The 230,686-nt window shown below is 60.8% G+C and carries 191 protein-coding genes and 1 pseudogene (2 of these 192 cut by a window edge); 99 read left to right on the top strand and 93 right to left on the bottom strand.

The window, feature by feature from the left end; all coding sequences use genetic code 11:
- Positions 1 to 718, bottom strand: the 5' portion of a protein-coding gene (locus PSH69_RS14130; RefSeq protein ID WP_305412592.1) for a LysR family transcriptional regulator. Its footprint begins 209 nt before the window's first position; 718 of the gene's 927 nt are visible here — the first part of the coding sequence; its start codon is at positions 716 to 718; the stop codon falls past the left edge of the window.
- A gap of 115 nt (positions 719 to 833) precedes the next feature.
- On the opposite strand from PSH69_RS14130, the gene PSH69_RS14125 reads away from it, so the two are divergent.
- The 13 genes from PSH69_RS14125 (at position 834) to PSH69_RS14065 (ending at position 19,008) form a co-directional block, all read left to right on the top strand.
- A complete protein-coding gene (locus tag PSH69_RS14125) occupies positions 834 to 1,829 on the top strand; it encodes an aldo/keto reductase (RefSeq protein ID WP_305412591.1) in 996 nt (331 codons plus the stop codon).
- A gap of 333 nt (positions 1,830 to 2,162) precedes the next feature.
- A complete protein-coding gene (locus PSH69_RS14120) occupies positions 2,163 to 2,609 on the top strand; it encodes a DUF411 domain-containing protein (RefSeq protein WP_305412590.1) in 447 nt (148 codons plus the stop codon).
- Positions 2,609 to 3,043, top strand: coding sequence for a YqaA family protein (locus tag PSH69_RS14115; protein WP_305412589.1), 435 nt, complete (start codon positions 2,609 to 2,611; stop codon positions 3,041 to 3,043). The genes PSH69_RS14120 and PSH69_RS14115 overlap by 1 nt, the downstream gene beginning before the upstream one ends.
- 120 nt (positions 3,044 to 3,163) lie before the next feature.
- Entirely contained in the window at positions 3,164 to 4,117 is a 954-nt protein-coding gene (locus tag PSH69_RS14110; protein WP_305412588.1) for a D-2-hydroxyacid dehydrogenase family protein, read from the top strand.
- Positions 4,118 to 4,687: 570 nt separating this feature from the next.
- Positions 4,688 to 6,274 carry a glycogen synthase GlgA gene (glgA, locus tag PSH69_RS14105; protein ID WP_305412587.1) on the top strand — a complete coding sequence of 529 codons (1,587 nt, stop codon included), beginning with the start codon at positions 4,688 to 4,690 and terminating at the stop codon, positions 6,272 to 6,274.
- 13 nt (positions 6,275 to 6,287) lie between these two features.
- Positions 6,288 to 8,084, top strand: coding sequence for a malto-oligosyltrehalose trehalohydrolase (treZ, locus tag PSH69_RS14100; RefSeq protein WP_305412586.1), 1,797 nt, complete (start codon positions 6,288 to 6,290; stop codon positions 8,082 to 8,084).
- Positions 8,081 to 10,159 (top strand): 4-alpha-glucanotransferase, encoded by a 2,079-nt coding sequence (malQ, locus tag PSH69_RS14095; protein WP_305412585.1) that lies wholly within the window; start codon positions 8,081 to 8,083, stop codon positions 10,157 to 10,159. Before treZ ends, malQ begins: the two co-directional genes overlap by 4 nt.
- On the top strand, positions 10,156 to 12,942 hold the full coding sequence (locus PSH69_RS14090; protein ID WP_305412584.1) for a malto-oligosyltrehalose synthase: 2,787 nt from the start codon (positions 10,156 to 10,158) through the stop codon (positions 12,940 to 12,942). The genes malQ and PSH69_RS14090 overlap by 4 nt, the downstream gene beginning before the upstream one ends.
- A 21-nt stretch (positions 12,943 to 12,963) precedes the next feature.
- Positions 12,964 to 13,305, top strand: coding sequence for a DUF2934 domain-containing protein (locus PSH69_RS14085; protein ID WP_305412583.1), 342 nt, complete (start codon positions 12,964 to 12,966; stop codon positions 13,303 to 13,305).
- 93 nt (positions 13,306 to 13,398) lie between these two features.
- Positions 13,399 to 15,555: a glycogen debranching protein GlgX gene (gene glgX / locus PSH69_RS14080; RefSeq protein WP_305412581.1), complete on the top strand. Its 2,157-nt coding sequence runs from the start codon at positions 13,399 to 13,401 to the stop codon at positions 15,553 to 15,555.
- A 265-nt stretch (positions 15,556 to 15,820) separates the two neighbouring features.
- The gene (locus PSH69_RS14075; protein ID WP_305412580.1) at positions 15,821 to 16,579 is read left to right on the top strand and encodes a PIG-L deacetylase family protein; all 759 of its coding nucleotides are present in this window, start codon (positions 15,821 to 15,823) and stop codon (positions 16,577 to 16,579) included.
- A 137-nt stretch (positions 16,580 to 16,716) separates the two neighbouring features.
- Positions 16,717 to 17,517 carry an endonuclease/exonuclease/phosphatase family protein gene (locus PSH69_RS14070; RefSeq protein WP_305412578.1) on the top strand — a complete coding sequence of 267 codons (801 nt, stop codon included), beginning with the start codon at positions 16,717 to 16,719 and terminating at the stop codon, positions 17,515 to 17,517.
- Positions 17,518 to 17,943: 426 nt separating this feature from the next.
- On the top strand, positions 17,944 to 19,008 hold the full coding sequence (locus PSH69_RS14065; protein WP_305412576.1) for an autotransporter outer membrane beta-barrel domain-containing protein: 1,065 nt from the start codon (positions 17,944 to 17,946) through the stop codon (positions 19,006 to 19,008).
- A gap of 140 nt (positions 19,009 to 19,148) precedes the next feature.
- Here PSH69_RS14065 and glgB read toward each other — a convergent pair whose 3' ends face one another.
- The 4 genes from glgB to PSH69_RS14045 all read right to left on the bottom strand — a co-directional run bounded on the left by glgB (position 19,149) and on the right by PSH69_RS14045 (position 27,770).
- Positions 19,149 to 21,380, bottom strand: coding sequence for a 1,4-alpha-glucan branching protein GlgB (gene glgB, locus PSH69_RS14060; protein ID WP_305412574.1), 2,232 nt, complete (start codon positions 21,378 to 21,380; stop codon positions 19,149 to 19,151).
- Positions 21,381 to 21,382: 2 nt separating this feature from the next.
- A complete protein-coding gene (gene treS / locus PSH69_RS14055; protein ID WP_305412572.1) occupies positions 21,383 to 24,724 on the bottom strand; it encodes a maltose alpha-D-glucosyltransferase in 3,342 nt (1,113 codons plus the stop codon).
- 144 nt (positions 24,725 to 24,868) lie between these two features.
- Positions 24,869 to 26,869 carry an alpha-1,4-glucan--maltose-1-phosphate maltosyltransferase gene (locus tag PSH69_RS14050; protein WP_305412571.1) on the bottom strand — a complete coding sequence of 667 codons (2,001 nt, stop codon included), beginning with the start codon at positions 26,867 to 26,869 and terminating at the stop codon, positions 24,869 to 24,871.
- A gap of 400 nt (positions 26,870 to 27,269) precedes the next feature.
- A complete protein-coding gene (locus PSH69_RS14045) occupies positions 27,270 to 27,770 on the bottom strand; it encodes an MgtC/SapB family protein (RefSeq protein ID WP_305412570.1) in 501 nt (166 codons plus the stop codon).
- A 137-nt stretch (positions 27,771 to 27,907) separates the two neighbouring features.
- On the opposite strand from PSH69_RS14045, the gene PSH69_RS14040 reads away from it, so the two are divergent.
- The 3 genes from PSH69_RS14040 to mapR all read left to right on the top strand — a co-directional run bounded on the left by PSH69_RS14040 (position 27,908) and on the right by mapR (position 31,367).
- Positions 27,908 to 28,141 carry a DUF3203 family protein gene (locus tag PSH69_RS14040; RefSeq protein ID WP_305412569.1) on the top strand — a complete coding sequence of 78 codons (234 nt, stop codon included), beginning with the start codon at positions 27,908 to 27,910 and terminating at the stop codon, positions 28,139 to 28,141.
- Positions 28,142 to 28,336: 195 nt separating this feature from the next.
- Positions 28,337 to 29,767, top strand: coding sequence for a cytochrome c oxidase accessory protein CcoG (gene ccoG / locus PSH69_RS14035; protein WP_305412568.1), 1,431 nt, complete (start codon positions 28,337 to 28,339; stop codon positions 29,765 to 29,767).
- Between the two features lie 190 nt (positions 29,768 to 29,957).
- Positions 29,958 to 31,367, top strand: coding sequence for a GntR family transcriptional regulator MpaR (mapR, locus tag PSH69_RS14030; RefSeq protein WP_018926134.1), 1,410 nt, complete (start codon positions 29,958 to 29,960; stop codon positions 31,365 to 31,367).
- 75 nt (positions 31,368 to 31,442) lie between these two features.
- Here the strand turns inward: mapR and PSH69_RS14025 are convergent, their stop codons facing one another.
- From PSH69_RS14025 to PSH69_RS13990, 8 genes are all read right to left on the bottom strand, one after another.
- Entirely contained in the window at positions 31,443 to 32,189 is a 747-nt protein-coding gene (locus PSH69_RS14025; protein WP_018926135.1) for an SDR family oxidoreductase, read from the bottom strand.
- A 193-nt stretch (positions 32,190 to 32,382) separates the two neighbouring features.
- Positions 32,383 to 34,518, bottom strand: coding sequence for a bifunctional diguanylate cyclase/phosphodiesterase (locus PSH69_RS14020; RefSeq protein ID WP_305412565.1), 2,136 nt, complete (start codon positions 34,516 to 34,518; stop codon positions 32,383 to 32,385).
- A gap of 267 nt (positions 34,519 to 34,785) precedes the next feature.
- Positions 34,786 to 36,267 carry an efflux transporter outer membrane subunit gene (locus PSH69_RS14015; protein ID WP_305412564.1) on the bottom strand — a complete coding sequence of 494 codons (1,482 nt, stop codon included), beginning with the start codon at positions 36,265 to 36,267 and terminating at the stop codon, positions 34,786 to 34,788.
- Positions 36,264 to 39,371: an efflux RND transporter permease subunit gene (locus PSH69_RS14010; protein WP_305412563.1), complete on the bottom strand. Its 3,108-nt coding sequence runs from the start codon at positions 39,369 to 39,371 to the stop codon at positions 36,264 to 36,266. The genes PSH69_RS14015 and PSH69_RS14010 overlap by 4 nt, the downstream gene beginning before the upstream one ends.
- Positions 39,368 to 42,472: an MdtB/MuxB family multidrug efflux RND transporter permease subunit gene (locus tag PSH69_RS14005; RefSeq protein ID WP_305412562.1), complete on the bottom strand. Its 3,105-nt coding sequence runs from the start codon at positions 42,470 to 42,472 to the stop codon at positions 39,368 to 39,370. The genes PSH69_RS14010 and PSH69_RS14005 overlap by 4 nt, the downstream gene beginning before the upstream one ends.
- Positions 42,469 to 43,785 carry an MdtA/MuxA family multidrug efflux RND transporter periplasmic adaptor subunit gene (locus PSH69_RS14000; RefSeq protein ID WP_305412561.1) on the bottom strand — a complete coding sequence of 439 codons (1,317 nt, stop codon included), beginning with the start codon at positions 43,783 to 43,785 and terminating at the stop codon, positions 42,469 to 42,471. Before PSH69_RS14000 ends, PSH69_RS14005 begins: the two co-directional genes overlap by 4 nt.
- 179 nt (positions 43,786 to 43,964) lie before the next feature.
- A complete protein-coding gene (gene tpx, locus PSH69_RS13995; protein WP_018926141.1) occupies positions 43,965 to 44,465 on the bottom strand; it encodes a thiol peroxidase in 501 nt (166 codons plus the stop codon).
- 149 nt (positions 44,466 to 44,614) lie between these two features.
- Positions 44,615 to 45,058: a polyketide cyclase gene (locus PSH69_RS13990; RefSeq protein WP_305412560.1), complete on the bottom strand. Its 444-nt coding sequence runs from the start codon at positions 45,056 to 45,058 to the stop codon at positions 44,615 to 44,617.
- Positions 45,059 to 45,252: 194 nt separating this feature from the next.
- Between PSH69_RS13990 and PSH69_RS13985 the strand changes: the two genes are divergently transcribed.
- Positions 45,253 to 45,678, top strand: coding sequence for a YciI family protein (locus tag PSH69_RS13985; RefSeq protein WP_019579276.1), 426 nt, complete (start codon positions 45,253 to 45,255; stop codon positions 45,676 to 45,678).
- 453 nt (positions 45,679 to 46,131) lie between these two features.
- Here PSH69_RS13985 and PSH69_RS13980 read toward each other — a convergent pair whose 3' ends face one another.
- From PSH69_RS13980 to PSH69_RS13965, 4 genes are all read right to left on the bottom strand, one after another.
- Complete coding sequence (locus PSH69_RS13980) at positions 46,132 to 46,803, bottom strand: DUF3313 domain-containing protein (protein ID WP_018926145.1); 672 nt, start codon at positions 46,801 to 46,803, stop codon at positions 46,132 to 46,134.
- Positions 46,804 to 46,923: 120 nt separating this feature from the next.
- Positions 46,924 to 47,892 carry a hypothetical protein gene (locus PSH69_RS13975; RefSeq protein WP_305412559.1) on the bottom strand — a complete coding sequence of 323 codons (969 nt, stop codon included), beginning with the start codon at positions 47,890 to 47,892 and terminating at the stop codon, positions 46,924 to 46,926.
- A gap of 86 nt (positions 47,893 to 47,978) precedes the next feature.
- Positions 47,979 to 48,473 carry a DUF934 domain-containing protein gene (locus PSH69_RS13970; protein WP_028940476.1) on the bottom strand — a complete coding sequence of 165 codons (495 nt, stop codon included), beginning with the start codon at positions 48,471 to 48,473 and terminating at the stop codon, positions 47,979 to 47,981.
- Positions 48,470 to 50,143, bottom strand: a complete 1,674-nt coding sequence (locus PSH69_RS13965) for a nitrite/sulfite reductase (protein ID WP_305412558.1) — start codon at positions 50,141 to 50,143, stop codon at positions 48,470 to 48,472. The genes PSH69_RS13970 and PSH69_RS13965 overlap by 4 nt, the downstream gene beginning before the upstream one ends.
- Before the next feature lie 264 nt (positions 50,144 to 50,407).
- Between PSH69_RS13965 and ccoN the strand changes: the two genes are divergently transcribed.
- Positions 50,408 to 51,835, top strand: a complete 1,428-nt coding sequence (ccoN, locus tag PSH69_RS13960; RefSeq protein WP_026286424.1) for a cytochrome-c oxidase, cbb3-type subunit I — start codon at positions 50,408 to 50,410, stop codon at positions 51,833 to 51,835.
- Positions 51,836 to 51,850: 15 nt separating this feature from the next.
- Positions 51,851 to 52,072, top strand: a complete 222-nt coding sequence (locus PSH69_RS13955) for a cbb3-type cytochrome c oxidase subunit 3 (RefSeq protein WP_305412557.1) — start codon at positions 51,851 to 51,853, stop codon at positions 52,070 to 52,072.
- A gap of 111 nt (positions 52,073 to 52,183) precedes the next feature.
- Here the strand turns inward: PSH69_RS13955 and PSH69_RS13950 are convergent, their stop codons facing one another.
- The gene (locus tag PSH69_RS13950) at positions 52,184 to 52,678 is read right to left on the bottom strand and encodes a hypothetical protein (protein ID WP_305412556.1); all 495 of its coding nucleotides are present in this window, start codon (positions 52,676 to 52,678) and stop codon (positions 52,184 to 52,186) included.
- A gap of 70 nt (positions 52,679 to 52,748) precedes the next feature.
- Positions 52,749 to 53,525, bottom strand: coding sequence for a helix-turn-helix domain-containing protein (locus PSH69_RS13945; RefSeq protein ID WP_305412555.1), 777 nt, complete (start codon positions 53,523 to 53,525; stop codon positions 52,749 to 52,751).
- A gap of 77 nt (positions 53,526 to 53,602) precedes the next feature.
- On the opposite strand from PSH69_RS13945, the gene PSH69_RS13940 reads away from it, so the two are divergent.
- Complete coding sequence (locus tag PSH69_RS13940; RefSeq protein ID WP_305412554.1) at positions 53,603 to 54,295, top strand: aspartate/glutamate racemase family protein; 693 nt, start codon at positions 53,603 to 53,605, stop codon at positions 54,293 to 54,295.
- A gap of 1 nt (position 54,296) precedes the next feature.
- On the opposite strand, the gene PSH69_RS13935 is transcribed toward PSH69_RS13940, so the two are convergent.
- The 3 genes from PSH69_RS13935 to PSH69_RS13925 form a co-directional block, all read right to left on the bottom strand.
- Positions 54,297 to 54,815 (bottom strand): GNAT family N-acetyltransferase, encoded by a 519-nt coding sequence (locus PSH69_RS13935; protein WP_018926154.1) that lies wholly within the window; start codon positions 54,813 to 54,815, stop codon positions 54,297 to 54,299.
- A 69-nt stretch (positions 54,816 to 54,884) separates the two neighbouring features.
- Entirely contained in the window at positions 54,885 to 55,871 is a 987-nt protein-coding gene (locus PSH69_RS13930; RefSeq protein WP_305412553.1) for a LysR family transcriptional regulator, read from the bottom strand.
- A gap of 92 nt (positions 55,872 to 55,963) precedes the next feature.
- Positions 55,964 to 56,404 (bottom strand): carboxymuconolactone decarboxylase family protein, encoded by a 441-nt coding sequence (locus PSH69_RS13925; protein WP_018926156.1) that lies wholly within the window; start codon positions 56,402 to 56,404, stop codon positions 55,964 to 55,966.
- Between the two features lie 208 nt (positions 56,405 to 56,612).
- Between PSH69_RS13925 and PSH69_RS13920 the strand changes: the two genes are divergently transcribed.
- From PSH69_RS13920 to PSH69_RS13910, 3 genes are all read left to right on the top strand, one after another.
- Positions 56,613 to 58,046 carry a PLP-dependent aminotransferase family protein gene (locus PSH69_RS13920; protein ID WP_305412552.1) on the top strand — a complete coding sequence of 478 codons (1,434 nt, stop codon included), beginning with the start codon at positions 56,613 to 56,615 and terminating at the stop codon, positions 58,044 to 58,046.
- A gap of 123 nt (positions 58,047 to 58,169) precedes the next feature.
- Positions 58,170 to 58,463, top strand: a complete 294-nt coding sequence (locus PSH69_RS13915) for an antibiotic biosynthesis monooxygenase family protein (RefSeq protein WP_305412551.1) — start codon at positions 58,170 to 58,172, stop codon at positions 58,461 to 58,463.
- Between the two features lie 285 nt (positions 58,464 to 58,748).
- On the top strand, positions 58,749 to 59,168 hold the full coding sequence (locus PSH69_RS13910) for a cupin domain-containing protein (protein ID WP_018926159.1): 420 nt from the start codon (positions 58,749 to 58,751) through the stop codon (positions 59,166 to 59,168).
- Positions 59,169 to 59,247: 79 nt separating this feature from the next.
- On the opposite strand, the pseudogene PSH69_RS13905 reads toward PSH69_RS13910, so the two are convergent.
- Both PSH69_RS13905 and PSH69_RS13900 read right to left on the bottom strand, forming a co-directional pair.
- Positions 59,248 to 60,463 (bottom strand): annotated as a pseudogene (locus PSH69_RS13905) (IS3 family transposase).
- A gap of 110 nt (positions 60,464 to 60,573) precedes the next feature.
- A complete protein-coding gene (locus PSH69_RS13900; RefSeq protein ID WP_305412550.1) occupies positions 60,574 to 65,481 on the bottom strand; it encodes an NAD-glutamate dehydrogenase in 4,908 nt (1,635 codons plus the stop codon).
- 515 nt (positions 65,482 to 65,996) lie between these two features.
- Here PSH69_RS13900 and PSH69_RS13895 point away from each other — a divergent pair.
- The 10 genes from PSH69_RS13895 (at position 65,997) to PSH69_RS13850 (ending at position 79,181) form a co-directional block, all read left to right on the top strand.
- The gene (locus tag PSH69_RS13895; protein ID WP_305412549.1) at positions 65,997 to 66,350 is read left to right on the top strand and encodes a hypothetical protein; all 354 of its coding nucleotides are present in this window, start codon (positions 65,997 to 65,999) and stop codon (positions 66,348 to 66,350) included.
- A gap of 222 nt (positions 66,351 to 66,572) precedes the next feature.
- The gene (locus tag PSH69_RS13890; RefSeq protein ID WP_007941298.1) at positions 66,573 to 67,532 is read left to right on the top strand and encodes a MoxR family ATPase; all 960 of its coding nucleotides are present in this window, start codon (positions 66,573 to 66,575) and stop codon (positions 67,530 to 67,532) included.
- A 5-nt stretch (positions 67,533 to 67,537) separates the two neighbouring features.
- Positions 67,538 to 68,482: a DUF58 domain-containing protein gene (locus PSH69_RS13885; protein WP_018926162.1), complete on the top strand. Its 945-nt coding sequence runs from the start codon at positions 67,538 to 67,540 to the stop codon at positions 68,480 to 68,482.
- Positions 68,479 to 68,973: a DUF4381 domain-containing protein gene (locus PSH69_RS13880; RefSeq protein WP_007941296.1), complete on the top strand. Its 495-nt coding sequence runs from the start codon at positions 68,479 to 68,481 to the stop codon at positions 68,971 to 68,973. The genes PSH69_RS13885 and PSH69_RS13880 overlap by 4 nt, the downstream gene beginning before the upstream one ends.
- On the top strand, positions 68,966 to 70,060 hold the full coding sequence (locus PSH69_RS13875; RefSeq protein WP_064618194.1) for a VWA domain-containing protein: 1,095 nt from the start codon (positions 68,966 to 68,968) through the stop codon (positions 70,058 to 70,060). The genes PSH69_RS13880 and PSH69_RS13875 overlap by 8 nt, the downstream gene beginning before the upstream one ends.
- On the top strand, positions 70,057 to 71,793 hold the full coding sequence (locus PSH69_RS13870) for a tetratricopeptide repeat protein (protein ID WP_305412546.1): 1,737 nt from the start codon (positions 70,057 to 70,059) through the stop codon (positions 71,791 to 71,793). The genes PSH69_RS13875 and PSH69_RS13870 overlap by 4 nt, the downstream gene beginning before the upstream one ends.
- On the top strand, positions 71,790 to 73,430 hold the full coding sequence (locus PSH69_RS13865; protein ID WP_305412544.1) for a BatD family protein: 1,641 nt from the start codon (positions 71,790 to 71,792) through the stop codon (positions 73,428 to 73,430). Before PSH69_RS13870 ends, PSH69_RS13865 begins: the two co-directional genes overlap by 4 nt.
- Positions 73,431 to 73,699: 269 nt before the next feature.
- Positions 73,700 to 74,950, top strand: coding sequence for an exonuclease SbcCD subunit D C-terminal domain-containing protein (locus tag PSH69_RS13860; RefSeq protein ID WP_305412543.1), 1,251 nt, complete (start codon positions 73,700 to 73,702; stop codon positions 74,948 to 74,950).
- A complete protein-coding gene (locus PSH69_RS13855) occupies positions 74,947 to 78,588 on the top strand; it encodes an AAA family ATPase (RefSeq protein ID WP_305412542.1) in 3,642 nt (1,213 codons plus the stop codon). The genes PSH69_RS13860 and PSH69_RS13855 overlap by 4 nt, the downstream gene beginning before the upstream one ends.
- Entirely contained in the window at positions 78,585 to 79,181 is a 597-nt protein-coding gene (locus PSH69_RS13850; RefSeq protein WP_305412541.1) for a glutathione S-transferase, read from the top strand. The genes PSH69_RS13855 and PSH69_RS13850 overlap by 4 nt, the downstream gene beginning before the upstream one ends.
- A gap of 66 nt (positions 79,182 to 79,247) precedes the next feature.
- Here the strand turns inward: PSH69_RS13850 and PSH69_RS13845 are convergent, their stop codons facing one another.
- From PSH69_RS13845 to PSH69_RS13805, 9 genes are all read right to left on the bottom strand, one after another.
- On the bottom strand, positions 79,248 to 79,505 hold the full coding sequence (locus PSH69_RS13845; RefSeq protein WP_305412540.1) for a hypothetical protein: 258 nt from the start codon (positions 79,503 to 79,505) through the stop codon (positions 79,248 to 79,250).
- The gene (locus PSH69_RS13840) at positions 79,502 to 79,714 is read right to left on the bottom strand and encodes a hypothetical protein (protein WP_018926170.1); all 213 of its coding nucleotides are present in this window, start codon (positions 79,712 to 79,714) and stop codon (positions 79,502 to 79,504) included. The genes PSH69_RS13845 and PSH69_RS13840 overlap by 4 nt, the downstream gene beginning before the upstream one ends.
- 115 nt (positions 79,715 to 79,829) lie before the next feature.
- On the bottom strand, positions 79,830 to 79,955 hold the full coding sequence (locus PSH69_RS13835; RefSeq protein ID WP_007901166.1) for a hypothetical protein: 126 nt from the start codon (positions 79,953 to 79,955) through the stop codon (positions 79,830 to 79,832).
- Between the two features lie 208 nt (positions 79,956 to 80,163).
- Positions 80,164 to 80,343, bottom strand: coding sequence for a hypothetical protein (locus tag PSH69_RS13830; protein ID WP_305412538.1), 180 nt, complete (start codon positions 80,341 to 80,343; stop codon positions 80,164 to 80,166).
- 155 nt (positions 80,344 to 80,498) lie between these two features.
- The gene (locus PSH69_RS13825) at positions 80,499 to 81,668 is read right to left on the bottom strand and encodes a lactonase family protein (RefSeq protein ID WP_305412830.1); all 1,170 of its coding nucleotides are present in this window, start codon (positions 81,666 to 81,668) and stop codon (positions 80,499 to 80,501) included.
- Positions 81,661 to 81,957, bottom strand: coding sequence for a DUF5629 family protein (locus PSH69_RS13820; RefSeq protein ID WP_305412536.1), 297 nt, complete (start codon positions 81,955 to 81,957; stop codon positions 81,661 to 81,663). Before PSH69_RS13820 ends, PSH69_RS13825 begins: the two co-directional genes overlap by 8 nt.
- 198 nt (positions 81,958 to 82,155) lie before the next feature.
- A complete protein-coding gene (locus tag PSH69_RS13815; protein ID WP_305412535.1) occupies positions 82,156 to 83,736 on the bottom strand; it encodes an aldehyde dehydrogenase (NADP(+)) in 1,581 nt (526 codons plus the stop codon).
- A gap of 10 nt (positions 83,737 to 83,746) precedes the next feature.
- On the bottom strand, positions 83,747 to 84,739 hold the full coding sequence (gene araD1, locus PSH69_RS13810; RefSeq protein ID WP_305412534.1) for an AraD1 family protein: 993 nt from the start codon (positions 84,737 to 84,739) through the stop codon (positions 83,747 to 83,749).
- 43 nt (positions 84,740 to 84,782) lie between these two features.
- On the bottom strand, positions 84,783 to 86,105 hold the full coding sequence (locus tag PSH69_RS13805; RefSeq protein WP_019650045.1) for an MFS transporter: 1,323 nt from the start codon (positions 86,103 to 86,105) through the stop codon (positions 84,783 to 84,785).
- A 193-nt stretch (positions 86,106 to 86,298) separates the two neighbouring features.
- On the opposite strand from PSH69_RS13805, the gene PSH69_RS13800 reads away from it, so the two are divergent.
- The 3 genes from PSH69_RS13800 to PSH69_RS13790 all read left to right on the top strand — a co-directional run bounded on the left by PSH69_RS13800 (position 86,299) and on the right by PSH69_RS13790 (position 93,814).
- The gene (locus tag PSH69_RS13800) at positions 86,299 to 88,035 is read left to right on the top strand and encodes an IlvD/Edd family dehydratase (RefSeq protein ID WP_018926177.1); all 1,737 of its coding nucleotides are present in this window, start codon (positions 86,299 to 86,301) and stop codon (positions 88,033 to 88,035) included.
- Positions 88,036 to 88,235: 200 nt separating this feature from the next.
- Positions 88,236 to 88,955, top strand: coding sequence for a FadR/GntR family transcriptional regulator (locus PSH69_RS13795; RefSeq protein ID WP_305412829.1), 720 nt, complete (start codon positions 88,236 to 88,238; stop codon positions 88,953 to 88,955).
- Positions 88,956 to 89,098: 143 nt separating this feature from the next.
- Positions 89,099 to 93,814 (top strand): dermonecrotic toxin domain-containing protein, encoded by a 4,716-nt coding sequence (locus PSH69_RS13790; protein WP_305412530.1) that lies wholly within the window; start codon positions 89,099 to 89,101, stop codon positions 93,812 to 93,814.
- A 63-nt stretch (positions 93,815 to 93,877) separates the two neighbouring features.
- Here PSH69_RS13790 and PSH69_RS13785 read toward each other — a convergent pair whose 3' ends face one another.
- The 8 genes from PSH69_RS13785 to PSH69_RS13750 all read right to left on the bottom strand — a co-directional run bounded on the left by PSH69_RS13785 (position 93,878) and on the right by PSH69_RS13750 (position 104,258).
- Complete coding sequence (locus PSH69_RS13785) at positions 93,878 to 96,262, bottom strand: RND family transporter (protein ID WP_305412528.1); 2,385 nt, start codon at positions 96,260 to 96,262, stop codon at positions 93,878 to 93,880.
- Positions 96,263 to 96,290: 28 nt separating this feature from the next.
- Positions 96,291 to 97,358: a YCF48-related protein gene (locus PSH69_RS13780; protein WP_305412526.1), complete on the bottom strand. Its 1,068-nt coding sequence runs from the start codon at positions 97,356 to 97,358 to the stop codon at positions 96,291 to 96,293.
- 385 nt (positions 97,359 to 97,743) lie between these two features.
- Positions 97,744 to 100,401: an aminopeptidase N gene (gene pepN / locus PSH69_RS13775; RefSeq protein ID WP_305412525.1), complete on the bottom strand. Its 2,658-nt coding sequence runs from the start codon at positions 100,399 to 100,401 to the stop codon at positions 97,744 to 97,746.
- Between the two features lie 10 nt (positions 100,402 to 100,411).
- A complete protein-coding gene (locus PSH69_RS13770; protein ID WP_018929611.1) occupies positions 100,412 to 101,242 on the bottom strand; it encodes a DUF2797 domain-containing protein in 831 nt (276 codons plus the stop codon).
- A complete protein-coding gene (locus PSH69_RS13765) occupies positions 101,239 to 101,499 on the bottom strand; it encodes a YeaC family protein (RefSeq protein WP_007937782.1) in 261 nt (86 codons plus the stop codon). Before PSH69_RS13765 ends, PSH69_RS13770 begins: the two co-directional genes overlap by 4 nt.
- Before the next feature lie 31 nt (positions 101,500 to 101,530).
- Positions 101,531 to 102,400 (bottom strand): rhomboid family intramembrane serine protease, encoded by an 870-nt coding sequence (locus tag PSH69_RS13760; protein ID WP_019648963.1) that lies wholly within the window; start codon positions 102,398 to 102,400, stop codon positions 101,531 to 101,533.
- A complete protein-coding gene (locus PSH69_RS13755) occupies positions 102,397 to 103,371 on the bottom strand; it encodes a metallophosphoesterase (protein WP_172901237.1) in 975 nt (324 codons plus the stop codon). Before PSH69_RS13755 ends, PSH69_RS13760 begins: the two co-directional genes overlap by 4 nt.
- The gene (locus PSH69_RS13750) at positions 103,368 to 104,258 is read right to left on the bottom strand and encodes an NAD(+) kinase (RefSeq protein WP_007906781.1); all 891 of its coding nucleotides are present in this window, start codon (positions 104,256 to 104,258) and stop codon (positions 103,368 to 103,370) included. Before PSH69_RS13750 ends, PSH69_RS13755 begins: the two co-directional genes overlap by 4 nt.
- 101 nt (positions 104,259 to 104,359) lie before the next feature.
- Here PSH69_RS13750 and PSH69_RS13745 point away from each other — a divergent pair, with 101 nt between their 5' ends.
- Positions 104,360 to 105,310, top strand: coding sequence for a DUF1853 family protein (locus tag PSH69_RS13745; protein ID WP_305412521.1), 951 nt, complete (start codon positions 104,360 to 104,362; stop codon positions 105,308 to 105,310).
- A 22-nt stretch (positions 105,311 to 105,332) separates the two neighbouring features.
- Here the strand turns inward: PSH69_RS13745 and PSH69_RS13740 are convergent, their stop codons facing one another.
- Both PSH69_RS13740 and PSH69_RS13735 read right to left on the bottom strand, forming a co-directional pair.
- Entirely contained in the window at positions 105,333 to 106,616 is a 1,284-nt protein-coding gene (locus PSH69_RS13740; RefSeq protein WP_305412520.1) for an arsenic transporter, read from the bottom strand.
- Between the two features lie 144 nt (positions 106,617 to 106,760).
- Positions 106,761 to 107,321, bottom strand: coding sequence for an NADPH-dependent FMN reductase (locus tag PSH69_RS13735; protein ID WP_086946062.1), 561 nt, complete (start codon positions 107,319 to 107,321; stop codon positions 106,761 to 106,763).
- A gap of 184 nt (positions 107,322 to 107,505) precedes the next feature.
- On the opposite strand from PSH69_RS13735, the gene PSH69_RS13730 reads away from it, so the two are divergent.
- The gene (locus tag PSH69_RS13730; RefSeq protein ID WP_305412519.1) at positions 107,506 to 107,742 is read left to right on the top strand and encodes a hypothetical protein; all 237 of its coding nucleotides are present in this window, start codon (positions 107,506 to 107,508) and stop codon (positions 107,740 to 107,742) included.
- A gap of 88 nt (positions 107,743 to 107,830) precedes the next feature.
- Positions 107,831 to 108,724, top strand: a complete 894-nt coding sequence (locus PSH69_RS13725; RefSeq protein ID WP_305412518.1) for a LysR substrate-binding domain-containing protein — start codon at positions 107,831 to 107,833, stop codon at positions 108,722 to 108,724.
- Here the strand turns inward: PSH69_RS13725 and PSH69_RS13720 are convergent.
- The 5 genes from PSH69_RS13720 to PSH69_RS13700 all read right to left on the bottom strand — a co-directional run bounded on the left by PSH69_RS13720 (position 108,690) and on the right by PSH69_RS13700 (position 113,906).
- Positions 108,690 to 109,304, bottom strand: coding sequence for a GNAT family N-acetyltransferase (locus tag PSH69_RS13720; RefSeq protein WP_305412517.1), 615 nt, complete (start codon positions 109,302 to 109,304; stop codon positions 108,690 to 108,692). The genes PSH69_RS13725 and PSH69_RS13720 overlap by 35 nt on opposite strands.
- A gap of 14 nt (positions 109,305 to 109,318) precedes the next feature.
- Positions 109,319 to 111,574, bottom strand: a complete 2,256-nt coding sequence (locus PSH69_RS13715) for an Orn/Lys/Arg decarboxylase N-terminal domain-containing protein (RefSeq protein ID WP_305412516.1) — start codon at positions 111,572 to 111,574, stop codon at positions 109,319 to 109,321.
- 114 nt (positions 111,575 to 111,688) lie between these two features.
- Positions 111,689 to 112,447: a DNA polymerase III subunit epsilon gene (dnaQ, locus tag PSH69_RS13710; protein ID WP_305412514.1), complete on the bottom strand. Its 759-nt coding sequence runs from the start codon at positions 112,445 to 112,447 to the stop codon at positions 111,689 to 111,691.
- Positions 112,448 to 112,601: 154 nt separating this feature from the next.
- The gene (gene rnhA, locus PSH69_RS13705) at positions 112,602 to 113,054 is read right to left on the bottom strand and encodes a ribonuclease HI (RefSeq protein WP_212800132.1); all 453 of its coding nucleotides are present in this window, start codon (positions 113,052 to 113,054) and stop codon (positions 112,602 to 112,604) included.
- Positions 113,055 to 113,147: 93 nt separating this feature from the next.
- Entirely contained in the window at positions 113,148 to 113,906 is a 759-nt protein-coding gene (locus tag PSH69_RS13700; RefSeq protein ID WP_305412512.1) for a methyltransferase domain-containing protein, read from the bottom strand.
- Between the two features lie 65 nt (positions 113,907 to 113,971).
- Between PSH69_RS13700 and gloB the strand changes: the two genes are divergently transcribed.
- From gloB to fabI, 8 genes are all read left to right on the top strand, one after another.
- Positions 113,972 to 114,739 (top strand): hydroxyacylglutathione hydrolase, encoded by a 768-nt coding sequence (gene gloB / locus PSH69_RS13695; RefSeq protein ID WP_305412511.1) that lies wholly within the window; start codon positions 113,972 to 113,974, stop codon positions 114,737 to 114,739.
- 99 nt (positions 114,740 to 114,838) lie between these two features.
- A complete protein-coding gene (locus PSH69_RS13690) occupies positions 114,839 to 116,293 on the top strand; it encodes a transglycosylase SLT domain-containing protein (RefSeq protein ID WP_305412510.1) in 1,455 nt (484 codons plus the stop codon).
- A gap of 220 nt (positions 116,294 to 116,513) precedes the next feature.
- A complete protein-coding gene (locus tag PSH69_RS13685) occupies positions 116,514 to 118,346 on the top strand; it encodes an extracellular solute-binding protein (RefSeq protein WP_018929624.1) in 1,833 nt (610 codons plus the stop codon).
- Positions 118,343 to 120,184 (top strand): extracellular solute-binding protein, encoded by a 1,842-nt coding sequence (locus PSH69_RS13680; RefSeq protein WP_305412509.1) that lies wholly within the window; start codon positions 118,343 to 118,345, stop codon positions 120,182 to 120,184. Before PSH69_RS13685 ends, PSH69_RS13680 begins: the two co-directional genes overlap by 4 nt.
- 4 nt (positions 120,185 to 120,188) lie before the next feature.
- A complete protein-coding gene (locus tag PSH69_RS13675) occupies positions 120,189 to 121,262 on the top strand; it encodes a microcin C ABC transporter permease YejB (RefSeq protein WP_018929626.1) in 1,074 nt (357 codons plus the stop codon).
- Between the two features lies 1 nt (position 121,263).
- Positions 121,264 to 122,283 carry an ABC transporter permease gene (locus PSH69_RS13670; protein ID WP_007906755.1) on the top strand — a complete coding sequence of 340 codons (1,020 nt, stop codon included), beginning with the start codon at positions 121,264 to 121,266 and terminating at the stop codon, positions 122,281 to 122,283.
- 1 nt (position 122,284) lies between these two features.
- The gene (locus PSH69_RS13665) at positions 122,285 to 123,895 is read left to right on the top strand and encodes an ABC transporter ATP-binding protein (protein ID WP_018929627.1); all 1,611 of its coding nucleotides are present in this window, start codon (positions 122,285 to 122,287) and stop codon (positions 123,893 to 123,895) included.
- Positions 123,896 to 123,917: 22 nt separating this feature from the next.
- Entirely contained in the window at positions 123,918 to 124,712 is a 795-nt protein-coding gene (gene fabI / locus PSH69_RS13660; RefSeq protein WP_007937760.1) for an enoyl-ACP reductase FabI, read from the top strand.
- A 69-nt stretch (positions 124,713 to 124,781) separates the two neighbouring features.
- Here the strand turns inward: fabI and PSH69_RS13655 are convergent, their stop codons facing one another.
- Positions 124,782 to 125,636, bottom strand: coding sequence for a LysR family transcriptional regulator (locus PSH69_RS13655; protein WP_018929628.1), 855 nt, complete (start codon positions 125,634 to 125,636; stop codon positions 124,782 to 124,784).
- A gap of 113 nt (positions 125,637 to 125,749) precedes the next feature.
- Between PSH69_RS13655 and PSH69_RS13650 the strand changes: the two genes are divergently transcribed.
- Both PSH69_RS13650 and PSH69_RS13645 read left to right on the top strand, forming a co-directional pair.
- On the top strand, positions 125,750 to 126,175 hold the full coding sequence (locus tag PSH69_RS13650) for a VOC family protein (protein ID WP_019579332.1): 426 nt from the start codon (positions 125,750 to 125,752) through the stop codon (positions 126,173 to 126,175).
- Entirely contained in the window at positions 126,172 to 127,449 is a 1,278-nt protein-coding gene (locus PSH69_RS13645; protein WP_305412502.1) for an amidase, read from the top strand. Before PSH69_RS13650 ends, PSH69_RS13645 begins: the two co-directional genes overlap by 4 nt.
- Here the strand turns inward: PSH69_RS13645 and PSH69_RS13640 are convergent.
- The 4 genes from PSH69_RS13640 to PSH69_RS13625 form a co-directional block, all read right to left on the bottom strand.
- Positions 127,440 to 128,048 carry a GGDEF domain-containing protein gene (locus tag PSH69_RS13640; protein WP_305412501.1) on the bottom strand — a complete coding sequence of 203 codons (609 nt, stop codon included), beginning with the start codon at positions 128,046 to 128,048 and terminating at the stop codon, positions 127,440 to 127,442. The two genes, PSH69_RS13645 and PSH69_RS13640, sit on opposite strands and share 10 nt — an antisense overlap.
- A gap of 74 nt (positions 128,049 to 128,122) precedes the next feature.
- Positions 128,123 to 128,701 (bottom strand): hypothetical protein, encoded by a 579-nt coding sequence (locus PSH69_RS13635; RefSeq protein WP_305412499.1) that lies wholly within the window; start codon positions 128,699 to 128,701, stop codon positions 128,123 to 128,125.
- A gap of 1 nt (position 128,702) precedes the next feature.
- Complete coding sequence (locus tag PSH69_RS13630; protein WP_305412498.1) at positions 128,703 to 130,871, bottom strand: xanthine dehydrogenase family protein molybdopterin-binding subunit; 2,169 nt, start codon at positions 130,869 to 130,871, stop codon at positions 128,703 to 128,705.
- A 36-nt stretch (positions 130,872 to 130,907) separates the two neighbouring features.
- Entirely contained in the window at positions 130,908 to 131,363 is a 456-nt protein-coding gene (locus tag PSH69_RS13625) for a (2Fe-2S)-binding protein (protein WP_305412496.1), read from the bottom strand.
- 252 nt (positions 131,364 to 131,615) lie between these two features.
- Between PSH69_RS13625 and PSH69_RS13620 the strand changes: the two genes are divergently transcribed.
- From PSH69_RS13620 to PSH69_RS13610, 3 genes are all read left to right on the top strand, one after another.
- A complete protein-coding gene (locus PSH69_RS13620; protein WP_018929635.1) occupies positions 131,616 to 132,119 on the top strand; it encodes a VOC family protein in 504 nt (167 codons plus the stop codon).
- A gap of 34 nt (positions 132,120 to 132,153) precedes the next feature.
- On the top strand, positions 132,154 to 132,987 hold the full coding sequence (locus PSH69_RS13615) for an AraC family transcriptional regulator (RefSeq protein ID WP_204123770.1): 834 nt from the start codon (positions 132,154 to 132,156) through the stop codon (positions 132,985 to 132,987).
- Between the two features lie 171 nt (positions 132,988 to 133,158).
- Entirely contained in the window at positions 133,159 to 136,842 is a 3,684-nt protein-coding gene (locus tag PSH69_RS13610; protein WP_305412493.1) for a hypothetical protein, read from the top strand.
- 24 nt (positions 136,843 to 136,866) lie between these two features.
- Here the strand turns inward: PSH69_RS13610 and PSH69_RS13605 are convergent, their stop codons facing one another.
- Complete coding sequence (locus PSH69_RS13605; protein WP_018929638.1) at positions 136,867 to 137,454, bottom strand: LysE family translocator; 588 nt, start codon at positions 137,452 to 137,454, stop codon at positions 136,867 to 136,869.
- Between the two features lie 241 nt (positions 137,455 to 137,695).
- Here PSH69_RS13605 and PSH69_RS13600 point away from each other — a divergent pair, with 241 nt between their 5' ends.
- A complete protein-coding gene (locus PSH69_RS13600; RefSeq protein WP_007937743.1) occupies positions 137,696 to 137,908 on the top strand; it encodes a DUF1059 domain-containing protein in 213 nt (70 codons plus the stop codon).
- A gap of 183 nt (positions 137,909 to 138,091) precedes the next feature.
- Positions 138,092 to 138,712: a LysE family translocator gene (locus PSH69_RS13595; RefSeq protein WP_096480084.1), complete on the top strand. Its 621-nt coding sequence runs from the start codon at positions 138,092 to 138,094 to the stop codon at positions 138,710 to 138,712.
- Positions 138,713 to 138,715: 3 nt separating this feature from the next.
- Here the strand turns inward: PSH69_RS13595 and PSH69_RS13590 are convergent, their stop codons facing one another.
- A complete protein-coding gene (locus PSH69_RS13590; RefSeq protein ID WP_305412490.1) occupies positions 138,716 to 139,129 on the bottom strand; it encodes a VOC family protein in 414 nt (137 codons plus the stop codon).
- Positions 139,130 to 139,255: 126 nt separating this feature from the next.
- On the opposite strand from PSH69_RS13590, the gene PSH69_RS13585 reads away from it, so the two are divergent.
- From PSH69_RS13585 to PSH69_RS13565, 5 genes are all read left to right on the top strand, one after another.
- Positions 139,256 to 140,338, top strand: a complete 1,083-nt coding sequence (locus PSH69_RS13585; protein WP_305412488.1) for a bifunctional transcriptional activator/DNA repair enzyme AdaA — start codon at positions 139,256 to 139,258, stop codon at positions 140,336 to 140,338.
- 45 nt (positions 140,339 to 140,383) lie between these two features.
- Positions 140,384 to 141,196: an isocitrate lyase/phosphoenolpyruvate mutase family protein gene (locus tag PSH69_RS13580; RefSeq protein ID WP_018929642.1), complete on the top strand. Its 813-nt coding sequence runs from the start codon at positions 140,384 to 140,386 to the stop codon at positions 141,194 to 141,196.
- A 74-nt stretch (positions 141,197 to 141,270) separates the two neighbouring features.
- The gene (locus PSH69_RS13575; RefSeq protein WP_305412485.1) at positions 141,271 to 141,888 is read left to right on the top strand and encodes a DNA-3-methyladenine glycosylase; all 618 of its coding nucleotides are present in this window, start codon (positions 141,271 to 141,273) and stop codon (positions 141,886 to 141,888) included.
- An 89-nt stretch (positions 141,889 to 141,977) separates the two neighbouring features.
- Positions 141,978 to 142,466 carry a GFA family protein gene (locus PSH69_RS13570; RefSeq protein ID WP_019648936.1) on the top strand — a complete coding sequence of 163 codons (489 nt, stop codon included), beginning with the start codon at positions 141,978 to 141,980 and terminating at the stop codon, positions 142,464 to 142,466.
- A 101-nt stretch (positions 142,467 to 142,567) separates the two neighbouring features.
- Entirely contained in the window at positions 142,568 to 143,095 is a 528-nt protein-coding gene (locus tag PSH69_RS13565; RefSeq protein WP_305412483.1) for a hypothetical protein, read from the top strand.
- Here the strand turns inward: PSH69_RS13565 and PSH69_RS13560 are convergent.
- From PSH69_RS13560 to PSH69_RS13550, 3 genes are all read right to left on the bottom strand, one after another.
- Positions 143,092 to 144,378: an ATP-binding protein gene (locus tag PSH69_RS13560; protein WP_305412481.1), complete on the bottom strand. Its 1,287-nt coding sequence runs from the start codon at positions 144,376 to 144,378 to the stop codon at positions 143,092 to 143,094. The genes PSH69_RS13565 and PSH69_RS13560 overlap by 4 nt on opposite strands.
- Positions 144,379 to 145,086, bottom strand: coding sequence for a winged helix-turn-helix domain-containing protein (locus PSH69_RS13555; protein ID WP_305412828.1), 708 nt, complete (start codon positions 145,084 to 145,086; stop codon positions 144,379 to 144,381). It abuts the gene before it with no gap.
- A gap of 160 nt (positions 145,087 to 145,246) precedes the next feature.
- The gene (locus PSH69_RS13550; protein WP_305412479.1) at positions 145,247 to 145,855 is read right to left on the bottom strand and encodes a tRNA-(ms[2]io[6]A)-hydroxylase; all 609 of its coding nucleotides are present in this window, start codon (positions 145,853 to 145,855) and stop codon (positions 145,247 to 145,249) included.
- A gap of 159 nt (positions 145,856 to 146,014) precedes the next feature.
- Between PSH69_RS13550 and PSH69_RS13545 the strand changes: the two genes are divergently transcribed.
- The gene (locus tag PSH69_RS13545) at positions 146,015 to 146,878 is read left to right on the top strand and encodes a universal stress protein (RefSeq protein WP_305412478.1); all 864 of its coding nucleotides are present in this window, start codon (positions 146,015 to 146,017) and stop codon (positions 146,876 to 146,878) included.
- A 110-nt stretch (positions 146,879 to 146,988) separates the two neighbouring features.
- On the opposite strand, the gene PSH69_RS13540 is transcribed toward PSH69_RS13545, so the two are convergent.
- A complete protein-coding gene (locus PSH69_RS13540; RefSeq protein ID WP_007937731.1) occupies positions 146,989 to 147,459 on the bottom strand; it encodes a DUF1289 domain-containing protein in 471 nt (156 codons plus the stop codon).
- 409 nt (positions 147,460 to 147,868) lie between these two features.
- Between PSH69_RS13540 and acnB the strand changes: the two genes are divergently transcribed.
- Entirely contained in the window at positions 147,869 to 150,478 is a 2,610-nt protein-coding gene (gene acnB, locus PSH69_RS13535) for a bifunctional aconitate hydratase 2/2-methylisocitrate dehydratase (RefSeq protein WP_305412827.1), read from the top strand.
- A 147-nt stretch (positions 150,479 to 150,625) separates the two neighbouring features.
- Positions 150,626 to 151,306 (top strand): glycosyltransferase, encoded by a 681-nt coding sequence (locus PSH69_RS13530; RefSeq protein ID WP_305412476.1) that lies wholly within the window; start codon positions 150,626 to 150,628, stop codon positions 151,304 to 151,306.
- Positions 151,307 to 151,318: 12 nt separating this feature from the next.
- On the opposite strand, the gene PSH69_RS13525 is transcribed toward PSH69_RS13530, so the two are convergent.
- Entirely contained in the window at positions 151,319 to 152,599 is a 1,281-nt protein-coding gene (locus tag PSH69_RS13525; RefSeq protein WP_096480080.1) for a serine/threonine transporter, read from the bottom strand.
- A 523-nt stretch (positions 152,600 to 153,122) separates the two neighbouring features.
- On the opposite strand from PSH69_RS13525, the gene PSH69_RS13520 reads away from it, so the two are divergent.
- Positions 153,123 to 154,094 carry a 2-hydroxyacid dehydrogenase gene (locus PSH69_RS13520; RefSeq protein WP_019648929.1) on the top strand — a complete coding sequence of 324 codons (972 nt, stop codon included), beginning with the start codon at positions 153,123 to 153,125 and terminating at the stop codon, positions 154,092 to 154,094.
- Here PSH69_RS13520 and tssA read toward each other — a convergent pair.
- From tssA to PSH69_RS13495, 5 genes are all read right to left on the bottom strand, one after another.
- Positions 154,091 to 155,188, bottom strand: a complete 1,098-nt coding sequence (tssA, locus tag PSH69_RS13515) for a type VI secretion system protein TssA (protein ID WP_305412473.1) — start codon at positions 155,186 to 155,188, stop codon at positions 154,091 to 154,093. The two genes, PSH69_RS13520 and tssA, sit on opposite strands and share 4 nt — an antisense overlap.
- Positions 155,185 to 159,003 carry a type VI secretion protein IcmF/TssM N-terminal domain-containing protein gene (locus PSH69_RS13510; RefSeq protein ID WP_305412471.1) on the bottom strand — a complete coding sequence of 1,273 codons (3,819 nt, stop codon included), beginning with the start codon at positions 159,001 to 159,003 and terminating at the stop codon, positions 155,185 to 155,187. Before PSH69_RS13510 ends, tssA begins: the two co-directional genes overlap by 4 nt.
- Entirely contained in the window at positions 159,000 to 159,767 is a 768-nt protein-coding gene (locus tag PSH69_RS13505) for a DotU family type IV/VI secretion system protein (RefSeq protein ID WP_305412470.1), read from the bottom strand. Before PSH69_RS13505 ends, PSH69_RS13510 begins: the two co-directional genes overlap by 4 nt.
- A gap of 18 nt (positions 159,768 to 159,785) precedes the next feature.
- Positions 159,786 to 161,117, bottom strand: coding sequence for a type VI secretion system baseplate subunit TssK (gene tssK, locus PSH69_RS13500; RefSeq protein ID WP_305412468.1), 1,332 nt, complete (start codon positions 161,115 to 161,117; stop codon positions 159,786 to 159,788).
- A gap of 152 nt (positions 161,118 to 161,269) precedes the next feature.
- Entirely contained in the window at positions 161,270 to 161,719 is a 450-nt protein-coding gene (locus PSH69_RS13495; protein ID WP_007937709.1) for a hypothetical protein, read from the bottom strand.
- Between the two features lie 228 nt (positions 161,720 to 161,947).
- Here PSH69_RS13495 and tssB point away from each other — a divergent pair, with 228 nt between their 5' ends.
- From tssB to PSH69_RS13445, 10 genes are all read left to right on the top strand, one after another.
- Complete coding sequence (tssB, locus tag PSH69_RS13490) at positions 161,948 to 162,496, top strand: type VI secretion system contractile sheath small subunit (protein ID WP_026331704.1); 549 nt, start codon at positions 161,948 to 161,950, stop codon at positions 162,494 to 162,496.
- A gap of 29 nt (positions 162,497 to 162,525) precedes the next feature.
- On the top strand, positions 162,526 to 164,013 hold the full coding sequence (gene tssC, locus PSH69_RS13485) for a type VI secretion system contractile sheath large subunit (protein WP_019648924.1): 1,488 nt from the start codon (positions 162,526 to 162,528) through the stop codon (positions 164,011 to 164,013).
- A 168-nt stretch (positions 164,014 to 164,181) separates the two neighbouring features.
- Positions 164,182 to 164,679, top strand: a complete 498-nt coding sequence (locus PSH69_RS13480) for an Hcp family type VI secretion system effector (protein ID WP_018929664.1) — start codon at positions 164,182 to 164,184, stop codon at positions 164,677 to 164,679.
- A gap of 15 nt (positions 164,680 to 164,694) precedes the next feature.
- Entirely contained in the window at positions 164,695 to 165,138 is a 444-nt protein-coding gene (gene tssE / locus PSH69_RS13475; protein ID WP_305412466.1) for a type VI secretion system baseplate subunit TssE, read from the top strand.
- Positions 165,122 to 166,915, top strand: a complete 1,794-nt coding sequence (gene tssF, locus PSH69_RS13470) for a type VI secretion system baseplate subunit TssF (RefSeq protein ID WP_305412464.1) — start codon at positions 165,122 to 165,124, stop codon at positions 166,913 to 166,915. The genes tssE and tssF overlap by 17 nt, the downstream gene beginning before the upstream one ends.
- Positions 166,879 to 167,904, top strand: a complete 1,026-nt coding sequence (gene tssG, locus PSH69_RS13465) for a type VI secretion system baseplate subunit TssG (RefSeq protein ID WP_305412462.1) — start codon at positions 166,879 to 166,881, stop codon at positions 167,902 to 167,904. Before tssF ends, tssG begins: the two co-directional genes overlap by 37 nt.
- A 2-nt stretch (positions 167,905 to 167,906) precedes the next feature.
- Positions 167,907 to 170,450: a type VI secretion system ATPase TssH gene (tssH, locus tag PSH69_RS13460; protein WP_305412459.1), complete on the top strand. Its 2,544-nt coding sequence runs from the start codon at positions 167,907 to 167,909 to the stop codon at positions 170,448 to 170,450.
- Positions 170,451 to 170,568: 118 nt separating this feature from the next.
- Positions 170,569 to 171,237 (top strand): hypothetical protein, encoded by a 669-nt coding sequence (locus PSH69_RS13455; protein ID WP_305412458.1) that lies wholly within the window; start codon positions 170,569 to 170,571, stop codon positions 171,235 to 171,237.
- Positions 171,238 to 171,317: 80 nt separating this feature from the next.
- A complete protein-coding gene (gene tssI / locus PSH69_RS13450) occupies positions 171,318 to 173,327 on the top strand; it encodes a type VI secretion system tip protein VgrG (RefSeq protein WP_305412457.1) in 2,010 nt (669 codons plus the stop codon).
- Between the two features lie 12 nt (positions 173,328 to 173,339).
- Positions 173,340 to 173,882, top strand: coding sequence for a toxin-antitoxin system YwqK family antitoxin (locus PSH69_RS13445; protein ID WP_305412456.1), 543 nt, complete (start codon positions 173,340 to 173,342; stop codon positions 173,880 to 173,882).
- Positions 173,883 to 173,898: 16 nt separating this feature from the next.
- Here PSH69_RS13445 and PSH69_RS13440 read toward each other — a convergent pair whose 3' ends face one another.
- Positions 173,899 to 174,294, bottom strand: coding sequence for a DUF4280 domain-containing protein (locus PSH69_RS13440; RefSeq protein ID WP_018929674.1), 396 nt, complete (start codon positions 174,292 to 174,294; stop codon positions 173,899 to 173,901).
- Between the two features lie 188 nt (positions 174,295 to 174,482).
- On the opposite strand from PSH69_RS13440, the gene PSH69_RS13435 reads away from it, so the two are divergent.
- Positions 174,483 to 175,550, top strand: a complete 1,068-nt coding sequence (locus PSH69_RS13435; RefSeq protein ID WP_305412454.1) for a phosphotransferase family protein — start codon at positions 174,483 to 174,485, stop codon at positions 175,548 to 175,550.
- 25 nt (positions 175,551 to 175,575) lie between these two features.
- The gene (locus PSH69_RS13430) at positions 175,576 to 176,343 is read left to right on the top strand and encodes an SDR family oxidoreductase (protein WP_018929676.1); all 768 of its coding nucleotides are present in this window, start codon (positions 175,576 to 175,578) and stop codon (positions 176,341 to 176,343) included.
- Positions 176,344 to 176,487: 144 nt separating this feature from the next.
- Here PSH69_RS13430 and PSH69_RS13425 read toward each other — a convergent pair whose 3' ends face one another.
- A complete protein-coding gene (locus tag PSH69_RS13425) occupies positions 176,488 to 177,084 on the bottom strand; it encodes a hypothetical protein (RefSeq protein WP_305412451.1) in 597 nt (198 codons plus the stop codon).
- Entirely contained in the window at positions 177,084 to 177,497 is a 414-nt protein-coding gene (locus PSH69_RS13420) for a hypothetical protein (RefSeq protein ID WP_019648913.1), read from the bottom strand. The genes PSH69_RS13425 and PSH69_RS13420 overlap by 1 nt, the downstream gene beginning before the upstream one ends.
- Positions 177,498 to 177,816: 319 nt before the next feature.
- Between PSH69_RS13420 and PSH69_RS13415 the strand changes: the two genes are divergently transcribed.
- A complete protein-coding gene (locus PSH69_RS13415) occupies positions 177,817 to 178,932 on the top strand; it encodes a Gfo/Idh/MocA family protein (RefSeq protein ID WP_305412449.1) in 1,116 nt (371 codons plus the stop codon).
- A gap of 450 nt (positions 178,933 to 179,382) precedes the next feature.
- Here the strand turns inward: PSH69_RS13415 and PSH69_RS13410 are convergent, their stop codons facing one another.
- Both PSH69_RS13410 and PSH69_RS13405 read right to left on the bottom strand, forming a co-directional pair.
- The gene (locus PSH69_RS13410; RefSeq protein WP_305412447.1) at positions 179,383 to 179,631 is read right to left on the bottom strand and encodes a DUF1652 domain-containing protein; all 249 of its coding nucleotides are present in this window, start codon (positions 179,629 to 179,631) and stop codon (positions 179,383 to 179,385) included.
- A 193-nt stretch (positions 179,632 to 179,824) separates the two neighbouring features.
- Positions 179,825 to 181,321 carry a helix-turn-helix transcriptional regulator gene (locus PSH69_RS13405; RefSeq protein ID WP_305412445.1) on the bottom strand — a complete coding sequence of 499 codons (1,497 nt, stop codon included), beginning with the start codon at positions 181,319 to 181,321 and terminating at the stop codon, positions 179,825 to 179,827.
- A gap of 171 nt (positions 181,322 to 181,492) precedes the next feature.
- Between PSH69_RS13405 and PSH69_RS13400 the strand changes: the two genes are divergently transcribed.
- Both PSH69_RS13400 and PSH69_RS13395 read left to right on the top strand, forming a co-directional pair.
- A complete protein-coding gene (locus tag PSH69_RS13400; RefSeq protein WP_019579379.1) occupies positions 181,493 to 181,927 on the top strand; it encodes a YeeE/YedE family protein in 435 nt (144 codons plus the stop codon).
- 2 nt (positions 181,928 to 181,929) lie between these two features.
- Positions 181,930 to 182,343, top strand: a complete 414-nt coding sequence (locus tag PSH69_RS13395) for a DUF6691 family protein (protein WP_019648908.1) — start codon at positions 181,930 to 181,932, stop codon at positions 182,341 to 182,343.
- A 21-nt stretch (positions 182,344 to 182,364) separates the two neighbouring features.
- Here PSH69_RS13395 and PSH69_RS13390 read toward each other — a convergent pair whose 3' ends face one another.
- Together PSH69_RS13390 and PSH69_RS13385 are read right to left on the bottom strand one after the other, a co-directional pair.
- Entirely contained in the window at positions 182,365 to 183,648 is a 1,284-nt protein-coding gene (locus tag PSH69_RS13390) for a Zn-dependent hydrolase (RefSeq protein WP_305412442.1), read from the bottom strand.
- Between the two features lie 123 nt (positions 183,649 to 183,771).
- Positions 183,772 to 185,256 (bottom strand): NCS1 family nucleobase:cation symporter-1, encoded by a 1,485-nt coding sequence (locus PSH69_RS13385; protein ID WP_305412440.1) that lies wholly within the window; start codon positions 185,254 to 185,256, stop codon positions 183,772 to 183,774.
- A gap of 622 nt (positions 185,257 to 185,878) precedes the next feature.
- Here PSH69_RS13385 and hydA point away from each other — a divergent pair.
- The 3 genes from hydA to preA all read left to right on the top strand — a co-directional run bounded on the left by hydA (position 185,879) and on the right by preA (position 190,115).
- Complete coding sequence (gene hydA, locus PSH69_RS13380) at positions 185,879 to 187,318, top strand: dihydropyrimidinase (RefSeq protein WP_105345489.1); 1,440 nt, start codon at positions 185,879 to 185,881, stop codon at positions 187,316 to 187,318.
- 154 nt (positions 187,319 to 187,472) lie between these two features.
- Positions 187,473 to 188,840 (top strand): NAD(P)-dependent oxidoreductase, encoded by a 1,368-nt coding sequence (locus PSH69_RS13375; protein WP_305412439.1) that lies wholly within the window; start codon positions 187,473 to 187,475, stop codon positions 188,838 to 188,840.
- On the top strand, positions 188,841 to 190,115 hold the full coding sequence (gene preA, locus PSH69_RS13370) for an NAD-dependent dihydropyrimidine dehydrogenase subunit PreA (RefSeq protein ID WP_019579384.1): 1,275 nt from the start codon (positions 188,841 to 188,843) through the stop codon (positions 190,113 to 190,115).
- 39 nt (positions 190,116 to 190,154) lie between these two features.
- Here the strand turns inward: preA and PSH69_RS13365 are convergent, their stop codons facing one another.
- Complete coding sequence (locus tag PSH69_RS13365) at positions 190,155 to 190,775, bottom strand: TetR/AcrR family transcriptional regulator (RefSeq protein WP_007937670.1); 621 nt, start codon at positions 190,773 to 190,775, stop codon at positions 190,155 to 190,157.
- Positions 190,776 to 190,914: 139 nt separating this feature from the next.
- Between PSH69_RS13365 and copC the strand changes: the two genes are divergently transcribed.
- Both copC and copD read left to right on the top strand, forming a co-directional pair.
- A complete protein-coding gene (gene copC / locus PSH69_RS13360) occupies positions 190,915 to 191,280 on the top strand; it encodes a copper homeostasis periplasmic binding protein CopC (protein WP_305412437.1) in 366 nt (121 codons plus the stop codon).
- Between the two features lie 3 nt (positions 191,281 to 191,283).
- Positions 191,284 to 192,144 carry a copper homeostasis membrane protein CopD gene (gene copD, locus PSH69_RS13355; RefSeq protein ID WP_305412436.1) on the top strand — a complete coding sequence of 287 codons (861 nt, stop codon included), beginning with the start codon at positions 191,284 to 191,286 and terminating at the stop codon, positions 192,142 to 192,144.
- Positions 192,145 to 192,173: 29 nt separating this feature from the next.
- Here the strand turns inward: copD and PSH69_RS13350 are convergent, their stop codons facing one another.
- On the bottom strand, positions 192,174 to 193,319 hold the full coding sequence (locus tag PSH69_RS13350; RefSeq protein ID WP_138867751.1) for an HlyD family secretion protein: 1,146 nt from the start codon (positions 193,317 to 193,319) through the stop codon (positions 192,174 to 192,176).
- On the bottom strand, positions 193,316 to 194,980 hold the full coding sequence (locus PSH69_RS13345; protein WP_305412435.1) for an MFS transporter: 1,665 nt from the start codon (positions 194,978 to 194,980) through the stop codon (positions 193,316 to 193,318). The genes PSH69_RS13350 and PSH69_RS13345 overlap by 4 nt, the downstream gene beginning before the upstream one ends.
- A gap of 188 nt (positions 194,981 to 195,168) precedes the next feature.
- Between PSH69_RS13345 and PSH69_RS13340 the strand changes: the two genes are divergently transcribed.
- The 6 genes from PSH69_RS13340 to PSH69_RS13315 all read left to right on the top strand — a co-directional run bounded on the left by PSH69_RS13340 (position 195,169) and on the right by PSH69_RS13315 (position 201,068).
- A complete protein-coding gene (locus PSH69_RS13340; protein ID WP_305412433.1) occupies positions 195,169 to 196,119 on the top strand; it encodes a polysaccharide deacetylase family protein in 951 nt (316 codons plus the stop codon).
- A 264-nt stretch (positions 196,120 to 196,383) separates the two neighbouring features.
- The gene (locus tag PSH69_RS13335; protein WP_305412431.1) at positions 196,384 to 197,208 is read left to right on the top strand and encodes an NAD(P)-dependent oxidoreductase; all 825 of its coding nucleotides are present in this window, start codon (positions 196,384 to 196,386) and stop codon (positions 197,206 to 197,208) included.
- 36 nt (positions 197,209 to 197,244) lie between these two features.
- Positions 197,245 to 198,138 (top strand): SMP-30/gluconolactonase/LRE family protein, encoded by an 894-nt coding sequence (locus PSH69_RS13330; RefSeq protein WP_305412429.1) that lies wholly within the window; start codon positions 197,245 to 197,247, stop codon positions 198,136 to 198,138.
- A 60-nt stretch (positions 198,139 to 198,198) separates the two neighbouring features.
- Positions 198,199 to 199,182 (top strand): TRAP transporter substrate-binding protein, encoded by a 984-nt coding sequence (locus tag PSH69_RS13325; protein WP_305412426.1) that lies wholly within the window; start codon positions 198,199 to 198,201, stop codon positions 199,180 to 199,182.
- 77 nt (positions 199,183 to 199,259) lie between these two features.
- The gene (locus PSH69_RS13320) at positions 199,260 to 199,787 is read left to right on the top strand and encodes a TRAP transporter small permease (protein WP_105345512.1); all 528 of its coding nucleotides are present in this window, start codon (positions 199,260 to 199,262) and stop codon (positions 199,785 to 199,787) included.
- Entirely contained in the window at positions 199,788 to 201,068 is a 1,281-nt protein-coding gene (locus tag PSH69_RS13315) for a TRAP transporter large permease (protein ID WP_018929696.1), read from the top strand.
- A 15-nt stretch (positions 201,069 to 201,083) separates the two neighbouring features.
- On the opposite strand, the gene PSH69_RS13310 is transcribed toward PSH69_RS13315, so the two are convergent.
- The 13 genes from PSH69_RS13310 to PSH69_RS13250 all read right to left on the bottom strand — a co-directional run bounded on the left by PSH69_RS13310 (position 201,084) and on the right by PSH69_RS13250 (position 214,577).
- On the bottom strand, positions 201,084 to 202,811 hold the full coding sequence (locus PSH69_RS13310; RefSeq protein WP_305412421.1) for a NahK/ErcS family hybrid sensor histidine kinase/response regulator: 1,728 nt from the start codon (positions 202,809 to 202,811) through the stop codon (positions 201,084 to 201,086).
- On the bottom strand, positions 202,795 to 203,958 hold the full coding sequence (gene ercA / locus PSH69_RS13305; protein ID WP_253424277.1) for an alcohol dehydrogenase-like regulatory protein ErcA: 1,164 nt from the start codon (positions 203,956 to 203,958) through the stop codon (positions 202,795 to 202,797). The genes PSH69_RS13310 and ercA overlap by 17 nt, the downstream gene beginning before the upstream one ends.
- A gap of 352 nt (positions 203,959 to 204,310) precedes the next feature.
- Positions 204,311 to 205,444 carry a pyrroloquinoline quinone biosynthesis protein PqqE gene (gene pqqE / locus PSH69_RS13300; RefSeq protein WP_305412416.1) on the bottom strand — a complete coding sequence of 378 codons (1,134 nt, stop codon included), beginning with the start codon at positions 205,442 to 205,444 and terminating at the stop codon, positions 204,311 to 204,313.
- On the bottom strand, positions 205,441 to 206,193 hold the full coding sequence (pqqC, locus tag PSH69_RS13295; RefSeq protein WP_018929700.1) for a pyrroloquinoline-quinone synthase PqqC: 753 nt from the start codon (positions 206,191 to 206,193) through the stop codon (positions 205,441 to 205,443). The genes pqqE and pqqC overlap by 4 nt, the downstream gene beginning before the upstream one ends.
- A gap of 48 nt (positions 206,194 to 206,241) precedes the next feature.
- Positions 206,242 to 207,156: a pyrroloquinoline quinone biosynthesis protein PqqB gene (pqqB, locus tag PSH69_RS13290; RefSeq protein ID WP_096480060.1), complete on the bottom strand. Its 915-nt coding sequence runs from the start codon at positions 207,154 to 207,156 to the stop codon at positions 206,242 to 206,244.
- Between the two features lie 53 nt (positions 207,157 to 207,209).
- Positions 207,210 to 207,281 (bottom strand): pyrroloquinoline quinone precursor peptide PqqA, encoded by a 72-nt coding sequence (pqqA, locus tag PSH69_RS13285; protein WP_081499480.1) that lies wholly within the window; start codon positions 207,279 to 207,281, stop codon positions 207,210 to 207,212.
- A gap of 265 nt (positions 207,282 to 207,546) precedes the next feature.
- Complete coding sequence (locus tag PSH69_RS13280) at positions 207,547 to 209,067, bottom strand: aldehyde dehydrogenase family protein (RefSeq protein WP_305412415.1); 1,521 nt, start codon at positions 209,065 to 209,067, stop codon at positions 207,547 to 207,549.
- Between the two features lie 146 nt (positions 209,068 to 209,213).
- Complete coding sequence (locus PSH69_RS13275) at positions 209,214 to 210,989, bottom strand: PQQ-dependent methanol/ethanol family dehydrogenase (protein ID WP_305412414.1); 1,776 nt, start codon at positions 210,987 to 210,989, stop codon at positions 209,214 to 209,216.
- A 315-nt stretch (positions 210,990 to 211,304) separates the two neighbouring features.
- Positions 211,305 to 212,243, bottom strand: a complete 939-nt coding sequence (locus PSH69_RS13270; protein ID WP_305412412.1) for a quinoprotein relay system zinc metallohydrolase 1 — start codon at positions 212,241 to 212,243, stop codon at positions 211,305 to 211,307.
- Between the two features lie 15 nt (positions 212,244 to 212,258).
- The gene (locus PSH69_RS13265) at positions 212,259 to 213,008 is read right to left on the bottom strand and encodes a quinoprotein dehydrogenase-associated SoxYZ-like carrier (RefSeq protein WP_305412410.1); all 750 of its coding nucleotides are present in this window, start codon (positions 213,006 to 213,008) and stop codon (positions 212,259 to 212,261) included.
- Positions 213,005 to 213,883 carry an ABC transporter substrate-binding protein gene (locus tag PSH69_RS13260; protein ID WP_305412408.1) on the bottom strand — a complete coding sequence of 293 codons (879 nt, stop codon included), beginning with the start codon at positions 213,881 to 213,883 and terminating at the stop codon, positions 213,005 to 213,007. The genes PSH69_RS13265 and PSH69_RS13260 overlap by 4 nt, the downstream gene beginning before the upstream one ends.
- A gap of 3 nt (positions 213,884 to 213,886) precedes the next feature.
- Positions 213,887 to 214,345, bottom strand: a complete 459-nt coding sequence (gene pedF, locus PSH69_RS13255) for a cytochrome c-550 PedF (RefSeq protein ID WP_105345547.1) — start codon at positions 214,343 to 214,345, stop codon at positions 213,887 to 213,889.
- Positions 214,346 to 214,448: 103 nt separating this feature from the next.
- On the bottom strand, positions 214,449 to 214,577 hold the full coding sequence (locus PSH69_RS13250) for a hypothetical protein (RefSeq protein WP_305412407.1): 129 nt from the start codon (positions 214,575 to 214,577) through the stop codon (positions 214,449 to 214,451).
- Between the two features lie 159 nt (positions 214,578 to 214,736).
- Here PSH69_RS13250 and PSH69_RS13245 point away from each other — a divergent pair, with 159 nt between their 5' ends.
- From PSH69_RS13245 to PSH69_RS13220, 6 genes are all read left to right on the top strand, one after another.
- Entirely contained in the window at positions 214,737 to 215,921 is a 1,185-nt protein-coding gene (locus tag PSH69_RS13245) for an ABC transporter substrate-binding protein (RefSeq protein ID WP_305412406.1), read from the top strand.
- Between the two features lie 33 nt (positions 215,922 to 215,954).
- Positions 215,955 to 216,914, top strand: a complete 960-nt coding sequence (locus tag PSH69_RS13240) for a YVTN family beta-propeller repeat protein (RefSeq protein ID WP_305412405.1) — start codon at positions 215,955 to 215,957, stop codon at positions 216,912 to 216,914.
- Positions 216,911 to 217,654, top strand: a complete 744-nt coding sequence (locus PSH69_RS13235) for an ABC transporter ATP-binding protein (RefSeq protein WP_018929710.1) — start codon at positions 216,911 to 216,913, stop codon at positions 217,652 to 217,654. Before PSH69_RS13240 ends, PSH69_RS13235 begins: the two co-directional genes overlap by 4 nt.
- Positions 217,651 to 218,442, top strand: coding sequence for an ABC transporter permease (locus PSH69_RS13230; RefSeq protein ID WP_305412404.1), 792 nt, complete (start codon positions 217,651 to 217,653; stop codon positions 218,440 to 218,442). The genes PSH69_RS13235 and PSH69_RS13230 overlap by 4 nt, the downstream gene beginning before the upstream one ends.
- Positions 218,443 to 218,679: 237 nt before the next feature.
- Entirely contained in the window at positions 218,680 to 219,237 is a 558-nt protein-coding gene (locus PSH69_RS13225; RefSeq protein WP_305412403.1) for a PQQ-dependent catabolism-associated CXXCW motif protein, read from the top strand.
- A gap of 56 nt (positions 219,238 to 219,293) precedes the next feature.
- Positions 219,294 to 219,959, top strand: a complete 666-nt coding sequence (locus PSH69_RS13220) for a response regulator transcription factor (protein ID WP_018929713.1) — start codon at positions 219,294 to 219,296, stop codon at positions 219,957 to 219,959.
- Positions 219,960 to 220,022: 63 nt separating this feature from the next.
- Here the strand turns inward: PSH69_RS13220 and nahK are convergent, their stop codons facing one another.
- From nahK to PSH69_RS13200, 4 genes are all read right to left on the bottom strand, one after another.
- A complete protein-coding gene (nahK, locus tag PSH69_RS13215; RefSeq protein ID WP_305412826.1) occupies positions 220,023 to 222,617 on the bottom strand; it encodes a hybrid sensor histidine kinase/response regulator NahK/ErcS' in 2,595 nt (864 codons plus the stop codon).
- On the bottom strand, positions 222,586 to 223,749 hold the full coding sequence (gene nosP, locus PSH69_RS13210; protein ID WP_018929715.1) for a nitric oxide-sensing protein NosP: 1,164 nt from the start codon (positions 223,747 to 223,749) through the stop codon (positions 222,586 to 222,588). The genes nahK and nosP overlap by 32 nt, the downstream gene beginning before the upstream one ends.
- Positions 223,750 to 224,062: 313 nt before the next feature.
- Positions 224,063 to 225,247 (bottom strand): porin, encoded by a 1,185-nt coding sequence (locus PSH69_RS13205; protein WP_305412400.1) that lies wholly within the window; start codon positions 225,245 to 225,247, stop codon positions 224,063 to 224,065.
- A 208-nt stretch (positions 225,248 to 225,455) separates the two neighbouring features.
- Positions 225,456 to 226,262 (bottom strand): sulfite exporter TauE/SafE family protein, encoded by an 807-nt coding sequence (locus tag PSH69_RS13200; RefSeq protein ID WP_305412399.1) that lies wholly within the window; start codon positions 226,260 to 226,262, stop codon positions 225,456 to 225,458.
- Between the two features lie 163 nt (positions 226,263 to 226,425).
- Between PSH69_RS13200 and PSH69_RS13195 the strand changes: the two genes are divergently transcribed.
- Entirely contained in the window at positions 226,426 to 227,289 is an 864-nt protein-coding gene (locus PSH69_RS13195; RefSeq protein WP_305412398.1) for an MBL fold metallo-hydrolase, read from the top strand.
- A gap of 57 nt (positions 227,290 to 227,346) precedes the next feature.
- On the opposite strand, the gene bkdR is transcribed toward PSH69_RS13195, so the two are convergent.
- The gene (gene bkdR, locus PSH69_RS13190; protein WP_305412397.1) at positions 227,347 to 227,835 is read right to left on the bottom strand and encodes a Bkd operon transcriptional regulator BkdR; all 489 of its coding nucleotides are present in this window, start codon (positions 227,833 to 227,835) and stop codon (positions 227,347 to 227,349) included.
- Between the two features lie 185 nt (positions 227,836 to 228,020).
- Here bkdR and PSH69_RS13185 point away from each other — a divergent pair, with 185 nt between their 5' ends.
- The 3 genes in view from PSH69_RS13185 to PSH69_RS13175 are tightly spaced (at most 1 nt apart) and all read left to right on the top strand, a layout consistent with a single transcriptional unit that may run on beyond the window.
- Positions 228,021 to 229,256 (top strand): 3-methyl-2-oxobutanoate dehydrogenase (2-methylpropanoyl-transferring) subunit alpha, encoded by a 1,236-nt coding sequence (locus tag PSH69_RS13185; protein ID WP_018929723.1) that lies wholly within the window; start codon positions 228,021 to 228,023, stop codon positions 229,254 to 229,256.
- Between the two features lies 1 nt (position 229,257).
- Entirely contained in the window at positions 229,258 to 230,316 is a 1,059-nt protein-coding gene (locus PSH69_RS13180; RefSeq protein ID WP_018929724.1) for an alpha-ketoacid dehydrogenase subunit beta, read from the top strand.
- Positions 230,317 to 230,686 carry the beginning of a dihydrolipoamide acetyltransferase family protein gene (locus tag PSH69_RS13175; RefSeq protein ID WP_305412395.1) on the top strand. 905 nt of this gene lie beyond the right edge of the window, so the window shows 370 of its 1,275 coding nt (coding positions 1–370); it begins with the start codon at positions 230,317 to 230,319; the stop codon falls past the right edge of the window. It begins immediately after the preceding gene.

The following is a 230,686-nucleotide window of genomic DNA, read 5'->3' as shown; positions in this document are numbered from 1 at the left end:
GGACCAGGCCATATCCCGCCTCACACGCCGCCAGATAGCCATCGGAGCTGTTGACCGCGACGTGCTTGGGCAGGTCGATCAACCGCAACTGCCCATCGACGACAAACTCCAGTCCGTAGCGTTTGCCCGTGCTATTGGAAAAGTACTCCACCATCTGATGCCCCTTCAGATCCTCCAGACACCGCGGAGTCCCGCAACGTTGCAAGTATTCGGGACTCGCACACGTGACCTGATCCAGTGTGACCAGCGGTCGCGCCACCAGTGATTCGTCCAGGGCCGAGCCGCCCCGCAACACGCAATCGACACCTTCGCGGATCAGATCCACAGGCCGGTCATTCAAACCGACTTCCAGCTCGATCAAGGGATAGCGTGCAGTGAATTGCGGCAATGCCGGGATCACCATCAAACGCCCCACTCCCGCCGACATATCCACTCGCAACAAGCCTTTGGGGTTGTGGCGAGTAGCGGAAAACACGGCTTCGGTTTCCTCCAGATCGGCCAGCAACCGCACGCAACGCGGGTAATAGGCTGCGCCATCGAGCGTCAGGCTGATTTGCCGGGTGGTGCGTTGCAGCAGTTGCACGCCCAGGTGGGCCTCAAGTTGCTTGATCAGAATGGTCACGGAGGCACGCGGCAATTGCAGGCTGTCCGCCGCCTTGGCGAAGCCGCCCAGTTCGACGATTCGCGTGAATACACGCATGGCGTTTAAACGATCCATGGTCAGGACTCGATGATTATTTAGAAATTACGAACAGTGATAGCACTTTTAGCCGGTTTATCTTCGTTCTGTCGAGATCGACACTAAGCGCCTACATCCACAGAGAGTTCATTTCATGCAAACACGTCAACTGGGCAAGAACGGACCACAGGTGTCAGCCATCGGTCTGGGCTGCATGGGCATGACCGATTTCTACACCACCGGCGTGGACACCCGCGAAGCCACGGCAACGCTGCATCGCGCGCTGGAGTTGGGGATCAACCTGCTCGACACGGCAGACATGTACGGCCCACACACCAACGAAGAGCTGATCGGCAAGGCGATTGTCGGCAAGCGTGACCAAGTGTTCCTGGCCAGCAAGTTCGGCATTGTCCGCGACCCGTCCAACCCCGGCGCGCGTGGCGTCAACGGTCGCCCGGAATACATTCACGCGGCAATCGACGGCACCCTCAAGCGCCTTGGCGTGGAAACCCTGGATTTGTATTACCAGCACCGCATCGATCCGCAGGTGGCCATCGAGGAAACCGTCGGCGCCATGGCCGAACTGGTGAGGGCCGGCAAGGTGCGTTACCTGGGATTGAGTGAGGCCTCGGTTGACACACTGGAGCGAGCGCACAAGGTTCATCCGATCAGCGCCCTGCAAAGTGAATATTCGCTATGGAGCCGCGATCAGGAAGAGAACGGTTGCCTGACCGCATGCCAGCGCCTGGGCGTGGCCTTTGTACCTTATAGCCCGTTGGGTCGGGGCTTTTTGACCGGGGCACTGAAAAGCCCGGATGACTTCGCCGCCGACGACTACCGTCGCTTCAGCCCGCGTTTCCAAGGGGAAAACTTTGCCAAAAACCTGTTGCTGGTGCAGCAGGTACAAACGCTGGCCGCCGACAAAGGCGTGACAGCCGGCCAATTGGCCCTAGCCTGGGTTTTGGCTCAAGGGGATTACCTGATCCCGATTCCGGGCACCAAACAGCGTAAATACCTGGAAGAAAATGTGGCCGCGCTGGAGGTGAAACTGAGCCGCGAAGAGTTGCAGGCCCTTGAAGCGATATTCCCGGCCAATGCCACCGCTGGCTTGCGCTATCCGGAAGAGGTCATGAAGTTGCTCGACCGGTAGCCGTTGCCTGGCCCGCTCGACAGTTCGAGCGGGCCAACGCAACTGACCACGTCAGGCCCAGGCCTTCACGTCCTTGTCAGTGGGTACTGTTGTCCCGTTGCCCTTGCCGTAGGCTTGCAAATTTTACAGTTCGTAAGTCCCCTGAGCGCCGGTTTTCGACGCTCAGACGGCACACCTGACAATTTTGTCATTCCTCGCTCATTCAGCTGACAGCATTGATCTGTGATGATCTGGCCAGCCGACCTTGTATAACTTAGAAACACTCGCGCAATGCCCAGTCGGATAAAAGAGTCAAAATGCATCTTTTTGGCCGCAACCCGAGACGAGACTCCCATGCGAACCCACCTGCGTCTGGCCGCCCTGAGCGCCCTCTTCATCTCCTCCCTGGCCCAGGCCGCCGACCTGATCCCGATCGAAGTTCACCGCGACGCCAATTGTGGCTGCTGCAAAAAATGGGTCAGCCATCTGGAAGCCAACGGCTTCAAGGTCGAAGACCACGTCGAAGCCGATATGAGCCAGTTCAAGCAACAAAACGGCGTGCCGCCTCGCCTGGCGTCGTGCCACACCGCCTTGATCAACGGCAAGTTCGTCGAAGGCCACGTGCCGGCCGACCAAGTGCTGGCCTTGAGCAAACGTGACGATCTGTTGGGAGTTGCCGCCCCCGGTATGCCGATGGGCTCGCCCGGAATGGAAATGGACGGCATGAGCGACGCCTACCAGGTAATCGGCCTGAAAAAGGACGGCACTGACGTGGTGGTGGCTGACTACCCCGCCCATTGATGCTCGGTGCCTACATCGGGTTGTTTCTCGCGGCGTTCGGCGCCGCGAGCCTGCTGCCCTTGCAGTCCGAAGCAGTGCTGGTGGGGCTGTTGCTCAGCGACCGGTATTGGCTCTGGTCTCTGTTGGCAGTGGCAACGCTGGGCAACGTGCTGGGGTCGCTGCTGAACTGGTGGTTGGGACGCGGCATCGATCGGTTTCGCGAGCGGCGCTGGTTTCCGGTCAGCCCTCGTCATCTTCAACAAGCCCAAATGCATTATCTGCGCTACGGTCATTGGTCCTTGCTGCTGAGCTGGGTACCGATCATCGGCGACCCGCTGACGCTGGTTGCCGGCGTCATGCGTGAACCGCTGGGGCGTTTCCTGATGATCGTGACCCTGGCCAAAGGCGCCCGCTATAGTGTGCTGGCATTGGCCACTCTGGGCTGGATGAGTTGAACGCTGTGGCATGGGGGCTTGCCCCCGTTAGGCAGCGAAGCGGCCCTGGCTGCAGCGTTGTGTTGATGCATGGCAAGAACTTCTACAAAACAAATCCCGTTCGTTGATGAGGTAAGGCTGATGGCGGTGCAGATTGCAGTGATCGATGACTGGCAGGACGTGGCGCGCGAGGTGGTGGACTGGTCAGTGCTGGACAGCATCGGCCAGGTGAGTTTTATCCATGACTACCCGGCCGATAACGAAACCCTGGCCGAGCGTCTGGGCGCATTCGAGGTGATCTGCGTGATGCGCGAGCGCACCCGGTTCGACGAAGACCTGCTGCGCCGCTTGCCCGCCCTCAAACTGTTGGTCACCGGTGGCATGCGTAACGCCGCCCTGGACCTGAAAGCCGCCGCCGCGCTGGGCATCCAGGTCTGCGGCACCGACAGCTACAAACACGCGGCTCCCGAATTGACCTGGGCACTGATCATGGCCGCGACCCGCAACCTGGTGGCCGAAGCCAACGCCTTGCGCGCGGGCCAATGGCAGCAAGGCCTGGGCGGCGACTTGCAGGGCAAGACACTGGCGATCCTCGGCCTGGGCAGCATCGGTCAACGGGTCGCCCGGTTCGGCCAGATGTTCGGCATGCGCGTCATCGCCTGGAGCGAAAACCTCACCGCCGAACGAGCGGCCGAAGTCGACGTGACCTATGTCAGCAAGCAGGAACTGTTCGAGCAGGCCGATGTGCTATCCGTCCATCTGGTGCTCAGCGAGCGCAGTCGCGGGCTGGTGGACGCTCAGGCGCTGGACTGGATGAAACCCACGGCATGGCTGGTCAATACTGCGCGCGGGCCGATTGTCGATGAGTCGGCGCTGATCAAGGCGCTGCAGAAAAAGCGCCTGGCGGGCGCGGCCCTGGACGTGTTCGAGCACGAGCCGCTGCCTCGCCATCATCCCTTCAGAACGCTGGACAATGTGTTGGCCACGCCCCATGTCGGGTACGTCAGCCGACAGAATTACCAGCTGTTTTTTTCGCAGATGATCGAGGACATTCAGGCTTGGGCAGCCGGGGCGCCGATTCGGTTGCTGGGCTGAGACTGCGTTATCGTTCTTCGCGGGCAAACCTCGCCCCCGCATGTGAAATGCATTCCCCTGGGGGAGCGAGGCCTGCCCGCGAAGAGGCCCTCAAATCCACCACACCCCCTAAATTCTGCGCACCGCAATGGTGCAACTCCTATTCCATCGTGCCCAACTATTGTGACTTCGCGGTCCCGATTTGACCCATCCAAAAAAACAAACCTGCCCTTCGTCGGTGCGTTCCCCCATAAAGCCCGTGTGTTTTGTACCCTCCCTCAACCGATTGTCGAACAATTTGTCCGGTTGACCACCCCCCCTCTAGGTTCTGGCCTAGACTGTTTTCGGGGAATAAAACCGACTGGTCATTCGGTGAAATAAATAGAAACTTTTCGTATTGGCTTCAGGTCAGCTGAAAGGTAGGGCACAGCGACTGGTGCATTCCTTGCAACAGCCACTTCACCCATTGAGCTTCAGCGCATGGGCAGCACTTGCTCACCGATGCGTAGCGCGTTTGCGCCCGGCCACAGGAATTGGCCAACACCGTTTGTGCCAGGTTTGGAATCAGATCAACAACACGGGGAGATGCATATGATCAATACGGCGTTAGATGTTCAGGGAGAACGTGCTCATCAACAGGTCGGCGAAGCCAGCACCGTGGGAGCCCTTAAAGCCAAATCGGTCAGCATCCCGGTCACCAAGGCGTTGGCACCGGTAGTCCGTCAGAATCCCAACAAGAAAAAAGTGTTGTTCGTCACCTCGGAGATTGCCGATCTGGTGAAGACCGGCGGCCTGGGCGACGTTTCCGCCGCCCTGCCGCGGGCCATGGCGCATCTGCACGATGTGCGTGTGCTGATCCCCGGTTATCCGCAAGTGATGAACAGCGAGAACCCGATTCATATCATTGGTGAACTGGGCGGGCACGCGGCGTTGCCGCCCTGCAAGATCGGGCGCATGGACATGCCCGACGGCCTGGTCATTTACGTGTTGATCTGCCCTGAACTGTACGAGCGCGAAGGTTCACCCTACGGCGCCAACAACGGCCGCGACTGGCCGGACAACCATATTCGTTTCGCCCGCCTGGGCCTCGCGGCCGCCGATATCGCGGCCAACCTCGCTCAAATTCACTGGTGCCCGGATCTGGTGCACGCCCACGACTGGCCCGCCGGTCTGGCCCCTGCCTATATGCACTGGCGCGGTCAACGCACCCCGACCCTGTTCACCATCCACAACCTGGCCTACCAGGGCGTCACCAGCCTCGGCTCGTGCCCGGAACTCGGTATTCCCATGCATGCCTTGCAACAGGAAGGCATGGAGTTTTACGGCAAGATGTCGTTCCTCAAGGCCGGCATGGCCTATTCGAGCCACATCACCACCGTCAGCGCCACCTATGCCCAGGAAATCACCACGCCGGCCTTCGGCTGCGGCCTCGACGGTTTTCTCGCCGCCAAGACCCAGCAAGGTCTGCTCAGCGGGATTCCCAATGGCATCGATGAAAGCTGGGACGCAGCTACCGATCCGCACCTGTTCCACCCGTTCGGCATCGGCGACTGGGACGGCAAAGCGGTCAACGCGGCGCACGTTCGCCGGTTGTTCGGCCTGGATGATTCCGAAGGCCCGCTGTTCGCCGTGGTCTCGCGGCTTGTCTACCAGAAAGGCCTGGACCTGACCGAAGCGGTGGCCGAATACATTGTCGCCAATGGCGGCCAGATTGCGATCATCGGCCGCGGCGAACCGGAAGAAGAACAAGCCATGCGTGAGCTGGCGTTGCGCTTCCCCGGGCAAATCGGCGTGCACATCGGTTTCAATGAAACCGACGCCCGCCGGATGTTTGCCGGCAGTGATTTCCTGCTGATGCCTTCGCGTTACGAACCTTGCGGCCTGAGCCAGATGTACGCCCAGCGCTTCGGCTCATTGCCGGTGGCGCGCAATACCGGCGGCCTGGCCGACACCATTGAAAACGGCGTGACCGGTTTTCTTTTCGACGAATCCACCGTGGAGAGCTATCGCGAAGCCCTGAGCCGCGCGTTCAAGGTGTTCGCCTTCCCCGGCCTGCTCAACGCCATGCGTTGCCGGGCCATGGCGGCGCCTTTCAACTGGTGCAAGGCGGTCGAACCCTACGCCGAACTCTACGAACAACTGGTGGCTAAAGCGCTGGGTAAATCGGGCAAACAGTAAGAGGTTTTCAACGATGCCGTTACGGACTCTTGAAACCTGGCCCCACGGCGCAATCATGCTGGACGCTGAACACACGCGTTTTGCCTTGTGGGCGCCAGATGCGTTTTACGTCAGTCTTGAACTGGAAAACGGACAATCCCTGCCGCTGCTGCCTCAGGCCGACGGCTGGTTTGTGATCAAGACCCGCTGTCCCGCGGGTACCCGCTACCGCTACAACATCGATGGCGAGCTGGACGTACCGGACCCGGCCTCCCGCACCCAGGCGGGCGATATCGGCGACCCCAGTGTGGTGGTCGACCCCCTCGCCTATCACTGGCAACACAGTGCCTGGCTAGGTCGGCCATGGAACGAGGCGGTGATCTACGAACTGCATGTCGGTGCGCTCGGCGGTTTCAGCGAGGTCGAGCAGCATCTGGCGCGCTTGGTCGAGTTGGGGATTACCGCCATCGAACTGATGCCGTTGGCGCAGTTTCCCGGCGAGCGCAATTGGGGCTATGACGGGGTTCTGCCTTACGCACCGCAGGCCTCCTACGGTTCGCCCGAACAACTCAAACACCTGATCGACACGGCCCACGGCTATGGTCTGGCGGTGATTCTCGACGTGGTCTACAACCACTTCGGCCCGGACGGCAATTACCTGCATCGCTACGCCAAAGGCTTTTTCCGCGAAGATAAACACACCCCGTGGGGCGCAGCCATCGACTTCCGCCGGCGCGAGGTGCGTGACTTCTTTATCGACAATGCGCTGATGTGGTTACTGGAATACCGCTTCGACGGCCTGCGTCTGGATGCCGTGCACGCCATCGAAGACCCGGACTTCCTTCAAGAGCTGGCGCAACGGGTCCGCCGGCAAATCGATCCGGCGCGGCACGTGTGGCTGATGGCGGAAAACGAGCACAACCAGGCCAGCCTGCTGGAGCAAGGTTTCGACGCGCAGTGGAACGACGACGGCCATAACGCCCTGCACGTTTTGCTTACCGGTGAAACCGATGCCTATTACGCCGACTATGCCCAAAACCCCACCGAACAACTCGCCCGTTGCCTGAGCCAGGGCTTCGTGTTTCAAGGCCATATCACCCGCCACGGTACGCCGCGCGGTGAGCCGAGCGGTCACTTGCCGCCGACGGCCTTCGTGCTTTTTTTGCAGAACCACGACCAGATCGGCAACCGCGCCTTTGGTGAGCGCTTGCATCAACTGGCCCGGCCTGAGGCCCTCTGTGCCGCCACCGTGTTACTGCTGTTGTCGCCGATGATTCCGCTGATGTTCATGGGCGATGAGTTCGCCGCCGAACAACCGTTCCTGTTCTTCACCAGCCACCATGGTGAGCTGGCGGAATTGGTGCGCGAAGGTCGACGCAATGAATTCGCAGCCTTCAGCGCCTTTGCCGACCCGCACAAACGCGAGCAGATTCCCGACCCGAACGCGATGCAGACTTTCGAAGCGTCGCGGCCGAAGCTGACCGCCACCCGGCAACCGGCCATTCATGAGCTGTATCGTCGACTGCTGCAAATCCGCCATCAACACATCATCCCGCAGTTGCCCGGCGCCCACGCGCTGGGGGCGCAGGTACTGGCCGAGGGCGCGGTGTCGGCACGCTGGCGGCTGGGCGATGGCAGTCAGTTGCGCATTGACCTGAACCTCAGCGACGCACCCGTGGTCCACTCCCCACAGGCCGACGCGACACTGCTGTTCGAATACCCGCCGCACTCGGCCGGTCTGTTGGATCAGGGCACCCTTGCCCCGTATTGCGCGCTCGTCAGCCTCACAGCCGCAGCCCCTTTGCTACCCCCGGATGGAGAGCGACCATGAGCGATGCGCAACTGGAAATACTGGCCAGCCAAGCCGGCCTGGCCGTCGACTGGATCGACGCCAATGGCCGGCCACAGAAAGTTACCCCGGCGGTGCTGCGTTCAGTGCTGGCCGGGCTTGGCCATCCCGCCAGCACCGCCCAGGAAATCGACGCCAGCCTGCTGCAACTGCAGGAGGCACAGCAAACCCGGCACCTGCCGCCCCTGCTGACCTGCGACGTTGGTGTCGGTCTTGATCTGGCCCACTACTTTGCACCGCAAACCCCGTGTGAGATCCATCTCGAAGACGGCTCGCGGCTCAACCTCAAGCTCGATGACAACGCTGTTTTGCCCGGTTTGGTGCCGGTGGGTTATCAGCACGTCAGCATCGACGATCAGTCGTTCACCCTGGCGGTGGCGCCCGAGCGCTGCTACAGCGTCGGCGACGCGGTTGACAGTCAAACCCCGCGTACCTGGGGCCTGAGCGTGCAGTTGTATTCGCTGCGCCGGCCCGGCGATGGCGGTTTCGGCGATACCCAGGCGCTTGAGGACCTGGCCCGGGTGGCCGGCGAACGGGGCGCCGAAGCACTAGCGATCAGCCCGCTGCATGCGATGTTCAGCGGCGACACCCAGCGCTACAGCCCTTACTCGCCGTCCAGCCGTTTGTTTCTCAATAGCCTGTACGCGGCGCCCGGTGCAATTCTCGGCGAGCGTGCCCTGCGCACCGCGATCGACGCCACCGACCTTGCCACCGAACTCAAGCACCTCGAGGCATTGCCGCTGATCGACTGGCCCACCGCCGCCGAGGCCAAACATCGCTTGCTGGAAGCCTTGTACGAAGGATTCACCCATGGCGCGCACCCCTTGCATGCCGACTTCAGCAGCTTCCGTCACGCCGGTGGCGAAGCGCTGGAAAATCATTGCCGCTTCGAAGCGATCCAGGAAGCCCGTGCAAGGCGCGGTGAAAGCCTCGACTGGCGCGAATGGCCCGAGCAATGGCGTAACCCGCGCAGCGTCGCTCTGGCGCAATTTGCCGAAGAGAACTCGGCCCGCATCGGCTATTACGCGTTCTGCCAATGGCTGATTGCGCGCAGCCTTGAGCGCGCACAAGCCGCCGCCCGTGGTGCAGGCATGGGCATCGGCCTGATCGCCGACCTGGCGGTGGGCGCTGACGGCGGCGGCAGCCAGGCCTGGAGTCGCCAGGACGAATTACTCGCCTCGCTGACCGTGGGTGCGCCACCCGACATCCTCAACCGCACCGGCCAGGGCTGGGGGATTTCCGCGTTTTCCCCCGAAGGTCTGGTGCGTAACGGCTTTCGCGCGTTCATCGAAATGCTGCGGGCCAATTTCGCCCATGCCGGCGGCCTTCGCATCGATCACGTCATGGGCCTGCAACGGCTGTGGGTGATCCCTAAAGACGCACCGCCCAGCGACGGAGCGTACCTTTATTATCCGGTGGATGATCTGCTGCGCCTTCTGACCCTCGAATCCCATCGGCATCAGGCCATCGTCCTCGGCGAAGACCTCGGCACCGTGCCCGATGGCCTGCGCGAAAAACTCATCGCGCGCTCGATCCTCGGCATGCGCGTGCTGTTGTTCGAACAGGACAACGCCCACTTCAAGCCGATTCTCGACTGGCCGGACAACGCCCTGGCCACCACCAGCACCCATGACCTGCCGACGCTCAATGGCTGGTGGCATGGCCGCGACATCGATTGGAGCGCGCACCTGGACCTGGTCGACGCCACGGGTGAAATCGAATGGCGTCAACATCGCGAACGCGAGCGCGAAGGCTTGCGCCGGGTGCTGAGCCAGGACCCGCAAAATTTCCGTGAAGAGTCCCATGAAACCGATCAGGTGCTCGACGCCGCCATCCGCTTCCTCGGGCATACCCGCGCGCCGCTGGTGTTGCTGCCACTGGAGGATGCCCTGGGTATCGAACAGCAGGCCAACCTGCCCGGCACCACCGACACCCACCCCAACTGGTCCCGCCGGCTGCCCGGCAACAGCGAAGCCCTGCTCGATGATCCGGACGCCGCCCGACGCCTGGAACTGCTCGCCTGTGCGCGACTTCAGGCGGCCGAGCGTGACCAATGAATCAACCGCTCAGCCAGCCGCTGCGGGCGACCCTGCGGCTGCAATTTCATAAAGGCTTCACCCTGGATCAGGCGATTGCGCTGGTGCCGTACTTCGCCAGCCTGGGCGTCAGCCATATTTACACCTCACCGCTGCTCGCCGCCCGCGCCGGCTCCATGCACGGCTACGATGTGGTAGACCCGACCACGGTCAACCCTGAACTGGGCGGCGAAGCGGCGTTACGCCGTTTGGTCGCTGCGTTGCGCGAACAGAACATGGGGCTGATCCTCGATATCGTTTCCAACCACATGGCCGTCGGCGGTGGCGACAATCCCTGGTGGCTCGACTTGCTGGAATGGGGACGGCTGAGCCCTTACGGCGAGTTCTTCGACATTCAATGGCACTCGCCCGACCCATTGATGGAAGGCCAGTTGCTGCTGCCTTTTCTGGGCAGCGACTACGGCATCGCCCTGCAGGATGGCACCCTGCCCTTGCGTTTCGATGCCCGGCGCGGTGCCTTTCATGTCGAGCACTATGAGCATCACTTCCCGATTTGCCCCACCGACTACGGCGAACTGCTCAAGACCGATGACCGATTGAATGTCGAGCAGGCTGAACGACTCAAATCCCTGGCAGACCGCTTCGACACCTTGAGTTATCAGTCCGACGTGTACAGCCTGGCGATTCCACTGAAAGCCGAGCTGCGGGAACTGGCCAGTGATCCGGCCATTCTGCACGCCATCCAGCACACCCTCGACACTTACGACTCGCTCACTCCCGACGGTTTCCAGCGCCTGCATAACCTGCTGGAGCGCCAGAGTTATCGCCTGGCCAGTTGGCGCACCGCGGCGGACGACATCAACTGGCGGCGCTTTTTCGATATCAATGAACTGGGCGGCCTGCGCGTCGAGCGGCCGGCGGTATTCGAAGCGACCCATGCAAAAATCTTCGAGCTGGTGGCCGAAGGTCTGGTCGACGGACTGCGCATCGACCACATCGACGGCCTCGCCGACCCGCGCGGTTATTGCCGCAAACTGCGGCGCAGGGTCGATCGCCTGGCACCCGGCCGACACCTGCCGATCTACGTCGAAAAGATCCTCGGCGAAGGCGAAACCCTGCACCGCGACTGGTGCGTCGATGGCAGTACCGGTTACGAATTCATGAACCAGTTGTCGCTGCTGCAACACGACCCCGAAGGCGCCCAGACCTTGGGCGAACTCTGGAGCCGGCACAGCGAACGGCCTGCCGATTTCCGCCAGGAAGCACAACTGGCGCGCCAGCAGATTCTCAACGGTTCCCTCGCCGGGGATTTCGAAAGTGTTGCCCACGCCCTGTTGCAAGTGGCCCGGGACGACCTGATGACCCGGGACCTGACCCTCGGCGCGATCCGACGGGCCTTGCAGGAACTGATCGTGCACTTCCCGGTGTACCGCACTTACATCAGCCCGTTGGGTCGCGCGGCCCAGGACGAGGTGTTTTTCCAGCACGCCATGGCCGGTGCCAGGCAAACCCTTGGCGAGGCCGACTGGCCGGTGCTCGATTGCCTGGCCGGCTGGCTCGGTGGCCAACCCTGGCGCAAGCGCCCGGTGGGCCGTCCACGCAAACTGCTCAAGCATGCGTGCGTGCGCTTCCAGCAACTGACCTCACCGACAGCGGCCAAAGCGGTGGAAGACACCGCGCTTTATCGCTCGGCGGTGCTCCTGTCGCGCAACGATGTCGGCTACAACACCGAGCAGTTCAGCGCCCCGGTTGCCGACTTCCATGCCGCCTGCGCCAATCGCCTCGCCGAATTCCCCGACAACCTGCTGGCCACCGCGACCCACGACCACAAACGCGGTGAAGACACCCGCGCGCGGCTGGCGGTGTTGAGCGAGCGCAGCGCCTGGTACGCCGAACAGGTCGAGCACTGGCGAACCCTCGCGGGCGAACTGCGCAGCGACCCCGGCGCGCCCTCGGCGGGCGAGGAGCTGATTCTCTATCAAGCAATCCTCGGCAGTTGGCCACTGGAATTGTGTAGCGACGATCAACCTGCGCTCGAAGACTACGCCAAACGCCTCTGGCAGTGGCAACGCAAAGCCCTGCGCGAAGCCAAGTTGCAAAGCAGCTGGAGCGCATCAAACGAGGCGTATGAACAGGCGACCCAAGGGTTTCTCGAACGCCTGCTGCTGAGCCCCGAAGGTCAGCCATTGCGCGCGGCCATTGATGCAGCCGCTCAACGCATAGCCGTCCCGGGTGCACTGAATGGATTGGCGCAAACCTTGCTGCGAATGACCGTGCCGGGAGTACCGGATCTCTATCAGGGCAGCGAGTTCTGGGACTTCTCGCTGGTCGATCCGGATAACCGCCGGCCGGTGGATTACGTCAGCCGTCAGCAGGCCATGCACCTACCGCTTGACCTGCCCGCTCTGTTGGCGAACTGGCGTGACGGGCGCATCAAGCAAACCCTGATCGCCCGGGCGCTGAACCGGCGTGCCGAGCATGCCGAACTGTTTCAAAAAGGCACTTACCAAGCCCTTGAAGTGATTGGCAGCCAGGCTCACCGGGTACTGGCGTTTGCTCGAGAATGGCAGGGAAAACGGGCAATCGTGACCGTACCGATACGTTGTGCCGGACTGCTGGAAAACAGTGCCGCCCCCCAGATTGACGCGTCGCTGTGGGGCGATACCCGAATCAAATTGCCGTTCACCGCCACCGAAGAAAATCTGAAGGGACTTTTTACCAGCGTCGCAGTCACAAAACACAAGGAGCTGATGGTCGGCGCCGCGCTGGGGGATTTCCCGGTCAATCTCTTTACCCAAACTTGAGTTCAGTTCAGGAGCATTGCGATGAGTACCGACGAAAAACGCATTCGCGAATTTGCCTATCAAATCTGGGAATCCGAAGGAAAACCCGAGGGCCAGGAAGCCCGCCATTGGGAGATGGCCTGCAAACTCGCCAAGGCCGAAGCCCTGGCGCCCGGCAAACCAGCCAAAGCGAGCGGCAGCAAAACCGCAAGCAAGCCCGCGGCCGGCAAGCCCGACGGCAAGCTGGTCAATGCCAAGGGCATCGAAACCAAACCTCGCGCCAAGCCCAAAGCCAAACCCGCTGCCGCTTCGGCGGTGATCCCGCCGGGCGAAAAAACCACCGTGAAAAAGCCGCGCACCGCGCGTAAACCACCCGAGGTCTGACGCTTCACTGTCTTGTCCTGATTGACTTCGTGGCGAGCCCGCTCGCCACCGAGAGCGCATTCGCCCTCGAAAAATACCGTTGCAGGAGCAGCTATGACCAGTCCAAAGAAAACCGCGCCCGAACCTCACGAGGCCTCGCGAATCCGTGAAGGCTTGCCCTTCCCGCCAGGCGCGACCTGGGATGGCCTGGGAGTCAATTTCGCGCTGTTTTCGGCTAACGCGACCAAGGTCGAACTGTGCATCTTCGACGATGCCGGTGAGGTGGAACTGGAGCGTATCGAGCTGCCGGAATACACCGACGAGACCTACCACGGCTACTTGCCCGACGCCCATCCGGGGTTGATCTATGGCTATCGCGTGTACGGGCCATACGACCCGGCCAACGGTCATCGCTTCAACCCGAACAAGCTGCTGATCGACCCCTATGCCAAACAGTTGGTCGGCCAATTGAAATGGTCCGAAGCGTTGTTCGGCTTCACCATCGGCCACCCCGACGCCGACCTCAGTTTCGATGAGCGGGACAGCGCGCCCTTCGTGCCCAAGTGCAAAGTGATCGACCCGGCCCACACCTGGGGCCATGACCATCGAGTCAGCGTGCCATGGGACAAGACGATCATTTATGAGACTCACGTACGCGGTTTCAGCATGCTTCACCCCGCCGTTCCCGAGAACCTGCGCGGCACCTTCGCCGGGTTGATGGTCGACGACGTGCTGGAACACATCCGCAAGCTCGGCGTATCGACCGTGGAGTTGCTGCCGATCCATGCCTTCGTCAACGACCAGCATCTGCTGCACAAAGGCATGACCAATTACTGGGGTTACAACAGCATCGCGTTCTTTGCCCCGGACCCGCGCTACCTGGCCAGCGGCAAGATCGCCGAGTTCAAGGAGATGGTCGCGCACCTGCACGAGGCCAATCTGGAAGTGATCCTCGACGTGGTCTACAACCACACCGCCGAGGGCAACGAACAAGGCCCGACCCTGTCCATGCGCGGCATCGACAACGCCTCTTACTACCGCTTGAGGCCCGACGACAAACGCTACTACATCAACGATTCCGGCACCGGCAACACCCTGGACCTGAGCCACCCGTGCGTGCTGCAAATGGTCACTGACTCGCTGCGTTACTGGGCCACGGAAATGCACGTGGACGGTTTCCGTTTCGACCTGGCAACCATCCTCGGCCGCTACCATGATGGCTTCGACGAACGGCACAGCTTCCTCGTCGCCTGTCGCCAGGACCCGGTGCTGCGTCAGGTGAAATTGATTTCCGAATCCTGGGACTGTGGCCCCGGCGGTTATCAGGTCGGGAACTTCCCGCCGGGCTGGGTCGAATGGAACGACAAATTCCGCGACACCGTGCGCGCATTCTGGAAAGGTGACGACGGCCAGCTCGCCGACTTCGCCAGCCGCATGACCGCCTCCGGAGAGATGTTCAACCAGCGCGGCCGTCGACCGTATGCTTCGCTGAACTTCGTCACCGCCCATGACGGCTTCACCCTCAACGATCTGGTGTCGTACAACGACAAGCACAACGAGGCCAACGACGAGAACAATCAGGACGGCAGCAACAACAACCTGTCGTGGAACCACGGCGTCGAAGGCCCCACCGACGATCCCGAGATCAATGCCCTGCGCCTGCGGCAGATGCGCAACTTCTTCGCCACGCTGCTGCTGTCCCAGGGTACGCCGATGCTGGTGGCCGGCGACGAGTTCGCCCGCACCCAGAAAGGCAACAACAATGCCTATTGCCAGGACAGCGAGATCGGTTGGGTCAATTGGGACATGAGCGAAGACGGCAAGGCGCTGCTCAAGTTCGTCAAACGCCTGATCAAGTTGCGCCTGGCCTATCCAATCCTGCGGCGCGGGCGCTTCCTGGTGGGTAATTACAACGAAGACATCGGCGTCAAGGACGTGACCTGGCTGGCCCCGGACGGCAGCGAAATGTCCAATGAGCAATGGGAAGAAGGCCACGGTCGCTGCATGGGCATACTGCTCGATGGCCGCGCCCAGGAAACCGGCATTCGCCGCAAGGGTGCCGACGCAACCCTGCTGCTGGTGGTCAACGCGCACCATGACATCGTCAACTTCCTGCTGCCGGAAGTGCCTGACGGCGGTTTCTGGACCTGCATGATCGATACCAATCAACCGTCGATTCGAGGCCAGGAACGCTTTGAGTTCGGTCGCGAATATTCGGTCACCGGCCGTTCGCTGCTGCTGTTCGAATTGCAGCATGAGGAAGAAGAGTGAAAGTGATCACCATAATATCTGTAGCAGTTGCCGAGGGACGGTTTCGGTGACTTTTTGCGACCCCCGACACAGCCAGGGTTAAAAAACGGCATCAGACCAAAGGCTGAGGCGACGAATAGCGTTTCATGGGCAATACTCTGACCGCGGCAATCCAGGGTTCGGAGCGCCGCACATTGCTATCTACCCGCCTTCACGGGTCTGCCAGGCTTGCTCCCGCAAGCATTGCGCACGACTGAGGGCCAGACAGAACAAGGACGTAGCGCCTATGAAACCGGTTTCCATCAGCGAAAACAGCTTGCCTGCGCAGATCTGGAACAGCGCGCCGCAACTGGACAACATCCCTGTCATCAACACCGAAACACTGGTCCCGGCCGGAGCTCGCGCGGTGGTGATCGCCCCGCATCCCGGTGATGAAGTGGTGACTTGCGGCGGCCTGCTGCAACTGTTGTGCTCCCTTGGTCATCCTCTGCAACTGATCTCGATTACCGATGGCAGCGCCAGCCATCCGGGGTCGCGACAGTGGTCGGAAAAACGCCTGAGCGTGTTCCGCCCCCAGGAAAGTGTCGAAGCCTTGCGTCGACTCGGCTTGCCGATGCACAGCCTGAAGTGGATTCGCGGCGGCTTCACCGACAACGCTCTGGCCGAGCGAGAGTCTGAATTGACCCAATTCATCGTCCGCTATCTGCGCCCCGGCGATGTGGTGTTCACCACCTGGCGCGAAGACGGCATCGTCGACCACGACGCTGTCGGCCGGGCCAGCGCCAGGGCCGCCGCCCTGGTCGGGGCGACGCTCAACGAAATACCGGTCTGGGCCTGGCACTGGCCGATGCGCGATCACGGGCAGCTTCCTTGGCATCGCGCGCGCAAGCTACGCCTCGACACCTGGACTGTCGCGCGCAAAAGCCACGCCACCTATGCCTACGCCAGCCAGCTCGACGGCGAACCGGCGATCGGCATCGCCCCGCTGCTGCCACGAGTGATTCTGGAACGCATGCGGTTGCCGTATGAAATTGTGTTTGTCTGAATGACTCGAAGAATGTTTTTTTGTGGCGAGGGAGCTTGCTCCCTCGCCACAAAAGCGCCCTTGCCACAAATCACGCTGAACTGCTCGCCCACGCATCAGTCGCATACATACAGCAGCCCTGATTCAGAGGAGTGAACGTGACCCACGATGCCGAACGCCAAACCGTCGAATCAGTGCCATCGAACACGCCCTCGGCGATTCATCGACTCAGAGTGCTGACGGTCAATACTCACAAGGGTTTCACCGCCCTCAACCGACGTTTCATCCTCCCGGAACTGCGCGAAGCGGTACGCAGTACGTCGGCGGACCTGGTGTTTCTGCAGGAAGTGGTCGGTGAGCACGACCGCCATTCTTCCCGTTACAACGACTGGCCACCGACCTCGCAGTACGAATTCCTGGCCGACAGTATGTGGAGCGATTTCGCTTACGGTCGCAACGCGGTCTACCCCGACGGCCATCACGGCAATGCCCTGCTGTCGAAATACCCGATCCGCGAATTTCGCAACCTCGACGTCTCGATCACCGGCCCCGAGCGGCGCGGTTTGCTGCACTGTGTGCTGGATGTGCCGGGCCATGCCGAAGTGCATGCCATTTGCGTGCACCTGAGCCTGCTGGAAAGCCATCGACAACTCCAGCTGCAGTTGCTCTGCCTGTTACTCGAATCGTTGCCAGACGACGCCCCGGTCATCATTGCCGGCGACTTCAACGACTGGCAGTTGCAAGGCAATGCCACCCTCGCCCGACGCGACTACCTGCATGAAGCATTCGAACGCCACCACGGCCGCCCGGCGAAAACGTACCCGGCACGGTTTCCCCTGCTGCGCCTGGACCGCATCTACCTGCGCAATGCCAGCAGTCATGAGCCACGCATACTCGGCTACAAGCCCTGGACGCACCTGTCGGACCATTTGCCGCTGGCGGTGGAGGTGCGCCTGTAAGACCGTCAAGCGACAGGCGCCAAGAACTGCTGCCTGAAGCAGAAAAAATGACAGTAATCACGTCACGGACTTGCTCATGAATTTTGCACTGCTCGTCCGTCACGCAACCGATAGCCCACTAGCCAACACGTCTGGACTGCGCCTTTCAGGATGATTTTTCGCACAAACAACAACTTAGATCAGCGTCAAAAATCAGCCACTTACAGAGTCTAAAATAGCCGTACCACTTATCGGCCATTTTCTTGACGCGGCGCCATCGGTCTTCTTAGCTAGTCCTTACTACCCCCGGAAATCCATCAGGGGCAAGCCTCCAGACACCCGTAAAACGGGCGGGTCGGACCTTGCCTCAATCCATTCGGTCGCCCCTCATTCGGGGTAGGAGAGACGCCACAGCGAGATACGCATGCGATTGCAAGGTAGACCTCCATGAGAACTTCATTCACCCCACAAGAGATAAAAATCACTTTTTGCGTTGTCTCCGGTTCACTCCTGCTGTGCTCATCCATGGAGGTGCGAGCGTCGTCTGCCGAGGACGAAACAATGCCCTGGTACAGCCAGCAACCGCCGACAATTACCTTGCCCTTCGGCTTGGCCACGTATCCCGACCGCTTACGCGTCAACTCCGACTTACCCAGCTCACGTCTGACGATCGAAGAGGCCGCGCCCCTGGCCTGGGACCACGCCTATGGCCCGACGTCGCGGCAGGCCCAAACCGATTATCTGGTCCAGGGCACGATCCCCGGCGCCAGCGAATTCAAAGGCCCGGCGCTTCTGACCGTGCAAAGCAACAGCGGTAGTACCCAACGGGTCGGACTGATCGGCGGCACCGCTCAATTCCAGGGCAACGACAACGGCCTGCTGACCAGTCGCGCCCTCGCAGACCCCAGCCGTGACACGCTCAACCTTCAAGGCCAAAGCCTGGGTGCCTACTGGAGCCTGACCGGGCCGCAAGGCTGGCACGTCGACTTGACGGCCAGCGGCGGCCGGGTCAGCGGTTTTAGCCGCAACGACCAGGGCGTGCGACAAACCACCGAAGGCAGCGCGGTGACAGTGTCGGTGGAAGGTGGTTTCCCTATAGGGCTGAGCGAAAACTGGGTGGTTGAACCCCAGGCGCAGTTGATCAATCAACGCATCACGCTGGATACGCCGTATGCCGGGTCAGGCAACGCCTCGTCAAGCGACCTGACGTCCTGGAGCGGACGGGTCGGTGCACGTTTGAAAGGCAGTTACGATATCAATGGCTTGCCGGTCGAACCCTATGTGCGGACCAACGTGTGGCACACGGTGTACACCGGCAACACCGTGAGCCTGGATCAGGTCGACAAAATCAGCAGCAGCCGCAATTCATCAACGGTGGATGTGGGTCTGGGATTAGTGGCCAGAGTGACGCCTTTGGTCAGCCTGTACGTCAGCGCCGATTACAGCAGCAATGTGGATGACAATGATTTGAATGGGTTGATTGGCAGCTTGGGTGTGCGGATGCGTTGGTGAAGCCTGGCCGATTGATCGTTCCCACGCTCTGCGTGGGAATGCAGCCCGGGACGCTCCGCGTCCCAAGAGCGGACGCAGAGCGTCCATCGAGGCATTCCCACGCGGAGCGTGGGAACGATCAATTCAGGAGGATCAAGATCCTAACCCTCCGGTCGCAGGATCAACACCGCCAACGGCGGCAAATTCAACACCAGGGAAAGTGCCTGCCCATGGCTCGGTTCTTCCTCGGTGAACACCCCGCCACCGTTACCGTAATTGGACCCGGCATAGGTGTCGGCGTCGCTGTTGATCAACTCGACCCAGCGCCCGGCAAACGGCACGCCGACGCGGTAAGACTGACGCGGCACCGGGGTGAAGTTGGCCACCACCAACACCGGCCTGCCCTCCTTGCTCCAGCGCAGCCAGGCGTAGACGCTGTTGATCGCGTCGTCGCCGATCAACCACTGGAAGCCTTGCGGGACATCGTCCTGATCGTGCAGGGCCGGCTCTTCGCGATACAACCGATTCAAGTCGCCGACCAGCTTGCGCACCCCCTGGTGTTCCGGGTATTGCAGCAGATACCAGTCCAGTTGCTGATCGTGATTCCATTCGCGCCACTGGCCGAATTCGCAGCCCATGAACAACAGCTTCTTGCCGGGATGGGTCCACATGAAGCTCAGGTAAGCCCGCAGGTTGGCAAATTTCTGCCAGCGATCGCCAGGCATCTTGTCGATCAGCGAATGCTTGCCGTGCACCACTTCATCGTGGGAAATCGGCAGGATGAAACGCTCGGACCAGGCATACACCAGGCCGAAACTCAGTTCATTGTGATGATGGGCGCGGTACACCGGATCCTGCTGAATGTAATGCAGCGAATCGTGCATCCAGCCCATGTTCCACTTATAGGCAAAACCCAGCCCGCCCTGTTGCGTGCTCTGGCTGACACCCGGCCACGCCGTGGATTCCTCGGCAATCACCAGTGCGCCCGGTGCTTCCAGCGCCACTACGTCGTTGAGATGACGCAGGAAATCGATGGCTTCCAGGTTTTCCCGACCGCCGTGACGGTTGGGCACCCACTCGCCGGCCTTGCGCGAGTAATCGCGATACAGCATCGACGCCACTGCGTCGACCCGCAGTCCATCGACATGGAAATGCTTGAGCCAGTGCAGCGCCGACGCCAGCATGTAGCCGTGCACCTCGGTGCGGCCCAGGTTGTAGATCAGCGTGTCCCAGTCCTGGTGAAAACCCTCCATCGGGTTGCCGTATTCGTACAACGCCGTGCCGTCGAATTGCGCCAGGCCATGGGTGTCGGTGGGGAAATGCGCCGGCACCCAATCGAGGATCACGCCGATTTCGGCCTGGTGGCAGGCGTTGATGAAAGCAGCGAAGTCATCCGGCGAGCCGTAACGGGCGCTCGGGGCGAATTGCGACAGCAGTTGATAACCCCAGGAGCCACCGAACGGATGTTCCATGATCGGCATCAGTTCGATATGGGTGAAACCCAGCTCTTTGACGTACGGAATCAGCCGCTCGGCCAGTTCGGGCCAGGTGTACTGACGGGCGACTTCGCCCAGGTCATCCAGCTCGCATTGCCAGGAACCGGCGTGCAACTCGTAGATCGACAGCGGTGCGCTGGTTCGCTGACGCTCGCTGCGGGACTGCATCCAGTCCTGGTCCTGCCAGTCGACTTTCAGCGGCGAGGCGACTTTTGATGCGGTGTCCGGCGGCAGCGCGGTGGCCAGGGCCATCGGGTCGGCCTTGAGCGGCAGAATGCCGTGGGCGCCGAGGATTTCGTATTTGTAGGCCTCCCCCGCTTGCAGGCGCGGAATGAACAACTCCCAGACACCTGAAGGGTGCCGTAGGCGCATCGGATGCCGACGACCGTCCCAGACGTTGAAATCACCGACCACCGAGACCCTTCTGGCATTCGGTGCCCACACGGCGAAACGCACGCCATCCACGCCATCGACTGTCTTCAGTTGCGCACCGAGGCAACTGCTCAGATCCCGGTGATTGCCCTCGGCGAACAGGTACAAATCCATCTCGCCAAGTAACGGACCAAAGCTGTAAGGATCCTCGGCGAGTTGTTCTCCGCCGGCCCAACGGGTTCGCAATAAATAGGGCCGGGCCTGCTCGAAGTGCCCGACGAACAGTCCCGGAGTCTGGGTCGTCTCAAGGCTGCCGAGTTCTTCCCCGGACGCCTTGTCCACCACCTGAACGCTCAAGGCGTCCGGCAGATAGGCCCGAATGAATTGCCCGCCGGCGCCATCGCCGTGCGGGCCGAGAATTGCAAAGGGATCCTGATGTTCGGCGCGTACCAATGCGTCGATATCCCGCGCCTTGGGCAGCAGCGCCTCTTTAACGTGCCCCTGTTCCTTGTTCGAGAAACTCATGACTACTCTCCACCAAGATCGGAAAAGGGTTTAAGCCCACTCAATAATCCATATAAACCGTGCAACGGCACCGGTAGCCAAGTGGGGCGGTTTTCAGCCTCATAGGCCACTTCGTAAGCCGCCTTCTCCAGACCGAACAACGCCAGCGCAGCATCCTCGCCTTCAGGATCTTGCCATGCATGAGCAAGACTAGCTGCCGCCAGCCGATAAGCGTCGACAAATGATTGTCGCGCCTCTCTTAAATAACGCTCGGCGACCCTTTGACGCGCCGCCCGAGCATCCGCCGTGTTATCGACGTTGTGCACGTTGATCGCCATCGCCGCGGCATAATCGAAGGAGCGCAACACCCCGCTGACGTCTTTATAGGGGCTGTGTTTGCCACGGCGCTCATGCAGCGGCCGCGCGGGTTCACCCTCAAAATCGATCAGATAAGCATCACCCTTGATCACCAGCACTTGCCCCAGGTGCAAGTCGCCATGGACGCGGATACGCAAGCCGCCAGCGGCCTTTTTGCCCAGCTCCTGGGTATGTCCGAGGATGGCTTTCTTGTTGTCCAGCAAGCGGCTGACCAATGTCTGGTCCGTCGCGCTCAGTTCGGTTTGATGTTGCTTGAGCAGCTTTAGTGCATGCTCCAGCTGCGCCGCCACGTCCTTGGCCGAAGCCAGGGCATCTTTCTGGCTCATGATTTGTGGGGCAAAGTCCGGGTTGACGCTCGGGGTCGCCAGCACCTGATGCATTTCCCCCAGGCGCTGGCCGAGCATGCTGGCAAAATCCTTCAACTCGCCGAGGGCGTTGTAGTGCTGTTCCTGCTCGGACACGGCATCGGCGAGCTCGTCACGAAGCGCCCGTTCGAGGTTGTTCTGGGTCCATTCCCACGCATCGCCCTGATTGCTCAGATAGCCTTGGGCGATCATCAACAGCGTGTCCTCGCCCGCCGCATCGCGACGAATCACCGCCCCCAACAGCGGCGAAATATTTTTGAAACCGGCGTGGGTCAGGTACGCGCTCATTTCCAGTTCCGGATGCACCCCAGACGCGACCTTGCGGATCAGCTTCAGCACCAGGCTGGCGCCGATCACCACAGAACTGTTGGATTGCTCGGCGGACAGGTAACGCACCTGCGACTCGGCGCTCAGCCCCAATTTGGTCAATTCATCAGTAGGCTCGAAACGGATCTCGCCACCGTCCGAGGGCAACACCGTACTGGCCTGCATGCCCTGCAACACTGCATGAACAAAGCTGTCGAGGCTGAAGGCGTCGGTGATCAGGCCGACCTGCCGACCGCGCCGAACCCTGGCCAGCGCCAATTGCTGGGGCAAGGCCGCGCCAACCTGCTCCTCGGAAATAAAGCCGAATGGCAACTGATAGCGGCTGGTCTGGCCAGCGCTGGTGACGTCGATTTCACTCAACAGCACCGGATGCTGCGGGTCGCCGAAGCGCACGCCGTAGGCGAGGTTGACGCTGTCGATGGTGCCGTCCTTACCGGCATACCAGCGGCGATTCTGCAGCCAGCTCGGCAGAATGGCCTGCTCCAGCGTGGCGCGGGACGGTGCTTCAAGCAGCTCTTCCATGCGATTCTTCAGCACCAGGGTGGTGAAGTCCGGCAGGCTTTGCGCCGGTTCCACATGCCAACTCGGCATCTGATTTTCCGCCGCCAGGCCGAACCAGTAGAACCCGTAAGGCGCCAGCGTCAGCAGGAAATTCAACTGACCGATGGGCGGGAACGCGTTGCCGCCGAGCATCTCCACCGGAACCATGCCGACATAAGCCGACAGATCCAGCTCCGCCGCTTGCGCGCTGCGGGACACGTTGGCCACGCACAGTATGATCTCGTGCTTGCCGTCCGCGCCGGTGAATTCACGGGTGTAAGCCAGGATCCGGCGATTGCTCGGCGAGAGCATCTTCAGCGTCCCGCGACCGAAAGCCTTGGACTGCTTGCGCACCGCGAGCATGCGCCGGTTCCAGTTCAATAACGAATGAGGGTCACCGGCCTGGGTTTCGACGTTGACCGACAGGTAGCCGTATTGCGGGTCCATGATCGGCGGCAATACCAGGCTGGCCGGGTCGGCGCGGGAGAAACCGCCGTTACGGTCGATCGACCACTGCATCGGCGTGCGCACACCGTCGCGATCGCCGAGGTAGATGTTGTCGCCCATGCCGATTTCATCGCCGTAATACAGGGTCGGCGTGCCGGGCATCGACAGCAACAGGCTGTTGAGCAGTTCCACACGACGACGATCGCGCTCCATCAATGGCGCCAGACGCCGGCGAATCCCCAGGTTGATCCGCGCCCGACGGTCGGCCGCGTAGTAATTCCACAGGTAATCGCGCTCCCTGTCGGTGACCATTTCCAGGGTCAGTTCATCGTGGTTGCGCAAAAAAATCGCCCACTGGCAGTTGCTGGGGATTTCCGGGGTCTGGCGCAGAATGTCGGTAATCGGGAAACGATCTTCCTGGGCCAGCGCCATGTACATGCGCGGCATTAACGGGAAGTGAAACGCCATGTGGCATTCGTCGCCGTTCTGGCCGCTGGCGTCGGTATTGCCGAAGTACAGCTGTGTATCTTCCGGCCACTGATTGGCCTCGGCCAGCAGCATGCGATCGGGGTAATTGGCGTCGATCTCGGCACGAATCTGCTTGAGGACGTCGTGGGTCTCGGGAAGGTTTTCGTTGTTGGTACCGTCGCGTTCGATCAGGTACGGGATCGCATCCAGCCGCAGGCCGTCGATGCCCATGTCGAGCCAGTAGCGCATCACCGACAGCACGGCTTTCATGACTTGCGGGTTGTCGAAGTTGAGGTCCGGCTGGTGGGAATAGAAACGGTGCCAGAAGTACTGACCGGCTACCGGGTCCCAAGTCCAGTTGGACTTTTCGGTGTCGAGAAAGATGATGCGGGTGCCGTCGTATTTCTGATCGTTATCGGACCAGACATAGAAGTCCCGGGCCGCCGAGCCGGGTTTGGCCTTGCGCGCACGCTGGAACCAGGCGTGCTGGTCCGAAGTGTGGTTGATGACCAGTTCGGTGATCACCCGCAGACCGCGTTTATGGGCTTCGGAAATGAAGCGTTTGGCATCGGCCAGGGTGCCGTAGTCGGGGTGCACGCCACGGTACTCGGCGATGTCGTAGCCATCGTCGCGTCGCGGCGAAGGATAGAACGGCAATAGCCAGATGGTGTTGACACCCAGATCGGCAATGTAATCGAGTTTGGCGATAAGGCCGGGAAAGTCGCCGATCCCGTCATTGTTGGAGTCGAAAAAAGACTTAACGTGAACCTGATAGATCACTGCATCCTTGTACCAGAGCGGATCCTTGATAAAGGTGGCTGACCTGGGTTTCTTCGCCATTTGTAACTCCTGTTGAGACTAGAGAACGCCTTGGCCGCGATCGTTCCCACGCTCTGCGTGGGCATGCATCCAGTGACGCTCTGCGTCACAGCGGCGGGACGCAGAGCGTCCTGGGCGGCGTTCCCACGCAGAGCGTGGGAACGATCATGATCCTGCGGTGATCCGCCAAATCCCGAACGGCAGATGCCACGGTTCGATCCGCATGAACTGGTACTTGCCGTGCCAGGTCCAGCGATGGCCGTTCATCAAGTCTTCGCCCTGGGTGCTGGCATCGTCGGGCAAGCCCATTTCCCACAATGGCAATTCAAAATTCGCTTCCTGGGCGTTATGCGGATCGAGGCTGACGGCCACCAGAATGAAATTGCTGCCATCCTCACTGCGCTTGCCGAAATACAGAATGTTGTCGTTCCAGGCGTTGTAGACCTTCAGGCCCAGATGGGTCTGCAGCGCCGGGTTCTGCCGGCGGATGCGGTTGAGCTGAGCGATTTCGGCAATGATGTTGCCCGGCGCGGTGAAGTCCCGGGGGCGGATCTCGTACTTCTCGGAATTGAGGTACTCCTCCTTGCCCGGCACCGGTGCCGCTTCACACAGTTCAAAACCCGAATACATGCCCCACAGGCCGGAGCCCATGGTCGCCAGCGCGGCCCGGATCAGAAAACCCGCGCGCCCGGATTCATGCAGGAACGCCGGGTTGATGTCCGGCGTATTGACGAAAAAATTCGGCCGGTAGCATTCACGCCACGGCGATTCGTTGAGTTCGGTGAAATAAGTCGCCAGCTCGGTCTTGGTGTTGCGCCAGGTGAAATAGGTGTAGCTCTGGGAGTAACCGACCTTGCCCAGGCGCGCCATCATCGCCGGCGTGGTAAAGGCTTCCGCCAGAAAAATCACCTCGGGGTACAGCGCCCGCACATCGGCGATCAGCCACTGCCAGAACGGCAGCGGTTTGGTGTGCGGGTTATCAACGCGGAACAGCTTCACACCCTCTTCGACCCAGCCCACCACGATGTCGCGCAATTCAACCCACAGGCTGGGAATCGCGTCCACGGCATAGAAATCGACGTTGACGATGTCCTGATATTTCTTCGGCGGGTTCTCGGCGTATTTGATCGTGCCGTCCGGGCGCCAGTTGAACCAGCCCGGATGCTCTTTGAGCCACGGGTGATCCTGGGAACACTGAATCGCAAAGTCGAGGGCCACTTCCAGCCCATGTTCGGCAGCCGCCGCGACGAGCCGGCGAAAGTCTTCGCGGCTGCCCAGTTCCGAGTGAATCGCCTCATGCCCGCCTTCTTCGCTGCCGATGGCGTAAGGACTGCCCGGGTCGTCGGGGCCGGCGGTCAATGAGTTGTTCGGGCCTTTGCGATAGCTGCGGCCGATCGGGTGGATCGGCGTGAAGTACAGCACGTCGAAGCCCATGTCCTGGATCATCGCCAGCCGTGTGTGCACGTCATTGAAAGTGCCGTGGCGGGCAGGGTCATCGGTGATCGAGCGCGGAAACAATTCATACCAACTGGCGAACTGCGCCAACTCCCGCTCCACGTCCACCGGGTATTCAGGACTCAGACTGAGGAAGGGACGATGATCGGCCTGGGCCATCAAGTCTGCGCTGCGCTGGTGCAGAAACAAGGCAACCTGCTCGGTTTCGAGCAGACCGGACAACTCATGGTGCAACGCCGCCAGCTGCTCGCTGAGGAGGCCTTCACTGCGTTCCGCTGCCTGCTTGACGTGCATGCGCCCTTCCTGCAATTCCAGGCTGACCGACATGCAGGCCCCGTGCTTTTTTTTCAGTTCATAACAAAAACTGGCGTACTGATCGATCCAGGCTTCGATACAGAACGCATAGCGGCCCTGCTTCTTGACACGGAACTGGCCCTGCCAGCCGTTATTGCCCAACTCGGCCATCACCTCGCTCTGCCAGGTGTCGTCGCCTTCGGCACGCCAACGGATGCGCACGGCCAGTTTGTCATGACCGTCGGCAAACACTTTGCTGGTCACCACCACGTCCTGATCGACCACGGCTTTAACGGCAAATTGCCCGCCATCGAGGGTCGGCATGGTGTTTTCAATTACGATCCGCGGCAGCAACAATGCCTGGGACAGCGGTATATGCGGGTTGTAGCTCAATTCTGTGGGTTTCTCTGCAGTCATCGAGCATCTCTCCTTTACGCCCCAAGGACGCTCTTGTGCCCGGTCATCATTCACACGAAGCAGTCTGCCCCGATATGAACGCACCGGCATGAACTCACATAAGTTCCGAGCCACAGGCGCCGGCAAAGTTCAGAGGGATTTGCCAGGTCCTTCGAGGAATCAATCCCCCGGGCACGGGTCAACCAACTTAAGCACGACTCACGCCATCTGCCACTGGAGCCTTATCCATGAGCATTCCAATCCCGGCCGAGACACCCGATCCGAACATTGATGAGCCGACAATCCCGCCCACCGAGCCAGGCCCGGTACCCGAGCAAGAGCCGCCCGGAGCCACCCCGCCGCCCCGCGAGGAACCGCAGACTCCGCGATCACCAGTGATTGTGAATCCGTGAGCGCACCCCTACGGGTTTCGATCTTTTTCCAGCTGACGCACGATGACCGGCATCACGGCGAGGATCACCAACGCCAGCAACGTACTGAGCACCGCCGTCGCCTCGCGGCCCAGCCCGGCCGAAACGCCGATGGCGGCTGTCATCCACAACCCGGCGGCGGTGGTCAGGCCTTTGACGTGGCCCTCATTGCCATCGGTGTTCTTCAGGATAGTCCCGGCGCCGAGAAATCCGATGCCGGCGATTACGCCCTGTACCACCCGGCTCATGGCATCGGCCTGAGCCCCCGACATCTGCGGCACCAACACAAACAGCGCCGCGCCCAACGCGACTAGCATATGAGTACGAACCCCGGCAGCCTTGCCCTTTTGCTCACGCTCGAAACCGAGAAGGCCGCCCAGCAAGGCGGCCATCAGCAATCGCACGGTAATGCGCGTCAATTGCGAGGCGTCGCCGACATCGGCGAATTCCGCTTGCAGCGTCACCCAAACCTCGTGCCACCAGGCGTCCATGGTGCATTCCTTATCATTTGAACGGAAAAACGGCCCCCTCTAGACGATGGACCCCACCCACCATTAATCGGTTGCGCAGAACGATGACCGGCGAATGCGCCCTAACCCTTAAGAACCCGCAGAAAAAGGATTGCTCCATGACCGTGCGCATCGAAAACCAGACCTGCTTCTTAATCACCGAAAACGGCGAAGAAATTCGTCTTTGCCCCGATGTCACCATCATCACCGACGAGGAAAAATCCATGTCGGCAGTGGACCTCGACGGCCAGCGCTTCTACATCACCGAAGCAGAAGCCGACGCATTGACCGTAGCAGGCGCCGTGGACGGTCGCCGGCATTTGAAGGCCACGAACAGTGATTCGGTGATTTGACTGACCCGCATCAACACACCCCGCCAGCGCCTGACATAGGTACTTGCAGCCCGCCCTTGCGGGTGCATCAAGTTGTCGCAGGCGGGTGTGGACAATCCATCTGATCCGCTTTTTATTGCGTTAGCTGAGTCTGTTATGCAAACAGATCGCTGGTCATAGTGCTCAGGCCTGATGGAGGCTGATGAGCGAAAGACCATGAGCGATAGAATCCCCGTCCGAACCGTTGAACCTGCCTCATTTATAAAAAACAATGAGCCTTCGCGTCCAAAGATGAAGGCCAAGTCCAGCGACAACCTGATCCACACCCGCAGCTTCACCGGCCTGTTCCGCACCCTGCGCATAAGCGGCGCGGGGTTTCTGTTTCTGCTGTTCTTCGGCACGGTGTGGCTGAACTGGGGCGGCCGCCAGGCAGTGCTCTGGGACCTGTCCGAAAGCAAATTCCACATCTTCGGCGCGACCTTCTGGCCCCAGGATTTCATCCTGCTGTCGGCGCTGCTGATCATCGCCGCCTTCGGTCTGTTTGCGATCACCGTGTTCGCAGGCCGGGTCTGGTGCGGTTACACCTGCCCGCAGAGCTCCTGGACCTGGATCTTCATGTGGTGCGAGAAGATCACCGAAGGCGAGCGCAACCAGCGGATCAAGCTGCAAGCCGCGCCCTGGGGCCTGAATAAACTGCTCCGCCGCTCGGCCAAACACACCTTGTGGCTGGCGATCAGCCTGCTCACCGGCCTGACCTTTGTCGGCTACTTCACACCGATCCGGCCCCTGGCCGAAGAGCTGCTGACCTTGCAAATCGGCGGTGTCAGCCTGTTCTGGGTGCTGTTTTTCACCGGTGCCACTTACATCAACGCTGGCTGGCTACGTGAAGCCGTGTGCATGCACATGTGTCCATACGCACGGTTCCAAAGCGTGATGTTCGACAAGGACACCCTGACCATTTCCTACGACGTGGCTCGCGGCGAAAACCGTGGCCCGCGCAAACGTGAAGTGAACCCCGCCGAGGTCGGCCTGGGTGATTGCATCGACTGTCAGGTGTGCGTCCAGGTTTGCCCGACCGGCATCGACATCCGCGATGGTTTGCAAATGGAATGCATCGGTTGCGCCGCATGCATCGACGCCTGCGATTCGATCATGGACAAAATGGGCTACGCCCGTGGGCTGATCAGCTACACCTCGGAGCATCAATTGCAGGGTGGCAAGACCCACCTGCTGCGCCCGCGTCTGATCGGTTACACCGCGGTGCTGCTGGTGATGATCGGCGCCCTCGCCCTGGCCTTGGTGGAACGGCCGATGGTGTCGCTGGACGTGAGCAAGGACCGTGGCCTGTTCCGCGAGAACAGTGAAGGCCAGATCGAAAACATCTACAGCCTGAAGGTCATCAACAAGACCCAGCAACGTCAGGATTACCGTCTGACGCTGGTCGATGGCGACGGCTTCCAGTTGCAAGGCAAGACCGAACTGAGCCTGGCCGCCGGGGAGATTGTCGATGTGCCGGTGTCGGTGGCGATGATCACGGAACGGCCGAGCAGCAGCTCGCAGACGATCAGCTTCAAGATTGTCGACAGCGATGAGCCGGACATCTATAGCGTGGCCAAGAGCCGGTTTGTTGCACCGATGAACCGTTGAGCCTTTAAGATGCAATCCTTTGTCCTGTGGCGAGGGGGCTTGCCCCCGTTGGGTCGCGAAGCTGCCCCCTACATTATTCAGATATATCGAGCAGTCTGGTTTTACGACTGCTGCGCAGCCGAACGGGGCGATGCGGCGTTCCGACAAGCCCCCTCGCCACAAAATGCACAATTCACTAACCGGGCACTCGATGAAACGCTACGAAAAATTCGCCGACGACATCGCTGAACTGATCCGCTCCGGCGTTCTTGGCCCCGGCCATCGGGTGCCGTCGGTGCGCTACGCCAGCCAGACCTACGGCGTCAGCCCGTCCACGGTGTTCCAGGCCTATTACCTGCTCGAACGTCGCGGCCTGATCCGCGCGCGACCGCGTTCCGGCTACTTCGTCAATGCGCATGCACCAAGCCCGTTCTCGGAGCCGGTGATCAGCAGCCAGGTCAACGAGTCCACCGAAGTCGACGTCAGCGAACTGGTGTTCTCTGTACTGGACTCGATCAAGGACCCCACCACCGTGCCCTTCGGCTCGGCCTTCCCCAGCCCCACGCTGTTCCCGCTGCAGCGCTTGTCCCGCTCGCTGGCCAGTGCTTCCCGGGAGATGGACCCGCGCATGGTGGTCACCGACATGTCGCCGGGCAACCCGCAACTGCGTCGGCAAATCGCCCTGCGCTACATGGTCGGCGGGCTGATGCTGCCGATGGAGGAACTGCTGATCACCAACGGTGCGCTGGAAGCGCTGAACCTGTGCCTGCAAGCCGTCACCGAGCCTGGCGATCTGGTGGCCATCGAAGCCCCGGCCTTTTACGCCAGCCTGCAAGTGCTGGAACGGCTGAAGCTCAAAGCCGTGGAAATCCCCGTCCACCCGCGAGACGGCATCGACCTCGGCGTACTCGCCCAGACCCTGGAACGGCACCCGATCAAGGCGTGCTGGTGCATGACCAGTTTCCAGAACCCCATGGGCGCGACCATGCCCGAGGCGAAGAAACAGGAACTGGTGGAGTTGTTGCGCAGCCATCAGGTGCCGCTGATCGAGGATGACGTTTACGCCGAGCTCTATTACGGCCAACAGGCGCCGAAACCGGCCAAGGCGTTCGACACCGAAGGGCTGGTGATGCATTGCGGTTCGTTCGCCAAGAGCCTGGCCCCCGGCTACCGCATCGGCTGGGTCGCCGCCGGGCGCTATGCGCAGAAAATCGAACGGCTGAAACTCATGACCTCGCTGTGCGCTTCGATGCCCGCCCAGGCCGCCATCGCCGATTACCTGCAACACGGCGGCTACGACCGGCACCTGCGCAAACTGCGTTACGCCCTGGAAGAACAGCAAAGTGCGATGCTCGCCGCCATCGCCCGCTACTTCCCGGCCCAGACCCGCGTCAGTCAACCGGCCGGCGGTTACTTCCTGTGGCTGGAACTGCCACCGCAGATGGATTCGTTGAAGTTGTTCCAGATGGCATTAGCGCAGGGGATCAGCATTGCACCGGGGCCGATTTTTTCACCGACCCAGCGGTTCAGGAATTGTATTCGGTTGAATTACGGCAGCCCGTGGACCGAGGATTCGGAGAAGGCGATGGAGACGTTGGGGCGGATTGTCAGGTCCTTTTAACAGCAAAAGATCGCGGCGCCCACAGGTGCGTAGGAGCTGCCGAAGGCTGCGATCTTTTGATCTTGCTTCTGATCTTTACCGCCCACCACCAAGATCGACGAAAGTCCCGGTCGCATACGACGCCTTATCCGACAACAACCACACAATCGCCTCCGCCACTTCATCCGGCCGCCCACCGCGTGCCATCGGAATCGCCGACTCAAGTTTGCTGACCCGGTCCGGATCGCCGCTCAATGCATGGAAATCGGTGTAGATGTAACCCGGACGCACCGCATTGACGCGAATCCCCTCGCCCGCCACTTCCTTGGACAGGCCGATGGTGAAGGTGTCCAGCGCCCCCTTGGACGCGGCGTAATCCACGTACTCGTTGGGTGAGCCCAAACGCGAGGCAACCGAGGAAACGTTGACGATGCTGCCGCCCTGCCCGCCGTGTTTGGGCGACATGCGCAAAATCGCGTGTTTGGCGCAGAGGATCGGCGCCAGGACGTTGGTCTTGAGGATTTTCAGAATGCGGAATTCCGACATTTCGTCGATCCGCGACTTTTGTCCGACGGTGCCGGCGTTGTTCACCAGCGCCGTGACCCGGCCCAGTTCGGTGTCCACCCGATGAAACAGAGCGATCACTTCGTCTTCGATGCTGACATCGGCACGCACAGCGATGGCCTGGGCACCGCGTGCACGGACTTGCTCCAGCACACTGAGCGCCGCCTGTTCGTCGGACTGATAATTGATGCAGATCCGATAACCTTGTTCGGCGGCTAACAGGGCCGTGGCGGCGCCGATTCCGCGGCTGCCGCCGGTGATGACGATGACTTTATCCATGCTGGCGTTCCCCCGTTCCAAGCGTAAGCAGTCGGGGCCAAGAATAACCGCCATTGCGCGGTTTTGCATGGGTCCACATCAAGGGGCATGGTACATCTTGTAGCAGCTGCCGAGCCCGCGAGGCTGCGTTCGGCGGCGAAGCCGTCGTGAAATGGGCTATCGCGGTGTGTCGGTACAACCTTGCATGTAGGGTTTACGACGGCTTCGCCGCCGAACGCAGCCTCGCGGGCTCGGCAGCTGCTACAGGTACGACGTCCCCAACCTGTTCCGCTCGGTGTATGTCGACCATGAAGCGATCGGCCGGTAGCGGGTGCCCGAGCAGGTAGCCCTGCAACGAGTCGCAGCCCAGCTGGGTCAGGAAGTCCTGCTGGACGCCAGTTTCCACCCCTTCGGCGACGATCCGCAGGCCCAGTGCCTGGCCGAGGGCGACGATGGCCGAGACGATGGCCGCGTCGTCGCTGTCGTGCTCCAGATCGCGGACGAAACCCCGGTCGATCTTCAGTTCATTGGCCGGCAGGCGCTTGAGGTACATCAAGCTCGAATAGCCGGTACCGAAGTCATCGATGGACAGGTCGACGCCCATTTCCGACAGCTCCTGCAACACCGTCATGCTCGCATCGGCGTCGCTCATGGCGGTGGTTTCGGTGATTTCCAGGGTCAGGCTGTTGGCCGGCAGATGATGGGCGGCCAGGGCCTTGGCAACGCTCTGCACCAGCCCCGTATGGCAGAATTGCAAGGCCGAGAGGTTCACCGCGATACGCCAATCGGTGTAACCGAGCACGTACCACTCGCGCATCTGCCGGCAGGCCTCGTTGAGCACCCACTCGCCAATCGGAATGATCAGCCCGGTCTTCTCCGCGAGATCAATGAACGTGTCCGGCTGCAGCAGGCCCAGGGTCGGATGCTCCCAGCGCAGCAACGCCTCGGCGCCCACCGGTCGGCCATGACCGGCGTCGAATTTGGGCTGGTAATAAAGTTTGAACTGTTGCTGATCGACGGCACTGCGCAAGTCCTGGAGCAATTGCAGCTGTTTGCGCGCGTTGCTGTTCATCGAGGCGTCGAAGAAGCGATGACCGTTTTTCCCGGCGCCTTTGGCGTGGTACATCGCGGCATCGGCGTTCATCAGCAACTCATCGGCCGTATGACCGTTGCCCGGATAGAGCGCGATGCCGACACTGGCGGAAATCTGCAAGTCATGTTCGGCGACCCGGAACGAGCGTGCAATCAACCCGACCTGACGCTCCGCCAGGCTCAGCGCATCGTTCGGCTCGTTCAGGCGCACCAACAACACGAACTCATCGCCGCCGATCCGCGCCAGGGTGTCCTGGCTACGCAGGTCTTCGCGCAGGCGCAGTGCCACTTCACGCAACAGCTGGTCGCCCATGTGATGGCCAAACGCATCGTTGACCGGTTTGAAGCCATCCAGATCAATGAACATCAACGCAAAACAGCCGCCCTGCTCCTGCACTTTCGATATGGCCTGATCGATACGGTCGGCCAGCAACATGCGGTTGGGCAGACCGGTCAGGGTGTCGTGCAAGGCCAGTTGAGTGAGTTCACGGTTGGCCACGGTCAGCGAGTGGGCGAGGTCCGCAGTGCGAGCCTCCAGGCGGGCATCGAGGATCGACGTCAGCAAGGCGATGCTCAATATCGCCAAGGTGGTGATCAGCACCAGGCTGTCCAGCCCCTTGCCGTTCAAGCCACTGACCGCCGCACCACAGAAACTGCCGGCGGCAAAGCGCGCCGCGGCCATGCCGGTGTAGTGCATGCCGACGATGGCAATGCCCATGATGACTGCAGCACCCGCACGGAACAGGCGAACATGCGGAGTGTGCTGGCGCAGGCGGAAAGCGATCCATAACGCCGCGCCCGACGCGCCGACGGCAATCAGCAACGACGCGCCAAACAGAGTCGGGTCGTAATCGATGCCCGGCTGCATGCGCATGGCGGCCATGCCGGTGTAATGCATCGCGCTGATACCAGCGCCCATGACCAGCGCGCCGAACGCCAGTTGCCAGGCCGGCAGCCGTGGCTGACTGACCAGCCATAGGGCAAAGCCGCAAGACAGCACCGCGATCAACAGCGACAGTGCCGTGAGGGTGGTGTCGTAGCCCAGGTCGATCGGCAATGTGAACGCAAGCATGCCGATGAAATGCATCGACCACACGCCGATGCCCATCGCAAAAGCGCCGCCCGCCGTCCATAAATGCACCGCTCGGCCCTTGGCCGTGGCGATGCGTCCGGTGAGGTCAAGCGCGGTATAAGAGGCCAGTATCGCCACGCACAGCGATATGAAAACCAGCGTAAGGGAATAACTACCAATGAGCATGGGATTTCTCGCAACAGCCCCCGCCATACTGTGTTTGTTCTCGGGGGAGCAAAGCCGGCGATTGTACTGATTCCGCGGACGAACGCACTCACAAAGTAATCAAAAAGCCATCAAGATGATTGTGGCGAGGGAGCTTGTCGGATTGATCGTTCCCACGCTCTGCGTGGGAATGCAGCCAGGGACGCTCCGCGTCCCATGCAGAAGCGGACGCGGAGCGTCCGGTGAGGCATTCCCACGCGGAGCGTGGGAACGATCAATCAACTTGTGCTATTGCTTGTCGCTGACCTGAAGCTGCCCGTCCCACCCACCGCCCAGCGCGGCAATCAACTGCACGCTGGCAATCAGCCGGCTCTGCAACAAGCTCAACACGTTGCGCTCGTTACTCAGCGCCGTGGCCTGAACCACCACCACATCCAGATAGGCAATCAACCCGGCCTTGTACTGATTCTGGGTCAAGCGAAGGGATTCGCGCGCCGCATCCAGAGCTTCCTGGCGCACGACCGCTTCGTCTTCCAGCACCTTGAGCTGCACCAGGTAATTTTCTACCTCACGAAAACCATCGAGCACGGTCTGGCGGTATTTGGCGACAGTCTCGTCGTAGGCCGCTTCACTACGGTCGACTTCCGCCGAGCGCTGGCCACCGTCGAACAGGGTCATGGCCAGTTGTGGGCCGACCGACCAGAAGCGGTTCGGCAGGCTGATCCAGTTGGCGTAGGTGCTACTGCTATAACCGCCGTTCATGTTCAGAGTCAGGTCCGGATAGTAGGCAGCTTTGGCCACGCCGATGTTGGCGTTGGCGGCCATCACCGAGCGTTCGGCGGAGGCGATATCCGGACGGCGTTCCAGCAACTGTGAAGGCAAGCTCAGCGGCACTTGAGGCAACGCCGGGATGTCTTTGGTTTCGGCCAGGCTGAATTCGGCCGGTGGCAGGCCGATCAGCACCGCGATGGCGTTCTCGAACTGCGCGCGCTGCCAGATCAGGTCGACCATCTCCGCCTGAGTGGTTTTGAGCTGAGTGGTGGCCTGGGCCACCGCGTCCTTACCGGAAACCCCGGCGCGGTACTGGTTTTCGGTCATGGTCAGCGAGCGCTGATAGGCCTCGACCGTCGCTTCCAGCAGGCGTTTCTGCTCGTCGATCACTCGAAGTTGCAAGTAGTTCTGCACCAGCTCCGATTGCTGGCTCAGGCGCATCGCCGCCAGGTCGGCAAAACTCGCTTGGGCATTGGCCGTGTCGGCTTCCAGGCCTCGACGCAATTTGCCCCAGATGTCGGCTTCCCAACTGACCCCGGCCTGTGCCGAGTAAGTGTCACGGATGCCGCTGGACGAACTGCTCAAGCTCGAACTGCTGCTGCCGGTGCCCTGGCTGGAGCGGTTCTTGCTGACAGTCAGGTCCACCGTCGGGAAAAATGCCCCCCGGGCACTGCGCACCAAGGCCTGGGCCTGACGGTACTGGGCCTCGGACTGGGCAACGGTCTGGTTGGCGCTGTTGAGCTTTTCGATCAGGCCGTTGAGCTGCTGATCGCCGTACAGCTCCCACCAGGCACCGCGCGCCAACGAATCGCTGGGGTTGGCCTGACGCCAGCCGGCCGCCTCTTTGTACTGCGCAGGTGCGGCGGCTTGCGGGCGCTGGTAATCCGGGCCGATGGCGCAGGCGCTGAGCATCGCCACGCACAGCGACAGGCTCAGCAAACGCGAGCCTCGGGCCGTGATCAGCGGTGCAGCCAGGTTGAGAAGCGAACGGTCAGTCATAGCGGAGTTTCCAGAGCAGCATCGGTACGCACCCCACGCCAGTGGTTGAAACGATGGCGCAGTTTGTCGAGATAGAGGTAAACCACCGGGGTGGTGTAAAGGGTCAGCACCTGGCTGAAGACCAGCCCGCCGATGATGGTCAGGCCCAGCGGCTGACGCATTTCCGCGCCCTCAGCGCGGCTCAGCAGCAACGGCAAGGCGCCGAGAATCGCTGCCAGGGTGGTCATCAGAATCGGCCGCAGCCGTTGCAGGCAGGCGCTGCGGATCGATTCCAGCGGCTCCAGGCCTTGGTGCCGTTCCAGTTGCAGCGCCAGGTCGATCATCAGGATGGCGTTTTTCTTCACCACGCCGATCAGCAGAAACAGCCCGAGCAAGGAGATCAGGCTGAACTCGCCGCCCAGCACATAGATTGACAGCAACGCACCGACACCGGCCGACGGCAAGGTCGACAGGATCGTCAGCGGATGAATGTAGCTTTCATACAGCACACCCAGCACCAGATACACCGCGACCAGCGCGCCGAGAATCATCCACGGCTGGCTCTTCTGTGCGGCGGCGAAGGCGTCGGCGGTGCCGGCCATTTTCGCGATCACGTCTTCCGGCAGGCCGACCTTGGCAATCGCCCGTTCGATAGCTGCCGAGCCCTGCTCCACCGTCACCCCTTCGGCCATGTCGAAGGCAATGCTTTCCGAAGCGAACTGGCCTTCGTGGCTGACCCGGTCGTTTTCCAGACTGCTCTCGTAATGGGCAATGGTCGACAACGGAATCCGCGCGCCGTCGGCAGTGATCACTTTGACCTGGTTCAGGGTGACCGGGTCCTGGGCGTATTTCGGATTGACCTCCATCACCACCTGATACTGGTTGAGGCTGTCGTAGATCGTCGAAATCTGCCGCTGGCTGTAGGCATTGTTCAGCACTGCCGTGACCATGTTCATGTCCACGCCCAGCCGCTTGGCCTGATCGCGATCGACAATCAGCGTCACTTGCTGGGCGCCACGGCCTTCGCGGGCGTCAATCGCCGTCAGCTCAGGCAGGGCCTTGAAGGCGGCAACGACTTTCGGATACCACTCGCGTAAAGCGCCGAGATCGCCACTTTGCAGGATGTAGGAATACTGCGAGGTGGTCTGCTCGCGACCGCCGCCGAATTGCAGGTCCTGGTCGGCCATCAGCATCAATTGAGCACCGGGCACTTTGGGCATTTCCTTGCGCAATCGCTCGATGACTTTCTGCGCGGACAGGTTGCGTTCCTTGATCGGCTTGAGCCGCACCAGCATGAACGCGTTATTGGTGCCGTTGTTGCCACCGATGAACCCGGCGACGCTTTGCACCGCTTCGTCCTTCAACACCGCGCGGCGGAAGGTTTCCATCTTCGGCTGCATCACGCTGAACGACAGGCCATTATCGCCGCGCACGAAACCGATCAGCTGGCCGGTGTCTTGCTGAGGAAGAAAGGTTTTAGGAACAACAACATACAGCGCAATGTTTACGCCAACTGTCACGATCAGACTGAGCAAGGTCAGTCGGCGATGACGCAGCACCCAGTCGAGACTGGTGGCGTATTTGCCGACCATCCACTCATTGGCCCGCTGGCTCCAGCGTTGCAGACGGTTTTCCTGCCCCGGCGTATGCGGCTTGAGCCAGCGCGCACAAAGCATTGGCGTCAGCGTCAGCGACACCAGCAGCGACACCACGATGGCCGCCGCCAGGGTGATGGAAAACTCGCGGAACAGGCTTTCGATGATCCCGCCCATGAACAGGATCGACAGGAACACCGCCACCAGCGAGACGTTCATCGATAGCAGCGTGAAGCCGACTTCCTGCGCCCCGAGGTACGCGGCCTTCATCGGCGGCACGCCCTTGTCGATGTGCCGGGAAATGTTCTCCAGCACCACGATGGCATCGTCCACTACCAGCCCGGTGGCCAGAATCAGCGCCATCAGCGACAGGTTGTTCAGGGAGAACCCATAGAGATACATCACCGCAAACGTGCCCACCAGTGACACCGGCACCGCCAGGGTCGGGATTAGCGAGGCGCGAAAGTTACCGAGGAACAGGAACACCACCAGAATCACCAGCGCCACGGCAATTAGCAGGGTCATTTCCGCTTCGTGCAGGGTGGCCTTGATCACCGGCGAACGGTCCATCGCCAGGTTCAGCTTGACGCTGGCCGGCAGCACCGCCTGCAATGCCGGCAATTGCGCCTTGATCTCGTTGACCGTCTCGATGATGTTGGCGCCGGCCTGGCGGTTGATTACCAGCAAGACTGCCGCGTCATCGTTGAAGAATCCGCTGTTGTAGCGGTCCTCGACGCCGTCGCTGACCTTGGCCACATCCTTCAATCGCAGGGCCGCGCCGTCTGCGTAGTGAATGATCAGCGACTCGTAATCCTTGGCCTTTTCCAGCTGATCGTTGGCCTGGACCTGCCACAGCCGCTGACCGTCTTCGACCGAGCCCTTGGGCCGGCGCACGTTGGCGTTGGCGATGGTGGTACGCACATCGTCCAGTGCCACGCCGTACTGGTTGAGCGCCTGGGGCTCGAGCTCAATGCGCACCGCCGGCAACGAACTGCCGCCGATCTGCACTTCACCTACGCCCTGCACCTGGGACAGACTCTGGGACAGAATGGTCGAGGCCAAGTCGTAGAGCTGGCCTTTTTCCAGCACATCCGAGGTCAGCGACAGCACCATGATCGGCGCTTGCGATGGGTTGACCTTCTTGTAGGTCGGCATGCTGCGCATCCCGCTGGGCAGCAGGTTGCGCGAGGCGTTGATCGCCGCCTGCACTTCCCGCGCCGCGCCGTTGATGTCGCGGTCCAGGTCGAACTGCAGAATCACCCGGGTCGAGCCTTGGCTGGAACGGCTGCTCATGGTGTTGACCCCGGCGATGGTACCGAAGGAACGCTCCAGCGGTGTGGCCACGGTTGAGGCCATGACCTCCGGGCTCGCGCCAGGCAGACTGGCCTGAACCACGATCACCGGAAAATCCATCTGCGGCAGCGGCGATACCGGCAACAGGCCGAAGCTCACGCCGCCCAGCAGCATGATCGCCAGGCTCAGCAACATCGTCGCGACCGGGCGTTTGATGAAAGGTCCAGACAGGTTCATGGCTGTTCTACCGGGTCCACAGACTGGGCCTTACGGCCCCAGCGCCGTCCGAGGCGGTCGAAGTACAAGTAGATGACAGGCGTGGTGAACAGCGTCAGCACCTGACTCACCAGCAAGCCACCGACCATCACCAGACCCAAAGGCTGGCGCAACTCCGCGCCGGAACCGGTGGCGAGCATCAGCGGCACCGCGCCGAACAATGCCGCCAGGGTGGTCATCAGAATCGGCCGGAAACGCAGCAGCGCCGCCTGATAGATCGCGGCTTGCGGGTCCATGCCCTGATTACGTTCAGCTTCAAGGGCGAAGTCGATCATCATGATCGCGTTCTTTTTCACGATACCAATCAGCAGGATGATGCCGATGATCGCGATCATCCCCAGGTCATTACCGCTCAACAGCAGCGCCAGCAAGGCGCCGACCGCCGCCGAGGGCAAGGTCGAGAGGATGGTGATCGGATGAATGTAGCTCTCGTAGAGCACGCCGAGCACGATGTACATGGTCACCACCGCCGCCAGAATCAGCAGCAAAGTGCTCGACAGCGACGCCTGGAACGCTTCGGCCGCGCCCTGGAACTGGGTCTGCACGCCAATCGGCATGCCGATGTCTTTCTGCACCTGATCGATGACCTGCACCGCATGCCCTAACGCCACGCCGGGCGCCAGGTTGAACGACATCATCACCGCCGGGAACTGGCCGATGTGGGTGATCGCCAGTTGTGCCTGACGTTCCTCGACATGCGCCAGGCTGGACAGGCGCACTTGCCCGCCATCGGTGGTCTTGACGTGAATCTGGTTCAGCGCATCGGGGCCGATCTTCTCGCCGGACTGCGATTGCAGCACCACGCGGTACTGGCTGGCCTGGGTGTAAATGGTGGAAATCTGCCGCTGGCCGAAGGCGTCGTAGAGCGCGTCGGTGATGTTCGACACCGATACGCCAACCCGCGACGCCGCATCGCGGTCGATCACCAGATAAACCTGCAAACCCTTGTCCTGCAAATCGCTGGCGACATCGGTCAGTTCCGGCCGTTGCGCCAGGGCTTCGACCAGACGCCCGCTCCACAAGCTAAGCAACTCGGCATCCGGCGACGACATGCTGAACTGGTACTGCGTACGGCTGACCCGATCTTCGATGGTCAGGTCCTGCACCGGCTGCATGAACAGGCGAATGCCGACCAGCTTGTCCAGCTCCGGTTGCAAGCGGGCAATGACTTGGGTGGCGCTCAGGTTGCGGTGGCTGTGGGACTTGAGGTTGATCAGTAACCGGCCGCTGTTGAGCGTCGAGTTATCACCGTCGACGCCAATATAGGACGACAGGCTTTCGACCGCAGGGTCAGCCAGGATCACCTTGGCCAGTTCCTGCTGGCGCGCGCTCATCGCCGCGAAGGAAATTGACTGCGGCGCCTCGGAAATCCCCTGGATCACCCCGGTGTCCTGCACCGGGAAGAACCCCTTGGGCACCACCATGTACAGGAACACGGTCAATGCCAGCGTGCCGATGGCCACCAGCAAGGTCAGCGGCTGATGCTTGAGCACCCACTGCAACTTGCGCCCGTAGGCGGCGATCATCCAGTCGATGGTCGCGCCACTGGAGCGGTAGAACCAGCCCTGATCTTTTTCCTTGGGCTCACGCTTGAGCAACCGCGCGCACATCATCGGCGTCAGGGTCAGGGACACCACCAGCGAAATCAGGATCGCCACCGCCAACGTGATCGCGAACTCGCGGAACAAGCGCCCCACCACGTCGGCCATGAACAGCAGCGGAATCAGCACCGCGATCAACGACAGCGTCAGGGAAATCAGGGTGAAGCCGATCTGCTTGGCGCCCTTGAGCGCCGCTTGCAGCGGGCTGTCGCCCTCTTCGATGAAGCGGGAAATGTTCTCCAGCATGACGATCGCATCATCCACCACGAAACCGGTGGCGATGGTCAGCGCCATCAGCGTCAGGTTGTTGACCGAAAACCCGGCGAGGTACATCACGCCGAAGGTGCCGATCAACGACAGCGGCACCGCCACCGACGGAATGATCGTGGCACTGGCCCGCCGCAGGAACAGGAACGTGACCATCACCACCAGGGCGATGGCGATCAGCAGTTCGTGTTGCACGTCGGTGACCGAAGCGCGGATGGTCTGGGTGCGATCGGTGAGCACCGTGACGTCGAGGCCGGCCGGCAGGTTGTCGGTGATGCTCGGCAGCAAGGCCTTGATCCGGTCGACCACCTCGATGACGTTGGCGCCGGGCTGACGCTGGATGTTCAGCAGCACGGCCTGGTTTTCATTGGCCCATGCGGCGAGGCGTTCGTTCTCGGCGCCGTCGACGATCTCTGCCACGTCCTTGAGCCGCAACGGCGCGCCGTTTTTATAGGCCAGAATCAGGTTGGCGTAGTCCTTGGGTGACGTCAGCTGGTCGTTGGCGTCGAGCATCGACACGCGGGTCGGGCCGTCGAAGTTGCCCTTGGGCTGGTTGACGTTGGAGGCACCGATCAAGGTGCGCACGTCCGACAGGTTCAGGCCGTTGGCCGCCAGGGCCTCGGGGTTGACCTTGATCCGCACCGCCTGACGCTGACCACCGGCAATGCTGACCATGCCGACGCCGCTGATCTGGGCGATTTTCTGCGCCATACGGGTATCGACCAAGTCATTGAGCTTGGGCAGCAGCATGGTTTTGGAGGTGATGGCCAGGGTCAGCACCGGGGTATCCGCCGGGTTGACTTTGTTGTACACCGGCGGTGCCGGCAAATCCTTGGGCAGCAAATTGGTCGCGGCGTTGATCGCGGCCTGCACTTGCTGCTCGGCGACGTCCATGTTGATGTCGAGGCTGAACCGCAGGGTCAGCACCGAGGCACCTCCGGAACTGGTCGAAGCCATCTGGGTCAGGCCGGGCATCTGGCCGAATTGACGCTCCAGCGGCGCGGTCACGGCGCTGGTCATGACATCCGGGCTGGCGCCGGGATAGAGCGTCATGACGCGGATGGTCGGGTAATCGACTTGGGGCAATGCCGACACCGGCAGCAGCCGATAAGCGATCACACCAGCCAGAATAATGGCCAGCATGCTCAGGGTCGTGGCGACCGGGCGAAGGATGAACAGCCGCGAGATGTTCATGCGCCGCCCTTTTTCGCCTTGTCGGTGGCCGCCGGCTCGCCTGGGGTCGCCGCCGATTTGCCTTGCAGATGTTCGGTCGGAGTGGTCGGTACATCCTTGCTGTCGTTGACCACTTCCACTTCACTGCCGTCCTTCAGGCGGTCGGTGCCTTCCAGCACCACCCGATCACCGATGGCCAGGCCTTCGGTGATCACGGTGTTTTCCCCGTCACTGGCGCCGACTTTCAACTGGCGGATGGTGACCTTCTTGTCGCCGTCCAGCGCATAGACGAATGTGCCGTTGGTGCCGAACTGGATCGCCGCCGAGGGTGCAAGCACCACATCTTTAAGGGTATCGGCCAGCAGGTGCACGTTGACGAACTGATTCGGGAACAGCGCTTGATCGCGGTTCTCGTAGCGGGCCTTGAATTTCAGGGTGCCGGTGGTGACGTCGATCTGGTTATCGAGGCTCTGCAACACGCCGGTGGCCTGCAATTGGGTGTCGCCGCGGTCCCAGGCTTCGGCGGGCAGCTTGGCGCCGGTGCGATAGCGGGTCAGCACGGTGTCCAGGCTGTTTTCCGGCAAGGTAAACGCCACGCTGATCGGTTGGGTCTGGGTGATGATCACCAGCGCCGTGGTGTCGTTGGCCGCCACAAGGTTGCCGACGTCCAGCTGCCGCAGGCCCACACGCCCGGTGATCGGCGCGCGGATCTTGGTGAATTCGAGATTGAGCTTGGCGTCGTTGACCGCCGCCTGATTGGTCTTGACCGTGCCCTGGTACTGGGCGACCAGCGCTTCGGCGGTGTCCAGGGTTTGCTTGGCGATACTGTCTTCGCGGTACAGGCCACGATAGCGCTCGACGTCGACCTGGGCGTTTTTCAATTGCGCCTGATTCTGCAGCAAGGTGCCTTCGGCCTGGAGCAAGGCATTCTGATAGGGACGTGGATCGATCTCGGCCAGCAGGTCACCCGCCTTGACCATCTGCCCTTCATCGAAATAGACCTTGACCAGTTCGCCACCGACGCGGCTACGCACATTGATGGTGTTCAGCGCCGTGACCGTGCCCAGCGCCTTGTAATACAGCGGAAAATCGCCTTTGACCACCGGCGCCACGCGCACCGGAACCGGTCCCGTCGCCCCGCCGAATCCCGGGCGCATCCCCCCCGACCGACCGGTATGCCCGGCAACGGCTTTCTGCCCCACGCCCTCCTTCGGGCTGCTGCCAGCGGGCCAGAACTTCCAGCACAGGCCGGCAATGACCAACAGGACAAGCAGGCCGAACAGCCAGCGACGAGGATTGCGGGAAGCGGAGGATTGCATGGAATGATCAACCATTGGGCGCGTGCGCTTTTTTCTACGGGAGGCTGAACGATAAGCACTGGCGGGTATTAAGCAAAGCGCCTTTACCGGCAATTTACTTTCGGCTTACAGAACAGGAGGTTTAGCTAAGACACTGAAGCACAAATGAAAACGGCCTGGACAGAGCCAGGCCGTTAACAATTGTAATAGTTTGCTTATTTCAGAACGGCGAGCGCTGCGTCGTAGTTCGGTTCTTCAGCGATTTCCTTGACCAGTTCGCTGTGCAGGACCTTGTCGTTTTCGTCCAGAACCACGACGGCACGGGCGGTCAGGCCTTTGAGTGGACCATCGGCAATGGCTACGCCGTAGTTTTCCTTAAACTCGGCACCGCGCAGGGTCGACAGGTTCTGTACGTTTTCCAGGCCTTCGGCGCCGCAGAAGCGGGCTTGGGCGAACGGCAGGTCAGCGGAGATGCACAGCACGACGGTGTTGGCCACGTCATTGGCCTGGGCGTTGAACTTACGCACCGAGGTGGCGCAGGTCGGGGTGTCGACGCTTGGGAAGATGTTCAACACTTTGCGCTTGCCGGCGAAGCTCGCCAGGGTCACGTCGGACAGATTGCCGGCAACCAGGGAAAAGGCTGGCGCCTGGGAACCGGCTTGTGGCAGTTGGCCGTTGACTTGAACCGGGTTGCCTTTGAGAGTGACTTGAGCCATGAACGGAGTCCTTCTGAACGTTGATGTAGAGAATTTTGACGAGGCCGAAGTTAACCACGAAATGGGCCGGGGACCTATGCAAAAACACAAATTGTCATGAGTGGCGGGAGAGGCAAACCTGCAATTCCACAGGGCTGGATGCACGTGCACTACCCAAGCAACCGCAGCATATTGCGGTGCCGCGCCGCGAAAATCCGCCGCATGTAGGCATTCACCAGCAGCCCTTCAGTCAAGGCACCGCCAATCGCCGCATAGGTCACGCGGTCGGTGTACAGCGTACCGCCCTCACCCGCCGCCACCCGATGTTCATGACGAAAGGCACGCAGCGGCCCCTTGAGCATTTCATCGATGAAATGCATGTCGCCAACCTCCCGGATCACCACCGTCCAGTTCGACGGGATCAGGTTGAACATCCAGTGCCTGAAGCGAAACTCGCGCCCGGCTTCGATGCGCAGGTTATCCAGGTCGATATCACCCCGCGACGTGACCCGTTCCGGAAAGATCTTCGGGAAATTGGCGCCTTCCAGGCAGAAGTCGAGAACTTGCCTGGGAGTTCGGTCGGGGATCAGTGTGGTGAGTTCCAGTACGGGCATGAAGGGCACCTTCCGTTGGTCGTTGGATGGGTCTCACAGGAATATTTGATCGCGAGGAGGATGTCGAAAATACATCTGTTCTCTACAACATCGACTAAAACGAAAAGGACATTTTTTGTTTAGGCGCATTGTCGATTCAAGTCACGCCCATTCGACTATGCAATGAATCACTCAACTTCAACGGAGACAAGACCATGCGATTCATGATCATTGTAAAAGCCAGCCCCGACTCCGAGGCCGGCGTGATGCCCAGCGAAGAACTGATGACCGCAATGGGCAATTACAACGAGGAACTGGCCAAGGCCGGCATCCTCATCGATTGCGATGGCCTGCAGCCCAGCAGTAAAGGTGCCCGTGTGCGCTTCTCGGGAGATAAACGCACAGTGATCGACGGCCCGTTCGCCGAAACCAAAGAGCTGATCGCCGGCTACTGGCTGTGGCAGGTGAAGTCGAAAGAGGAAGCGATCGAGTGGGTCAAGCGCTGCCCCAATCCGATGCCGGGTACAGAGGCCGAGATCGAGATTCGCCAGGTGTTCGAGGCCGAAGATTTCGGTGCAGAGTTCACCCCGGAACTGCGTGAACAGGAAGAGCGCGTGCGGGCGCAGGCGAAGAAGCACTGAAGCACACCTACACACGACTCAGCATTCAACAACGATGTTGACTGACAATCCTTCTTCGCGAGCAACCATGCCCACAGGAGATTGTAGTTGGCAAATTAGCCAAGGCTCACTCAATACCTGTGGGAGTGTGGCTTGCCCGCGAATGGACCTTCAATTCAACAAGCAAACCCGTTGACGCGACAACCACCTGCTAGAGTAAAAAAAGCCTTCATGCAGGCCAGACTGAATGTCATCTTCGGAAAATGAGGAAACGTCTATGAAAGGTTTGCTTCGCGTTGCGGGATTCAGCCTGATGGCGCTTTTCGCAAGTTGTGGTGTCGGTGCCCAGGCAATGCAAAGTCATGCGGCGCCGGCTGCGCTCACTGTCATACCGGCCGACATCCCGGGGGAATAGCCAAGGGGATTGATCGTTCCCATGCCTGGGAACGATCTTGCGCGAACAATAAACCCGCGTTACTTGGACTTGAATTTTACAAACGACTGATTCATGTCCGAAGCCCAGCCATCGATCACGTTTTTCACGTCATCGGCTTTCATCACCTGAGCTTCGTTTTCCAGCGGTTTGCCGGTGCCCTTGCGCACCACCTGGGCGATGACCTTGTTGGTACCGCCATCGAGAAACACCGCTTCGGTAGCCAGATCGGTTTGCTGATCGCGAGCACCGCTGGCGGTGGTGACGGCCGCTGCCACCAGGGCGATCGGGATCACTTCATACGGCTTGAGGCTTTCGGTCTTGCTGCTGACGGCGGTGATCGCCGCACGCACCACGATAACGCCTGGGCCGGGGCCGCTGGCCAGTGGCAGGGATTTACCCAGTTCGCGCTTGAGCGCCTGATCGTAGTAGCTGGTGATGCCGTTCAACGTGGTCTGAGGGATTTTCGCTGTCGGTTGCGGTTTGGGATAGAGCTGAGTCGGCTCGATGTAGGCACTGGTGTATTTGTTGACGTCGAGCTTGGGATCGACCCAGCGCATCACCACGGCGCCCGATGGCGACTTGGCTTCCTTGAGCTGGCTGTAGTCCTTGAGAAAGCCGGAGTACTGGTCTGGCTCGACGACTTTGCTGGCGCAACCCGCCACCCCGAGAGAGGCGATGCACAGTGTGCTCATCATTAACGCAAGCTTCATGCTTTAACTCCTGTCAGAAGGACGGCAACGGTATTGCCTACGAGAGTTACAGGTATAGCTAATGCCCGGCGTTTTTGTATCGAAAATCACAATTTTCAGCTCTCGCCACGGTCGCGATAATCACCACGAAGACCCGCTTTTCGCTGCCAACTCCCGCCGACTATTGGCCCGCATCGCCTTGATCAACGACACCGTGCCCACCAGGATGATCACCGCGCCGAACAGGAAGTCGATGGTGTACAACTGGAAATCGTTCAACGGCCCCACCAGGAACACCCGGATCGCGCCAATACTCACCAGCGTCGCGAGAAAGTCGATGCCCGGCTCGTCGCGATAGAACACGTGCAGCAGCGGCAGGCACATCACCAGCAACAACAGCAACACAATCACCTTGAACGAGCCCTTGCGCTCGACGCTGAACGCGCATTCGTTGGCGCCGTAGGGCTTGTAGTCCTGCTCACTGATCAGCGAATTTTTCTCGTTGATGTACTCGACACGGTTGTACTTCTGGATCGGCGTAAAGGTGTTGGACATCTGCATGCTGGTGGTGACGTTTTTGAGGCGCAGGTCGATGCGCTCGTTACCCTTGAGGTAGTACAACACCGGTTTGTAACCGTAGCGGTAGGTGTCGAACGGAAAGTCGGTCGCACGCCCCTGGACGTCGATGGGCTGGGGCTCAAGTTCGGCGTAGGCACTTTTGTTGACTGAAGACAGGTTACGGCTCAGGGGTTTGATCTTGACCTGCTCCATGAAAATCGGCGCAACGCCGTAGGACCACTGTAGCGGCTCCATGCGCAGCCGCAGTTCGTTGCGGCCCAGATCGTAGCGATCAAAGGTTCGCTCGGAAACGACAACCGCCCCCGAGAGCATGAAATCGCCGCGAACGTTGTTGGTGATGCGCAGCGACAGTTGATCCTTGCCCTGCCCGCCGCTATCGCTGGCGGGTGGCGTGCCGCACCAGGCGTAGCTGTCGAACGCATCCCCGAGCTGGCCGTTACGGTTCTCTTTGAACACATAGAAATAACTGCCCCACAGGGCCGCCATCAGCGATAGCGCTATCAACCCCAAAATCTTCTTGCCCGCGCCCAAACCAGACTCCTTTCCTCACCAACTCCTTATGAGGCGCGGACCCTATCAAAATGCCATCAGTGGCCCAAGCAAAAGATCTCGATACCCTACCGCCGTCGAAACAACGGCCGCGGCTCGATTACCGAACGCCCATACAACACGCTCATCCCCGCCAGTCCCTTGAGCGCATCTTCGGCAGACTTGTCTTCACGCACGGCAAAGCTGTCGAAACCGCATTGGCGCATGTGGCTGAGTTGATCGCGCAGCACATCGCCAATCGCGCGCAATTCGCCTTGCCATCCGAATCGCGTGCGCAACAGATAGGCCTGGCTGTAAGCGCGTCCGTCGCGAAAACTCGGGAAGTCCAGGGCAATCAGCGGCAGGTCGGGGAACCACGGAATCAGATTTGCCACTTCGTCGTCAGGGCCGAGCCAGACACCTTCGAGCGCGGTTGTGGTGTCGGCATTAAGGGCCAGCCACTGGGGTAACGGCAGGATCAGCGGCCCGGCCGGGAGTTCACCGGTCGTTTCACGAATCAACTGCCATGGGTCGTCGCGCACCCACTCGGCGCCGCCCTCTCGCAAACGCAGCAGATTGTTCATACCGACACCTCCAGCACTTTCGGGTAGACACGTTCCTTGAACGGCTCCAGACCGATGCGCGCCAGGGTATCGACGAACAGTTCTTCGGTCTCGCGGTAGCGCACGAACGTGCCGATGATCCGTTCAATCACATCGGGCACTTCGGCGGCACTGAAGGACGGGCCGATGACCTTGCCCAACGCGCTGTCCTTGCCTTGGGCGCCGCCGAGGGTGATCTGGTACCACTCACTGCCGTTCTTGTCGACGCCAAGGATGCCGATATTGCCGATGTGGTGGTGGCCGCAGGCGTTCATGCAGCCTGAGATGTTCAGGCTGATGTCGCCCAGGTCATGCAGGTAATCCAGATCCTCGAAACGCGCCTGAATCGCTTGCGCGATGGGGATCGACTTGGCGTTGGCCAGGGCGCAGAAGTCGCCGCCGGGGCAAGCGATGATGTCAGTCAGCAAACCGATATTGGCACTCCCCAGGCCTTGCTCGCAGGCCAGGCACCATAGCGCGTAAAGGTCGGCCGTGGGCACGTCGGGCAGGACGATGTTCTGTTCATGGGCGATGCGGATTTCGCCGAAACCGAACTGCTCGGACCATAGCGCCACCGCTTCCATTTGTTCGGCCGTGACATCCCCCGGCGGCGCGGCGATACCCGGCTTGGTCGACAGCACCACGCTGGCGTAACCCGGCACCTTGTGCGGCTGAACGTTGCGCGCCACCCAACGGGCGAACGCCGGGTGCTCGGCCAGGCGCGTGCCGAAGTCCAGGTCGGTGCCGGCCAGTGAACGGTAATCGGGTGGCACAAAGGCGCTGGCGACACGCTCATACTCGACGTCGGTCAACTGCGCCGGGCCGTCCTTGAGGTGTTGCCACTCCTCCTCCACTTCCTTGGCGAACGCTTCGATCCCCAGGGCCTTGACCAGAATCTTGATCCGCGCCTTGTACTTGTTATCGCGCCGCCCGTGGCGGTTGTAGACCCGCAGCACCGCCTCGACATAAGACAGCAAATGCTGCCACGGCAAGCCTTCGCGAATCTGCAGACCGAGAATCGGCGTACGCCCCAACCCGCCGCCAACGATCACCCGCAAGAGCATTTGCCCGCTGTCGTCGCGATAAAGATAAAGGCCGATGTCATGCATCATGATCGCCGCGCGGTCCTGTTTCGCCGAGCAGATGGCGATCTTGAACTTGCGTGGCAGGAACAGGAATTCCGGGTTGATGGTCGACCATTGCCGCAGGATCTCCGCCAGCGGGCGCGGGTCCATCAGCTCGTCCGCCGCAACGCCGGCGAAGGCTTCGGTGGTGATGTTGCGCACGCAGTTGCCGGAGGTCTGGATCGCGTGCATTTCCACCTGGGCAAGGCGTTCGAGGATGTCCGGGACCTGGGCCAGTTCGATCCAGTTGAACTGCATGTTTTGCCGGGTGGTGAAGTGGCCGTAACCACGATCGTAGTCCCGGGCAATGCTCGCCAGAGTGCGCATTTGCCTGGCGCTCAGGGTGCCGTAAGGAATCGCCACGCGCAGCATGTAGGCGTGTTTCTGCATATACAGGCCATTCTGCAAACGCAGGGGCAGGAACTCTTCTTCGCTCAATTCGCCGGCCATGAAACGTTCGACCTGATCGCGAAACTGCGCAACACGCTCGAACACCAGGGCCCGGTCATAGTCATCGTATTGATACATGTGGCTACCTCATCAGGATTGATCGGGCTCTGCGGCTCGCTCTCGAGGTAGCGACTATGAACCTGCGGCACAGCACGTTACAGATTCAGCTAAACACTAAAAAACCGTATCAGGACGCGACTGATGGCCGCAGGCGTGCCCCGCATCTGATCCGTACAAATGAAAGTTTCCTGAGACTGTTTTGTTTCCGGCAGGGTTTCTACAGTTCATCGCATGCCAGACCGGGTGGCCTGGCAAGACTTTGCAACCGTGGAAGAACTGACCATGAGCACAGCAACAATCGGACTGGCCTATAACTACAAGGTCGTCCGCCAATTCGTCGTGGCAACCGTGGTATGGGGCGTCGTCGGGATGGCGATGGGGGTATGGATCGCCTCGCAACTGGTATGGCCCGAGATGAACCTCGACCTGCCGTGGACCACCTTCGGCCGCTTGCGTCCGCTGCACACCAGCCTGGTGATTTTCGGCTTTGCCGGCAGCGCGCAATTCGCCGCCAGTTACTACGCCGTGCAGCGCACCTGTCAGGTGCGGCTGTTCTCGGACAAACTCGCTGCATTCACCTTCTGGGGCTGGCAATCGGTGATCGTGGTGATGCTGATCAGCCTGCCGCTCGGCTACACGACAACCAAGGAATACGCCGAGATCGAGTTCTCCGGCGCGGTGTGGATGACGGTGGTCTGGCTCGCCTATGCCATCGTGTTCTTCACCACCGTGGTGCGCCGCAAGACCAAGCATATCTATGTCGGCAACTGGTTCTTCGGCGCGTTCATCGTGGTGATCGCCATGCTGCACGTGGTCAATCACCTGTCGATTCCGGTGGACTGGTTCAAGTCGTATCCGGTGTACTCCGGGGCCACCGACGCCATGGTGCAGTGGTGGTACGGGCACAACGCGGTGGGCTTTTTCCTCACCACCGGGTTCCTCGGCATGATGTATTACTTCGTGCCGAAACAGGTGGGTCGGCCGGTGTATTCCTATCGCTTGTCGATCGTGCACTTCTGGGCGCTGATCACCCTGTATATCTGGGCGGGCCCGCACCATTTGCACTACACCGCGCTGCCGGACTGGGCTCAGTCGCTGGGCATGGCGATGTCACTGATTCTGCTGGCGCCGAGCTGGGGCGGGATGATCAACGGTATGATGACGCTGTCGGGGGCCTGGCATAAGTTGCGCACCGACCCGATCCTGCGGTTTCTGGTGCTGTCCCTGGCCTTCTATGGCATGTCGACCTTCGAAGGGCCGATGATGGCGATCAAGACGGTCAATGCCCTCTCCCACTACACCGACTGGACCATCGGCCACGTGCACGCCGGCGCCCTAGGCTGGGTGGCGATGATCACCTTCGGCGCCATCTATCACATGGTCCCGAAAGTCTTTGGCCGCACGCAAATGCACAGCGTGCCGCTGATCAACCTGCACTTCTGGCTGGCGACCATCGGCACCGTGCTGTACATCGCCTCGATGTGGGTCAACGGCATCACCCAGGGATTGATGTGGCGTGCAATCAACGACGACGGCACGCTGACTTACTCGTTCGTCGAGGCGCTGCAGGCCAGCCATCCGGGCTTCATCGTGCGGTTTGTCGGCGGGGTGTTCTTCCTCAGCGGCATGCTGCTGATGGCTTATAACGTGTGGCGTACGGTGCGGGTTGCGGATGTGAAGATGGCCGAACTTGAAGCGCAGTATGCCTGAGGCAAGGAGCCTGACATGATCGAAATGGCGTTGAATCTATTGGGCGTGCTGGGTCTTTGGCTGGCGATCGAATACTGCTTGAAACAGCAGACGCCCGAGAGCCTGGACGATGCCAGCCTGATTCCGTTTGCCGATGACCCCGAGGTGGCGCGGCGGGTGGAATTGGCTACCGGCAAGACAGTGAAAGCGGTAGCGCCGCAAGAGTTGAAACCTGGCTGGGGCAACCTCGAAGTTTGATGATCGTTCCCACGCTCTGCGTGGGAATGCCTCAAGGGACGCTCCGCGTTCCAATGGGACGCAGAGCGTCCCGGCTGCATTCCCACGCGGAGCATGGGAACGATCATCGCGTCAGTTGCGCTCGCGGGGAATCAGGCTCTGCAGTTGCTGCGCCAAAAAGTTTGCATCGAAGGCAAACGTGTCCGGGTCTTTCAGGCCGTTGGTCTTGCGCCATTGCCAGGCGCTGGACGGTGGCAGGCACACCAGCGAAATACTGCCATAGCGCGCCGCGGTCAACCCCATCACGGCCAGGGAAATCTGCCCACCCGCACCCATCACATCCGGTACAAACTCCACCGGTTTGCCGGCGATGACGATGCTCAGTTTCTCGGTCTTGAACGTCGACGTCTCCACCGGCACGCTCGGCCCGGATGCGACATACGCCTCGCGGTTCACTTCCAGCAGGTTCGGCGCCAGGACCGGTGCCAGCCACTGCTGGATCTGATCGAACAACTCCCCGATGCGCGTCGCCCACACGGCCGATTGCGCCTCAAACAGTTGCTTCTTGTGCGCTTCGCTTTCTGCGTAGTGGCGAAGCATCTCGCCCAGTTGCTGTACGTCGTCCATTGCGGTGTTCCTTTGGTTGAAGCGGTGCTGCGGACTTTGAGCATGGCAGATGCGCGCCACAGGCGTACGACTAAAAGCGTGAACGGTACTGGCTGGGAGTCATGCCCAGGTGTTTGCGAAAGGCACTGCCCATGTGGGACTGATGGGCGAAGCCGACATCCAGAGCGATGCTGGCCAAGGGCAGAGCCGTGCGCTCGATCAGCCTGCGTGCGGCCTGAAGCCGCACTTCAATGAGGTAGGCGTGAGGCGTCAGGCCAATAGCCTGGGTGAAATCGCGCAGAAAGCGCAGTTCGTTGTGCCCATAGGTGACAGCCAATTGTTCCAGCGTCAGGGGGTGCTGGAACTGCTCGGCGATTTGCGCCATGACTCGGGAAAAGGCCTTGGGCGTGGCACGCTGCGTTGTATCGGTTATCGAACCCGCGACGCCAACCAGCGCCACGGCACATTGCTCAAGCGCCAGCAGGTCGGGCTGCGTGGCGAGCAGCTGACGCCGCATATCTCGCGCCAGGGTCAGTGCACGCCGATTGCCGCAAGATTGCATGCGGTGAGTGGCGGCCGGTAACAGTTCGCTGGCGAACGGCTCATCCAGCCGCATCAGCAGATACTCGCCACCGGTGGCCGATTCAGAAAACACCTCCACGCCGACCGGCGTGTACGCCAATACGCCCGGCCAGGTATCGAAATCCGTCCGCCGGTCAGAATCGATCGCATGCACGCCCTGCTGACGTTCCAGCGTCACCCCGAGGGTTTGCGACTGCGCCGGATCCCGCGCGCTGTACGGCGCACGGGGCAAAAGTTGCAGACAGAGTCTACCGCCCAACAGGTTCTCGCTCAGCACACCGGGCATGTGAAATTTCCTGATAGATCGGAACAAGGATCCACTGGACACTCTCCCCAAGGGTTTGCCATTCACAGGAGCACGACATGCGCACTATCGGCCTTATCGGCGGCATGAGCTGGGAGTCCAGCGCCGAGTATTACCGTCTTATCAACCAGCAGGTACGCGACCGCCTCGGGCCGTTGCGTTCGGCGAAATTGCTAATGTACAGCGTCGACTTCGGCCCTGTCGAACAGGCCCAACATGCCGGGCGCTGGGACGATGCGGCGGCGATTCTGGTGGATGCCGCGCAACGCCTGGAGGCTGGCGGCGCTGACTGCGTGGTGCTGTGTACCAACACCATGCACAAGGTGGCCGGGCAGATTCAGTCGGCGATCGATATTCCGTTCCTGCACATCGCCGACCCTGCCGCTCAGGCAGCGCTGGATGTCGGTGCGCTGCGGGTGGGTCTGCTCGGTACTGCGTTCACCATGGAACAGGATTTTCTCAAGGCGCGTCTGACGGCCAAGGGCCTGACAGTGCTGGTGCCGGAAGCTGATGAACGCCAGGCCGTGCACCGGATCATCTATGACGAATTGTGCGGCGGGGTGATCAGCGAGGCATCGCGCCAGGTCTATCAACGGGTGATCGAATCGCTGACCGCACGCGGCGCCCAGGCGATCATCCTCGGTTGCACCGAAATCGGCCTGCTGATCAAACCCGAGCACAGCGCCCTGCCCTTGTTCGACACCACCGAACTGCATGCGCAGGCGGCGGTGGCGTTTGCGTTGGGCGACTGACTCAACCTTCCTTGGGCGTGCGACGCAAGCGCGCCATGCTCAGGGTATCGACCAAGCGACCGTCACGCACGGCATAGTCGCGAAACAGGCCTTCGGTCTCGAAGCCGAATTTCCGATACAGGCCGATGGCCGCTTCGTTGTCGGCGTACACCGAGAGCTCGACCCGTTGCAGGTTCATCCAGTTGTCGGCGACGTCGAGCGCCGCCGCCAGCAGCTTCGAACCGACACCCTTGCCTTGCCAAGCCACGGCGACACCCATGCCGAAGCTGCCGGCGTGGCTGCGGCGAACTCGCGAAAACTGTTCCAGACCGATGTTGCCGATGACCGTTCCCTGGTGCAGCGCCACCAGTTTCACCGCCCGTTCATTGTCCGCCATCAGGCGTTGGCGCCAGACCTCGGTGGACTGAAACGGCATTTGCAGCACCTGACGGGCCACAGCCGGGTCGTTGTAGAGGGCGGTGACGCCCTCGATGTGGGATTCGTTGAAGCGTTCGAGGGTAATGACGGAGTCGGCGGGCATGAATGTTTCGTCCTTGATGCGTACATGGCCGCTTACTCTATAACGGCGCAAAGGTGTTCTGCCAGAAGCTCAGTCAAGCTGCTCGAACCACTCCCGCCGCTCGTTGAAGGTGTTGCGGATCAGCTCGACGATTCCCTGCACCTCGGCCTCATTTCGGGAGTCGGCATTGACCGCCATCCACACCTGGCGCTGCATCGGTTGGTTGAACAGCCCGGGCAACGCCAGCAGCCCTCGATCGAATCGGCTCATGTAGTGCGGCAGCAAACCGATGCAGGCGCTGCAACGGATCATCTCCAGCATCAGCTCATAGGAATGCAACTGCACCACCCCCGCCAGGCGCTGCTCCACCAGACGGTTCCACGGCCCAAAGGTCTCGACCTGGCGATCGTGCTGCCATTGCACCAGCATGAAGTCGGCCAGGTCACCCAGGCTGTCCGGGCGGGCCGCGACCCGCGAGTAACGTTTGGCAATGTGCGGCAGATTGTCCAGTCGTGCCAGACGCTGGGGTTCGGTGATGGCAAAACTGGGGCCTGGTAACGGCGTATCCGTGCCTGTCAGCCACACCACCACATCGGCGCTGATCGCCCGCAGGGACAGTTCGCTGTCGAGGGAAATGATGTCCAGGCGCACACTGGCGTTGCGCCGCAGCAGCGCGACCAGGTCGCGACCGAGGATGTCATGCAGGATCGTTTCGGCCACAGCCAGACGAATCAAGGGCTGTTCGATTATCGGCAAGTCACGTTCACGAGCCAGGGCAATCAACTGCGCCTGAAGTTGCAACCCATCACGACTGAGGGCAAAGCCATTGCCCGAATGGCTGAACAACGAGCGCTGCAGTTGTGTTTCAAGTTGCGCCAATTGTTTACGCAACTGGGTCGACTTGATGTTGAGACTGCGGGCCGCTTGCATGAAACAGCCACAGCGGGCGCTGACCCTGAAAGACTGCAGCAACACCGGATCGATTCCGGCCATCAGTGAGCGTAAGGCGTTGCTGTGCTCTACGGGCGAACGGTACTCGGCCACGCCCTGACGCCCAGCGGATTCCATGAATGACATTGATGACTCCCTGTCGATCTGTCCTTGAGCGTTTCATCCTGCTGATCGTTCATGAACCTGATATGACAAGCGGGCAAAAACCAAACCAATAATCAACCGCCGGGCGTTTGCCGAAAACTCACCGCCAGGCGATTCCAGCTGTTGATGGCGCTGATGGCCATCGTCAGGTCGACCAGTTCCCCTTCACCGAACTGCTCCCGGGCCAGTGCATAAACATCGTCCGGCACGTGGCTTTGCGCAAGCAGGGTCACCGCTTCGGTCCAGGCCAGGGCCGCCCGCTCCCGAGGGCTGAAAAAGCCGCTGTCACGCCAGACCACGATCGCATACAGCCGCCGATCGGTCTCGCCGATACGACGTGCGTCCACCGAGTGCATGTCAGTGCAGAAGGCGCAGCCATTGAGCTGCGAGGCGCGGATCTTGATCAGGTTCAGCAACGCCGGTTCGATGCTCAGATCACGGGTCAAGGCCTCCATGGCGATCATGGCTTTCATCGCCTTAGGCGATGCGCTGTAGTAATCCAGGCGAACGGTCATGGCGGCGGCCTCGTGGCGCGAATCGGTATCTCCACGTTAGGCGCTGATGCACGAGCGTTACAGAGCCAATTCAGCGAAAAAGCCATGGACCACCCGACAGAAGACCAATTACCAGTTTTTCACCCACACAACTTCTGTGCAATCACTCATGCAGGTAATCTGGCGCGACGCACAGTCGCCTCACAATCGCCGCAGGAGCCCCGCCGGTATGGAACTTCATGTTGTCATCAATGGCCGCAAGGACCTGGCGGGCCAGTTGTACCGGCAACTGCGCAGCGCCATCGAATCCGGGCGCCTGGCCGCTGGCACGCAGCTGCCGCCCAGCCGTTTGCTGGCCGAACAACTGGGGATTTCGCGCAAGACCATTTCCGACACCTATGCGCAACTGACCTACGAAAACTTCCTCACCGGGGTGATCGGCAAAGGCACTTACGTCAATGCGCGAGCGGCAAAAGTCGTCCGTAAGCAAAGCCATTTGGAACTGGGCAGTTTCGAGATCATCGAGCGCTGGCGCAAGCTGCCGACGTTCTTGCGCCACCCGACGCTGGAAGGCTCGCTGCGCTACGATTTTATCGGTGGCGCAACCAGCAAGGGCCAGTTCCCGCAGGACGACTGGCGCCGTTGCACCTCCCATGCCTTGCGCCAGATCGCCGGTGCCAAGGGTTTCTATAGCCTGCCCGAAGGCCTGCCGGCGTTGCGCAATGCGATTGCACGGCATATCGCATTTTCCCGCGGGGTCAATTGTCAGGACGAAGACGTGGTGGTGTGCAATGGCGCGCAGCAAGCGCTGGACCTGATTTCCCGGGTGTTGACCCAACCGGGCAGCCTCGTGGCCATGGAGGACCCCGGTTACCCTCCGGCGCGCCTGTTGTTCGGGACTCATGGCGCAACGGTGGTCGGCGTGCCGGTCGATGCGCAAGGCATCCAGGTCGAGCACATTCCCGACGGCACGCGGCTGATTTATGTCACCCCCTCGCACCAGTTCCCCTTGGGCATGCCCATGAGCCACGAGCGTCGGCTGGCGCTGCTGGAGCGGGCCCACGAACTGGGGGCGATCATCATCGAGGACGATTACGACAGCGAGTTCCGCTATGAAGGACGGCCCACCGACTCGCTGCAAAGCCTGGATGAACGCGGCATCGTCGCCTACGTCGGCACCTTCTCGAAGACCCTGTTGCCGGAGTTGCGGCTGGGGTATGCGATTTTGCCGCCGGCGATTCTCGAAGCGGTGATCAGCGCCAAGCAACTCACCGACCGGCACACCTCCACCCTGCCCCAATGGGCGCTGGCCAAGTTCATCGCCGAAGGCTGTCTGCTCAAGCACATCCGGCGTTGCCACACGATTTACGCCGGGCGCCGCGAACGGATCCTGGCGAGGATGGCGGGCGACCTTTCGCCATGGTTCGAAGCGGTGCCGACCACGGCCGGGTTTCACATGGCGGTACTGTGCAAGGTGCCGGTCGATATTCCATTGGTGATCGAACTCGCGAAAAAAGTCGAAGTGGGGCTCTATACCCTGGACGACTTTTTTTACCAGCAAACGCCACGGGCCGGGCTTTTCCTGGGATTCGGGGCGATCGAAACCCTGGACATCGACATCGCCCTGGACCGTTTGCGGGACATTTTGCAGCAGGTTGGTTGAGGGATTGGTCTGCGGTTTTATCCGGTGATTGGCTATTGGCGGTCCAAGGGGGCAGGCCTATCCTGCATGGGCGTTATCCCTCAATGAGCAGGATTCGTCCGGCCTGATTCAGGAGTGTGAGTAATGTCCAACCAAGTGTTCAACACCGTAAAGATACGAGCTGCCGCCGGTCGCTCGGACGAACTGGGCAAACAACTGCAAAAGATTGTCGACACCCTGCGCGAACTTCCGGGCTGTGACGGCTATATGGTCGACCGCTGCCCCGAAGACGACACCCGCTGGACGGTCAGCGCCCGCTGGCAATCGGAAGCGGCCATGCAAGCGCATTTCAACTGCCCCGAAGTGCAAGGCTTTATCGGCCTGATCGACAGCCGACTGGCCAATGCCGTCGACTTCAACAGCTTTCCTATCGTCTGAAACAAGATCAAAAGATCGCAGCCCCGTAGCAGCTGTCGAGCTTGCGAGGCTGCGTTCGGCTGCGAAGCAGTCGTGAGTCCAGCTGACGCGATCTGTCTGACGCACCGCGAGTTCTGATTTGACGACTGCTTCGCAGCCGAACGCAGCCTCGCAAGCTCGACAGCTGCTACAGGGAACGTAACATCAGTGATTGGTCCCCTCACCTTCCGGAAAATTGGCCGTTTGATTAGCCGATAGCGCGGCTTACTGTGGTCCCTGACGACTCACCACCACAGGTAATCAACCATGAATGCACTTCGTTTTTTTGCCGCCTCTCTCACCGCCCTGGCCCTGAGCGTTTCAGCCTCGGCATTCGCCGACAAAACCGCCGCCCCTTCGGAAAATGTCACCATCCTGCAAGACCAGATGCTGAAAAACGCCCCCGGCAAAAAAGCCTTGATGATCGAAGTCGATTACCAGCCGGGCCAATCTTCCATTGCCCATAAACACCAGGGTACGGCCATGGCCTATGTGCTTTCGGGGGAGATCACTTCTCAAGTCAAAGGCGAAAAAGCGATTACCTACAAGGCTGGCGAATTCTGGTATGAGCCGGCCGGTTCGGAACATCTGGTCTCGAAAAATGCCAGTGCCACCCAACCCGCCAAGCTGTTGGTGTTCATGGTGTTGGCCCCGGATGAGAAAGTGTTGATTCCTTTGCAGAACTGATCGCTGAGGCGAAGGCCCGACCAGCCCCCCAAAAAACCGTCATGTCTAGTCCTGAAATAGGTTTACACCTGTTTCACCCTCAAAACGCCCGATGCACCGCATCGGGCGTTTTGCATTTCAACGATAGGTGCGGACGTTTGCTGTTGTAGATGCTTATCGACTCGTCGACCATTCGAATCGCCTCGGCCAGATCTCTAGGTCGGTGAAGCAGAAACTCTGTCTTCAAGATCCCGTTCACACGCTCTGCCAAAGCGTTCTGATAACAGTCATACCCGTCGGTCATCGAGCACCTGATTCCATGTTTGGCGTGCAACTTCTGGTAGAGATCAGAGCAGTATTGCGAGCCGCGATCTGAGTGATGCACCAGCGTCTGATCCGTTCTTCTGCCCCGTAGAGCCTTACTCATCGCCTGGATGACCGATTCGGTGTGCAGGGTTTCATGCACGTGATGGCCGACGATTTTGCGAGAGTAGGCATCGGTCACCAAGCTCACATAGGCAACGCTTTGTTGGGTCGGCAAATAGGTGATGTCCGCCACCCAGACCTGCTCGGGTCCCGTGGCAGTCACTTGATCAGGGCCAGGTTTTAACCGGTTCGGATGTCGGCGGAAGCGATGATGGCTGTCAGTGGTCTTGTGATAGGCGCGCTTGCGAGGAACCAGTTGCCGATTGTCTCGCAAGATATCGAATAGCCGATCTCGACCTACCGTTTGCGTCAGCTCAGGCTCCGCCTGCATAAGGCCATGCAGCTTGCGAGTGCCCAGCCGGGGCATCTGAAGACGTGTTTCCAGGACAAAACCCAGCACTTTCTGAGCATGACTGGCTTGCGCGCCCGGTTTCGTTTGTAGTACGCCTGCCGGGATATGCCCAGAAACTGGCAAGCCCTCTGAATGCTGAGGCCTTGGACTTGCCCTTGGGTGAGGACTTGCCGGATCGCTTTTTTACGATAGAAACCCCGTAATCGTTCTTCAATACGTCAACCACCGCTTCGAAGAATTGGGCTTTCTGATTGGCAAGGGCCAGTTTTTCCTCCAGCTCCTTGATTCGCTGCTCAGGGGTCAGCGGCAAACTTTGTTCGTCCATCGGTCGGCTCCTCTGGGCGCGAATAGAGGCGCCTTGGCTCCAGTCCTGCCGCCCATGCTTGCGTAACCACACCAGCACAGTCGACCGCCCCTGAATCCCGTAGCGCCGTTGAGCCTCTTTATAACTCAACTCGCCTTTTTCGACCTGATCGACGACTGCCAATTTAAAGCCCAGCGTGTAATCTCGCTGGCTGCGCCTTTTCCCCGTATCCATTGGTTCCTCCTGAAGATAAGTCAGAAGGTGTAAACCTTATTCAGGACGATACATCAGGCAAAAAAAAGCCCCGTCTCTCTCGAGACGGGGCTTTTTCATTCAACGCTCAATCAGGCAGCCGGTTCCAGCTCGGCACCCGCAGTGGCGGTGATAACGGCAGGTACTACCGTTTGACCGCTCAACGCGACATCCAGCAATTCACGGTTGGCCACCGCGTACATGGCGTAATCAGTGCCACTGGCGGCACGGATTTCCACCAGCATGGCGCGCCAGCGTTCGATCATGCCTTCGTTCTGCTCCATCCACAGCTCCAGGCGTGTTTCCACGTCCTGGGTGCCGTCGCCCTGTTGCAGGACCGAGATGGTGATCGCACGTTGTTGCCAGTCGACGTCATCGCGGAACGCTTCACGGGCCAGGGCTTGCCAGTTGTTTTCAACCGGCAGGGCGCTGATCTGTTGCAGGTACCAGGTGATGTCCAGCGCACTGCCCACGGCGAAGTAGGCCTTGGCCACATCTGCTGGATCCTGGCCGGTCACGTCGGAGGCTTCGATGATCGGCAGCAGGGTGTACAGGTGCGTGGTGCCAGCCACCATGCGTGCCAGCAACTCCGGCACACCGGCTTCGACGTACGCCTGATAGCGAGCCTGCCAGGTGTCGCGAATCTCGCCACTGAGCAGTTCGTCAAGCTTGAGGCCCAACTCTTTCAGGTGCGGACCGAAATGCGCGACGTCACGGGCAGCGTTCTGCTCGTTGCGACGGGCACGCAGGAACCAGCGCGTAGCGCGACGGCCCAGACGCATCAGCTCGTCCATCAGCTCCAGTTGTACGTCGGCCGAGACCTGATAATCCAGGGCTTCGATCTGACGGAACCAGTGCGGGAGATGGAAAATGTCACGCACGATCACGTAAGCGCCGGCCACGTTCGCCGGGCTCATGCCGGTCGACTCTTTGAGACGTTGAACGAAGGTAATGCCCATGTGGTTGACCAGATCGTTGGCGATCTGGGTGCTGACGATTTCGCGCTTCAGGCGGTGACGGCGCATGGCGGCAGAGAACTTGCTGACCAGCGTCGGCGGGAAAGCGGTTTCCATGTCGCGGGTCAGGTAGTCGTCGTCCGGCACCAGGGAGTTGAGCAACTGCTCCTTGAGGTCGATCTTGCTGTAGGAGATCAGCACCGACAGCTCGGCACGGGTCAGGCCATGGCCTGCCGCGACGCGCTCGTTGATCGCGTCTTCCGACGGCAGGAACTCGATGGCGCGGTCCAGCTTGCCACGGGCTTCCAGATCGTTCATCAGGCGCTTGTATTCAGCGATCCGTGGCAAGGCACGACGGGCCGCCAGCGACAATGCCTGGGTCTGCTTGTAGTTGTTGCCCAACACCAGACCACCGACTTCGTCGGTCATGCTCGCCAGCAACTGGTTACGTTGCTTGTCGGTCATGTCGCCGGCCTGAACCACTTCGTTCAGCAGGATCTTGATGTTCACTTCGTGGTCGGAGCAGTCCACGCCACCGGCGTTGTCAATGAAGTCGGTGTTGGAACCGCCGCCATTGAGGCCGAACTCGACGCGGCCCAGTTGGGTCATGCCCAGGTTACCGCCCTCGCCCACAACCTTGCAGCGCAGTTCGTTGCCGTTCACGCGCAGTGCATCGTTGGCCTTGTCGCCGACATCGGCGTGGCTTTCGCTGCTGGCTTTGACGTACGTGCCGATACCGCCGTTCCACAACAGGTCTACCGGTGCCTTGAGCAAGGCATTGAGCAGTTCGGTCGGGGTCAGCTTGTCGGCCTGAATGTCGAAGCGCTCTTTCATCTGCTCGGAGATGGCAATGCTCTTCGCGCTACGGGAGAAGATACCGCCGCCTTCGGACATGATGCTGGTGTCGTAATCCGACCAGGCCGAACGCGGCAGGTCGAACAGGCGCTGACGCTCGGCGAAGCTGCTGGCAGGCTCCGGGTTCGGGTCGATGAAGATGTGCAGGTGGTTGAAGGCTGCAACCAGTTGCAGCTTGTCGGACATCAGCAAGCCGTTACCGAACACGTCACCGGCCATGTCGCCGACGCCCACCACGGTGATGCTGTCTTCCTGGACGTTGATGCCGCGTTCGCGGAAGTGGCGTTGTACGCCGACCCACGCGCCCTTGGCGGTGATGCCCATTTTCTTGTGGTCGTAACCGGCGGAACCGCCAGATGCGAACGCGTCGCCGAGCCAGAAGCCGTAGTCGATGGCGATACCGTTGGCGATGTCGGAGAAGGTCGCAGTGCCCTTGTCCGCCGCCACCACCAGGTACGGGTCATCGTCGTCATGGCGCACGACGTTGGCCGGCGGTACCAGCGCACCGTCTTTCAGGTTGTCGGTGATGTCCAACAGGCCCGAAATGAAGATGCGGTAGCAGGCGATGCCCTCGGCCGCGATCTCGTCACGGCTGCCGCCCAGTGGCAGGCGACGCGGCAGGAAGCCACCCTTCGCCCCCACCGGCACGATGACCGAGTTCTTCACTTGCTGGGCTTTTACCAGGCCCAGGACTTCGGTGCGGAAGTCTTCTTCACGGTCGGACCAGCGCAGACCGCCGCGAGCCACGTTGCCGAAGCGCAGGTGCACGCCTTCGACGCGCGGCGAGTAAACGAAGATTTCAAACTTCGGAACCGGCTTCGGCAGCTCTGGAATCTGGTGCGGGTTGAACTTGAAGCTGAAGTAGGACTTGTTCTGACCGTGAGCATCGGTCTGATAGAAGTTGGTCCGCAGGGTCGCCTTGATCAGGTCCAGGTAACGACGCAGGATGCGGTCTTCGTTGAGCACCTGAACATCGTCCAGTGCGCTCAGAATCGCGTGTTCCAGGCGTTGTTGCTTGTCTTCCAGATCGTCACTGGCCAGCTTGCGCGCCAGGTAGAAGCGGGTTTTAAACAACCGGGTCAACTCGCGAGCGATGTCGGTGTGGTTGTTCAGGGTGCTGGCGATGTAACCCAGGTCGAAGCCCAGACGGATCTGCTTCATGTAACGGGCATAGGCACGCAGCAGCGCCACGTCGCGCCATGGCAGGCCGGCGGTCAGCACCAGACGGTTGAACGCATCGTTCTCGGCATCGCCACGCACGATGTGGACGAAGGCGTCCTGCAAGGTGTCGTTGAGTTGCTGGATGTCGAGTTCCAGGCCTTCAGCGGCGGTGAATGCGAAGTCGTGGATCCAGAACTCGCGACCGCTGTTGTGGCGCAGGCGATACGGGAATTCACCCAGTACGCGCAGGCCGAGGTTTTCCAGGATCGGCAACACATCGGACAACGCCAGCGGCGTGTCGGCGTGATACAGCTTGCAGTGCAGCTCACGTTGGCCCGATACCTGACCCAGCGGCTGATAGAAGCTCATCACCAGCGGATTCTTTTCGCTCAGGCTCAGCAGGTGCTGCATGTCGACCACAGCCGAGTGGGCGGCGAAACGCTCGCGGTAACCGGCCGGGAAGCCTTTCGGGAAGTCGGCCAGCACGTTGGTGCCCTGGGCTTCGCCGAAGCTCTCGACCACCAGGCTGGCGTAGTCGTCCTGCCAGCTGCGGCAGGCCTGCACCACTTCTTTTTCCAGCAGAACCGGGTCGATGTCCAGACGGTTCTTCGGGTCGACCCGCAGAATCAGCTGCACACGGGCCAGCACGGATTCGGAGAAGAAGGTCCAGAACTCGCAGTCAGAGGCTTTCAGACGATCCATCAGCACTTGCTGGATCTTCTGGCGCACTTCGGTGGAGTAGATGTCACGCGGCACATAGGCCAGGCAGTAGCAGAAACGACCGTACGGGTCTTTGCGCAGGAATACGCGGATCTTGTTGCGTTCCTGGATCTGCACGATCGACATCACGGTGGCGAACAACTCATCCACCGGCGTCTGGAACAGGTCATCGCGAGGCAACACTTCAAGTACCTGGGCCAGTTCCTTGCCCAAGTGAGCCTTGGCCTGGAAGCCCGAGCGCTGCTCGATGATCTCGACCTTGCGACGGATGTAAGGAATGACCCGCACGCTTTCGCCATACACCGACGAGGTGTACAGGCCCATGAAGCGGCATTCCTTGATGACCTTGCCGTTGGCATCGATCTGGCGGATCGACACGTAGTCCGGGTAGGCCGGACGGTGGACACGGCTTGGGTGTGCCGCCTTGGCGAACGACAGCGGCGTCGGTTCACGCAGGTAGTTGACGGCGTAGTCTTCGATGCGCAGGTCATCGACGGTCAGGCCGGCGCGCAGCAGTTTGGTCAGGCCGAGGAACGAGTTCTGGTCATAGACGATGTGACCGCCGTTCTGATCCTCGCCCACCACGAACTCTTCGTAGCCCAGGAAGGTGAAGTGGTTGCCCACCAGCCATTCCAGGAAGCTCTTGATTTCGGATTTTTCTTCGGCGTCGATAGCGAACTGGCTATTGTCGATGCCTTCGATCAGCTCCTGGACCTTGGCTTTCATCGGTTCGAAATCGGCGACCGCAACGCGGACTTCACCGAGAACCTGTTCCAGCTCTTTGGTCAGGACATTCAATTCGGCCGTGTTGGCGCAACGGTCGATTTCCAGGTACATCAGCGATTCTTGCAGAATGCCTTCACCCTGGGTGCCTTTCGGCAGGATTTCCAGTAGCTCACCCTTGCTGCCGCGACGCACGCTCAGCACAGTGGTTTGCAGGGTATGGATGCTGTAGCCGCGACGATTCAGCTCGGTACGCACCGAATCCACCAGGAATGGCAGATCGTGGTGCAGCACTTCGACCGCGGTGTGGGTCGACTGCCAGCCGTGGCGTTCGTAATCGGGGTTGTAGACACGCACTTGCGATTGAGCGTGATCAAAGCGCTCAAGCAGGCGCCATGCAGAAAGGGTGCAACCGGCGAGATCGGACAACCGACGTTGGGTCAGCTCGTCGAGGGAAATGATGCCGAAAAATTGTTCGGCGAACAGCGCCACTTGTGGCAGTGCCTGTTCACTGATGTGCTGCGCCAGTGCCGCTTGCAGTTGGTGCTGGAAGTCGGCTTTGCTGGCTGCGGTGAAGAACGCCATCTGTGGTACTCCGCTTGGGCTTGTTATTGATGGAAGCGTCGCGTGCAAACCCCTTTCGGGGCAATCCGTCACCCTGTTCCTGATTCTCGGGCAGAGGAAACAGGACGACAGTTGGGTGAAGCTGGACGAGACACTCAGGTCACATTCACCTTCCATTAGAATGGGCATCTGCAAAAACGACTGGCGGGGCTACCATTGAGCCATCGACAATGCCTTTACGGGTGCTCATCCGTTGCGCAGCTTAACCAGTGCGGCAAGGGCCGTGCTTGCAGCGCTGCGACATATTCGGTCATCGGCACGTAACTCGTGGCATGCGCCTCGAACAACACTAGCAGCCGTGCAGAAAAATGGGCGTTTTATGCCCGGATTTACAGCACCTTCGTACCAGAAATGACTCGAGATGCATCGGATGTTCACGACGCATCCTCTGACACTCAGCCAAGCAGAAATTCCCGAGGGCTGGCAGAATTGCCGTTTGTTGTGTTCACAACGCTCGCCGAGCCAGGATTTTCCCCATGCAAATCACAACCGACCTCTTGATCGTCAACCCGTGCGATGACGAAGAAGACAATCTGGCCATGCTCTGCTGCACCAGCGCCGAGGGCGAAATGTTCCTGATGAGCCGCTTTCCGGACGAGGACGAGCTGGAGATCATCTTCCACGACAAGCCGTCGGCCCTGGATGGCGTGAAAGTCACCCTCGCTGCAGACCGCCTGCTGATCGAAATCGCCGCCGCCGATGTCGATGCGCTGGGTGGCAATGATTCGCTGGAAATCCTGCACAGTACCGATGCCAGCGATCTGGCTGAGGTGGAAGAAACCTTGCAGAACATCCTCAAGGGGATTGGTACTTACATCAGCGAAATCTGATGGTGGCTGAATGGGCGCCTTCGCGGGCAAATCGGATCGCCGCACCGCTCGCTCCTACCGGTTTTGAGGTGATCGTTCCCACGCTCTGCGTGGGAACGAGCGTTAATCCGCACTTTGCACAAAATGCCGTTAGTCGGCGCCCCCCGCGATGGATTAAAGTAACGCCCCCAGCCCTGGCGTTATTCGAACGTCTTCGGTCACCCTTTCCAGGAACAGTCATCGATGGAACATCGTGAAGCGCTGCTCGCGCTGCGAACCTTTCTTTCAACGCAGATTCTCGGCCAGGAAAAACTCATTGAGCGCTTGCTCATCGCCTTGCTCGCCGACGGTCACATGCTGGTCGAGGGCGCCCCGGGGCTGGCCAAGACCAAGGCCATCAAAGAACTCGCCGAAGGCATCGAAGCACAGTTCCATCGCATCCAGTTCACCCCCGACCTGCTGCCGGCCGACATCACCGGCACGGAAATCTATCGCCCGGAAACCGGCAGCTTCGTGTTCCAGCAAGGCCCGATCTTCCATAACCTGGTGCTGGCGGACGAAATCAACCGTGCCCCGGCCAAGGTCCAGTCGGCCCTGCTCGAAGCCATGGGCGAACGCCAGGTCAGCGTCGGGCGCAGCACCTACGAGCTGTCGCCGCTGTTTCTGGTCATGGCCACGCAAAACCCCATCGAGCAGGAAGGCACCTACCCGTTGCCCGAAGCCCAGCTCGACCGGTTCCTGATGCACGTGAAAATCGGCTTCCCCGACGCCACCGTCGAACGACGGATTCTGCAACAGGCCCGTGGCGAAGCACTGCACGGCGAAACCAAACCTGAACGCCGGGTCAGCCAGCAGGCGATCTTCGCCGCGCGCAAGGAAATCCTCGGGTTGTACATGGCCGACGCCGTGGAGGAATACCTGGTGCAACTGGTCATGGCCACGCGGATCCCGGCCAAGTTCGACCCGGAAATGGCCGAATGGATCGCCTACGGCGCCAGTCCACGCGGTTCCATCGCCCTCGACCGTTGTGCCCGGGCGCATGCCTGGCTGGCCGGTCGCGACTTCGTCAGCCCGGAAGACATTCAGGCGGTGCTGTTCGATGTGTTGCGTCACCGCATCATTCTTTCCTTTGAAGCCGAAGCCGCTGGCATCGACCAGGACCGGGTGGTCCAGCGGATTCTCGACGTCGTAGCCGTCGCTTGACCCCGATGAACACCCTTCTGCCGCCCGAGCCGGGCATCCGCATCAGCCTCGCCGAGCTGATCGAGATGCGCCATCGCGTGCGCGAAGTGCAGCTGTTTTCCACGCCGAGCCAGCGCAGCCCGCTGATCGGCCTGCACCACTCCAAACTGCGCGGGCGCGGGGTGGACTTCGATCAGGTGCGGGTCTATCAGGCCGGCGATGATGTGCGCAGCATCGACTGGCGCGTCACCGCCCGGACCCAGGAACCGCACACCAAGCTGTTCCATGAGGAGCGCGAACGACCGATTTTCATCATGGTTGAACAGAGCCGCCGGCTGTTTTTCGGCTCCGGGTTGATGTTCAAGTCGGTCCTGGCCGCCCAGGCCGCGAGCCTGATTGGCTGGGCCGCGCTGGGGCATAACGACCGGGTCGGCGGGCTGGTGTTCGGCGATAACGAGCATTACGAAATCAAGCCGCGCCGCAGTAAGCAGAGCCTGCTGCAACTGCTCAACCGGCTGGTGCGGGTCAATCAGTCGCTGCACACCGAGCGCGAACCTGACCGCGACGCCTTCGGCATTGCCCTGCGCCGCGCCCGGGAAGTGCTGCGCCCCGGCAGCCTGGTGATCGTGATCTGCGACGAACGCGCCTTGTCCGACAGTGCCGAGCAGCAATTGAGCCTGTTGTCGCGCCATTGCGACTTGTTGCTGCTGCCGGTGTCCGACCCGCTGGATCACGCCCTGCCCGCCGCCGGCCTGCTTCGCTTTGCCGAACACGGCGCGCAACTGGAACTCGACACCTTGAATTTCGACCTGCGCCAGGCCTATCGCGCCCAAGCGGAAGCACGCATTGACCGCTGGGAGCTGCTGGCGCAGAAGCTGCGGGTGTTGCTGATGCCGTTGAGTACCCAAAGTGAAATGGTCGAGCAATTGCGCGAATACCTGAACCCACAACGTCCGGGGAAAGGTCGATGAGCAGCCTCGATCAACTGCAACCGCTGATTTCCCCGCCACCGATCGGCTTCTGGCCGCCGGCACCGGGCTGGTGGCTGCTGCTGTTGTTGCTGCCGCTGATCGGTTTCGGCGTATGGCAATTGCGACGCTTCATTCCGGACAAGCGCCCGATCGTCCGTGCCGAACAACCGCTGGACCCGGTGCGCCTCGCCGCCCTGGCCGAACTCGCACTGATGCCCAAACCCTACGACGGCGCCCCGGCCGGTGCGTGGCTGCAGCAACTCAACGGCTTGCTCAAACGCCTGTGCCGCAACCATTACCCCTACAGCCAGAGCCACACCCTTAACGGGCGCCAATGGCTGGCGTTCCTTGATAACCGCTGCCCGGCTGCCGGCCTCACGCGCTGGATGGTGCTGGTGGAAGGTGCCTACAAGCCCGAATGCAAGCTCGACGACAAGGCCATCGCCGGCCTGACTCAAGCCGTGGACACCTGGATTCGCAAACATGTTTGAGTTCGCCTGGCCGTGGATTTTCGCCCTGCTGCCGCTACCGTGGCTGATGCGGGTGCTGTTGCCGGTGGCCGACAGCGGCGAACCGGCGCTCAAGGTCAGCTTCCTCAGCGACCTCGAAGGCCTCGCTCGCCGCCGCGCCCGGGCCAACCTGCCGACCTGGCGCCAGCAAGCCCCGTTCATTCTGATGTGGCTGTTGCTGCTGATCGCCGCGGCGCGCCCGCAATGGCTCGGCGAACCGCTACCAATTGCCGCCAGTGGCCGCGACTTGCTGGTGGCGGTGGACGTCTCCGGCTCAATGGACTTCCCCGACATGCAGTGGCAGGACGAAGACGTCAGCCGACTGTCACTGGTGCAGCATTTGCTCGGTGATTTTCTCGAAAGTCGCGATGGCGACCGGGTCGGGTTGATCCTGTTCGGCAGCCAGGCCTATCTGCAAGCGCCGCTGACCTTCGACCGCCACACCGTGCGTGTCTGGCTCGACGAAGCGCGGATCGGCATCGCCGGCAAGAACACCGCCATCGGCGACGCCATCGGCCTGGCCCTCAAACGCCTGCGCCAACGCCCGGCACAAAGCCGCGTGCTGATTCTGGTCACCGACGGTGCCAACAATGGCGGCGAAATCGATCCGCTGACCGCCGCACGCCTGGCGGCGAATGAAGGCGTAAAAATCTACCCGATCGGCATCGGCGCCGACCCGGAACAAAGCGGCACCCTGGGCTTCCTGGGTATCAATCCAAGCCTGGACCTCGACGAGCCGGCCTTGAAAGCCATTGCCCAAGCCACCGGAGGCCAGTATTTCCGCGCCCGCGACGGCCAGGAATTGCAGGCGATCAAGACCACCCTCGACAAACTGGAACCGGTGGCCCAGCAACCTACGCAGGCCCGTCCGGCCCAGGCGTTGTATCACTGGCCTCTGGCGATGGCGCTGCTGTTGAGCATGCTGCTGGTGATCCGTGAGCGCTGGCCGGATAACCCGTTGCAACGTCTATTCACCAAGAAGCTGTTTACCAAAGAGCGGTTTCTGCATACGCAACTGCCCGACTGGCGTCAGCGCCTCAAACGCCTGCGTCTGCGGAGGCGCCGATGATCGCTCTCTGGCCGTACTGGTTCCGTCCTTGGTGGCTGCTATTGCTGCCGTTGCTGGGCTGGTTGCTCTGGCAACTCTGGCACCGGCAGAAGCGCGCGGGTCGCTGGCAAATGATTCTGCCACCGGCCTTCCATGCCGCGTTGCTCAGTGGTGGCAGCGGTCGCGAGAGCAAACTGCCATGGGTCGCCCTGGGCCTGGCCTGGGTGCTGACCGTGCTGGCCCTGCTGGGGCCGAGCTGGCAACGCGTCGAGCAAACCGGCCAGAAACCCGCTGACCCGCTGGTGGTGTTGCTTGAGTTGACCCCGGAAATGCTCGCCGCAGACGTTGCGCCAAACCGGCTGGAACAGGCCCGGCGCAAACTGCTGGATCTGCTGCAAAACCGCAGCGACGCGCAGACCGCCATCGTCGTCTACGCCGGCAGCGCCCACACGCTGGTGCCACTGTCGGACGACCTGTCGACCAGCCGCAATCTTTTGGATGCGCTCAAGCCGTCGCTGATGCCCCAGGCCGGTCATCGCGCCGATCTCGCGGTGGCCAAGGCCCTGACGCTGCTGGATCAGGGTGCCCTCGGCCAGGGGCGGATCCTGCTGATCGGTTCGTCGCTGACGGAAAACGAACGCCAAGGGATTCGTCAGGCGCTGGACGCCAAGTCCACACAATTTCTGATGCTCGGCATCGGTACCGCCGAAGGTGCGCCGGTCGCGCAGGACGACGGCAGTTTCCTCAAGGACGATCAGGGCGCGATTCTGGTGCCGCATCTGGACGGCCCCAGCCTGAAAGCCTTTGCCAATGGCCTGGGTGGACGTTATGCCCAGGCCCGCCTGGACGATGCCGACCTGCGCGACCTCGGCCTGCTCGACGGCCCACGGGACCTGCGCAACGACGGCCAGACGTTACGCCTCGACACTTGGGCCGATCAGGGTTACTGGCTGCTGCTGCCGTTATTATTGCTGGCCGCCTGTGCCGGGCGTCGCGGCTGGCTGTTCTGCTTGCCGCTGCTGTTCCTGCTGCCGCAACCGAGTTATGCCTTCGATTTCGAAGACTTGTGGCTGCGGCCCGATCAGCAGGGTTTGCACTTGCTCAAACAAAAGCGCCCTGCCGAAGCCGCACAGCATTTCGAAGACCCGCAATGGCAAGGTGTGGCGCTCTATGAAGCAGGCGACTACAGTGGCGCCGCCCAGCGGTTTGCCCAAGGCAACGACGCCCACGCCCACTACAATCGGGGTAACGCGCTGGCCAAAAGCGGCGAACTGGAAGCGGCGCTGGATGCTTATGAGCAAGCGCTGGAACTTCAGCCAGACCTGCGCCCGGCGCTGACCAACAAGGCGCTGGTGGAAGCGCTGCTCAAGCAGAAAACCGCTACACCGCCCGTCGAGCCGGACAAAACCGCCGAGGGCAAAACCGAAACCATGCCTCAGGAACCGCCACCGGGCAGCGCCACCCAGCCGAGTGATGGCGAGCCGAAAACCGATGCCCAACAGGCCACGCCGGACGCCGAGCAGCCGCCCACGGCACCACCGCAACCGGGCGCCAATGAAGTTCCGGGCAGCGAATTGGGGGATGAACAAAGCACCACGCCACCACGGCGCCCCGCCAGCGACTTGCTCGAAGGCGAACAGCAACAGGCGCTGGAGCAATGGCTGCGCAAGATCCCGGATGACCCCGGCGAACTGCTCAGGCGCAAATTCTGGTACGAACAGCAACAACATCAGGATCAGGGAAAAACTCGATGACCCGCTTCACCGCCTTCTTGCTTGCACTGCTTCTGTGGACCGCTCAGGCCCAGGCTGCGGAGCTGGTCGCCAGTGTCGATCGCAGTCGCCTGAGTTCCGGGGAGACGGTCGAACTGACTCTGGAATCCAGCGACGTGACCCAGTTCGGAAAACCCGACCTGACTCCGCTGGAGCCGCAGTTCGAGGTGCGCGGTACCCGTCAGGTCAACCAACCGAACACCCTCAACGGCAACACTCAAGCGACTACCCGCTGGATCATCACCCTGCTGCCCCGGCAGAACGGCAGCGTGGTGATTCCGTCACTGCAACTGGGCGAGGCGCAGAGCCAACCGATTACCGTGCAGGTGACCGAAAGCGAAACCCAGGACACCAGCAACACGCTAGCGCCGGTGTTCATCGAAGCCAGCCTCGACCAGAGCAGCGTCTATGTGCAGGCTCAGGCGATCCTGACCTTGCGCATTTATCATTCGGTGTCGCTGTACGACGACAGCAGCCTGACCCCGCTGCAGATTCCCGACGCGCGCATCGAACAACTGGGCGAGTCGCGCACCTACGAGAAAGCCATCAACGGTTTGCGCCACGGCGTGATCGAAATGCGCTACGCGATTTACCCGCAGCACAGCGGCGTGCTGACCATTCCGGCGCAGGTATTCAGTGCCACACTGGTCGATACCCAACCGTCCCAGGACGGATCGCCCCAGGGGCCAAAACCGGGCAAATTGATGCGCGTCAGTTCCACCGAGATTCCGCTGACGGTCAAGGCCAAGCCCGGCAGTTATCCAGCCGATGTTCCCTGGCTACCGGCCCGCAGCCTGAGCCTGAGTGAAAGCTGGAGTCCGGAACCGGATCATGCGCAGGTCGGCGACTCGCTGACCCGCAGCCTGACCTTGAGTGCCGAGGGCCTCGCCAGTTCTCAACTGCCACCGTTGCCCGCCACCGAGATCAACGGCCTGCGGCGCTACCCGGATCAACCGGTGCTGAGCAACCAGAGCGGGGAGCGTGGCTTGGTCGGCAGTCGCGAGGACCGTGAAGCCCTGGTGCCGACCCGCACCGGCGACATCGACTTGCCGAGCGTTGAAGTGATCTGGTGGAACACCTTCGAGGATCACCTGGAACACACCAGTCTTCCGGCCCGCACACTGCAAGTGGCGAGCAATCCGAGCCTGATCGTCGACACCCCGGCGAGCAGCCCGCTGGTGATGTCCGGCGCCAGCAACGAAGCCCTTTGGTGGTGGAAACTCAGCACGGCAATTCTGGCCTGCACCACCCTGCTGGGCTTCGGCCTCTGGTGGCGCGCCCGCTCGCAACCGGCAATCCTGCGGGCAGCGCAGACCGGCCCGAGCCCACGCACGCTGCTCGACGACCTCAAACGCGCCTGCCAGGCCAACGACACCCACGCCACCCGCCAGGCCCTCGACGCCTGGGCCCGGCAACAACCGGAAACCCTGGCCGACATGGCCGCCCGTTTCGTGCCGCTGTCCGATGCCCTCGACGGCCTGAACGGCGCGCTCTACAGCGAGACCGGGCAGTATTGGCAAGGTGAAGAACTCTGGCGCGCCATCCGGGCGATCCCGACGGCCGAAGGGGTTCAAGGCGTGGTCGGCGACAGCGGGTTGCCGCCGCTTTACCCTAAATAGTCCCGACCAATGGGATGAAGGGGCGGATGTGGCGAGGGGGTTTGTCGAAACGCCGCATCGCCCCGTTCGACTGCGAAGCAGTCATGAATCCAGGCAATTCGGTGGCACTGAAGAATTGTAAGGGGCGCTTCGCACCCCAACGGGGGCAAGCCTCCTCGCCACAAAATCAGTGCCTGACCACATCCCCTGTGTTTGCCAGTAAACTCTCCCCTCTTTAGCCGCCATCATTTCCACCGCGGCCATCACCTTATTTTGTTGCGGAGTACGCCTTGCGTCTGTTCCACACCTCCGACTGGCACCTTGGGCAGAACCTGCACGGCCAGGAACGCGATTTCGAGCACGCCTGTTTTCTCGACTGGCTGCTGCGTCAGCTGAAGCTGGACCAGCCCGATGTGCTGCTGATTGCCGGCGATATCTTCGACACGGTCAACCCACCGGTCAAAGCCCAGGAACGCCTCTACGACTTCATCGTCAGCGCCCACGAACAGCAGCCCTTGCTGACCATCGTGATGATCGCCGGCAACCACGACTCCGGCTCGCGTATCGAACTGCCCGCGCCGTTGATGCGCCGCTTGCGCACTCACGCTCTCGGGCGCGTGCTGTGGCTGGATGATGGCCAACTGGATGCCGAACGCCTGTTGCTGCCGTTGCCGGATGCCAGCGGCGCAATCGCTGCCTGGTGCCTGGCGCTGCCGTTCCTGCGCCCCGCCGAAGTGACTGGCGCGCAGCTGGGTGACAACTATTTGCGCGGCATCGGCCAGGTTCACGAATGGCTGATTGAAGCGGCGAACGCCAAGCGCAAGCCGGGTCAGGCGCTGATCGCCATCAGCCATGCGCACATGGCCGGCGGTTCGGTGTCCGAGGACTCCGAGCGCAGCCTGATCATCGGCAACGCCGAAGCCCTGCCCGCCAGCCTGTTCGGACCGAGCATCAGCTATGTCGCCCTCGGGCATTTGCACAAGCCGCAGAAGGTCAACGGCGAAGAACGCATCCGCTACAGCGGCTCGCCGATCCCGCTGTCATTCTCCGAGATCGGTTATCAACATCAGATTCTCGACATCAAACTGGATGGCGAAACCCTGCTCAGCGTCGAACCGAAGCTCATTCCCCGACCAGTGAACCTGCAACGCCTCGGCCCCGCGCCGCTGGCGGAGATCCTGCTGCAACTGGCCGACCTGCCCAACATCGACCTGCTCGCCGACATCCAGCGCCAGCCGTGGCTAGAAGTGCGGGTGCGTCTCGACGAACCGCAACCGGACCTGCGCCATCAAGTGGAAACGGCCCTGCAAGGCAAAGCGGTACGGCTGGTGCGGATTGCCGCCGAATACGCCGGCAACGGCAACGGCAGCCGCGACGGCGTCGAGGACGGCGCCACGTTGATCGAACTGGACCAACTGACGCCGCAGGAACTGTTCAGCCGCGCCTGGCAGGACAACTACGGCAGCGAGGTCGATGAGCAAACGCTCAAGGACTTCGCCGAGCTGCTGCAAGACGTGCAGATGGAGAGCGAACAGCCATGAAAATCCTCGCGATCCGCCTGAAAAACCTCGCCTCCCTGGCCGGGCCGTTTGAGATCGACTTCACCGCCGAGCCCTTGGCCAGCGCCGGCCTGTTCGCGATTACCGGGCCGACCGGCGCCGGCAAAAGTACGCTGCTCGACGCGCTGTGCCTGGCGCTGTTTGGCGCCGTGCCGCGGCTGAACAACACCGGCCGCGATGCCAAAGTTCCGGACGCCGATGGCGAAATCGGCACCGGCGACCCACGCACCCTGCTGCGTCGTGGCACCGGAGAAGGTTATGCCGAAGTGGATTTCGTCGGCATCGACGGTCGTCGCTATCGCGCGCGCTGGGAGGCCAATCGCGCTCGGGAGAAGGCCGGCGGCAAGCTGCAAGCCAGTCGCCAGAGCCTGCGCGACATCGATCAGGATCAACTGCTGGCCAGCCAGAAAGGCGAGTACAAGACTCAGCTCGAAACCGCGCTGGGCCTGAACTTCGAACAGTTCACCCGCGCCGTGTTGTTGGCCCAAAGCGAGTTCAGCGCGTTCCTCAAGGCGGACGACAACGACCGCAGCGAACTGCTGGAAAAGCTCACCGACACCGCGCTCTACACCCGCCTCGGTCGCCGCGCCTTCGACAAGACCAAAGAAGCACGCGAAGCCCACAAGCTGTTGCAGGACCAGGCCACCGGGGTCACGCCACTGTCGCCTGAAGCCCGGGCCGAGCTTGATGAGCGCTTCAATGACGCGCAGCAGCAACTCAAGACCCAGCAGGCGCAGCTCAAGCAATTGGAGCTGCAACACACCTGGCTCAAGGATTTGCGTCAGTTGCAGGACGCGCAACAGAGCGCCTCCGAGCAACTGCAGTCCGCCCAACAACACTGGGACAACCTGGCCGGCGAGCGCTTGAAGCTGACCCGTCTGGAGCAATTGGCCCCGCAACGGCACCAGTTCGCGCGCAAGACCGAATTGACCACCCAGCTCACACCGCTGGCGGCGCAGATTCAGCAGCATGCTCAACGGCAAACCGATCTGAACGCGCGTCAGGCTCAGCTCGAACACAGCCTGAGCGCGGCGCAGTCGGCACTGGCCGCCGCACAAAGCCAACACAGCAACAGCGCGCCACTGCTGCGTCAGGCTTTCGAAGAGCAAAGCACCCTCGCCCGCCTGGTCAAGGACGCCAGCCTCAGTGCCGACCTCAAGCAGCAGGCGGAACTGGCCTGCACGCAGGGCCAAAGCACGATTCAGGGCTTGCTTGACCAGCAGAAACAAGTCGCAGAACGGTTGCAGCAAATTGCCGGTGAGCTTGAGAAAAGCACTCATCTGGCGCCGCTGAGCGATGCCTGGAACGCCTACCGCGATCGTCTGCAGCAACTGATGCTGATCGGCAATCGCCTGAACAAGGGCCAGTCCGAACTGGCTGCCCTGGAGCAAAGCGCCACCCGCGCCGCCGAGGATCTGGCCGCTCAACGCCAGAGCCTGGAGCTGCTGTACAAAGAGGCTGGCGCCGAACCCGAAGCCGTGGCCGAGCAGATTCAGATCCTCGGCAGCCTGCTACAGGACAACCGCAAGCAACTGCGGGCCGTTGAAGAACTGACGCGGCTGTGGGCCAGCCAACAAGAACTGGACAAGCGCGGCACCGAACTTCAGCAGCGCCAAGTCGCCGCTCAACAAGCGCGTGATCGTCTGACCCAGGACGGGGTGAAGACCAAGACCGAATTGACGGTCGCCGAACAGACCCTGACCGTCACCCGCGAGCTGCTGGAACGTCAGCGCCTGGCGCGCAGTGCCAGCGTCGAAGAGCTGCGTTCGCAACTGCTGGACGATCAGCCGTGCCCGGTCTGCGGCAGCCCGGACCATCCTTATCATCAGCCCGAAGCCTTGTTGCAAAGCCTCGGCCGCCACGATGAGAGCGAACAGGCCAACGCCCAGAAAGCCGTCGACCTGCTCAAGGAAAAACTCACCGAGCTGCGCGCCGAAGTTGGCGGCTTGATTGCTCAACAAAAGGAATTGCTGCAGCAGCAAGAACAACTCGCCACTCAACAACAGAGCCTGACACCGAGCCTGGAAGCGCACCCATTATCCGCCCAACTGTTGGCCCAGGACGCGAACAAACGCGATGCCTGGCTGACCCAACAAAGCAGCCAGCTGAACCAGAGCATCACCCAGGACGAACAGCGGCAAACCGCCCTGCTCACCCTGCAACAGGATGCCGCGCGACTGGCGCAACAACTGCGCAGCGCCGAAGCGGCGAACCAACAGGCGACACAACACCTGCTCAACCAGCAACGGGAGTTGAGCAGCGATCGCCAACGCCTGGACGAAGAACTGAGCGCGTTCAGCAGCCTGCTGCCAGCCGAGACGCTGGAAGCGCTGCGCAACGAACCCGCCGCGACTTTCATGCAGCTCGACCAGCAGATCGCCCAGCGCCTGCAACAACTCGAACAGCAGCGCGATGAACTCGGCGAACAGCAACAACGCCAGCAGACGCTGGACAAAGAACAGGACCGCCAGCAGACCCGCACCCAGCAACTGGACGCCGCGCAGCAGCAGTTCAGCGCGTTGGCCGGGCAACAACAGGCTTGCCAGGAAAAACTGACGCAACTGCTGGGCGAACACGCCAGCGCCGAACAATGGCAACAGCAACTGGATCAGGCCGTCGAACAGGCGCGCAATGCCGAAGCGACGGCCAATCAGGAACTGCAAAGCGTGCGCACGGGCCTGGTGCAACTGGCCGCCGAACTCAAGGCGCAACAGGAACGTGCACAAGCCCTGGAAAGCGAAGACCGCGAGCTCAACAGCAAGATCACCGACTGGCGCGCGCAGCATCCAGAACTGGACGACGGTGGGCTGGAAGCGCTGCTCGGTGTCAACGACCAACAGCTCAGCGAGCTGCGTCAACGATTGCAGCAAAGCGAACAAGACATCGCGCAAGCCAAGGTGCTGTTGCAGGAGCGGGATCAGCGCTTGCGCGATCATCAGGCGCAGCACAACGGCAACCTGGACGCCGAACAACTGGCCACGGCACTGGCCGAGCTGCAAAACCTGTTCGCCGCCAGCGAGCATCGCTGCGCCGAATTGCGTGCTGAACAAACCGAAGATCAGCGTCGACAAAACGCCAATCAGGCGCTGGCGCAGCAGATCGCCGACGCCTACGCCGAGTACCAGCGCTGGGCGCGCTTGAATGCGCTGATCGGTTCGGCCACCGGCGACACCTTCCGCAAAATCGCCCAGGCCTACAACCTCGACCTGCTGGTGCATCACGCCAACGTCCAGTTGCGGCAACTGGTGCGGCGCTATCGCCTGAAACGGGGCGGCAGCATGCTCGGGTTATTGGTGATGGACACCGAGATGGGCGATGAACTGCGCTCGGTGCATTCGCTGTCCGGTGGCGAGACGTTCCTGGTGTCGCTGGCGCTGGCGCTCGGTTTGGCATCGATGGCATCGAGCACGCTGAAAATCGAATCGCTGTTCATCGACGAAGGCTTCGGCAGCCTCGACCCCGAATCCCTGCAACTGGCCATGGACGCCCTCGACGGCCTGCAGGCGCAGGGACGCAAGGTCGCGGTGATTTCCCACGTACAGGAAATGCATGAACGGATTCCGGTGCAGATCCAGGTCCACCGCCAGGGCAACGGCCTGAGTACCCTGGAGGTGAAATGATCACGCTGTATTCGTTCCGCCGCTGCCCCTACGCCATGCGCGCACGCATGGCCCTGCGTTATTCGGGGGTTGCGGTGAATATCGTCGAGGTCAGCCTCAAGGCCAAACCGGCCGAAATGCTCGCGCTGTCAAGCAAAGGCACGGTGCCGGTGCTGAGCGTGGACGGCCGGGTGATCGATGAAAGCCTGGAGATCATGCGCTGGGCGCTGGCGCAGAACGATCCGCAGGACTGGCTGCTCAAGGATGACCCTGTCGGGCAGCGATACATCGCCGGGCTGATCGAAGAAAACGATTCGGTGTTCAAGGTGCACCTCAATCGCTACAAATACGCCGAGCGTTATCCCGAGCAGCCAATGACGTTTTATCGCGCCGAGGGCGAGGTGTTCTTGCGCAAGCTGGATCAGTTGCTGGAGGGGCGCGACTACTTGCTGGGCGAGCACCCGAGCCTGGCCGATGTCGCCTTGATGCCGTTCGTGCGGCAATTCGCCCATGTGGATCGCGAGTGGTTCGGGCAGATACCTTATGTGCGATTGCAGGGCTGGTTGCAGCGCTTTCTGGAATCGGATCTGTTCACCGGTGTGATGCAGAAGTAGCCTTTGTAGCAGCTGCCGAGCGTGCGAGGCTGCTGCTACAGGTGTGGTTGTGTGCAGGTAAGGGAGTCAAGCCAACACTTCACACATCCCCAACGCCGAGCAATCCACCTGGAATGGCCCGAAAAATTCGCCATTGGATTTGCTCGGCGGATTACCCACCAGCAACTCCAGCGCTTTGGCGGTCTGGATGTTGTGGGCGATGTTATGGTTGCATTCGATGGCCCGTGCCAGCGAGCCCGCCGAGCCCTGCCCGATCCCCAACAACGAAGCGCCATTGGTCATGAACGCCAGAAAGGCGATGACCCAGAGTCTGCGTCCTTTCATGCCCCTGCCACTCCCGCCAAGTCGACGTCATCAACCACCGCGTGTTGAGCGCGGTGTTCGAACTGGATGCCGGGATAAGCGACCTGAATCGGAGCTTGAAGGCTGTGTTGCGATTGAGCCGAAAGGCTGACGACCAACACCATGGCCACGTAAAGACCAATGGCCAAGTAGGCGCCGTGTTTGGCAGAAGTGAGTATGGTGCTGGCCATGGTGTTCTCCGTGGGCATGTTTCAGTGCCCACAGAATCGATCAAAAAACAGAAGATAACTAGCGACCTTTATGCATAGTAGCTATCAGTTTTATTGATCTTTAACCCAGCGTGTTTCAATCCTCGATAAAACTCATCAAGCGCTCACGGGCCGCGTCCGGCTCGTTGGGAACGGGCTGGGCAGCCGACAGAATCGGGGTGGAATAGAGAAACAGGAGAACCACTGCCAGACGCATCGCCATGCTGTCGATCCTTATTAGAGAAGGAGTCAAAAAATCAGCGTCAAATTTAAACACATGGCCATGTGATATCAAGCAATACATTGATGGCAATATGATGCTATCGTAAATGCGTTATGCAGGAGCGACATCACTTCGAGGCTTTTCGACGCCTGTGGGGGCCGATCGGCAAGTGACTTCGCTCCTGCATAAAGGGTGCAGGGCTGACATTTCAGTGTTGGTTTTTGTGATCCAGCGCGGCGTAGAAGTTGGCGCTCTGTTGCAGGTATTTCTGGGTGTAGCTTTGGGTGTGGGATTTTTTGTCGCTGATTTCAACGCTGGCGCTGGCAGGCAGAGCAACACTGGCGGAAATAGCGGAAGCGGCGATAACAGAGAAGAGATTGAAGTTCATGACGGTATTCCTCGATTCAGTTGGCTTGCTTGCCCGGTTGGGCCGTGAAGCAAACTTAACTCCCGAGGGTCGGCGCCTTGAAATGCTTTGTAGCATTAGCCGATATCAGTCTCATTAATAGAAGGTTGCAGGCCCCATCAATCGGGGCCTGCGGCCTATTGACGCAGCAGGAACTTGAGATCGCTCGGGGCATCCATCGGCAGTTTCTGCACGGTTTTGCCCAGCAGACCGGTCTTGGCGTCGCGCTCGACGACGACAATCTGGTTGCTCTTCTGGTTGGCAATCAGCACGAATTTGCCACTCGGATCGAGGCTGAACTCGCGCGGATGATCACCGTCCACCGAGCGGCGCTGAAGCTCCTTGAGGTGCCCGGTTGCCGGGTCGATGGCGAACACCAGCAACTGATTGGCGGTGCCACGGTTGCTGACGTAAAGGAACTTGCCATCGGCCGAGGCATGAAGCGCCGCCGCAGCCTTGCCCGATGTGGGCAGCCCCGCCGCCAGATCGACCAACTGCGTTTGCACGAGTTTGCCGTCCTGATGGTCGAACACCGCCACCTGTGCGCTCATTTCCAGGGTCAGCCAGGCGTGCTTGCCATCAGCGCTGAACAGCAAATGTCGCGGCCCGCTGCCGGGGGGCAACGGGACGGACGCGGGCTTGGCGGCAGTCAACGGCAGTTCCGGATTGGCCTTGGGGTCGAAGCGATAGATAAAGATCTTGTCCGCGCCCAGGTCATTGGAAAACACGTATTGACCATCCGGCGAAGAGATCGCCGAATGCACGTGCGCCGACATCTGCCGCTCGGGGTCGATCCGGCTGGACGGATGACCGCTCATCTGCACGACGGGTCTCAGCTTGCCATCGGGGCTCACCGGTAACACTGCCAGGGTGCCGCCCGGGTCCTCGGCCACCGAGTAGTTGCTGACAAACAGATGGCTGGCATCGCCGCTGATGCTCGAATGGGTCGGCTCGTTGCCCAGGGTTTGCACCTGGTTGATCAGGCTCAGTTCATGGGTTTTCGGATCGATAGCGTAACTGCTGACGCGCCCTACCGGATCGGCCTGCCCCGGGCCGTTTTCGTTGACCGCGAACAAGCGACGTTGATCCTTGGACACGGTCAGCCAGGACGGGTTGGCGCTCTTCACCACTTGCAGCGGCTTGGCATCGATCTGCCCGGTGCGGCTGTCGAAGTTCAGGCGATAAATCCCCTGGCTCTGGCCGGCGGTGTACGACCCCACCAGCAATTCGTAGTTGTCGACCGACGCCGCCTGCACGCCCATCGCGCCGACGCTGCCGGCAATCAACAGTGGCCAGAAGTTACGCATCCTCATTCGTTTCGTCCTCGTCATCCTGACCACCAAACGCTTCCATAGGCACCAGCCGGTGTTCACCGGAATCACCGATGATGATCCAGCTCTTCAAATCGGGATCGAAAGTCGCCGCCTTGATCTGCGCCATGCTGAACTCCCAACGCTTGAGCGCCCGACCGTCCATGCATTCGATGTGCAGGTTGTCGTCTTCATCGAGGGAGAAATCGAAGGCGTGCAGCCCGTCGATCTCCAGCATGTCGCAGTGTTCGAGGGCGTTGAGCAAGGTGTCGTTTGCGGCAGTCATGGCAGTCAATCTTTGAATGGGAAAGGGCAATGATAGCTCATCACACCGCAATGATCGTTCCCACGCTCCGCGTGGGAATGCCTCAACGGACGCTCTGCGTTCGGCTGTTGATGTGACGCGGAGCGTCACGGGCTGCATTCCCACGCAGAGCGTGGGAACGATCAGTTACAGCGGACCGAGCCAATCAGTTGTGGGCGGCTAGAGAGCATCACGCGATGGTTTGCCATCGACCAGGCGCTGGATGCGCAAAGGATTGCCATTCTTCAACGCGTCCGGCAGCAGGCTATCGGGGTAGTTCTGGAAGCACACCGGGCGCAGGAAACGGTCGATGGCCAGGGTGCCCACCGAAGTGCCGCGCGCATCGGAAGTCGCTGGATACGGTCCGCCATGGACCATCGAATCGCAGACTTCCACACCGGTCGGATAACCGTTGAGCAAGATCCGCCCGACCTTCTGCTCCAACAAGGGCGTCAGCTCGCCGAAGCGTTCGAAGTCCGCCGGCTCACCGATAATCGTTGCCGTCAGTTGCCCGTGCAGGCCGTTCAGCGCAGCACTGAGTTGCGCCTGATCCGCCACTTCAACAAACACCGTGGTCGGGCCGAACACTTCCTCTTGCAGCACTTCATCGCCATCGAGCAACAGACTCACATCCGCCTTGAACAATTGCGGCTGCGCCTGATTGCCTTGTTGCGAATTACCGGCCAAGTGCTCGATTTTCGGATGCGAAAGAAGCTTGTGCAGGCCTTTGCCATAGCTGCTCAAGGTGCCGGCGTTGAGCATGGTTTGCGCCGGCTGATCGCCGATCAGCCCGGCCACCTGCTGCACGAACGCACTGAACTGCGGCGAACGAATGCCGATCACCAGCCCCGGATTGGTACAGAACTGCCCGCAGCCCTGCACCACTGAAGCCGTGAGGTCACGGGCGATGCTTTCAGCACGAGTATCCAGCGCCTGCGGTAACACGATCACCGGGTTGATGCTCGACATCTCGGCGAACACCGGAATCGGCTGCGGCCGTGCCGCGGCCATGTCGCACAGCGCCCGGCCACCTTTCAGTGAACCGGTAAAACCGACCGCCTGAATCGCCGGGTGCTTGACCAGCGCTTCCCCTACCCCACCACCGTAGATCATGTTGAACACACCGGCCGGCATGGCGGTTTTCTCGGCGGCGCGGATCACCGCGTCGGCCACCCATTCAGCGGTTGCCATGTGGCCGCTGTGGGCCTTGAACACCACCGGGCAGCCGGCGGCCAAGGCCGAAGCGGTGTCGCCGCCAGCCGTGGAGAACGCCAACGGAAAGTTACTCGCGCCAAACACCGCCACCGGCCCCAGACCGATACGGTACTGACGCAGGTCCGGACGCGGCAGTGGCTGGCGTTCCGGCAGCGCCAGATCGATCCGCGCGCCATAGAAATCACCACGCCGCAGCACCTTGGCGAACAGACGCATCTGGCCGCTGGTGCGCCCACGCTCACCTTGAATCCGCGCCGCCGGCAACGCGGTTTCGCGGCAGACCACGGCCACGAACTCATCGCCCAGGGCATCCAGTTCATCGGCAATCGTGTCCAGAAATTGCGCACGGCGCTCGGCGCTCAGGCTGCGATAGGCCGGGTAAGCGGCGGCGGCAGCCTTCGCGGCGGCGTCGACTTCTGCAGCGGTGGCCTGGTAGAAATCGTGGGGCAAGGCCTCGCCAGTGCTGGCATCGACGCTCTGCAGTTTGACGGTGCCGGCAGCGCTGCGCTCGCCGCCAATGTAGTTGTGACCAAGAATCCGGGTCATGGGTGTCTCCTTAAAGTGTGCCGACAGTGCCGGGTTCGAACGCTGCTTCAACCGGAGCGATGCCGTTGATCAAGGGTGCGCCGAACTCGGCCTGGCTGATCTCGAACACATCGCCCGGCCGGGTACGGATGCCATCGGCGAAGGACAGGGTCGCGGTGCCAAAGAAGTGGATGTGCACGTCGCCGGGGCGCAGGAACTGGCTGTACTTGAAATGGTGATACTCGAGGTTTTCCAGGCTGTGACACATGTTGGCTTCGCCACTGAGGAACTCGTTCTGCCACAGCACTTCGCCGTCGCGCAGGATGCGACTGGTGCCTGCCAGGTGTTGCGGCAATTCGCCGACCCGAAGCTCCGGGCCATAGCTGCAACTGCGCAGTTTCGAATGGGCCAGGTAAAGGTAATTCTTGCGTTCCATCACGTGATCGGAGAACTCGTTGCCCACCGCAAAACCGAGGCGATACGGTTTGCCGTCGTGGCCGATGACATAGAGGCCGCTGAGTTCGGGCTCTTCCCCGGCATCTTCAGCAAAGGGCGGTAGCGGGAAAGGCTTGCCCGGTCGCACGACGATGCTGCCATCGCCCTTGTAGAACCATTCCGGTTGCACGCCGGCCTGGCCGGCTGCAGGTTTACCGCCCTCCACACCCCACTTGAAGATGCGCATGGTGTCGGTCATCGCCGCTTCATCGCCGGCCTGCTGATGCATTTTGTCCCGAGCCGAGGCGCTGCCCAAATGGGTCAGGCCGGTGCCGCTGACCAGCATATGCGCCGGGTCCGGGTGATCCAGCGGCGGCAGGATGCGCAGCTTGGCCAGCAGCTCGGCATAGTTGTGGCTGATGCCCAGCCCCAGGGTTTGAACCTGTCGCTCAAGACTGGCACCCGCCTCGATCGCCGCCAGCGCCAGATCCCGCATCGTGTGCGCATCCTGCACTTCACGCACCAGACCGTCTTCGACCACGCCGACGCGGCGTTCGCCATTACTCAATTCGAACTGAACTAAACGCATGAACCTTCTCCTGTTAATGCAGAACTTGTTGGCCAATCTCGCGTCAGGTACGGGTAGCACCGCGGGCACTTGCCGCGAACTGGTCGGCCGGCAGCACATGCTTGCGTTCCAGCAGGCGATACACCACGCCGGTCAGGACCAGACCGAACACCATCACGCAGGACAGGAAATACAGCCCCGACGCCAGGTTGCCGGTGTATTCCTTCAGCGCACCAATCACGAACGGGCCGATGTAGCCGCCGAGGTTGCCCACCGAATTGATCAACGCGATTCCTGCCGCCGCACTGGCGCCGGCGAAGAAGCGCCCCGGCAAAGTCCAGAACACCGCCGTGCAGGAAAACAGCGCGAACGCCACCAGGCACAGCGCCGCCAGTTGCAGCACCGGTACCGACAGCCAGGCGCTGAGGAACAGGCCGATGGCACCCAACACATACAGCACCGCCAGATGACCGTAGCGATCATTCAGGCGGTCGGAACTGCGCGGAATGATCAGCAAACCGATGATTCCGAAGATGTACGGCACCGATGACACGAACCCGGTCACCAGGTCCGTGCCACCGAACTGCTTGATCAGCGTCGGCAGCCACAAACCGAGGCCATAGATGCTCAAGGTCACCGGCAGATAGAACAGCGCCAGCAGCAACACCCGTTTGTCCTTCAGTGCATGCAACGGATTGCCGTGGCAGGTCTGGCCATACTCGGCGAGGTCTTTTTTCAGTTCCCCGGTCAGCCAGTCTTTCTCGGATTGATCCAGCCATTTCACTTGGTCCGGGCCGTCCGGCAAGTAGCGCAGCACCGGCCAGGTCAGCAGGATCGCTGGCGTACCGATGACGATGAACAGCCACTGCCAGCCGTGCAGGCCAAGGACGCCGTCCATGCCGAGCAAGCCGCCGGACACCGGGCCGGTGATCATCATGGCGATGGGTTGGGAAAGGATGAACAGCCCGAGGATCTTGCCGCGATGGCGAATCGGGAACCATTGGGTGATGTAGTACAGCACGCCCGGAAAGAACCCGGCTTCGGCCGCGCCGAGCAGAAAACGCATCACATAGAAGCTGTTCGGGCCCTGGACGAACGCCATGCCGATGGTGATAGCGCCCCAGGTGACCATGATCCGCGCGAACCAGCGTCGGGCGCCGAAGCGGTCGAGCATCAGGTTGCTGGGGATCTCCAGCAGAAAGTAGCCAATGAAGAAAAGCCCGGCACCAAATCCGTAAGCCGCATCACCGATGCCGACGTCGGCGCCCATGTGCAGCTTGGCGAACCCCACGGCGGAGCGATCCACATAGGCGATCAGGTACAGCAGGATCAGGAAGGGAATCAGTTTCAACGTGATGCGACGGATAAGCCGCAATTCCTGGCTCATGAGTTCGGTCTCCGATTGTTGTTGTTATAGAACCTCGGGGGACGCCTCTCGCGGAAAACCATCAGGGCCGTCCCTCCGTTGAAAACGACTATATAGTATTACTATTTAACCAACAACACTTCCAAACATCCGAAATTGCGCTTATGTTACGCCACAGCTCGAACAATATAGTCATACAATAAGAGAACCGATCATGACTGATAAGAAACCCACCCTGCGCTCCGCCCAATGGTTTGGCACTGCCGACAAGAACGGCTTCATGTACCGCAGCTGGATGAAGAATCAGGGCATCGCCGACCATCAGTTCCACGGCAAGCCGATCATCGGCATTTGCAACACCTGGTCGGAACTGACTCCGTGCAACGCGCATTTCCGCCAGATCGCGGAGCACGTCAAACGCGGGGTGATCGAAGCCGGTGGCTTTCCTGTGGAATTCCCGGTGTTCTCCAACGGCGAATCGAACCTGCGCCCCACCGCCATGCTCACCCGTAACCTGGCGAGCATGGATGTCGAGGAAGCCATTCGCGGTAACCCGATCGATGGCGTGGTGCTGCTGACCGGTTGCGACAAGACCACTCCGGCGTTGCTGATGGGCGCGGCCAGTTGCGACGTGCCGGCAATCGTCGTCACCGGCGGGCCGATGCTCAACGGCAAGCACAAGGGCCAGGACATTGGTTCAGGCACGGTGGTGTGGCAGCTCAGCGAACAGGTCAAGGCTGGCACCATCACACTTGATGATTTCCTCGCGGCCGAGGGTGGCATGTCCCGTTCCGCCGGTACCTGCAACACCATGGGCACCGCCTCGACCATGGCTTGCATGGCCGAAGCACTGGGCACTTCCCTGCCCCACAACGCGGCGATTCCAGCAGTCGATGCGCGCCGTTATGTGTTGGCGCACATGTCGGGTATGCGTGCGGTGGAGATGGTTCGCGAAGATTTGAAGCTGTCGAAAATCCTCACCAAGGAAGCCTTCGAAAACGCCATCCGGGTGAACGCTGCCATCGGCGGTTCGACCAACGCGGTGATCCACCTGAAAGCCATCGCCGGACGCATCGGTGTCGAACTGGACCTGGACGACTGGACCCGCATCGGTCGCGGCATGCCGACCATTGTCGACCTGCAACCGTCCGGGCGCTTCCTGATGGAAGAGTTCTACTACGCCGGTGGCTTGCCTGCGGTGCTGCGTCGCCTGGGTGAAGCCAACCTGATTCCGAACCCGAACGCCCTCACCGTCAACGGCAAAACCCTCGGCGAAAACACCAAGGACGCGCCGATCTATGGCCAGGATGAAGTGATCCGCACCCTCGACAACCCGATCCGCGCCGACGGCGGCATCTGCGTGTTGCGCGGCAACCTGGCGCCATTGGGTGCGGTGCTCAAGCCCTCTGCGGCGAGTGCCGAGCTGATGCAACATCGCGGGCGTGCAGTGGTGTTCGAGAACTTCGACATGTACAAGGCGCGGATCAACGATCCAGAATTGGACGTGGATGCCAACTCCATTCTGGTGATGAAAAACTGCGGTCCGAAGGGTTACCCGGGCATGGCCGAAGTCGGCAACATGGGCTTGCCGGCCAAGCTGCTGGCCCAGGGTGTGACGGATATGGTGCGGATTTCCGACGCACGTATGAGCGGCACGGCGTACGGTACCGTGGTCTTGCATGTGGCACCGGAAGCCGCCGCCGGCGGGCCTTTGGCGGCAGTGAAGGAAGGCGACTGGATCGAGCTCGATTGCGCCAGTGGACGTTTGCATCTGGACATTCCGGATGCCGAACTGGCCGCGCGCATGGCCGATCTGCAACCGCCACAACAGTTGCTGGTGGGCGGTTATCGTCAGTTGTACATCGACCATGTGCTGCAGGCAGATCAGGGCTGCGACTTCGACTTCCTCGTCGGTTGTCGTGGAGCCGAGGTGCCGCGTCACTCTCACTGACCCTTCCGCCGATCGTTCCCACGCTCCGCGTGGGAATACCTCAAGGGACGCTCCGCGTCCCCGCACGGAAAGTGACGCGGAGCGTCACGGTCTGTATTCCCACGCAGAGCGTGGGAACGATCATCAAAGGGCTGGATCGCCCACCACTCGCGCCTGCTATCATGCGCAGCACCCCATCGCACAGGACCGCGCCGTTCCCCATGGATTACCGCAAACCCTCCGACCGCAAAAGCATGCACTCGCGCATCGTCCAGGAACTGGGCATGCAGATTGTCTCGGGACGCTTCAAACCGGACGACAAACTGCCCGCCGAAGCCCTGTTGTGCGAGGAATACGCGGTCAGCCGGCCAGTCCTGCGCGAAGCGACCCGAGTGCTGGTCGCCAAGGGGCTGGTGTATTCCCGTCCGCGGGTCGGCACCGTGGTCAAGCCGCGCCGGGAATGGCACATGCTCGACCCGGACGTGTTGCACTGGCTGATGCAAAGCAGCCCGCAGAATGAGTTCTTCAGCCTGCTGACCAGCGTGCGCAGCATCATCGAACCGGCCGCCGCCGCGCTGGCCGCGCAGTTCGCCACCGACGCAGACATCGCCTCCATCGGTGAAGCCTACAAACGCATGGAGTCGGCGCCGACGCCTGAAGCCTTGTTGCAGCCGGACCTGGATTTCCACAGCCGCATCGCCGACGCAACCCACAACGACTTGCTGGCGAACCTGTGCAACATGCTGTCGGTGGCGATTGCCGAAGCCTTGAAGCACTCCAACCAACGGCCGAACCTGCATGAACTGGCGCTGCCTCGGCATAAGGCGATTCTCACGGCCATCGAGAATCGCGATGCGCTGGGTGCGCGGCATGCGACGTTGGTGCAACTGGACGATGCGCGTAATGCCCTGAATGTGGTGCTCGGCACCGATCCCGCATAACCACCACAATTCCCCTGGCTCATTGCCGCCACGTAGCCATCACTTAGATCATCGAATTGCCGGATGTGCGGTATCCCGTTACCGCACATCCATTGCGGCTTCGCCTTACTTTGCGTAACTCAACCCATGCAAAGGATTGCATCATGCCGATACCTGCATCCCCCCCTGCCACGACGGATTTGACCAACATCATCGCGCACGCCGTCAGCGCCCGCTTCAGCTCCCGCCCCACCCTGCGCTCGGAAACCGCTCGCCTGCTCAAGGACGGCGTACTGGAAAAATACCCGCAACTGGACTTTGCCCCTGAGCGAACCAAAATCGCGCAGCCGATTCCCAACGGGGCCTGGCGCCTCACGTTGCTGCTGGACTTGGTACTGGATTATCTGGCCAGCGGCACACCTGTCGATTTCAGCGAGCGGTTCGGTCGTGCCTGCTTTCTGACCAACCGTGCGCCCGCGCAACTGACTGTCGGCAAAACCACATCACGCCTGCCTGATCTCCAGGTGATTGCAGGGGTCATCCTTGAGCTGCCCGACTTGCTGCACATCGGGCTTCAGGAATCGCTGACCCTTCACTGGAACCAGAAGGACGAGACCGGCGTCAGCCGCTGGCAATGGTTGGGAAACTTGCTGGCCGGTGTCCTGCAGACATCCGCGACCCGCCTGTCGAAAAGCGACCCGGTGCAGGCCGGGATTCTCGCGGAGCTGGCCAGCCACCCGGACAACCTGCAGCGTCTCCAGCAGCCCCGGTCAAAAGGCCCGATACAAGCCTGCACCCTGCAAACCACCCTGACCAAAGGTGACGTGTCGATTACGCTGCAGGCCTCCGAGCTCCTGGTGACTTGTGGTGAAACCCATTTGTTGTGCAGCGTGACCGGCAAAATCGAGCCCTTCTCTTCCCTGGAAGCTTTCGGCCTGGCTTGGGGCGCACGGTTTCAGCAGGCATACAAAGCTGATGTCATCACCTGGAAGCGGTTTGAACCGGACGGCAACATCTTTGACATTCAGGCTGCCCTGCTCCTGAACCGGCAACTGGAAGATCTGGCTGCGCTCAAATTGCCCGCCAACCGGGGCCTGGGCGAGTTGGCGAAACACGTTGACGCGATCACCGAAGTCGCCACGCTGTTCATCGACAGCCAACCGGACGATGCCGCTTTTCAACCGATACACGCGTCGATTCCCAGGTGGTTGCAAGCGGCGACACCCACTGACCGCATGGCCTATCGCAAGCACGTCCTGGCCATGGCCAGCGTCAAGCAACAGACCCAGGGGCGCACCTTCAACGATGGCATCGACGACCTTCGTACGTTTGCCCGAAAAGCCTTGCACAAGCAGATGCAGGAAGATTATCCGCTGGCGCCCGGTTACAACTCCGACGAGCTGGAACTGACCTTTCATGTGCCCGTCGGTGACCTCGGCAGCGGCTACATCGAAACCGTCAAAATGACCCTGACCGAGCTGGCGATCAACAATCTCGCCACAAAACCCAAGGGCCGCATGACTGTCCGTCACACCGGAGACCAACTGATTCAGCAGTGGACTACCGACGCCTATCTGCTGGACCTGGTGAGCCGGGTCAATGTCGGCCAGCACTATCCCGAACTGATCGAAACCTTGCTGCTCGGCGAGACCGACGACGCACGGGAGCGGGAACGATTGTTCACGCTGGAACTGTCGGTTCATCTCCCCCTGCTGGCCCTCGAGCATTCGATCAAGGGTGAGCACGGGTTCACCCATCTGGGGTATCGCTATGTCGATGCGTTGATGAATTGCACCGCCGCCGAACGGGTCGTCGATGAACAGGCCGTGGTCATCCGGCCCCTGGCGTTCCAACGCAAGGACGGCGCCGACTGTGATGTGGCCGCCAACATGTTCATCATCGAGCCCAAAGATTTGCAGGCCAGTGGTCCACATATCCTGTATCGCCCGTTGTACACCCCATCACTGCAGCAATACGCCGCACGCAGCGACTTGCTCAAAGCGATCGCGCAACAGGGCGCGCTGCAAACCAGCGTGCTGACCTGGCTCCCGGACCGCGCACGTCCGGTTTACGACAACAACGGTTTCAACGAACCGCATATCAACCACTTTCACATCGGCGACGAGTTCTCACCGCCCGACAAGCCGAAACCGGCGATTCTGGCAGGCGACGAAGCTGCGGCCCAGTGGCTCAGTGCAGTGGAGGAAGGTCGATTGCCGGCCAGCCTGTTCGCCAGCAACGCCCGGGCGCTGGCCGATCTGGCTGACAGGCAATCGGTGTCCAATGCCGAAAGCCGTTGGGCGATCATCCTTGAGGGTGGCTGGCTGGTCTTTAACAACCTGGTACTGCCACTGTTACGCGGCCCGGCGATGCTGGTGGGCTGGATGCTGCAAATCACCCATAGCCTGATCAACGACCTGCCCGCACTGGACAGTGATGACCCAACTACCCGGAATCTGGCCTGGGTCGATGTGCTCTTGAACATCGGCCTGCTCCTTTTGCATGTCGCGCGAACTCAAGGTGAACGGCCTGCACTGGCGCCAGAGCGCATGGGCGAAGACGCTCCGGTGACCCTCGATCCGCTGCGCCGTTTGTTGCCACTGGACTTGCTGAATCCCGAGACAACCATCTATCAAGAAACACCCGGACTGCCCTCCGAACCGCCGGGCAGTGGCGATACGTTGCTGGATTTCAACCTGTCGACCGCTCGGGATTCGACCTCGGCGCGGCTGTTCAACAAGCTGCAGGCGGTCAAGGTTGCATGGCCCGCGGCCCTGCCAGAGCCTGTCGCAACCGGTCCGTTCAAGGGGCTGTACCGGATCGACAACAAATGGCACGCCACGGTCGCCGGCCTGCTGTTTCGCGTGAGTGTCGTGCCCGGTTTCGGTGAGGTCTACCTGGTGCATCCCGAGCATCCCGACCATCCGGGCATCAAGCTCAAAACCGATGGATACGGCCGGTGGACGCTGGACCAAGGGCTGAAACTGCTCGGCGGAGGACGTAACGCCAGGCGGGATGCCCTGCGCGAGAGCAAACAGCAACGCATCAGCCTGCTGGAACTGAACCACCAGGAATTTTTGCAGCAGCAGACACAGGTGCAAAAACGCGTTGATATCGCGGAAAAACTGATGGAGCTGAAAAGAAACGACCCCGCCAGCAACGAGCAGGATCGCGCGACTTTTCGCCAACGGTTCGCGGACGAGCTGGACAAACAGAGCGAAACCTATGTAACGGCGCTTGCCGAAATCCGCGAAAAAAGCGCTCTGAGCAAAACTGATCCCGATCCAAACCTGCAGCGCAGCCTGCTGGAGAATCTCATCAACAACGCGCGCAAACGTGTGGTCATCGCCGACCGGGAACGGGAAGCCACCAATCGAACTTACGCGGACTTGACCCGCGGTATCGAACACTTGCGCGAAGCAATCAAGGACAAGGGCAACGTCGTACTGGATCGATACTTCGAATTCATGCGCAGGACCTCCGAAGTCAACGAAACCATGATCAGGTTCTACGAAGAAACAGAGAGCCGACTTGCGGAGCTTAAACACCTGTCTCGCTTGGGCTTGGAGGACTGGAAACGGTTGACCGACAATCGCTCCGAGAATGAATTGACCGCCTTGCGAGTCAAGTCCTACCAACTGAGCATCTTGCGGATTCTCAGTCTGAAGGAACTGGGTAGCGCCACCATGGCCCCACTCGAACGCGCACTCGATCCCCTGATGTTGCTGTCTCGCTCCCATTCCGAACTGCAAACGTCTCGCACGTATAACAGCAGCGATCGGATCGCCGTTCTGGACAACCTGGTCGATCACTACCGCAAAGCACTGGACGGGCTTGAAAGTATCGGTATCTTCAATGCCGAAGATTTACAGCCGGCGGCTTTCAATCGCCTGCGAGAGATCATCGGTGAACTGCGCCTCGATGCCGAGCGACGTCTGGCCGACGACCTTCAAAACCTCCCGCAACCTTCGGTCTCCGAGCCCGGTCCGTCTTCATCCGGAGCCAGCAAGCCCCCGATCCAGCGCCCCTCTTCATGGGCCAGTCGCAAGCGGGTCATCAAAACCGCCAAGGGCACTCTGATCGGCGATATTCGCCCCCGCGTGGCTAACCAGGGCGGAGACATTGTTGATATCAACGGTCCACTCGAAGATGCGCCACTGGCTTCTTTCCATGAACATGAGCCGAATGTCTGGGTAGAAATGGTCGAGGTCAAGCAGCCCGCGCCCAAGGCCTCCGCGCACTCCTACGCACAGCTCAAAGGGGATGCCCGCAAGGCCATCGCCAATGTCGACAAGCAGGTAAGGAAAATCGAAGGTTACGCGCAACGCGCAAGCTCACCCAAGGAAATTGAAGAGCAATTGCAACGCGAAGCACAAAAGCTGACCGGGTATGCCGAGGGCCTGGAACACCATGAGGCCCCCTCGCCAAACCGGGAACAAGATGCCTCGTTAATCAGCGATTTACGCGATCACGCGCGAGCCCTCAACAGTAAGGCATCGGAACTGCGCACCCGCATGACACTGGCCCAGCCCCCCAGCAATGAGGGTGTGGAGTATCTGTTACGGTGCAAGGAGGTTTACCCACGCATGATCGGCAATCGCGTACAACTGAAAACCGGACGTAAAGACTTCATGCAGGAGTACGTCCTGTTGAACAAAGACGATCAACCCTGGTGGTACGCGCATTTTCACTATGCACGCTCCAACGATGCCAAGGCGCAATATACCCAGGCCCATCTGAAAACCAGTGAACAACGCTTCGAAACCTACGAATTGGCAATGGCCAAGGCTACAGATCCGAAACAGAAAATCGATATCCACCGCGGGATCATCAGCAAGGAACTGGCCAACAGTGCATTCCTGACGCTACAACCACGCTGAGTGATTCGCTCCCCCATAAAAAAGCCGCAACCTGAGTTGCGGCTTTTTGGTTCAGGCTGACGCCTAGTGAGCAAACAGCGAGTTGCCCTTCTGCCCCGCCAGTTTTTCCGGCTTGATCAGGAACCGCGCCAGTGCCGGCAATAACCACAGTGCGCCGAACATGTTCCAAAGCAGCATGAAGGTCAGCATCAGGCCCATGTCGGCCTGGAACTTGATCGCCGAGAAGATCCAGGTGCACACGCCGATTGCCAGGCACAGACCGGTGAACAACACGGCTTTACCGGTGGACTTCAGCGTCTGGTAGTACGCCTCTTGCAACGGCAGACCGGCACGCAGGAAGCTTTCCAGACGGCTGTAAATGTAGATGCCGTAGTCCACGCCAATCCCCACCCCCAGCGCCACTACCGGCAAGGTCGCCACTTTCACACCGATGCCCATGAACGCCATCAGGGCGTTGCCGAGTACCGAGGTCAGCACCAGCGGCAGTACGATGCACAAGGTCGCAGCCCAGGAGCGGAAGGTGATCATGCACATGGTCGCGACGCAGATATACACCAGCACCAGAATGGTCAGTTCGGATCGCTTAATCACCTCGTTGGTGGCGGCCTCGATCCCGGCGTTACCGGCGGCGAGGAGGAATTCCAGGCCTTCCTTGTTGTTGTCTTTGGCGAAGTCCTGCACCGCATGAACCGCGCGATCCAGGGTTTCGGCCTTGTGATCGTTGAGGAACACCAGCACCGGCGCCAGGGAGCAATTGTTGTTGTACAGGCCATCGGCGCGGGCGATGGAGTTGTTCAGCACGTCCGGATTGCGCGACAGGGTTTCCCATTTCAGGTTGCCCTCGTTCATGCCCTTGATCATTTGCTTGGACACGGTCACCAGCGAGATCGCCGACTGCACGCCCTCGGTGTTCTGCATCTTCCACATCAACTCGTCGATCGGTGCCATGGCTTCATAGCGCGAGCAACCTTCGGGCTTGGTCTTGACCATTACCACCAGCACGTCGGAACTGGTGGAGTAGTTGTTGATGATGAAGCTGTTGTCCTTGTTGTAACGCGAGTCCGGACGCAGTTCCGGCGCCCCCTGGTCGAGGTCGCCGATTTTCAGGTTCTGGCTGTACCAAAGGCCACCGCTGAAGGCGATCAGCGCCAGGGCAATGGAGACCGGTGCGACTTTCGGGCTGGCAAAGTTCGCCAGCAGGCGCCAGAAGGGATGCTCGCGGTGCGCGTCTTTCTTGCTGCGGTCGACGGCGCGTTTGCTGATACCCACGTAGGAAATCGCTACCGGCAGCAGGATCAGGTTGGTGAACACGATCACCGCCACGCCGATGGACGCGCCGATGGCCAGTTCGCGAATCACGCCGATGTCGATGATCAGCAGCGTGATAAAGCCCACCGCATCCGCGAGGATCGCGATCATCCCCGGCAGGAACAACTGACGGAATGTGCGCCGTGCCGCAGTCAGCGCGTTGTCCGCCTCGCTGGACTGCAAGGCGATACCGTTGATTTTCTGCACGCCGTGGGAAATCCCGATGGCGAAGATCAGAAACGGCACCAGCATCGAGTACGGATCCAGCCCGAAGCCGAAAAAGTGCATCAAGCCCAGCTGCCAGACCACCGCCACCAGTGTCGTACTCAGTACCGCCACGGTGCTGCGCATGCAGTTGGTGAACCAGTACAGCAGGATCAGGGTGATGACGAAGGCGACGCCGAAGAACATCACCACCATGACCAGCCCATCGATCAGGTCGCCGACTTTCTTGGCGAACCCGACAATGTGGATCTTCACGTTAGGGTTCTGGGCTTCGAACTTGTTGCGGATCTTGTCTTCAAGTTCGTGTGAGAACTTGCGGTAGTCCAGCGCCAGTAATTTGCCCTGGTCTTGCGGGTCCGGGTAGGACTCCAGCAGCGGGATGTCGACGATGCTCGACTTGAAGTCGTTGGCCACCAGCCGCCCGACTTGCCCGGACTTGAGCACGTTGTTACGCAGCAGGTCGAGGCTCTGCTGGGAGCCGTTATAGCTCTGGGGGATCACTTCACCACCGGCGAAGCCCTCCTCCGTCACCTCGGTCCAGCGCACGCTAGGGCTCCACAGCGACTTGAGGCCGGAACGGTCGACGCCGGAGATGTAGAACACCTCGTCGTTGATCTGGCGCAGGGTTTCCATGTACTCCTTGGAGAAGATGTCGCCATCGGTGGCTTCCACGGAAATCCGCACCGTGTTGCCCAGGTTCGCCAGATCGTTGCGGTGCTCCATCATTTTTTCAATGAACGGATGCTCGAGCGGGATCATTTTTTCGAAGCTGGTGGACGGCCGGATCAGCGTCGCCTGCCAGAACAGGAAAATACTGACCAGCAGGCAGATGACGATCACTGCCGGGCGGTTGTTGAAGATCAGGCGCTCAAGAAACGTCGCCTTGTCCTGATGAGGAGTGCTTAAGGATGTCATAGACCCGCCTTCTTATTATTTGCCCGGCTCATTTGGACGACCCGTTTGTTCCATTCTCTGCGCCCGTTGGCGAGGTGACGCGCACGCCGCCCTGGCCAGCCAGAATCAGATTACCGTTACCCGCCGCCGTGACCGACGAGACGGAAATGCGATCGGGACGGTTGAACACGCTGAAGGTTTCGCCGTCGTCGCTGCTGCGAATGACACTGCCGCCGTTGCCGACGATCACGATGGAACCGTCGTCGAGCAACGTGGCGCCGGACAGGCCGAATTCCAGCGCACCCCGTGCAGCCTTGAGTTCGACCTGTTCCCAGGTGGTGCCGAAATCCGTGGAGCGGTAGAGATTGCCCCGCAAGCCGTAGACCAGCAGCGTGGCCGGTTGCGCGGTGCCGATCACGCCGAACAGCGAGCCCTCGTAGGGGCCTTCAAGCTTTTCCCAGGTCTGCCCCTCATCGGCGGAACGGAACATGCTGCCCTGCTCGCCGACGATGAAAATGCCGGAGTCCTTGACCGCGGCAATGGCGTTGAGGTGGTACTGGTCTTCGTTGTCCAGGCGATCGCTGACATCTTCCCAGTTTTTGCCACCGTCGGTGGTTTCCAGCAAGGCACCGTAGGCGCCGACGGCAAAGCCGCTGTCGACGTCCTTGAACCAGACATCCAGCAGCGGCGATTCGCGGCGCAGGTCTTCGAATTGTTTGGTCCAGGTGACCCCGCCGTCTTCGCTGGCGAGGATCTGCGCGTCATGGCCGACGGCCCAACCGTGCTTGTCATCGACAAAAAATACCGCTGTCAGCAGTTGCCGGGTCGGCACCTTGGCTTGGGTCCAGGTCGCGCCCTGGTCATCGGAGTAAAGAATGTGTCCGCGATCGCCGACCGCCACCAGGCGTTTGCCGGCGTGCACGACATCGAGCATCAGGCCTTTGCTGGCCTTGGCGGATTCAATGGAATAAACCACGTCGGCGGTCGGCGCGGCAGCGGCCAGCACAGGGGCCGACAACACGGCACAACCCAACAGCGAGAGCGCTGTAGCCAGCAACGCGAACCTGCGTAATACCGGCGGGCGGCAAATACTCACACCCATGACAGGCTCACTCATAGACCTTCCCCCATTATTATTGTTAGGTCGTTCAACCCTTCAGGGCGCCGTAAGGGGTGCTCACCGGAATTGCCCTATTCAGAAGCATAGTCCTGAAACCCGCAATCCAGAGCCCCTTCGGAAGCTGGGCTTATCCTATCGGGGTTTGGAAAGGTCTGACAATCGACGCCACGTTATCTTTTGTTAACTGGGGGGATATGGGGTGTGGGTGAATGGGGAGGCATTCGGAGGGATGATGGTGTCGGGTCGGAAGATCGTTCCCACGCTCTGCGTGGGAATGCCGCCATGGACGCTCTGCGTCCGCTGTTGAGGCTGTGACGCGGAGCGTCACGGGATGCGTTCCCACGCAGAGCGTGGGAACGATCGGACGATCAGTTGGGCAAGGTCAGGCCAGGCTTTTGCTGACCACTTCGTACACGTCGCTGGACAGCTGCCCCGAAGCGAGAATCCGCTCCAGTTCGCCTTTCATCAACGCCTGACGGGCGCTGTCGTACTTGCGCCAGCGGGTCAGCGGCGCCAGTTGGCGAGAAGCAATCTGCGGGTTAAAGCCGTTGAGCTCAATCACCAGATCCGCCAGGAAGCGATACCCGGAACCATCTGCCGCGTGGAAGTTGATCAGGTTCTGTCCGGCAAATGCGCCGACCAGTGCCCGCACCTTGTTCGGGTTCTTGATGTTGAACGCCGGGTGTTGCATCAAGGCTTTGACCCGCGCCAGACCGCCTGGCAATACACTGCCGGCCTGAACACTGAACCACTGATCCATGACCAGCGGATTGTCCTTGAAGTGCTCGGCGAAGCTCGCCAGTGCCTTGGCTTTCTGCGCTTCGAACGGCGAATTCACCAACACGGCCAACGCGGTCAGGCGCTCGGTCATGTTGTCGCAGCTGTCGAACTGCTCAAGGGTTGCCGCCAATACTTCTGGCTTGTCGCTGAGCATCAGGTAGGACAACGCAATGTTCTGCAGTGCGCGGCGGGCGAAGTGCTCGGCCTCGGCCACATACGGAGTTTTCTTCGACAGATCGCGATTGGCCTGATAACGCAGCCATAGTGCTTCGAACAAAGTGTCCGCCAGTTGCTTGCGCGCAAATTCGCGAGCGGTGTGGATCGCTTCCACATCAGCCACTTCGCTGATTTCGGTCAGGTACGCCTCGCTTGGCAGCGAGAGCATTTCAGCGACCATGGCTTGATCCAGCGTCTCGTCGGACAGCACGGTACGCAGCGCTGCAACCAGACGCTGATCCAGCACCAGCGCTTCGCCCTTCTGCTGCTGGGCGATCAACTCTTGCAGCACTTGCACCGACAACTGCTGGCCGGCATCCCAACGGTTGAAACCGTCGCTGTCATGCTGCATCAGGAACATCAGTTGATCGCGGTCGTAAGGGAAGCTCAGTTTCACCGGCGCCGAGAAGCCGCGCAGCAACGACGGCAGTGGTTTTTCAGCAATGTCGACGAAGGTGAAGGTCTGCTCGGCTTCAGTCACCGAGATCACCCGCGAAGTGCCTTGAGCACTGGCTTCACCGGACAGACGCAATGCAATCGCCGCACCTTTCGAATCAAGCAGACCCAGCTCCACCGGAATCACGAACGGCAGCTTCTCAACCTTGTCCGGGGTTTCCGGGCAACTCTGGCGGAAGGTCAGGCTGTAGGTTTTCGCTGCGGCATCGTAGGACTCGCTCACCGCCAGACGCGGTGTGCCGGCCTGGCTGTACCAGCGTTTGAACTGGGTCAGGTCGACGCCATTGGCATCTTCCATGGCCTTGATGAAGTCATCGCAGGTCACGGCCTGGCCGTCATGGCGTTCGAAGTACAGGTCGCTGCCTTTGCGGAAGCCGTCAGCGCCAAGCAAGGTGTGGATCATGCCGACCACTTCCGAACCCTTTTCGTACACGGTCAGGGTGTAGAAGTTGGAAATCTCGATGAAGCTGTCCGGGCGCACGGCGTGGGCCATGGGGCCGGCGTCTTCGGCGAACTGGTGGGTGCGCAGGTACGCCACGTCCTGGATGCGCTTGACCGTGGCCGAGTTCATGTCGGCGGAGAACTCCGAATCGCGGAACACGGTGAAGCCTTCCTTCAGCGACAGCTGGAACCAGTCGCGGCAAGTCACGCGGTTGCCCGACCAGTTGTGGAAGTATTCGTGGGCGACGATCGCCTCGACCCGTTGGTGCGCGGCGTCGGTAGCGGTTTCGGCACGGGCCAGCACGGCGCTGGAGTTGAAGATGTTGAGGCCCTTGTTTTCCATGGCGCCCATGTTGAAGTCGTTGACCGCGACGATCATGAAGATGTCCAGGTCGTACTCGCGACCGTAGACTTCTTCGTCCCAACGCATGGACTTCTTCAGGCTGTTCATGGCGTGCTGGCACTTGTCGATGTTTTCTGGCTCGACATAAATGCGCAGCGCCACGGAGCGCTCGGTCATGGTGGTGAAAGTGTCTTCGACACACCACAAGTCACCGGCCACCAACGCGAACAGGTAGGCAGGCTTCTTGAATGGGTCTTCCCAGGTCGCCCAGTGGCGGCCGTCTTCGCCGGGACCGGAGGCTATCGGGTTGCCGTTGGACAGCAGCACCGGATAGCTGTGCTGCTCGGCGACCACCGTGGTGGTGAACGTGCTCATCACATCCGGGCGGTCGAGGTAATAGGTGATCTTGCGGAAACCTTCGGCCTCGCACTGGGTGCAGAACATGGTGCCGGATTTGTACAGGCCTTCCAGCGCGGTGTTGGTTTCCGGGTGGATCCGGACGCTGGTGTCGACCGTGAAGCTTGTTGCGGTCGGGTGCAGGGTCAGATGGCTCTCGGTCAGTTGGTAGTCGGCGACGCTCAGCTCCTGGTCGGCCAGGGTCACCGACAGCAGCTCGAGTTGCTGGCCGTCGAGCACCAGCGGCGGCAGGCCCGGGCCACGTTCAGGGTTGCGGCGCATCACCAGTTGCGCATGGACCAGGCTGTGGTCCTCGAACAACTCGAAGGTCAGGTGCGTCTCGTCGATCAGGTACTCGGGCGCCTGATAGTCCTTCAGGTAAATCATCTTCGGTTGTTCGGTGCGCATGCTGGAGTCCTTATTGATGCACGGCGAGCTGGTAGGCCGTGTATTTACGAATATTGATCACGCCGGTGTCGAAAATCAGGTACTGGCCCTTGATCCCCAACAGCGTGCCTTCGGCAATCGGGTTCTTGTCCAGGTTGAAGCTGACGATTTTGGCCGGGTACTGCTCGACCGGATAGCGGATTTCGAGCGGTTCGACGTCGGTAATCGTCTGGATTGCTTGTAGGCCGAATCGTTCCTGCAAACTGTGCAAACCTTCGGCGCAGCTTTCAAACAGTTGATCGCGAACCTGCGCCAAGTCCACCGACACCGCATCGCCCTTGAGCAAAGCACGCCAGTTGGTCTTGTCAGCGACCTGACTGCGGAACAGGTCTTCGACGAAGCCCGACTGCTGGCGGGTCGAGACGCGCACGATCGGCAAGGCCTGGCTGGCACCCTGATCGAGCCAACGGGTCGGCAGTTGGGTGGCGCGGGTAATGCCGACCTTGATCCCCGACGAATTGGCCAGGTAAACCACATGGTCGGTCATGCAGAACTTCTCGCCCCACTCAGGCTCCCGGCAAGTGCCGGCGTCGTAGTGGCAACGCTCCGGGCTCATGATGCAGATGTCACACTGCGCCAGTTTGGTCATGCACGGGTAGCAGTAACCCTGGCTGAAACTGGTTTTGGTCTTGCGTCCGCAATGGGTGCAGTGGATCGCCCCCAGGTACTCCAGGCGCACCGTGGTGCCGATCAACGGATTGACCGGTACCTCGGCGTCGCCCAGACGAAAAGCGTACTGCACGTTCGGCCCGTCAAGGCGCGCCGACATTTTGCTGATTGCACCGCGGCCAATCTCGATCAATGGATGGCATCCGACTTGAACAGAATATTCGGCACTTCGATCGACTTCGACGCGCACTCCTGCGGGCCCATGTAGCCGGTGCGCTGTTCCTCGGGCAGGTTCTGGATTTCCCAGGCGATCATCGCTTGCAGGGACAGTTCGCGCTGCTCGGCGGTGAGTTTGCCACCGTCGGACCATTTGCCGATTTCCACCGCCAGTTTCAGGCTCTGGTAGATATCCGGGGTAATGTTTTTGATCATTTCGTTAAAAGAGGACATCAAGGGCTCCGCGCTCTTCATTCATAACTGATTAGACGGCCAGTTTACGGCGGTTGTACAAACCGCCCAACAAACCGGTGAAGCATCCGATGAGTAACCCGCCGACGTGGGCCGCGTTGGCAATTTCGCCGAAACCGATCATCGAGACCAGCCCCGACAGGCACAACAACAGCCACACCAGCATCATCACCAACACCCCACGAGGCAGGCGATAAGCAGGGTTCGGCGACAACAACTGGAAGATCCAGCAATGCCCGAGCAGGCCGTACAGCACCCCGGACAACCCGCCAAACAGGGTCGGGCCGCTGAAAAAAAACTGGGCATAGTTGGATACCAGGCTGAACAGCAACGTCAGGCCGATCAGGTTGATGCTGCCCTGACGCGACTCGATGCGCCGCCCCAGCTCCCAATACCACATGCCGTTCATGGCCAGGTGCAGGATGCCGAAATGGATCAGCATCGGCGTCACCAGACGCCACCACTGCCCCGCCGCCAGGCTGTCGGCCAGTGGCGTGAAATGGATGTATTCGCCGACCACACGAAAATCGAGGAAGGTCAGCCAGCGCATCGTCTCGAGGTTTTCGCCCAGCAACGTCACCACGCCGACGATCAGGCTCAGCAACAGCACGAACGCCGTGGCCTTGCTGTGGCGCAACTGCTCGACAAAACCCGGACGTTGCAGGGTCGGCGCCACCGGGATATCCAGTTGCTGATCGGGGTCGCCGGCCGGAAAGCGTTCGTACAACGAGCGCACGTCTTCGCTGATGCTGGCCGGTACCCACAGCACCTGCTCGCCCGCCTCTTCGCTGACCCGATGGGGCACTTGCATGCGCTGCAGCAGTTTGACGAACCCGCTCAAATCTACCGCCAGTGGTAGACGCAATACCGCCACCGCCGTCATTGCAACACCTCCGGCCGCTCGACATCGACCCAGACAAATTTATGCGGGTCGAGACGGGTTTCCTGATCCAGACGATAAGCGACCAGTTTGCCGTAGAGCACCGCGCTGTAATCCAGGCACGCCAGGTTCGGGCGGATCGGCGCCGGTTTGCCGCTGCGCCAGTAGTGGCCGACGAACAGCATCGGCTCATCGATGCCGTAGCGCAGCAAGTTGTCTTTTTCGCTGGACGACAGCGGCGTGCGGGCCACCGGCTCGGGCAAGGCGTCGGGCTGGAACACGATGTCTCCGTAGGTTTGCGGGTCGTCTTCCCAGAATTTAGTGCGGAAGAACGAGCGCGTCAGGCCGTCGCCGCTGGTCATGGTCAAGCCGTGGGGCAAGCGCATGTCGGTGCCGCGCAGCAGGCGATCGAACACGGTGCAGGCGAAACTGCCGGGCACCGCGGAGGCCTGGAGGAAATGCTCGTCGATGCAACCGTCGGGGAACAACCCGCGCAACGGCTCGATCAGGCTGGCATCCCAACAGGCATGCACCACGCGGAAACGCTCGGCATCGACGAACAATGGCAGCTTGTAGAACCATTGCAGGAAGTCGTGCCAATCCTGGGGGTGATCTTCGAACTGGGTCAGGGTTTCCTGAAGCAGGCGAGCGTGGCGCGGGGTGTGCTCGCGCACGAACTGTTTGCCGCTGCCCGGCAGCGCCGGCGTGCTCCAGCCGAGGGCGTTGAATTCGTGGTTGCCCATGATGCACAGCGCCTGGCCAGCCTCGACCATGTCGTGGACGATGTGCAGCGCCTCGCGAATCCGCGGGCCGCGGTCGATGATGTCGCCGAGGAACACCGCCATGCGCGACGGATGCCGCCAGACACCTGCCTGTTTGTGGTAACCGAGCCGGTCGAGCAAGTGCTCAAGGGTCAGAGCGCAACCGTGCACGTCACCGATCAGGTCGTAGCTACGCGCGGGATCGAGCATCAGTCGCCTCCACCACCCAACTTGCTGCCCCAGCCGAGCTTGGTCCGGCAGACTTCATAGTAGTTGTGGTCGAGTGGGTGAATCAGCCGCAGCTTCTGCGCTTTCTTGCTGATGGTGATGGTGTCACCGGGCGCGCAGGTGAAATGGTTCTGCCCATCACAGGAGACTTGCGGGTAAATCTGCATATCTTTGGACACGACGATTTTCAGCTCACTGTTGCCATCGACCACAATCGGCCTACCCGACAAGGTATGGGGGTACATCGGCACAATCACAATAGCGTCGAGCTTGGGATGCATGATCGGGCCGCCTGCCGACAGGGCGTAAGCGGTCGAACCGGTCGGCGTGGCGACGATCAGGCCGTCGGCCTTCTGGCTGCAGACGAACTGGCCGTCGATATACAGTTCGAACTCGATCATTCGCGTCGACTTGCCGGGGTGCAGCACTACATCGTTCAGCGCATCGCCCTGGCCGATGGCCTCGGCGTGGCGCCGGACTTCGGCTTGCAACAGGAAGCGGTTTTCCACCAGGTAATGGCCGTCGAGCACTTCGGCGACTTTGACTTCCAGCTCATCGGGGCGAATATCGGTGAGGAATCCCAGGCTGCCACGGTTGATGCCGAGCACCGGAATATTGTGCCGGGCCAGCGCCCGGGCGGCGCCCAACAGGCTGCCGTCACCACCGACCACAATCACCATGTCACACACTTCACCGAGCATCTTGCGCGACGAGGTTTGCAGGCCATGGCCTGGCAGGACTTCGGCGATGGTGTCTTCGAGGATCACGTGCAGGTGACGATCGAGCAGAAACCGTTTCAGTCGGCGGACGGTATCCAGCACCTGAGAACTGCCCAGGCGACCGATGATGCCGATATTACGAAATTGCTCCATGGGGCCCCTAACGCGTGTGGCGGCGAAAAACACGATTATGGGCGAAAGCGTGGCGTAGACAAAACCCTTTCAGCCACGAGTTATGAGGCTATGCTCGCAAGATGATCCTATTTCCAGACTTGCTCCAGTTACCTCACCAGTTGCGCCACCCTGAAGTGCGCGACCTGGCTTGGGTCATCCTCGCGCCGCCGATGCTCGACGCCACCCCGTGGCCGCAGCGTCACCCCCTGGCCGGCAGTGATTGGGTGCAGGCGCCGGAGCGCCTGGAACACTGGCTCAGGCAACTGGATCGTGACAGTTACGATTTGCTGCACTGGCTGGCCCAGGCCAGGACCCGGCGCCTGGGTTTGTACTACGAACGGCTGTGGCAGTACGCCGTGCGGCACGCGCCGGGGATCGAGCTGATAGCCGCCAACATGCCGATCCGTCGCGAAGGCCATACCCTCGGCGAGTTGGACATGCTGCTGCGCGATCGCGATGGTGTGCATCACCTGGAACTGGCGATCAAGCTCTATCTCGGCCCGCAGAACGGCGACGGCCATGACACCGCGCAATGGCTCGGACCGGGTTGTCATGATCGGCTGGACCGCAAACTGGAACACCTGAGCCGGCATCAACTGCCGATTTCCGCGCGGGCGGAGAGCCGTGAGGTGCTGGCGTCGCTGGATATCCAGCAGTTCAGCGCGCATCTATGGCTGGGCGGTTATCTGCTCTATCCGTGGCCTGGGCAGGCCGAACCACCGAGTGGCGCACACCCTCAGCATTTACGCGGTAGCTGGCTGCACCAGAAGGATTGGGCGGAGTTTGTCGTGCAGCGTCCGTTCGGTCGCTGGCAACCCCTGCCCCGCCATGCCTGGCTGGCGCCGGCGCACTATCCCGAGGAGCAGACCTGGAGCGCTGAACAGCTGAAGGCGTGGCTGAGTGATCTGGACCCGCTGGCACCGGCGCAATTGATGGTGCGGCTGACAGAGAATGCCAAAGGGGATTGGGAAGAGGCCGAGCGGCTCTTTCTGGTGTCCGATCTTTGGCCGAATGTGCCGGGCAGTGGTTGAGCACTTGCAGTGCCCGCCCGGTCTAGATGGATAACCGCAATGCCAAGGCCGCCAACGTCACCAACAACACCGGCACCGTCAGCACAACCCCGACCTTGAAGTAATAACCCCAGCCAATCCGGATATTCTTGCGCTGCAGCACATGCAGCCACAGCAAGGTCGCCAGACTGCCGATCGGGGTGATTTTCGGCCCCAGGTCGCTGCCGATGACGTTGGCGTAGATCATCGCCTCTTTCGCCACGCCGGTCGCCTGACTGGCATCGATCGAGAGCAAGCCGATCAGCACGGTCGGCAGATTGTTCATCACCGATGACAGCATCGCCGTCAGCACCCCGGTGCCCATGGCCGCGCCCCACACGCCGTAACCGGCAAAACCGTCCAGCCAACCGGCCAGGTACCCGGTTAGCCCAGCGTTGCGCAGGCCATACACCACGAGGTACATCCCCAAGGAAAAAATCACGATCTGCCACGGCGCTTCTTTCATCACCTTACGCGTGGAAATCTTGTGGCCACGGGCGGCAATGGCCAGCAGCAATGCAGCGCACACCGCGGAAATCGCGCTGATTGGAATGCCCAACGGTTCAAGGGCAAAGCAGCCGAGCAGCAGAATCACCAACACCACCCAACCGGCATAAAACGTTGCAGTGTCGTGAATCGCGGTGGCCGGGTCTGCCAATTGCTCGGGATGGTAATCACCGGGGATGTCGCGACGAAAAAACACCATCAACATCGCCAGGGTCGCTGCCACGCTTACCAGATTGACCGGGATCATCACCGCGGCGTAGCGGTTGAAACTGATCTTGAAGAAGTCAGCCGAAACAATGTTCACCAGGTTCGACACCACCAGCGGCAGGCTCGCGGTGTCGGCGATGAAACCGGCCCCCATCACGAACGCCAGGGTCGCCGCCGGGGAAAAACGCAACGCCAGCAGCATGGAAATCACGATCGGCGTAAGAATCAGCGCCGCGCCGTCATTGGCGAACAACGCCGAGACCAGTGCGCCGAGCAGCACCATATAAGCAAAGAGCTTGCGCCCGCTGCCCCGCCCCCAACGGGCCACATGCAACGCGGCCCAGGCAAAGAACCCCGCCTCATCCAGCAGCAGGCTGATGATAATCAGCGCAACGAAGGTGCCGGTGGCATTCCAGATGATCTGCCATACCAGCGGAATATCGCTCAGGTGCACCACCCCGGACAGCAGTGCCAGCCCCGCGCCGAATACCGCACTCCAGCCGACGCCCAGGCCTTTGGGTTGCCAGATCACCAGAGTGATGGTCAGCAGAAAAATCAACGATGCGATGAGCATATAAACCCGGTTCCAGCCCGACGGAAAAACGAAGCGCGGAATATAGGGAGGTTTGAATAGGCCGTAAAGTGAAGGTGGGATGAAATGCCTGATGTAGCAGCTGCCGAGCCTGCGAGGCAGCTGCTACGAGCTAAAAGGAAGTGGTCATGGCTTTTTATGCTGCTCGACCCACTGCCCATACGCATTGATGAATTTCTGCAGGAACGGCTTGAGCGACTCCGACAACTTGCCCGCCTCGTCGAACGCTGAACCCATACCGCCCAGATAAGCTTCCGGCTGCTGCATGCACGGCACATTGAGAAACACCATCGACTGGCGCACATTGTGGTTGGCGCCAAATCCGCCGACGGCGCCCGGTGAGGCGCTGATCACCGCACCCGGCTTGCCGTCCCAGACACTCTGGCCATAGGGACGCGAACCGACGTCAATCGCATTCTTCAACGGCGCCGGCACCGAACGGTTGTATTCCGGGGTCACGAACAGCACCGCGTCGGATGAGCGCACTTGTTGTCGGAAAGTGCTGTAGGCTGCCGGCGGTGAATCGCCATCGATGTCTTCGTTGTACAGCGGCAAATCGCCGATTTCGACGATCGTCAGCTTCAGATTGGCAGGTGCCAGCTCGGCCAGCGCCAGCGCGACCTTGCGGTTGATCGATGCTTTTCTCAGGCTGCCGACCAGAACGGCGATCTCGTAGACGTTGCTCATGGAAGATTCTCGACTGTTCGATGGAAAGAGCTTCTAGTTATAGATGATCAAATGACGATTCAACCAGCGGACGACGGAAAATCGCCGCCCCTGACTATTTTTTTCCTGTAGGAAAACTTACCTCGCCCAACCACGGTCTACAGAACCGCAAATTGAGTGATTTATCTCCAGAGGTTCTAAGCAGATGGCAGCAGTACTCGTCGGTCAGTTCCATGCAAGAGACGCGGAAGGCCGTGTTTATTCCGTGCATGAGTTCCAGGAATCCACCCCGTCGCACGACGGCCTCGCCGGCTCTGCGCCAGTCACCACCTATAAGCTGGCCATTGGCGACCGGCTCAACAAACTCGACGACAACGAATTTGTGCTGGTGCAATCAGGCGTCACCCTCACTCGCGAACCTGAAACGTACGTAGCCTCATAACCCGCTGTTATGAGCAGAAGTCATATGCGCGCACTTGAGTTAGGATTCAGTCACTGACTCCCTCACCTGCTGAACATGGACTTCACGCATGCGTTTACGTCATATCGAAGTGATCCAGGCGCTCCTGCAGACCGGTCACCTGGGCACCGCCGCCGAATGGTTGCAGTTGCCCGTGACCGAGGTTGAACGCACGCTGCGCGATGCCGAGGATCAGTTGGGTTTCATGCTGTTTGCCAGCGTGCGTGGCCGTCTGCAAGCCACGCGCGAGGCGCGGGAGTTACAGGTCGAGATCGCCCACGTCTATGAAGCGCTTGAGCCGGTCCAGCGACTGGCCAGCAGCCTCAAGCAATATCTGGCCCCGCCCCTGCGAATCATCTGCACCCCGCCGCTGGCGCAACAGCTGTTGCCGCAGAGCATCGCGGCGCTGCGCCGACGCCTCCCCGATGCACCTTGCACCCTCCTGAGCCAACCGACCCGCGAGATTGTCAGAAGCCTGCTGCTGCGCGAAAGCGATCTGGGCCTGAGCCTGCACGACCCGGACCATGCCGATATCGATTGCCAGGTCATCGCCCAGGGCAAGCTCCAGCTATTGGCACCCCATGGCTGGCTGCAACCGAAACAGAAGTACATCTCGCTGCAAGACCTGGCCGGCCAGTCAATGGTTGGCCTGGAAGGTCACGACCCGCTCAGCCCGGCGCTGGACAACAAGCTGCATGCGCTGCGCCCTGCCCCAGTCATCCAGACCCGGGTGCAGACGCATCAAATGATGCGCAGCATGGTCGAGGCCGGTGAAGGCCTGGCGATCGTCGATCCGTTTACCGCCCTCGGCGCCAAATCGGCCGGGCTCGATGCCTGCCCGCTGGCGCCTGCGGTACCTATCAGCGTCTACGCCTTGCGCCTGAAAAACGCCGAGCCCTCTCCGGCGGTTCAGACGCTGCTGGACATCATCACGGAACAAGCCGTGGCGATGCTGGCGAGCTGATCGGTTTTTCCAGCGGATTGTCGAACAATCGATACCAGAACAATGCGACTTCGGCAGTGTTCGGGTCGATCCCGCGATAGCGCAGATGATCGATCCCGCCAACCACGTAGCCACAGCGCTCATACAGCCGGCAGGCCCCAAGATTATTGTTCTGGGTTTCCAGCATGATGCCCGGCAGCTTTTTCTTGCGGCTCCAGAACTGCGCTACGTCCAGCAATGCCTTGGCCACGCCATGGCGACGCGCCGGTGCATGCACCGCCAATTCATCGATATGGGCGAAACCGTTCCAGTTGGTGCTGACCACCAGGTGGCCCACCGGCTCGTCATCCAGATAGGCCATGAAAATCGCACTGTCGGCGGCATCGCGAAAGCTGCTGAACTCTTCAGGATCGATGCCGTAGCACTTGCGATACGGGGTGATCGGCGTCACCGGCCATTGCGCCACTGGCTTATCGATTGCTGCTGCACCATAGGCGGCAACTTCAAAACTGAAATCACTGCCCCAGATATAAGCCGCAAAACCCTCATCGGCAACACGTACCGAGAGGCCTGGGTATTTGGGATTCATGACGGGTTGCATACTTGGAAAGGTCCTCATTCCTTGATGCAATCGACGGTGTAGTGCCGTCCATTGCCCTCGTCTTCGTGTTGCAAGCCATGCACATCGGCGACAAACCCGGGGAAGCTGCTGTCGAACGCCCGGGCAAACTTCAGGTAATCGATAATCGAGCGGGTCGACTCAGTGAAACGCTCGCCGGGCATGATCAACGGAATCCCCGGCGGGTATGGCACCAGCATCACTGCCGCGATCCGCCCGTCCAGAGCGTCGATCGAAACGGCCTCTACTTCCCCGCGTACCAATTGATCATAGGCGTCCGCTGGCTTCATCGCGACTTCCGGCAGCACCGTGTACATGCGTTTTAGGTGTTTGGCCGTGGCGTTGCTGCGATAACAGGCGTGCAATTGATCGCACAGATCGCGCAACCCCATGCCTTGATAGCGGGCCACGTTCTGTTGCGCCACGCACGGCAGGCAGGTGGCCAGGCTGACGTTGGCGTCATAACTGCGCTTGAACTCCAGTAACTCGGTCAGCAGCGTGCTCCATTTGCCCTTGGTAATGCCCATCGAGAACAACACCAGGAACGAATACAGCCCGGTCTTTTCCACGACCAGCCCGCGTTCCCAGAGGAACTTGCTGACTACCGCCGCCGGAATCCCGCGCGCACTCAGCGCGCCGCCCGCTGTCAGCCCCGGCATCACCAGCGTGACCTTGATTGGGTCGAGCAGCACATAGTCGTCGGTCACGCCGCCAAAGCCGTGCCAATCGGCGTCAGGTTGCAGTAGCCAGTCCTCGGCGACCACCTGCTCGATAGCTTGCGCCGAGGGCGGCTGCCAGATGGAAAACCACCAGTCATCGGCGGCGATATGCTGGCGCAGATTGGCCAGCGCCCGGCGAAAACTCAGCGCTTCGTCGAACATTTCCTGTAGCAACGAACGACCGGCCGGCCCTTCCATCATCGCCGAGGCCACGTCCAGCGAGGCGATAATGCTGTACTGCGGCGACGTCGAGATGTGCATCATGAACGCTTCGTTGAAACGGTCACGATCCAGCTGCCGTGCACCGCCGTCCTGCACGTGAATCATCGACGCCTGGCTGAACGCCGCCAGCAGTTTGTGTGTGGAGTGAGTGGTGAACACCAAGGGGCTGTCTTCGCTGCGGGACGTGCCCATGCCATAACGGCCGGCGAAGAATTCGTGGAATGCCGCGTAGGCGAACCAGGCTTCGTCGAAATGCAGCACCTCGACGCTGTTGCCCAGGCTCTGTTTGATCAGTTCGGCGTTGTAACAGAGGCCGTCATAAGTCGAGTTGGTCACCACCGCCAACTTGACCTTGGGCTCGCGGCCCTGGGTCAGTGGGCTCGCGTCGATCTTGGCCTGGATTGATTCGCGGCTGAACTCACTCAACGGAATCGGGCCTATGATCCCCAGCTCATTGCGCTCCGGGCACAGGTACAGCGGAATCGCGCCGGTCATGATGATCGCGTGCAACACCGACTTGTGGCAGTTGCGATCCACCAGCACCAGATCATCGCGTGCCACCATGGAATGCCAGACGATCTTGTTGGCGGTCGAGGTGCCATTGATTACGAAAAAGGTGTGATCGGCACCGAAGTTGCGAGCCGCTCGCGCTTCCGCCTCGGCCAGGGGACCGGTGTGATCGAGCAGCGAGCCGAGTTCCGGCACCGACACCGACAAATCCGAACGCAGGGTATTTTCCCCGAAAAACTGGTGAAACGCCTGCCCTACCGGGCTCTTGTGATACGCCACGCCGCCGCCATGCCCCGGCGTGTGCCAGGAATAATTGGAGTCGGCGGTGTGCTGCACCAGCGCCTTGAAGAACGGCGGCAACAGGCCGTCCAGGTACTTGCGCGCCGCACGGGCAACCTGACGGGCAAGGAATGGCACGGTGTCTTCGAACAAATAGAGAATGCCGCGCAGCTGATTGAGCTCGGCCATGGCGTCAGCCGGGGCGTTTTCCAGGGTGACCTGTTCACCCAGGGCGAAGATCGGCAGGTCCGGCGCCCGAACCCGTGCCAGGCGAATCAGCTCGGCCATGTTGTGCAGAAGATGCGCATGGGTGCTGGCGTCTTCAGCGGCAATCAACATGCAGGCAAGGCCGTGATGGGTCGAGGCGACCAGACGCCCCTCGGTGTAATCGACCGCCGAGACAATGCTGAAGCCTTCCTGCTCCAGCTCCCGGGCAATGCCACGCACACGATCACCGGCAACGGTGTCGGCCTTGATGTCGCGGTGGACGATCAGGACCGGGAATTTCAAATCTTTATACATGAGGCTCGGCGTCCTGAGGCGGCAGACCGTGGCCTGCCAATCACCTCAGGGTAGAGGGTTGGAGCGCATGTGGCGAGGGGGATGCCCTGAAGTAGGGCACAGGCTGCGAACTTTTCAGGCCTGAGCCTTGGCCTCGGCCAGTTGCTGCCACAGCGACGGCGCACCGGCGGATTTGGCAATGGCTTCCAGGCGCGCAACGTGTTGGGCCAGCTCCTCTTCACTGGCGCGGATGATCCGGGTCGGCTGACGATCGGCCGGCAGACGACGGATTTCCGTGGCGGAATTATCGGCGCCTTCGCCCGAACCGTTGCCATCGGACGCGTTACCGGCCAGCGACAGGCTGGTCTGGCCGCCGGTCATCGTCAGGTAAACGTCGGCGAGAATCTCGGAGTCGAGCAAGGCGCCGTGCAGCTCACGACCGGAGTTGTCGACGCCATAGCGTTTGCACAAGGCGTCGAGGCTGTTGCGCTGCCCCGGGTGACGTTCCCGGGCCATGATCAGGGTGTCGAGGATCGTGCAGTGCTGTGTGATGTCCGCGCGATCGTGCTGGCCCATCAGGGCAAATTCGTTGTTGATGAAGCCAACGTCGAACGCCGCGTTATGGATGATCAGCTGTGCGCCCTTGATGAACTCGAAAAATTCATCGGCCACTTCAGTGAAACGCGGCTTGCCCACCAGAAATTCGTTAGTGATGCCGTGGACGCCGATGGCGCCTTCGTCACTCTCGCGATCCGGTTGCAGGTAAACGTGGAAATGCCGGCCGGTCAGGCGCCGACCGATCAACTCGACACAACCGATTTCGATAATCCGGTGGCCGTCGGTCACCGGCATGCCGGTGGTTTCGGTATCGAGTACAACGGATCTGGTGGCCATCAGTGCTCAGCTCTCAACGGGTCAATCGTGCAAAAGCGGCGATGTTAACACGCTCGCGGGGGTCTTTCAGATAGACCGTGTTGCGCCCAATCGCGAACAGACTCGCTCCCACTGATCGTTCCCACGCAGAGCATGGGAACGATCAGTGGTGGGTCTAGCCCTGCTTGTACCCGCGCACTTCATCCACGCCACGGTTGGCCAGTTGGTCGGCCCGTTCGTTGCCATGATGGCCGATGTGCCCGCGTACCCATTTCCAGGTGACGTTGTGGCGGTTGACCTGCTCGTCGAGCAGTTTCCACAGGTCGGCGTTTTTCACTGGTTCCTTCGCGGCGGTTTTCCAGCCGCGTTTCTTCCAGTTGGCCATCCACTCGTTGATGCCTTTCATCACGTACTGGGAGTCGGTCACCAGCAGCACGTCGCAAGAACGCTTGAGCTCTTCCAGGCCACGGATCGCCCCCATCAGCTCCATGCGGTTGTTGGTGGTGTTGGCTTCGCCGCCCCAGAGTTCTTTTTCAACGCCCTTGCACACCAGCAACGCGCCCCAGCCGCCTGGGCCAGGGTTGCCCTTGCAGGCGCCATCGGTGAAGAGTTCTACGCTATCGCTCATGCCAATCTATCCAGAAAATGCGCTGGCTCGCCGATCGGTGACCGACGATGCCCGAGGCCGGGGCATACCCGGCCGGGAATATAAAAAAGTGTATTACGGTTCGATGTGACGACGATTGACCTTGGCCATCGGCAACGGAATCAGCTTGCCCATCGGTTCGCGCCGTACTTGGCGCACCGGCCGCAGCCCCACCACGATCTTGCGCGCGACTAATAAATAGAACCCGCCACCCGATATTTGCCAGTCACCGGCCTTGCGCTCCCAACCGGCCAGACGAGCTTGCCAGGCAGGTGACGCAAGCGGCGGACGATAGCACCCGAAGCGGCGTTTCTCCAGCGCGAAGCCCAGCAGGTTCAGCCAGTCGCTGACCCGCGACGGCGAAATGCAGCGCGCCTTGCGCAAGGCGTCATGGGCGAACACATGACGCAGGCCCCAACTGCTCCAGGGGTTGATTCCGATAATCAGCAGATGCCCGCCGGGGCGCACGCTGCTCGCCGCTTCGCGCAACAAGCCGTGGGGCGACAGGCAGAAATCCAGCCCATGCTGCAACACCACCACATCGGCGGCATGCTCGCTCAAGGGCCAGGCCTGCTCTTCGCAGACGATCTCGACCCCCGGCAACGGCGCGCCGAGCCGCACATTGCGCTGCACCTGCGGCGCCGACGGTGGCGTCTGTGCCGAGGGGCCGTAATGCACCAGATAGCCGCCGAAGAAGCGCCCCAACTCGTCTTCGAGCATGCGTCGTTCTTCGTCCAGCAAAAATTGCCCGATGGGGCCGGACAGCCAGTCACGGGCCGCGCTGATCAATGCCAGCCAGTCAGGATCAGCCTGAGCGAACGCTTTATCGGTCATTGCATTCTCCAACGCGCCAGGAAGCTCTAAGATGCGCCAATGTTTTCCGCTTGGCGAATCCGACGATGATACAGATCAGTGCCCTGCCCGCCTTCACCGACAACTACATCTGGTTGTTACAAGACCCCAGCACCCAGCGCTGCGCCGTAGTCGATCCGGGCGATGCCGCGCCCGTAGAGACGTGGCTCGCGGCGCACCCGGGTTGGGTGTTAAGCGATATTCTGATCACTCATCACCATCATGACCATGTCGGCGGCGTCGAGCGGCTGAAAAAAGCGACAGACGCAACCGTCCATGGCCCGGCCAGCGAGACCATCCCGGCACGGGACGTGGCCCTCAAGGACAACGACCGGATCAACGTGCTGGGCTGGGACTTCGACGTCATCACAGTACCGGGCCATACCCTGGGGCATATCGCCTATTACCACCGTGGTCATTTGTTTTGCGGCGACACCCTGTTCGCTGCCGGTTGCGGACGCTTGTTCGAAGGCACGCCCGAGCAAATGCATCACTCGCTGAGCCGCCTCGCGGCGCTTCCCGAAGACACGCTGGTCTACTGCACCCACGAGTACACCCTGAGCAATCTGAAGTTTGCCGTGGCGGTCGAACCGGGCAATCCCGACACCCTCGAACGACTGGCCAAAGTCACCCGTCAACGGGAAGCCGGAATCATGACGCTGCCTTCGACCCTGGCGCTGGAAAAGCTCACCAATCCGTTTTTGCGTACCGGCGAAACATCCGTTAAAGAAAAAGTGGACGAACGGAATGGAACCGAAAACCGGGCGCCGAGTGCGGTCTTTGCTGCATTGCGGGCTTGGAAAGATACGTTCTAAGCCGCCTGCGCAATGGTACAAAAATTCTGAATGGTTGACCGCAGGGGGTGTGCTTTCTAGAATCGCCCGACATTTTCGCCCGGAACTTACTTCCAGCCAATGTCGTCACCTATTCGTAAAGCCACCAATTCAGACGCATTGACCCGCTTGGCTCAAGCCATCGCGGTGGCTGTGTCCGCCACTTTGGCGGGCTGTTCAAGCCATGTGCCGCAGACCGACGCGACACACACACCGAATATCGCCGCGCGAGCCAAGCAAAAACCGATCTGGCTCAGCGAAAAACCAACACCGCAAGTTCCCCAGGACGTCTGGGAGCGCATGCGCCAGGGCTTCCAGTTGCAGGACAACCTGGGCGTCAACCCGCGCATCGAGCAGCAGCGCCTGTGGTTCGCCAGTAACCCGTCCTTCCTCGAAAACGCCGGCGAACGCGGCAGCCTCTACATTCACTACATCGTCGAACGCCTTGAAGAACGCAACATGCCGCTGGAACTGGCGCTGTTGCCAGTGATTGAAAGCGCCTACAACCCGATGGCCTATTCCCGGGCCGACGCGGTGGGTCTGTGGCAATTCATTCCTTCCACCGGGCGTTACTTCAACCTGCGTCAAACCCGTTTCTATGATGGCCGTCGCGATATCACCGCCTCGACCACCGCGGCCATGGATTACCTGACCCGCCTGCACGACATGTTCAACGGTGACTGGCTACTGGCCCTGGCGGCCTACAACGCCGGCGAAGGCACGGTCAGCCGGGCCATCGAGCGCAACGAGAAGCTCGGTCTTCCAACCGACTATTGGAACCTGCCGCTGCCAGCGGAAACCCAGGCCTATGTGCCGAAGCTGCTGGCGCTGTCGCAAGTGGTGTTGGCGCCCGATGCCTATGGCGTGAACCTCAAGTCGATCGCCAACGAACCGTACTTCCAGGTCGTCGAAATCAACCAGCGCATGGACCTGTCCAAGGTTGCCGCGGTGGCCAACATCGACGAAGACGAACTGTTCCAGCTCAACCCGGCCTTCAAGCAACGCACCACCATCGACGGCCCCCAGCATCTGCTGGTGCCGACGTCCAAGGCGCAACTGCTGACTGCCAGCCTGTCGACCATGCGTCCTGAAGAGCTGATCAGCCAGCGGCCGCTCAAGCCGGTGTTCGAAGGTGCCGACGACAGCGAAATCGCCAGCATCAAGCGCGCCTACCGGGTCAAGCGCGGAGAAAATCTGGCCTCCATTGCCAGGGCCAACAAGGTCGACGTCAAGGACCTGCAACGCTGGAACAAGCTGAACGGCAAGAACCTCAAGGTCGGCCAGACCCTTGTGATGCAGGACACCAGCAAGCGCAGCGGCGGTCGCATCAACACTGTCGTGGCGGCGAACAGCAAAACCAGCGGCAAGTCAGACAAACAGAAGCCGCAGACTCAGTACAAGGTCCAGCAAGGCGACTCGTTGTACATGGTTGCCAAACGTTTCAATGTCGAAATGCAACACCTCAAGCGCTGGAACCCTCGGGTAGGCCAGGCGCTGAAACCGGGTCAGATGCTGACGGTGGCTTCCCCGCATTAAAATTGAGGTGATGCCGAAAAGATCGCAGCCTTCGGCAGCTCCTACAGAGAATGCATACATCCGATCAATCGTGGATGTACATGATCGGTGTAGGAGCTGCCGCAGGCTGCGATCTTTTTTTTCGACCCGCCCCCGCATTAAGCTCCCGTCTTTTTCCTGTCGATACAAGCTGTTACTGTACGGCCCACAAAGCCCAAGCCGCCTGGATCGGATCTCTGACTTGAAGCGTCCCCTCCTCCTGCTCCTGATCAGCCTGGCCTTGAGCTCCCCCGCAAGCGCGACGATCAGCGAAAGCCACGGTTATGCGCAGTTCGGCACGCTCAAGTACCCGGCCAGATTTACCCACTTCGACTGGGTCAACCCGCAAGCGCCCAAGGGCGGTACGTTGCGGGTGATGGCGTTTGGCACCTTCGATACGCTCAACCCTTACACCTTCAAAGGTTCGAGCCCGGTTTCCACGGCCAACTTCCTGCAATACGGCATCAACGAACTCAACGAACCGCTGATGGTCGGCACCGGCCAGTACGCGCCGTCGGGCGATGAGCCGACGTCCAGTTATGGCCTGATCGCCCAATCGGTGGAATACAGCGAGGACCGCAGCTGGGTGGTGTTCAACCTGCGCCCCGAAGCGCGCTTCCACGATGGCACGCCGATCACCGCTTACGATGTCGCGTTTTCTTACCGTCTGCTGCTCAAGGAAGGTCATCCGCAATACCGCACCAACCTCCAGGAAGTGTCGCGGGTCGACATCCTCAACCCGCAGCGCATTCGCTTCGTCTTCAAGCGCTCCGGCAATCCGTTGCTGATCCTGCGCCTGGGCGAGTTGCCGGTGCTGCCCCAGCATTACTGGAAAGATCGCGATTTCAAGGCCACCACCTTCGAACCGCCATTGGGCAGCGGGCCGTATCGCATCACTTCGGTAACCCCTGGGCGGCAGATCGTCTTCGAACGGGTCAAGGATTACTGGGGCAAGGACCTGCCGGTCAATCGCGGCAAATACAACGTCGATCGCATGGAAGTCGAGTTCTACCGTGACAGCGACGTGGCCTTCGAAGCGTTCAAGGCCGGCGAGTTCGACATCTACATCGAGCATCAGGCGAAAAACTGGGACAACGGCTACGACTTCCCGGCCGTGCGCCGTGGCGAGGTGATCAAGGCGCAGATCCCGCACCAGATCCCGACCCAGAGCCAGGGCCTGTTCATGAACACTCGGCGGTCGACCTTCGCCCAGATCAAGGTCCGTGAAGCGCTGGGGCTGATGTTCGATTTCGAGTGGACCAACCGCACGCTGTTCAGCGGCGCCTACACTCGCGCCATGAGTTACTACCCCAACAGCGAGTTCTCTGCCACGGGACTGCCGGTCGGCCACGAGTGGCTGTTGCTCAAGCCCTATCGCGATCAGTTGCCCGCCAAGCTGCTCACCGAGCCGTTCAGCCTGCCGCAGACCGAAGGCCGCGGCATTCCGCGCGAAACCATGCGCAAGGCCTTGGGCCTGCTCGCCGAAGCCGGCTGGAAGCTCAATGGCCAGCGGCTGCAGAACAGCATCGGCCAACCGCTACGCTTCGAGATCCTGCTGGTCAACCCGAACCTGGAGCGGATCCTCCAGCCTTATGTCGAAAACCTCGCCAGCATCGGTATCGACGCACGGCTGCGCACGGTCGATCGCGCCCAGTACAAACAACGCCTCGATCAATTCGATTTCGACATGATCCTGATGACCCTCAACCAGACCCTCAGCCCGGGCCTGGAGCAATGGCAGTACTTCCACTCCAGCCAGGTCGGGATCAAGGGCAGCAAGAACTACGCAGGCATCGCTGACCCGGTGGTCGATCATTTGCTCGAACAACTACTCGGCGCCCAGACCCGGGATGAACAAGTCGCTGCCGGCAAGGCGCTCGACCGGGTGCTGCTGTGGCAGCACTACATCATTCCCAACTGGTACCTCAATTATCACCGCTTGGCCTACCGCAACCGGTTCGCCTTCGTCACCACGCCGCCCTACACCCTGGGCCTGAGCGCTTGGTGGCTGAAATCTTCGGAGAAAGATCAATGACTCCCTTACGCGCCCTGCTCTTGCAGGCCAGCGGTCTGTTGTTCGCCGGGCTGGCCTGCGCCGCCCCGCAACACGCCCTGACCCTGTACAACGAGCCGCCGAAATACCCGGCCGACTTCAAGCACTTCGATTACGTAAACCCCGACGCGCCGAAGGGCGGGATCTTCCGTCAGGCCGGGTTCGGTGGCTTCGACAGCCTCAATCCGTTCATCAGCAAAGGCGTGCCGGCCGACGACATCAGCATGATCTACGACACCCTGGCCAAACAGGGTCTCGATGAGCCGTTCACTCAATATGGCTTGATCGCAGGCAAAATCGAAAAAGCCCCGGACAACAGCTGGGTGCGTTTCTATCTGCGCCCCGAAGCACGTTTCCACGACGGCCACCCTGTGCGCGCCGAAGACGTGGTGTTCAGCTTCCAGACCCTGATCAAGGACGGTGCCCCGCTCTACCACGGCTATTACAGCGACGTGGAGGAAGCGATCGCCGAAGACCCGCTCAAAGTGCTGTTCAAGTTCAAGCACAACAACAACCGCGAATTGCCAATGATCCTCTGCCAGTTGCCGGTGCTGCCCAAACATTGGTGGGCCACCCGTGACTTCAATAAGGGCAACCTGGAGCTACCGCTGGGCAGCGGCCCGTACAAAGTCACCGAAGTGAAGGCCGGGCGCTCCGTGCGATATGAACGGGTCAAGGATTACTGGGGCAAGGACCTGCCGGTCAATCGCGGGTTCTACAACTTCGACGTGATGACCACTGACTATTACCGCGACAACACCGTCGCACTGGAAGCACTCAAGGCCGGTCAGTTCGACTACTGGCTGGAAATATCCGCGAAAAACTGGGCCAAGGCCTACAACATTCCGGCGGTGACCGAAGGGCGGCTGATCAAGGAAGAAATCCCCAACGGCAACCCCACCGGCATGCAAGGCTTCGTGTTCAACCTGCGTCGTCCGGTGTTCCAGGATGTGCGCGTGCGCCAGGCGCTGACCCTGTTGCTGGACTTCGAGTGGACCAACAAGCAACTGTTCAACGGCGCCTACGTGCGTACCCGCAGTTACTTCGAAAACTCGGAAATGGCCGCCACCGGCCTGCCGGACGCCGATCAACTGGCGATTCTCGACCCGTTCCGCGGCAAGATTCCCGAGCAAGTGTTCAGCGAGGCGTTCCAGAACCCGCTGACCGACGCCAGCGGCATGATCCGCACCCAGCAGCGCAAAGCCTATCAACTGCTGCAAGAGGCCGGCTGGCGGATCGTCGACGACAAGATGGTCGACGCCACCGGCAAACCGGTGACCATCGAGTTCCTGCTGGCCCAGACTGAGTTCGAGCGGGTACTGCTGCCGTTCAAGCGTAACCTCAGCGACCTGGGCATCGACCTGGTGATCCGTCGGGTCGACGTCTCGCAATACATCAACCGCGTACGCTCCCGGGACTTCGACATGATCGTCGGCAGTTTCCCGCAATCCAACTCGCCGGGTAACGAACAGCGCGAGTTCTGGATGACCGCCGCCGCCGACAAACCCGGCAGCCGCAATTCCATGGGCCTTAAAGACCCGGTGGTGGACCAATTGGTCGAGCAACTGATCAACGCCGATTCGCGCAAAAGCCTGGTGGCCCACGCCCGGGCGCTGGACCGGGTGCTGCAATGGGGCTATTACGTGATCCCCAACTGGCACATCAAGACCTCGCGCGTGGCGTACTGGAACCACATCGGCCACCCGAAGGTTTCGCCCAAATATGACATCGGCATCAATACCTGGTGGGTCAAGCCCGACGCGACACCTGCGATAGAAGTCGAAACCAAACTGCAAGCCGACCCTGCGGGCACGGAGTAATCAGATGCTGGCGTATATTTTTCGGCGACTGCTGCTGATCATCCCAACCCTGTTTGGCATTTTGCTGATCAACTTCGTGATCATCCAGGCCGCCCCCGGTGGGCCGGTGGAACAGATGATCGCCAAACTCGAAGGCTTCGAAGGCGCCACCAGCCGCATTGCCGGCGGCGGAGCCGAAGTGTCGGTGGCCGGCTCGGCCTATCGTGGGGCGCAAGGCCTGGACCCGGCGCTGGTCAAGGAAATCGAGCACATGTACGGCTTCGACAAATCGGCGCCGGAACGTTTGTGGATCATGATCAAGAACTACGCCACCCTGGATTTCGGCGACAGCTTCTTCCGCGACGCCAAGGTCATCGACCTGATCAAGGAAAAGATGCCGGTGTCGATCTCCCTCGGGCTGTGGAGCACGCTGATCATGTACCTGGTGTCGATCCCGTTGGGGATCGCCAAGGCGACGCGACACGGCAGCCACTTCGATGTGTGGACCAGTTCGGCGATCATCGTCGGTTACGCGATCCCGGCGTTCCTGTTCGCCATCCTGCTGATTGTGGTGTTCGCCGGCGGCAGCTATTTCGACTGGTTCCCGCTACGGGGCCTGACCTCGAACAACTTTGATGAGCTCAGCACCGGCGGCAAGATCCTCGATTATTTCTGGCACCTGGCTCTGCCGGTCACTGCACTGGTGATCGGCCACTTCGCGACCATGACCCTGCTGACCAAAAACAGCTTCCTCGACGAAATCAACAAGCAATACGTGGTCACCGCCAAAGCCAAGGGCCTGACCCGTCACCGCGTGCTCTACGGCCATGTGTTTCGCAACGCGATGCTGTTGGTGATCGCCGGTTTCCCTTCAGCGCTCATCGGGATCTTCTTCACCGGCTCATTGCTGGTGGAAGTGATTTTCTCCCTCGACGGCCTCGGCCTGATGAGCTTCGAAGCGGCGATCAACCGCGACTACCCGATCGTCTTCGGCACGCTGTTCATCTTCACGCTGCTGGGGCTGGTGCTGAAGCTGATCGGCGACCTCACGTACACCCTCGTCGATCCGCGCATCGACTTCGAAAGCCGGGAGCATTGAGATGAACCTGTCCCCTCTCAATCGCCGACGTTTCGAGCTGTTCAAGGCCAACAAGCGAGGCTGGTGGTCGTTGTGGCTGTTTCTGATTCTGTTCGGCGCAAGCCTCGGCGCCGAGCTGATCGCCAACGACAAACCGCTGGTAGTGCATTACGACAACGCCTGGTACTTCCCGGCGCTCAAGCGCTATCCGGAAACCGCGTTCGGCGGCGAATTCCCGCTGGAAGCCAACTACAAGAGCCCGTACATCCGCGAACTGCTCAAGGCCAAGGACGCCTGGGTGGTGTGGGCGCCCATTCCCTACAGCTACCAGAGCATCAACTACGACCTGAAAGTCCCGGCCCCCGCGCCGCCGTCCGCCGACAACCTGCTGGGCACCGACGATCAGGGCCGCGACGTGCTGGCCCGAGTGATTTACGGTTTCCGGATTTCGGTGCTGTTCGCTTTGACGCTGACCATTCTCAGCTCGATCATCGGCGTGATCGCCGGCGCCTTGCAGGGCTTTTATGGCGGCTGGGTCGACCTGGCCGGCCAGCGTTTCCTGGAGATCTGGTCCGGGCTGCCGGTGCTGTACCTGCTGATCATCCTCGCCAGTTTCGTGCAGCCGAACTTCTGGTGGCTGCTGGGGATCATGTTGCTGTTTTCGTGGATGAGCCTGGTGGATGTGGTACGCGCCGAGTTCCTGCGCGGGCGGAATCTGGAATACGTGCGCGCGGCCCGGGCGCTGGGCATGCAGAATGGTGCGATCATGTTCCGCCACATTTTGCCCAACGCCATGGTCTCGACCATGACCTTCATGCCGTTCATCCTGACCGGCGCCATCGGTACGCTGACCGCCCTCGACTTCCTCGGCTTCGGCCTGCCACCGGGCGCCCCGTCGCTGGGTGAGTTGGTGGCTCAGGGCAAATCCAACCTGCAAGCGCCGTGGCTCGGTATGAGTGCGTTTGCGGTGCTGGCGTTGATGTTGAGTTTGCTGGTATTCATCGGCGAGTCCGCTCGCGATGCCTTCGACCCGAGGAAGTGAAATGAATCAGGACAATCTGATCGAAGTGCGCGACCTGGCCGTCGAATTTGTCGTTGGCGAGCACGTTCAGCGGGTGGTCGAAGGCGTCAGCTTCGACATCAAGCGCGGCGAAACCCTGGCGCTGGTGGGTGAAAGCGGCTCCGGCAAGTCGGTGACCGCCCACTCGATCCTGCGGCTGCTGCCCTATCCGCTGGCCCGGCATCCGTCCGGCACCATCACCTATTCAGACCGGAACCTGTTGGAGCTGAAAGAGAAAACCATCCGCCACATCCGCGGCAACCGGATCGCGATGATCTTTCAAGAGCCGATGACCTCGCTCAATCCCCTGCATTCGATCGAGAAGCAGATCAACGAGGTATTGGGCATCCACAAGGGCCTGACCGGCAAAGTCGCGACCAGGCGCACGCTGGAGCTGCTGGAGATGGTCGGCATCCCGGAACCCGAGAAGCGTCTCAAGGCCCTGCCCCACGAATTGTCCGGTGGCCAGCGCCAACGGGTGATGATCGCCATGGCCCTGGCCAACGAGCCGGAACTGCTGATCGCCGACGAACCGACCACCGCGCTGGACGTGACTGTTCAGCTGAAAATCCTCGAATTGCTCAAGGAATTGCAGGCCCGCCTGGGCATGGCGTTGTTACTGATCAGTCACGATTTGAACCTTGTACGAAGAATTGCGCATCGCGTATGTGTCATGCAGCGCGGTTGCATCGTCGAACAGGCATCGTGCGAAGAATTGTTCCGCGCGCCGCAGCATCCGTACACCCGGGAACTGCTGGCAGCAGAGCCCAGCGGCAAGCCTGCGACCAATGTAATTGGCCCGCCATTGCTGCAGGTCGAGGACCTGAAAGTCTGGTTCCCGATCAAGAAAGGCTTTCTGAAAAAGACCGTCGACCACATCAAGGCGGTGGACGGCATCAATTTCAGCCTGCCCCAGGGACAGACCCTGGGGATTGTGGGAGAAAGCGGTTCCGGCAAGTCGACGCTCGGTTTGGCGATTTTGCGGCTGATCGGCAGCAAAGGGGCAATCCGTTTTGAAGGCAAGCAGCTAGACTGCCTGACGCAGCAACAGGTTCGGCCGCTGCGGCGGGAAATGCAGGTGGTGTTCCAGGACCCTTTCGGCAGCCTGAGCCCACGGATGTGCGTGAGCCAGATCGTCGGCGAAGGCCTGCGGATCCACAAGATGGGCACCGAGGCCGAGCAGGAACAAGCGATTATTGCGGCACTCAAGGAGGTAGGCCTGGACCCGGAAACCCGGCACCGCTACCCCCATGAATTTTCCGGTGGGCAGCGGCAGAGAATCGCCATTGCCCGGGCTTTAGTGCTAAAACCGGCGTTGATTCTGCTGGACGAGCCGACTTCGGCCCTCGACCGCACCGTGCAACGCCAAGTGGTGGAGCTGCTACGTTCACTGCAAACCAAGTACAACCTGACGTATTTGTTTATCAGCCATGACCTGGCTGTCGTCAAAGCGCTGAGCCACCAGCTGATGGTGGTCAAGCATGGCCAAGTGGTCGAACAGGGAGACGCGCAAAGTATCTTTGCCGCCCCCCAACATCCGTATACACAGCAGTTGCTGGAAGCCGCTTTTCTGGCACCAGCCACTGCGCAATAAACCTGAAAGAGAGGAGCAACACATGGGTTTTCTCGCCGGTAAGCGCGTACTGATCGTCGGTGTCGCCAGCAAGCTGTCCATCGCATCCGGCATCGCTGCCGCCATGCATCGCGAGGGCGCTGAGCTTGCCTTCACTTATCAGAACGACAAACTCAAGGGTCGTGTCGAAGAATTCGCACAAGGCTGGGGTTCGAGCCCTGAGCTGTGCTTCCCGTGCGACGTGGCCAGCGATGCCGAAATCGCCAAGGTCTTCGAAGAGTTGAGCAAGAAGTGGGACGGCCTGGACTGCATCGTGCACTCCGTCGGCTTCGCCCCGGGCGACCAACTGGACGGCGACTTCACCGAAGCCACTACCCGTGAAGGTTTCCGCATCGCTCACGACATCAGCGCCTACAGCTTCGTGGCCCTGGCCAAGGCTGGTCGCGAAATGATGAAAGGCCGCAATGGCAGCCTGCTGACCCTGTCGTACCTGGGCGCCGAGCGCACCATGCCGAACTACAACGTAATGGGCATGGCCAAGGCTTCCCTGGAAGCTGGCGTACGTTACCTGGCCGGCTCCCTGGGCCCGGACGGCACCCGCGTCAACTGCGTATCGGCTGGCCCGATCCGCACCCTCGCCGCTTCCGGCATCAAGAACTTCCGCAAAATGCTGGCCGCCAACGAAGCGCAAACCCCGCTGCGTCGTAACGTCACCATCGAAGAAGTCGGCAACGCCGGCGCTTTCCTGTGCTCGGACCTGGCGTCCGGCATCAGCGGCGAAATCATGTACGTAGACGGCGGCTTCAACACCACCGCCATGGGCAACATCGAAGAGTGATCTTCGGTTAGCCGTTAAAAAACCCGCCTCTTCAGGCGGGTTTTTTATGCCTTCAAAATCAAAAGATCTTCACAACAAACACTGGGCAAACAACTGCTGGATCGGCTGTGTACGCTGGCTATAGCGCTGCAACAGCACGATCTCCCGGTAGAACGTCAGCTCTCCCAGCGGGATGATCCGGACCTTCGCCCCATGCTCAAGCCACAGCCCCGCCTCGGGCAATAGCGAAACACCCAGCCCGCATTCCACCATCTTGACAATGGCTTCCAGCTCATCCAGCTCCAGAGCCACTTGCACATCAATTTGCTGCTCGCGCAAAAAACGCGTCACCAATCGCCCACCGAATGAATTGCGGTCGTAGCGTACGTGGGGATGGCTGGCGAGTAACTGCAGCGGGTCATCCCCCTCGAGGTCGGCCGGCACGATCAGCACAAACGGCTCCCGGCGAATGACTTGCACCGATAATTCCTTGGGTAATTCAAACGGCGGCTTGATCAGAATCGCCAGGTCCACTTCGCCAGTATCCACCTGGCTCAGCAGGTTCAGGGATACCCCCGGCACCAGTTTCGCCTCCAGCAATGGCGCCTGTTGCCGGAGTCGCAACAGCGCCCGAGGCAACAAACCGGTCTGGACGGTGGCCACCGCGCCGATCTTCAATTCGCCACGAAACTCGCTGATGTCATCACTGACGGCCATGCGACTGAAGATCTCGAGCATTTCCTGAGCCATCGGCAACGCTCGCTGCCCTGCGGCATTGAGGAGTGCCTGACGCCCGGTGCGATCGAACAGACGGATGCCCAACGCCTGCTCCAGATTGCGGATCTGCGCGCTGACCGCCGACTGAGTCAGGCCGATGTGCATGCCTGCCGCTGCGAACGTGCCATGGCGCGTCACGGCAATGAAGGTTTTCAGTTCCCGCAGCATACGCCCCCCAATTGATCGAAATAATTTGAGCTCGCTGCAAAAATTATCGTCTTTTAATCAAAAAGCACAGGACTAAACTCAGCCTCAACGCTCAACCCGTCGAGGCACATCCGATGCAACTGTCCCCTTTTCATTTGGCCATCCCGGTTTACGATCTGGACGCTACCCGGCGTTTCTATGGCGAGGTGTTCGGCCTGGAAGAAGGTCGCTCCAGCGATCACTGGGTCGATTTCAACTTTTTCGGCCATCAACTGGTGATTCATCTGGCCCCGAAAAACGCTTCTCAGGAGGCCGCCCATACCAACGCCGTGGATGGCCACGACGTACCGGTGCCGCATTTCGGTGTGGTATTGCCGATGGAAGAATGGGAGGCGCTGGCCGAACGCCTGAAAGCCCTGGGTACACACTTCGTGATCGAGCCGGGCATCCGGTTTCAGGGATTGGTGGGCGAACAAGCCACGATGTTTCTTTTCGATCCCTGCGGCAATGCTCTGGAGTTCAAGGCGTTCAAAAATATCAATCAGTTGTTCGCCAAATGAGCCGCTCGCCCCTTGACGCCACCACCCTCAGTGAAGCGGTGGTCAATGGCGAGACCACCGCTTCCATCGTCGCCGAAGCCTTTCTTCAGCGCATTCAGGCGCGGGAGCCGGATATCCAGGCTTTCGTCTCGTTCGACGCCCGGCAGGTCCGCGCCGATGCGGCGCAGCACAACGGCCGGGGTCTGCTGGCCGGCGTCCCCGTGGGTATCAAGGACATTTTCGACACTGCGACCTACCCCACGCAGTTCTATTCACCCATCTATACCGACCATCAACCCTCCCGGGACGCCCACGTCGTGACGCTGCTGCGCCAGGCCGGGGCGCTGATCATGGGCAAGACCCATACCACCGAGTTTGCGTACATGCACACCGGTCCAACCCGCAATCCCCACGACCTTACGCGAACGCCGGGCAGCTCCAGCGCGGGCTCGGCGGCCGGGATGGCAGCAGGGTTCTTTGCCTTGGCGCTGGGCACCCAGACAGCTGGCTCGTTGCTCAAGCCGGCATCCTACTGCGGCCTCTTCGCCTTCAAACCGTCGCTGGGTCTGGTGTCGCTGGAAGGGGTAAAACCGTTGGCGCCGAGCTTCGACACCGTGGGTTGGTATGGCCAGTCAGTGCGCGACCTGCACCTGGTAGCGCGCGTGTTGATTCCCGGGTTCGTGGTGCCGGACATCGAGCGGCGTCCACTGCAATTGGGGTTCTGCCGCACGTCGCGCTGGGATCAAGTGGACCCCGACGTGGCCCTTGCCCTGGAACAGGCGGTGGATCAGTTGCGCAGCGCCGGCCATCACGTGAGCGATGTACGGCTGCCGGATGAGTTTGCCGGTGTGTTCGACGATCATCAGTTGATTAACGATTGCGAAGGTGCCCGCTCGCTGGCGAAGGAGTTTCAACAACACCGAACACAATTGAGCCCTTCGACCCTGGCCATGTTCGAGCGAGCGGCGACCACAACCTGGCAACAGGAATCCGCTGCCAAGGCGCGCCTGGCTGATCTTGCTCCACGCTTGAGCGAGCTTTGCCGCCCCTTCGACGGCATGCTCGGCGCCTCTTGCGGGATGGTCGCACCGGTCGGCCTGGAAAGCACCGGACCGTCGGATTTCATCAAGTTCTGGGGGGCGTTTGGCTGGCCGCAACTGAACATCCCGCTGAGGCCCGGTCAAGCCATGTTGCCTGTCGGGCTCCAGATGATCGGAAGGTTCAGAGAGGATGGTCGGCTGTTGCGAACGGCCGAGCACGTTGCCGCGGTTTTACAAGGCACCGATCAAGAATGACGAGCATCGAACTGTCGGGCGCGCAACGCCTTATCGACCAGAGCCAGCAGGTCTTGCGCCGTTTGGGTTAGCTGGGCATCAAATTCGATCTGCCCGACACTGAAGCGAATGTCATAGCCACGATGCACCGTGGCATTACGCTCATCGAGTATTTCTTCGAGGCGCGCCCTGATCGCGGCAATCTCCACCGTATTGGCGCCGGTCAACAAGGCAGCAAACTCATCGCTGCCCAGCCGACCGATCACATCGCTTTCACGAAAAGCGATGCGCAGCACGTCGGCAAAGGTTTTCAGGGCGTTGTCGCCCTCGGCACGCCCATACAACCGGTTGATGCGCTTGAAGTCGTCAAGGTCGAAAAACAACAGGGTCGCAGGTTGGCCCAACTGTCGACAGGCCTCCAGCGCCAATTGGGCCAGAGCCTCGAAGCCATGACGATTGGACAGCAGCGTCAACTCATCCATGCTCGCCATCTGCACGCCCATCAGTTCTTGCTCGGCCTTGCGCGCCAGGTCGCGCAGTACATCGCGACCCTGCACGGCGCCGTCGAGGACGTTCGGCGTGACTGCACCGGGTTTGAGCGGTTTGTCTGGGGTTAGCATTACTCACTCCCTTGATGGATATAAACGTTAGAGTCGTTCACACCCGGTTTGACTCCCTATAAACGCGCCGCTGGTCAGCTACCCGCCACCGGACACGGCCCTCCAGCGTCCGCCCAGAGTTTGAACTGGGTGACGAAGATGTCGTGGGGCACCGGCACCGGCGTCCGTCCCTCACCTGGATGCCAGCCCCAGAGCACCAGTTTGTCCTCGCTGACATGTTTGATCAGTGCCGCAAAATCACGATCGCCATTACTGGAACGGTCCTTGATCATTGCGCACAACCTGTCGGGCGGCAGGCCGATCCAGGCCATTTTGTGCGCGGCCGGCGGCAGGCTCCAATGCGGCGCTCCAGGCGGTGTGTGAGGCCCATAACTGGCGGGCGGATTGCTTTCGGCATGGCAACTGGCACACGGCAGACCGGCCGCCCCTTTGCCATCCATCCCGCGAACCACCCTCATCGCGTGAGGATTGCCGGCATCGAACTGTAAAGGCGAATCGCCGGGGATATGACAGTTCTGACAGCGCGGGCTCTGGAACACCTTCTGCACTGTGTCGAACGCCTTCAGCGCCTCTTTTTCATCAGCGAACAGGTCCGAGGCATAGCCAGTCAGCCCGATCAGCACCATTGCGCCCAGCAACATATGTCGTTTCATGTCACACCCCCGACAATTGCAGCGGCAGTTCCCGCAGACGCTGTCCGGTCAAGGCAAACACCGCGTTCGCCACGGCCGGTGCCACGGGCGGTACACCAACCTCGCCGATACCGCCGGGTTTGTCGGTGCTGGGGACGATATGCACTTCGACCACGGGCATTTCGTTCAGGCGCAGCACCTGATAGTCGTGAAAATTGGATTGCTGCACCTGGCCGTTCTTGAACGTCAGTTTGCTGTGCAAGGTAAATCCGAGGCCGAAGGTGATGCCTGACTCCATCTGCGCGGCGATGCTCTGCGGGTTGACCGCAATACCGCAATCCACCGCACACACCACCCGGTGTACGCGAATCGCCAGGTTGTCCTGCGACACCTCCGCCACATGGGCGACGTAGCTGCCGAAAGATTCATGCACCGCCACGCCCAATGCGTGGCCGTCCGGCAATGGGGCTTTCCAGTCGGCTTTCTCCACCGCCAGATTCAGCACCCCCAGATGCCGTGGATGCGCCTTGAGCAAGGTTCGTCGGTATTCCACCGGATCCTTGCCGGCCGCCTCTGCCAGCTCATCGATCAACGACTCCATGACGAATGCCGTATGGGTATGCCCCACCGACCGCAACCACAGCACGCTGATGCCGGTTTGCGGGGAATGCAGGTCGATCAGGTGATTGGCCAGCCCCTCTAAATAAGGACTGTCGGCCACACCTTCGACGGAGGTTTTGTCGACACCGTCCTTGACCATGGTCGCCTCGAACGACGTGCCGGCCATGATCGACTGCCCGACCAGCACATGCTTCCAGGCGGTCGGCATACCGTCGGCGTCCAGCCCGATGCGTGCCTGATGCAGGAATGCCGAGCGATAGTAACCGCCGCGAATGTCATCCTCTCGGGACCAGACGGTTTTCACCGGTTCGCCTGCCGCTTTGGCGACGTACACCGCCTCGCTGACAAAATCCGAGGTCGGGTTGGCCCGACGCCCGAAGCCGCCACCGAGGAATTGGGTGTGGATCTCGACCTGTTCGGGTTTGAGCCCGGTGATCTTCCCCGCAATCATCTGATCCAGGGTCTGGAACTGCGTGCCGGTCCAGATTTCGCATTTGTCCTTGGTGATTTTCACCGTGCAATTGAGCGGTTCCATCGGCGCGTGGGCCAGGTACGGCACGCTGTATTCGGCCTCGATAGTCTTCGCCGCTCTGCCCAACATCACCGTCGCGTCCCCGGCCTGGCTTACCGAGGTGCCGGGGGTGGCCGCGAGTTTACGGAAGCTTTCCAACAGTTGCTGGCTGTCGAGCCCGGCGTTCGGCCCCGGTTCCCATACGACCTTCAACGCATCGCGCCCCAGCTTCGCCGCCCAATAATGATCGGCAATCACCGCGACCCCCGTGGGCACCTGCACCACTTTGTGCACGCCAGGCACCGCCAGCGCCTCGGCGCCTTCGAAGGATTTGACGCTGCCACCGAACACTGGCGGCCGAGCGACCACCGCAGTCATGAGCCCGTCGAATTGCACGTCCATGCCGAACTTGGCCTGCCCGGTGATTTTCTCCGGGGTATCGAGGCGCTTGGTGGGTTTGCCGATGACCTTCCAGTCCTTGGCTTCCTTGAACTTGATCGAGGCTGGATCCGGTACCGGCAACTTGCCGGCGTCATCCGCCAGTTCTCCGTAAGTGGCGCGTTTGTCGCCGGCAATGAGCACGCCCGATTCGGTGCGGATCTGCGAAGGCGCGACATCGAAGCGCTTGGCTGCCGCCTCGATCAGCATCAAGCGCGCCGCTGCGCCGGCCTGACGATAGCGATCGAACTCCATCCAGGTCGAGGTCGAACCGCCGGTGATTTGCATCCCGCCAAACGCCGGCAGGCCATACTCGGCGGCCGAGGCTGGCGCGTGTTCGACGCGTATTTTCGACCAGTCGGCGTCCAGTTCTTCGGCGATCAACATGGTCAGGCCGGTCCAGATGCCCTGGCCCATTTCCGAATGGCCGAGCAGCACAGTGACGCTGTTGTCGTTGCCGATGCGTAAAAAGGCATTGGGCGCGAAGACCTCTCCTTGATTCTCGGCACCGAAGGCGAAGCGGTGGCCGCCAGGAATGACAAACGCCACCACCAGACCGCCACCCAACACGGCACTGCCCTTGAGAAAACCGCGACGCGAGACAGGGTTGATGCTGTTCATTGCTCAGACTCCCTTCAACGTGGCTTCAACGTCGCCTCACCCGATCTCGGCGGCGCGTTTGACCGCAGCACGGATTCTTGGATAGGTGCCGCAGCGGCAAATGTTGCCGGACAACGCCTGGTCGATGTCGCTGTCGGTAGGCTTGGGGATCTTCGCCAGCAACGCGGCCGCCGACATGATCTGCCCGGACTGGCAATAACCGCACTGAACCACATCGAGTTCGGCCCAGGCCTGTTGCACCGGGTGCGAGCCGTCGCTGGACAGGCCTTCGATAGTGAGAATTTTCTGCCCGTGGGCCACCACCGTGGCGGGCGTGATGCAAGAGCGCAGTGGCGCGCCGTCGACGTGGACGGTGCAGGCGCCACACTGGGCCATGCCGCAACCGAATTTGGTGCCCGTCAGGTGCGCGACATCGCGCAGAACCCAGAGCAACGGCATGTCCGCGGGGACATCCAGTTCCTGGTCCTTGCCATTGATATTCAGGGTCAGCATGGCTGATTTCCTCAGACTCACGGTGTTCTGAAGGGGCGCCGCTGTGGCAACGAAATACCTACGCGGCGCCTTGGGTTATCCCTACAGCTAAGCGCAATTTGACCCACAAGCCATGTTCATCGACCACCGGTCGCTCCCGTCCCGTAGCAGCGCGGCAGCTGCTACGGACTTGTCGATCTACGGTCCGTCCAATCGTCTAGACGCTGGCTAATCTGATAATCCAGTGTGTTCAACCTGCCGAGGACAACCGCCATGCAACGCTTTCCAAAAATCACGCCCTGCCTGTGGTTTGACGATCAGGCCGAAACGGCGGCGAAATTCTATTGCTCGATCTTCGATCACTCGAAAATCACCGCCATCACCCATTACGGCAAGGCCGGTCAGGAAATCCACGGCCGCCCGGAAGGCTCGGTGATGACGGTCAGTTTCGAGCTCGATGGCCAGACCTTCACCGGTCTCAATGGTGGGCCAGTGTTCACCTTCAACGAAGCGGTGTCGTTCCAGGTCAATTGTCAGAATCAGGAGGAAGTCGACCACTTCTGGGGCAACCTGTCCGCCGGCGGGCCTGTGCAGGCGCAACAATGTGGCTGGCTCAAGGATAAATTCGGCGTGTCATGGCAGATCGTGCCGATCGCGCTGATGCACATGATGCAAGACCCCGATACGCACAAGTCCCAGCGCGCGATGCAAGCGATGCTGCAAATGAAAAAGCTCGACATCGCTGAACTGGAACGAGCCTTTGCCGGCCAGAGCTAATACACTCAGGCACTGGCCCGCCGAGGACATCGAGATGAAGCACACCGTCGCCAAAGATGCAGACAAAGCCCCGCGTTTCTGGCGCGACGACGCCCTGCCCTTCATCGAAGCCCGCTCCATCGCCGACGGCCGCGAGGTCTGCTACGCCCGGCATTCCCACGAACACTTTTCCATCGGTGCAATCACCGCCGGGCGCAGCACCTACATCCATGAGCAATCGGAGTTTCAGGTCAGCGCCGGCACCGTGGTGTTGATGAACCCCGGCGATGTGCATGCCTGCAATCCGATCGATGACCAGCCCTGGTCGTACCTGATGCTGTACGTCGAGACGCCTTGGCTGACTGACTTGCAGCATCAGCTCGGCTTCAGCCAGGATTCGGCGTTTCGCCGGTTTTCCATCACCCACAATCGCGATGTCGAGCTGTTTGCCGGCCTGAAGAACGTATACGAGGTGTTGATCGATCAGCAGCAAGACGTGCTGCGCAAACACAGCGCGGCGGTGGAGTTTTTCACCGAGGTGCAACAGCGGCTCAACCCTGTAGATCAACCGTTGCGCGAGCCTAACTTCAAGCTGGAACGGGCCGCCGACTACATCCGCGATAACTGCACGCATCAGCTCAAGCTCGAAGACATTTGCGAAGCGGCGCAACTGTCGCCGTCCTACCTTATCCGCGCCTTCAAACAGCATTACGGCATGACGCCCCATGCATTTCTGGTCAACCGGCGCATCCAGTTCGCCCGGGATCGACTGCGTAGCGGCAGGCTGATCGCCGATGTAGCACTGGAAGCCGGGTTTGCCGATCAGGCGCATTTTCAGCGGGCGTTCAAGCAACATCTGGCGGCGACACCAGGGCAATATCGCGGGTAAGTTAATATGTCGACATGCGCCCCTGTCAAAAACAGGTTAGTTAATATAAACCCACGAGCCATGCCGGTAAAATTCATACAAAGTCATATAACCAATATGACAACACTCCAAACTCTTATTTAAGCTCCCTTCCCACGCTACAACCCAATATCAGAAGATGGAGCTTCTTACTTGAACACGCCGAATAACCACGTATTTCATTCCAGCAACCAACGCGAAAAACAATTAGTCATTGAAGCCATCGCCAACTTCCTCAGCGATGAAGACGTCATGGCAACCGTTGGATGGTCGTGGGATCGTGTATCAGTTACCTGTGACCCGAATTCCGACTTCTCCCAACTACATCGCCCAGCTACTACCTGCCTGGCGAGGCTCAGCCGGCAACCCGACTTTAAAAAGATCGCGGCCGAACAAGGCATCTCCCGAACAAACATCTTTCATGTCAATGAACACGGCCAACTCTTTTATTCCTATGACAACATCAGTACCCGTGAAGCCAACAGTGAGCTGATCACTGTCAGTTTCTTCTCCGAGCGTAACGATATCGCCCATCACTTCACTGGCGTTGCCGATATCGATGAACAACTACGCCTCCTTTCAGGCAGTGCCAAGCTGACTGGCGGATGGGTGACGTCCACCGAAAAAATCACAATAAGCCAGTGGTTGCGTTTTCACGGTTTGCCACTGCCGGCCAGCGTGGAAAGTGCAAAAGAGTTAATTGATTTACTGAATGTCACCACACTTCCAGCACCGTCGCCCTATGGGAACTACTGGGCGTTGCTGAGCCCTCCTAAAGACTCACCGTTCGAACTCACGGAGCAGAATCGCGCCCTCATTCGCGATGTGATCGAGGAAGAAACCGGAGGCGAACTTCCTTTGGTTTTGCTTTATGGCCATGCGCTGAAACTTGAAAGTTTTTCCGCCGACAAACTGCCCACCAGCCAAGGTTACCGTCTGACACGGCTGATCGATATTGCAGTGTCGAGCGCGAATAATGGGCATGCGTTCATGACGGCATTAGGCTGGTTCGCTGAAGAAAACGGCCCCAAGCCCACCGAGCAGTTCATCGAACAACTGATGATTGCGGTGATGCTGCTTGACCTTGATCCGGAACTGGACAGCGCCAATACCTCGTTTGCAGGTTTTGACCTCTACTCGAAACGTTATTTGCTGCTTTCCCCCTCAGCGGTCCGCACGCAACTTGAACAGCATCTGGTCAGCCAACTCAAGCTCGACGCCATGATTGCCCCGCTCGTCGCGGAACTGGTCCTGGGTGGCATGGCGCCGGAATATCTTGCCGATGAACTGCCGTCCAATCTGCGTATCGGCACACCGGCGTGGGTCGTCTTCACCCAGGCCGTGCACTTTGCCGAAGCGATCACCCCCGGTGTTTCCCGAAGCATGGCCTACCAACACCTGCTGGGGTTCGCCCGCGCATCGCAATTGACACCCGAGCTCAAAGCAGTGTTTGCCGCACACTCGGCTGACCCGGTGATCACCTGGGCGCTGATGAACGACCTGATCTCCCGGGATTCAGAGGGCAACCTCAATCAGCAAGCCGTTACGGTGGCGATGGATGAGTACAAGCAACATGCGGACATGATGACGAGCGCCTTGATTGATCTGGGCAAACCACTGCCCCATCGCAAGGCGCTCGCACTTAAAGAACTGAAATCCCAAGTGCCGGATTGTGACCCCGAGGAACTGTTGGTCAAACATCGCGGAATGGGCGGCGGTGCAGGAAGGCGGGTATCGGTTGTCGATCTTTACCTGGGCGATGAGCTTCACACCCAGGATTGGGATCGAGCCAAAGGGACCAGCATTTACCAGTCCTTCCCTGATCTGGCTGACATGTACCCCGTTGCGGATTTATCTCAGCAAGCGATCCACAATCATCACAACTCAATGACCGAAGCATTGTCGGCCATTATCAACGTCACCTTTTCGCAACTAAGCCCGACGGACAGGTTGTTCATTGAGGACGGCCACCTGGGTATCTATTGTGTTCAGGAGTACACCACCACCCGATTTACCAATATTCCCAACCCGACGGGCGTAGTAAGACCAGCGACGCCCATCCCTGGGAAGACGGGTCGTTATGGTGTTCTCATTTGTGCGGTACTCGATTCAGCGCTTCGTTGTTATCAACTGTTTCCGATGAGGACGGAATGCGTATACAGCGAGGAACTTAGCGAAGTGTTTCGCCCTCTCTTCATGCCCAGTGGGTCCGCTGCCGCGACATTTGTGAACCACAAACAACATTTGGAAGGCCGTCTGGATATACAGGCTTATCGAGCGAATACGGCTCCCCGCAGTTATTCAAAATCCGCCTTTTTCATCCGCAAGACCGGTGAATTCAACCCATCGTCGGCCAGTGCAGCCCCCCCCTCGCCGAACCGCTACTTTCGTTCCACGCGAAAAGAAGCAATCAGCGACCTTATTGCAAAAGAGAACCCCTATTTCACTGTAGATGAACTGATGCAACTGGGCCTCGATCAGACCAAACGTGAAAAAGCGATTGAAAAGACCGATGCCATCTTCACATTCATTCTGAACCTGATCATTCCGTTCAAGGAATGCGTCGAGGAGCTTTCCTCGGGGGTTGCTGCCCGACAAAACCGCGCTATTCACGGCTGTGTCATGGACGCGGCGGCCCTCGCTGTTTCCGTTGCCGTCGTCGGTATTAAAGTTGCCGCTATCAGCGCCAAGGCCACGACCCTGGTCTCCAAACTCCTTTCCACGTCCAAAGTTGTTGGCAGTACTGTCATCAGCCTTTTCAACCCCATTGACGGAGTGCCTCAACTGCTCAAGGGTGGCGGAAAACTATTGGCCCGGGGCGTGAAAAAACTAGGTGCTCATGCGCTCTCCACCCCGTATCTGGCTCGGCGGCAGTTGCGCTATCTGACGGGCGCGAACAGCTATGATCTGCTCCGGGCCATCAACCATACCGGCGCAGGCCCCCGGATTCGAATGTCGCTGGACACGGTTGCCCATGGTCGAGCGCTGTTCAAGGACGACAGCATTCAAACCGTTGAACAGATTGTGACCCGCCTGGGCAACAAGAACAGTCGACTGCCAGATGGCGCTCTGCCGTCCGAACTGGAGCATCTGTTCAACAATGCGCTTGTTGAATCGGCGCTCGGACTCAAGCAAGCGCAAGATCTGCAGGGATTGATCGGTCGAACGCCTGTTGAAGATCTTTTCAAGGCAGTCCTGGAAAAAGCTCAATACAGCTACACCAGCGCCCGCTCCGCATCCGGTGCTCAAGGTTACGCCGATACACTGGCAACCTTTGCCCAGGTCGAAGCGAAAAACGTCACCTACATGAAGAATTACCAACAAGCCGTATTACAGCAAGACCTGGGCAAGACACCGTTTAATCAGGTCATGCCAGAATCAGCCTTCAATCCAATGGGCTTTACCGATAACTCGCAAAGGGCCGGCGCCTGGATCGTCAATGGTTCTGCCTCCCCTGGCAACGACCTCGACAGCATCGTTGCGGTACTGCGCGAGTACGCCGGCAATCAAAAAACACTGACTGATCCGACCGTGATCAAACAGCTGCATGCCCGTATCGCGCCAGCCACCTCGGACGTCGTGCGCGTGGGCGTCAATGACAAGAAATACGCTAGCAACATCAGTGGATTCGCCGCGATGGAACAACATCTGAAAACACTGAATTCCAGTCATAAGCATTTCGACAAACAGTTGCTGGCGACCGTCGTAGGTTTCCACGGTCTAGGCGACGGTAATGGCCGTACGGGTCGTGCCCTGTATGCCATCAGCCAGCTTCGAAACAACCGGTTCACACCGCTGACAAAACAAGAGTTCAGTTTGCTGCACGGACTCGATTAAGGTGAATGCCTGAGGGGGTGTTGCTTAGGAAAGCAACAAATACACCGCACTCAGCCCTAGCAACAATGCCATGAGCCGGTTGAACCATCGCATGCCTACAGGATTATTCAGATAACCCTGCAGGCATGTCCCGGCATACGCCCAACAGCCGACAGACACATAGCAGATCACCAGATACACCGCCGCAAACTGCCAGACCAGCCGCGCCTCACCGTCCGCGACGAACGCGCCCATACCCGCTACACAGGCCAGCCAGGCCTTCGGATTGAGCCATTGCATCATCGCGCCATATAACATCGACGGCGCCCGGCGCGATTTATCCGCATCGATGCGGCCATCGTCCGCCGCCAGTTTCCAGGCCATGAACAACAGAAACGCAACACCCGCCAGTTGCACCACTTGCGTCAGCGCTGGCCACAACCGCAATACCTCATGCAACCCCAACCCCATCAATACCAACAATAAAACGAAACCCAGCGTTGCTCCGGCGACATGTCGCTGACTGGCGCGAAAACCGAACTGCGCCCCCGAACTCAACGCCACAATGTTCACCGGCCCCGGTGTAATGGAAGCGACCAAGGCAAACGCCGCCATGGAAAGAATCAGACTCATTGCATACCTTCTTCAATTCAGTTGAACCAGGGCTCAAGGTAAAGAGCCGGGGGAATGCTGTATTGAAGAAAACAACCCTTGCCTGTTCCGCGATGCATGTCGCGCCCTGTAGGTTGCAAGACCGTCACGAGGCACCTTATGGCGGGCCTATACTTCAAGAGTCGGCACACTCGATGCGGGGCGCGTCGAGTGATCGTTCACGCAGGCCACAGCCTGCCTTCATCGTAGGGAGGAGAAGATCATGGCGCGTAAATACATCGACTGCCGCGAGTTCCCAAGCGCTTCCAAATGCTCGGTCGCACTGTCCGCAGACTCTGAAAATGAACTGCTGGAGGCCGCGGCACAGCATGCGGTCAGTGTTCACAAGCACACCGACTCACCAGAACTGCGTGCTCAACTGAAGACAATGTTCCACGACGGCACCCCGCCCGTAGAAGCACCGCGTCCGGCGTAGGAACTGCCGAAGGCTGCGATCCGTAAACGCAAAAAGGGACAGACCACGATTCAAGGCATATGCCGAACAATCGTGGTCTGTCCCGTGTTTTTCTCTGTACGGCTATTTGCATCCACCGCTGTATGGGCCAAATCACCTACCACCCGTGATAAAAATACCGCTCTCGTTCCTGGAGCCCCGTTCATGGACCTCGCCACCCTCCTCCTGTTTTTACCGGCCTGCTTCGCCCTGAACATGGCCCCCGGCCCAAACAATCTGCTGTCGGTCAGCAACGCCACCCGTTATGGCTATCGTCGCGCCTGTGTGGCCGGCGTCGGGCGTTTGCTGGCGTTTGCCGGGATGATCGGCCTGGCCGCCGCCGGATTGTCGGTGGTGCTGAAAACCTCGGAATGGCTGTTCTACGCGATCAAGATCATCGGTGCCGCCTACCTGTTGTACCTGGCGTGGCAACTGTGGCGTGCCAATCCCGAGGCCGAGCAGCACGTCACCGGCACGCCGGTGGGGATCCTGGCCCTGGCGCGGCAGGAGTTTCTGGTGGCAGCGGGTAATCCCAAGGCCATTTTGCTGTTCACCGCCTTCCTGCCGCAGTTCGTCGACCCGACCCAGGCGGTGGCTCCGCAATTCGCGGTGCTCGGCGCGTTGTTCCTGCTGCTGGAATGGATCGCCATCAGCGCCTACGCCTACATGGGCCTGCACATGCGCCGCTGGTTCGCCGAACCACGGGGCAAGCGGATGTTCAACCGTTGCTGCGCGGGGTTGTTGTCGGCGGCAGCTTCGGTGCTGTTGATGGCGAAACGGGCCTGACCTTTACACTTGGGACGGTCCTTTCAGTTCGACCTGGTTGCCGTCCGGATCGAAGCAATAGATCGACAGTCCGTTGCCTTCGGCACCAAAACGCACGGCGGCTTTCTCGGGTTTCAGGCCGAAGGACTGCAAGTGACTGACCAGGGCTTCCTCGTCAAACGGTTCAATGCGCAAGCAGAAGTGGTCGACGTTGCGCCGTTCGCGGCCAGCGGCAGCCCCGCCCGTGCGACCGAGTTCGCCCTGGATATCGACGAGGTCGATCATCGAGGTGCCCGCACGCAAATGCACCAGACCCAGATCGTCGCGGCGCTTGACCAGTTCGGCGCCGAGTACCTCGCCGTAAAACGCGATGCTGCGTTCGAGGTCCTCGACGCGCAGGACGATGTGATCGATGTGTTTAATCGTGAATGCTTGCATTGGCATGGATTCCTGAAAATATCGTTTACAGCATTGCCGGTGACTCGATGACTGTAGCTCAGGGTACAAAAATTCTCTGTCGATTTTCCGGTGGAGGCGCCAGGCAACGCGGCTTATGCTCAGCCCATGAACCTACAAAACGCTGTGCTTCCGCCCCACGCCGAGATGGTTCGCGCCATGCTCGAACGCGACACCGCCTACGAGGGGGTGTTCTTTACCGCGGTCAAAACCACCGGCATCTTCTGCCGCCCCAGTTGCACGGCGCGCAAACCGAAGCCGGAAAACGTCGAGTTCTTCGCCCATGCCGATGAGGCGATGTCGGCGGGTTATCGGGCCTGCCTGCGGTGCAAGCCGCTGGACGCCGCGGCCATTGCGCCGGACTGGGTGCAACGACTGCTGAAATCCGTCGACGCCAACCCCGACCTGCGCTGGACTGATGCCCAATTGCTCGCCGAGGGCATCGAGCCGCTGAAACTGCGGCGCTGGTTCAAGCAGCATTTCGGCATGACCTTTCACGCCTGGCTGCGCAGCCGACGCCTGGGCATCGCCCTCGGTGGCATCAAGCAAGGCGAATCCATCGACAACGCGGCGTTCGATTCCGGCTACGAATCCTTGAGCGGTTTTCGCGATGCGTTTCAAAAGTCCTTCCACATCACGCCCGGTCGCGCCGCCCACAGCGAGCCGCTGCTGTTCACCCGATTGACCACGCCACTGGGACCGATGATCGCCATGGCCGAACGGCGTGGGTTGGTGCTATTGGAGTTTCTAGACCGGCCGGCATTGACCAAGGAAATCGAAGAGCTACAGAACCATTATGGCTACGCCGTGGCCCCCGGCCACAACGGGCATCTGCAGCAGATTGAAGAAGAACTGGCGCAATACTTCGCCGGCAAACGGAGCGAATTCAACGTGCCCCTGCACCTGCCCGGCAGCGCGTTCGCCAAGCAGGTGTGGAGCGAATTGATGAAGATCCCCTACGGCCAGACCAGCACCTATGGCGCGATTGCCGCGCAACTGGGCAAGCCCGGCGCCAGTCGCGCCGTAGGCATGGCCAACGGACAAAACCGTCTGGCGATTGTGCTGCCCTGTCATCGGGTGATCGGCGCAGACGGCTCGTTGACCGGCTATGGTGGTGGACAACCGCGTAAAGCGTTTCTGCTCAGGCTGGAAAGCGCCGCGGTGCAAATCACCCAACAACTGGCATTCTGATCACTCCATTGTTTTTCAATAAAAAGTCATAAGGAGGGACATTCCATGGACACACTCGACACTCAATTCCATCAACTGCACCAGAGCGGGCTGTTGATTCTGACCAACGTCGCCGACGCCACCGGGGCGCGACTGGTGGAACAGCTGGGCAGCAAAGCCGTGGCCACCAGCAGCGCAGCGGTGGCCTGGGTGCATGGTTATCCGGATGGCAACACCTTGCCGCTTGAGCGGCTGGTTTCCACCGTCGAATCCATCGCCCGGGTCATCAGCGTGCCGTTAAGCGTGGACATTGAGGCGGGTTATTCCGATGACCTGGAGCGAGTTGCGCAGGTGGTCGACGCGGTGATCGCCGCCGGTGCCGTGGGGATCAATATCGAGGATGGTGCTGCCTCGCCCGACCTGCTGGCCCGCAAGATCGAAATCGCGCGCCAGGTCGCCAATCGCCGGGATGTGAAGCTGTTCATCAATGCCCGCACCGACGTATACCTCAGGGGCTTGGTGCCGGCCGAAGATCGCGTCGCCGAGACGCTCAAACGCGCCGCGTTGTATCAGGCGGCCGGTGCCGACGGACTGTTCGCCGCTGGCGTCACGGCGGCGTACGAGATCGACGCCCTGTGCCACGGCACGACGCTGCCGCTGAACGTGCTCGGCTTCCCGGGCCTGCCTTCGCCTGAAGAACTGCAAGCCCTTGGCGTGCGCCGTTTGAGCGCCGGCTCGGGCATCGCCGAATTCCTCTACGGCGCCATGGCCGGCCTGGCCAAAAGTTTTCTGCAAACCGGCACGCTCGACAGCAGTCACCTCAAGGCCTTCACCTACAGCCAAGTGAACGCCCTGCTGGCCCCGACCGGCAAAGTTTGACCGCAAGCAATGGAGTGCGGCGCTGCGGGGAGACGACTAGCCTTCCCGCAGCCACCCGCCCCTCAGGATGCTCCATGCCCGACACCTATCAACTGGCCAGCGATTTTCTCTCGGCCCTCGATGCCGACTGGCAGCGCCACATCAGCGCCATCGGCCCCTGCCTGCATCAACCCCATGCGGCGCGCGATCCTTATGAGTCGCTGGTGCGGGCGATTGCCTATCAGCAACTGCATGCAAAGGCTGGCGATGCGATTGTCGGCCGGCTGCTGGCGTTGTTTCCCGCGAGCACCTTCCCCAGACCCGAGCAGATCCTGGCGACCGACTTCGAGCAGATGCGCGGTTGCGGCTTTTCCGCCAGCAAGATCGCAACCATTCAGGGCATCGCCCAGGCGGCGCTGGACGGCGTGGTGCCGGACTACGCCACGGCGCTGGCGATGGACGATGAAGCGTTGATCGAACGTTTGATCACCTTGCGCGGAGTGGGCCGCTGGACTGTGGAGATGCTGCTGATCTACAGCCTGGAACGGCCGGACGTTTTGCCGGCCGATGACTTTGGAGTGCGTGAGGGTTATCGCCGGTTGAAGGGGCTGGAACAACAGCCGAGTCGCAAGCAGATGATTGATATCGGGTTGGCGTGGAGCCCTTATCGGACGGTGGCGTCGTGGTATTTGTGGCGGGTGCCTAACCGGTAGACCGCGACAGCGCAGGCATAAACTCAAGTGCAGAAACGCTTACGGTCTAGTCTGTCTTGAGTCATCCCAACCCCATCGGAGGCTCCCACATGCAGCTCGAAGGCTCCTGCCATTGCGGCGCGGTGTCGTTCAGCCTGACCAGCGCCCACCCCTACCCTTATCAGCGTTGCTACTGCTCCATCTGTCGCAAGACCCAGGGCGGTGGCGGTTATGCGATCAACCTGGCGGGCGACGCCCAGAGCCTCAAGGTGCGTGGTCGCAAGCACATCTCGATTTACCATGCGCGGCTCAAGGACGAAGGCGATAAGCGCGCCCGGCGCAGCACCGCCGAGCGGCATTTCTGTTCCCTGTGCGGCTCGGGATTATGGCTGTTCAGCCCTGAATGGCCGGAGCTGATTCACCCGTTTGCCTCGGCCATCGACACCCCGTTGCCGGTGCCGCCCGAGCACACGCACCTGATGCTCGGCTCCAAGGCGCCGTGGGTGGAAGTCGAGGTGTATCCGGGGGACCAGCAATTCGAGGTCTACCCGGTAGAATCCATTGCCCAGTGGCATGAACGCCTGGGTTTGAGCCGTTAGGCCCCTTCACAGTCTTTGACAGTTTTCCGACAAAGCTGTCAAAGATTGCTCGTCGGCACCCACCTAGCATGGCCGCATCCAACCTTCCTTCGGGTGCTCCCATGTTCCGTTCGTTGTCGCTGCCGTTGACTTCATGCTGCCTGCTGTTTGCCGCCAGCGTGCCGTGTTACAGCAGCAGCGACGAACGTGTAGTGGTGCCGCTGCCGGGGGCAAAGATCAGCAGCCCTTATGGAGTTTTCTTCGATACCCATAAAGGTCCGGGCTTGGCGTTTGATGAAGACGATTTCGGTTTGAGCGCGTACATCGGCGCCAGTGATGTGCGCAAGGATCGCAAGAGCGGGTTCAAAGACCCGGATGATCTCGACGGCATGGGTTCGATCAAGTCGCGCCCGGTGCTGGGGCTGGATGGGACCTATCAGATGGGGCCGATCATCCTCGGCGCTACCTTCGAACATGCGAGTCGCGGATCGGACTTTACCTGGTCATTGCCGGTCAATGATCCGTGGAGTTTTTCGACGGTGCTGGCAGCGCAGTGCCTGGCCAACGATGCGGCCGACAGCCCGACTGTGCAGCGGCGGATGCAGACGTCGTTGGTTGGGCAGGTGGATTGGTGTCCCAAAAAGATCTAATCCAGGTGCGCCCAGGTCATGCGAAACGACGCCCCGCCCCACGGCGAATCCGCCACTTCCACTTGCCCGCCATGGGATTGAGACACCCGCCGCACCAGCGCCAGGCCCAGGCCGAAACCACCGGTGCGGCGGTCGCGGCTGGCATCGAGGCGCGAGAACGGTTCGAAGATTTTCGCCCGCCCGTCCAGCGGCACGCCCGGCCCATCATCGTTGACCTGCACTTCGTAATGATCACCGGTGCGCACCAACGACACTTCCACCCGCTGGTCGGCATAGCGAATGGCATTGCGCAGCAAATTGATCACTGCCCGGGCCATGAAGCGCGGTTCGATACGAATTTCGTCAACCTGACATTCAACAATCAGCAATTGCACCCCGGCGGCTTCAGCCTCCAGCGCCACGCTGCCCACCACGCTGTCCAACCAATGGCTGGCCTGAATGTTCTCCCGGGTGATCACCGTGGCACCGCGTTCAAGGCTGGCGTACGTCAGCAACTCGGAAACCATTTCTTCCAGCTCGCCGAGGTCGGCGTACATGTCGGCGATCAACTCGCGGTTCTGGGTTGGGTCGGGCTGTTGCTTGAGTTGGTCGAGTTCGAACGACAACCGCGCGATGGGTGTGCGCAGCTCATGGGACACCGCGTTGGTCAGCTCGCGCTGGTTGGCGATCAGCCCCTCGATGCGCGCGGCCATCAGGTTGAAGTGTTCGGCCAGGTCACGAATGTTCGAGCGTTTGGACAGCTGGATGCGCGCCGACAGGTCGTTGTCGCCAAAGCGTTCGGCGGCCAGGCGCAGTGTCTCCAGATCGCGCCAGTGCGGGCGCACCCAGAAAAACAATACAAAACCGATCATCACCGCGATCATCAGATAGGCCGCGGCAATGTAGAACGGCATCAGACTCGGCTCGTCCGGCAGCTTGATGCTGAGCAGTTGCGAACCGTCGTCAATACGCGAGATGAAATGCGTGTACTTGTCGCGCATCACCAGCAGGCCCTGGGCCAACTCGGCTTGCTCCTGATCGGTCAGAAACAATTGATCGGTCTCGACCAGAGCCAGGCCCAAACCGTAGTGAGGGCGTATGGCTTCCAGCTGTCGCTCCCGGGCCGGACTGTCCAGGCCGCGCAACTGCTCGACCAGCGACCAGGCCTGACCACGCACCGCCTCTTGGTTGTAGCTGCGCATCTGACCATCGAGCAGCGCATCGAACGTGCGCTCGACGGTTTGCAGCCCCAGTACCAGGCCAACCGTCATCACCAGAAACAGTCCCAAAAATAACCGCAGCATTTACAGCTCCCACGCAAACGGATTGAACAGATAACCCTTGCCCCACACGGTCTTGATGCACACCGGTTCGCGCGGGTTGTCCTTGAGCTTGCCGCGCAGTTTGCTGATGTACACGTCGACGCTGCGGTTGAGGCCGTCGAAGGCGATACCGCGCATGCGGTTGAGGATGTCGTCGCGGGACAGCGTCTTGCCGGCAGCGCTGGCCAGCAACCACAGCAGTTCGAATTCCATGGTGGTGAGCTCAATGCCCTCGCCCGCCAGGCGCACTTCGCGGCAACTGCGATCGATGCTCAGATGACCGAATTCCAGTGAGCTGCACACACTGCTGTCCGGCATCTGACGGCGTTGCAAGGCACGCAGACGAGCGAGCAGCACAGGGGGCTTGATGGGTTTGATCACGTAGTCGTCGGCACCGGATTCCAGGCCGAGAATGTGATCGAGGTCGTCTTCCTTGGCGGTGAGAATGACGATGGGTGTGTCGGATACGCTGCGGATTTCGCGGCACACGTGCAGGCCGCTCTGGCCCGGCAACATCAGGTCGAGTACGACGATTTTCGGTTTGAATTCAAGGAAAGCGGCTACCGCGAGGTCTCCACGGTGTACCTCGCGGACTTCAAAACCGTGTTGGGACAGGAAATGCGCAATCAGCCCGGAGAGCTTCTCGTCGTCTTCCACCAGCAATACCTTGCCAAAACCCAGGTTATCCATAACGACCGTCTGCCGCCCCTTGAATGAAGTGGGCGGCATTATGGCGCCAATCGGTGAAGGGACGGTTATCGCAGCCAGCAAAAACCGGCCACGGGGACCGGTTTTTGGCGATATTTCATTCTTTTAAGAGTTTTTAACAATTATTGAAAATGAAACTTTTTCACGCCGCGACCGGCACACCACTGTGAAACCTGAACTCCACATCCGGCGACTCGATCAACGCCTGTTCGGCGTCGTGCACCTTGTCGATCACCTGGGCGATGTCCTTGGCGTCACCGTATTGATAGGCCAGTTTCAGATACCCCTGGAAATGCCGGGCTTCGCTTTTCAGCAGGCCGAAGTAGAACTTGCCCAGTTCCTCATCCAGATGCGGCACCAACGCCTCGAAACGCTCGCAACTGCGGGCTTCGATGAACGCGCCGACCACCAGCGTATCCACCAGTTTCACCGGCTCGTGGCTACGCACCACTTTGCGCAGCCCCGAGGCGTAACGCCCGGCGGACAGCTGGCGCAGCTCGATCTTGCGCTTTTTCATCAGACGCATGACCTGCTCGTGGTGCACCAGCTCTTCCCGGGCCAGACGCGACATCAGGTTGATCAGATCGACGTGGGAGTGATACTTGGCAATCAGGCTCAACGCCGTGCTGGCCGCCTTGAATTCGCAGTTTTTGTGGTCGATCAGCAGCGTTTCCTGATCGGCCAGCGCGGCCTGGACCCAACCGTCGGGCGTGCGGCAGCCGAGGAACTCGTGAATTTCGGGAAGGATCATGGGGCTCACGGATAAAAGGTTCAAGACGAAGGGCGCCGATTATACCGGCCTGCCGACAGACCACCAGTCGCCACCGTTGATATGCATCAAGTCGCGAATGCCCGACCAGCAACTATAGTTGTCCAACGCAGTGTTTTTACCTTCCTGGAGATCCCGATCATGCAAGCCATTCGCAGCATTCTGGTGGTCATTGAACCCGAACACTCGGAAAGCCTGGCGCTCAAACGGGCCAAATTGATCGCTGGCGCGACCCAGGCTCATCTGCACCTGCTGGTCTGCGATAAAAAGCATGATCACAGCGCGATGCTCGGCGTGCTCAAGGCGGCCCTGCTGGCGGACGGGTACAACGTCACCACCGAGCAAGCCTGGAACGAAAGCCTGCACGACACCATTATCGATGTGCAGCAGGCTGAAGGTTGTGGCCTGGTGATCAAACAGCATTACCCCGACAGCCCACTGAAGAAAGCGCTGCTGACACCCGAGGACTGGAAGGTATTGCGCACCTGCCCGACACCGGTGCTCCTGGTAAAAACCGCCGGTTCCTGGAAGGACAAGGTGATTCTGGCGGCGATCGATGTCGGCAATACCGATGACGAACACCGTCATTTGCACAACACCATCATTGATTACGGCTATGACATTGCCAGCCTGGCGAAGGCCAAGCTGCATGTAATCAGCGCCCATCCCTCGCCGATGCTATCGGCGGCCGACCCGACGTTGCAGCTCAAGGAAACCATCGAGGCCCGTTACCGCGAGCAGTGCCAGGCGTTCCAGGCCGAGTTCGACATCGACGACGACCACCTGCACATCGAGGAAGGCCCGGCGGACGTATTGATTCCGTTCATGGCCCATAAGCTGGGGGCCTCTGTGACGGTGATCGGCACCGTGGCGCGGACCGGGTTGTCCGGGGCGTTGATCGGCAATACGGCGGAAGTGGTGCTCGATGCGCTGGAGAGCGATGTGCTGGTGCTCAAGCCGGACGAGATCATGGATCATCTGGAAGAGATCGTGACCCGGCATTGAGCAAGATCAAGAGATCGCAGCCTCGTTTCACTCGACAGCTCCTACATGGATCGTGTTTCCCTGTAGGAGCTGTCGAGTGAAACGAGGCTGCGATCTTTTGCCTTCAAAGGCTATCCGCCGAAGGCGTCCTTGAGAAACCCCGGCGCAATGTAGCGCTGGTAATGCGCTTCCGAGAGCAGGAAAAATTCCCGATCAATGGCATCGCGCAATTCCGGCAGGTTCCAGTCGCGAAACTCCGGCAGCAACACCATCCCGTAGGCTTCCAGATTATTGATGACCCGCGCGCCCCGGGCGATCAACTGATAAGCCCAGCAATACTCCGACTGATGCGGCACAAAGCGGATCTTGCGCTGTTCCAGCTGCATTCTCAGCAGCGCGGGATCGAAAATTTCTACCTTGGCAGCCATCACCTGCGACAACAGCTGCTCAAGCCGCAACCACACCGCGCGTTTTTCTTCCTCGTTGTAACCGTTCCAGTGGATCACTTCGTGATGGAAACGCTTGCAGCCACGGCACACCAAATCACCGTAAACAGTGGAGCAGAGGCCGACGCAGGGGGTCTTGATGGTCTGATTGGGCATAGGTAGACAAAACACGGGAAAGCAGAACAGGTCGGCATGTTAGCCCTTTGTCTAACATTCATCACCCCTCAAAATTCGGGGGCTAACTTACCTTTAAATTTTTTTTGCCGTAGAATCAGCCAGCCTTTTAAGGCGCCAATGTCCGTTAAGAAGCTGTTTTCAAAGCGTCACGAGCACAGTCGTTCCTTCAGAGCGGTGTTGGCGAAGGGTTTTTCCAGCGGGGAAAAGCCCAACGCCAACCCTCATCAGCTCCCCGTTCTGCAGGCGTAAAACTTTGAAAGCAGCTTCTGTAAGGAATTGCCGGTAATTCTGGCTAAGCGGCCCACAACGCCACGCAGCGCATGAGTACGGCAATTTCGGGATGAGCGTCCCGGACACCCATTTGGGACCACTGATGAGGGTAATAACTGTGCTTGAAGCCTACCGCAAACATATCGAAGAGCGCGCAGCACTGGGTATCGTTCCCCAGCCGCTTAACGCCGAACAAACTGCAGGCCTGGTCGAGCTGCTGAAGAATCCCCCGGCTGGCGAAGAAGCTTTCCTCGTTGACCTGATCACCAATCGCGTTCCGCCAGGAGTTGACGAAGCCGCCTATGTAAAGGCCGGTTTCCTGTCTGCCCTCGCCAAGGGCGAAGCCAAATCCCCTCTGATCGACAAGAAGCGCGCGGTTGAACTGCTCGGCACCATGCAGGGCGGCTACAACATCGTGACCCTGGTAAACCTGCTGGACGACGCCGAACTGGCGCCAGTGGCTGCCGAAGAACTCAAGCACACCCTGCTGATGTTCGATGCCTTCCACGACGTGGCTGAAAAAGCCAAGAACGGCAACGTTCACGCCAAAGCCGTGCTGCAATCCTGGGCTGACGGCGAGTGGTTCAAGAAGCGCCCGGTGCTGGCCGACAAGATCAGCCTGCGCGTGTTCAAGGTCACCGGCGAAACCAACACCGACGACCTGTCCCCTGCTCCAGACGCCTGGTCGCGTCCAGACATCCCGCTGCACGCCCTGGCCATGCTGAAAATGGCCCGTGACGGCATCGTTCCGGACGAGCAAGGCAAGACCGGCCCGATGAAGCAGATCGAAGAAATGCGCGGCCAGGGCTTCCCTATCGCCTACGTCGGTGACGTGGTCGGTACCGGTTCCTCGCGTAAATCCGCTACCAACTCGGTACTGTGGTTCTTCGGCGACGACATTCCTTACGTGCCGAACAAGCGCGCTGGCGGTTTCTGCTTCGGCAGCAAGATCGCTCCGATCTTCTACAACACCATGGAAGATGCCGGCGCACTGCCAATCGAGTTCGACGTTTCCAACATGAACATGGGCGATGTGATCGACCTGTACCCGCATGCTGGCAAAGTCACCAAGCACAACAGCGACGAAGTCCTGACCACCTTCGAAATGAAGACCCCGGTTCTGCTGGACGAAGTCCGCGCCGGCGGCCGTATTCCGCTGATCATCGGCCGTGGCCTGACCGAGAAGGCTCGCGCCGAACTGGGTCTGCCACCGTTCGACCTGTTCAAGAAGCCTGAAGCACCGGCCGAAAGCACCAAGGGTTTCACCCTGGCGCAGAAAATGGTCGGCAAGGCTTGCGGCCTGGCAGAAGGCAAAGGCGTTCGTCCTGGCACCTACTGCGAACCGAAGATGACCACCGTGGGTTCCCAGGACACCACAGGTCCTATGACCCGTGACGAACTGAAAGACCTGGCGTGCCTGGGCTTCTCCGCTGATCTGGTGATGCAGTCCTTCTGCCACACCGCGGCTTATCCAAAGCCGATCGACGTGACCACCCACCACACCCTGCCTGACTTCATCATGACCCGCGGCGGCGTTTCCCTGCGTCCGGGCGACGGCATCATCCACTCGTGGCTGAACCGCATGCTGCTGCCAGACACCGTGGGTACCGGTGGCGACTCGCACACCCGTTTCCCGATGGGCATCTCGTTCCCGGCCGGCTCCGGTCTGGTCGCGTTCGCCGCAGCCACCGGCGTCATGCCGCTGGACATGCCGGAATCGATCCTGGTGCGCTTCAAAGGCAAAATGAAACCTGGCATCACCCTGCGTGACCTGGTTCATGCCATTCCTTACTTCGCCATCCAGAATGGCCTGCTGACCGTCGAGAAGAAAGGCAAGAAAAACGCCTTCTCCGGCCGCATCCTGGAAATCGAAGGCCTGGAAGGCCTGACGCTGGAACAGGCTTTCGAGCTGTCCGACGCGTCGGCCGAACGTTCGGCTGCCGGTTGCACCATCAAGCTGTCGAAAGAGTCGATCACCGAGTACCTGCAGTCCAACATCACCCTGCTGCGCTGGATGATCGGCGAAGGCTACGGCGATGCACGTACCCTGGAACGTCGCGCTCAAGCGATGGAAGCCTGGATCGCCAACCCGCAACTGATGGAAGCCGATGCCGACGCCGAATACGCCGAAGTCATCGAAATCGATCTGGCGGACATCAATGAGCCTGTGCTCTGCGCACCAAACGATCCGGACGACGCCCGTCTGCTCTCCAGCGTTGCTGGCGAGAAGATCGACGAAGTGTTCATCGGTTCGTGCATGACCAACATCGGTCACTTCCGCGCTGCCGGTAAACTGTTGGATCAGGTCAAGGGTCAGTTGCCAACCCGTCTGTGGCTGTCGCCGCCGACCAAAATGGACGCTCACCAGCTGACCGAAGAAGGCTACTACGGCATCTACGGCAAGGCCGGCGCACGCATGGAAATGCCAGGCTGCTCGCTGTGCATGGGTAACCAGGCACGTGTAGAGCCGAACTCCACCGTGGTGTCGACGTCGACCCGTAACTTCCCGAACCGTCTGGGTGACGGCGCGAACGTCTACCTGGCTTCGGCCGAGCTGGCGTCCGTTGCGTCCATCCTGGGTCGCCTGCCGACCGTCGAGGAGTACATGGAATACGCTGGCAAGATCGACAGCATGGCGGCCGACGTTTACCGCTACCTGTCCTTCGACCAGATCGCCGAGTTCCGTGAAGCTGCTGCGAACGCCAACATCCCGGTCGTTCAAGCCTAACGCTACAAAGCCATAAAAAACGCCGCCCATCGTGAGATGAGCGGCGTTTTTTTATGCCTGACGCCAATTACCCAGCTATCTTTGCCTGATGTCGGCACCAGGACGGCGTGCCACGAGGCCCCACGGGCCTTATCTCAAGGAGGAGTCATGCGGGTCATCCTGATCGCCATCGGTTCGCCCGGTGACGTTTTCCCCTTCATTGGCCTGGCCCATGCGCTGAACCTGCGCGGTCATCGCGCGACCTTGTGCAGCCTGCCGGCGTTCAAAGCCACCGTCGAACAGTACGGGCTGGAATTCGAGCCGTTAGGCCAGCAAACCTGCGGCGACACGCCCCGCCCGCGAGACTCGAAAAGCGCTTTGGCAGAGCAGTGGAACGCAGTCTCGCACCTGCTCAAACCGACCTATGACTACATCGCAGCGCGGCGCCATGAGGATATCGTGGTGGTGGGCTCGTTTTGGGCGTTGGGCGCACGTGTAGCCCAGGAGAAGTTCGGCATTGCCTACCTTTCGGTACAGATTTCACCGTTCTTGCGCGAGGTCCATCGGCTGGCGCTGGACCAGCTCTGTGCGCCATCACTTAACGCCTTGCGTGCCAGAAAGGGCCTGGGTGGGACGGTTCAACACGTTATCAGCCAATGGATGCATTCGCCGGACGGTGTGATCAGCTTCTGCCCCGAGTGGTTCGCACCGCAGCAAGCCGCAGCGCCCGCCACACTGTGCAAGGCCTGCGAAAAAGCCGTTGCGGCTATCGAGCATTGCCGCCAGCGAACCAAAGGTCGTCTGGCCGGGCATTCGAAGGGGGCGATCAACCGGGGCAGCCCCGATTGATCGCCCGCTGCTTCAGGCGGTGAGCGAGTAGATCAACGCCGAAATCGCCACCAGGCCCACCAGCGTCACGAAGACGTTGGAGGCTTGGCCACGGTAACGCGCCATCGCCGGTACTTTGCGGATCGCGTACATCGGCATCAGGAACAGAATCGCCGCGATGACCGGGCCACCGAGGGTTTCGATCATGCCGAGAATGCTCGGGTTCAGAGTCGCGACGACCCAGCAGACCACCAGCATGAACGCTGCGGTCATGCGGTCCAGGGTCTTCGGCGCCGGGCGTTTGCCGCTCTTGACGATCAAGCCCTTCAAGCCTTCGCTGGCGCCGATGTAGTGGCCCAGGAATGACTTGGAAATGGCCACGAAGGCAATCAACGGCGCCGCGAAGGCGATGGTCGGATTGCTGAAGTGGTTGGCCAGGTACGACAGGATCGACAGGTTCTGCGCCTTGGCTTCCGCCAGTTGCGCCGGCGACAGGGTCAGCACGCAGCTGAAGACGAAGAACAGCACCATCACCACCATCAACAGGTGAGCGCGGGACAGGATCTGCGAGCTGCGCTCTTGGGCATGAGTGCCGTAGCGACGTTTCTGGTCCACCGCGAATGCCGAAATGATCGGCGAATGGTTGAACGAGAACACCATCACCGGAATCGCCAGCCACAGGGTGTGCAGCAGCGCCGACGACTCAGGCAGCGTGGACGCGGTGCTGAGGATGCCGCCATTCCAGTGAGGAATCAGGAACACCGCCAGGAACAGCAGCGCAACGATGAACGGATACACCATCAGGCTCATGGCCTTGACGATCACCTGCTCACCGCAACGCACCACCGCCAGCAGGCCGAGAATCAGCACGAACGACAGCACGGCGCGCGGTGGCGGCATGATGTGCAGCTGATGTTCGAGGAAACTGCCCACGGTGTTGGTCAGGGCCACACTGTAGATCAGCAGGATCGGAAAGATCGCGAAGAAATACAACAAGGTGATCAGCGCGCCGGCCTTAATGCCGAAATGTTCTTCCACCACTTCGGTGATGTCTGCGCCTTCACGACCGGACAGCACAAAGCGGGTCAAGCCACGGTGCGCGTAAAACGTCATGGGGAACGCCAGCAACGCCAGGATCAGCAACGGCCAAAAGCCGCCCAGCCCCGCGTTGATGGGTAAAAACAGGGTACCGGCCCCGATTGCCGTGCCAAACAGGCCCAGCATCCAGGTGGTGTCATGGCGATTCCAGCTTTCGAGGCTCGCTGGTGTCGCCGCTACGTAGCGTTCGTCGACGCTATTGGCCTGATCATTCATCCGGTCGGATCTCCGCTTTCCGGTCACTTGCCACCCGGCCAGGACGCGTCGGAAAAAACCGACAGACATGCTCCGGCCGAAACAGGGGCGGGATTCTCCGCGATAAACGAGCAGAAGCAAAGGTTTAGCTGAGCAATGGTTGTGCGGAGCAGATCAAAGGCCTGTCGCTTTTAGAACAATAACTGTCGGCAGCGGGTATGTGATGTGTCGTTTTCTGACACGCTTTAGTAAGCCCTAATGTACGGTGTGCCTGACGGGCCGCCTGATTTTACGACTGCTGCGCAGCCGAACGCAGCCTCGCAAGCTCGACAGCTGCTACGGCAATTTCATCGCGGACAAATCCTCTCCGCCTGCCGCGCACTGATCTAGTGTTGTATCTAAGAAGCTCGCCGGTATCGCCAACGCCTGCACAGGTGCTTGCCAACCAATAGCCTATGATCTCGGGCCATTGCCAATCTGCTCTGGAGTCAGCAATCTGACGCGACGTTCGAGCCCCACACTCCGCTGCCCACAGGAGCCCAGCATGACCGCAACCGTTCTGGTACTGGTTGAAACCATCAATGAATACCTGCCGATTCTCGAACATCAGGGGTTTCATTTGATCCTGGCCCCAACCCCGGCCGAGCGCGCTGCCGCCATTGCCCGCCAGGGCAGCCAGATCGATGCGGTGCTGACGCGTGGCCCGTTGGGCCTGTATGCCAATGAAATTGCCGCCCTGCCCAACCTCAAGATCATCTGCGTGATCGGCGCCGGTTACGAACACGTCGACCTGCAGGCCGCCGTCAACCGGGGCATCACTGTCACCAACGGCGCCGGCGTCAATGCCTCTTCCGTTGCCGATCACGCCATGGCGTTGCTGCTGGCACTGGTTCGTGACATCCCTCGGGCAGATGCTGCCGTCCGTCGGGGCGAGTGGCCGAAAATCATGCGCCCTTCCCTGTCCGGCAAACACATAGGCATCCTCGGCCTCGGTGCCGTTGGCCTCGCTATCGCCAAACGTGCCGCCAACGGCTTCGATATGAGAGTGAGTTACCACAACCGCCAGCATCGCAGCGATGTGCCGTACAGCTATTGCTCGACGCCTACCGAGCTGGCACGCCATTCAGACTTTCTGATAGTTGCCACCCCGGGCGGGATCGGCACCCAACACCTGATCAACCGGCAAGTGCTCGATGCCCTGGGGCCTAACGGATTCCTCGTCAACATCGCCCGAGCCAGTGTGGTCGTCACGGCAGACCTGATCACCGCGCTCGAACAGCGGCGGATCGCCGGTGCCGCGCTGGATGTCTTCGACCACGAACCCCAGGTACCGGACGCCCTCAAGGGGTTGGCCAACGTGATTCTGACCCCGCATGTCGCCGGATTGTCCCCGGAGGCCACCCAAGGCACCGTCGAACTGGCCGGCAAAAACCTGACGGCGTTTTTTTCCGGTCAACCGGTCCTGACGCCCATTGCGTTACCGCCACCGTCGACAACCACCCGACTCAATCACTAAAGAACGCCCAACAGTGTCCAGAGTCGTCGGGATTCGGCATCAGCGCTGATCAGTTCGCCCAGCAACTCGCTCAGGGGCTTGTTGCCCCACTCCACACCCCGCTTGATCAGATAGGGCACCGGACTGTGGGGTTCGGTGCGCGCCAGGTACTCGGCGATCAACAGCAATTGCCGGTACGCCTCTTCACGATTCGCCGGTTCGCTGAACACCTGGGGCACTGCAAGGACTTCAGGCGCGGCGGTCGGGCTGGGGCTCGATGCAGCCACCACTGGCGTTTCGACCGGAGGCGCCGGGGTCGGTTTTCGTGGATGCATGGCGATGAACTCCTGAACCAGCGTCAACAACGCGTCGATCACGTCCTGCAGCGCCTTGAAGCCTGGGGCCTGATTTCCGAGAAAAGCGTCGCTCCACACCTCCAGGCGCTGCAAGTGCTGCTGACTGAGCAGCAGACTGCCCTGGCTACGCAGCCAGAATGACAACGGCGTGGCGCGAATCTGTTCGGTAACTTTCTTCTGTTCGTTGCGTGCGTTCTCGGCCGAGGCCTTGGCTGCTTTGCCGTCGTTGGCCAGCACCTGTTGCAACTGCAGCCGGCGCCAGGCGTCCAGACAGAAACCATCGAATTCGTGGTTGTGCGGTTCGAACAACGGCACTCGGGTCAGCAACACTTCAGCGTAGCGTCGAGCCAACCATTCCAGCGGTATCACTCGCCACGACAGGTCGCCATCCTCAGCCTGTGGGTGCAGGTGTTCGGGATAGCGTTCGCACAACCCGGCCACCAGCGCCAGGCTGCCCGGCAACCCATCGAGCCCGTCCTGATGCAGCCAGGCCTCCCCCAGCCAGGCGCTGAGCATCAAATCCTTGCTGCGCTCGAGCAGCAGGCTCGTGGCCAGTTTTTCCAGTTCCGGCCACTGGGCGCGCTTGATCGACGACTGCCACACCCCTGTCGGCAAACTGGTGTCATCCTCGCGGCGCAGTTCGCGCAACCGGTCGAACTCGGGTTCATAACGCAAATCCTGACCACAAGGCGCCTCCTCGCTGATCGGTTCGAGCAGTTGCGCCATCAGTTCCGGCAACGGTGTTGAAGGTTGATTCACAGGCCCTCCTCCTCATGGGATTCAATCGCCGCGGTCGAGCGCGTCACCAGGAACGGTGAACGCGGAGCGCGGGTCGGCAAGGGCTGAATGGACAACGGCAATTTCGAGCCCTGGGTCATCAACGACAGGCGCACAAACATCAGGGTTTGCTCGGCGGTGCTGGCCTGCGAGGTCACGGGCAGGCGCAAGGTCAACGGAAAGTCCGTGTAGTCCATATTCGGCTGGCGCTGCATCGACGCATGCGAACGCATCAAGCGCAGCAAAGACCATGGGCCGCCGTACTCCCAGCCCGCTTCCAGATCCCGCACCACCAGGCTCGGCTGTAACGGATCGTTGGCCGGACGCTGATAGCCATTTCTGGCCCAACGCAAGGTCAGCCGGACTGGTTGGCCGACCATCCAGCGCAGGTTCTGCTGAGCCTCGCCGGGGTAGTTGATCTGTTGATTGCCGGCATTCAAGCCCCAGGCAATCACCTGATCGGCACCGCGTTCCTCCTCTCGATCGGTGCGCCAGCGCACGTCCATTTCCAGCCCCAGCACACCGCTCTTGTCGCGCACAAACATCGGGGCCAGCCAGGTGCTGGCTTGCTTCAGGCGATTGAGAAAGTCTTCGGCGGCCAGACGCTCCGGGGTCTGGCTCAGCACCAATCCGGCCTGCGCCACCGGCAAACGCTTGTCGATCAGCTCCAGCAAATGCTGGACCCGGGCCGGGTCGGCATCGCTGGCCTGCAGACCATTGGCAAACGGAAAGCGCTCCGCCAGGTACTGGTTGAAATAATTGGCCAGCTCATTCCACGCAGCCGCCGCTTGCTGCTGTTGCAGGAACTGGCAGCGTTGCATGGCGGTTTGTTGCAGATCCACGGCGCGCAATGCCAAGGTTCCGCGCCCGCCGGACAGGTTGGCGGTTTGCAGGATCTGGCCACAGGACGCGACGTCCATTTCGATGAAGTCGCGGCTCACCAACTGCTCGATCTGCGCTGGCGAACTGGCGGGGTTCTGTTCTTTGTATTTGAGCAGTTCATCGTTGAGCGCACTGAACTGCGTCACCCGTTCGTAATCCAGCGCCGAGAGGTTCTGTTGCTGGACTTTCAGCCATTCCAGCGCCGCAGTGCGGCGCCCGGTGATGCCGAGCATGGTGTTGAACTGCTGCTTGAGGTTCAGTTTCAGATCCTGCACGTCATTGGCGCCATACAGTTGCAGGCCGAGGTTTTTCGAACCGTCCCACTGACTGATTTCGGTGCGTCCGCTGAACAGGGGCTGGGCGACGATTTCATCGAGGCCACTGACGATGTCGGCCAGGGCGCGGCGGTTCAAAGCGCTTTGCAAACGCGTGGCCAGATCGCTGCGGCGCACCTCGACAAAGGCCTTTTGCAAAGCAATCGCCTGAGAGGCCTGCACATTGAAGACACCACTGTGGACCTGCGCATTGTGCTCGCGCAGGCTCGACAACATGGCCTTGACCACCGCGCCTTCGGCCGCTTGCAGCAACGCGCCACGATACGCCGGAGGGATGCGCGGCAGCTCTTCGGCGGCATAACTCTTGTAACTGGCGAAGTAGTTCAGCGCACTGTCGAGGTCGTCGCCATCAACACCGCGCCCCTGCCCATCCGGGACGTCGGACTGATCCGCCTGCAAGGCGATGGCGACGAAATCACGCTTGAACAGTGCCTGCACCGCGTTATTCAACTGCACCACATGCTCCTGCAAGACCAGTTGCCCGCTGCCTTGCTGAATCAGCAAATTGTCCCTGGCCCCGGCCTGGGTGATCCACTGGTCACGAAAACTCTGCTGCAACTTCGACGCCTGTTGATCCAGTTGCTGTTCGACCTGCGGGCCAAGCAATGTGCTTTGGCGCACCTTGTCCATCATCGCCCGGTAACCGGGCACCAGATCCTGTCCCTTGCCCCGGCTCCACGCCGAGTTGGTCAAGCCGACCAGCGCTTGCAGGTCGTCGATCAACGCCCGCAGATCTTCCAGCTCGGTAAGGGAATTGCCGCTGCCGACCTCCAGCCGCTCCAGGTGCAAACGCAGATAACCGGCCTGACGGACAAAGTTGTCAGCGAGGAAATACTGGTCCAGCCAGCGCTCCATGAGCCCGAGGAAGTTTTCCTCGATTTGCGCGCGCTCGACGGTCAGGTCAAGTGGTTTCAACTCACTGTTGTCGGCATCCAGCAGCGCCCGGTTGTAAAAACCGGCGCGGTGCAACGTGCCAGCGTTGAGGTTCAGCGACAGGGCGTTGTTGCTCAGCAACACCAGGTCTTCGAGCGGCGCCTTGGTGTTGTTCAGCGCCTGACTGAACCACTGGTTCTGCTGCTCCAGACTCACCGCACGCTCGACCAGCTCCGTGGCCTTGACGTAGTTTTGCCATTGGGCCGGGTCTTCGCTTTCGACATTACCCCGTCGTTCGGTGTTGCGAATGGTCTTGAGTTGCGCCAGATCCGCGCTCAACAGATCGCGCAGCGGCAACAACAAGTGACTATGGGCGGTCAGGCGCAATTCGTTCTCCAACTGCGCATCCAGCGAGGAGAACCAGGAGGTCGGAAACACCACCGAGGTGAAGCGCCAGCGCTGCGCCTTCTCCAGCACCCGCCAGAAACCCTGGACGTTGCGCCGGGTCGCCTCCCGCCGATGAGATTCATCCGTGACCACCACGTAATTTTTCTGCGCCCCTTGCATCAGGCGCGATAACTCATGGGCATCCTTTTCCGAGTCCTGCCACACCCACAGCATGCCAGCGCCCCAGAGCAGCGCGACCACCAGCGCCACCCCACCGGTCACGCGCTGCCAGCGCTGACGCAGGCGTAACAGACGCGGCACCACCTGAGCCAGACCGCGCTCGGCGACCACCCGCCGCTGCCACAACTGCCGGGCGAAAGCGCTTTGCTGCAAGCCGGTATCGTAGGCCGAAAACCCGTCGGCGCTGTCGTCCGAAGGCTGGTTGGCGGTGAAATAGACACCGCGAAAACGTGGCGCCTCGCCTTGCGCATTGCCCTGGAAAACCGGCTCCAGCAAGGATTGCAGATTGCGCCGCAAGGCTTCGAAGCGTTCCGGCAAGCCATACAGATCGACGCTCAACTGCCCGGACAAGGCGCCGATTTCGATGATCGATTCCGCCAGGGCCCGGTTGACCTGATCCAGCGCCTGATCGCTCCATTGCGCCTGCCAGACCGCATCAGGCCCGTGGGGCGAAGACCAGCCCAGTGTGCGTTCCCGGGCCTCGAGCGGCAGCGCGCTAATCAACTCCTGAAAACCCGGCAACTCTTCCATGCCGGTAACGACCACGTACACCGGCAGGCTCAAGCCAAAACGTTGCAACAGATCGATAAAGCGTCGACGCGCCGCCAGGCCCAGGGCCGCCGCCTGCTCGGCATTGCCCAGCCGACTGATCGGCACCGTCCAGATCACGCCGTCCAGCGGACGCTGACTGCGCAGGCGCAGGATCAACCCCAGCAAGCGCCACCAGCCCCCCCGTTGCAGGTGCATGCCTTCATCCGGCAAAAACAGCGCCTGGGGCACCACCAGGACCGCCCCTTCGGGGTCCGACCACCAGCGACCGAACCAGCTCGGTTTGTCGGTGGGCTGCAAGCGCCACTGGGTGCACAACTGCGTGCCCTGAGTCTCGTTGCCGAGCATCAGCATCCAGGGAATCTGGTAACGATCCTGGGTGCCCTGCTCCTGCTCCATCTGCCGCACCGCCAGGTAAAAACTGCGGATCGCCGCGCCGCTTTGCGTGCGCAACCACCAGACCGCCACGGCGACAATCGCCAGCACCAACAGCACGACGATGATCAGGCCGATAATCCCCAGCGTGCTCATGAGTCTTGCTCCGAGGTGGCCACCGAATCGGTCAGTTGCAAGACCGGTTCAAGCTCCTGGCGAATGTCACGCCAGAACAACTGCCCCAAACCGGTCAGCAACAGGACCACGGCAATAATTCCCAACCCCAGGCGAAAGCCATCGGGCAACGAAAGACGCACCGGCAATTGCAGCGGCGTCACCGCCGAAGGTTGTTCGAGCCGGGCACTGACGTCGGCATAATCCGCCTCGTGCTGCCAGGCAAAGGTGAACAGCGCCAGGCGCCATTTTTCATGCAGGGCCTGATTCTGTTCGCCCCGCAGACGCCCTTGAAAACCCAGCACCAGGCACTGCAAATAGACATTGGCCAGATCGCGCGTGGTGGGAATCTGCTCGTCCAGCAACTCCTTGATCGCCAACGGTATCCGCTCGCCGGCCTGACGGCTGGCGTACATCCGCGATTCCAGGGGTTTGTCCTGCCACGCCGACTGGCCCGGCCACGGCGTGAACAGCAAAGTTTCATCGACCAGCGCGACAAAGGCATAGACCAGTGCTTTGACTTGTTCAGTGGCGGCGTCACCGACTTTGGCGAAAGCCGTTCGCCAGAGGCGTTGGGAGATTTGCGTGGAGAGTTCGACCACCGCTTCCACCAGCGCTTCGTCTTCGCTGTCCTTGGGCAACTGGCTCCAGTCCTGGGACCATTGCTGCCAGGCCTGGCGAAAAGCACTGCTCAGCGGCGCTTCCTGAAGGCCTCGTGTACCCGTCCCGGCATTCCCCTCAGACATATGACGTTCCTTCCTTGATCAAGCACTTTCATTCGCCTGGGCCACAAACAACACCACTTGCCATGGGCTGCTGGCCGGTTTCGAAGCCGGGGCGGCAATCAGCAACGGCAACTGTCCGTCGAACCATTGGCCTTCGGCCGTCACCACGAACAACCGCGTATCGTCGCCGACGCTGTAGGCCACTTGCTCATTGCGACTCATGGCCTGATGGGACAAACCGCTCATGCGCTGACGGCTGAGCAACGGGATGTGCGGCTGCGACGCGATGATCGCTCCGCTCAGCCATTCGCTGGCGGCCTGCTCGCTGGCGCCATTGGGCATGCGCAAACCGATGACCAGCCGTTGGCTCGGCTGGTCGTCGGGCAATTGAATCGAGAAGGATTGTTCGTTGCGCTCGAACGCCAGGCTGCGATAGCCGGCGCGGATCAGTTCGAGGGTCTTTTCCAGCCAGTCGAGCACCGCTTCATAGCTGCGCTGCAACTCCAGAAAATCCAGCGGCGCGAATGCCGGAACCCCGGCTAATGGATCGAGCGCCGACCACGCGCCGGCCAGCCCGAGCAGCGAGCCATACAGCGCCTGCGGCGTGGCCACGCGACTGTTCAGCAGACCTTCGACTTCCGGCAACCGCGCCCACAGCGCCGTCAACTGACGCCGGATTTCCATCGAATCATCCTGATTGCCGGCCTGCTGCGCCTGGCGCAAACGACCGGCGAGGAACATGCATTTCTCCCGCGCCCTGGCACACAGTCCCGCCACGCGCCGGCCCACCACCGACTCGGGCAACAGGCACGGCGTCGGCGGTGTGTAAGGCAACGCAAGAAAGCCGCCACCTTCCTTGCGAATTCTCAGCAGCGGCAGGCAGACGGAATCCGCCTTGTTCAGTTGCGTGCACAAACGCGGATTCGGACGCCACACCGTGATCGATTCGGGGTACTCGCCGCTGGTGAGGTCCGGCAGTGCATCGCCGACCACCGACTGCAATCGCCCCTTGAGCGGCAGCAACTGACCGGCACGCCACAGCGGGCTGACCGCCAGGTAAACGGTGACGGTGGCATTGTCCGTGGCATCGATCGCCTCACTGACGTCGAGCTCCAGCATCGGCCCGACACCGGCCTGCAAATTGACCGGCAAACCGTCCGGCAACGTCGCCTGCAAATTGATTAGACGCACCAGCCCGGCACTCAGTGCCGAGGGATCGAATTCAACGCGGGTCACGCCCCAGAACCATGGATTACATGCCTGGGCGAAATGCGCTACCAACGCCTCGGCCCGCAGCCCTTGCAACTGAAAATGCTGGGGCAGCAATTGCATGCCCTCATGCCAGCAAACCGCGTCAGGAAGCAGATTCATACGACTCCTTTCGACCTGTGGCGAGGGGGCTTGTCGGATCGCCGCATCGCTCCGTATGAGTGCGTAGCGCTCACAATATTTTTGGTGCATTAGCGATTTTGGGGCTGCTTCGCAACCCAACGGGGGCAAGCCCCCTCGCCACAATTTTGTGCTCAGTTCGGGTGGTCGCTGACCAGTGTCATCTCGCGACTGTCGAACTTGAGCCAGGCGTTGCTTTGATCGTCCAGCCGCAACCGGTGTGCTCCGGGAGTGGTATAGCTGGCGAAGACTAAAAGTCCAGCCGCCCGCTTGCCCCCCAACGGAAAGGGTTGTTTGTCGATGAATTGACCGGGCACCAGCTCCAGCCCCCAGACCGTCATCAACTGTCGGTAGTCGCGCTGATACTGCTCCCGCTCGGCGAACCATTGGCGAGCGGTGATGCCCGATAATTGCTTGAGCAGATCCGCGTCGTTCACCGCAATGAAGTCCACCGCAATCGGGGTGTCGTCGTTGGCGCGGGGCGCGACGTCCAGCGTCAGGTTATCGAGATCGACGCGAGGCCCGAACAAGGAACACCCGGCGAGCGAGAGGAGCAGAACCAAAGAAAAGAGACGTGCGTACAAAATGAATTTTCCTTTTCTCGACACGGTCCAAAAACGTTTTCCGTTTGCATTTTTATAGACCTGTTCTAGCGTCTTGGGTAGTTCGGTCGGCACGACGAATTCGGAAGGTTCGTCAAAGGAATGACAGGTCCTCTGCCCTCCCTTTCTAACCTACGGTCCAGTAAGGGAATGCGATGAAACGGGCCTCCCGATGCATTGCTCCCGCCTCATGCATCGGAGTCAGCCACCATGGCAGAAAGTACTCAGCACAAGCTAGACAGGGTTCGCCCACCCCGGGTGCAAATCACCTACGACGTCGAAATCGGCAACGCGATCGAGAAGAAAGAATTGCCGTTGGTTGTCGGTATTCTTGCCGACCTCTCCGGCAAGCCTCTCGAACCACTCCCGAAATTGAATGAACGGCGTTTCACCGAAATCGACCGCGACAACTTCAATGAAGTCCTCGCCTCGATCGGCCCGCGCGCCACCTTGCAGGTCAACAACACCCTCAGCGGCGACGACAGCAAGCTCAACATCGAGCTCAACTTCAAACACATCGATGACTTCGATCCGGTCAAGGTGGTCGAGCAAGTCACTCCGCTGCGGCGCCTGTTCGAAGCGCGTCAACGTCTGCGCGACCTGCTGACCAAACTCGATGGCAACGATGATCTGGACAAGCTGCTGCGTGACGTCATTGCCAACACCGAGGGACTGCAAGAGATCAAGTCGGCTCGTCCGGACACCGCCGCTCCCGCTCCTGCTGGCGACAGCGAAGCACCGGCTGAACCGCAAGCCTGATCGCTCATCCACCCAGGGAGAATTTTGCCATGCCCGCCTCATCCGCCGCCCAGACCCAAGCCAGTGACAGTGCAAGCGAGACCTTGTCCTTGCTCGATGAAATAATCGCCAAAGGCCGCATGGCCCATGACGACAGCCAACAGGATTACGCCCGCGACATGCTCGCGGAATTCGCCACCCAGGTCCTCGATGAAGGCATGGCCGTCGACAAGGACACCGTGGCGATGATCAACGACCGCATCAGCCAGATCGACGAGCTGATCAGCGCTCAACTGAACGAAGTGCTGCACCACCCGGACCTGCAGAAACTTGAAGCCTCCTGGCGCGGCCTGCACTTGCTGGTAAAGAACACCGAGACCAGTTCCCGGCTGAAATTGCGCCTGCTCAACGTGACCCAGAAAGAGCTGCAGAACGACTTGGAAAAAGCCGTCGAGTTCGACCAGAGCGCGCTGTTCAAGAAGATCTACGAAGAGGAATACGGCACCTTCGGCGGCCACCCGTTCAGCCTGTTGGTGGGTGACTACACCTTCGGTCGGCACCCGCAGGACATCGGTCTGCTGGAGAAACTGTCGAACGTCGCCGCTGCCGCCCATGCGCCGTTCATTGCCGCTGCCAGCCCACGGCTGTTCGACATGAACAGCTTCACCGAACTGGCCGTGCCGCGGGATCTGTCGAAAGTGTTCGAGAGCCAGGAGCTGATCAAGTGGCGTTCGTTCCGCGAAAGCGAAGATTCGCGCTACGTATCGCTGGTGCTGCCGCACTTCCTGCTGCGCCTGCCTTACGGCCCTGACACGTCACCGGTGGAAGGCATCAACTACGTCGAAGACGTCAACGGCAGCGACCACGGCAAATACCTGTGGGGCAATGCCGCGTGGGCCTTGTCGCAACGGATCACCGAAGCCTTCGCCAAATACGGCTGGTGCGCGGCGATTCGCGGTGCCGAAGGCGGCGGTGCGGTGGAAGGCCTGCCGGCCCATACCTTCCGCACCACCTCCGGCGATCTGTCGCTCAAATGCCCGACCGAAGTGGCGATCACCGACCGTCGCGAGAAAGAGCTCAACGACCTCGGCTTCATCGCCCTGTGCCACAAGAAAAACAGCGACGTGGCGGTGTTCTTCGGCGGCCAGACCACCAACAAGTCCAAGGTCTACAACACCAACGAGGCGAATGCCAACGCGCGGATCTCGGCGATGCTGCCGTACGTGCTCGCGGCCTCGCGTTTCGCGCACTACCTGAAGGTGATCATGCGCGACAAGGTCGGCAGCTTCATGACCCGCGACAACGTACAGACCTATCTCAATAACTGGATCGCCGACTACGTGCTGATCAACGACAACGCGCCGCAAGAAATCAAGGCGCAGTACCCGTTGCGTGAAGCCCGGGTGGATGTGACCGAGGTCGCCGGCAAGCCGGGGGCCTACAAGGCCACGGTGTTCCTGCGGCCGCACTTCCAGCTTGAAGAGCTGACCGCGTCGATCCGCCTGGTCGCGACCCTGCCGCCACCGGTAGCCGCCTAAAGTCGGTGAAACCTCTGTGGCGAGGGGGCTTGCCCCCGTTGGGGCGCGCAGCGGCCCTTGCTTTTAGGTCTGCTGCGCAGCCCAACGGGGGCAAGCCCCCTCGCCACAGGTTAAGGGTTCGGCAACCGTTCACGTGTCTAAATTGAATTTCTTCAGGAGTTTCATGCGATGGATGCAATCATTCTCGACCTCGGCGGCGACATCAAAGGCGATAGCCTGCTCGAGGGTTACAAGGACAAGATCGAAGTCATGTCCTACAGCCACAACGTGGCGATGCAGGTGACCAACGACGTCAGCAACTCGGAGCGCACCTCCGGCAAGCCGCACATCGGCGAGTTCACCCTGACCAAGTTCGTCGACAGCTCGACGCCTTCGCTCAACGAATATTGCTGCGCCGGCAAACCGATCCCCGAAGCCAAGATCACCATCGGCCGTAACGCCGCCGAAGGCAGCGGTAAGCTGATGCCGTTCATCATCTACACCCTGACCAACGTGGTGCTGTCCAATGTCAGCGTCAGTGGTGGTACGGGTGGCAAACCGGTGGAAACCATTTCCCTGAACTTCACCAAGATCAAGTGGGAGCTCACCGCCCAGAAAGACGACGGCACCAAGGAAGGCACGGCCGCCTCGACCTGGGACATGGCCGCCAACAAGCTCGTCAAGTAAGCGGACGCGTCGGCCATGGCAGGCACCGGCATGCTCCCACCGTTGTTCGAGCGCCTCGCCGCCAGCGAGGTCGGCACCGTGCAGGCGTTCGATCGCCAGGGGCTGCTCGACTCGGTGCACACGGAGTTGCTGCGCCTGTTCAACACCCGACGCGGCTCACGTCCGCTGACCTCCCCGCCGAGCATTCTCGACTACGGCATCGCTGACTGGACGGCCTTGCAACAGCAGCGCAGCGATGACCGTCGTCAGTTGGCGCGGGAAGTGCGCGAGGCCATCAGCCATTTCGAACCGCGCCTGCAACTGGGCGAGGTCCAGGTCAATCCGGTCCCCGGCCATCCGCAGCAACTGAGCATTCGGCTACTGGGCGAGTTGCGCAGCGGCCAGCAGCACTGGCCCGTGGCCTTTGTCATCGAGAAGGCCAACCATGGTCTTGAGGTGCGTCATGAGCGACTCGATTGACCCGCAATTGCTCGATTACTACCAACGCGAACTGACCTGGCTGCGCCACGCCGGGAGCGTTTTTGCCGAGCGTTATCCCAAGGTCGCCAGACGCCTGGAACTGTCCCCCGGTGAATGCCCCGACCCGCATGTCGAACGGCTGCTCGAAGGTTTCGCCTTGCTCGCCGCACGCCTGCAACGGCGACTCGATGACGACTACGCCGAATTCAGCGATGCCTTGCTCGAACAGCTTTACCCGTTGGCCATGCGGCCGCTGCCGTCCTGCGCGATCGTGCAGTTCGAGCCGGACCCGAGCAAGGGCAACCTGAACGATGGTTATCCGTTGCCACGGGACACACCGCTGTTCGTCACCACCAGCAAAGGCGAGAGCATCCACTTTCGTACCAGCGCCGCGGTTCGGTTGTGGCCGGTGGAAATCAATGAAGCGTTGCTGCTGGGCAGCGACGAAGCCCAGGCCCTGACCGGTGTGGCGCAAGCACGCTCGGCCCTGCGCCTGAGCCTGCGTTGTTTGGGTGAAAACCAGTGGTCGACGCTGGCCATCAAACAATTGCGCGTGCACCTGGCCGCCTCCCCGGTGATCAACGCCTGCCTGTATGAACTGCTCGGCGCCCACGCCGTGAAGGTGCTGGCCGGACCGGTCGGCAGCGTGCCGGTGGTGCTGACCGGGTTGCCGCAGATCGTCGGTTTTGCCAGCGACGAAGTGCTGTTGCCGGACGAGGACGGCGTGCATCCGGGCATGCGCCTGCTCGCCGAGTACTTTGCCTTCCCGGACAAATTCAACTTCTTCGACATTCCATTGGCCGGCGCCGCCAGTGACAGCCAGACGCTGTACCTGTACATCGTGTTCGACCGCGCCCCGGTCAACCGTCTGCACCTTCAGGCCAGCGACTTCGCCCTGGGCTGCGCGCCGGCGATCAACCTGTTTCCGCGAACATCGGAACCCCTGCGCCCGGACGGTACCCGCAGCGAGTATCGTCTGGTCGCCGACAGCCACCGGGAAAACAGCGTCGAGATCCACAGCATCCGCGCCATGCGCGCCAGCTCAAGCCAGGGCGTGCAACGGGTGCCAGCGTATTACGGCAGCCAGCATATCGGCGGCGACAAACAATGCTATTGGCATGCGCGGCGGGTCAGCGGCATGACCCCGAATCGGCTGGGCACCGACCTGATGGTGAGCCTGGTGGACACCCGGCTCGATCCGCTGACCGAGGCCAGCGAATACAGCCTCACCGCCGAACTGCTGTGCACCAACCGGCATCTGGCCCAGAGCCTGCCGGCCGGCACGCCCCTGGGTTTCGAACGACCGGGGCCGGTGGCCTGGGCCCGTTTGCGCAACCCGCCGAGCCCGCAGAGTTTGCCGCGACTGGACGGCGAATCGCGCTGGCGGCTGGTGTCGCAACTGACCCTCAATCATTTGTCACTGGTCGAGGGGCCGCAGGCGCTGGATGCCCTCAAGGAAATCCTCCAGTTGCACAACCTGCGTGACGAGGCCAGCGCCTTGCGGCAGATCGACGGTTTGTTAAGCCTCGGCTGCGAACGGGTGATCGCCCATGTCGGCGAAGATGCCTGGCGCGGCTGGCGCAATGGGCTGGAAGTCCGGCTGCAACTCGATCCGCAGCATTTCGTCGGCAGCAGCGCCGTGTTGTTCTCAGCGGTGCTGGCGCAGTTCTTTTCACTCTATGCCACGGCCAATCGCTTCGTGCGCACGGTCCTGGTCCAGTCAGACAAGGAGGTCAGGACATGGCAACCCCAAGCTGGCATGCCGCTGTCCCTCTGAGCCTGAGCCAGAAGCTGCGGCGTGATCCGCAGGCGTTCGAGTTGTTGCAGGCGTTGTTGCTGCTAGAACGCGAACACCCGCAAGCCGAATCCCTGGGCAGCGGCACCGCCCCTCAAGCAGAAGCCTTGCGCCTGCGCGGGCCGTTGACGCCGCTGTTTTCCGCCAGCGAAATCGAAAGCCTGACCCAGGAAGCGGGCCAGCCACCGACGCTCACGACTCCCGTGTTCGGCCTCGGCGGGCCCGATGGCCCCCTGCCCTACGCCTATCAGGAATGGCTGCAACAACGGGCCCGGGCCAAGGATCATGCACCGGCCGAGTTCCTCGACCTGTTCCAGCATCGCTTGCTCAGCCTGCTATACAAGGTGATGCGCAAACACCGGATCGCCGTCGGCTTCATGGCCCCCGGCGCGTCGCCGGTGCAGGCGCAACTGCGGGCCCTGACCGGGCTGTTGCCCAAAGCCTTGCAGGAACGCCAGGCTGTACCCGACTCTGCGGTACTGGCGTGCAGCGCGCTATTTGCCAACGGGCGTCGTTCCCTGGCCGGTTTCGCCGCGATCGTGCGTGAGCACTTCGAACTGCCAGTAGAACTCAGCGCCTATGAAGGTGCCTGGCGGGAGATTCCGCCGGCCAGTCGCAGTCGCCTGCAACTGGGCGGACGCAACCTGCAACTGGGAAGTAGCGCGGTGGCCGGCACCCGGGTCTGGGATGAACACGCCGGCATCCGCCTGACCCTCGGCCCGCTGACCTCGGCGCAGGCGGCGCGGTTTCTGCCGGACGGTGAAGCCCATCCGGCGCTGGCCAGTCTCAGCGCGCTGTATTTCGGCCCCGACCTGGATTGCACGCTGGTGCTGTTGGTGCGCGGTGCCAGTCCGATGAAACTCGGTCGTCAGGCCCCGGCCTTGCTCAGTTGGAACGGCGGCCTGCAACGCCAGACCAGCCTCGCCGTGCAACGGATCGAAACCCGCCTTCGTCAGCTGGAGATCACCTGAACATGGAACTGGCCAGCCTGATCGGACGCCTCAACCCGGACAACCGCCGCGCCCTCGAACGGGCCGCGCAGCGCTGCCTGCAACGGGGTCATCATTACGTCGAAATCGAGCACTTGCTGCTTGAACTGCTGGACATCGAGGGCGGTGACTTCGCCTGGCTGCTGCCACGTTTCGGTCTGGAGCGCGATGCCCTGACGGCGGAAATCAACAAGGCCCTGGAACTGTTCAAATCCGGCAGCACCCGCACCCCGGCGCTCTCGGCGCACACCATCGGCCTGCTTGAAGATGCGGTGGTTCAGGCCAGTGTGCTTGGCCTGGAGAGCATCCGCTCGGGCTTGCTGCTGCTGGCCCTGCTCGACCGTGATGAACGTCGCAGCCTGCTGCTCAATAGCGCCTCGTCGCTGTTGAAAATTCCACGGGAAGCCTTGCGCAGCAATTTGCTGGAGTGGACCGAAAACTCACGCGAACACGTTGGTGGCACGCGGCCGGTCAGTGCCAGCAACCCACAACCGAAGCAGGACTCCGTGCTCGACCAGTTCACCCAGGACCTGACCGCCGACGCCCACGCCGGGCGTATCGACCCCATCGTCGGCCGCGACGGCGAGATTCGTCAGTGCATCGACATTCTGCTCAGGCGTCGGCAAAACAACCCGATCCTGGTCGGCGCGCCGGGGGTGGGCAAGACGGCGGTGGTCGAAGGCCTGGCCTTACGCATTGCCGCCGGGGATGTGCCGCCGTCGTTGCAGGAAGTCAGCCTGCGGGTGCTCGACCTCGGCCTGTTGCAAGCTGGCGCCGGGGTCAAGGGCGAGTTCGAGCAGCGCCTCAAAGGCGTGATCGACGCGGTGCGCAGCGCCGACAAGCCGATCATTCTGTTCATCGACGAAGCCCACACGCTGATTGGCGCCGGCGGCGCGGAAGGCGGCAGCGACGCGGCCAACCTGCTGAAACCGGCGCTGGCCCGTGGCGAGTTGCGCACCCTGGCCGCGACCACTTGGCTTGAGTACAAGAAATACTTCGAGAAAGACCCGGCCCTCGCCCGGCGTTTTCAGTTGGTGCAAGTCGAGGAGCCGGACGAAATCACCGCCGTGGAAATGCTCCGTGGCGTGGCTGCGAAACTGGAACAGCATCACGGTGTGCAGGTGCTGGACGCGGCGATCCACGAAGCGGTGAAACTGTCCCACCGCTACATCTCCGGGCGCCAGTTACCGGACAAGGCCATCAGCGTGCTCGACACCGCGTGTGCCCGGGTCGCCCTCGGCCAGCATGACGTGCCGCCTCCCCTGGAAAGCCTGCGTCACCGCCAGCAAAGCCTCAAGGAGGAAGTCGAACGCCTGCGCCGCGAACAGGCCACCGGGCTTGATCACCGTGAACGCATCACCCTGCTGGAAACCGAGTCCGTGGGTAACGTGCAGGCCATTCGCGAACTGGAAACCCGCTGGAACGAAGAACGGATCGCCGTGCGCGAACTGCTGGAAACCCGCCGCGAATTACTCACCTTGAGCGAACGCGCCGACAACGATAAACCGGACGAAGCAACTGATAGCCGCATCGATCATCTGGCCGCCGAACTGGTGCGCCTGGAGGCCGGGCTGGACGCCATTCGCCAGGACGATCCGCTGGTGCCGGAGCAGGTCGACGGCAAAACCGTGGCTGCGGTGATCGCCGGCTGGACCGGCATCCCGGTGGGCAAGATGCTCGCCGACGAAGCCCACGCCGTACGCACCCTCGGCCAGCGCATGGGCCTGCGGGTGATGGGCCAGAGCACCGCGCTGAACACCATCGCCCAACGCCTGCAAGCCTACCGCGCCGGCCTCACCGACCCACAGAAACCGGTCGGCGTGTTCCTGCTGGTCGGCCCCACTGGCGTGGGCAAAACCGAAACCGCCTATGCGTTGGCCGACGCGCTGTATGGCGGCGAACGCAACCTGATCAGCATCAATCTTTCCGAGTACCAGGAAGCCCACACCGTCAGCCAACTCAAAGGCGCCCCGCCCGGCTACGTTGGCTACGGCAGTGGCGGTGTACTCACCGAAGCGGTGCGGCGCAAACCCTATTCGGTGGTGCTGCTCGACGAAATCGAAAAGGCCCACCCGGACGTGCTCGAAGCCTTCTACAACGTCTTCGACAAAGGCGTGATGGAAGACGGTACCGGGCTGGTGGTGGACTTCAAAAACACCGTGATGCTGGCCACCAGCAACGTCGGGGCTGAGTTACTGCTCGACACACCGACCGCGCAACTGGGCACCGATGCCTTCAACGAAGCGCTGCATCACGTGCTGCTGAAAGCCTTTCGCCCGGCGTTTCTGGCGCGCATGACGGTGGTGGCGTATCGACCGCTGGATGAAGCGACGCTGGAAGGAATTGTGTTGGCGAAGCTGGAGAAATTGCGTGGGCGGTACAAAGCGGCGACCGGGAAGCAGTTTGAGTTCGATGCCGGGATTGTGCAGGCGGTGTTGGCCAAGTGCAGTGCTGCCGGGGCGAGGGATGTCGAGAATGTGTTGATGACGCAGGTGACGGGGAAGTTGGCGGAGTGGGTGCTTGAGTGAAGTCGAAATGACTGATCAATCCCATAATTTCCCATCAGGAAAGCAGGGTGACGAAAAATAGAGATGTCCCCTTTAAATTTGGCAAGACGGCCTTAACGAAGAAAGACGGAGGTGAACAATGTCATACGACGATCTGGATGTATCCCATCGCTTGAATACGGCAGTTAACACAACTGCCGCGCGATTCGCGGCTAACCCTGTTGTTGATGCCTATGACCACGCGGCCTATACCGTGGGGTTGAAGGCTGCCGCGGCTGGCTATGCCGCTGCGGTAACCGGAGCGATTGGTGTCGACCCAAGAATTATTGCCGCGCAAAATCAAAGCACTGCTGCTCAGGCCCCCCACTGGGGAACAGTAACTGCATGGCTTGCGGCGGGAAGCACTGCATATTGGGTACATTTTTTCAGCAATAACATGCCAGCCGCAGCAGCCTACCGTTGCTATGTCTGCTGCAATCTTGCCGATACCGGGAATATGCTTACCGCACTGCTCGGGGCCTATGCAGGGGGACGCACCCTCTATTTCAAGGTGGCCACGCATGATGAAGCGACGATGCGCAACGATACCATCGTATCTTGGCACGACACCTTGCAGGATGCGGTGCTATGGGCCAATACCGCTAGCGCAAACCCCGGTTGGCTCAATGGTCGCGCACCGGGTGGAACCTTTGGCGGTGTTCTGACCGACTCAGTTGGGATTGACGCGGAAGTCGCGGGACAGACTTCAACTAACAAAATTGCGGAAAAGGCCAGGGACAAGGTCATACGAAACAATCCCTACGTCTAAGTCACAGGAGAAAAAGGGGCCAGAGGAAGATGTATTTGTAGGTCGCCACACACTCATTGATCACTGCTTGAGGTTGCTCAATGCCCCGTACCACCGACAGCAATACCAGCCTCTCCCTCACCGCCGCCTCGCTGTCGGCGCTATACCCTGAATCCCTTTCTGGTGAAGAAAGTCTTAACACGCTGGGCTCGCTAATCCTCAACGGACTCAACGATGGCGCCTCGCTCACCCTGACCACCGCCGTCGCCACCCACATCACCGCCACCCTGCACAACGACGCCCTGACTCGCCCGTTAGACGCGCTGGTCGCAGAAATCCGCCAACTCCCCGCCGACGCCACCGCCGAGCGTTATCAGCTTGTGTTTAGGCCATGGCTCTGGTGGCTGACCCTGGCCAGCAACAATCGGGTGTTCCAGAACCTCAGCACCTCGGACATCGTCACCACGATTTTCAAGGCCCACGCCTTCACCGACTTCAAGCTCTCACTCACCGGCAGTTACACCCCGCGTGAATACTGCGTGCAGTACGGCGAAACCGATTTTGCGTTCGTCTCGCGGTTGCTGGAGGAAGAAGGGATTTTCTGGTTTTTCACCCACGAGGACGGCAAGCACACGCTGGTGCTGGGCGACAGCAACGACGCGTTCGTGCCGATCCCCAACGGGCCGAAGGTCAGCTATCTCGGCCAGCAGTTGGGCGAGCGTGAATTGCATGGCATTCGCTCCGGGCAAGTCTGTGTGCAAGCGGTGGCCGGGGTGTATCGGGCGACGGATTACGAATTCACCACCCCGACCACTTCGCTGTACGGCCAGGCTGAAGCGGTGGCCGGGCCGCTGTCGATGTACGAGCATCCCGGTGGCTACAACGCCAAGGCGCGCGGCGATGCATTGACCAAGCAGCGGGTCGACGGGTTGCGCAGTCAGGAGAAGCGTTTTGTCGGTGAGAGCGACTGCCGCTGGCTGGTGCCGGGGCACTGGTTCACCCTCGCCGGGCACGATGATTCAACGTTGAACATCGATTGGGTAGTGACGGCGGTGACACATGACGCCAGTCACGACAGCTATCGCAATCGCTTCGAGGCAATCCCCAAGGCCACGCCGTACCGCCCGGAACGCATCACCCCCAAACCGCGCATGCACCCGCAAACGGCAATTGTGGTCGGCAAGTCGGGCGAAGAAATCTGGACCGACGAATACGGCCGGATCAAGTTGCAGTTCCCTTGGGATCGCGACGGCAAGAACGACGAAACCAGTTCCTGTTGGGTGCGGGTGGTGCTGCCCTGGAGCGGCAAGGGTTTCGGCATGCAGTTCGTGCCACGCATCGGCCAGGAAGTGATCGTGACCTTTATCGATGGCGATCCGGATCGACCGCTGGTAACCGGCTGCGTCTACAACGGTGACAACGCCCTGCCCTATGCGCTGCCAGCGAATCAGACCCAGTCCGGGATCAAGACCCAATCGTCCAAGGGCGGCGGTGGTTTCAACGAGTTGCGCTTCGAGGACAAGAAAGACGCCGAAGAGGTGTTTTTGCAGGCGCAGAAAGACCTGAAGATCAACGTGCTCAACGACACCACCGCCACGGTCGGCCACGATGAAACCCTGACCGTGCAGAACGCTCGCACGCGCACGGTGAAGGACGGCGACGAGACCGTGACGCTGGAGAAAGGCAAACGCAGCGTGACCATCCAGACCGGCAGCGACACGCTCGATGTGAAGGACAGCCGCACGGTGACCGTGGGCGCCGACCAGACCCACAGTACCGGTGGCAATTACGCGCACAAGGTCACCGGTGATTACAGCCTGACGGTAGACGGCAACCTGACCATCAAGGTGACCGGTACCCTGACCTTGCAAAGTGGCGGCAGTTTTTCGATCAAGAGCGGCGCCGATCTGGCGGCCGAGGCCAGTACTTCGATCAGTCAGAAGGCCGGGACCTCTCTGAGCAACCAGGCTGGCACCTCGCTGGAGAACAAGGCCGGTACGACCATGACCAACGATGCCGGGATCAGCCTGACCAACAAGGGCGCCGCTTCGCAGACCGTGGATGGTGGCGGCATGCTGATCATCAAGGGTGGTCTGGTGCAGGTCAACTGACAAGGAAAACCCATGGCCATCACGCCGCTGGATTTGCAGCAGAACGATAAACAGCTCAAAGGGCGCTTGCTCGATGGCCAGCTCGACGGTGCGCTGCACATCAAGGATGACGGGCGCGCGCAGGCTGATTTGCACTACAACCGAGGCGAGCTGCAAGGCACCACCCTGCTCTACCACCCCAATGGCAAGGTCTCGGCGCAGTTGCCGTTTGTGCGTGACAAGCTGCAGGGGGTTGCCAGTTTCTATGCCCCCGAAGGCAGTCTGCAGCGCAAGGCGACTTATCGCCGAGGGCTGTTGCATGGCGAGGCGTTCAATTATTTTCCCGATGGGCAACTGGCGGAGGTCGAGTTTTACCGCGACGGTGTGCGCGACGGGCGCTATCAACGCTTTCATCCCAACGGCAAGCCGGCCGTCGAGGCTCGGTATCTCAACGGTCAATTGCTGGAACCGGAACAGGGCTTCGCCAGCGACGGACGACCATTGGACGCCGACGGCAAGCCGATCTCACGAGTGCGCTGGTGGTTCAGGCGCTGGAGCGATCCCGAGCAGGCCTAAGCTCCGTTGTGGGCGATCAGGGAATCAGCATCTGCATTTGCCCCGGCATCACGATTTTGATCACTCCGGCCCAGTTGCACATCAAGGTGCTATTGGCATCGATGGCCGGCATGCCGCCCAGCAGCAGGGTCGGCGCGCCGCCGGGGATCCACGGGGTGGCGGTGGCCGGGATGCACGGCATCGGCGTCAGCACGCCAAGTGCGGCGGCGGTGGCGGCCGCGACCATCGGGTTGGCCATGCTCATGCACGTGCCGAACGGCATGACGTTCACCAACGGAATGTGGTCCATGATGTTCGCCGCCGGCATGCCCCCGGTCATTGTGCGGTTCACTGGCAGCACGTTGAGTACCGCCGGCGCCGCGCCGAAACTGCATTGCAGGGTCGCGGTGGCGCACACTTGCGGACAGCCCATGTCGAATCTCCTTCCTGGAAGCGGTGCTCCCTGAACCATAGCCCGCCGCGCCTGTTCGCGCACATCAGGAACGCTGATTATCCGGCAACACGCTAACCTATAAGACCGTGCCGCGCTTGTGGCCACCCCGGCGCGCCATTAGATTAGCCAATGATGTCTGGCCTCCAAAATAAGCAGAAGGGATAAGCATGGCGCTTACTGACCAGTCCACCCGTATCCGCTCCGGCGAAGAACTCGATGCCAGCCTGATCGATCCATACCTCAAGGCGCACATTCCGGGCCTGAGTGGCTTGCCTGTGATCAGCCAGTTTCCGGGCGGTGCGTCGAACCTGACTTACCTGCTGGAATACCCCGAACAGGAATTCGTCCTGCGTCGGCCGCCGTTCGGCCACAAGGCCAAGTCCGCCCACGACATGGGCCGCGAATTTCGCATCCTCAATCAACTGCGGGACGGTTTTCCCTACTGCCCCAAAGCCTATGTGCACTGCACCGACGAATCGGTGATCGGCGCCGAGTTCTATGTGATGGAACGGGTCAAGGGCATCATCCTGCGCGCCGAACTGCCACCGGAACTGGGCCTGGATTCGGCGAAGACCGAAACCCTGTGCAAGAGCTTCATCGATAAGTTCGTCGAACTGCACCGGGTCGACTACAAGGCTTATGGCCTGGGTGACCTCGGCAAACCCGAAGGTTATGTCGCGCGGCAAATCAAAGGCTGGAGCGAGCGCTACGAAAAAGCCCTGACCCCGGACGCGCCGAAGTGGGAAGCGGTAAAGGCCTGGCTCAACGACAAGATGCCAGCCGATCACCCGACGTCGAGCATCGTCCACAACGATTATCGCTTCGACAACGTGATCCTCGACCCCAACAATCCGATGCAGATCATCGGCGTGCTGGATTGGGAATTGACCACCCTCGGCGATCCGCTGATGGACCTGGGCAACACCCTCGCCTACTGGATCGAAGCCGACGACCCGGCACCGGTGCAACTGATGCGCCGCCAGCCAAGCCATGCCCCCGGCATGCTGACCCGCCGCGAATTCGTCGATTACTACGCCGAGCGTGCCGGCATCCAGATCGACAATTTCGACTTCTACTACACCTATGGCCTGTTCCGTCTGGCCGGCATCGTGCAGCAGATCTACTACCGCTTCTTCCATGGTCAGACCCAGGACAAACGCTTCGCACAGTTCATTCACATGAACAAACTGCTGGAGCAGATGAGCTTGCAGGTCATTCAGAAATCCAGCCTCTGATCAGGCCCCATAACAAGGAAAAATCATGTCCAAGACTCAGTTGTTCGACCTCGACGGCAAGATCGCTTTCGTCTCAGGTGCCAGTCGCGGCATCGGTGAAGCCATCGCCAAACTGCTGGCGCAGCAAGGTGCCCACGTGATCGTGTCGAGCCGCAAGCTCGACGGCTGCCAGCACGTCGCCGACGCGATCATCGCCGCCGGCGGCAAGGCCACCGCCATTGCCTGCCACATCGGTGAGATGGAACAAATCACCCAGGTATTCGCCGCCATCCGCGAACAATTCGGGCGTCTGGACATCCTGGTCAACAACGCCGCGACCAATCCGCAGTTCTGCAACGTGCTGGACACCGATCTCAGCGCCTTCCAGAAAACCGTCGACGTGAACATTCGCGGCTACTTCTTCATGTCGGTGGAAGCCGGCAAGCTGATGCGCGAACACGGCGGCGGCAGCATCATCAACGTCGCCTCGATCAACGGCATCTCGCCAGGGATCTTCCAGGGCATCTACTCGGTGACCAAGGCAGCGGTGATCAACATGACCAAGGTGTTCGCCAAGGAATGCGCGCAGTTCGGCATTCGCTGCAACGCCTTGCTGCCGGGTTTGACCGACACCAAGTTTGCATCGGCGCTGGTGAAGAACGAGGCAATTTTGAACACCGCATTGCAGCAGATTCCACTCAAGCGCGTGGCGGATCCGAGTGAAATGGCCGGTGCGGTGTTGTACCTGGCGAGTGATGCTTCCAGCTATACGACCGGGGTTTCGCTGAATGTGGATGGCGGGTTCCTGTCCTGATTCGGTTTTGCGAATAAACCAAAGGCAGCCTCAGGGCTGCCTTTGGTGTTTGATCGGAGGGCTCGTGGAAGACTCTCGCCTGTTTCTGAGATGCATCGGGTGTCAGGTAATCGTTTGATAGATGGGACTGGGCCAGAGACGGCACTATTCACCCCGCACAAACTCAACCGGCTTACCTGTCAAATCCAGAACTCTAAAATAGCCCTTGATACTCTTTACGTTACGGATCGCCAGCTGAACATGCGTTTCATGCATAAAGTCTGTATCAGGATAAAGACATTCGCCCTCCCAGAATGGTGAACGAACGGAATCATACGCAGGTGCCTCTGTAAGCTCCCGGAAGGTATGCAACGCATCAATGACCTGACAATCCAAACGACGTAGATACTGACTATTTTTCTTAAGAGGTTGACCGCCTTCTTCTTTTGAGGCGGCTTCAAGCCAGAGGTAGGTCTGACGGATTTCACGCAACGCACTCTCAGTTGTGAAATCCAGGCAACGCCCCAAGTCAGTCACTGCCCCAATCACGAATGGATTTTTGATAGAGCTCCGTTTTTGTGCATTGGTCGCAAAACTTAACGCGCGCTGCGGGTTGTTTTCCCAAAAATAGGCGCCGCGACCAAGCCAATCATAGTCATTAGTGCTATCAAGGAGTGTTGCTTCTCCAGCCAGCACACGCTCCCCAATTTCTCGCTCACACCCATGGAAACCAAGAACAAAAGAAGGAGAAATGCAATACATCAGCGAGCCTTGGTTTCGCCATTCACACGTTTGAAGAACTCCCGAACCTTGTCCGGATCCTTGAGCATTTCAGTAGCGTATTCATCGATACGTACCGAAGCACAAGTGGCGGCTGATAGCCTGCTACCGTTAGAACCAACCATGACCCAGCCAGTCCCAGTCGATGCTTTGTGTCCCTCTCTATCCATATCCAGCATTACTCCTGATCCACTCTTTGCAACCGCTGCTGCGATAAGTCCGTATGTCTTCTCGGCGTTTATTCCGGCAGCACCGGTACGACCGCTAACGATTTTGCCATTCGTTAGCCGGACAATGCCGCCGTGCTGGAATCCTGCAGAATCACGTACAACCTTAGCTTCGTGACGGTCACCATCAACAAAAACATAGGCCGTTTTTTCGAGATCCTTCGACATAGCCACCTCTATTCGAGCTTGGTTGCATTGCTCAAACTTGATTAATTAGTGGCCAATATAGTCTGTGGTGTCTGTCCCGTCATCAAAGCCCGCGATTTGTCGCTGATCTGCACACCTGGAAACGATAGAGGCCGCTAACAAGACGCACAAGCCGGCAGATTCCGGCGTTGTTGTAGGCAATGACGCAAGGCGGTGTAGCCATTCTCAGCGCTTCCTGACCTCGCCAAGAAAAAGAATATTTATTCCACTTTATTGCATGTTACGAATTTATATTCCATAAATAGCCCTCCTGAAAATAAAAATCCAAAGGACCCCGGCTATGCGCGAACTCGGTATCGGACTCATCGGCACAGGTTTCATGGGCCGCGCCCACGCCCTGGCCTTTCGCAATGTCAGCGCTGTTTTTGAATTGCCGCTGAAGCTCAAGCTCGCCGCCCTTGCCGACGCCGACCCGCAGCGCGCCCGCCACTGCGCCGACGCCTGGGGCTTCGATGCTGCTCACAACGACTGGCAACCGCTGATCGATGACCCCAAGGTCAACCTGATCGCCATCACCACCCCCAATCATCTGCACTACCCCATGGCCATGGCTGCCATCGCCGCCGGTAAACCGGTGTATTGCGAAAAGCCGCTGGCGGTGAGCCTCGAGCAGGCCAGTACCATGCGCCTTGCCGCCAAAGCCGCTGGCGTGGTGACGCGGGTCGGTTATAACTATCAGCACAACCCGATCATCGGCCTGGCTCGGGATTTGATTCAAAACGGCGCGCTGGGGCAGATCATCAGTTTCCAGGGCGAGTTCAGCGAAGACTTCATGGCCGATCCTGTTTCACCCTGGTCCTGGCGCTGCGACGCCAATTACGCCGGCGGCGCCCTGGCGGACCTGGGCAGTCATTTACTGGCCATGGCCCGTCATCTGCTGGGCGACGTCGAGGCGGTGTGCGCGGATACCCAGACCGTACATGCGCAACGCCCCGTGACGGCGAGTGGTCAGGAACGACGCGAGGTCGCGGTCGACGATCAGGTCCACGCGTTGCTGCGGTTCGCCAATGGCGCGCGAGGGACGTTCAGCAGCAGCTGGCTCAAACACGGCTACAAGAATCACCTGAGTTTTGAAATCAGCGGCACCCAAGGCACCCTGGCGTTCGATCAGGAACGCTTGAATGAACTGCGGCTGTATCGTGCCGGGCAAGGCGGTTTCCAACGCCTGCTGGCGGGGCCGGATTTGCCGGGTTACGCCGCCTTCAGCCCGGCGCCGGGGCACCAGTTGGGTTACAACGAACTCAAGACCCTTGAAGTGCATGAGCTGGTGATGGCGCTGGCCGGCCTCGGCCAGGACGGCACCGATTTCGAGCAGGCATGGGAAGTCGAACGCCTGGCGACGGCGATTCGTCTGGCGGCACGGGAGTCACGGTGGGTCAGGATCGAGGAAATCTGAACCGCGACTCGGGCCATACCCGCCAGCCGCGCACAGCGCCGCTGGCGGTACGCCAGACCAGGCTTACTGAGTGACGCAACGGGTCAGGGTCGTGGTTCGGGTCACCTGCCCCTCAGCCCTCATATCACCCTGCACATCGGTACTTTCGGTGGTCGAGCAGGTGCGAACCGGTGTCGGTGGCGGCGCCGCCGGGGGTGGAGGCGGCGGACTGGCACAACCACCCAGAATCGCCATGCAGAGTGCGATCGACAGTGCCGAAAAAGCACATTTTCCAAAACTGTTCATAGACTGACCCGCGGTAAGTAATCGACATTTTCCGCGACTCGAAACTACCCCGCGAACCCGCGGCCCTGTCACAGAAAAGAAATACCCTCGCATTCCTTATAGCTTAGCTACCCGCCAATGCCAGAAAGACAGTGACCGTTAACGCTGGCCTGCAGGATATGACACCTAAAGAGCGGAGGACCGATGCAAGCCACTGCTTTCAAGCTCATAGCGCAGCTCTTCAATCAAGTCTGCCACTGCCTTCGGCGTCCGGAGCGTCGCCACGCTCAACCCGCTGACCACCAGATCCACCTGCCCTGTCGCTGGATGATAAAGTTTCACCGTCAACGAATTATCCCCCGTAAGCGCACACTCACAGGCCAACGGCGAAAAGCTCCGCTCCAGCTGCGTACGTAATTGCGCCAGATAATTCATCCCGACTCACCTTGGCGACGGCGCAAAATCCACTGCCCGCTTGTTCTGTTCGCACCCATGTGACTGTTCCTATAGCTGCATCGAAGAGGACGCGATAGCGGGCCCAAGCCACGTCTCGCACCCTCACAGCCTAGAAAAAGCCCCACCCGATCAACACATGAAATTGCACCACCCTCACTAGTGCATTTGCACCTTAGCGCAGCCCCCTGGACCGGCTCTCGCTGGAAAACAAACCCCGCTCCCGGGCCCAGACGATCGCTTCACTGCGACTGTGCACACCGAGTTTGGAATACACCGTCGACACATGATTGCGCACCGTATTGGGTGCCAGTTTCAGACGCGCGGCGATCTCCTTGTCGGCCAGGCCTTCACAGATCAGGCCGAGCACATCGCGCTCCCGGGCGGTCAGGTCGGTGAACGACACACTGGGCAACTGCGGCGAATTGACGTTTTTCACGTTGGCGAGTTTTTCGATCAGCGTACGGCTGAACCAGGACGCATCTTTCATCACCTCTTCGATCGCCGACACCAACTCCAGCTCGGTACGTTTGCGCTCGGTGATGTCCATCAACACCAGCAGGTAACAAGAGCCATCCTGAATGTTCACGGTGTCCGCCGAGACCGCACAATCAATCAGCCCGGCATCCTTCCGGCGCACCCTGACGTCGACACGATCCACCCGCCCGCTTTTCTCCAGGGTCGCAAACAGTCGCGTGCGAGCGCCCGCGTCATCGATGAAGCCGAGTTGCGCCACGGTCTTGCCGAGCACTTCATCATTGGGAAATGCGAGGGACTCGAGGAAGGCTTCGTTGACGTCCATCACCACTTGGTCGGCGGCGCGGCACACCAGGATCGGCACCGGAGTGAGGCGAAACGCTTTGGCGAACCGTTCCTCGCTCTGGCGCAGGGCGATTTCGGCCTTGTGCCGAAGCTCCATGTCGACGAAGGAAAACAGCATGCAAGCTTCGTCGTTGAGCTCAAGCGGTTGCCCGGCAACGATCACCTGCTTGCTGCCACCCTTGGCCAATTGCAGTTCTGCCTGCATCTGCGGAATGGTCGCGCCGTCACGCAGACGCTGCTTGGCCAGATCCTTGTTTTCGGCACGTTCCAGCACATCCAGCTCATAGGTCGAAGCGCCGATCACCTGATCCCGGGCATAGCCGGTCATGTCCACGAAGCCCTGGTTGACCTTGATGTAGCGCAAATCGCTGAGGCGGCAGATCACGGCCGGGGCCGGGTTGGCGTTGAATGTTTTCTCGAAGCGCTGCTCGGCGCTGGCCCAGTCGGTGACGTCGTTCATGATCAGCACCAACGATTCCGGCTCACCGGCACGGTCCGCCAGCACCATGCTGCGCACGCTGTGAACCCAGGTGCGCTCTTCATTTTCCAGCTGCGTCACCTCCACCATCACATCGCTGAACGTCTCGCCACGGGCCACGCGGCTGATCGGATAGTTCTCGATCGCTACCGGATGATTGTTGCGATAACGCAAGGCAAAACGCTTGGCGTACTCCCCGGCATTGGCCCCCAACTCGCCAATCTCGCTGACACCGTGCATGGCCAGCGCGGCGTCATTGGCCCAGAGAATGGTCTGGTCGAGCTCCAGCAGAATCACCCCATCAGACAGGCCGGCGATGATCTGCTGCAACTGGCGGCGATTGGTTTCAGTGCTCAGGACGTCCTGGCTCATTGGAACTCCACAATTGCGGCGGCACTTTTGCGCGCTGCCCAGTGAAGATTACGACCGCAGACGTTTGTGATAGTGCGAAAAGCCCGGCACCCGCTGCCCTCCCAAAGTAGCCCTATGCTCAATAGGGAAAGAGTGGTTTAGTGCCGCTCCTTGCCTATCAGGAGAGTTGCCATGGTGTTTGATTCTCTTCACTTCACGCCCTGGTCTGCCCTCGCGGGAGGAGCGCTGATTGGCCTCGCCGCGAGCGTAATGGTGGTGGCCAACGGGCGAGTTGCCGGGATCAGCGGGCTGTTGGGCAGCCTGCTTGAGCGTAATGATTCAGGACGAGGTGAAAAAGCCCTGTTCCTGCTTGGACTGTTGGCGGCGCCGTTGGTGTGGGCGCTGTTTCATGTGTGGCCGGCCATCGAATTCAAAACCGGTACGGTGGGGCTGATCGTCGCCGGATTGTGCGTCGGCATCGGCACTCGTTATGGCTCCGGCTGCACCAGTGGCCACGGCGTGTGCGGTATCTCGCGCCTGTCACCACGCTCCATTGCCGCGACATTGAGTTTCATGTTCACAGGCTTCGTGACCGTGTTCGTCCTGCGTCATCTACTGGGGTATTGAACATGCGCAAACTGACCGCTTTCCTCGCCGGCCTGCTGTTCGGCATCGGCCTGTTGCTGGCCGGCATGGCGAACCCGGCCAAAGTGCTGGGTTTTCTGGACATTGCCGGCCTGTGGGATCCCTCACTGGCGCTGGTCATGATCGGCGCCATTGCCGTGGCTTGGGGGCCGTTTCACTGGGCCATGAAACAACCGACATCCTTGCTGGGTGCGCCTATGCAATTGCCGGTCAGCCGTGAGCTGGACCGACGCCTGATCGGTGGCAGCCTGCTCTTCGGCATCGGTTGGGGTATTGCCGGCATCTGCCCCGGCCCGGCACTGGTGTTGTTGCCGACGGGGCACTGGCAGGCCTGGGTGTTCGCCATCGCCATGCTGGCGGGGATGCTGATGTTCAAAGCGCTGCAAACCCGCCGTTGAGCATCCCCGCCAGGCCAGTGGTCAAGCCGCCTGCTTACCACTGGCAATCGCCTGCGACGCCGCCAGCATCGCCCGCAACAACACGGCGCACCCGGCGGCCAGATCATCCGGCGCGGCGTTTTCGATTTCGTTATGGCTGATACCACCTTCACAAGGCACGAAGATCATCCCGGCCGGGCCGAGTTCGGCGAGGAAGATTGCGTCGTGCCCTGCTCCACTGACGATGTCCATGTGCGACAGACCGAGCCCTTGAGCCGCACCGCGTACCGCTTCGACGCAGCCCTTGTCGAAATACAGCGGCGGGAAGTCGGCGGTGGGTGTCAGTTCGAAGCTCAGGCCGTGTTGCTCGCAGGTGGTTTCGATGACCTCGCGGACTTCGGCGATCATTGAGTCGAGTCGCGCCGGTTCCAGATGACGGAAGTCCAGGGTCATGCGCACTTCGCCGGGAATCACGTTGCGCGAGCCGGGATAGGCTTGCAGGCAGCCGACGGTGCCGCAGGCATGGGGTTGATGACCGAGGGCTGCGCGATTGACCGCGCCGACGATCACCGCGGCGCCGACCAGCGCGTCCTTGCGCAAGTGCATTGGCGTCGGGCCGGCGTGGGCTTCGACACCGCGCAGTTTCAGGTCGAACCATTTCTGCCCCAGCGCGCCCATCACCACGCCGATGGTTTTGTGTTCGTCCTCAAGAATCGGGCCTTGCTCGATGTGCGCCTCGAAATACGCACCCACGGCATGACCGCTGACCTTGCGCGGACCGGCGTAACCGATGGCGTTCAAGGCTTCGCCGACGGTCACGCCCTCGGCATCGACCTTGGCCAGGGTTTCCTCGAGGGTGAATTTTTCCGCGAACACGCCGGAGCCCATCATGCACGGGGCGAAGCGCGAGCCTTCTTCGTTGGTCCAGACCACCACTTCCAGCGGCGCTTCGGTTTCCACGCCGAGGTCGTTGAGGGTACGTAAGACTTCGACCCCGGCCAGCACGCCGAAGCAACCGTCGAACTTGCCGCCGGTGGGCTGAGTGTCGATGTGGCTGCCGGTCATTACCGGTGGCAGGTTCGGATTGCGTCCCGGACGACGGGCGAAGATGTTGCCGACGGCGTCGATGCTGACCGTGCAACCGGCCTCCTCGCACCACTTCACGAAGATATCGCGCGCCTGGCGGTCGAGGTCGGTCAGGGCCAGCCGGCAGACACCGCCCTTGACCGTCGCGCCGAGCTTGGCCAGGTCCATGAGCGACTGCCACAGACGGTCGCGATTGATGTGCTGATGGGTGGATTGCAGAACGTCTATGGCAGCGTTCATGGTGATCTCCTCAGTTCTTCTAGTTCCCACGCTCTGCGTGGGAATTCATCCATGGACGCTCTGCGTCCGCTTCTGGGACGCGGAGCGTCCCGGGCTGCGTTCCCACGCAGAGCGTGGGAACGATCAAACTGCAGATTTCGCAACAGTCGGGCTCGGCCGCATCGAACACAAACCGTAATAAATCAGCCCACCCAGGGCCGAACCGGTGAACCAGCCGTAGCTGTAGAACCAGCTGAAGGCGTCGCTGCCCAGCGACAGCAGCGTCAACACCACCGGCACGCCGAACGCGATGAAGCCGAACCCGTTCCACGCCGGGTACACGTCATCACGGTAGAGGCCAGCCAGATCCAGTTGCTGTTTCTTGATCAGGAAATAGTCCACCACCATGATCCCGGCGATTGGCCCCAGCAGGCTCGAATAGCCGAGCAACCAGTTGGAATACACCGTCTCCAGACTCAGATCCGAGACAATCAGCCCGAGCTTTTTCAGCAGTTCATGGGCCATCAGCGCCAACCCGACCAGGCCGGTCAGCATCACCGCTTTGGTGCGGTTGATAAGCTTGGGCGCGACGTTCTGGAAATCGTTGGTCGGCGACACGATGTTGGCCGCGGTGTTGGTGGACAGCGTGGCGATGATGATCAGTGCCATGGCCAGTGCCACCCAGACCGGGCTCTGGATATGGCCGATCAGGGTGACCGGGTCGGAGACGGTGACACCCACCAGTTTGACCGACGCGGCCGTCATCACCACGCCAAGGGAGGCGAACAGAAACATGGTCAAGGGCAAGCCGATGATCTGCCCGATGATCTGATCCTTCTGGCTTTTCGCGTAGCGGCTGAAGTCCGGGATGTTCAGCGACAAGGTGGCCCAGAAGCCGACCATGGCCGTCAGCCCGGCGGCAAAATAACTGGCCACGCCGGCCCCTTCCGGACGCTTGGCCGGGATCGCCAGCAACTCGGTCATCGACACGTTTGGCATGGCCCACACCAGCAGGCCCACGCCCACCAGCACCAACAACGGCGCCGAGAGGGTTTCCAGCCATTTGATCGAGTCCGCGCCGCGAATCACCACCCACAGGTTCAAGGCCCAGAACAGCATGAAACCGATCACTTCACCGGTACCACCGAGGGCCTTCCAGCCATCGAACACCGAGCCGAGAAACAGGTGAATCGCCAGCCCGCCGAACATGGTCTGGATGCCGAACCAGCCACACGCCACCAGGGCACGGATCAGGCATGGAATGTTGGAGCCGAGGATGCCGAAGGACGAGCGCAGCAATACTGGAAACGGAATGCCGTACTTGGTGCCGGGGAAGGCGTTCAGGGTCAGCGGGATCAGCACGATGATATTGGCGAACAGAATCGCCAGTAGCGCTTCGCCCACGGTCAGGCCGAAGTAGGCAGTAAGAACACCACCGAGGGTGTAAGTCGGCACGCAGATCGCCATGCCGACCCACAGCGCGGTGATGTGCCATTTGTTCCAGGTTCGTTCGCGCACCTTGGTCGGTGCCATGTCGTGGTTGTATCGGGGACTGTCGAGGACATCGCTGCCGGCTTCGAGCTCAAACAAGCCGTCGCGCTCGGTCACTTGCGATCTGATCTGTTGCATGGCCGCTCCACTGTTCTTTTGATTATTTTTGCTCATCAGAGGCTGGCGCAATGCGCGCGAGCCGGACGATGGCCGGAGAAACTGACAACTTTTACGGACCGGCCACGGTGCCAGCGGCGGCATCAATAAACGTGCCGGGTGCCCCGCTTGCGCCTCGGGCAGTGCCATAAAACTTCGCTAACCAACTGATGTTAATCAGCTTTATTTATCCAACTAACGAGTCCCCGGTCAGTTGCCATGTCACTCAGGCCGAATGCCAGGCAATTTGTCCGAACAGTCAGGACTCAATCTGGTGCGTCGATCTTTTTTTAAATGGTTGCGCATCAACCATAGACCATCCTCAAGCGGCTGATTTCACATAGAAAATCTCGTCTATTTTTAGAACCTGTCAAGTGCGTCAAAATGGTGAGAGGCCTCACCATTTTGGTGATTTTCAATTTAAATCTTTATTTATCAATCAGTTAAAACAGTCATAAGCTTATAAAAAATATTCTTGCTCATTCCATAAACTCAGACTAGTTTCTATTCCTGACAGCGCTGACAGGAATACACCTGTTTGCGTCGGCTTCATATAAAACATTTAGAACCGGCATCAGTCGGTCATGCCTGCGAGGAACTCGGAATGTCTCTGTTGATCCGTGGCGCCACCGTTATTACCCATGATGAAAGTTATCGCGCCGACGTCTATTGCGCCGATGGCGTGATCAAAGCCATCGGTGAAAACCTCGATGTTCCCGCCGATGCGCAAGTGCTCGACGGCAGCGGCCAATACCTGATGCCCGGCGGCATCGACCCGCACACTCATATGCAGCTGCCCTTCATGGGCACGGTGGCCAGCGAAGACTTCTTCAGCGGCACCGCGGCGGGGCTTGCCGGCGGCACCACCTCGATCATCGACTTCGTGATTCCCAACCCCCAGCAATCGTTGATGGAGGCGTTTCATCAATGGCGCGGCTGGGCCGAGAAGTCGGCGTCGGATTACGGCTTTCACGTCGCCATCACCTGGTGGAGCGAGCAGGTTCGCGAGGAAATGGCCGAGCTGGTCAGCCAGCATGGGGTCAACAGCTTCAAGCATTTCATGGCTTACAAGAACGCGATCATGGCCGCCGACGACACCCTGGTGGCGAGTTTCGAGCGCTGCCTGGAATTAGGCGCGGTGCCGACCGTGCACGCGGAAAACGGCGAGCTGGTCTATCACCTGCAACGCAAGTTGATGGCCCAGGGCATCACCGGGCCGGAAGCGCATCCGCTGTCGCGGCCTTCGCAGGTGGAAGGTGAAGCCGCGAGCCGGGCGATCCGCATCGCCGAAACGTTGGGCACGCCGCTGTACCTGGTCCACGTCTCGACCAAGGAAGCCCTCGACGAAATCACCTATGCCCGCGCCAAGGGCCAACCGGTTTACGGCGAAGTGCTGGCCGGGCATCTGCTGCTGGACGACAGCGTTTACCAACACCCGGACTGGCAAACCGCCGCCGGTTACGTAATGAGCCCGCCCTTCCGTCCTCGCGGCCATCAAGAAGCCCTTTGGCATGGCCTGCAAGCGGGCAACCTGCACACCACCGCCACCGACCACTGCTGCTTCTGCGCCGAGCAAAAAGCCGCCGGCCGTGACGACTTCAGCAAGATCCCCAACGGCACCGCCGGGATCGAAGACCGCATGGCGGTGCTCTGGGATGAAGGGGTGAACACCGGGCGCTTGTCGATGCAGCACTTCGTTGCCCTCACCTCCACCAACACCGCGAAGATCTTCAACCTCTATCCGCGCAAGGGCGCGATCCGTGTGGGGGCCGATGCCGATCTGGTGCTCTGGGACCCGGAAGGCACCCGGACGATATCGGCCAAGACCCATCACCAGCAGGTCGACTTCAACATCTTCGAAGGCAAGACCGTGCGCGGCGTACCGAGCCACACCGTCAGCCAGGGCCGAGTGGTGTGGGCCGATGGTGATTTGCGCGCCGAGCGTGGCGCCGGGCGGTATATCGAACGGCCGGCGTATCCGGCGGTGTTTGATTTGCTGAGCAAGCGGGCTGAGCAACACAAGCCAGTTGCTGTGAAACGCTGAAATCGAGGCCTTCGGCCTTCGCGAGCAAGCCCGCTCCCACAGGGGAACGCATTCCAGATGTGGGAGCGGGCTTGCTCGCGAAGACGGCAGTCCTGACAACACAAAAACCAATGCCCGCCAGAGGCAGTACCTCAATAACCGTGAGGCCGACACCGTGATCAAGACCCTGAACCACCTCCCGCATCCCCATGAGGACGCGGCCACCCTCGCTGGCCACTTCACCGACCTGGCACCGCCACTCAACGACCGTCAGGCGCACCTGGAAGCCTCGCGCTGCCTGTATTGCTACGACGCCCCGTGCGTGAACGCATGCCCGAGCGACATCGATATTCCGTCGTTCATCCGCAATATCCATCAGGAAAACCTGCAGGGCGCGGCGCAGAAAATCCTCTCGGCCAACATCCTCGGTGGCAGTTGCGCCCGGGTCTGTCCGACGGAGATCCTCTGCGAGCAAGCCTGCGTGCGCAACAATGCCCAGGAATGCGCACCGGTGCTGATCGGCCTGTTGCAACGCTATGCCGTGGACAACGCACACTTCAGCGAACACCCGTTCCAGCGCGCCGCCGCCACCGGCAAGCGTATCGCCGTGGTGGGTGCAGGCCCGGCCGGTTTGTCCTGCGCGCACCGCAGCGCCATGCACGGCCATGACGTGGTGATTTTCGAGGCACGGGAAAAGGCTGGCGGCCTCAATGAATACGGGATCGCCAAGTACAAGCTGGTGGACGATTACGCGCAGAAGGAGCTTGAGTTCCTGATGGGGATTGGCGGGATCGAGATTCGCCACGGGCACAAGCTCGGCGACAACCTGACCCTCAGTGAACTGCATCAGCAATTCGACGCGGTATTCCTCGGCCTGGGTCTCAACGCCAGCAAACAATTGGGCCTGCCCAACGAAGAGGCCCCCGGCCTGCTCCCCGCCACCGACTACATCCGCGAACTGCGCCAGGCCGATGACCTGACGCAGCTGCCGCTTGCCGATCGCTGCATCGTCCTTGGCGCCGGCAACACCGCCATCGACATGGCCGTGCAAATGGCCCGCCTCGGTGCCCGGGACGTCAATCTGGTGTACCGCCGTGGCGTCGCCGACATGGGCGCCACTGCTCACGAACAGGACATCGCCAAGGCCAATCAGGTGCGGCTGTTGACCTGGGCGCAACCCGAAGAGGTATTGCTAGACAACCAAGGCAACGTGCGCGGCATGCGCTTCGCCCGCACCCGCCTGGTGGAAGGTCGCCTGCAAACCACCGGCGAAACTTTCGAACTGGCCGCCGACGCGATCTTCAAAGCCATCGGCCAGGCGTTCGACGCCAGCGCCCTCGCCGATCCGCTGGCCCGTGAGCTCAAGCGTCAGGGCGATCGCATCCTCGTCGATGAACAGCTGCGCACCAGCATTCCCGGCGTGTATGCCGGTGGCGACTGCACCAGCCTCGATCAGGACCTCACCGTGCAAGCCGTGCAGCACGGCAAGCTGGCCGCCGAGGCGATCAACGCTCAACTCATGCTCAACGTGGAGGCTGCGTAAATGGCCGATCTCTCGATAGTCTTCGCCGGCATCAAGGCCCCTAACCCGTTCTGGCTCGCTTCCGCGCCGCCGACCGACAAAGCCTACAACGTGGTCCGCGCGTTCGAGGCCGGCTGGGGAGGCGTGGTCTGGAAAACCCTGGGGGAAGACCCGGCGGCGGTCAACGTGTCGTCACGCTACTCGGCGCACTTCGGGGCTAACCGTGAAGTGATGGGCTTCAACAACATCGAGCTGATCACCGACCGCTCGCTGGAGATCAACCTGCGGGAAATCACCCAGGTCAAAAAGGACTGGCCGGACCGCGCGCTGATCGTGTCGCTGATGGTGCCCTGCGTCGAAGAGTCGTGGAAAAACATCCTGCCGCTGGTGGAAGCCACCGGAGCCGATGGCATCGAACTGAATTTCGGCTGCCCTCACGGCATGCCGGAACGGGGCATGGGCGCGGCGGTCGGCCAGGTGCCGGAATACGTCGAGCAGGTCACCCGCTGGTGCAAGACCTATTGCTCATTGCCGGTGATCGTCAAACTCACGCCGAACATCACCGACATCCGCGTCGCCGCCCGCGCCGCGCACCGTGGCGGAGCCGATGCGGTGTCGTTGATCAACACCATCAACTCGATCACCAGCGTCAACCTGGAACGCATGGTCGCCAACCCCGCCGTCGGCAGCCAAAGCACCCACGGCGGTTATTGCGGCTCGGCGGTGAAGCCGATTGCATTGAACATGGTCGCCGAAATCGCCCGCGACCCGCAGACCCAGGGCTTGCCCATCAGCGGTATAGGCGGCATTGGCAGCTGGCGCGATGCGGCGGAATTCATTGCCTTGGGCAGCGGCTCGGTGCAGGTGTGCACGGCGGCGATGTTGCATGGCTTCCGGATTGTCGAGGAGATGAAGGACGGTTTGTCACGCTGGATGGACAGTCAGGGCTACGCCAGCGTGTCGGACTTTTCCGGGCGTGCGGTGGGCAATACCACGGACTGGAAGTACCTGGACATCAACTATCAGGTGATTGCGAAAATCGATCAGGAGGCGTGCATCGGTTGCGGTCGCTGCCACATCGCTTGCGAAGACACCTCGCACCAGGCGATTGCCAGCCTCAAACAGGCCGATGGCACGCATAAATATCAAGTGATCGATGAGGAGTGCGTGGGCTGCAACCTGTGCCAGATCACCTGCCCGGTGCAGGATTGCATCGAGATGGTGCCGGTGGATACGGGCAAGCCGTTTCTGGATTGGAACCATGATCCCCGCAATCCGTATCACGTTGTGGTTTGATCGCCGATCATTCCCACGCTCTGCGTGGGAACGATCGGGTTACGGCTCCAACCCGATCCCGCGCAAGATCACACTGGTCACCGTCTGCACCGCCCGTTCGAACTGCATGTCCGACAACGGCTGATGATCATTCAGGATGTTCACCTGATGATCGAAGTCGGCGTAGTGCTGGGTCGAGGCCCAGATCATGTACAACAGGCTGGAAGGCTCCACCGGCAGGATGCGTTTGTCTTCCACCCACTGGCGAATTTTCGCTTCCTTCATCTTGGCCCAGTCGTACAGGCTCGCGTCGAGCTTCTCACCGAGGGTCGGTGCGCCGTGGATGATTTCGTTGGCCCAGACTTTCGAACCGTACGGCCGGCTGCGGGAATGGTTCATCTTGGCGCGGATATAGCTGCTGAGCACCACCCGCGGGTCGTCGAACATCTCGAAGCACAGGGCGTCCTGCTTCCAGACCTCCAGCAAACCCAGGAGCACCGCGCTGTACAGCTCGCTCTTGGTGCTGAAGTAGTAATGCAGATTGGAGCGCGGCAGTTGCACTTCGGCGGCGATGTCGGCCATGGCGGTGCTGCCGAAGCCTTTTTCGGCGAAGACCTTTTCGGCCGCCAACAGGATTTTTTCGACGTTACTGCGACGAATCTCTATCTTGTGATTGCCCATGAGGGCTCCCTGACAACAGCGTTGCTCAAGACTAGCATCCGCTCTACGTCGCGGCGACAGGGGAAAACGAAACTTCGTACAGAGGCCCAGCGGCAGGTAAACTGCCCGCCACTTTGAACCTGCCGCTGAGGTCTTCACGATGCTGCTCAAGAACGCCCTGACCACCACCGCCCTGCTCGGCTCGCTGTTCGCCGCCTCATCGGTGTTTGCCCACGCCCATCTGAAAAGCCAGACCCCGGCGGCCGACAGCACAGTGAGCGCGCCTACGGAACTGCGCCTGGTGTTTTCCGAAGGGGTTGAAGCATCGTTCAGCAAAGTGACGATCAGCAAGGACGGTGCCGCCGTGCCGGTGAAAAACCTGGCCACTGAAAGCAGCGACAAGAAAACCCTGATCGTCACCCCGGCAGCGCCGTTGGCCGCTGGCGATTACAAGGTCGAATGGCACGCCGTGTCGGTCGACACCCATAAAAGTGAAGGCGCCTACCGCTTCAAGGTGGGTCAGTAATTCATGACCGAGGCGCTGGTGCTGTGCCGCTTCCTGCATTTCACCATGGTGCTGATGCTGTTCGGGGCCTGGGTGTTCAGGCCTTTGCTATTGGGTCGTGCAACGAAGGGGCTGGATCCGGCCCTGGCGCGAGCGACCCGCTGGCTCAGCGTGGTGGCGTTGCTCAGCGGCGTCGGCTGGTTGCTGCTGATCACCGCCAGCATGGCCAGTTCCCCGCAGGCGGCATTCGACCCGGCGACGCTAGGCCTGGTGCTGAGCAATACCTTTTTCGGTCAGGTATGGCGCTGGCATCTGCTGCTCAATCTGTTGCTCATGGCAGTGCTGTTGACGCCCTGGCGTTCCAGCGTGGCCCTGCGTGTCGGTCTTTCCAGCCTGCTGCTGGCAACCCTGGCCCCGGTCGGTCATGGCGCCATGCTCGATGGCCTGCAAGGCCAACTGTTAATCCTCAACCAGATTGTTCACCTGACGTGCGTCGGCGCCTGGCTCGGCGGGCTGATGTTGCTGGTGATGATCCTGCGCCAACCGGACGATCATCCCTTGAGCGCAATACTGCAACGCTTCAGCGGGATCGGTTACACGTTGGTGGCGGGGTTGGTGATGACCGGCCTGATCAACGTGCGCGTACTGACCGGCGTGTTCTGGCCGACGCCATTGCTGTCCGGGTTTGCGCTGATTCTGTTGATCAAGGTTGTGCTGGTGATCGCGATGCTGGGGTTGGCGCTGTTCAATCGGTTGCGGATCGAGGATTGCCAACAGCGCCCGGGCCTGCTGCGTGCCAGCGTTGTGCTGGAATGGTTACTGGGGATCGGCGCGGTGGCGGCGGTGTCACTGCTGGGCACCCTGCCCCCGATGACCATTGCCTGAAACACACCTCCCACAGGTTTTTGCGGTGGTCATGGATTATTGGGATCACCCGCGGCAGCAGTATCAATACTCACCACCACCGACATCCCCGGCCGCAGCCGTTCGCTCTGTTCCTGATCGGCATCGACGCTGATCCGCACCGGCACTCGCTGGGCAATCTTGACGAAGTTGCCAGTGGCATTGTCAGCCTGCAGCAGACTGAACTCGGAGCCTGTGGCCGGTGAAATCCGTTGCACCCGCCCGTGGAATTTCTGGTGGTTCAGCGCATCGACGGTGAAGCTCACCGGCTGACCGACCCGCACGTTGTCCATCTGGGTTTCCTTCATGTTGGCGATCACCCACAACTGGTTCGGCACCAACGCCATCAACTGCGCCCCGGAGTTGACGTAGGCGCCAAGGCGCACGCCGATCTGCCCGAGTTGACCGTCGCGCGGCGCCACCACGCGGGTGTTCGACAGGTCGATGCGCGCCAGTTGCACCGCCGCTTCAGCACTGGCTACCGCCGCTTCCAGCGAGCCGCGATTGACGATCACCGTTTGCAGATCCTGGCGGGCGATGTCCAGATTGGCCTGGGCTTGCGCCACGGCGGCAACGGTCTGGGCGTTGGCGGCCAGGGTCACGTCCAGCTCGCGTTTCGACACCGAGCCATCACCGACCAGCTCTTTGTTGCGGCGCAAGTCCGCTTCACTTTTGCGCAACTGTGCCTGGGCGTCGGCGACGGCGGCCTGACGCAATTTGATGGTCGCTTCGGCGCTGTTGCGTTGCTGCACCACGTTGGCCAGCGCGGCTTTCTGCACCGCCAGTTGTGCCAGGGATTGATCGAGACGTTGCTTGTAGATGCGGTCGTCGAGGCGCACCAGCAAATCGCCGGCCTTCACGAACTGAAAATCCTGCACTGGCACTTCGTACACGTAACCGCTGAGTTGCGGGCCGATGATCGTCACCTGCCCGCGCACCAGGGCGTTTTCCGTGGTCTCGACCGCGCTGCTGAACGGTGGCAGTTGCCAGGCGTACAACACGATCAGTACACCGACGAGAGCAATCGCCGCAAAGCCCAGGGACGAGATGATCCGCACCCCCAGCGAGCGCGGTTCGGAGCCCGGCGAGGATGGCGGCGTCACGCCTTCGGGGGTGGCGGCAATAGTGTTAGTGGTCGTGGTGGTCGGTTCGGTCATGAAGAAGTGGCACCGCTGGATTGTTTGGTTGGAGTGGCAGGCGCCGGGGCAACGGCTTGGGTAGTGCTCATCAGCCACAGGGCACGAATGGAAATCCAGATCATGGTCAGCACCGCGATCACGGCAATCAGCATGAACACATCGTTATAGGCCAGGACATTAGCCTCGCGAGTGGCGGCAGCGGCCAGGCTACGGATGCCCTGCAGGTTGCGCAGGCTCGGGTCGGCAATTATCGAGCCGACCGCGTTGCCGCCGCTCTGGACCCGCGCCGCCACACGCGGGTCGAGCAACGTCAGCTGCTCGACGATGTGACTGGAATGAAACTTCTCGCGCGCGATCTGGAACGTCCCCAGCAGTGCCGCGCCGATCAAGCCGCCGAGGTTCTGGCAGATACCGAACAGCACCGAGAAACTCACCAGGTTGCGCGGGCTGGACAGCACGTTACGCATGCCGAAGACCATGGTCGGCCCGAGGAAGAACGTCCCGCCGAAGGCCAGCAGAAACTGACTGAAATACAGGCTTTCCGGGCGGGTCAGGTTGTTCGAATAACTGTCCATCACCGAACCGACTGCCATCAGCGCCAGGGAAATGTTCAGCGGCATGATCAGGTGCTTGGGGTCGATGGTCAGGGCGCTGGTGACCAGGCCGGCGATACTGCCGATCAACATCACCACATACAGGCTGTGCAGCTGTTGACTGCTCATGTTCAGCGTCTGCATGAACCCCACCGCGCCGGTGGACTGTTCCGACGTCACCATGCGAATCAGGATCACCGCCAGGGCCAGGCGAATCATCGCCCCGCTACCGAGCCAGCGGGTCATCAGCATCGGGTTGCTGCGATTGTGCTCGATGGCCAGGCCCGTGAGGATCAACACGATCGAAACCGCCGACGCCACGCCGATCCACTGCGCTTCCAGCCACCAGTCGATCCGCCCCAAAGACAACACCGCGCAGAGCAAGGCCACGCCGGTGGCGAGGATGGCGAAGGTCAGGAAGTCGAGTTTTTCGAAGGTCTTGAAGCGGTCACCCGGCGGCAGTTTCAGCAGAAACACGCAGCCCAGGGACAACAGCGCCATGCCCAGTTCGAACAGGTACAGCCCGCGCCATTCGGCGATCTGCAGCAGGTCTTCGGAGAACAACCGCGCGAGGGGCAACGCCAGTTGCGAGGTGCCGAGGCCCAATACCAGCGCCTTCATCCGCCATTTCGCCGGGAAGGCCTGGATCATGTAATACAGGCCCAACGAACTCAACGCCGCGCCGACCATGCCGTGGGCCGCCCGCACGGCGATCGCCGAACTCAGGTCGTTGACGAACAGATGGCCGAAGGTCACCAGCGCATAAAGCATCAGGAACACTTCGGTGAACGCCCGCAGGCCGAACTGCTGACGAAACTTCACCAGCAGCAGGTTCATCGACACGTTGGTCATGACGTAAGCCGCCGGCAGCCAGGCCATCTCGGCCGTGGTCGCGCCCAGCGCGCCTTGCAGATACGGCAGGTTGGCGACCACCAGCGAGTTGCCGAGACCACCGGTCAATGCCACCAACACCCCCACCAGCGCATAGGCCAGCCGCTTGGGGTTGGAGTGCAACGGCGTCGAGGGCGATCCGGGCAGGCTGGGCCGTTCGTGGGGCTGCCAGTCGCGCGGGGTGTAGTGATCCATTCGATGGCCTGGGTTCAAGGAGTGTTGTCAGTTTGCCGGAAAATCACGGGGGAAACACACCCACGCTGGACTGTGTGTTCGGCGGGATTCGTAAATTCTGTTTAAAAGTCTTCTCGCCCGTAGCGGATTTTTCCGGGGCAATCCGAATGACACCCTCACGGCACTGTTCAACTCAAAAGGTGCCCCCTATGACCACTGCCCGTTGGCAACGCTCCCCCCGCCTGCTGAAAAATCTGCTGGCCGCCGCCCTCCTGCTGCCGTCCCTCGCGTTCGCCCAGGAACGCCCGTGGCCGGATGGCTCGCAACTGGTGATTTCGTTCTCCATGCAATTCGAAACCGGGGGCCAGCCCGACGGTGCCGAAAGTCCGTTCTCCGGCACTCCGCTGCCCAAGGGTTATCCGGACTTGCCGGCACAGACCTGGTTCGACTACGGCTACAAGGAAGGCCTGTGGCGGATGCTCGACCTGTGGGACCGCAACGGCATCAAGGTCACGTCCCATGTGGTGGGCGAAGCGGCGTTGAAACACCCCGAACTGGTGCGGGCGATCGCCGACCGTGGCCATGAAGTCGCCGCCCATGGCATGCGCTGGGCCGACTCTTACAACATGAGCTACGAGCAAGAGAAGGCCTTCATCGGCGACGGCGTCGAGGCGGTGCAGAAACTCACCGGCCAGCGCTCGGTGGGCTACAACGCCAATTGGCTGCGGCGCAGCCCCAATACCCTGAAAGTGCTGCAGGACCTGAACTTCACCTATCACATCGACGACGTCAGCCGTGATGAGCCGTTTGTGACCCTGGTCCGTGGCAAGAAATTCGCCGTGGTGCCTTACACCCTGCGCAACAACGACATCGTGCTGATCGAAGGCCGGCACTTCTCGGCGCAGCAGTTCTACCGGCAATTGGTGCTGGAATTCGACCGCCTGTACGCCGAAGGCGCCAGCCAGCGGCGGATGATGTCGGTGAGTCTGCATGACCGCATCGGTGGCACCCCGGCGATGGTCGAGGCGGTGGAGCGCTTTATCCGTTACGCCAAGTCCCATCCGAAGGTCAGCTTCATGCGCAAGGATCAGATCGCCCATATCGTGCTGACCGAAAAGAACCCGCTGATCGATAACACCGAGGCAGCGTATAACCACTGACTCAGGTGAACGCAGCCCTTGCCGGGGCTGCATCCTTCGGCAAGTCATCGTATAACCCACCCTTGGCCGGGCGGTTATCCGGCTCATTGATAGGTCACCATCACGGCGATCTATTTCAGCACTCGGTCGCCTGCAATGTGGAATGACCCTCCGTCAATTTCCACGAACCTGTCGTTGACAAGCACCGGAAAGCCTACCAATACTTCGCCAAGTCATACGACAACCTACAACAAACCAATAACAACTTCATGTACAGGGACTTTCATGACGACCACACCCCCAGTCCGTGCGCCTTTCAATCGCCTGCTCCTGACCGGCGCCGCCGGTGGCCTCGGTAAAGTCCTGCGCGAACGCCTGCGGCCATACGCCAACGTGATCCGCCTGTCGGACATCGCCGCCATGACGCCGGCCATCGATGACCGCGAGGAAGTCGTGCCTTGCGACCTCGCCGACAAGCAAGCGGTGCATCAGCTGGTCGAAGGCGTGGACGCGATCCTGCACTTCGGCGGCGTGTCGGTGGAGCGTCCGTTCGAAGAGATCCTCGGTGCCAATATCTGCGGGGTGTTCCATATCTACGAAGCGGCCCGCCGTCACGGCGTGAAGCGGGTGATCTTCGCCAGTTCCAACCACGTCATTGGCTTCTACAAGCAGGACGAAACCCTCGACGCCCACTCCCCTCGCCGCCCGGACGGCTACTACGGCTTGTCCAAGTCCTACGGCGAAGACATGGCCAGTTTCTACTTCGATCGCCATGGCATCGAGACTGTCAGCATCCGCATCGGCTCCTCGTTCCCGGAACCGCAAAACCGTCGAATGATGAGCACCTGGCTGAGCTTCGGCGACCTGACCCAGCTGCTCGAACGCGCGCTGTACACCCCGGATGTCGGCCACACCGTGGTGTATGGCATGTCCGACAACCAGCACGTCTGGTGGGACAACCGTTTCGCCGCGCACCTGGGTTATGCGCCGCAAGACACGTCCGAAGTGTTCCGCGAAACAGTCGAAGCCCAGCCGATGCCCACCGAGGATGATCCGGCCAGGGTCTATCAGGGCGGTGCCTTTGTCGCGGCCGGGCCGTTCGGCGACTGAGCCCTCCCCCATCACAACCCAAGGGAATGAGTTGCCATGCAAGCCGAATTGATTGTCGATGCCCGCAATGCGGTCGGTGAAAGTCCGGTGTGGGTCCCCGAGGAAAACGCCCTGTACTGGGTCGATATTCCGGCCGGAAGGTTGCAGCGCTGGAGTGCCGACAGCGGGCACGTTCACGTCTGGAAAGCCCCGCAAATGCTCGCCTGCATCGCCCGTCACAGCGCCGGTGGCTGGATCGCCGGCATGGAAAGCGGATTGTTTCACCTGCATCCGCACAACGATGGCAGCCTCGACAGCGAACTGCTGGCCCACGTCGATCACACCCGCCCCGACATGCGCCTGAACGATGGCCGCTGTGATCGTCAGGGGCGGTTCTGGGCCGGCAGCATGGTGCTGAACATGGGCGCCAACGCCGCTGACGGCCGGCTCTATCGCTACAGCGCCGGGCAACCCGGACCACTCGCCGCCCGACTCGGCGATTTTATCGTGCCCAATGGCCTGGGCTTCAGCCCGGACGGCAAGACGATGTACCTCTCGGACTCGCACCCGAACGTGCAGCAGATCTGGGCCTTCGATTACGACATCCACAGCGGTACGCCGTCCAACCGTCGACTGTTCGTCGACATGCATCACTTCCTTGGCCGCCCCGATGGCGCCGCCGTGGATGCCGAAGGTTGCTACTGGATCTGCGCCAACGACGCCGGGCTGATTCACCGTTTCACCCCCGATGGCCGACTGGAACGTTCCCTCCCCGTGCCGGTGAAGAAACCGACCATGTGCGCCTTCGGTGGCAGCCGGCTCGACACGCTGTTCGTGACCTCGATCCGCCCCGCTGACGACCATGACGAACAGTCCCTGGCCGGCGGCGTATTCGCCCTCAACCCCGGCGTTCAAGGTTTACCCGAACCCCAGTTCAACGACTCGCTTTAACCGCTCCCGCCGCACCGCTGTGCCTTGAATAAAAAAATAACAAGACTGGAGAACCACCCCATGGACTTCAAACGCACCTTGCTCGCCGCCGCACTTCCCATCACCGCAGCACTCACCTTCACCCTCAGCAGTGCCGCCCAGGCGCTGGAAATCAAATTCGCCGACATTCACCCCGCCGGTTACCCGACCGTGGTCGCCGAAGAACAGCTGGGCAAAACCCTGGTGGCCGACAGCGACGGCAAGCTGACGTTCAAGATGTTCGCCGGCGGTGTGCTCGGCTCGGAAAAAGAGGTGATCGAACAGGCTCAGGTCGGCGCCATCCAGATGGCCCGGGTCAGCCTTGGCATCGTCGGGCCAGTGGTGCCGGACGTGAACGTGTTCAACATGCCGTTCGTGTTCCGCGACCAGGCGCACATGCGCAAAGTCATCGACGGTGAGGTCGGTGACGAGATCCTCGACAAGATCACTCACTCCGAATTCAACCTGGTCGCCCTGGCCTGGATGGACGGCGGCACGCGCAATATCTACACCAAGAAACCGGTGCGCAGCCTCGCCGACCTCAAGGGCATGAAGATCCGCGTGCAAGGCAACCCGATGTTCATCGACACCATCAACGCCATGGGTGGCAACGGCATCGCGATGGACACCGGCGAGATCTTCAGCGCCTTGCAGACCGGGGTGATCGACGGCGCGGAAAACAACCCGCCGACCCTGCTTGAACACAACCACTACCAGAACGCCAAGTTCTACAGCCTGACCGGGCACCTGATCCTGCCCGAGCCAATCGTGATGTCGAAAATCACCTGGGAAAAACTCACCCCCGATCAGCAAGCCCTTGTGAAGAAAGCCGCCAAAGCCGCACAGGCCCAGGAACGCACGCTGTGGGACGCCAAATCCGCCAGTAGCGAAGAGAAACTCAAGGCAGCCGGCGTCGAGTTCATCACGGTCGACAAGAAACCTTTCTATGAAGCCACAGCCTCGGTCCGGGAAAAATACGGCGCGCCTTACGCCGACCTGATCAAGCGCATCGAAGCCGTTCAGTAACCCTCCCTGACATTCATGAAAGGCCCGGTACCGTTGACGAGTGGATCGTCAGCGGCGCCCGGTTACGGTGAAACCCGATGAAGAATCTGCTGCTGCGCATCAACGACAGGATTTACATGACCTGCATCTGGGTCGCCGGCCTGTCAGTCCTGGCCATTGCCCTGATCATTCCCTGGGGCGTCTTCGCCCGTTATGTCCTGGGCACCGGTTCGAGTTGGCCGGAGCCCACCGCGATTCTGCTGATGATGCTGTTCACCTTCATTGGCGCCGCCGCCAGTTATCGCGCCGGTGCGCACATGGCCGTGGCCATGCTCACCGACCGCATGGCCCCCGGACTGCGCAAGACCATGAGCATCGTTTCGCAGCTGCTGATGGCGACCATTTGCCTGTTCATGGCCATCTGGGGCACCAAACTCTGTCTGTCCACCTGGAACCAGTTCATGAGCTCTCTACCGACCCTGCGTGTGGGCATCACCTACATGCCGATCCCCGTGGGCGGTGTGCTGACGTTGATTTTCGTGCTGGAAAAACTCTTGCTCGGTGACCAGAGCAACCGTCGGGTCGTGCGTTTCGATCTGATCGAAGAAAGCGAAGGGGCGGCATGAATGGACGCATTGATCCTGTTGGGCAGTTTTATCGCGTTGATCCTGATCGGCATGCCGGTCGCCTACGCCCTGGGGCTTTCAGCCCTGATCGGTGCGTGGTGGATCGACATCCCGTTCCAGGCGCTGATGATTCAGGTCGCCGGTGGCGTGAACAAATTCTCGTTGCTGGCGATTCCGTTCTTCGTGCTCGCCGGGGCGATCATGGCCGAGGGCGGCATGTCCCGACGATTGGTGGCTTTTGCCGGCGTGCTGGTGGGGTTCGTGCGTGGCGGGTTGTCGCTGGTGAACATCATGGCCTCGACCTTCTTCGGGGCGATTTCCGGCTCTTCGGTGGCGGACACGGCATCAGTCGGTTCGGTGCTGATTCCGGAAATGGAGCGTCGCGGCTACCCGCGGGATTTCTCCACCGCAGTGACGGTCAGCGGTTCGGTGCAAGCCCTGCTGACGCCGCCCAGCCATAACTCGGTGCTGTACTCGCTGGCTGCCGGCGGCACGGTGTCGATTGCCTCGCTGTTCATGGCCGGCGTGGTGCCGGGCCTGTTGATGAGCGCGTGTCTGATGGTGCTGTGCCTGCTCTTCGCCAGAAAGCGCAACTACCCCAAGGGCGAAGTCATCCCCATGCGCCAGGCGCTGAAAATCTGCGGTGAAGCGATGTGGGGCTTGATGGCGATGGTGATCATCCTCGGCGGTATTCTCTCGGGCATATTCACCGCCACTGAATCAGCGGCGATCGCGGTGCTCTGGTCGTTTTTCGTCACCATGTTCATCTACCGCGACTACAAATGGCGCGAACTGCCCAAGTTGATGCACCGCACGGTGCGCACCATCTCGATCGTAATGATCCTGATCGGCTTCGCTGCCAGCTTCGGCTACATCATGACGCTGATGCAGATCCCGGCGAAGATCACCACGATGTTCCTGACCCTGTCGGACAACCGTTACGTGATCCTGATGTGCATCAACGTGATGCTGCTGTTGCTCGGCACGGTGATGGATATGGCGCCGCTGATTTTGATCCTCACGCCGATTCTGATGCCGGTGATTCTCGGCATCGGCGTAGACCCGGTGCAATTCGGCATGATCATGCTGGTGAACCTGGGGATCGGCTTGATCACACCGCCGGTGGGCGCGGTGCTGTTCGTCGGCTCGGCAGTGGGCAAGGTCAGCATCGAAAGCACCGTGAAAGCGCTGCTGCCGTTCTACGGCGTGCTGTTCCTGGTGCTGATGGCCGTGACCTACATCCCGGCCATTTCGTTGTGGTTACCGCATTTGGTGTTGTGACCCTTTGAAAGATCGCTACGCCAACAGCTGAGTCAGCACCGCGCGCAACTTGCCGGGCTTCACCGGTTTGTTCAGCAATGGCGCGTCGAGTCGCTGCAACGAGCGTCGACACTGATCGGTGCGGTCGGCGGTGATGATCACCGCTGGTATCGTCCGGCTGAAATGCTCGCGCAGATGTCGGACCACTTCACAGCCCACCACCCCGTGATCGAGGTGGTAATCCGCCAGAATCAGTTCCGGCGCCTGCCCCTGCAAAGCCACCAGCGCGGTGGCCTCGTCGGTGGCGGTGACCACCTCGCAGCCCCACTGCCCGAGCAGCGCACTCATGCTTTCAAGAATGCTGACTTCGTTGTCCAGTACCAGCAGGCGCCGGCCCGGCAACGGGTTGCCGGTACTCGGCTGCGGTGCGGCCTGACTGATCGGCAGTGGAATCTCATGGGAAATCGGCACCTCGATGCTGAACATCGAACCGCGCCCCGGCAGTGAATGCACCTGAATCCGGTAATCAAGGATCTTGGCGATGCGTTCGACAATCGCCAGTCCCAGGCCCACGCCCTTGCGGTCGGCGGCACGGCCAACGTCCAGTTGGTTGAATTCGAGGAAGATCGAATCGAGACGATCCGCCGGGATCCCGCGCCCGGTGTCCCAGACTTCGATTCGCAGCGCGTTGCCTCGGCGCCGGGCACCCAGCAGGATGCTGCCGTCGTCGGTGTAGCGGCAGGCATTGCTGAGGAAGTTGCGCAGAATCCGCGTCATCAGGCGCAAGTCAGTATGAATGGCGTAATCGCCCATGTGCACCCGCAGGTTCAACCCGGTCGCCGCGGCCACCGACTGAAACTCCGAGACCAGAGGCGCGAACAATTCATCGAGGCGGTACAGGGCGATGTCCGGCTTCACCGCGGCCTGGTCGAGGCGGGAAATATCCAGCAGATCGGTGAGCAAGTCCTCGGCCCCTTCCAGTGCCTGATGCGTGCGTTCCACCAACACCTGCTCGACGTCGGGCAGCTTGCGCTCGCGCAAGGTCGAGATCAGCAAACGTGCGGCGTTGAGCGGTTGCAGCAGGTCGTGACTGGCGGCGGCGAGGTATTTGTCCTTGCTGCGATTGGCCGCTTCGGCGGCATCACGGGCGTCGCGCAAGGCTTCGGCGATCTGTTTACGCTCGGTGATCTGTTGTTGCAGATTGCGGTTGGCGTCCAGCAACTCATTGGTGCGCGCGGTGACCCGTTGCTCCAGTTGATCATTGAGCTGTTGCAAGCGCTCCTGGGCCTGTTTTCGTTCGGTGATGTCGGCGACAAAACCCTCCACCAGGCCTTGTTGGTCCGGCTTGAGCAACAGGTTCATCAACACGTCGAGGACAGTACCGTCCTTGCGCCGCAGCTGGGTTTCATAGCCCAGCAGGCTGCGTTCGCGCTGGAGGATTTCGCCGATGCTTTCCAGCTCTTGCGCGCCGCCGACGAACAGCGTGCCCGCCAGGTCCGTCAGGGAAAACAGCACCTCCTGCGGGTCCTGATAGCCAAGCATCCGCGCCAGCGCCGGGTTGGCGGCGCGCATGCCTTCCTGCAGGCTGGCCTGGAAGATCCCGTGCACCGCGTTTTCGAACAGCCATTTGTAGCGGTTGCGTTCGGTTTCCAGTTCATCCAGGCGCGCAGCCAGTTCCGGGTAATGACTCTTGCGCGCCGAGTGATTGCCCAGGCCGAGTAACCCGGTCAGCGCCCGTTGCTGTTCGTCAGAGGGCTTCGCCATAGACGACCTCGACGTCGCGCTGGCTGGACTCGCGCGGGTTGGTAAGGATGCAGGGGTCATCCATGGCATGTTGCGACAGGAACGGAATATCCGACGTACTCACCCCGTGCAGGCCCAGGGTTTCGTGGAAGCCGATGGCGTGTTTGAGGGCAATCAAGTGGTCGACCAGACGCCCGCAGATCTGCCGGTGGTTCAGGCCGCGACAATCGATGCCGAAGGTCTCGGCAATCACCTTGAAGCGCTCCGGCGCCGAGCTGTAGTTGAACGCCACCACGTGTTCCACCAGCACCGCGTTGCACAAGCCGTGAGGCAGATCGAGGAATCCACCGAGGCTGTGGGACATGGCATGCACCGCACCGAGGATCGCGTTGGAGAACGCCAGCCCGGCCTGCATGCTGCCGAGCATGATTTTTTCCCGCAGGGCAATATCGCCGGGGTTGGCGATCATTTGCACCAGATTGCCGTTGATCAGCCGCATCGCCTCCAGCGCATGGGGATCGGTGAGCGGCCCGTGGCCGGTGGAGACGAAGGCCTCGATGGCGTGGACCAACGCATCGATGCCGGTACAGGCCGACAGGAACGGGTCCATGCTCAGGGTGGTTTCCGGATCGATCAGCGACACATCCGGCACCGCAGCCTTGCTGACGATGGAGAATTTCATGCGTTCTTGCTGATTGGAGATGATCACGAACTGCGACACATCGGCCGACGTGCCGGCGGTGGTCGGGATCAGGATCAGCGGCGGGCTGGGCATGCGCAGGGTGTCCACACCCTCGAATTCAAGGATGTTGCGCCCGTGGGCGACGACGATGCCGATGCCCTTGCCGCAATCCATCGGGCTGCCGCCACCGATTGCAACGATCACATCGCAATGGTTTTCCCGGTACAACTCGGCACCGAGCATGACTTCTTCGATCCGCGGGTTGGGCGAAACGTCGCTGTACACGAAGTAATCGATGCCCTGGGCCTGCAGACTGGCTTCGACATCGGCAACCCAACCGGCGGCAATCACCCCAGGGTCGCTGACCACCAGCACCTTGCGGGCGCCGAAAGTCTTGGCGTAGTTGCCGACGTTATGCCGACAGCCGGCACCGAAGATGATTTCAGGTGAAACGAATTTACGCAGTTGACTGAGATTCTGGCTCATTGGAAAGCCTGTTTTTATTGTTTTGAAAGGTAAAGCCAACACTAAAGCATCCGGCTGCGAATGCAATCAGACCAATGGGTAGCAACTGCCTGGGGTGCACGAAGATCCCTGTGGGAGCCAATTTCAGCCGCGACGCATTCGTTGTAGCAGCTGCCGAGCTCGCGAGGCTGCGTTCGGCTGCGCAGCAGTCGCGAGTCCGGTTGCCGTGGTATACCTGACGCACCGAAATGGCTGGATTTTACGACTGCTTCGCAGCCGAACGCAGACTCGCAAGCTCGACAGCTGCTACCACCGAACGCAGGCTTCGCCAGCTGCTACAGATCGCATGACGGCTTAAGTGGTGCTGTTCGATTTATCCGCGATAGATCAGCCGCGAAGCCTTTTCATTGCGCAAGGTCAGGTGTTCCATGCCCTGCCCCGGCGCTTCGGCTTCGTCCCGTGCCTTGAGGATGACGCTGTGGTGCGGCGACTTGCTGCACACCGGGTCGGCGTTGCTCGCGTCCCCCGTGAGCATGAATGCCTGGCAGCGGCAGCCGCCCAGGTCCTTATGTTTTTCATCGCAGGAACGGCACGGCTCTTTCATCCAGTCATCGCCGCGAAAACGATTGAAGCCGAAGGAGTCGTTCCAGATGTGTTCGACGCTGTGCTCGCGCACATTGGGGAACTGCACCGGCAGCTGACGCGCGCTATGACAAGGCAACGCCGTGCCGTCCGGGGTGATGTCAAGAAACAGGTTGGCCCAGCCATTCATACAGGTCTTGGGGCGCTCTTCGTAGTAGTCCGGGGTGACGAAAATCAGCTTGCACGGGTGGCCCTCGGCCTCAAGCCGCTGGCGATACTCGTTGGTGATGCGCTCGGCACGCTGTAATTGTTCGCGGGTTGGCAACAGGCCAACGCGGTTGAGTTCGGCCCATCCGTAGAACTGGCAGGTCGCCAACTCGACGAAATCCGCCTCCAGCTCCAGGCACAGCTCGATGATCTGCGCGATCTGGTCGATGTTGTGCCGATGGGTGACGAAGTTCAGCACCATCGGGTAGCCCTGGGCTTTTACCGCTCGGGCCATGGCCAGTTTCTGGGCGAAGGCCTTGCGCGAGCCGGCGAGCATGTTGTTGACCGCTTCGTCGGCGGCCTGAAAGCTGATCTGGATGTGGTCCAGCCCGGCGACCTTGAAGTCGCGGACCTTCTGCTCGGTCAGGCCGATACCCGAGGTGATCAGGTTGGTGTAGTAACCCATGTCCCGCGCGGCCTTGATCAGCTCGGCCAGGTCCTGGCGCACCAACGGCTCGCCACCGGAAAACCCCAGTTGCGCGGCGCCCATCTCCCTGGCTTCGCGAAACACCCGGATCCACTCTTCCGTGCTCAACTCCTCACCCTGTTGGGCGAAATCCAAGGGATTGGAGCAATACGGGCATTGCAACGGGCAACGATAGGTCAACTCCGCCAACAACCACAGCGGTGGGCCGGGTTGCTGCTCGATCGCGTTCACAGGGCGATCCCCCGGTGCCAGACCCGCTCGGCGGTGACGGTGTGATACGGCGGGCGGTCCAGCTCATAGGCCATGCTCATCGCGTCGAGCATGCTCCACAGCACATCAAGCTTGAACTGCAGAATCTCCAGCATGCGCTGCTGGCCCTCGACCGTGACGTAATGCGCCAGGGTGATGCGCAAACCATGCTCGACATCACGCCGGGCCTGGCTCAGGCGCGTACGGAAATAGTCGTAACCGGCCGGGTCGATCCATGGGTAATGGCTGGGCCAGGCGTCGAGCCGGGACTGATGGATCTGCGGCGCGAACAGTTCGGTCAGCGAACTGCTGGCCGCTTCCTGCCAGCAAGCACGGCGGGCGAAATTGACGTAGGCGTCCACGGCAAATCGCACACCCGGCAGCACCAACTCTTGCGAGAGAATTTGTTCGCGATCCAGCCCCACGGCTTCGCCCAGACGCAACCAGGCTTCAATGCCACCTTCGCTGCCGGGGACACCGTCATGGTCGAGAATCCGTTGCAGCCATTCCCGCCGCACGTCGCGGTCCGGACAGTTGGCAAGGATTGCCGCGTCCTTCAGGGGAATGTTCACCTGATAGTAGAAACGATTGGCGACCCAGCCCTGGATCTGCTCGCGGGTGGCGCGCCCGGCGTACATCGCTTGGTGGAATGGGTGGTGGATGTGGTAGTAGGCGCCTTTGGCGCGCAGGGCCGCTTCGAATTCGGTGGGGGTCATCGGGGTGTCAGTCATTGCGGTTCTCCGGGGAATAACCGTTGGGTTCTGCGATGAGGCAGTCCGCTACAGCTCAATACTCATGCCGTCATAAGCCACTTCAATCCCCCGCCGCTCCAGCAACGCCCGCTCGGCCGAGTCTTCGTCGAGGATCGGGTTGGTGTTGTTGATGTGGATCAGCACCTTGCGCTGGCGATTGAAGCCCTCCAGCACTTCGAGCATCCCGCCGGGACCGCTTTGCGGCAGGTGGCCCATTTCGCGGCCCAGGCTCTGGCCGACTTCACATACGCGCATTTCATCGTCGCGCCACAGCGTGCCGTCCAGCAGCAGGCAATCGGCGCGCTGCATCCAGCTCAATACCTCGGCATCGACCTGCCCCAGACCCGGCGCATAGAACACCGATGCTCCGTTGCGCAGGTCTTCGATGAACAGGCCGATGGTGTCCCCCGGCTGCGGGTTGCCACGGTTGGGGGAATACGGCGGCGCGTTGCTGACCAACGGAATGGCGCGAAATTGCAGGTGTTGGCAGGCTGCGATGCTGAACGGCTCACGGTCCAGTTCGATGGGTTGCCACTGCAAACCACCGTTCCAGTGCTTGAGCATGGTGAACAACGGGAAGCCGCTGCTCAGGTCTTCGTGCACCCGCTCGGTACACCAGACCGAATGCGGGCAGCCTTCGCGCAGGCTCAACAGGCCGGTGCAATGGTCGATCTGACTGTCCAGCAGGACCACGCCGGCAATCGCCGTGTCACGCAAGCGTCGGGCCGGTTGCAGCGTCGGGAAGCTTTCGAGTTGGGCGCGGATGTCTGGTGACGCATTGCAGAGTATCCATTCCACACCGTCGTCGCTCAGGGCAATGGACGACTGCGTGCGGCGTTGCGCGTGCAGGGTGCCGCGGCGCATCGCCGCGCATTGACGGCAGTTGCAGTTCCATTGCGGAAAACCGCCGCCGGCGGCGGAACCGAGAACGCGGATGTGCATGGCAGGCTCCAGAAAGCAGGCCCGGCCAACGCGACGGCTGACCGGGCGATCAATCAACGGTTGGCGAAATACATCGTCACTTCGAAGCCAATGCGCAGATCGGTAAACGCGGGTTTATGCCACATGGGTCATTCCTCTTCTTGTGCCGGACGATTCCGGTAGAGCCATTAATGCACGGGGCGCCAACTGCCCGAATGCTACTTTCGAAGGAGGTGGCGGCGTGCGTTGGTAGGGGGTGTTGCAAGGCCTTCAAGCACACACAGAACCCATGCGGGAACGGGCTGATGTGGCTAGGGGGCTTGCCTGTGGTGAGGAGCAAGCTCCCTCGCCACAGGCAAGCCCCCTGGCTACAAAGGCTCGTCCCACAGGGCTTGTGGTGTGCTTATGGGGTTAGAAGAACCCCAGCGGATTGATGTCGTAGCTCACCAGCAGGTTTTTGGTCTGTTGGTAATGGTCGAGCATCATCTTGTGGTTCTCACGGCCGACACCAGACTTCTTGTAGCCACCGAACGCGGCGTGGGCCGGGTACAGGTGGTAGCAGTTGGTCCAGACGCGCCCGGCCTTGATCGCCCGGCCCATACGGTAGGCGCGGTTGATGTCGCGGGTCCACAGGCCGGCGCCGAGGCCGAACTCGCTGTCGTTGGCGATCGCCAGGGCTTCGGCTTCGTCCTTGAAGGTGGTGACACCCACCACCGGGCCGAAGATTTCTTCCTGGAACACGCGCATTTTGTTGTGGCCCTTGAGCAGCGTCGGCTGGATGTAATAGCCGCTGGACAAGTCGCCTTCCAGACGCTCGGCCGCACCGCCGGTGAGCAGCTCGGCGCCCTCCTCCTGGGCGATTTTCAGGTACGAGAGGATCTTGTCGTATTGCTGCTCGGACGCCTGGGCGCCGACCATGGTCTCGGTGTCCAGCGGGTTGCCACGCTTGATCTTGACGATCTTCTTCATCACCTCGGCCATGAACGGCTCATAGATCGACTCCTGCACCAGCGCCCGCGACGGACAGGTGCAGACTTCGCCCTGGTTGAAGAACGCCAGCACCAGGCCTTCGGCAGCTTTTTCGATGAACTGTGGCTCGGCGTTCATGATGTCTTCGAAGAAGATGTTCGGCGACTTGCCGCCCAGCTCAACGGTGCTTGGAATGATGTTCTCGGCGGCGCAATGCATGATGTGCGCGCCCACCGGGGTGGAACCGGTGAAGGCGATCTTGGCGATGCGCTTGCTGGTGGCCAGCGCTTCACCGGCTTCGCGACCGAAGCCCTGGACGATGTTCAGCACACCGGCCGGCAGCAAATCGGCGATCAGCTCGGCGAACACCATGATCGACAGCGGCGTTTGCTCGGCGGGTTTGAGCACGATGCAGTTGCCCGCAGCCAGTGCCGGGGCGAGTTTCCACGCGGCCATCAGCAGCGGGAAGTTCCACGGAATGATCTGCCCGACCACACCCAGCGGTTCGTGGAAATGATAGGCGGTGGTCAGTTCGTTGATTTCAGCGGCACCGCCCTCTTGAGCGCGGATGCACCCGGCGAAGTAGCGGAAATGGTCAGCGGCCAGCGGCACGTCGGCGTTGAGGGTTTCGCGCACGGCCTTGCCGTTGTCCCAGGTTTCGGTGACGGCGAGGATTTCCAGGTTCTGTTCGATGCGGTCAGCGATTTTCAGCAGCACCAGCGAGCGATCCTGCGCCGAGGTTTTGCCCCAGGCATCGGCGGCGGCATGGGCGGCGTCGAGGGCCTTTTCGATGTCGGCGGCGCTGGAGCGCGGGAACTCGGCAATCACTTCACCGGTGACCGGTGAGGTATTGGTGAAGTACTCGCCATTGATCGGGGCGACGAACTCGCCGCCGATGAAGTTGCCGTAGCGTGGTTTGAAGGAAACGATGGCGCCGGGTGTTCCAGGTTGTGCGTAGATCATGATGGGCCTCTGTCTGGGTCGATGCTATTGGGTAGTAGGTGATCGTTCCCACGCTCTGCGTGGGAATGCCTCAAGGGACGCTCCGCGTTCGGCTCTGGAGGGGACGCAGAGCGTGGGAACGATCAGTAGGTTTGTGGTTGCCAGGGTTAGTGCTTGGCAACCAGGTCCTTCGGCAGCTTGAAGGTCCACAGCATGCCGCCCTGGTTGAAGTCCTTGACGCGCTTGGCCACTTCGCCGCCCCACAGCGGTACTGCGCCGCCCCAACCGGAGAGCACCGATACGTATTGTTCGCCGTCCATTTCCCAGGTGATGGGCGAGCCGAGCACGCCGGAGCCGGTCTGGAATTCCCAGACTTTCTCGCCGGTCTTGGCATTGAACGCCTGCAGGAAGCCTTCAGGCGTGCCGGTGAATACCAGGTTGCCCTTGGTGGTCAGTACCCCGCCCCACAGCGGCGCGAAGTTCTTGTGGCGCCAGACTTCCTTGCCGGTTTTCGGGTCGATGGCGCGCAGCACGCCGATGTAGTCTTCATTCAATGGTTTGATGGTGAAACCGGCGCCGAGGAACGCCGCGCCTTTTTTATAGGCGATGCCTTCGTTCCAGATGTCCATGCCCCACTCGTTGGACGGCACATAGAACAGGCCGGTGTCGCGGTTGTAGGCCATCGGCATCCAGTTTTTCGCGCCGAGGAACGCCGGCGCTACAAACACCGAACTGCCTTTGGCCTCGGAACCCGGGGCACCCGGACGGCTGGCCTCGTTGTAGATCGGCCGGCCGTTTTTATCCAGGCCACTGGCCCAGGTGATCTTGTCCACGAACGGGAAGCCGCGGATGAACTTGCCGTTGGTACGATCCAGTACGTAGAAGAAACCGTTACGGTCAGCGGTGGCCGCGGCTTTGATTTCCTTGCCGCCTTCGTTGTAGTTGAACGACACCAATTCGTTCACACCGTCATAGTCCCAGCCATCGTGCGGAGTGCTCTGGAAGTGCCATTTGATCGTGCCGTCATCCGGGTTCAGCGCCAGGCGCGAGGACGAGTAAAGGTTGTCGCCAGGGCGCAGGTGCGAGTTCCACGGTGCCGGGTTGCCAGTGCCGAACAGCAGCAGATTGGTTTCCGGGTCGTAGTAGCCGCCCAGCCAAGGTGCCGCGCCGCCGGTTTTCCACAGATCGCCCGGCCAGGTCTTGCCCGCTTCGCCGCCGGAGATGCCGTTCTCTACCGCTTTGCCGTCCTTGTAGACGTAGCCCATGTGGCCTTCGACCGTTGGCCGGGTCCACAGCAGGTCGCCGTTTTTCGGGTCGTAGGCTTCGATCTTGCCCACCACCCCGAACTCGCCACCGGCAACGCCAGTGATCAGTTTGCCGTTGATCACCAGGGGCGCGGCGCTGATGGAGTAGCCTTCCTTGTGGTCGGCGACTTTCTTGCTCCATACCACTTTGCCGGTGTCCTTGTTCAGGGCCACGAGCTTGGCGTCGAGGGTGCCGAAGATCACCAGGTCGCCATACAGCGCCACGCCACGGTTGATCACGTCACAGCACGGACGGATGTCATCCGGCAGGCGCGCATCGTATTGCCAGAGCTTGCGGCCGGTGCGCGCATCCACGGCGAACACCCGTGAGTAGGAGCCGGTCATGTACATCACGCCGTCCTTGATCATCGGTTGCGCTTGCTGACCGCGCTGTTTTTCACCGCCGAACGAAAAGGCCCAGACCGGGCGCAAGTCTTTCACGTTGTCGACATTGAGGGTGTCCAGCGGGCTGTAGCGCTGACCCTGGACGCCCAGACCGTTGGTGACGACCTGCTCCGGGTTCTTGGGGTCCTGGAGAATGTCTTGATCGGTGACGCCGGCCAGTGCGGTGCCTGACAACAGCATGGCACTGAGCAGCACGCTCAAGACGAAGGGTTGGCGACGTGCGGGTTGGGTCATGACGGCTACCTCTGCGGTTTTTGTTATACCCGGGAAATTTTCCCGGTCTGGTGCAGATTCTTGGGCGCCGCCGCCCTTGCAACAATTGCCCGCAATGCGGAGATTTCTAGTTCCTTGGTAGCGGGTCGGATGATGCCAACCAACGAAGGCTCACCATTTGTAGCAGCTGGCGGAGCCTGCGTTCGGCTGCGCAGCAGTCGTAATCCGGCTTGCAAGGTTTGCCTGATAAACCGCGAGTTCTGATTTTACGACTGCTGCGCAGCCGAACGCAGGCTTCGCCAGCTGCTACAAAGGATGCGTCGTATCTGAGATGGACTACTGATCCTTGCCGGAATCGACTCGGCTCATCCGCGCGCGCTCATAGCGCGGGTACAAATGGCTGACGCTACGGATCAGTTCATAACGGCTCAGGCTGATCCCGGCGAAACGTTCAGGAATGGGACTGCGGATCATCTCGGCCATGTCGCTGCCGTTCGCCGCACCGTCGCGCATGAGTTGATCGAGCCATGAGAGGTAATCGCGCATCTGCTCGAACGGTTTGCTATCCGTGGCCACCGGGCCATGACCAGGCACAATCAGCGTCCACGGCAGCCCCTGAAGCGTGGCGATATCCGCCAGCCACACCGATAACCCGGGACTGTTGGGCGTGGTCAGGGCCCGTTGATAAAACACCAGATCCCCGGCAAACAGCACGCCGGTTTTCTGGTCGAGAATAGCCAGATCCGCGCCGGTGTGCCCACCCAGACTCAGCAGGCGCAAATCGTGGTTCCCAAAACTGTGCACGCCGGGCGTCAGGGTCTGCGTCGGCAACACCACTTCAGTGCCGCGCATCCAGTCGCCCACCAGTCGATACATGTTCTCGGCCATCGCATCACCCTGTTGATGCAACAGCTCGGTGGTGCCGGCCAACGCGCCGATCGGCACGTCGGTGAACGCCTGATTGCCCAACACATGGTCGGGATGGTGATGGGTCAGCAGCACCTGGATCACCGGTTTATCGGTGGTTGCGGCAATCGCTTTGCGCAGGGCTTCGCCGTAGCGCTTCGATGGCCCGGTGTCGATCACCACCACGCCTCGCTCGGTGACGATGAACGCGGTGTTGACGATGTTGCCGCCGTTGTTCCTGGCGAAATTATCGGTGCTGCCCTCCAGCAGCCAGGTGTCTTCGGCAATCTGCCGGGGCTTGAGGGCGTAATCGGGATCGGCCAGGGACGGCAGGCTCACACAGATGAACAACAACAGCATCCAGCGCATCTCACGCTCCTTGGGTCAGGGTATGGCCGCATCGAATTGATTGCCGCTGTTGTCGCGCAGTATCAGGCGCGTCTGCCCCGCACCTTCGATGTCGAAAGCCAGGTTGGGGTTTTCGCTGACCGCCGGGAACAACTCCAGGTGCGCCAGCAACTGATCGTTTTGATCTCGCAGCTCGGCCTGGTTGATGAAGAACTCAGGGATGCCGCTGACCATGCCGTTATCCATCGGATGCGCCACTTGCAAACGCACGCGACTGAACTCACCACGGGGATAACGACCGCCGAGCACTTCGCCGATGTGTTCTTCCCAGCCCGGCTGGGTGCGCACCACGCTCGGCGCCGTGCAACCGCCGCCGGCCGCGTCGATCAGGGTCGAACCGACGTGCCACAGCCCGTCGCGGGTCAACACCGCCGCGCGCAATGGCGTGGCCTGTTCGACGCGGATGCGGATCGACAGCCAGGGCAGCACACCGGACAAGGGCTTGAAGTCGACGATTTTCGGCAACGGATTGAGTTCGGCCCAGGCGAGGATTCGCACCACCTCGCCCTTGAACGCCCGGGCATCGATTTCCAGCGGCACTTGCCGGGCGTCTTCGGCGAACGGCGGCGTCAGCAGCTTGACCCGCTCGTCAAACACAAACGGCGCGTCGCCGAGCATCTGCTTGTGATAGAACGCCCACATCACCGAGGGCACCGGATCGACTTCAACCGCCTGCGCGGCCAAGGGCAACCAACAGGCCAACAGCCAACGCGCGCGCCAGTTCATTGTTGATACATCTCGGGTACGTCATAGCGCAGGCCATAATGGGCATAAATGCTTTTGACCGTGCCCTCGCGAATCAACGCCTCCAGTGCCTCTTCCACGGCATAGGCCAGTTGCCGGTTGCTTTCATGCACCGCCATGCCGATCTCCCAGCGTTGCTTGCCCATGTTCGGGTAGGCGTTTTCCGCCAGCGCCACTTGCGGGTCGGCGGCCTGATGCACCTGCCAGTCGATCTCGCCGCGCATCGCCATCACCGCGTCGACTTCACCGGCCTTCATCGCGGCAAACGCCTGGGGCACACCGGGGTAATGGTGGGTCTTGGCGGCAAGCATGCCGTTGAACACCGAGGTCAGGTAAAACGAAGGCACGCTGTCGACTTCGACGCCAATCGGGTGCTGCTGGAACACCGCGACGCTGGCCACCGAGTCCAGCCGACGACGGTCATAAGCCACTTGCCATTGCTCGGTCTGGTACGGCCCGAACATCACCACATGCCCGTTCTCCAGTTCGCCCAGCTCATTGCGTTTCTGTGAGTAATCGCGGTCGTAGGGCACGCGCATCATCAGGTCGGCCAGTTGCTGATTGTGCAGCTGACTGGCCCGCCAGATATAATCGCGCAAGTCGTCGTCGAGCTTCTCCCCGGCGGGTGCCCAGATCAGTTTCAGGCGTACCCCCATGGCCTTGGCCAGGGCCTCGGCCAATTCGACATCGACCCCGCGAGGCTGGCCGGCGTCTTCGAAACTGTAGGGGGCGAAATCCTTGTAGACCGCGACTTTCAGCTCGGCGGCGGCGATCATTTCGTCATAGGTTCGGACCTGTGCCTGCGCTGTCTGGCAGCACAACCACACAGCGCTGATCAACACCGCGAGCAGGCGCATGGGTCACTCCTCGACGTGCACGCTGTCCAGGTAGGTGCGTACCGCCCACAAAGCTTCCTGACTCAAGTAGTCGGCCATCTTCGGCATGTACACCCGGCCATCACGCACCGCGCCATGGCGCACCCGTTCGACGAACCACTCGTCACCGGCTTCGGCGACGTCGAGCTTGCGCAAGTCAGGGGCGATGCCGCCGGACTTGGCTTCCAGGCCATGACAGGCCGCGCAGTTCTGGTTGTAGGCCGAAGAACCGATTTCCAACGCTTTATCGTGCTCCGGGGAGGAACGATAGGGGTTTACCGCCGCCCAGCCATCGGCATCGACCTGCACACCGGCATCCTTGATCGGGGTCAGTCCCTTGGTTTCGACGGCCTGGGGTACCACGTTGCCGTGGGCCCAGACGGAACCTGTGCTGATGAAACCGGCCAGTAGTCCAACGAGCAAGGCGTTGCGTTTTGTTGTCATTGTTATGCCCTCAAGATTGCACGCAAAACCTCTTTGAAGAGGCTATGGCAGCCATCTTAGGAACGACTTTGCAGCAACCCCATGCTGCTTTGGTGGCCGCGGCCTACTCCCTTGGTAGTAGCGCTTGTGGCGCAGACCCCACCGATACCGGTCGCGCGCCGTGAAGCTTGTCGATGCCGATCAGGGTCAGGATCAGCAACAACGGCAGGAGCAGTGCCTTGAGAATTCGCATGGTCAATCTCCCCCCTTGAGTGATGGCCGTTGTAACCCATGCTAAAACCGCGCCGCCCGGGGTGAGTTACTACCTTGGTACTGGCCCATCGGTACTTTCTGCATATTTCCCCACCCGTCCAGGGTTCCTATGCTGGCGCTACCTGTGATGGAGTGCCTTATGCGCCAGCTCGCCCCTTATGCCTTGATCTACCTGCTGGCGATTGCCTGCGCTGCCGGGCTGGCGACCCAGAGTCAGGCGGCGGATGCACCGTTGCAGGTGCGGATCGGCTATCTGGGGTATCGCCCCGATCCCGGGCCATTGCTGTCGAACGTTATTCCTGAACCGACCGATGCAGGCCTGCGGGGCGCGGAACTGGCGATCATCGACAGCAACAGCACCGGGCGTTTCCTCAATCACAGCTACAGCCTGGTCAGCGCCAGCGTCGACAATCCGGATGCGCTGATCGACGCGGCCAAAGCCCAACACGAACAAGGCCTGCGTCTGTTTGTGGTGAATGCACCGGTGCAAACCCTGCGCCGACTCAGCGCCGTGCTACCCGACAGCCTGCTGTTCAATGCCGGCAGCCCCGATGACAGTCTGCGCACTACCGACTGCCTGCCGAACGTGCTGCACAGCCTGCCAAGCCGCGCGATGCTGGCCGATGCGCTGGCGCAATTTCTGGTGCTGCGCAAATGGCAACGGGCGCTGCTGATCGTCGGCCCCACCGCCGACGATCAAGCCTATGCCGCCGCCCTGCGGCGGGCGGCGAAACGCTTCGGCCTGCAACTGGTGGCGGAAAAAACCTGGAGCTTCGATAACGACCAGCGCCGCAGCGCCCAGGCCGACATGCCGCTGTTCACCCAGACCGCCGAATACGACGTGGTGCTGGTCGCCGATGAACGCGGCGACTTTGGCGAGTACGTGCCCTACCAGACCTGGTACCCACGGCCGGTCGCCGGCACCCAGGGCCTGACCCCGGTGGGCTGGCACAAGACCGTGGAAACCTACGGTGCCGCGCAGTTGCAAAAACGCTTCGAAGCCCTGGCCGGGCGCTGGATGAACGATCGGGATTTCGCCGCGTGGATGGCCGTACGAAGCATTGCCAGCGCGGTGGGCAAACTGCGTCAGGTCGATGCGATGGCGATCCGTACGCTTGAAATCAGCGAGCAATTGCCGCTGGACGGCTTCAAGGGTCGCAAGCTCAGTTATCGGCCATGGAACGGTCAGTTGCGCCAACCGATCCCCATCGTGCAACCCCGGGCACTGGTCAGCACTTCGCCGCAAGACGGCTTCCTGCACCCCTTCAACGAAATGGACAGCCTGGGTTACGACAAAGCCGAGGTCAGCTGCCGCTTTCCCTGAAAGCTCTACCACCACAACAATAAGGAATCTGCCATGCGCCGCACCCTGCTTTCATGCGCTCTACTGCTCGCCGCCGGGCATGCGGCAGCCAGCACTGCCTGGGTCTCCAACGAAAAGGACAACAGCCTGAGCCTGATCGACATGCAGACCCTGCAAGTCACCGACACCCTGCCCGTCGGCCAGCGCCCGCGCGGCCTGTTGCTGTCCCACGACAACAAGCTGCTGTACATCTGCGCCAGCGATTCGGACCGGGTCCAGGTGATGGACGTCGCCACGCGCAAGATCATCAAGGAACTGCCCTCGGGCAAAGACCCCGAACAATTCGCCCTACACCCCAACAATCGCTGGTTGTATGTCTCCAACGAAGACGATGCGCTGGTGACGGTGATCGACACCGAAACCTCCAAGGTGCTCGGGCAGATCAACGTCGGCGTCGAGCCCGAAGGCATGGCCGTCAGCCCCGACGGCAAGTGGGCGGTGAACACCAGCGAAACCACCAACATGCTGCACTGGATCGACACCGGCACCCAGACCCTGGCCGACAACACCCTGGTGGATCAACGGCCGCGTTTCGTCGAATTCAATCCCGATGGCACGCAGCTCTGGGCCTCGGCGGAAATCGGCGGCACGGTGACGATTCTCGACGTCGCCAGCCGCAAGATCCTCAAGACCCTGAGCTTTCAGATCAAAGGCGTGCACCCGGACAAAGTCCAGCCTGTCGGCATCAAACTCAGCGCCGACGGCAAGTACGGCTTCGTCGCCCTCGGCCCGGCCAACCATGTGGCGGTGATCGACGCCAAGACCTTCGAAATCGTTGATTACCTGCTGGTGGGGCGACGGGTCTGGCAGATGGCGTTCACCCCGGATCAACGGCAATTACTGGCCACCAATGGCGTCAGTGGCGATGTGTCGGTGATCGATGTCGACACCCTCAAGGTCAGCAAATCGGTGAAGGTCGGGCGCTATCCATGGGGCGTGGTGGTGACGCCATGAACGCCCTCGAGGTCAGCGACCTGAGTTTCGCCTACGGCCCGCGCGAGGCCTTGCGTCAGGTGAGTTTCAGCCTGGCACCCGGGCGTTTTGCGGCGCTGCTTGGGCCCAATGGCGCGGGCAAATCCACTCTGATCGCCCTGCTCACCCGCCTCTATGATCTGCAACGCGGTGATATCCGGGTCGGCGGCTGCTCGTTGCGCGACGCGGCACGCCCGGCGCTCAAGCAATTAGGGGTGGTGTTTCAGCAAAGCACGCTGGATCTGGACCTCAGTGTCGAGCAGAACCTGCGTTATCACGCGGCGCTGCATGGTCTGTCCCGACGCCAGACCGGGCTGCGGGTCGACGCTGAGCTGGCGCGTCAGGCCCTGACCGAGCGCCGTCGCGAGCGGGTCCGCGAACTCAATGGCGGCCATCGCCGGCGGGTGGAAATCGCCCGCGCGTTGCTGCACGAACCACGCCTGTTGTTGCTTGACGAGGCCAGCGTCGGCCTCGACCCGGCCAGTCGCCTGGCGCTCAATCAGCACATCCGCAGCCTGTGCCGCGAGCAAACCATCAGCGTGCTCTGGACCACTCATTTGCTGGATGAAGTGCAGCCCAGCGACGACTTGCTGATCCTGCATCAAGGCCGTTTGGTCGCCAGCGGACAAGCTGATGCGCTGAGCCTGGAACATGGCGGCGACCTCGATTCGGCCTTCGCTCGCCTGACCACCTCGGCCCCTTCAGGAGCAGTCAGCAGATGAACGCTTACTGGCAATGTTTCAGCGGCATCGTGCTGCGCGAATGGCTGCGCTTCGTGTTGCAGCGCACGCGGTTTCTCAGTGCGCTGGTACGGCCGTTGCTGTGGCTGCTGGTGTTCGCTGCCGGGTTCCGCGCGGCACTGGGCATCGCCATCATCGAGCCCTACGACACCTACATTCCCTATGAGGTTTACATCATCCCCGGCCTTGCCTGCATGATCCTGCTGTTCAACGGCATGCAAGGTTCGTTGTCGATGGTGTATGACCGGGAGATGGGCAGCATGCGCGTGCTGCTGACCAGCCCCCTGCCCCGGACCTTTCTGCTGTGCAGCAAATTACTGGCGACGTCGCTGATTTCGTTGTTGCAGGTGTACGCCTTCCTCGCGATTGCCTGGCTGTACGGCGTGCAACCGCCGGCCATGGGCCTGTTGCTGGCGCTGCCGGGGTTGCTGCTGGTGGCGTTGATGCTCAGTGCGCTGGGCCTGTTGCTGTCCAACGCCATCCGCCAACTGGAGAACTTTGCCGGGGTGATGAATTTCGTGATCTTCCCGCTGTTTTTCCTGTCGTCGGCGCTGTATCCGCTGTGGAAAATGCGCGAGTCCAGCGAGTGGCTGTATTGGCTGTGCGCCTTGAACCCGTTCACCCATGCGGTGGAACTGGTGCGGTTCGCGCTGTACGAACGCTTCAACCCCTTGGCGCTGGCGGTGTGCGCGGGGCTGACGCTGGTGTTCGCCCTGCTCGCCGTGCTCACCTTCAACCCGCAACACGCCGCCTTGCGCAAATCCAGCTAACAACACTATCCGGATCGTTCCCACGCTCTGCGTGGGAATGCAGCCAGGGACGCTCCGCCTCCCAAGAGCGGACGCAGAGCATCCGGTGAGGCATTCCCACGCAGAGCGTGGGAACGATCAGCACCCGGCAATCCAGGGCAAATTACTACTTTGGTACTGGTTTACCTGTCTATCGTCGCATTCACAACGCATCGCTACTGGCATGTAATGGGTTCATAACTATAAGGACTGACCCCTATGCCGCGTGCCCGACGTGTTCTGTTGCGCCCTTCTCTCGCTGCGCTGTCGCTGAGCTTGTTGCTGGACACCGCGCAGGCCGAAACAGCGCTGTTCTCCGCCGGCGGCTATCGCATCGGCCTGTACCGCAGCCCGACCCCGACTCAGCTCCAGGGCGCGAGCATCATCGACACGCCCGCCCTGCAGAGCCTGCTCAAGCAGACGCCCCGGCCGGTGCTGATCGACGTCTACCGCCGACAATGGCTACAGGGCCGTTTCATCGAAGACCAGCCCCACGAAAACCTGCCCGGTAGCCATTGGCTGGCCAATACCGGTGACGGTGATCTGACGCCCGACTGGCAAGACTATTTTGCGCGTAACCTGAACACATTGACCGCTGGCGATCCCGCGCAACCGTTGGTCTTTTACTGCCGCTCCGATTGCTGGTTGAGCTGGAACGCGGTAAAACGCGCTGCTTCCATGGGCTATAAAACACTGTATTGGTACCGCGACGGACTGGATGCCTGGCAAGCGGCGAATCTGCCCGTGACGCAGGCGAAGCCCGAGCCTTTTCCCTGACTTGAGCACTTGCGTGTTGTTGCCACACCCTGAAAAAAATAATGAGGTGAAAGGCCATGTACAAAATTCTGATTGCCGACGATCACCCGCTGTTTCGCGAAGCCATTCATAACGTCATTAGCGACGGTTTCCCCGGCAGCGAGGTCATGGAAACCGCCGACCTCGACAGCGCCCTGGCCCTGACCCAGGAACACGACGACCTGGACCTGATCCTGCTCGACCTGAACATGCCCGGCATGCACGGCCTCAATGGCCTGATCAACCTGCGCAACGAGGCGCCGACCATTCCCGTGGTGATCGTCTCGGCCGAACAGGACAAGCAGATCGTGCTGCAAGCCATCACCTATGGCGCGGTGGGGTTCATCACCAAGTCCTCGCCACGGGTGCAGATGACCGAGGCCATCCAGCAGATTCTCAATGGCAATGTGTACCTGCCCCCAGACATCATCCGCACGCAAAAAAGTGGCGCCAGCCGGCGCATGAGCGAGACCCCGAGCTTCCCGCCGGAGCTGCTCCAGGCGCTGACCCGCAAACAGTTGCTGGTGCTTGAGCGCATGACCAAGGGCGAATCGAACAAACAGATCGCCTACACCCTGGAAATCGCCGAAACCACGGTCAAGGCCCACGTCTCGGCGATCTTGCGCAAACTCAATGTGCACAACCGGGTGCAGGCGATATTGAGTGCCGGGGATATTGATTTCGGGTCGTATCTTCGGCGTTGAGTTCGATCGTTCCCACGCAGAGCGTGGGAACGATCAATGGCGCCAGCGAAGACACCAGAAAGCTCAAGGCCTGCCGAGCAAATGACTCATCGCCGTCTTGAGCTTCATCGGCCGCACCGGTTTGTGCATCAGGGTGTGGCCCAGTTCGCGGATCTGTTGTTTGAGTTCGTTGCTGTAGTTGGCGGTGATCATCATCGCCGGGATCGCCGAGGCACGACGGGCGTTGATGCGGGCCACGGCGTCGACACCGTTCTGCTCGTCATCCAGGTGATAGTCGGCGATCAACAGGTCGGCTTCGGCGTGGTAATTGTCCACTTGCCGCGCCAGGTCCTCCTCCGACAGCGCCGTGACCACCCGGCAGCCCCAACCTTCGAGCAAGGTGCGCATCCCGGCACAAATCGCCGCGTCGTTGTCCAGCACCCACACCCGCGCACCGCGCAGGCGCTCGAGCATCGGTTCACTCATCAACAAACTCGGCAATGCCTTCGGCGCCGTGGCGCTCAAAGGCACTTCGACGGAAAACATCGAGCCCTGGCCCGGCCATGAACGTACGTGAATCCGGTGCCCGAGAATACGCGCGATTTTCTCGACGATCGCCAGGCCCAGCCCCAAGCCGCGATCCTGATCGGGGCGCTGCACGTCACCGCGTTTGAACTCCTGGAAAATCTCCTCCAGACGGTTTTCGGCAATGCCCATGCCGCTGTCCCAGACTTCAATCGTCAACCGCTGGTGATGCCGCCGGCAACCGAGCACCACCCGCCCGCTGTAGGTATAGCGAATGGCGTTGCTCAGCAGGTTGCGCAGGATCCGCGCGAGCAACTGAATGTCGCTGCGCACCAGCGCCGAACACGGGATGAAATGCAGCTCGAGGCCTTCACTGCGGGCCACTTGGGTGTATTCGGCGGCGAGGTTTTCCAGCAATTCGCTGAGGGCGAACGGCGCAATGTCGGCCTTGATCACCCCGGCATCCAGTTTGGAAATATCCACCAGCGTGCCCAGCAGGTTTTCCACGTCTTCCAGGGAATTGCTGACATTGCGCACCAGATTCTCGTTGGCCACCGGTTCCCGGCGTTCCAGCAACGCGCTGGTAAACAATCGTGCGGCGTTGAGCGGTTGCAGCAGGTCATGGCTGACGGCAGCGAGAAATTTGGTCTTCGACAGGTTGGCCTGCTCGGCCTCGAGCTTGGCCTCGCGCAAGCGTGATTCCACGCGGCGGCGCTCGTCGATTTCGCGCAATAGCTGGTCATTGAGGGTGGTCAGTTCGGTGGTGCGTTCGCGTACCCGCAACTCAAGGTTCTGATAGGCCTGATGCAACGCCTCGGCGGTGCGGCGGCGCTCGGTGATGTCGCGGATCAGTACGAAAATCCCGACCACTTCCCCGCTGGCCAGGCGATTGGGTACGTAGGAGCGCAGCATGTAGCGCTCCTGATTGTTGATATTGGTTTCGGCAAACTCGAACGTCACGCTTTCGCCGGCCAGGGCCCGGGCCACATAGGCCTCGAGGCGCTGATAGTGCTGCTCGCTGTGCACTTCGCGCAGGCTCTGCCCGAGCATTACGCCCCGGGGCCAGCAGTACCATTCTTCATAGACTTTGTTGGTGAATTCATAGACCAGATCGGCATTCAGGTAGGCGATCAGCGCCGGCACATGGTCGGTGATCAAGCGAATCCAGCGCTCGCTTTCGCTGAGGGCTTCGGCGTGCTGATAGCGTTCGGTGATGTCAGTAAAGGTGTTGACGAAGCCGCCGGTGGGCAACGGATGGGTGCGGATTTCCAGGACCCGGCCATCGTACAGGCGCTGCTCGCATTCCTGCACGTACCGGCCGTTGGCATCGCGACTGGCCGGGGTCAGCAGGTTCAGTTCACTGTCGGCGATCACCTCGGCGAACGGCCGATGGGCCGCCACCGGAGCCAGGCCGCTGAGTTCCAGGAAGCGCCGGTTCCACAGTTCCAGAATGCCCTCGGCGTTGACCATCGCCACCCCTTGGGACAGGTTGTCGACCGCCCGTTGCAACAGGTGCGACTTCTGCGCCACGGCCTGCTCGCGGCGCAGGGTTTCGCTGAGTTTGACGTCAGTAATGTCGGTGAACAGGATCACCCGCCCGCCTTCCTGGGTCGGCCGCTCGCTGACTTGCAGCCAACGGCCATTGTGCAGGCGATAGAGCAGGCTTTCGTCGACAGGCGACCGGGGTTCTTCACTGAACAACCCGGTCGAAGTCATCAACCGTTTGACCTCACTCAGGCGCATGCCCGCGTTGATCCGTACCCGGCTGTTACCCCAAAACGCCTTGAAACGGCTGTTGAACAGCACGATCCGCTGCTCGGCATCGAACAGCACAAAGGCGTCGGAGATGCTTTCGATGGCGTCGATCAAGTGTTGATGAGCGGTTTCGGCCCGTAGCCGCGCTTCGCTGAGCAAATGGTTGCCGGCCTTGAGTTCGGCCATGGCCTGGTTCAGGGCGTCGGTGCGCTCACGCACCTGTTCGGCCAGCACCACCGAATGCTGGAACGCCGCATACGGGTCGTTGCCCCGGGTGATACCGGACTCGATGCGTTCGATCAACGCGTCATTGATGCGCTGCAATTTTTGGTTTTCGTGCCGCAGGCTGGCGATTTGCGTCTGAAGGTCAGCGCTGTCCAGGGGCGCGTCCTCGGGCAATGGCAACCCCGGTGAAGGTCTGGTTGATGTGCATGCCATTGAACTGTTCTCCGTAGGTGTTGAAACCCATCACCTGCTGGTCCCGCAAAAACGCGCCGATCTGCTCGAGACTGCCGGCGTCTTCCAGTTCCAGGCGCCGGAGAAAACAGTCACAGCCGATGGTCAGCAACAAGTCCCCGAGACGCTCGCGCAAGCCCTCGAACAGGCCTTGCAGATTCGGCAGCATGGGGCCGGGTTTCATGACGGTGAGGACGATGCCGTTTTCCACCGCACAGTAGAAACTCAGGCTCAGGTCTGGATGAACCTGCTGGATCGCCCGCACGTAATACTGATCGTTGATCCGCACCGCCAACGGGTGTGCGGCAAAGGTCCGGTAATCGAGGTCGGCCACCGCCACGCCGATATGCCGGGCGTACTCCTCGGCGGCCGGTTCGGCGTTGAGCTCGAATACCCGGCGCGAAGTGCTGTCGGCAGCGGTGACCACCAGCTTTTCGGCCCTGGGCAGGATGTGGTGGGTGGTGAAGACTTCGAAGTCCAGCCAGGTATTGACCAGCACCACCACCGCCGCGCCGCTGTGAAACTCGCCGCCGAAATACACATGGGTGTGGGTCAGGTAATTGTCGTCGCCGGCCGAACCGCCGAAATGCGGAATATCGCCCAAAGCCGCGCTCAAGGCAGCGAGCACCATTTCTTCACGACTGGACAAGCCATCGAGCAGGGTCAGGGCAAAGCTGTTGCCCTTGATCGGCGCCAGGGTATTGCTGCGACAACCGCTGACCAGGCGCTCGACCATTTGCTGGGCATCGATCAGGCTGAAATGCTCCATCTCATCGATCAGTTCGGTAGAGATGGAAAAGTGCCGATGATCGAAGCCCACCGCGGTCACGCAGCTGCGGCCATAACCTTGGGGGGTGATTTCGCCGGCACTGGTGCAGCCCACCAGCCGGATGCCGCCGAAACTCTGCTGCAACGCCTGCCCCAGCGCCTGCAAGTCGTACTCGGCGGAACAGAAGAACAGCACGAAGCCCAAATGCGGGTGCAAGAGTTGTCGCGCCAGATCCTGCGCCGCTTGCTGCGCATCGATGGCCTGGGACATGGCACTGACCACACCGTCACTCTGAACCTGCTGCATCGTCGCCCCTCGCCTGTATGAGGCTCGAGTGTACGAAGCCTGCGGGTGGTGACGAATGCTACTTGGGTAGCGGGTGGGTGGTTCGATGGGATGAGAGGGGGATTTGCACGATTGCGTGGCTGGAGCTTTTGTGGCGAGGGGGCTTGTCGGAACGCCGCATCGCCCCGTTGGACTGCGCAGCAGTCCCCGAAACTGGCCGATGCGCGACCAAAATCGGGGCCGCTTCGCGACCCAACGGGGGCAAGCCCCCTCGCCACAGCAAGCTCCCTCTCCACAGAAAGCGCTCTCGCCACAAGGAGTGGTTAGTCAGCCCCTACCAGGTCAACACCGCCCCCACCGCAAAGGTATCGGTGTTCTCATTCTGGGCGCTGGTGTCGTGGCCGTTGATTTCGAACTGGTTGTACTCGGCCACCAGCTTGAGGTTGTCGTTGACGTCATGGAACAGCGCAACGCCGCGAGTCTCATAATCGGCGCCGCTGCCGACCACGCCGTTACCGTCGTCCTTGGTCTTGCCATAAGACAAGGCCAGACGGTTCTTGCCCAGTTTGTAGGAGCCCTGCAACAGGTAGCCGTCGCTGTCGACATTGCGCAAGGTCGGCTCGCCGGCGTTGTTGGTGAAGAACGGGTTAATGCCTTTGGCCTGGAAACCGGAACCGGTCAGCGACAGCCCGCCCATCTTCGCCTGCACACCGTAACCGACACCTTTGGAGGTGACGGACTCGACGTTGGAGTCGGTGTTGTCGGAGGTCTGGTAGCTACCGTTGAGCCAGCTGTAAATCTTCGCTCCGCCGAGGTCGAACTGATAGGTGATCTCGCTCTCGGTACGCGGGTTCTTCTGGTAGGCCTTGCCGGTTGCGCTACTGTCGTTGGTGTCGACCGGGTCCATTATCCCCACCGCGACCCGCAAGCCGTCCATCATTGGGGTGCGATAGGTAATCTGCGACGTCGGGAACGGGTACGGATAGCCGCTGCCGATATTGCCGAACGACACCCCGCCGCCGTCCACCAGGCCCAACGTATCGCTGACCTGACCGTAACCGGCGAGCAGTTCGTCGAGCAGGATGTTGGAGCGGGCAAACAGGCCGAAATCCTTGCCGATCAGCACCTCGCCCCATTCCGGGTTGGCCACCGTGCCGTAGAACTGCCGCACGTCGATGGCGGTGTCGGTGCCGTTGGTTTCGCTGTCGTTGATGGTCACCCAGAACGAGGCCCGGGCGCCGAGCTTGAGGTCATCGACCTGCTTGCCCATGTTGAAACCCAGATAGTTAGGTAAAAAGCCCATCTTCACCCGCGCCTGGCGCCGGTCGTACTGATCGCCGGCCCGGTCCACGTTGCTGTTGACGTAGAAGGCGTTGATGTAGCCATCGGTAGAGAACGTGGTCTGGTCCTTGTCATACAGCATGATTTCGGCCTGGGTGATTGAGCTCAGGCCCAGGGATGACAGACTAACGATGAAAGCCGGCAAGAAACGATGCTTGAAGTTCTTATTGTTGTGCATGACGCGCTCCGCTACGGGGACTTGATGTCGGAGGCGATTATCGAAAGCGGACAGGCGGCGTCATACGCTGCCTTGGGGGGGGTTGTCAGGTGCTTTGGGGTGGCCGGTAGCGCGCGGCAAATTCGGTGTAAGACCGCCCGTCGGCCGGGCCCGGAACTTAGGGTGTAAGCCTGTGGACCCGACTGGCGGCCACAGGAACCGGTGCGCGCTAGGCGAGCGCTCTAAACAGCATGTAAACGGCAACCACCACGCAGACGCTGGCAAAGCCGATCTGCAACCCTCGGGCCGGCACCCGCGCGCAGAGTTTTCGGCCGAGGATCATCCCGACGATGCTGGCGACAATGAACGACATGCCCAAACCATCGATCCGCACCCCGGCGTGAAACGCGCCAATTACCCCGATGATCGAGATCAGGCTGATCACCATCAACGACGTGGCGACGATCCCGCGCATCTGCACATCGGTCAGTTGCTTGAACGCAGGCACTATCAGAAAACCGCCACCGACCCCGAGCAACCCCGAGACCACACCAGTGACCGCACCGAGCGCGGCGAGGGTCGCGGTGCATTTGGCGGTCCAGGAAAAACGCCCGGTCTGTTGATCGAGCATGCAATTTTTATGGCCCCAGTTGGCGTGGCCGTGATCGCTCGGGCCGGCGTCGAGCTTTTCCGGGCGCAGCATCCGCCAGGCCACCATGACCATCAGCAGACTGAACAGGATTTTCAGGATCTTTTCCGGCAACTGATGGGCGAAATAGATGCCCACCGGCGAAAACACCGCGCCGAGCAAAGCAATCAACAGCGCCGCGCGATAGCGCACCAGGCCATGGCGCAACCCGTCGATCGCACCGATCGCCGCCGCACTGCCCACCGCGAACAACGCGACGGGCGCCGCCTGGGTCATGGTCAGACCCAGCCCGAGCACCAGGGCCGGCACAGCAAGAATACCTCCACCGGCTCCGGTCAAGCCGAGCACCAGGCCCATGACCAGGCCAAAAAAACTTGCCAACAACATAGAACACTCATGATCCGCGAAAAAAGGCCGGGGACGCCCGGTATCGATTGAGTGACAGGATAGAGCCCGCACAGTTTTTTTCATTAATTGAATTGATGCGGGGCTGGTCAACGCAGGGAAAATGAAACTACCCTCAGGGCTTGTCCAAACAGAAACAGCCACCATGCCCGCCTTGATTGAAGCCTTCCTCGACCCCGCATCCAAGACCTACAGCTATGTGATCTACGAGCACGATGGCGGGCACTGCGCGATTGTCGACCCGGTGCTCGATTACAACGCCGCCGCCGGACGTACCTCGACCGTCCAGGCCGACAAGGTCATCGCCTTCGTTCGCCAACACCAGTTGCAGGTGCAATGGCTGCTGGAAACCCATGCCCACGCCGACCACCTGTCGGCCGCGCCTTATCTGCGCCGGGAACTGGGGGGCAAGATTGCGATCGGTCAGTCGATCAGCAAGGTTCAGGGGGTGTTCAAGACACTGTTCAATCTTGAACCGGGATTCAGGGTCGACGGTTCGCAGTTCGATCACCTGTTCGCGCCGGACGAGTCATTCCGCATCGGCAACCTCAAGGCCACAGCCCTGCATGTGCCCGGACATACCCCGGCGGACATGGCTTACCTGATCGACGGCGACGTGATTATGGTGGGCGACACGTTGTTCATGCCGGATGTCGGCACCGCACGTTGCGACTTCCCCGGCGGCAACGCCAACCAGATGTTCGCCTCGATCCGCAAACTGCTGGCCTTCCCCGCCAGCGTGCGCCTCTTCGTCTGCCACGATTACCCGCCCGAGGGCCGCGCCCCGCAATGCCAGAGTACGGTTGGCGAGCAGCGTAAAAGCAACATTCATATTCACGACGGCGTCGACGAAGCCTCCTTCGTCGCGATGCGCACCCAGCGTGACGCTGGTTTGTGCATGCCGACGCTGTTGCTGCCGGCGATTCAGGTGAATGTGCGGGCAGGGAATTTGCCGCCCGCGGAAGACAATGGCGTGACCTACCTGAAAATCCCCCTGAACCAACTCTAGCCCCGAACGCTGCCTCGCGGTGCTCGACAGCTGCTACGGCCGCTACAACTGCGATCTTCAATTGGCCAGGGTCAGACCATTCGCCGGCAACGGCAACGCCGTCTTGTAGCGCACTTGCTTGAGCGCAAAACTCGAACGAATGTTCGCCACCCCCGGCACCTTGGTCAGGAAGTCCATCATGAAACGCTCCAGCGACTGGATGGTCGGCACCAGCACGCGGATCAAATAGTCCGGGTCGCCGGCCATCAAATAGCACTCCATCACCTCCGGACGATCCGAAATCGCCTCTTCGAAGTGCTGCAACGCCTCTTCCACCTGCTTCTCCAGGCTGACGTGAATGAACACATTCACATGCAACCCCAGCAGATCGGGATCCAACAGCGTCACCTGCTCGCGAATCAGCCCTAATTCTTCCATCGCCTTGACCCGATTGAAGCACGGCGTGGGCGACAGGTTCACCGAGCGCGCGAGGTCGGCGTTGGTGATGCGTGCGTTCTCCTGAAGGCTGTTGAGAATGCCGATGTCGGTACGGTCCAGTTTGCGCATGAGACAAAAACACCTGTTTTTTATGTTTATGCAGATTTTTTATCCTCAAATGACCTCCAGCGCAACGAAACACAGAGAAATATTCTTCTTGGCCCGGCCTATGATTGTTGTAGGACAAGAATTCTTTTACCGAAGAATGACTGCCAGCTCACTACAAGAAATTCACAAGATCGAGCGTAGAAGCCATGAACCAAGCGTACGAACCGCTGCGCCTGCACGTTCCCGAACCCTCGGGCCGCCCGGGGTGCAAAACCGACTTCTCCTACCTGCATCTGACCGATGCCGGCACGGTGCGCAAACCCCCAATCGACGTAGAACCGGCCGATACCGCAGATCTGGCCAAAGGCCTGATTCGCGTGCTCGACGACCAGGGCAATGCCCTCGGCCCATGGGCTGAAGGTGTACCCGTCGAGATCCTGCGTAAAGGCATGCGCGCCATGCTCAAGACGCGGATCTACGACAATCGCATGGTGGTCGCCCAGCGCCAGAAAAAAATGTCGTTCTACATGCAGAGCCTCGGCGAAGAAGCCATCGGCAGCGCCCAGGCCCTGGCCCTGAACATCGACGACATGTGTTTCCCCACCTACCGTCAGCAAAGCATCCTGATGGCTCGCGAAGTGCCGCTGGTGGACCTGATCTGCCAACTGCTGTCCAACGAGCGCGATCCGCTCAAGGGCCGTCAGCTGCCGATCATGTACTCGGTCAAGGAAGCCGGTTTCTTCACCATTTCCGGCAACCTCGCCACCCAATTCGTCCAGGCGGTGGGCTGGGGCATGGCCTCGGCGATCAAGGGCGACACCAAAATCGCCTCGGCGTGGATCGGCGACGGTGCCACTGCTGAATCGGACTTCCACACCGCCCTCACCTTCGCCCACGTGTACCGTGCGCCGGTGATCCTCAACGTGGTCAACAACCAGTGGGCGATCTCGACGTTCCAGGCGATTGCCGGCGGTGAAGCCACCACCTTTGCCGGACGCGGCGTCGGTTGCGGCATCGCCTCCCTGCGGGTCGATGGCAACGATTTCTACGCGGTCTACGCTGCATCCGCCTGGGCTGCCGAACGCGCGCGGCGCAACCTCGGCCCGACCATGATCGAATGGGTCACCTACCGTGCCGGCCCGCACTCGACCTCCGATGATCCTTCCAAATACCGTCCTGCGGACGACTGGAGTCACTTCCCGTTGGGTGACCCGATTGCACGCCTCAAGCAGCACCTGATCAAAATCGGTCAGTGGTCCGAGGAGGAACACGCCGCAGTCAGCGCCGAACTGGAAGCCGAAGTGATCGCCGCGCAGAAAGAAGCCGAGCAGTACGGCACCCTCGCCGGCGGCCAGATTCCGAGCGCCGCGACCATGTTCGAAGACGTCTACAAAGAGATGCCGGAGCACTTGAAGCGCCAGCGTCAGGAGTTGGGGATCTGACATGAACGATCACAACAATAATATTCAGTTGGAAACCGCCATGACCACGACCACCATGACCATGATCCAGGCCCTGCGCTCGGCCATGGATGTGATGCTTGAGCGTGACGACAACGTCGTGGTGTTCGGCCAGGATGTGGGCTACTTCGGCGGCGTATTCCGTTGCACCGAAGGGCTGCAGAACAAGTACGGCACCTCCCGGGTGTTCGATGCACCGATTTCCGAAAGCGGCATCGTCGGTGTCGCCGTGGGCATGGGTGCTTACGGTTTGCGGCCAGTGGCCGAGATCCAGTTCGCCGACTACGTGTACCCGGCGTCGGACCAGATCATTTCCGAAGCCGCCCGCCTGCGTTATCGCTCGGCCGGCGAGTTCACCGCGCCGATGACCCTGCGCATGCCCTGCGGCGGCGGCATCTACGGCGGCCAGACCCACAGCCAGAGCATCGAGGCGATGTTCACCCAGGTCTGCGGTTTGCGCACCGTCATGCCGTCCAACCCTTACGACGCCAAAGGCCTGCTGATCGCCTCCATCGAAAACGATGACCCGGTGATCTTCCTCGAGCCAAAACGCCTGTACAACGGCCCGTTCGACGGTCACCACGAGCGCCCGGTAACCCCATGGTCGAAGCACCCCGCCGCACAAGTGCCGGACGGTTACTACACCGTGCCGCTGGATGTGGCCGCCATTACCCGTCCGGGCAAGGACGTGACCATCCTGACCTACGGCACCACGGTTTATGTGTCGCAAGTCGCCGCTGAAGAAACCGGCATCGACGCCGAAGTCATCGACCTGCGCAGCCTGTGGCCGCTGGACCTGGAAACCATCGTCAAGTCGGTGAAGAAAACCGGACGCTGTGTAGTTGTTCACGAAGCGACCCGTACCTGCGGATTCGGCGCCGAGCTGGTCGCGCTGGTGCAAGAGCATTGCTTCCACTACCTGGAAGCGCCAATCGAGCGCGTGACCGGTTGGGACACCCCCTACCCGCACGCGCAAGAGTGGGCGTATTTCCCTGGTCCGTCCCGTGTGGGCGCGGCTTTGCATCGGGTTATGGAGGTCTGAATGGGCACGCACGTTATTAAAATGCCGGACATTGGCGAAGGCATTGCAGAAGTTGAATTGTCTCAGTGGCACGTCAAGGTTGGCGACATGGTCGTCGAAGATCAGGTGCTGGCCGATGTGATGACCGACAAGGCGATGGTCGACATCCCCTCGCCGGTGAACGGCAAGGTGATTTCACTGGGTGGACAGCCGGGCGAAGTCATGGCGGTCGGCAGCGTGCTGATCAGCATTGAAGTCGAAGGCGCAGGCAACGTTAAGGAATCGACTGCGCCAGCGGCTGTTATTAAAGAAGCACCTGTGGCGGCGCCGAAAGTTGAAGCCGTCATAGAAAGCACACCGGCTGCAGCGGCCCCGCGTCCGGCTGCCGCTT

This window comes from Pseudomonas sp. FP1740 (genome assembly GCF_030687165.1).
Classification (GTDB): Bacteria; Pseudomonadota; Gammaproteobacteria; order Pseudomonadales; family Pseudomonadaceae; genus Aquipseudomonas.
Note: the sequence above shows the minus strand (reverse complement) of the source record. Positions and strands in the feature narration are given on the sequence as shown.

Excerpts from the sequence above, each read along its gene's own strand:
- PSH69_RS14125 (WP_305412591.1), top strand. The coding sequence starts at position 834 with ATGCAAACACGTCAACTGGGCAAGAACGGACCACAGGTGTCAGCCATC.
- PSH69_RS14120 (WP_305412590.1), top strand. The coding sequence starts at position 2,163 with ATGCGAACCCACCTGCGTCTGGCCGCCCTGAGCGCCCTCTTCATCTCC.
- PSH69_RS14115 (WP_305412589.1), top strand. The coding sequence starts at position 2,609 with ATGCTCGGTGCCTACATCGGGTTGTTTCTCGCGGCGTTCGGCGCCGCG.
- PSH69_RS14110 (WP_305412588.1), top strand. The coding sequence starts at position 3,164 with ATGGCGGTGCAGATTGCAGTGATCGATGACTGGCAGGACGTGGCGCGC.
- glgA (WP_305412587.1), top strand. The coding sequence starts at position 4,688 with ATGATCAATACGGCGTTAGATGTTCAGGGAGAACGTGCTCATCAACAG.
- treZ (WP_305412586.1), top strand. The coding sequence starts at position 6,288 with ATGCCGTTACGGACTCTTGAAACCTGGCCCCACGGCGCAATCATGCTG.
- malQ (WP_305412585.1), top strand. The coding sequence starts at position 8,081 with ATGAGCGATGCGCAACTGGAAATACTGGCCAGCCAAGCCGGCCTGGCC.
- PSH69_RS14090 (WP_305412584.1), top strand. The coding sequence starts at position 10,156 with ATGAATCAACCGCTCAGCCAGCCGCTGCGGGCGACCCTGCGGCTGCAA.
- PSH69_RS14085 (WP_305412583.1), top strand. The coding sequence starts at position 12,964 with ATGAGTACCGACGAAAAACGCATTCGCGAATTTGCCTATCAAATCTGG.
- glgX (WP_305412581.1), top strand. The coding sequence starts at position 13,399 with ATGACCAGTCCAAAGAAAACCGCGCCCGAACCTCACGAGGCCTCGCGA.
- PSH69_RS14075 (WP_305412580.1), top strand. The coding sequence starts at position 15,821 with ATGAAACCGGTTTCCATCAGCGAAAACAGCTTGCCTGCGCAGATCTGG.
- PSH69_RS14065 (WP_305412576.1), top strand. The coding sequence starts at position 17,944 with ATGAGAACTTCATTCACCCCACAAGAGATAAAAATCACTTTTTGCGTT.
- glgB (WP_305412574.1), bottom strand. The coding sequence starts at position 21,380 with ATGAGTTTCTCGAACAAGGAACAGGGGCACGTTAAAGAGGCGCTGCTG.
- treS (WP_305412572.1), bottom strand. The coding sequence starts at position 24,724 with ATGGCGAAGAAACCCAGGTCAGCCACCTTTATCAAGGATCCGCTCTGG.
- PSH69_RS14050 (WP_305412571.1), bottom strand. The coding sequence starts at position 26,869 with ATGACTGCAGAGAAACCCACAGAATTGAGCTACAACCCGCATATACCG.
- PSH69_RS14045 (WP_305412570.1), bottom strand. The coding sequence starts at position 27,770 with ATGGACGCCTGGTGGCACGAGGTTTGGGTGACGCTGCAAGCGGAATTC.
- PSH69_RS14040 (WP_305412569.1), top strand. The coding sequence starts at position 27,908 with ATGACCGTGCGCATCGAAAACCAGACCTGCTTCTTAATCACCGAAAAC.
- ccoG (WP_305412568.1), top strand. The coding sequence starts at position 28,337 with ATGAGCGATAGAATCCCCGTCCGAACCGTTGAACCTGCCTCATTTATA.
- mapR (WP_018926134.1), top strand. The coding sequence starts at position 29,958 with ATGAAACGCTACGAAAAATTCGCCGACGACATCGCTGAACTGATCCGC.
- PSH69_RS14025 (WP_018926135.1), bottom strand. The coding sequence starts at position 32,189 with ATGGATAAAGTCATCGTCATCACCGGCGGCAGCCGCGGAATCGGCGCC.
- PSH69_RS14020 (WP_305412565.1), bottom strand. The coding sequence starts at position 34,518 with ATGCTCATTGGTAGTTATTCCCTTACGCTGGTTTTCATATCGCTGTGC.
- PSH69_RS14015 (WP_305412564.1), bottom strand. The coding sequence starts at position 36,267 with ATGACTGACCGTTCGCTTCTCAACCTGGCTGCACCGCTGATCACGGCC.
- PSH69_RS14010 (WP_305412563.1), bottom strand. The coding sequence starts at position 39,371 with ATGAACCTGTCTGGACCTTTCATCAAACGCCCGGTCGCGACGATGTTG.
- PSH69_RS14005 (WP_305412562.1), bottom strand. The coding sequence starts at position 42,472 with ATGAACATCTCGCGGCTGTTCATCCTTCGCCCGGTCGCCACGACCCTG.
- PSH69_RS14000 (WP_305412561.1), bottom strand. The coding sequence starts at position 43,785 with ATGGTTGATCATTCCATGCAATCCTCCGCTTCCCGCAATCCTCGTCGC.
- tpx (WP_018926141.1), bottom strand. The coding sequence starts at position 44,465 with ATGGCTCAAGTCACTCTCAAAGGCAACCCGGTTCAAGTCAACGGCCAA.
- PSH69_RS13990 (WP_305412560.1), bottom strand. The coding sequence starts at position 45,058 with ATGCCCGTACTGGAACTCACCACACTGATCCCCGACCGAACTCCCAGG.
- PSH69_RS13985 (WP_019579276.1), top strand. The coding sequence starts at position 45,253 with ATGCGATTCATGATCATTGTAAAAGCCAGCCCCGACTCCGAGGCCGGC.
- PSH69_RS13980 (WP_018926145.1), bottom strand. The coding sequence starts at position 46,803 with ATGAAGCTTGCGTTAATGATGAGCACACTGTGCATCGCCTCTCTCGGG.
- PSH69_RS13970 (WP_028940476.1), bottom strand. The coding sequence starts at position 48,473 with ATGAACAATCTGCTGCGTTTGCGAGAGGGCGGCGCCGAGTGGGTGCGC.
- PSH69_RS13965 (WP_305412558.1), bottom strand. The coding sequence starts at position 50,143 with ATGTATCAATACGATGACTATGACCGGGCCCTGGTGTTCGAGCGTGTT.
- ccoN (WP_026286424.1), top strand. The coding sequence starts at position 50,408 with ATGAGCACAGCAACAATCGGACTGGCCTATAACTACAAGGTCGTCCGC.
- PSH69_RS13955 (WP_305412557.1), top strand. The coding sequence starts at position 51,851 with ATGATCGAAATGGCGTTGAATCTATTGGGCGTGCTGGGTCTTTGGCTG.
- PSH69_RS13950 (WP_305412556.1), bottom strand. The coding sequence starts at position 52,678 with ATGGACGACGTACAGCAACTGGGCGAGATGCTTCGCCACTACGCAGAA.
- PSH69_RS13945 (WP_305412555.1), bottom strand. The coding sequence starts at position 53,525 with ATGCCCGGTGTGCTGAGCGAGAACCTGTTGGGCGGTAGACTCTGTCTG.
- PSH69_RS13940 (WP_305412554.1), top strand. The coding sequence starts at position 53,603 with ATGCGCACTATCGGCCTTATCGGCGGCATGAGCTGGGAGTCCAGCGCC.
- PSH69_RS13935 (WP_018926154.1), bottom strand. The coding sequence starts at position 54,815 with ATGCCCGCCGACTCCGTCATTACCCTCGAACGCTTCAACGAATCCCAC.
- PSH69_RS13930 (WP_305412553.1), bottom strand. The coding sequence starts at position 55,871 with ATGTCATTCATGGAATCCGCTGGGCGTCAGGGCGTGGCCGAGTACCGT.
- PSH69_RS13925 (WP_018926156.1), bottom strand. The coding sequence starts at position 56,404 with ATGACCGTTCGCCTGGATTACTACAGCGCATCGCCTAAGGCGATGAAA.
- PSH69_RS13920 (WP_305412552.1), top strand. The coding sequence starts at position 56,613 with ATGGAACTTCATGTTGTCATCAATGGCCGCAAGGACCTGGCGGGCCAG.
- PSH69_RS13915 (WP_305412551.1), top strand. The coding sequence starts at position 58,170 with ATGTCCAACCAAGTGTTCAACACCGTAAAGATACGAGCTGCCGCCGGT.
- PSH69_RS13910 (WP_018926159.1), top strand. The coding sequence starts at position 58,749 with ATGAATGCACTTCGTTTTTTTGCCGCCTCTCTCACCGCCCTGGCCCTG.
- PSH69_RS13900 (WP_305412550.1), bottom strand. The coding sequence starts at position 65,481 with ATGGCGTTCTTCACCGCAGCCAGCAAAGCCGACTTCCAGCACCAACTG.
- PSH69_RS13895 (WP_305412549.1), top strand. The coding sequence starts at position 65,997 with ATGCAAATCACAACCGACCTCTTGATCGTCAACCCGTGCGATGACGAA.
- PSH69_RS13890 (WP_007941298.1), top strand. The coding sequence starts at position 66,573 with ATGGAACATCGTGAAGCGCTGCTCGCGCTGCGAACCTTTCTTTCAACG.
- PSH69_RS13885 (WP_018926162.1), top strand. The coding sequence starts at position 67,538 with ATGAACACCCTTCTGCCGCCCGAGCCGGGCATCCGCATCAGCCTCGCC.
- PSH69_RS13880 (WP_007941296.1), top strand. The coding sequence starts at position 68,479 with ATGAGCAGCCTCGATCAACTGCAACCGCTGATTTCCCCGCCACCGATC.
- PSH69_RS13875 (WP_064618194.1), top strand. The coding sequence starts at position 68,966 with ATGTTTGAGTTCGCCTGGCCGTGGATTTTCGCCCTGCTGCCGCTACCG.
- PSH69_RS13870 (WP_305412546.1), top strand. The coding sequence starts at position 70,057 with ATGATCGCTCTCTGGCCGTACTGGTTCCGTCCTTGGTGGCTGCTATTG.
- PSH69_RS13865 (WP_305412544.1), top strand. The coding sequence starts at position 71,790 with ATGACCCGCTTCACCGCCTTCTTGCTTGCACTGCTTCTGTGGACCGCT.
- PSH69_RS13855 (WP_305412542.1), top strand. The coding sequence starts at position 74,947 with ATGAAAATCCTCGCGATCCGCCTGAAAAACCTCGCCTCCCTGGCCGGG.
- PSH69_RS13850 (WP_305412541.1), top strand. The coding sequence starts at position 78,585 with ATGATCACGCTGTATTCGTTCCGCCGCTGCCCCTACGCCATGCGCGCA.
- PSH69_RS13845 (WP_305412540.1), bottom strand. The coding sequence starts at position 79,505 with ATGAAAGGACGCAGACTCTGGGTCATCGCCTTTCTGGCGTTCATGACC.
- PSH69_RS13840 (WP_018926170.1), bottom strand. The coding sequence starts at position 79,714 with ATGGCCAGCACCATACTCACTTCTGCCAAACACGGCGCCTACTTGGCC.
- PSH69_RS13835 (WP_007901166.1), bottom strand. The coding sequence starts at position 79,955 with ATGGCGATGCGTCTGGCAGTGGTTCTCCTGTTTCTCTATTCCACCCCG.
- PSH69_RS13830 (WP_305412538.1), bottom strand. The coding sequence starts at position 80,343 with ATGAACTTCAATCTCTTCTCTGTTATCGCCGCTTCCGCTATTTCCGCC.
- PSH69_RS13825 (WP_305412830.1), bottom strand. The coding sequence starts at position 81,668 with ATGCGTAACTTCTGGCCACTGTTGATTGCCGGCAGCGTCGGCGCGATG.
- PSH69_RS13820 (WP_305412536.1), bottom strand. The coding sequence starts at position 81,957 with ATGACTGCCGCAAACGACACCTTGCTCAACGCCCTCGAACACTGCGAC.
- PSH69_RS13815 (WP_305412535.1), bottom strand. The coding sequence starts at position 83,736 with ATGACCCGGATTCTTGGTCACAACTACATTGGCGGCGAGCGCAGCGCT.
- araD1 (WP_305412534.1), bottom strand. The coding sequence starts at position 84,739 with ATGCGTTTAGTTCAGTTCGAATTGAGTAATGGCGAACGCCGCGTCGGC.
- PSH69_RS13805 (WP_019650045.1), bottom strand. The coding sequence starts at position 86,105 with ATGAGCCAGGAATTGCGGCTTATCCGTCGCATCACGTTGAAACTGATT.
- PSH69_RS13800 (WP_018926177.1), top strand. The coding sequence starts at position 86,299 with ATGACTGATAAGAAACCCACCCTGCGCTCCGCCCAATGGTTTGGCACT.
- PSH69_RS13795 (WP_305412829.1), top strand. The coding sequence starts at position 88,236 with ATGGATTACCGCAAACCCTCCGACCGCAAAAGCATGCACTCGCGCATC.
- PSH69_RS13790 (WP_305412530.1), top strand. The coding sequence starts at position 89,099 with ATGCCGATACCTGCATCCCCCCCTGCCACGACGGATTTGACCAACATC.
- PSH69_RS13785 (WP_305412528.1), bottom strand. The coding sequence starts at position 96,262 with ATGACATCCTTAAGCACTCCTCATCAGGACAAGGCGACGTTTCTTGAG.
- PSH69_RS13780 (WP_305412526.1), bottom strand. The coding sequence starts at position 97,358 with ATGAGTGAGCCTGTCATGGGTGTGAGTATTTGCCGCCCGCCGGTATTA.
- pepN (WP_305412525.1), bottom strand. The coding sequence starts at position 100,401 with ATGCGCACCGAACAACCGAAGATGATTTACCTGAAGGACTATCAGGCG.
- PSH69_RS13765 (WP_007937782.1), bottom strand. The coding sequence starts at position 101,499 with ATGTCCTCTTTTAACGAAATGATCAAAAACATTACCCCGGATATCTAC.
- PSH69_RS13760 (WP_019648963.1), bottom strand. The coding sequence starts at position 102,400 with ATGACGGCGGTGGCGGTATTGCGTCTACCACTGGCGGTAGATTTGAGC.
- PSH69_RS13750 (WP_007906781.1), bottom strand. The coding sequence starts at position 104,258 with ATGGAGCAATTTCGTAATATCGGCATCATCGGTCGCCTGGGCAGTTCT.
- PSH69_RS13745 (WP_305412521.1), top strand. The coding sequence starts at position 104,360 with ATGATCCTATTTCCAGACTTGCTCCAGTTACCTCACCAGTTGCGCCAC.
- PSH69_RS13740 (WP_305412520.1), bottom strand. The coding sequence starts at position 106,616 with ATGCTCATCGCATCGTTGATTTTTCTGCTGACCATCACTCTGGTGATC.
- PSH69_RS13735 (WP_086946062.1), bottom strand. The coding sequence starts at position 107,321 with ATGAGCAACGTCTACGAGATCGCCGTTCTGGTCGGCAGCCTGAGAAAA.
- PSH69_RS13730 (WP_305412519.1), top strand. The coding sequence starts at position 107,506 with ATGGCAGCAGTACTCGTCGGTCAGTTCCATGCAAGAGACGCGGAAGGC.
- PSH69_RS13725 (WP_305412518.1), top strand. The coding sequence starts at position 107,831 with ATGCGTTTACGTCATATCGAAGTGATCCAGGCGCTCCTGCAGACCGGT.
- PSH69_RS13720 (WP_305412517.1), bottom strand. The coding sequence starts at position 109,304 with ATGCAACCCGTCATGAATCCCAAATACCCAGGCCTCTCGGTACGTGTT.
- PSH69_RS13715 (WP_305412516.1), bottom strand. The coding sequence starts at position 111,574 with ATGTATAAAGATTTGAAATTCCCGGTCCTGATCGTCCACCGCGACATC.
- dnaQ (WP_305412514.1), bottom strand. The coding sequence starts at position 112,447 with ATGGCCACCAGATCCGTTGTACTCGATACCGAAACCACCGGCATGCCG.
- rnhA (WP_212800132.1), bottom strand. The coding sequence starts at position 113,054 with ATGAGCGATAGCGTAGAACTCTTCACCGATGGCGCCTGCAAGGGCAAC.
- PSH69_RS13700 (WP_305412512.1), bottom strand. The coding sequence starts at position 113,906 with ATGACCGATAAAGCGTTCGCTCAGGCTGATCCTGACTGGCTGGCATTG.
- gloB (WP_305412511.1), top strand. The coding sequence starts at position 113,972 with ATGATACAGATCAGTGCCCTGCCCGCCTTCACCGACAACTACATCTGG.
- PSH69_RS13690 (WP_305412510.1), top strand. The coding sequence starts at position 114,839 with ATGTCGTCACCTATTCGTAAAGCCACCAATTCAGACGCATTGACCCGC.
- PSH69_RS13680 (WP_305412509.1), top strand. The coding sequence starts at position 118,343 with ATGACTCCCTTACGCGCCCTGCTCTTGCAGGCCAGCGGTCTGTTGTTC.
- PSH69_RS13675 (WP_018929626.1), top strand. The coding sequence starts at position 120,189 with ATGCTGGCGTATATTTTTCGGCGACTGCTGCTGATCATCCCAACCCTG.
- PSH69_RS13670 (WP_007906755.1), top strand. The coding sequence starts at position 121,264 with ATGAACCTGTCCCCTCTCAATCGCCGACGTTTCGAGCTGTTCAAGGCC.
- PSH69_RS13665 (WP_018929627.1), top strand. The coding sequence starts at position 122,285 with ATGAATCAGGACAATCTGATCGAAGTGCGCGACCTGGCCGTCGAATTT.
- fabI (WP_007937760.1), top strand. The coding sequence starts at position 123,918 with ATGGGTTTTCTCGCCGGTAAGCGCGTACTGATCGTCGGTGTCGCCAGC.
- PSH69_RS13655 (WP_018929628.1), bottom strand. The coding sequence starts at position 125,636 with ATGCTGCGGGAACTGAAAACCTTCATTGCCGTGACGCGCCATGGCACG.
- PSH69_RS13650 (WP_019579332.1), top strand. The coding sequence starts at position 125,750 with ATGCAACTGTCCCCTTTTCATTTGGCCATCCCGGTTTACGATCTGGAC.
- PSH69_RS13645 (WP_305412502.1), top strand. The coding sequence starts at position 126,172 with ATGAGCCGCTCGCCCCTTGACGCCACCACCCTCAGTGAAGCGGTGGTC.
- PSH69_RS13640 (WP_305412501.1), bottom strand. The coding sequence starts at position 128,048 with ATGCTAACCCCAGACAAACCGCTCAAACCCGGTGCAGTCACGCCGAAC.
- PSH69_RS13635 (WP_305412499.1), bottom strand. The coding sequence starts at position 128,701 with ATGAAACGACATATGTTGCTGGGCGCAATGGTGCTGATCGGGCTGACT.
- PSH69_RS13630 (WP_305412498.1), bottom strand. The coding sequence starts at position 130,871 with ATGAACAGCATCAACCCTGTCTCGCGTCGCGGTTTTCTCAAGGGCAGT.
- PSH69_RS13625 (WP_305412496.1), bottom strand. The coding sequence starts at position 131,363 with ATGCTGACCCTGAATATCAATGGCAAGGACCAGGAACTGGATGTCCCC.
- PSH69_RS13620 (WP_018929635.1), top strand. The coding sequence starts at position 131,616 with ATGCAACGCTTTCCAAAAATCACGCCCTGCCTGTGGTTTGACGATCAG.
- PSH69_RS13615 (WP_204123770.1), top strand. The coding sequence starts at position 132,154 with ATGAAGCACACCGTCGCCAAAGATGCAGACAAAGCCCCGCGTTTCTGG.
- PSH69_RS13605 (WP_018929638.1), bottom strand. The coding sequence starts at position 137,454 with ATGAGTCTGATTCTTTCCATGGCGGCGTTTGCCTTGGTCGCTTCCATT.
- PSH69_RS13600 (WP_007937743.1), top strand. The coding sequence starts at position 137,696 with ATGGCGCGTAAATACATCGACTGCCGCGAGTTCCCAAGCGCTTCCAAA.
- PSH69_RS13595 (WP_096480084.1), top strand. The coding sequence starts at position 138,092 with ATGGACCTCGCCACCCTCCTCCTGTTTTTACCGGCCTGCTTCGCCCTG.
- PSH69_RS13590 (WP_305412490.1), bottom strand. The coding sequence starts at position 139,129 with ATGCAAGCATTCACGATTAAACACATCGATCACATCGTCCTGCGCGTC.
- PSH69_RS13585 (WP_305412488.1), top strand. The coding sequence starts at position 139,256 with ATGAACCTACAAAACGCTGTGCTTCCGCCCCACGCCGAGATGGTTCGC.
- PSH69_RS13580 (WP_018929642.1), top strand. The coding sequence starts at position 140,384 with ATGGACACACTCGACACTCAATTCCATCAACTGCACCAGAGCGGGCTG.
- PSH69_RS13575 (WP_305412485.1), top strand. The coding sequence starts at position 141,271 with ATGCCCGACACCTATCAACTGGCCAGCGATTTTCTCTCGGCCCTCGAT.
- PSH69_RS13570 (WP_019648936.1), top strand. The coding sequence starts at position 141,978 with ATGCAGCTCGAAGGCTCCTGCCATTGCGGCGCGGTGTCGTTCAGCCTG.
- PSH69_RS13565 (WP_305412483.1), top strand. The coding sequence starts at position 142,568 with ATGTTCCGTTCGTTGTCGCTGCCGTTGACTTCATGCTGCCTGCTGTTT.
- PSH69_RS13560 (WP_305412481.1), bottom strand. The coding sequence starts at position 144,378 with ATGCTGCGGTTATTTTTGGGACTGTTTCTGGTGATGACGGTTGGCCTG.
- PSH69_RS13555 (WP_305412828.1), bottom strand. The coding sequence starts at position 145,086 with ATGGATAACCTGGGTTTTGGCAAGGTATTGCTGGTGGAAGACGACGAG.
- PSH69_RS13550 (WP_305412479.1), bottom strand. The coding sequence starts at position 145,855 with ATGATCCTTCCCGAAATTCACGAGTTCCTCGGCTGCCGCACGCCCGAC.
- PSH69_RS13545 (WP_305412478.1), top strand. The coding sequence starts at position 146,015 with ATGCAAGCCATTCGCAGCATTCTGGTGGTCATTGAACCCGAACACTCG.
- PSH69_RS13540 (WP_007937731.1), bottom strand. The coding sequence starts at position 147,459 with ATGCCCAATCAGACCATCAAGACCCCCTGCGTCGGCCTCTGCTCCACT.
- PSH69_RS13530 (WP_305412476.1), top strand. The coding sequence starts at position 150,626 with ATGCGGGTCATCCTGATCGCCATCGGTTCGCCCGGTGACGTTTTCCCC.
- PSH69_RS13525 (WP_096480080.1), bottom strand. The coding sequence starts at position 152,599 with ATGAATGATCAGGCCAATAGCGTCGACGAACGCTACGTAGCGGCGACA.
- PSH69_RS13520 (WP_019648929.1), top strand. The coding sequence starts at position 153,123 with ATGACCGCAACCGTTCTGGTACTGGTTGAAACCATCAATGAATACCTG.
- PSH69_RS13510 (WP_305412471.1), bottom strand. The coding sequence starts at position 159,003 with ATGAGCACGCTGGGGATTATCGGCCTGATCATCGTCGTGCTGTTGGTG.
- PSH69_RS13505 (WP_305412470.1), bottom strand. The coding sequence starts at position 159,767 with ATGTCTGAGGGGAATGCCGGGACGGGTACACGAGGCCTTCAGGAAGCG.
- tssK (WP_305412468.1), bottom strand. The coding sequence starts at position 161,117 with ATGAATCTGCTTCCTGACGCGGTTTGCTGGCATGAGGGCATGCAATTG.
- tssB (WP_026331704.1), top strand. The coding sequence starts at position 161,948 with ATGGCAGAAAGTACTCAGCACAAGCTAGACAGGGTTCGCCCACCCCGG.
- tssC (WP_019648924.1), top strand. The coding sequence starts at position 162,526 with ATGCCCGCCTCATCCGCCGCCCAGACCCAAGCCAGTGACAGTGCAAGC.
- PSH69_RS13480 (WP_018929664.1), top strand. The coding sequence starts at position 164,182 with ATGGATGCAATCATTCTCGACCTCGGCGGCGACATCAAAGGCGATAGC.
- tssE (WP_305412466.1), top strand. The coding sequence starts at position 164,695 with ATGGCAGGCACCGGCATGCTCCCACCGTTGTTCGAGCGCCTCGCCGCC.
- tssF (WP_305412464.1), top strand. The coding sequence starts at position 165,122 with ATGAGCGACTCGATTGACCCGCAATTGCTCGATTACTACCAACGCGAA.
- tssG (WP_305412462.1), top strand. The coding sequence starts at position 166,879 with ATGGCAACCCCAAGCTGGCATGCCGCTGTCCCTCTGAGCCTGAGCCAG.
- tssH (WP_305412459.1), top strand. The coding sequence starts at position 167,907 with ATGGAACTGGCCAGCCTGATCGGACGCCTCAACCCGGACAACCGCCGC.
- PSH69_RS13455 (WP_305412458.1), top strand. The coding sequence starts at position 170,569 with ATGTCATACGACGATCTGGATGTATCCCATCGCTTGAATACGGCAGTT.
- tssI (WP_305412457.1), top strand. The coding sequence starts at position 171,318 with ATGCCCCGTACCACCGACAGCAATACCAGCCTCTCCCTCACCGCCGCC.
- PSH69_RS13445 (WP_305412456.1), top strand. The coding sequence starts at position 173,340 with ATGGCCATCACGCCGCTGGATTTGCAGCAGAACGATAAACAGCTCAAA.
- PSH69_RS13440 (WP_018929674.1), bottom strand. The coding sequence starts at position 174,294 with ATGGGCTGTCCGCAAGTGTGCGCCACCGCGACCCTGCAATGCAGTTTC.
- PSH69_RS13435 (WP_305412454.1), top strand. The coding sequence starts at position 174,483 with ATGGCGCTTACTGACCAGTCCACCCGTATCCGCTCCGGCGAAGAACTC.
- PSH69_RS13430 (WP_018929676.1), top strand. The coding sequence starts at position 175,576 with ATGTCCAAGACTCAGTTGTTCGACCTCGACGGCAAGATCGCTTTCGTC.
- PSH69_RS13425 (WP_305412451.1), bottom strand. The coding sequence starts at position 177,084 with ATGTATTGCATTTCTCCTTCTTTTGTTCTTGGTTTCCATGGGTGTGAG.
- PSH69_RS13420 (WP_019648913.1), bottom strand. The coding sequence starts at position 177,497 with ATGTCGAAGGATCTCGAAAAAACGGCCTATGTTTTTGTTGATGGTGAC.
- PSH69_RS13415 (WP_305412449.1), top strand. The coding sequence starts at position 177,817 with ATGCGCGAACTCGGTATCGGACTCATCGGCACAGGTTTCATGGGCCGC.
- PSH69_RS13410 (WP_305412447.1), bottom strand. The coding sequence starts at position 179,631 with ATGAATTATCTGGCGCAATTACGTACGCAGCTGGAGCGGAGCTTTTCG.
- PSH69_RS13405 (WP_305412445.1), bottom strand. The coding sequence starts at position 181,321 with ATGAGCCAGGACGTCCTGAGCACTGAAACCAATCGCCGCCAGTTGCAG.
- PSH69_RS13400 (WP_019579379.1), top strand. The coding sequence starts at position 181,493 with ATGGTGTTTGATTCTCTTCACTTCACGCCCTGGTCTGCCCTCGCGGGA.
- PSH69_RS13395 (WP_019648908.1), top strand. The coding sequence starts at position 181,930 with ATGCGCAAACTGACCGCTTTCCTCGCCGGCCTGCTGTTCGGCATCGGC.
- PSH69_RS13390 (WP_305412442.1), bottom strand. The coding sequence starts at position 183,648 with ATGAACGCTGCCATAGACGTTCTGCAATCCACCCATCAGCACATCAAT.
- PSH69_RS13385 (WP_305412440.1), bottom strand. The coding sequence starts at position 185,256 with ATGCAACAGATCAGATCGCAAGTGACCGAGCGCGACGGCTTGTTTGAG.
- hydA (WP_105345489.1), top strand. The coding sequence starts at position 185,879 with ATGTCTCTGTTGATCCGTGGCGCCACCGTTATTACCCATGATGAAAGT.
- preA (WP_019579384.1), top strand. The coding sequence starts at position 188,841 with ATGGCCGATCTCTCGATAGTCTTCGCCGGCATCAAGGCCCCTAACCCG.
- PSH69_RS13365 (WP_007937670.1), bottom strand. The coding sequence starts at position 190,775 with ATGGGCAATCACAAGATAGAGATTCGTCGCAGTAACGTCGAAAAAATC.
- copC (WP_305412437.1), top strand. The coding sequence starts at position 190,915 with ATGCTGCTCAAGAACGCCCTGACCACCACCGCCCTGCTCGGCTCGCTG.
- copD (WP_305412436.1), top strand. The coding sequence starts at position 191,284 with ATGACCGAGGCGCTGGTGCTGTGCCGCTTCCTGCATTTCACCATGGTG.
- PSH69_RS13350 (WP_138867751.1), bottom strand. The coding sequence starts at position 193,319 with ATGACCGAACCGACCACCACGACCACTAACACTATTGCCGCCACCCCC.
- PSH69_RS13345 (WP_305412435.1), bottom strand. The coding sequence starts at position 194,980 with ATGGATCACTACACCCCGCGCGACTGGCAGCCCCACGAACGGCCCAGC.
- PSH69_RS13340 (WP_305412433.1), top strand. The coding sequence starts at position 195,169 with ATGACCACTGCCCGTTGGCAACGCTCCCCCCGCCTGCTGAAAAATCTG.
- PSH69_RS13335 (WP_305412431.1), top strand. The coding sequence starts at position 196,384 with ATGACGACCACACCCCCAGTCCGTGCGCCTTTCAATCGCCTGCTCCTG.
- PSH69_RS13330 (WP_305412429.1), top strand. The coding sequence starts at position 197,245 with ATGCAAGCCGAATTGATTGTCGATGCCCGCAATGCGGTCGGTGAAAGT.
- PSH69_RS13325 (WP_305412426.1), top strand. The coding sequence starts at position 198,199 with ATGGACTTCAAACGCACCTTGCTCGCCGCCGCACTTCCCATCACCGCA.
- PSH69_RS13320 (WP_105345512.1), top strand. The coding sequence starts at position 199,260 with ATGAAGAATCTGCTGCTGCGCATCAACGACAGGATTTACATGACCTGC.
- PSH69_RS13315 (WP_018929696.1), top strand. The coding sequence starts at position 199,788 with ATGGACGCATTGATCCTGTTGGGCAGTTTTATCGCGTTGATCCTGATC.
- PSH69_RS13310 (WP_305412421.1), bottom strand. The coding sequence starts at position 202,811 with ATGGCGAAGCCCTCTGACGAACAGCAACGGGCGCTGACCGGGTTACTC.
- ercA (WP_253424277.1), bottom strand. The coding sequence starts at position 203,958 with ATGAGCCAGAATCTCAGTCAACTGCGTAAATTCGTTTCACCTGAAATC.
- pqqC (WP_018929700.1), bottom strand. The coding sequence starts at position 206,193 with ATGACTGACACCCCGATGACCCCCACCGAATTCGAAGCGGCCCTGCGC.
- pqqB (WP_096480060.1), bottom strand. The coding sequence starts at position 207,156 with ATGCACATCCGCGTTCTCGGTTCCGCCGCCGGCGGCGGTTTTCCGCAA.
- PSH69_RS13280 (WP_305412415.1), bottom strand. The coding sequence starts at position 209,067 with ATGATCTACGCACAACCTGGAACACCCGGCGCCATCGTTTCCTTCAAA.
- PSH69_RS13275 (WP_305412414.1), bottom strand. The coding sequence starts at position 210,989 with ATGACCCAACCCGCACGTCGCCAACCCTTCGTCTTGAGCGTGCTGCTC.
- PSH69_RS13270 (WP_305412412.1), bottom strand. The coding sequence starts at position 212,243 with ATGCGCTGGATGCTGTTGTTGTTCATCTGTGTGAGCCTGCCGTCCCTG.
- PSH69_RS13265 (WP_305412410.1), bottom strand. The coding sequence starts at position 213,008 with ATGAACTGGCGCGCGCGTTGGCTGTTGGCCTGTTGGTTGCCCTTGGCC.
- PSH69_RS13260 (WP_305412408.1), bottom strand. The coding sequence starts at position 213,883 with ATGCGCCTGCTCGCGGTGTTGATCAGCGCTGTGTGGTTGTGCTGCCAG.
- pedF (WP_105345547.1), bottom strand. The coding sequence starts at position 214,345 with ATGACAACAAAACGCAACGCCTTGCTCGTTGGACTACTGGCCGGTTTC.
- PSH69_RS13250 (WP_305412407.1), bottom strand. The coding sequence starts at position 214,577 with ATGCGAATTCTCAAGGCACTGCTCCTGCCGTTGTTGCTGATCCTGACC.
- PSH69_RS13245 (WP_305412406.1), top strand. The coding sequence starts at position 214,737 with ATGCGCCAGCTCGCCCCTTATGCCTTGATCTACCTGCTGGCGATTGCC.
- PSH69_RS13240 (WP_305412405.1), top strand. The coding sequence starts at position 215,955 with ATGCGCCGCACCCTGCTTTCATGCGCTCTACTGCTCGCCGCCGGGCAT.
- PSH69_RS13235 (WP_018929710.1), top strand. The coding sequence starts at position 216,911 with ATGAACGCCCTCGAGGTCAGCGACCTGAGTTTCGCCTACGGCCCGCGC.
- PSH69_RS13230 (WP_305412404.1), top strand. The coding sequence starts at position 217,651 with ATGAACGCTTACTGGCAATGTTTCAGCGGCATCGTGCTGCGCGAATGG.
- PSH69_RS13225 (WP_305412403.1), top strand. The coding sequence starts at position 218,680 with ATGCCGCGTGCCCGACGTGTTCTGTTGCGCCCTTCTCTCGCTGCGCTG.
- PSH69_RS13220 (WP_018929713.1), top strand. The coding sequence starts at position 219,294 with ATGTACAAAATTCTGATTGCCGACGATCACCCGCTGTTTCGCGAAGCC.
- nosP (WP_018929715.1), bottom strand. The coding sequence starts at position 223,749 with ATGCAGCAGGTTCAGAGTGACGGTGTGGTCAGTGCCATGTCCCAGGCC.
- PSH69_RS13205 (WP_305412400.1), bottom strand. The coding sequence starts at position 225,247 with ATGCACAACAATAAGAACTTCAAGCATCGTTTCTTGCCGGCTTTCATC.
- PSH69_RS13200 (WP_305412399.1), bottom strand. The coding sequence starts at position 226,262 with ATGTTGTTGGCAAGTTTTTTTGGCCTGGTCATGGGCCTGGTGCTCGGC.
- PSH69_RS13195 (WP_305412398.1), top strand. The coding sequence starts at position 226,426 with ATGCCCGCCTTGATTGAAGCCTTCCTCGACCCCGCATCCAAGACCTAC.
- bkdR (WP_305412397.1), bottom strand. The coding sequence starts at position 227,835 with ATGCGCAAACTGGACCGTACCGACATCGGCATTCTCAACAGCCTTCAG.
- PSH69_RS13185 (WP_018929723.1), top strand. The coding sequence starts at position 228,021 with ATGAACCAAGCGTACGAACCGCTGCGCCTGCACGTTCCCGAACCCTCG.
- PSH69_RS13180 (WP_018929724.1), top strand. The coding sequence starts at position 229,258 with ATGAACGATCACAACAATAATATTCAGTTGGAAACCGCCATGACCACG.